We start from the raw sequence: 230,686 nt of genomic DNA on the forward strand, positions 1-230,686 counted from the left end.
TTAATGGTACAGCTTGACGTTGCATGTTCGCTCCCATAAGCGCACGGTTGGAGTCATCATTCTCCAAGAAAGGAATACACGCTGTCGCAGCGGAAACAACCTGTTTAGGAGATACATCCATATAGTCGATTCTTTCGCTGATAACAACGGTGTTCTCCCCGCGGAAACGGGCAACAACATTTTGATCCAGGAATGTCCCATCTTCCCCTAAGCGAGCATTCGCTTGGGCAACAACATAGTTGTCCTCTTCATCTGCTGTCAAGTAATCAATTTGGTTTGTTACTCTACCTGATTCAGGGTCGACCCTGCGGTAAGGAGTTTCAATGAATCCAAACTTATTTACTTTTGCAAAAGAAGAAAGGGAGTTGATTAATCCGATGTTCGGTCCCTCTGGAGTTTCGATCGGACACATACGCCCATAGTGGGAGTAGTGAACGTCACGCACTTCAAAGCCGGCACGCTCACGCGTTAAACCACCAGGTCCAAGCGCGGATAATCTACGTTTATGCGTTAATTCAGCCAGTGGATTGGTTTGATCCATGAACTGAGAAAGCTGTGAGCTACCAAAGAACTCTTTAATGGATGCGATAACAGGACGGATGTTGATCAGCTGTTGAGGCGTAATCGTGTTTGTGTCCTGGATGGACATTCTTTCACGAACTACACGTTCCATTCTGGATAAACCGATGCGGAACTGATTTTGAAGAAGCTCTCCAACAGAACGCAAACGACGGTTACCAAGGTGATCGATATCATCTGTATCTCCAACTGCATGTAAAAGGTTAAAGAAGTAACTGATAGAAGCAATGATATCCGCAGGTGCGATATGTTTCACTTTTTCTTCGATGAAGCCATTGCCCAATACCAGAATTTCCTTTTCACCTTCTGCATCGTTTGGTGCATATATCTTAATAGATTGCATAGCCACTTCTTCTTCCACAACTCCGCCATTCGGATGGAAAGAAGTCAGTCCGATGCCATCTTCAAGGTTAGGCAAAATACGGTCTAAAGTTCTGCGATCCAACAACGTACCTTTTTCCACGATAATTTCCCCTGTTTCAGGGTCCACTAGCGTTTCAGCAATACGCTGGTTGAATAGTCTGTTCTTAATATGAAGCTTTTTATTAATCTTGTATCTTCCAACACTTGCTAAATCATAGCGTTTAGGGTCGAAGAATCTAGATTCCAATAAGCTTTTTGCGTTTTCAACCGTTGGTGGTTCACCAGGGCGTAGACGCTCGTATATTTCTAGTAATGCCTTTTCGCTACTTTCTGTGTTATCCTTATCTAAAGTATTGCGAAGGTACTCGTTTTCGCCCAGAAGATCAATGATTTCCTGGTCGGATCCGAATCCAAGAGCACGCAAAAGAACCGTTACTGGTAGTTTACGAGTACGATCAATACGAACATATACAACATCTTTTGCATCTGTTTCATACTCTAACCATGCACCACGGTTTGGAATAACAGTAGCCGAAAAGCCTTTTTTACCATTTTTATCTACTTTTCCGCTGTAATACACACTTGGAGAACGTACCAATTGTGATACAATAACACGTTCTGCTCCATTAATAACGAATGTTCCTGTATCCGTCATTAACGGAAAATCACCCATAAATACATCCTGGTCTTTAACTTCACCAGTTTCTTTGTTAATGAGACGAACCTTCACACGTAAAGGAGCTGAGTATGTAACATCTCTTTCCTTTGATTCTTCAACGGAATATTTAGGTTCCCCTAAGCTATAGTCGATGAATTCTAACGATAGATTTCCAGTGAAGTCCTCAATAGGAGAAATATCATGAAACATTTCTCTCAAACCCTCATCAAGGAACCATTGATAAGAAGAGGTTTGAATTTCTATTAGATTTGGTAATTCTAATACTTCACTAATGCGAGCATAACTTCTGCGTTGGCGGTGTCGTCCATATTGAACTAGTTGACCTGTCAACTCATTCACCCCTCGTATCAAGCGTTATTAAAGCCAAACAAAAAAATTTTTCAACACAGCAGAAAACTACCATGTTAAAAAAGAAAAATGGTTTCAATACAGAAAACCACATTTTTTTACATTCGCTCTATTGATTTTACTATCTTTTCCAAGCATACTAATTTTATACATGCAATTGACATAAAATTATTATAGCTCAAAAAAATACATATTGGCATTAAACAATGCTACCACAACTAAAATACTGCGTCAACCTTTTTTTGATTTAATAATATAGTAGCCTTTTTTCTTCATAACCACTTCTACTTCTTCAAATAATGACTCCAGCTTTTCCATTGCCGATGGTGCACCCTGCTTTTTTTGGATGACGATCCACAGCTCGCCGCCCGTAGCCAAATGCTCGAATGCTTTCTCCAAAATTTCATGGACCACTTTTTTCCCTGCGCGAATTGGCGGGTTGGAAAGGATTGCTGCATAATCTGTAGAAGTTACCTTTTCATAAATATCGCTAGAAAAGATATTAACATTTTCGATACCGTTTCTTCCGGCATTTTCGCTTGCCAGTTCAACGGCTCTCTCATTTATATCTATCATATCTACTTGTCGGTCAGGAAAAGTCTTGGCAATCGAAAGGCCGATCGGGCCATAACCGCATCCGACATCCAGGATGTTTCCTGGAATTTCAGGTTCCGCAAAAGCTTCAATCAGAACTCTCGACCCGAAGTCCACTTCTTTTTTTGAAAAGACACCAGCATCCGTAGTAAAGGAAAGCTTATGGCCTTTCAGCTCGAAATCCCAATGTTGTCTGTTACTTTCCACGGACGGTTTATTAGTAAAATAATGATCTGCAGCCATAATCATTCTCCTTGCTCCAAGTAGCTTTGATGATATTTAGTACATTTGAAAAAAACAGTAAGCAAACTATCTATCTTTTGAAGATTCGATAGTTTAAAAAAAGCTCGCTAACGGGTAGCGAGCTTTCTAAGAGCCTGTAATTACTTAACTTCTACAGAAGCTCCAACTTCTTCAAGTTTAGCTTTGATTTCTTCAGCTTCTTCTTTAGCAATACCTTCTTTAAGAGCTTTAGGAGCGTTGTCAACTAATTCTTTCGCTTCTTTCAAACCAAGACCAGTAAGTTCGCGAACTACTTTGATAACCTTGATTTTTTGTCCACCAGCGCTAGCTAGTACTACGTCGAATTCAGTTTGCTCAGCAGCAGCTTCAGCAGCTACACCAGCAGCAGCTACAGGAGCAGCAGCAGTTACACCAAATTCTTCTTCGATTGCTTTTACTAGGTCGTTTAATTCTAAAACAGTCATATTCTTAACCGCTTCAATGATTTGTTCGTGTGTCATTGTTATTTTCCTCCTTAATAATATATGGGTTTTTTGTTTCTTTACTTAACTTGCTAGATGAAAATTAAGCGCCTTGCTCTTCTTTTTGCTCTGCAACTGCTTTTGTAACAAGAGCCAGGTTGCGGATTGGAGCTTGAAGAACGCTAAGCAACATAGAAAGTAGACCTTCGCGGGATGGAAGTTCAGCAAGAGCTTTCACTTCTTCCACTGTAGCTACGTTTCCTTCGATTACACCAGCTTTGATTTCCAATGCTTCATGCTTTTTAGCGAAGTCATTCAAAATTTTAGCAGGAGCTACTACATCTTCAGTAGAGAATGCGATAGCGTTTGGTCCTGTAAGTGCATCGTTAAGTCCATTGATCTCCGCTGCTTCTGCCGCACGGCGAGTTAAAGAGTTTTTGTAAACCTTGAACTCAACACCTGCTTCACGAAGTTGTTTACGAAGTTCTGTTACTTCTGCCACGTTAAGTCCACGGTAGTCAACTACGATTGTAGAAACAGATCCTTTGAACTTATCAGCGATTTCTCCAACAATTTCCTTCTTCATTTCAACTGCTTTGCTCATCGTTACACCTCCTATATAGTTGGTTACTACTTATACCGACCGGTGTACATAAAGAATGCCTCCACGTAATATGGAGGCAGAAATTTTAGTTTAAAAGCATAAAGCCTTTTATCGTAAAATCTACACCTCGGTAGGAAATTAAGCTCTGATGAGCACCTACTGTCTACGGTACAAACAATATCATTTTATAAACACAACGATTATTATAACCGCGTAGTTAACTTATGTCAATATGTTAGTTTTTTACAGCTACAACAGTAGAAGTATCAACTTTAACGCCAGGGCCCATTGTAGAAGTAACGGCTACGTTCTTCATGAATGTACCTTTAGCAGCAGCTGGTTTAGCTTTTTGTAAAGTTTCAAAGATTGTACCGAAGTTCTCAACAAGTTTGTTATCTTCGAAAGAGATTTTACCGATTGGAACATGGATGTTACCGGATTTGTCAAGGCGGTATTCAACTTTACCAGCTTTGATTTCGTTAACAGCTTTCGTTACATCAAATGTTACAGTACCAGTTTTAGGGTTTGGCATTAAACCTTTAGGTCCTAAAACGCGACCAAGTTTACCAACTTCACCCATCATGTCAGGAGTAGCTACGATAACATCAAAGTCGAACCAGCCTTGGCTGATCTTTTGAATCATATCTGCATCTCCAACGTAGTCAGCTCCAGCAGCTTCCGCTTCTTTCGCTTTCTCGCCTTTAGCAAATACTAATACTTTTTGAGTTTTACCAGTTCCGTGAGGAAGAACTACTGCTCCACGGATTTGTTGGTCGTTTTTACGAGGGTCAACTCCAAGACGGAATGCAACTTCCACAGTAGCGTCGAACTTCGCAGTGTTTGTTTTCTTAACTAATTCGATAGCTTCGTTAACAGAGTAAGCCGTTTGACGGTCTACAAGTTTCGCAGCTTCGATGTACTTTTTACCTCTTTTAGCCATTTTAAATGTCCTCCTTATGTGGTTTTAGCGGAATAACCTCCCACGAATAAAGGTTGCGAATTGGCAATAGACCGAATCCGCAACCCCGAACAGCAGTTAAATCAATAGCGATGGATTAGTCTTCGATGACGATACCCATGCTACGAGCAGTACCTTCAACCATGCGCATTGCAGCTTCTACACTGGCAGCGTTAAGGTCTGGCATTTTCGTTTCCGCAATCTCGCGTACTTTGTCACGCTTAACTGTTGCAACTTTATTACGGTTTGGTTCACCAGAACCAGACTGGATACCAGCTGCTACTTTAAGTAAAACTGCAGCAGGTGGAGTTTTCGTAATAAATGTAAATGAACGGTCTTCAAAAACCGTAATTTCAACAGGGATAATAAGACCAGCTTGGTCCGCTGTACGAGCGTTGAACTCCTTACAGAAACCCATGATGTTAACACCTGCTTGACCTAGTGCTGGTCCAACTGGTGGTGCTGGGTTAGCTTTCGCTGCTGGAATTTGTAGCTTTACCATTTTGATTACTTTTTTAGCCACGAGACACACCTCCTTAAGTCCGTGATGTGGTATCTGGGATTGCTCCCTCCCACTCAACTCATTCTTTATATATTAGATAAAGAATATTTTTTTATTAATAGTCTCTTTTTGAGAGACATACTGACCTTTGAAATAATATCACTTTTACGAAATTATTTCAAGTTTTTTTACATTATAATTTTTCGATCTGTGTAAAGTCAAGCTCCACAGGGGTTTCACGGCCGAACATATTTACAAGAACTTTCACTTTATGCTTATCTTTATCCATCTCAGTGATGTGTCCAGTGAAGTTTGCGAAAGGACCTTCTTTTACGCGTACCGTTTCTTTCATTTCGAAATCTACCTCGATCTGTTTCTCCGCCATGCCCATTCTCTTCAGGATGAATTGGATCTCGTCATCCAAAAGAGGGGTAGGTTTTGAGCCAGAACCGCTCGATCCTACGAATCCAGTTACACCAGGAGTATTACGAACCACATACCAGGAGTCATCTGTCATGACGATTTCCACAAGTACATAGCCTGGGAATACTTTCTTCTTGGTTACTTTCTTCTTGCCGTTCTTGATATCGGTTTCTTCCTCTTCCGGAACAACTACACGGAAAATCTTGTCCTGCATTCCCATAGACTCTACTCTTTTTTCTAAGTTCGCTTTTACTTTATTCTCGTAACCGGAATAAGTATGAACGACGTACCAGCTTTTTTCCATGTATAAGGACTAACTGTCCGTCCCTCCCCATTAATCTTTATTTTTTGTTGCTTGATTCATATTTGCAATGCTGCCAACCAACCCCGAATACAAGGTGTCGACTCTAAACACCCTGATGATCTCCGTTCCAGGCGACAGCGATCGCGGGACGGTCCGGGAGCCTCCTCGGCGCTTTGCGCCTGCGGGGTCTCCCGTAACCACTTCGTCCCGCAGGAGTCTCGCGCCTTGCACTCCGATCATCAGGGGAAGCGGGTTAGATTGACATGGCCAACTAATCACAAAAGATAGGTTGATCTACTACCTATTTTTCTCCAAATGAAAAAACCCGTTGGACGGGTTTTTTTGTAAACAGTATTAATCACATTATACCATGATATAACATGACTTATTCAAGTGCAAAAAGAATAAGTGCGAAATTTATCGTATTACTAGACGAATAAGCTCGGAAATCCCAAGATCTACAACATAGAAGAACACTGCTGCAAAAACAACGGTAGTTACTACTGTGATTGTATAGCGAGTTAATTCCTTACGTTTAGGCCAAGAGACCTTTTTCATTTCACGGTTCACACCACGAAAGAAATTAGTTAAACGTTGCATCCATGTAACCTCCAACCCCATAAATACTATTATCTATTTTGTCTCCCGATGAACGGTATGAGCATTACAAACCTTACAAAACTTCTTTATTTCCAAACGCTCGCCATTTTGCGCCTTCCCTTTTACAGTAGAGTAGTTCCTAGAACCACATTGCGCACAGGCAAGCACCAATTTACTCTGCATTGAGTACACCACCACATACATAGATGTCCATAAAAATGTAACATACCTGTAACATGGATGTCAACGGTACCAAAAATGGAGTTGGACACTTATTAAAGCGTAATCTCCCTTAATTCTAGGTATCTCTCTAGCTTTCTTTTGACCCGCTGCAAAGCATTATCGATTGACTTCACATGCCGGTTTAAATCTTCTGAAATTTCCTGATAGGATCTTCCATCCAGATAGAGAACTAGCACCTTTCGTTCGAGATCACTCAAAAGCTCTGCCATTTTGACTTCGATATCATCAAATTCCTCTTGGTTAATGATCAGTTCTTCAGGGTCCATCACTTTAGCACCTGAAATCACATCCATTAACGTCCGATCTGATTCCTCATCATAAATAGGCTTGTCCAGTGAAACATATGAATTAAGTGGAATATGCTTTTGTCTTGTTGCTGTCTTGATGGCTGTAATGATTTGCCTTGTAATGCACAGTTCGGCAAACGCCTTGAAGGAGGTAAGTTTGTCCTCTCTGAAGTCGCGTATTGCCTTGTAGAGGCCTATCATTCCTTCCTGCACAATATCTTCTCGATCTGCACCAATGAGAAAGTAGGATCTAGCTTTCGCTCTTACAAAGTTTTTATACTTGTTGATTAAATAGTCCAGCGCTTCACTATCACCTAAATGTACGTGTTCGACTACCTGCTCATCTTCCATTAATTCCAATACCCTGCTAGTTTTTCTTGGGTCGCTCACTATCACACCTATCCCTCCGACCGAAACAGTAGATAGAAATATTATACAGTAGGCTTAATTTGACCGTCAACCACTCATCGCTGCCCTCTGCGCCATTTTTCGAAAATTGCTGAAAGTTCAGTGTTTAGTTCAATGCGTTTTGAGGGCTTTTCGTTGGTAAAATTTGTTACTTTCTTTTTTATCCGATTCTCTATGGCATTGGTTTCATTCAGCAGTTCACGTGCCGATTTTCTCAGCGCGCCTTGCCCGAATATCGCCCACTGCTCGGTAAAATCGGACGTGGCTACATGGATCTGTGTGCGAATATCACTGAGACTGATTGCCAGTTTCTCGATCCGTTCGTCTGCGGTTTCATTTTCCCGGGTATAAATGACTTCCACACGATGGTTTTTATATTTCGTTTCAATGCCTTGTGAAAGGTGGGCATCAAACACCACCATCACCCGATAGCCGGTATATGCCTGGTATTCCGCCATTTTTGAAACAAGGATATCACGTGCCAGAGCAAGATCCTGATCCTTCAGTTTTCTCAGCTCCGGCCACGCGCCAATGATGTTGTAACCATCTACAAGCAAGATATCCATTGCTTTTTATACTCCTGCCGGCTGTCGTTTGCGGTAAACCTCATACATAAGCAGACTTGCGGCCACGGACGCGTTCAGGGAAGTGACCTTTCCTACCATCGGCAAGGACACGAGAAAGTCGCATTTATCTTTGAGCAGCCTTGCCATTCCTTTTCCTTCGCTTCCGATAATGAGGCCTGTAGGCAAGGTTCCGTCCATATTTCGGTAATCGACGGTTCCTTTTGCATCGGTTCCAAAAATCCATAATCCCTTTTCCTTCAGCTCGTCCACTGTGCGGGCCAAGTTAGTGACCCTTACCACTGGGATGTGCTCAATGGCACCTGTGGAAGCCTTCGCAACCGTAGCGGTCAATCCAACCGCACGACGCTTCGGAATAATGATCCCATGTGCTCCCACCGCATCCGCAGTTCTCATGATCGACCCCAGATTATGAGGGTCCTCTATTTCATCCAAGATTAGAAAGAATGGTGTTTCATTTCTTTTCTCCGCCAAGTGAAAAAGGTCGTCCAGTTCCGCATAATCATATGCTGCAACAGATGCCACCACACCTTGGTGATTCCCCTCAGCCATTTGATCGATTTTCTTTTTTGGTACAAACTGCACCAGTACATTCGCTTCTTTTGCAAGATCTATAATCTGCTGCATGGAACCCTTTTGTGACCCTTCGGCTATCCAGAGCTTATTGATTTCCCGTTTCGATTTTAACGCTTCGAGCACAGGGTTTCTCCCGATGATAAATTCTTTTGACATCCTCACTCACCTCTTTCTTCATCTACGATTTTAATGCAATCTTCGATGACTTGTTCCATTCTGTCTGTTGATCCCGATAAATATAAAAATCCGATTAATGCCTCAAAGGCAGTGGAGTAGCGATAGGTTTGAACGTCCGTATTTCTCGGTACCGAACCGGATTTCGCATTGCGCCCCCGTCTGATCACCGCTTCCTCTTCCACGGTGAAAAACTCCGCTTCCGCCAACTTGTGCAGCAAGCGTGCCTGCGACTTGGCAGACACATAGCTGGTTGCAGTGCGATGGAGTTGATTAGGGCGTACCTTCCCTAGCTTCAAGAGGTGATGACGAATGTATGTCTCATAGACGGCATCACCCATATAAGCAAGTGCCAGGCTGTTTAATGTCTTTGCATCTACAGTGTTGGAACTCATGTATGTGTTACCCTCTTTTCCATCTCGTACCTTGTGCCGTATCCTCTAAGATGATATTTTTCAGCTTCAATTCATCCCGTATTTGATCTGAAGTCGCAAAATCGCGGTTCTTTCTCGCATCTATCCGCTTTTGGATCAATGCATCGATTTCTTCGTCCAGCAATTCCGCTTCTTCAATCAACGCTACACCAAGCACACCGAACAACTCTTCAAACTGTGTGAGGAATGCCTGAAGCACGCTAACGGAAGTATTCTTTTCGCTCGCATAAAGATTTGCCTGTTTAGCCATGTCAAACAGGACGGAAATGGCATTGGCTGTATTGAAATCGTCGTCCATCACTTTAATGAACTCCTTCTTCAATGCATCCACCTTTTCGAGCCATTGATTGTCTTCCGTTTCTTCCGTCAGGTTGGCACTGCTGTCCATACGGTGCTTTATGTTGGAATAGGCGGTTCTAATTCTCTCCAGCCCGTTTTGCGTGCTTTCCAGCAGTTCATCGTTGTAATTGATCGGATGACGGTAATGAACCGAAAGCATGAAGAACCGGATCAGCTGTGGATCGTGCTTCTTAATGATGTCATGAACAAGAATGAAGTTGCCAAGGGACTTCGACATTTTCTCATTATCGATATTAATATACCCATTATGCAACCAGTATTTCGCAAACGTCTTGCCTGTCAACGCCTCGGTTTGGGCAATCTCGTTTTCATGATGGGGGAAGGAAAGGTCCTGTCCGCCTGCATGAATGTCAATCGTATCACCAAGATACTTGCGTGCCATGGCAGAGCATTCGATATGCCAGCCAGGACGTCCTTTCCCCCAAGGGCTTTCCCAGAAGATTTCCCCTTCCTTCGCGGCTTTCCAAAGAACGAAGTCCAGTGCATCCTGCTTCTTTTCCCCTACTTCGATACGGGTACCGAGCTGCAGGTCCTCGATCGGCTGATGGGAAAGCTTCCCGTACTCCTTGAATTCCCTGGTTCTGTAATACACATCCCCGCCGGACTCATAGGCAAAGCCCTTTTCAATCAGTGTTTCGATGAATTCTATAATAGTATCTATATTCTCCGTGACACGCGGGTGGACGGTTGCCTGCTTGCATCCCAATGCGGAAACATCCTCAAAGTAGGCTTCAATAAAGCGCTCCGCAATAGTCGGAACATCCTCGCCAAGTTCATTCGCTGCCCTGATCATCTTGTCATCCACATCGGTGAAATTGGATACGTAATTCACTTCATATCCGCGATACTCGAGGTATCTTCTCACGGTATCAAATACAATCGGCGGCCTTGCATTACCTATATGAATATAATTATAAACAGTAGGTCCGCACACATACATTTTCACCTTTCCCTCTTCAAGCGGGACAAATTTCTCCTTCTGGCGGGTTAAGGTATTATAAAGATGAATAGTCATCTGCGTTCTTCCTCTCTTTTAAAAGTTGCAGCTCTTTCTGCAATTCTGTAATCTGCTTTTCCAATGCAATAAAACGGTCTCCTGTCGGATCGGGCATGTTCTGGTGATTGAAATCTTTCTTTACCCTTACCCCGTCCTGTATGACAATCTTGCCTGGAATCCCCACTACTGTGGAATTGTTGGGGACGTCCTTTAATACAACCGATCCGGCTCCTATCTTGGAATTCTCTCCAACTGTGATGGAACCTAGTACCTTCGCTCCTGCTGCAATCAGGGCATTATCCATGATCGTAGGATGTCTCTTTCCTTTTTCTTTTCCCGTTCCTCCCAAAGTGACACCTTGAAAAACGGTTACGTTATTACCAATCTCACAGGTTTCCCCGATTACGACACCCATCCCGTGGTCAATAAAAAAGCGCCGTCCTATCTTGGCTCCCGGATGAATCTCAATTCCTGTGAAAAAGCGGCTTATCTGGGAGATCACTCTCGCGATAAAAAACAGTTTTTTCCGGAAAAAAGCATGTGCCAGACGGTGAGCCCAGATGGCATGCAGACCTGAATAAGTTAAAATGACTTCAAAGTAATTCCTAGCAGCAGGGTCCTGTTCGAAAATGACATCTATATCTTCTTTCAATGTTCGTAGCATCCCACATTCCTCCTTTCTTTATATAAAAAAAGTCTCTGTGTCAAAAGACACAGAGACGCTGATGGCGCGGTTCCACTCTGTTTAGAGATACACAACTGTGAATCTCCACTCTGCCTCATAACGGGAGGTGCCCGCTATTACTTAGTAAGCATTGAAGCTGTTCAGTAATAGACTCCGAGGTGCATTTCAAAGAATTCATCACATGAATCGTTTTCAGCCGGGGACGATTCTCTCTGGAACGGATGGAGTTTCTTCTACTCTCCTCATCTACATTCAGAATCAGACTGATTTTCAGCCTGATATATAGCCTATATTATTTAAGATAGTTCTATCATATTATGTTTTCTGGAAAATGTTAATTAATTAGCTTCTCCAAACGGGCAATAACTGTTTCCTTGCCCAATAGATGGATGGTTTGAGGCAAATCCCGGCCATGGGTCTGTCCTGTTGTTGCTACACGGATTGGCATGAACAGCTTTTTCCCTTTATGGCCTGTCGCTTTTTGTACCGCTTTGATGGAAGCCTGGATGGATTCAGCAGAGAATTCCTCCAATGCCGACAGCTCCTCACGGAATGCTGCCACCACTTCCGGTACCTGCTCTTCATCAAGAACAGCCTGTGCTTCTGCGTCATACTCAATATGAGTTTTAAAGAACATTTCCGTCAATTCCACAATTTCCGCTCCAAAGCTCATCTGCTCCTGATACAGGGAAATCAGCTCTTTTGCCCATTGCTTCTCATCTTCTGTCATCGTTTCACTGAAACGTCCTGCTTTCACTAGGTGAGGAAGGGAAATTCCCACTACAGTGTCCAGATCAAGTTTCTTCAGGTACTGATTGTTCATCCATGCTAATTTCTGTGTATCAAACACAGCAGGAGACTTGGACAGTCGGGCTGCATCAAAGATATTGATGAATTCTTCCTTCGAGAAAATCTCGTCCTCCCCAACCGGAGACCAGCCAAGCAAGGCGATATAGTTGAACAGTGTTTCAGGTAGATATCCCAGCTCTTCATACTGCTCAATGAATTGGATGATGGACTCATCACGCTTGCTCAGTTTTTTACGGCTTTCATTCACAATCAATGTCATATGTCCGAATGTCGGAACATCCCAGCCAAGAGCGTTGAAAATCATGATCTGTTTTGGTGTATTGGAAATATGGTCATCTCCACGAAGAACATGGGATATTTTCATCAGGTGATCATCCACAGCCACCGCAAAATTGTAAGTTGGCGTACCGTCTTTTTTCACGATAACGAAGTCGCCGATCCCATCTGATTCAAAGGATACTTCGCCTTTTACCATATCGTTGAATTTAACCACTTCGCCTTCGGGTACACGGAAACGGATGCTCGGCGCTCTTCCTTCGTTTTCAAAAGCCGTCTGCTCTTCTGCTGTCAGGTTGCGATGCTGGCCGGAGTAACGCGGCATTTCCCCGCGTGCAATCTGGCCTTCTCTTTCCGCTTCCAGCTCTTCTTCCGTACAGTAGCATTTATAGGCAAGCCCTTTTTCAAGAAGCTCTGTATAGTATTTTTCATAAAGGTCATTTCGCTCCGATTGGCGGTAAGGGCCATATTCCCCACCAACATCGACACTCTCGTCCCATTCCATGCCAAGCCATTTCAAATATTTCAGCTGGCTTTCTTCTCCGCCTTCGATATTGCGCTTTTTATCCGTATCTTCAATGCGGATAATAAATTGCCCATTCTGGCTGCGGGCGAAAAGATAATTAAATAATGCGGTACGTGCATTTCCTATATGTAAGTGCCCAGTTGGACTTGGGGCATAGCGTACGCGAACTGTCATAGTGAGGTTACCTCCATTTTTCCGTCAGCCGACGAGCTTTTGACGGGGGTATTTTCAAAATCCAAGCATTATTCTACCATAAAAGCAAAGGGAAAGCCTCTATTTCTTTATTAATAAAACAGCTGCCTGGGCTGCGATGCCTTCTTCTCTTCCTGTGAATCCGAGTTTTTCGGTGGTGGTGGCTTTTACATTGACCTGTGTGATATCCGCTTCCAATAACTCTGCTATTCTTGCACGCATCGTTTCGATATGCGGGGCCATTTTCGGTTTTTGTGCAATGATCGTACAGTCCACATTGCCAAGTGTATAGCCTTTTTCTTTTACTATCTCCCATACCTGCTGCATTAAAACAGCTGAATCTGCATTTTTAAAAGCGGGGTCCGTATCAGGGAAATGCTTGCCGATATCCCCTTCTCCCACAGCACCGAGGCATGCATCTGAAATGGTATGCAAGAGCACATCCGCATCAGAGTGACCGAGCAGCCCCTTTTCATAAGGGATCGTGATTCCACCCAATATCAACGGTCTTCCCTCTGCAAATTGATGTACATCAAATCCTTGTCCTATTCGAAACATTTGGTTTCTCCTTTATTCCAGGCTATAACACCTTTTGTTTTTTTAATATAGCATTTGCGACTATCAGATCTTCTGGAGTGGTCAATTTGATATTTTCATAATCACCCTCGACCATATGAACAGGCACACCGATTCGCTCCACCAGGCTTGATTCATCTGTCCCCAGATATTGTTCTGCTTTTGCCTGCTGATGAGCCTTTTGCAGAATAGGATATCGGAAGGCTTGTGGAGTCTGGATCATCCATAATGCGGCTCGCTCGACCGTCTCCATAATCAGCAAATCCGAATTGACCTTCTTTATCGTATCCTTGACCGGCACCCCGACAATGGCCGCTCCATCAAGCTTCGCCTTTTCTACCAATCGGTGAATCACCTCTTGTCTGATAAAAGGCCTTGCCCCATCATGAACAAGTACAATCTCCGCATTTTCCATACGAAGCAATCCATTGTAGACGCTATCTTGGCGTTCCTTGCCCCCAAGCACCATTTCACTTACCTTGGCAATTTGGTAGGTGGCCAATAGTTCTTTGAAAATCGGGACCTCTTTTTCATTGATGACGAGTTTAATCTCTTCACACATAGGGTCATTCTCAAACACTGTCAACGTATGGATAATAACAGGCTTCCCCTCAAGCTCGATAAACTGCTTGTTTCTGCCTGCCTTCATTCTTTTCCCCTGGCCGGCAGCCAGTACCATCACTTGATATTTCATCCTAAACTCTCCCATATAATATCTATGCTAAAATAACATCTACCCTCTTAGCAATGCTTGAGAGGGTAGATGTTATTTCTTATTAAAGTGCCGCTCTTTCAAGCTGTTTGGGCTTGGCAAAAATCATCCGTCCGGCAGACGTCTGAAGCACACTTGTGACAAGGACTTCAATATGCTTGCCGATATAATCACGGCCTTCTTCGACCACGATCATTGTACCGTCATCCAGATAGGCAACTCCTTGATTATGCTCTTTCCCATCCTTGATCACCTGAACCGTTAGCTCTTCACCTGGAAGAACAACAGGCTTTACGGCATTTGCGAGGTCATTGATATTCAGTACCTCAACGTTCTGAAGTTCACAAACCTTGTTTAAATTGAAATCATTGGTCACGACGACACCGGATGTCAGCTTTGCCAGTTTTACAAGCTTGCTGTCCACTTCCTGTATATCTTCGAAGTTACCTTCATAAATCTCCACTTTTATTGCCAATTCTTTTTGGATTCTATTCAGTATATCCAATCCACGTCTGCCACGATTTCTTTTAAGTACGTCAGATGAATCAGCGATATGCTGCAGCTCCTCCAGAACAAATCGAGGGATCACGATGGTGCCCTCAAGAAACCCAGTTTGACAGATATCTGCTACTCTTCCATCGATAATAACACTTGTATCCAAGATTTTCAGCTTTTTGGACGAAAGATCCAGCTCTTCTTCATCACCAGCTTTTTTCTTTCCGAATTTGCTGGAGATCGAAAACAGATTAACAAGCTCGTCTCGTTTTTTGAAACCAACTTGAAAGCCGAGATATCCCAGCAAAATAGTGATGAAAATCGGGAATATCACGCTGACAAAAGGGATCCGCTCCAATGGAATAACGGCCAGATAGGCGACAATTAAGCCAAAGATAAGACCAAGACTTCCAAACAGCACGTCTGTCACCGGCGCTTTTACTAGCGACTCCTCTATCCACTTAATAATGCCGACCACATAATCCACTAACCAAAAAGTAAGGATAAAAAATATGATTGCTCCTAGTATCGCAACAGTATAAGGCTTTGTTAAAAAAGGAATATCTCCTATGTTTAAAAGGGAAAAAAGCTCCGGGATAAAGAATATCCCCAATGTCCCACCAAGGATGACAAAAAATAATTGAACCATGCGCCTTAACATTGCCTCACCTCCCTTTATTCATTATAAACAGTTTCTCCTAAATAAAACGTCCAAACGAGCTTAATTTTACATTTGTTAGAAATTTGACACGTAATTGCAAACAACCTGTCACCGTTGTCCGTCCTAAATTTGGCGATCGATCAGCAGCTGGTCCTGGATCCGTTTAAGGCCTTCTTTAATTTTCCTGGCCCGCACTTCCCCTATTCCATCCACTTCGTCCAACTCTTCTACGGTTGCAAGCAGGATTTGTTTCATATTTTTGAATCTGCATACCAAGTTTTCTATGACAAGTGGCGGAAGTCTAGGAATCTTATGCAGAATTCGGTAGCCTCTTGAAAGCACGAAGTCATCCGGATTGATGAATCCTGAATATCCTAGCATCTTCAGAATGACGTTATCATCCAGCAGATCGGTATTGGCAAGCTCCTGCAGTTTTTTCAGAATAACAAATGCATCCCTGTCTTTGTCCACACAATAGTCTTTAATCAGCAGAATCGCTTCTTCCTCTATATGTGCCAGAAGTTCGGTCATCTGCAAACGAATCAATCTTCCCTCTGTACCTAGCTCATTAATATAACTGATAATCTCATTTTTGATGCGGAGAACCATTTCAATCCGGTGAATCACCTGCAGCAGCTCGGATAAAGAGACCTGCTCTTCGAACTCGAGTGCCCCAAGATTTGTGATTCCTTGGTCAAGGACAGACTTGTATTTTTCCAAGGTTTGAATGGCTTGGTTCGCCTTTGTAAAAATAACGCCTATGTCACGTAAAGCGTATCGGAAGTCACCTTTATACAAGGTAATGACATTCCTTCTTTGCGATATCGCGACAACAAGGCACCCTGTTTGCTTGGCCACCCGCTCCGCCGTCCTATGACGCATTCCGGTCTCTGTGGAGATGATGGTGGGGTTTGGTGTCAGCTGGGCATTGGCATACAAAATTTTTGTACCTTTTTCATTTAATATAATGGCTCCATCCATTTTTGCCAACTCATATACATAGGCAGGACTGAATGGACAGTTGATGGAGAAACCTCCATCCACCATGTCTTTCACCTTGTCATTAAAGCCGACTACCACCAACCCACCTGTCTGAGAGCGGAGAATATTGTTGATCCCCTCTCTGATTGGAGTACCCGGTGCGATAAATTGTAACGTATCCGCCATTGTTTTTTCGTTCAGACGTAGTTCCTCCATCCCTATCCTCCTAAAACATATTGCAGCGCTTGGTCAATGGTGGCAACGCCGATAACATTGACCTCTTTCGGAACGGTCCACCCACCAAGATTCTTGGAAGGGATAATGACACGCTTAAACCCAAGTTTTGCAGCCTCCTGCACCCGTTGTTCGATTCGGGAGACCCGCCTGATTTCCCCGGTCAGTCCCACTTCCCCAATCACCACATCAGTAGGTTCTGACGCTTGGTTGCGGAAGCTTGATGCAATACTTACAGCAACAGCCAAATCGATAGCCGGTTCGTCCAGTTTCACTCCACCAGCAACCTTCAAATATGCATCCTGGTTTTGCAGAAGTAGGCCTACCCTTTTTTCCAATACGGCCATGATCAGCGACACGCGATTATGATCGATACCAGTGGCCATCCTTCTCGGATTTCCGTAACCTGTCGGAGAGATCAGGGCTTGTATTTCCACCAGCACGGGCCGTGTTCCCTCCATGGAGGCTACAACCGTTGATCCGGCAGCCCCCTTGGAGCGCTCTTCGAGAAAGATCTCAGAAGGGTTTTTCACTTCCTCCAACCCTTCCTCCTTCATTTCAAAAATGCCAATCTCATTTGTCGAACCAAATCTATTTTTAACAGATCGCAAAATACGATATGTATGATGACGCTCTCCCTCAAAATATAACACAGTATCTACCATATGCTCCAACAAACGTGGGCCGGCAATGGAGCCTTCCTTCGTTACATGCCCTACAATGAATACCGCGATATTCTTGGTTTTGGCGATCCTCATCAGCTCTGCCGTACACTCTCTTACCTGTGACACACTACCCGGTGCAGAGGTGACAGCGGGATGATAGACCGTCTGAATGGAATCAATGACAAGGAGCGTCGGCTGAACATCATCTATCGCTTTTCCGATCAACTCAAAATCGGTCTCCGATAATACAAACAATTCATCCGCCTGCACGCCCAAGCGATCCGCTCGAAGCTTCGTCTGCTGTACGGATTCTTCTCCGGAAATATAGAGCACTCGATGCTTTTTCACAGCAAGCTGACAGCACACCTGCAGCAAGAGTGTCGACTTCCCAATACCGGGATCTCCCCCGATCAGTACGAGTGAACCTTGCACCAAGCCACCGCCAAGTACCCGGTTGCATTCCGCCATATCAGTTTGGATCCGTGCTTCCTTTATAGTCTCCACTTTTGTAATGGATTCCGCTTTTCTCACAAGTGTCGGGGAGGATGTTGTAAACCCGCCTCTTCTTGGAGTTTTGGATTCTTCCATTTCCTCGGTCATTTTATTCCATGTACCACAACCAGGACACTTCCCCATCCATTTGGCAGATTCATATCCACATTCCTGACAAATAAATTTCGTCTTACGTTTTGCCATGAAAAAATCCTCTCTCTGTTAAAATACCATTGTTTTCCTCTTTTTATGATACCTTATTTACTATCGTACAAGCCAATTTTAAGCCGAAGAATTCTTATATACAAGAAAGGAGGCAAAGCTCTGAAAATAAGAGCCTACCTCCACTATAATTTTGGTCCCAAAAACCATGAACATCTTCTTTATTTTACTATTTCCACGTCACGGACAACAAACTCTCCATCTACCACATCCATGACAATTTTCTTGCCCTTTTCAATATTTCCTTTCAACAACTCTTCAGATAGTTTATCTTCCACATGCTTCTGGATAGCTCGGCGCAAAGGTCTTGCACCGTATTCCGGATCGTACCCTTCCTCCGAGATCTTCTCTTTTGTTGCATCGGTCAATTCCAGTTCGATATCCTGTTCCTTCAGACGCTTCGTCAATTGATCGGACAGAAGTGTCACAATTTCCTTGAGGTGCGTTTTCTCTAAGGAGTGGAATACAATCATCTCATCGACACGGTTCAGGAACTCCGGACGGAAAGCCTTTTTCAGCTCCTCCATCACTTTTCCTTTCATGTCCTTATAGTTCTGATTATCATCCTGTACATTGAAACCAACATACTTGTTGCGTTTTAATGCGTCCGCTCCAACGTTGGATGTCATAATGACAAGCGTGTTGCGGAAATCGACCGTACGTCCCTTTGAATCTGTCAAACGGCCATCTTCCAGCACTTGCAGGAGAATGTTGAACACATCCGGATGCGCTTTTTCTATCTCATCCAGCAAAATGACTGAATATGGTTTGCGGCGAACCTTCTCTGTCAATTGTCCACCTTCATCGTATCCTACATATCCAGGAGGAGACCCTACCAGACGGGAAGTGGAGTGCTTCTCCATGTACTCGGACATATCAATGCGGATCATCGCATCCTCATCGCCGAAAATGGACTCGGCCAAAGCTCTCGCAAGTTCCGTTTTACCTACCCCCGTAGGTCCAAGGAAGATGAAGGAGCCGATAGGACGTTTAGGGTCTTTCAAGCCGGCACGTGCTCGACGCACCGCCTTGGATACTGCTTTCACCGCTTCGTCCTGACCGATGACACGGGAGTGAAGCAGCTGTTCCATGTTCAACAATTTATCTGTTTCGGTCTGGGCAAGCTTGGATACCGGAATTCCAGTCCAGCTGGACACTACCATGGCAATGTCTTCGACTGTCACCTCGGAATTCTCCTGACCCTGCTTTTCCTTCCACGTTTTCTTTGTATCCTCAAGCTGCTCGCGCAAGCGCTGCTCTGTATCACGCAAGGACGCCGCCTTTTCAAATTCCTGGCTTTGTACAGCTGCATCTTTTTCGTTGCGGACGGATTCCAGCTTCACTTCCAGTTCTTTTAGATTAGGAGGTGTAGTGAATGAACGCAGTCTTACTTTGGAGCCAGCCTCATCGATAAGGTCAATCGCCTTATCCGGCAGGAAGCGGTCCGAAATATAACGATCGGAAAGCTTAACCGCCTGTTCAATCGCTTCATCCGTGATAGATACACGGTGATGCGCCTCATAGCGGTCACGCAGTCCTGTCAGAATCTGAATGGACTCAGCCGCTGTTGGCTCATCCACCTGAATCGGCTGGAAGCGTCGCTCAAGCGCGGCATCCTTTTCGATATATTTACGATACTCATCCAGGGTTGTGGCACCGATACATTGAAGCTCCCCACGAGCAAGGGATGGTTTCAAAATGTTGGATGCATCAATGGCACCCTCCGCACCGCCTGCTCCAATCAACGTATGAAGCTCATCAATGAATAGAATGATGTTGCCTGCCTGGCGGATTTCATCCATCACCTTTTTCAGGCGATCCTCGAACTCCCCACGATATTTCGTTCCTGCTACCACTGTACCCATATCAAGCGTCATGACACGCTTATCACGAAGAATCTCCGGCACCTCGTTGTTGACAATCTGCTGCGCCAATCCTTCCGCGATAGCCGTCTTCCCTACCCCAGGCTCTCCAATCAGAACCGGGTTATTTTTTGTTCTTCTGCTAAGTACTTCAATCACACGCTGAATTTCTTTTGCTCTTCCGATTACCGGATCCAGGCTACCTTCTCTTGCAACAGCTGTAAGGTCACGCGCAAGACTATCAAGTGTAGGTGTGTTCACATTCTGGGAAGCTCCACCCTGATGGCCTCCTGAAGATTCATTGCTGCCCAGTAGCTGAAGCACCTGCTGGCGAGCCTTGTTCAGGCTGACACCAAGATTATTCAGTACACGTGCCGCCACTCCCTCGCCTTCACGGATCAAGCCGAGGAGGATATGCTCTGTGCCTACATAGGAATGTCCCAACTTACGGGCTTCATCCATGGAAAGCTCAATCACTTTCTTCGCACGAGGTGTGTAGTGCGGAATGGATTGTCCGCTATCTTGTCCACGTCCAATCAAATTCTCCACTTCTTTTTGAATCTTCTCCGGACCAAGGCCAAGAGCAATCAGCGCTTTAGCGGCAATACCCTCTCCCTCTCTTACCAGTCCTAACAGGATATGCTCTGTCCCAATATTATTATGGCTTAAACGAAGTGCCTCTTCCTGTGCTAATGCAAGTACTTTCTGTGCTCTCTCTGTAAATCTACCGAACATCATATATAATCGCCTCCCGAGTAATTTATAATTTTAAACGAAGTCTTTCTCTAATTAAGCTCGCTCTACGAATATCTCGTTCATCTGGTCTTAATGGACCGCCAGCATACTGCTGCAAAAAGCCTGGCTGCGTTAAAATCATCAATTCATTCAAAATGGATCTCGATATATTCTCGATATACCCCAAGTCAATGCCAAGTCGTACATCGGATAAGCATTTTGCCGCTTCCTTCGTTTCCATCACCCGGCTATGGGCCAATATACCATAGGAACGAAAAACTCTGTCTTCTAATTGTATGTTGGAAGTTTTAACTAATGCTTCCCTTGCCGACCTCTCCTGTGCAATTAGTTGCTGCACCACACTAAGCAGGTCATTCACAATATCCTCTTCAGATTTTCCTAGAGTCAGTTGATTCGAAATTTGAAAAATGTTTCCTAACGCTTCGCTGCCTTCCCCGTAAATCCCTCTCACTACCAGCCCCAACTGGTTGATTGCCGGGACAATACGGTTCATTTGCTGAGTCATAACAAGTGCCGGCAAGTGCATCATCACCGAAGCCCTCATCCCTGTCCCCACATTGGTCGGGCAGCTGGTTAAGTAACCTCGTTTTTCATCAAAAGCATAATCTATCTTTTCCTCCAGCCAATCATCGAGCCCATTGGCCATCTGTAAAGCTTCTTTCAGCTGCAGTCCTGGAAAAAGACACTGAATACGAATATGATCCTCTTCATTTATCATAATGCTCACTTCTTCATTCGGTGATAGCAAACATGCACCATACGTCGAATGTTCTGCAAGCTGCGGACTGATCAGATGCTTCTCCACCAGGACTCTTTTCTGCAGCGCGTTGAGCTCCTCCATAACAAGAAACTCCAATTCACCAAGTTCCTGAAAGGTCCGCTCGGAAAAATGTGTTCTCAACGTTTCGACGATTTCCTTTGCCTCCTCATTGCTAGAAACGGTAGGAAATCGCATCTCCTCCAGATTCCTGGCCAGCCTCACTCTGCTGCTAAGCACAATATCAGAAGCGGGGCCCTCCTGCTTCATCCAGGAACTGACTTCATTATTCAAAAAGTGTTCAAGAGACATTTATTGCTCCTCCTCTCTTTTATCACTTAATTTCTTTTCCAACCCTCTAATCTTATCTCTTATATTCGCTGCGCTTTCGAACTCTTCCTGTAAGATAAGTTCTTTTAATTCTTCTTTTAGCGCATCTATCTCTTTTCTGACATGCATGCTTCCACCAATCCGCTTGGGGATCTTACCCGCATGCACCGTATTGCCGCTATGAAACCTTTTCAAAATCGGCTGCATCTTATCCTCAAATGTCCGATAGCATTCCGAACAGCCAAACCGTCCAATTTTGGTGAACTGCGGAAATGTCATCTTGCACCGTTCACATTGGAGGACCTTGGTCTCCTTGAACTCCTCCGGCTTTTTGTTCGAAATCAGCTGCTCTGAATTTAACAATCCAGCAATCAGATTATTTAAAGAAAACCCCGATCCCCCGGAGAACATGGACATGTTTCCCTTTTCCTGTGCGCACTGCTCACAGATATGCACTTCCGACTTCTCCCCGTTAATCACTTTCGTAACATGCAACGTCGCAGGACGCTCCTTACATTCCTGACACACCATCGTGTTTTCCCCCTTAACGGTACTTAAGAGTAGTAAGCATCGCTTTTAGCATTCTTGCCCGCAGCTCATCTCTCTCCGGCAACCCTAAATAGATAACAGAACGATCCATCACACTAACCATTATCTTCGCCTCGCGTGCAGAAATTACCTTCTCCTCCACTAATCGAAAAATAACATCCTCTGCACTCGATTGCGAAACACGCACATCTATCAAATTAATAATCTGGTCAATAAGCTGCAAGTGATCATGGGTCTTTATCTTTATGATCCTGATATAACCACCGCCACCGCGCTTACTCTCCACCAGATATCCTCGTTCAATTGTAAATCTCGTATTTATCACATAATTGATCTGAGAAGGTACACATTCAAACTTATCAGCAATCTCACTCCGTTTTATCTCCGCAGAATTCTCCCTGCTTCGCTCTAAAACCTGCTTTAAATATTGTTCAATGACATCAGATATGTTCCTCATGCTATCCCCCCATCTGACCTTGACTATCTTTGACTATAATTAAAATATATAAGACCACCAAAAAATTTTCAATAAATATCTCTCACAACAACAGAATTCCACTTTTGGCCAGGATGTAAACATCAATTGGTCAAATTTGTTCAGAGAAGTTGAAATGGTGATTTGGGAGGCGGTTGTATGTATGGTGAAAATATCGGTTTGCTGGGGGCGGGTCTTGGTTTAGGTATGTGCCGGGCATAGGAGGCTTACATGAAAACGCCGTCCTTCCCACACCAGTGCCTGGCCCCTCCATCCACTATCAACCTCTTTCTCCGCCAAACAAATAAAGAGGGGCCTGGCACTGATAAGTACCGCTCCTCACAACAAAATATACAAAGAACATAAACCAAACACCACACCAGTGCCTCATTAGTACTAATTTTTCTCCTAACTTTCCTGGCAATTAACTTGATTGATTCCCTCGGTAACTGATTTTGGAGTGTATGAGGGTACCATTCGGCTTGGTTGATTCCTTCAGTATTTAGATTTTGAGCGTGTAAGGGTATCATTCTGTCTATTTGATACCCTCACTGCTTGATTTTGAGTGGAGACAGGGAATCATTCCGCCTGTTTGATTCCCTCACTACCTGATTTTGAGCGATGTAAGGGTATCATTCTGCCTTTCCTAGGCCAGCGCCTAGCACTACTAAGTACCATCCCCCCACCTACACCAGTGCCTGGCCCCTCCACCAACCACCCAACCTCTTTTTCCCCCAAACAAAAAAAGAGGGGCCTGGCACTACTATGTACCGCTCCCCACAACAAAATATTCAAAGAACCAGAACCAAACACCACTCCCTCCACCACACCAGTGCCAGGCCCCTCCATCCACCACCCAATCTCTTTCTCCCCCAAACAAAAAAAGAGGGGCCTGGCACTAATAAGTACCATCCCCCCACCACACTCATCCAAAGAACAATAAACAAAACAACTCCCCCACCCACATCAGTGCCTGGCCCCTCCACCCACCACCCAACCTCTTTCTCCACCAAACAAAAAAAGAGGGCCCTGGCACTAATAAGTACCATCCCCCACAACACCCCATCTAAAAAACCAAACCCCAAACAACACAAAAAAAGACCAGCACCCAAAGCGCTGATCTCTCCTCTAAATTTGCCTGGCAACGTCCTACTCTCACAGGGGGACAGCCCCCAACTACCATCGGCGCTGAAGAGCTTAACTTCCGTGTTCGGTATGGGAACGGGTGTGGCCTCTTCGCCATCATTACCAGACATATTCAATTGAAGGATGTTCCTTCAAAACTAGATAACGTATTTTCTTACCAAGATTCACAAGTGCCGTTCATTGTTTTTTGGGTTAAGTCCTCGATCGATTAGTATTCGTCAGCTCCACATGTCGCCATGCTTCCACCTCGAACCTATCTACCTGATCATCTTTCAGGGATCTTACTTGCTAGAAGCAAAAGGAAATCTCATCTTGAGGGGGGCTTCATGCTTAGATGCTTTCAGCACTTATCCCGTCCGCACGTAGCTACCCAGCTATGCCTTTGGCAAGACAACTGGTACACCAGCGGTGCGTCCATCCCGGTCCTCTCGTACTAAGGACAGCTCCTCTCAAATTTCCTGCGCCCACGACGGATAGGGACCGAACTGTCTCACGACGTTCTGAACCCAGCTCGCGTACCGCTTTAATGGGCGAACAGCCCAACCCTTGGGACCGACTACAGCCCCAGGATGCGATGAGCCGACATCGAGGTGCCAAACCTCCCCGTCGATGTGGACTCTTGGGGGAGATAAGCCTGTTATCCCCGGGGTAGCTTTTATCCGTTGAGCGATGGCCCTTCCATGCGGAACCACCGGATCACTAAGCCCGACTTTCGTCCCTGCTCGACTTGTAGGTCTCGCAGTCAAGCTCCCTTGTGCCTTTACACTCTGCGAATGATTTCCAACCATTCTGAGGGAACCTTTGGGCGCCTCCGTTACTCTTTAGGAGGCGACCGCCCCAGTCAAACTGCCCACCTGACACTGTCTCCCAGCCCGATAAGGGCTGCGGGTTAGAATTTCAATACAGCCAGGGTAGTATCCCACCGACGCCTCCACCGAAGCTAGCGCTCCGGCTTCTCAGGCTCCTACCTATCCTGTACAAGCTGTACCAAAATTCAATATCAGGCTACAGTAAAGCTCCACGGGGTCTTTCCGTCCTGTCGCGGGTAACCTGCATCTTCACAGGTACTATAATTTCACCGAGTCTCTGGTTGAGACAGTGCCCAGATCGTTACGCCTTTCGTGCGGGTCGGAACTTACCCGACAAGGAATTTCGCTACCTTAGGACCGTTATAGTTACGGCCGCCGTTTACTGGGGCTTCGGTTCAAAGCTTCGCTTGCGCTAACCTCTCCCCTTAACCTTCCAGCACCGGGCAGGCGTCAGCCCCTATACTTCGCCTTACGGCTTCGCAGAGACCTGTGTTTTTGCTAAACAGTCGCCTGGGCCTATTCACTGCGGCTCTCTCGGGCTTTAACACCCTAACAGAGCACCCCTTCTCCCGAAGTTACGGGGTCATTTTGCCGAGTTCCTTAACCAGAGTTCTCTCGCTCACCTTAGGATTCTCTCCTCGCCTACCTGTGTCGGTTTGCGGTACGGGCACCATACTCCTCGCTAGAGGCTTTTCTTGGCAGTGTGAAATCAGGAACTTCGGTACTATATTTCCCTCGCTGTCACAGCTCAGCCTTAATGAGAAGCGGATTTGCCTACTTCTCAGCCTTGCTGCTTAGACGCACATATCCAACAGTGCGCTTACCCTATCCTTCTGCGTCCCCCCATTGCTCAAACGGAGTGGAGGTGGTACAGGAATATCAACCTGTTATCCATCGCCTACGCCTTTCGGCCTCGGCTTAGGTCCCGACTAACCCTGAGCGGACGAGCCTTCCTCAGGAAACCTTAGGCATTCGGTGGAAGGGATTCTCACCCTTCTTTCGCTACTCATACCGGCATTCTCACTTCTAAGCGCTCCACCAGTCCTTCCGGTCTAGCTTCAACGCCCTTAGAACGCTCTCCTACCACTGTTCGCAAGAACAGTCCGCAGCTTCGGTGATACGTTTAGCCCCGGTACATTTTCGGCGCAGAGTCACTCGACCAGTGAGCTATTACGCACTCTTTAAATGGTGGCTGCTTCTAAGCCAACATCCTGGTTGTCTAAGCAACTCCACATCCTTTTCCACTTAACGTATACTTTGGGACCTTAGCTGGCGGTCTGGGCTGTTTCCCTCTTGACTACGGATCTTATCACTCGCAGTCTGACTCCCATAGATAAGTCTTTGGCATTCGGAGTTTGACTGAATTCGGTAATCCGATGAGGACCCCTAGTCCAATCAGTGCTCTACCTCCAAGACTCTAACATATGAGGCTAGCCCTAAAGCTATTTCGGAGAGAACCAGCTATCTCCAGGTTCGATTGGCATTTCACCCCTACCCACACCTCATCCGCTCACTTTTCAACGTGAGTCGGTTCGGGCCTCCATTCAGTGTTACCTGAACTTCACCCTGGACATGGGTAGATCACCTGGTTTCGGGTCTACGACCACGTACTCATTCGCCCTATTCAGACTCGCTTTCGCTACGGCTCCGTCTCATCGACTTAACCTTGCACGGGATCGTAACTCGCCGGTTCATTCTACAAAAGGCACGCTATCACCCATTAACGGGCTCTAACTACTTGTAGGCACACGGTTTCAGGATCTATTTCACTCCCCTTCCGGGGTGCTTTTCACCTTTCCCTCACGGTACTGGTTCACTATCGGTCACTAGGGAGTATTTAGCCTTGGGAGATGGTCCTCCCTGCTTCCGACGGGATTTCTCGTGTCCCGCCGTACTCAGGATCCACTCAGGAGGGAACGAAGTTTCAACTACAGGGTTTTTACCTTCTATGACGGACCTTTCCAGATCGCTTCATTTACCCCGTTCCTTTGTAACTCCATGTTGAGTGTCCTACAACCCCAAGAGGCAAGCCTCTTGGTTTGGGCTAATTCCGTTTCGCTCGCCGCTACTCAGGAAATCGCGTTTGCTTTCTCTTCCTCCGGGTACTAAGATGTTTCAGTTCCCCGGGTCTGCCTTCAGTACCCTATGTATTCAGGTAAAGATACTGCTCCATTACGAGCAGTGGGTTTCCCCATTCGGAAATCTCCGGATCAAAGCTTACTTACAGCTCCCCGAAGCATATCGGTGTTAGTCCCGTCCTTCATCGGCTCCTAGTGCCAAGGCATCCACCGTGCGCCCTTAATAACTTAACCGTTGACAAACTAATTGTCATGTTTTTTCGATATCAGCGATGATATCTTAAAAGAAAATTACTAAGATGAACGATACTTGTGAATGTATCTTGATATTACTTAACGTTATCTAGTTTTCAAGGAACATATTAGAGAGAATGCTCTCTCAAAACTAAACAAAACAAACAGCGTCATATTCCTTAGAAAGGAGGTGATCCAGCCGCACCTTCCGATACGGCTACCTTGTTACGACTTCACCCCAATCATCTGTCCCACCTTAGGCGGCTGGCTCCAAAAGGTTACCCCACCGACTTCGGGTGTTACAAACTCTCGTGGTGTGACGGGCGGTGTGTACAAGGCCCGGGAACGTATTCACCGCGGCATGCTGATCCGCGATTACTAGCGATTCCGGCTTCATGCAGGCGAGTTGCAGCCTGCAATCCGAACTGAGAACGGTTTTATGGGATTGGCTCGACCTCGCGGTTTTGCTGCCCTTTGTACCGTCCATTGTAGCACGTGTGTAGCCCAGGTCATAAGGGGCATGATGATTTGACGTCATCCCCACCTTCCTCCGGTTTGTCACCGGCAGTCACCTTAGAGTGCCCAACCTAATGCTGGCAACTAAGATCAAGGGTTGCGCTCGTTGCGGGACTTAACCCAACATCTCACGACACGAGCTGACGACAACCATGCACCACCTGTCACTCTGTCCCCCGAAGGGGAAAGCCCTATCTCTAGGGTTGTCAGAGGATGTCAAGACCTGGTAAGGTTCTTCGCGTTGCTTCGAATTAAACCACATGCTCCACCGCTTGTGCGGGCCCCCGTCAATTCCTTTGAGTTTCAGTCTTGCGACCGTACTCCCCAGGCGGAGTGCTTAATGCGTTAGCTGCAGCACTAAAGGGCGGAAACCCTCTAACACTTAGCACTCATCGTTTACGGCGTGGACTACCAGGGTATCTAATCCTGTTTGCTCCCCACGCTTTCGCGCCTCAGTGTCAGTTACAGACCAGAAAGTCGCCTTCGCCACTGGTGTTCCTCCAAATCTCTACGCATTTCACCGCTACACTTGGAATTCCACTTTCCTCTTCTGCACTCAAGTTCCCCAGTTTCCAATGACCCTCCACGGTTGAGCCGTGGGCTTTCACATCAGACTTAAGAAACCACCTGCGCGCGCTTTACGCCCAATAATTCCGGATAACGCTTGCCACCTACGTATTACCGCGGCTGCTGGCACGTAGTTAGCCGTGGCTTTCTGGTTAGGTACCGTCAAGGTGCGAGCAGTTACTCTCGCACTTGTTCTTCCCTAACAACAGAGCTTTACGACCCGAAGGCCTTCATCACTCACGCGGCGTTGCTCCATCAGACTTTCGTCCATTGTGGAAGATTCCCTACTGCTGCCTCCCGTAGGAGTCTGGGCCGTGTCTCAGTCCCAGTGTGGCCGATCACCCTCTCAGGTCGGCTACGCATCGTCGCCTTGGTGAGCCGTTACCTCACCAACTAGCTAATGCGCCGCGGGCCCATCCTTAAGTGATAGCCGAAACCATCTTTCAATAAGGAACCAGGAGGTTCCTTATATTATCCGGTATTAGCTCCGGTTTCCCGAAGTTATCCCAGTCTCAAGGGCAGGTTGCCCACGTGTTACTCACCCGTCCGCCGCTGACTTACAAAAGCAAGCTTTTGTAAGTCCGCTCGACTTGCATGTATTAGGCACGCCGCCAGCGTTCATCCTGAGCCAGGATCAAACTCTCCAATAAAGAGTTTGAGCTTATGCTCAAATGTTGACTAGCTTATGTTTCTTTTTCGTTCTTTGTTAATCCCTATAAGATTAACGTGGACGCTGTTGTTTTGTTTAGTTTTCAAAGATCATTTTCAAAATACTGTTGGTGGAGCCTAGCGGGATCGAACCGCTGACCTCCTGCGTGCAAAGCAGGCGCTCTCCCAGCTGAGCTAAGGCCCCAAATATAAAGTTCTACTGGTCGGGAAGACAGGATTCGAACCTGCGACCCCTTGGTCCCAAACCAAGTGCTCTACCAAGCTGAGCTACTCCCCGTAAATGGCGCGCCCGAGAGGACTCGAACCCCTAACCTTTTGATCCGTAGTCAAACGCTCTATCCAATTGAGCTACGGGCGCTAATATATGAAAGTTTTATTTCAATATTGAAAAAACTGTGGTGCCGAGGACCGGAATCGAACCGGTACGGTAGTCACCTACCGCAGGATTTTAAGTCCTGTGCGTCTGCCAGTTCCGCCACCCCGGCAAGTCGTTGGAGCGGAAGACGGGATTCGAACCCGCGACCCCCACCTTGGCAAGGTGGTGTTCTACCACTGAACTACTTCCGCGTTATAAAATTACAATGCGGGTGAAGGGACTCGAACCCCCACGTCAAAGACACTAGATCCTAAGTCTAGCGCGTCTGCCAATTCCGCCACACCCGCATGATAAATGGTGTGCCATGAAGGACTCGAACCTTCGACCCTCTGATTAAAAGTCAGATGCTCTACCGACTGAGCTAATGGCACTAAATGATATATATTTGAGAAAAGTGGTGCCGGCGATAGGAGTCGAACCCACGACCTACTGATTACAAGTCAGTTGCTCTACCAACTGAGCTACACCGGCAAGAAAATATATTCTTTTCACTACGTGAAAAAATCATGGTGGAGGATGACGGGATCGAACCGCCGACCCTCTGCTTGTAAGGCAGATGCTCTCCCAGCTGAGCTAATCCTCCGAATATATATAGCCTGGCAACGTCCTACTCTCACAGGGGGACAGCCCCCAACTACCATTGGCGCTGAAGAGCTTAACTTCCGTGTTCGGTATGGGAACGGGTGTGACCTCTTCGCTATCGCCACCAGACTATTAATATTATATAAACTTTTGAAAGAAAATCAAGCATTATTTGCTATATTCCTTCAAAACTAGATAACGTTTTTCTTACCAAGATTCACAAGTGCCGTTCATTGTTTTTTGGGTTAAGTCCTCGATCGATTAGTATTCGTCAGCTCCACATGTCGCCATGCTTCCACCTCGAACCTATCTACCTGATCATCTTTCAGGGATCTTACTTACCGAAGTAAAAGGAAATCTCATCTTGAGGGGGGCTTCATGCTTAGATGCTTTCAGCACTTATCCCGTCCGCACGTAGCTACCCAGCTATGCCTTTGGCAAGACAACTGGTACACCAGCGGTGCGTCCATCCCGGTCCTCTCGTACTAAGGACAGCTCCTCTCAAATTTCCTGCGCCCACGACGGATAGGGACCGAACTGTCTCACGACGTTCTGAACCCAGCTCGCGTACCGCTTTAATGGGCGAACAGCCCAACCCTTGGGACCGACTACAGCCCCAGGATGCGATGAGCCGACATCGAGGTGCCAAACCTCCCCGTCGATGTGGACTCTTGGGGGAGATAAGCCTGTTATCCCCGGGGTAGCTTTTATCCGTTGAGCGATGGCCCTTCCATGCGGAACCACCGGATCACTAAGCCCGACTTTCGTCCCTGCTCGACTTGTAGGTCTCGCAGTCAAGCTCCCTTGTGCCTTTACACTCTGCGAATGATTTCCAACCATTCTGAGGGAACCTTTGGGCGCCTCCGTTACTCTTTAGGAGGCGACCGCCCCAGTCAAACTGCCCACCTGACACTGTCTCCCAGCCCGATAAGGGCTGCGGGTTAGAATTTCAATACAGCCAGGGTAGTATCCCACCGACGCCTCCACCGAAGCTAGCGCTCCGGCTTCTCAGGCTCCTACCTATCCTGTACAAGCTGTACCAAAATTCAATATCAGGCTACAGTAAAGCTCCACGGGGTCTTTCCGTCCTGTCGCGGGTAACCTGCATCTTCACAGGTACTATAATTTCACCGAGTCTCTGGTTGAGACAGTGCCCAGATCGTTACGCCTTTCGTGCGGGTCGGAACTTACCCGACAAGGAATTTCGCTACCTTAGGACCGTTATAGTTACGGCCGCCGTTTACTGGGGCTTCGGTTCAAAGCTTCGCTTGCGCTAACCTCTCCCCTTAACCTTCCAGCACCGGGCAGGCGTCAGCCCCTATACTTCGCCTTACGGCTTCGCAGAGACCTGTGTTTTTGCTAAACAGTCGCCTGGGCCTATTCACTGCGGCTCTCTCGGGCTTTAACACCCTAACAGAGCACCCCTTCTCCCGAAGTTACGGGGTCATTTTGCCGAGTTCCTTAACCAGAGTTCTCTCGCTCACCTTAGGATTCTCTCCTCGCCTACCTGTGTCGGTTTGCGGTACGGGCACCATACTCCTCGCTAGAGGCTTTTCTTGGCAGTGTGAAATCAGGAACTTCGGTACTATATTTCCCTCGCTGTCACAGCTCAGCCTTAATGAGAAGCGGATTTGCCTACTTCTCAGCCTTGCTGCTTAGACGCACATATCCAACAGTGCGCTTACCCTATCCTTCTGCGTCCCCCCATTGCTCAAACGGAGTGGAGGTGGTACAGGAATATCAACCTGTTATCCATCGCCTACGCCTTTCGGCCTCGGCTTAGGTCCCGACTAACCCTGAGCGGACGAGCCTTCCTCAGGAAACCTTAGGCATTCGGTGGAAGGGATTCTCACCCTTCTTTCGCTACTCATACCGGCATTCTCACTTCTAAGCGCTCCACCAGTCCTTCCGGTCTAGCTTCAACGCCCTTAGAACGCTCTCCTACCACTGTTCGCAAGAACAGTCCGCAGCTTCGGTGATACGTTTAGCCCCGGTACATTTTCGGCGCAGAGTCACTCGACCAGTGAGCTATTACGCACTCTTTAAATGGTGGCTGCTTCTAAGCCAACATCCTGGTTGTCTAAGCAACTCCACATCCTTTTCCACTTAACGTATACTTTGGGACCTTAGCTGGCGGTCTGGGCTGTTTCCCTCTTGACTACGGATCTTATCACTCGCAGTCTGACTCCCATAGATAAGTCTTTGGCATTCGGAGTTTGACTGAATTCGGTAATCCGATGAGGACCCCTAGTCCAATCAGTGCTCTACCTCCAAGACTCTAACATATGAGGCTAGCCCTAAAGCTATTTCGGAGAGAACCAGCTATCTCCAGGTTCGATTGGCATTTCACCCCTACCCACACCTCATCCGCTCACTTTTCAACGTGAGTCGGTTCGGGCCTCCATTCAGTGTTACCTGAACTTCACCCTGGACATGGGTAGATCACCTGGTTTCGGGTCTACGACCACGTACTCATTCGCCCTATTCAGACTCGCTTTCGCTACGGCTCCGTCTCATCGACTTAACCTTGCACGGGATCGTAACTCGCCGGTTCATTCTACAAAAGGCACGCTATCACCCATTAACGGGCTCTAACTACTTGTAGGCACACGGTTTCAGGATCTATTTCACTCCCCTTCCGGGGTGCTTTTCACCTTTCCCTCACGGTACTGGTTCACTATCGGTCACTAGGGAGTATTTAGCCTTGGGAGATGGTCCTCCCTGCTTCCGACGGGATTTCTCGTGTCCCGCCGTACTCAGGATCCACTCAGGAGGGAACGAAGTTTCAACTACAGGGTTTTTACCTTCTATGACGGACCTTTCCAGATCGCTTCATTTACCCCGTTCCTTTGTAACTCCATGTTGAGTGTCCTACAACCCCAAGAGGCAAGCCTCTTGGTTTGGGCTAATTCCGTTTCGCTCGCCGCTACTCAGGAAATCGCGTTTGCTTTCTCTTCCTCCGGGTACTAAGATGTTTCAGTTCCCCGGGTCTGCCTTCAGTACCCTATGTATTCAGGTAAAGATACTGCTCCATTACGAGCAGTGGGTTTCCCCATTCGGAAATCTCCGGATCAAAGCTTACTTACAGCTCCCCGAAGCATATCGGTGTTAGTCCCGTCCTTCATCGGCTCCTAGTGCCAAGGCATCCACCGTGCGCCCTTAATAACTTAACCGTTGACAAACTAATTGTCATGTTTTTTCGATATCAGCGATGATATCTTAAAAGAAAATTACTAAGATGAACGATACTTGTGAATGTATCTTGATATTACTTAACGTTATCTAGTTTTCAAGGAACATATTAGAGAGAATGCTCTCTCAAAACTAAACAAAACAAACAGCGTCATATTCCTTAGAAAGGAGGTGATCCAGCCGCACCTTCCGATACGGCTACCTTGTTACGACTTCACCCCAATCATCTGTCCCACCTTAGGCGGCTGGCTCCAAAAGGTTACCCCACCGACTTCGGGTGTTACAAACTCTCGTGGTGTGACGGGCGGTGTGTACAAGGCCCGGAACGTATTCACCGCGGCATGCTGATCCGCGATTACTAGCGATTCCGGCTTCATGCAGGCGAGTTGCAGCCTGCAATCCGAACTGAGAACGGTTTTATGGGATTGGCTCGACCTCGCGGTTTTGCTGCCCTTTGTACCGTCCATTGTAGCACGTGTGTAGCCCAGGTCATAAGGGGCATGATGATTTGACGTCATCCCCACCTTCCTCCGGTTTGTCACCGGCAGTCACCTTAGAGTGCCCAACCTAATGCTGGCAACTAAGATCAAGGGTTGCGCTCGTTGCGGGACTTAACCCAACATCTCACGACACGAGCTGACGACAACCATGCACCACCTGTCACTCTGTCCCCCGAAGGGGAAAGCCCTATCTCTAGGGTTGTCAGAGGATGTCAAGACCTGGTAAGGTTCTTCGCGTTGCTTCGAATTAAACCACATGCTCCACCGCTTGTGCGGGCCCCCGTCAATTCCTTTGAGTTTCAGTCTTGCGACCGTACTCCCCAGGCGGAGTGCTTAATGCGTTAGCTGCAGCACTAAAGGGCGGAAACCCTCTAACACTTAGCACTCATCGTTTACGGCGTGGACTACCAGGGTATCTAATCCTGTTTGCTCCCCACGCTTTCGCGCCTCAGTGTCAGTTACAGACCAGAAAGTCGCCTTCGCCACTGGTGTTCCTCCAAATCTCTACGCATTTCACCGCTACACTTGGAATTCCACTTTCCTCTTCTGCACTCAAGTTCCCCAGTTTCCAATGACCCTCCACGGTTGAGCCGTGGGCTTTCACATCAGACTTAAGAAACCACCTGCGCGCGCTTTACGCCCAATAATTCCGGATAACGCTTGCCACCTACGTATTACCGCGGCTGCTGGCACGTAGTTAGCCGTGGCTTTCTGGTTAGGTACCGTCAAGGTGCGAGCAGTTACTCTCGCACTTGTTCTTCCCTAACAACAGAGCTTTACGACCCGAAGGCCTTCATCACTCACGCGGCGTTGCTCCATCAGACTTTCGTCCATTGTGGAAGATTCCCTACTGCTGCCTCCCGTAGGAGTCTGGGCCGTGTCTCAGTCCCAGTGTGGCCGATCACCCTCTCAGGTCGGCTACGCATCGTCGCCTTGGTGAGCCGTTACCTCACCAACTAGCTAATGCGCCGCGGGCCCATCCTTAAGTGATAGCCGAAACCATCTTTCAATAAGGAACCAGGAGGTTCCTTATATTATCCGGTATTAGCTCCGGTTTCCCGAAGTTATCCCAGTCTCAAGGGCAGGTTGCCCACGTGTTACTCACCCGTCCGCCGCTGACTTACAAAAGCAAGCTTTTGTAAGTCCGCTCGACTTGCATGTATTAGGCACGCCGCCAGCGTTCATCCTGAGCCAGGATCAAACTCTCCAATAAAGAGTTTGAGCTTATGCTCAAATGTTGACTAGCTTATGTTTCTTTTTCGTTCTTTGTTAATCCCTATAAGATTAACGTGGACGCTGTTGTTTTGTTTAGTTTTCAAAGATCATTTTCTAACGCCGTCTCTCTCAAGGCGACTTTATTATCTTACCAAATTCATTAATCTGTGTCAACAACTTTTTTCATTTCTTTTTTGAAGAAACGCTGTCGTTCGTGACAACGTTTATAAATATACCACCGTACAACCCTAAAGGCAATAGCTTTTTGTAATATATTTTACGAAACCTTAATGTTGTAATAATCGCATTATTCTAAGCAGGAATCCAATAGAAATGACAGTGCAAGGCACACTCCAATAATATGATTCTGAGAATGCAAAAAAGGGACTCTTCTCACTGATGAAGAAGAGTCCCTTTACTATTAACGATGTCTCATTTGCGGGAATAATAATACATCCCTAATTGAAGGAGAATTGGTTAAGAGCATCACGATGCGATCTATACCGATTCCGAGTCCACCTGTAGGAGGCATTCCGTATTCTAAAGCTTCAATGAAGTCATGATCCATTTCATGCGCCTCGTCGTTTCCTTGCTCTTTTTCTTTGAGCTGCGCTTCGAATCTCTCTTTTTGATCGATAGGATCATTCAGTTCCGTGAAGGCATTAGCATGCTCACGACCTACAATGAACAATTCAAAGCGATCAGTGAATCGTGGGTCTTCGGCATTTTTCTTTGCAAGTGGGGAGATTTCCACCGGGTGGCCATAGATGAATGTTGGCTGTATCAGTGTTTCTTCCACTTTCTGCTCGAAGAACTCATTCAGGATGTGTCCGAATTGCATATGTTCTGTTACTTGGATGCCGTGTTCTTTTGCAAGGGCATGCGCCTCTTCATCCGTCATTTCCTGCCAGAAGTCTACACCTGTCGCTTCTTTAACTGCGTCAGCCATGTGCAGTCGTTTCCACTGTGGTGTCAAGTCCACCTCGGTATCGGCATACATTACTTTTGTGCTGCCAAGTACTTCTTTGGCAATATGGGCAATCAGATTTTCTGTAAGATTCATAATATCGTTGTAATCCGCATACGCTTCGTACAGTTCAATCATGGTGAATTCCGGGTTATGTCGAGTGGACACACCTTCATTACGGAACACACGTCCGATTTCATAGACCTTCTCCAGTCCCCCGACAATCAGGCGTTTCAAGTGAAGCTCAATGGCAATACGCATATAAAGAGTCATATCCAATGTATTGTGGTGCGTGATGAATGGTCTTGCTGAAGCTCCACCTGCGATAGAGTGCATCATCGGTGTTTCCACTTCAAGGTAACCGTGGTCATCAAGGTAGCGACGCATCGCTTGAATGATTTTGCTTCTTGCGATAAAAGTCTCTTTACTTTCCGGATTGGTAATCAAGTCCAGGTAGCGCTGACGGTAGCGTTGCTCCACGTCTTTTAAGCCATGATATTTTTCAGGAAGTGGACGTAATGCTTTTGTCAGAAGTTCAAACGAAGTAGCTTTAATGGAAAGCTCGCCAACTTTAGTTTTAAAAATCATACCTGTTACTCCAACGATATCTCCGATGTCAGCTGAGTTGAAAATTTCATAGGCATCATCTCCGACCGCGTCTTTACGGATATATAGCTGGATTTGGCCAGTCAGATCTTGAATGTGAGCAAAGCCCGCTTTCCCTTTGCCGCGCTTTGTCATAATGCGGCCAGCAATCGTAACAGAGATTTCTTTTGTATCCAGTTCCTCCTTTTCGATATCTCCGTATTCAGCGATTAGCTGTTTTGAATCGTTTGTACGTTCAAATCTTGTTCCAAATGGATCCAAGCCTTTATCTCGGTGCTTTTGCAGTTTTTCCCGTCTCACCAATAATTGGTCATTCAAGTTTAATTCTTCTTGACTCATCACACTCAACTCCAACCTTCATATTATTCTTTCCTTCTATGTACATGTCATTACATTTCTTTTCTAACACGTTCCATCTATTACTATATCTTATATTTTTACCAACTATAAATAAAGCTAAAACTGCCAGCATCGGACTGGCAGTTTAGAAGGGTAATCTAGGGGTATTATAGGATAGCCTTGTGGGCATGTCAAATTACCTGGATATTCATTTCCTGCTGTTCTTTTTCTTCTACCAAGCTGTCTATCAGACTGACAAGATCTGATCTTGTGTTGCATTCATTGATGGAGTTACGCACTTTCGCGTTTCCACGGATGCCCTTCAGATACCACGCGGCATGCTTGCGCATTTCACGAACGGCAACATTTTCGCCTTTCAGGTCGATCAGACGGTCCAGATGAAGCTTGCACACGTCCATTTTTTCACGAACAGATGGCTCTCCTACCAGCCTGCCGGTTTCAAGGTATTGCACGGTACGGTAGATCATCCATGGGTTGCCAAGCGCGGCACGCCCGATCATCACGCCGTCCACTCCTGTTTCCTCGAGCATCCTTTTCGCATCTTGAGGGTTTCTACATCGCCATTGCCGATTACCGGGATTTTTACGTTTTCTTTTACCTGCTTGATGATGTCCCAATCTGCATGACCTTCATACATCTGGACGCGGGTACGGCCATGTACCGCTACCGCCTGTCCGCCGGCACGCTCCACTGCTTGGGCATTCTCGATGGCATAGATATGTTCCTCGTCCCAGCCAGTACGCATTTTGACTGTAACCGGTTTGTCCACTGCATCTACTACCGCGGAAACCATTTCATAGATTTTGTTCGGATCGAGAAGCCATCTTGCCCCTGCATCACATTTTACGATTTTAGGGACCGGGCATCCCATATTAATATCGATAATGTCAGCGGTCGTATTTTTGTCTACGAATTTCGCCGCTTCTACTAATGTATCTTTTTCTCCTCCAAAAATCTGAAGGCTTAGCGGTTTCTCTCTTTCATCAATGTAGAGCATGCCCATTGTTTTGGCGTTTTTGTAAAGAATGGCTTTGTCGCTGACCATCTCTGCACAAACAAGACCCGCTCCGAATTCTTTGACAGTCAAACGGAACGCTGCGTTGCATACTCCAGCCATCGGTGCCAGTACCACTTGATTTTTCAATGTAATATCACCGATTTTCAACATTAGCTTTTAACCTCCTCTCTTGTTCTTAGTTCTGGTGGTGTTAATTCTTCTAACGGAACCTTCAATTCTGCCGCAATGGCATGAAGGAATTCTTCTTTTGGCATCCGGTTGCCGCGCTCTACTTCTCCCAGTACGGAAACAGATATGTTTAAATTTTTGGCAAAGGCTTCTTGGGTATATCCCTTCAGCTTTCGAAATGCACGGATACGTCTTCCCCATTTTTCGGCTTCCATACGTGTACCCCTTCTCTTTCTTGTAATTCAAGAAGTGCTTGTTTATCTATATTATTGGGAATAGCTGCACTATCCGCAATCTCTATCAGAGGAACCAACACAAAGGCTCTTTCCCACATTCGCGGATGGGGAATAATAAGCTCTTCATTTTCAATATTTTCTTGGTTATACAATAAAATGTCAAGGTCTAAAGTTCTGGGCCCCCATCGAATCTCTCTTTCTCTGCCAAAAAAATGCTCTGTTTCTTGTAGAACCTTTAATAATTCAAGGGGGGCATACGAGGTATTTACTTTAATTACCATGTTCAGAAATTTATCCTGCTCAGTATAGCCGACAGGATCAGTTTCATAAATGGAGGAAGTTTTCTCTACTTCTACTTCCTTATCTTCGTCCAATTTCCTGATCGCGCGGCACAGCATGTCCGCTCGGTCCCCTTGGTTGGACCCCAGTGCAATATAGGAGGTATTGTTCATCTTCGGCTCCTTGTAATTTCCACGGCAACCGATTCATAGTGTCCCGGTATGGGAGGATCCGGCTTGATCGCTTTGACTGTGCAGCGTTCAATAAGAGGAAAGTTGCCCAGCACATCTGCCGCAATTCGTTCCGCAACCGTCTCCACCAATTTGTGGGTTTCCTTTTCCACTACCTGCTGACACGTGCTGTAAAGGTCAGCGTAATTAACCGATTGTGTAAGGTCATCCGATTGTCCGGCATTGGACAGGTCGAGCTCCACAGTTAAATCAATGACAAATCGTTGCCCGAGCTTCGTCTCCTCCGGAAAAACTCCATGGTATCCGTAAAACTTCATCTGATTCACATAGATTTTATCGATGAGTGCTCCCTCCCCTTTGCAGCATGGCATCCATCATTTTGGCCATTCTGGCGATTTCTTTTACATCATGCACCCTAACTATCTGACAGCCCTTCTGTATCCCAAGGCACACTGTCGCCCCTGTACCTGCCATTCTTTCCTGTGGGGGTACATCCAACACATGCCCGATGAAGGATTTTCTCGAGGTTCCAAGCAGAACCGGATACCCTAGACCCGTGAAGTGCTCCAGAGCGTTCATCACATCGAGATTATCCCCTTGTGTTTTTGCAAAACCGATACCCGGATCAAGCACGATATTCTCTTCCTTCACACCGGCCTGCTTGGCAATAGTAATACTCTCATAGAGATCGCTGATCATATCCGGAATAAGCTGAGCATAGTTCCGTTCCTTACGGTTGTGCATCAGTATGATCGGGACCCCGTAAACGGCCGCCACCTTCGCCATATCGGGATCCGCTTTTGCCCCCCATACATCGTTAATGATAGTCGCGCCGGCCTCAATGGCCTGCTTCGCCACTTCGGCTTTATACGTGTCGATGGAGATTGGCACCTTTATTTCTTTTGCCAAGGCGGAAATGATGGGAATGACCCGCTCCAGTTCCTCCTCCACTTCCACATACATGCTGCCGGGCCGAGTGGATTCCCCGCCGATGTCAATAATATTCGCTCCGTGCTTAATCAGCTCCTTGGCGCGTTCCACCGCGACATCTATATGATTGTATTTTCCGCCATCCGAAAAGGAGTCCGGAGTGGCGTTGAGGATTCCCATAATGAGTGTTTTCTCTCCAAGTGGAAGCTCATAGGGGCCGCACGTTAGTTTACTCTGATATAAGTTTGTCTTTGCCATTTTGAATTTCAACCCTCTTTGCCTGTTGATAGGACTGCAGCTGCCTGTTGGTGCTTTCTTTGTAGAGTTCTTTTAGACGGTCGAATAGCGGGTGCCGTATGACTGGAAATTCAACCTCATCCACCCGGGCGATCCGGACCATTTCCTGTGTAGAATTGGTCACAAACACTTCCTCACTGCCCAGAAGATCGTCTTTCGTAAAAGTGCCCTCTTCCACTTTGACTCCAAGCAGCGATGCCAAGTGGATCACATATTGCCTTGTCACCCCATTCAGGATTCCCGTGGAAATACTTGGAGTGTATAGGGTATTGTTCTTCACCCAAAAAACATTGGATACGATCCCCTCGGAGACGTACCCCTCTCTAGTAAGGAAGATCCCCTCTGCATCAGCATGCTTGGCGATCTCCCGTTTTCCTAAGAGATTATTAAGGTAGTGGTGCGATTTAAGACGAACAGATCCCTCCGGGGTATTGCGGGGAATCTGCAAAAATACAGCTCTTCTTCCTTCATCCTGAACCGGGGCTACAGGTCTCGTGAATAGAAGGGTGGAGGGCTTTGTATAGGTTTCATTGGGCAGTCCCCAATTACTGATGCCCGCAGTGACGTTCAAACGAAGGACACCGTCGGTCAGACCGTTTCTTTCTAGGGCCATCCCGATTAATTGCTGGAGGGACTTATCATCCTCTTCCCATTCAATATAGACGGACGATAGACCTTCTCTTAATCTGTTCAAATGATCCTGGAAAAGAAATGGTGATCCTTGATAGGTCCGAAATGTTTCAAAAAGCCCTACACCATATAAAAATCCATGGTCCATGACAGGAATGCTCGTATTTTCGAGCGGCTGCCACGAACCATCCTTGTAGACAATCATGCTACACCTTCTTTGCGGAATAGGTATCGATAAAGTTGCGCAACAATTCCTTGCCGACAGAAGTCATGATGGATTCCGGATGGAACTGCACCCCTTCGATTGGCAGCTCTTTGTGGCGGATTGCCATTATTTCATCCTGGTCCGTCCATGCCGTGATTTCAAAGCAATCGGGCAATGTTTCTTTTTTTACAATCAAGGAATGGTATCTTGTTGCCGTAAAAGGATTGGCAAGGGTACGGAAGATGGTTTTCTCATCATGGTGCATTTCCGAGGTTTTCCCGTGCATCAGCCTTTCCGCCCGAACGACATCACCGCCAAATACCTGGGCAATGGACTGATGTCCAAGGCAGACGCCAAAGATCGGTTTTTTCCCCGCAAAATGCCGGATTACCTCCAAGGATATACCCGCTTCGTTGGGTGAACATGGGCCGGGCGATATCATCAGAAACTCCGGGTCCATTTCCTCTATTTCTTCTATCGTAATTTCATCGTTTCTTTTTACAACAAGTTCTTCACCAAGCTCCCCCAAGTACTGTACAAGGTTGTACGTGAAGGAATCGTAATTATCAATCATTAAAATCATACTCTCACCTCAGCTCGTAATTTTTGCTCTTCTTCGCTCAACTCTTTTGCCTTCCAAAGCGCTGCCGCTTTTTTCAGGGACTCTTTGTATTCTCTTTTTGGAACAGAGTCAACTACCACTCCCGCTCCCGCTTGCACATAGGCCATTCCATCTTTTGCAATCATCGTACGGATAGAAATGTTCAGTTCCATGTCTCCATCAAAACCGATCCAGCCTATAGAACCAGTATAAACAGAACGCCTTACCGGCTCAAGTTCTTCAATGATCTCCATCGTCCGAACCTTAGGTGCACCCGTAATGGTTCCACCCGGAAACGTAGCTTCAATGATATCATCCACATCTTTATCCTGCGCAAGTACTCCTTGCACATTGGAAACGATATGCATCACATGCGAATATTTCTCTATCGCCATAAATTCATTCACTTCCACTGTACCGTACTGACACACTCTTCCAAGGTCATTGCGCTCCAGATCCACCAGCATCACGTGCTCCGCGCGCTCCTTTTCATTTTCGATCAGTTCCTTGGCAAGCAGCAGATCTTCCGCATCCGTCTTTCCGCGAGAACGAGTCCCGGCTATCGGTCTTGTACTTACTACCTCGCCTTTTTTCTTCACTAAAAGCTCAGGAGATCCACTTACAAGCTGGAACTCGGGAAAATGCAAATAGCCCATATATGGAGAAGGATTTATTTTTCTTAAAGCAGTATAGATCTCCATTGGATGAGTGAAAAGCGGTTCCGCTTGCCTTACGGAAAGGTTCACCTGGAATACATCTCCTTGTGCAATATACTCCTGCACCTTCTCCACCGCTACCATGAAAGATTCTTCCGTAAAGGAAACCTCCCTTTTCAAGGAATTGCTGACAGACTCAAAAGGATATGTGACAGATACAGCCTGTTTGCTCCACGCGTTTTGGTACCTATCGAGCATTTCCTCAGCAGAGGCTTCTTCTCCCTCCTTTACATGGACAACCATGTAGAGCGACTTCTCCTCTTTATCATAAACGAACACATCGTCAAACAGCAGGAAATACAAGTCCGGTATGGCAAGATCGTCTTCGGAAATAGAAGGAAGGTCTTCAATGAACCGCACACAATCATAGGTCAAATAACCGATGGCACCACCCGTGAAATCAGGAAAGCCTTCCAGCCTTCTAGTGGTTCTGTCTGACACAAACTCTTTCAGCCTCTTCAAAGGATGACCGTTCACTATATGTTTGTTCCCATCCTTATCCGTGATTTCAAGCGTTGTATCTTTACCTTTCAGGGAAGCTACCGGGTCCAGGCCCATGATACAATACCTTCCTCCACGACCACTTTCCAAAAGAATATGATAGGGTTTATTTTTAGCCAACACTTTATATCGGGTAAACCATTCATTCTCTCCCAAGGCTATCTTACGTCCAACAGGTACTTTTTGCATTCTTGCTGTCACGCTCCTAACTTGCATATTACCTATATTCTACATGAAACTTGTCGATTATTGCACTTCTATAGTCCAATAAAAGAGAAAGTATGTTGCTCATGACCGTAAAAAATCGGCTTTTGGATTTTTTACAGAGGTAAACGTCACATTATTAAAAAAGTGAATTATTTTATACAATGAAAAAAGAACGGTTTTAGGTAAATTTACGTGCCTATGTTTTATTCGTCAAACCAACAATTTCGGCGAACACCATAAAAAAAGGAAAACAGTACGGACCCTGTTTTCCTTTAACATTTCCTATTCTTCAAATTGATATAACGCCGTACTCAAATAGCGTTCCCCATTACTCGGGATAACCGCCAGCACTTTTTTGCCCTTCCCTAGCTCCTTGGCCACTTTCAATGCTGCAAAAATGGCAGCTCCAGAGGATATTCCTCCTAAAATGCCTTCTGCTTTTGCAGCAAGACGGGCATATTCGAAGGCTTCCTCATTTTTGACCGTTATGACTTGATCATAGATTTCCGTATCAAGGATGGAAGGAACAAATCCTGCTCCGATCCCCTGAATTTTATGCGGCCCTGGTTTCCCGCCGGATAGCACCGGGGAATCGGTTGGCTCCACCGCTACAATCTTGATGCCAGGATAAGCTTCCTTCAGCACTTCCCCTGCACCGGTAATTGTTCCGCCTGTTCCAATACCGGAAACGAAAGCATCCAGATGATCACCCATCTGCTCCACAATTTCTTTCCCTGTGGTTTTGCGATGAATTTCCGGGTTTGCTTTATTATTAAACTGTTGTGGCATGAAAAGATCTTTTTCCTTGGAGATGGCCTCCGCTTTTCGGATGGCACCGCCCATACCTTCTGCACCTGGTGTCAGTACCAGTTCTGCTCCATAAGCACGCAGAAGGTTGCGTCGCTCCAAGCTCATAGTATCAGGCATAACCAAAATTGCCTTAAGCCCTTTAGCCGCTGCCACCATCGCTAAACCGATCCCTGTGTTTCCACTCGTAGGTTCAATAATGGTATCGCCCTCTTTCAGCGTTCCCTCTTCTATTGCCGCATCAATCATCGCTAAAGCAATCCGGTCCTTCACGCTGCTTCCCGGGTTCATGAATTCTAGCTTCAGGTAGACATCCGCCATATCCTCTTCAACGATTCTATTCAGTTTTACTATAGGTGTTTGACCGATTAACTCTTCAATGGAATTTGCAACTCGTACCACTTGAACTCCCCCATTCAATTAAAGCTTAGTGTTTTTGTCGGAATTACTTCCATTTAACACCATTTAGTCTGAATTGTCAATTTATTTGCATCGACGAAATATGCATCCCTATTGGGCGGAAGGTTGATTCCATTCCACTCCTACCTCTTCCCAAAAAATAGATGGGTCCGCCGTTCCTTCCATATGCTCCAAAGCAAGCTGACGTCTGATCTGGTCTTTCACTTCCTTAAAGGAATATGTAACCCCTTCGACCTTTTCATGCAAATACAAGACCACATATTGTCCATCTACAGAAATGGCATCACTCCAAGAAGCATCTTTCATTCCTTGTGCCTCTTCAAGATAGGCGCTTGGGTACATTTCTGTTTTTGCAGTCAGGAAACCTAGGTCGCCTCCCTGATTTGCTGTAAGCTCATCCGTTGAAACTTCCATCGCAAGGGAGGAGAAACTTGAACCGCCTTTAAGGTCTTTAATCACGGCCTCCGCTTCTTTTTTTGTCTCCACTACAATGTGCGAAAGGTGAAATGCTTCGTCCAAGGCGAATGTCTCTTTGTTTTGTTCATAGTAGGATTCCATTTCTTCTTCCGGAATGGTTACATCCTTTACAAGCAATTCCTCTAAAAGCAGGCTCGATTTGATCTGCTGCTTCACTACTTCTTCTGATGAATTCTGAAGCATCGGGGAACGGGTGTACATGGTCTTGATCATGTTCCATTCCCTCTCCACTGCTTCATCCGACACGGTTACCTTATATTTTTTCGCCATCTGCTTGACAACCTCTTGGTTTACCAACGTCCGTGAAACTTCATCTCCATACATCTTTTCAAGCTCCTGGAGCAATGCTTTTCTGGTGATTGGCGTATCACCGACAGTGGCAACTACATTATCATTGCCATTAACGAATGCCGCCGCTTCTGATGCCTCTTTCAGCGAAAAGGATTGCTTGGCTAAGAATGCCAGGGTCAAACAGTTGATAATGACGAGTCCAAAAATTATATTCCATAACCATTTTCTCTTTAAATGCCCCTTTTGCTGCATCTATGTCACCTAACCTTTAACTTGCTCTCTCATACTTTCTAGCTCTTCCTTGGAGAATTTATAGGATGAATTGCAGAAATGGCACATAGCCTCAGCTTGTCCCTCTTCTTCTATGATTTCCGTGATTTCCTTCTCCCCTAATGAGATGATTGCACGTTCAAACCGTTCCTTGGAACATTGACATTTAAATTCCACCGGTAACGTCTCCAGGAACTTCAGATTTTCCGCTCCGAGAATCTCCATCAGAAGTTCTTCCGGCGTAAGTCCTTTTTCTATCAACTTCGAAACTGGAGTCATATTGTTTATCTTTTCTTCAATCACCGTGATGGTTTCTTCTGATGTACCTGGCATCAATTGAATGATGAAACCGCCTGACGCAAGAATCGAGTTATCCGGATTTACCAGCACCCCTACTCCCACTGCAGATGGAACTTGCTCAGAGGAGACCAGATAATAGGTGAAGTCCTCACCAAGTTCTCCCGAAATCAATTCTGTCTGGCCGGAAAAATGCTCTCTTAGACCTAGGTCTTTAACGATAGAAAGATTTCCGTTTGTCCCCACCGCACGCGCAACATCCAACTTACCCTGTTGATTCAAATCAAAATGCGTTTGTGGATTGGTCACATACCCTCTTACCTGTCCTTTTGCGTTGCTGTCCACTAGGATGACCCCAATTGGACCACCACCATCAATCTTTACGGTAAGCTTGTTTTCCCCTTTAAGCATTGCTCCTAGCATAACAGAAGCGGACATCGCTCTTCCTAGTGCAGCAGAAGCGGTTGGCCAGGTTTGATGGCGTTTTTGAGCCTCTGATACGGTGTCTGTTGTTCTTACTGAATACGCACGGACTTGCCCTTCAAAGGCGAGTGCTTTAACAAGATAGTCTGACATTGATGTTGCTCCTTTCTAATTTCAATCTTCTTTTGTGTTCTTTGTATAGATCAAATGCAATCCTTTAAGCGTTAAAAACGGGTCGACAATATCGATGACATCCGATTCATTTCCGATAAGGGAAGCAAGTCCACCAGTTGCGATAACTTTAGGAAGAATAGGAGACTGACGTTTCATCCGCTCCACAATTCCCTCCACTTGGCCTACATACCCAAAAAGGATACCTGCCTGCATGGCACTTACTGTATTTTTCCCTATTACACCTTCAGGTCGCGCTATCTCAATCCTTGGCAGCTTTGAAGCTCTGGAATAAAGGGCTTCCGTTGAAATGCTGATACCCGGTGCGATGGCCCCGCCCATATATTGCTTGTCCTCATTGATATAGCAATAGGTGGTAGCTGTTCCAAAATCCACAATGACCAACGGGCTGCCGTAAAGGTGGATACCCGCTACCGCATTTACGATACGGTCTGCCCCGACCTCTCTCGGATTTTCATATTTTATGTTCAAGCCTGTTTTTATCCCAGGACCGACTACTAACGGTTTTAAATGAAAGTATTTCTGGCACATTCTTTCAAGAGAGAACATGATTGGCGGTACTACAGACGAAATGATAATTCCTTCAAAATCTTTGAAGGAAAGGCCGACATGCTCAAGGAGGGATTTGATGATCATCCCAAATTCATCCTCGGTCTTGTTCCGACTCGTTTCCACTCTCCAATGATGCTTTAACTCTTCTCCTTCGTATACACCAATAACAGTATTTGTATTCCCAACATCCAAGACAAATATCATTATAATCCCCACTTTACTAACTATTTACATGGCTACATCATACCACACAACGCCTTATTCAATCCCAGAAAAAATACTTATTCCGTGGGAAATACACAAATCGACAAAACTCTCTATAAAAATGCTCTGTTTAACACCGCTGTTGATTTCCGCACTAGGCGCAGCGACCCAAGGGACAAGGAAAACTTCGGCAGCGATACATCGCACGAAGAAAATGCTCGCATTTTCGAGGAGACTTCGCCTATTGCTCCAATCAACAGCTAGTATACACAATAACTGCATTTTTGTTTTAACATAGCCACAAAAAAAGATGCCTGAGCCCAGGCATCTTTTTGTTATTCTTTCTTATCGTCCGTTGTATCTAATTTGTCCGCGTCTTTTTTAGTGTTGATGTTCACTTTTACATCATCTTGGCCATTTGCTGGTGTTAAAGGAAGTTCTGGTAGTTTCCCTTTTTCCACAAGGCTCTTGATTTGATCTGCATCAAGTGTTTCAACCTCTAGTAGAGTCTGAGCAACCAGCTCAAGCTTATCGCGGTTTTCAGTCAGGATTTGTTTTGCACGTTCATACGATTCTTTGATGAAACGCTGAATTTCTGTATCGATCTGGTGTGCAATGGCATCGCTGTAGTTCTGCTCGTTTTGGATATCGCGCCCAAGGAACACTTGGCCGCCTGAATTCTGGCCGAACTGTAACGGTCCAAGCTTTTCGCTCATCCCGTACTCTGTTACCATTTTTCGGGCAATGGCAGTTGCGCGTTGGAAATCGTTATGCGCCCCTGTACTCGCTTCTCCAAATACCAATTCTTCTGCTACACGACCACCTAACAATCCGACAATCTTGTCTAACAGCTCCGGCTTTGTCATGAAATAGCGATCTTCTTTTGGAAGCATCACTGCATAACCGCCAGCTTGCCCGCGAGGAACGATGGTGACTTTGTGTACCATATCCGCTTCATCAAGAACGACACCAATAATGGTATGGCCGGCTTCGTGATAAGCGACAATATTTCGCTCCTTCTTGGAAATGACTCTGCTCTTTTTCGCTGGACCAGCGATGACACGATCAATTGCTTCATCAATATCAAGCATATCGATTTTCTTTTTGTCATGTCTTGCTGCCACTAACGCAGCTTCATTTAACAGGTTTTCCAAGTCGGCACCCGAAAAACCAGGTGTGCGCATCGCGATTGTTTTCATATTAATGTTGTCATCTAAAGGTTTGTTGCGGGCATGTACTTGAAGTACTGCTTCACGACCCTTTAGATCTGGGCGGTCCACCGTAATCTGACGGTCAAAACGTCCAGGACGCAGTAGTGCTGGATCAAGAATATCCGGTCGGTTTGTTGCAGCGACAATGATGATACCCTCATTGGCACCGAAACCGTCCATCTCAACCAGCAATTGGTTAAGGGTTTGCTCACGCTCATCGTGACCTCCACCCAGACCTGCTCCACGTTGACGACCTACTGCATCAATTTCATCGATAAAGATGATACAAGGTGCATTTTTCTTTGCGTTTTCGAAAAGGTCACGCACACGTGATGCACCGACCCCGACGAACATTTCCACAAAGTCAGATCCACTGATGGAGAAGAATGGTACGCCAGCTTCACCGGCTACCGCTCTTGCAAGCAATGTTTTACCAGTACCCGGAGGACCTACCAACAGGACCCCTTTAGGAATGCGGGCACCAAGCTCAGAGAATTTTCGAGGATCCTTAAGGAACTCTACAACCTCTACAAGCTCTTGCTTTTCTTCGTCAGCACCGGCAACATCTTTGAATTTGACCTTTTTCTTTTCCTCGCTATATAGCTTCGCCTTACTTTTACCAAAGTTCATCACTCGGCTTCCGCCGCCTTGTGCTTGATTGAGCAAGAAGAAGAATAGGATGAAAATGATGACAAAAGGAATGATGGAAGTAAAGAAGGTTACCCACCCGCTTGTTTCTTCCGCTTTTTCCACGTTCATGACAATGTTATTTGTTTCAGCAATGGTTTCCACACGTTCTAAAGCACTTGGACTATTCGGGACAGCCGTGACAAAAGTCTTGCCCTCTTCTGCACCTTTAATTTTCCCGCGCACCTCGTAGACGGAACGAGTAGGCTGTATGGAAAACTCTTCTACTTTATTCTCTTCAAGATTTTGGATGAATGTATTATAGGTGATCGGGTCTTCTTTCGAATTAGGGCTGTTAAAGAAGCTCACTACCCCAATGACCACTAGAAATATCAGCAAATAAAATATGGTGTTTCGAAATATTCTGTTCATCCCTTACCTCCTCCCACGATAGACAAACTAAACCAATAGTATCATAGAAAATTAATCCAATTCAAGAAATCAGGTTTTTTGTGTTTATTCTTGGCTGTTTTCGCATACATTGTTGCTTTTGACGTATCCAACTTAAACACGTAATATTATTCACTTTCGTGCTCTTTTCCCTTATAGTAGATTATTTCCTCTTTAAATAATATGGGGGATATGTGCTGTAAAAAATCCAAAAGCCGATTTTTTCACGAACATAAGCAACTAACTTTACGAAAAGAGTTTTATTCTTCGTTATTTGTATAGATTTCAGGCTTTAACACTCCGATATAAGGGAGGTTGCGGTATCTTTCCGCATAATCAAGTCCGTAGCCCACAACGAATTCATCCGGTACGATAAACCCGACATAGTCAGCTGTAATATCAGCTTTTCTTCCGCTTGGCTTATCCAACAGCGTGACAATCTTGATTGTTTTTGCTTTACGGTAACGGAAAAGCTCCACTAGATAGCTAAGAGTCAGACCACTATCAATGATATCCTCAATGATCAGGATATCTCTGCCTTCAACAGATGTGTCCAAATCCTTCAAGATCTTAACTTCTCCTGAGGAAACAGTGGAATTCCCATAGCTTGAAACATCCATGAAATCCATTTCCAAATATGTATCCATGCGTTTAATCAGGTCGCCCATGAATGGCATAGCGCCTTTAAGGACACCTATAGCCAGTGGAAAACGATCACTGTAGTCCTCTGTCAATTGTGCACCTAATTCTCTTACCTTTGCTTGAAGCTCTTCTTCGCTAAAGAGTACTTTTTCAATATCTTTGTTCATTTCGTTGTTGCCTCCCAAACTGTTAGCTCTTCTTAATGGTTAAAACTAAAACTGGACCCATCGTTTCCTCTGTTGCTTCAAAAGACGAACGTTTCAGCATGGGCACCCATAAAACAGTTTCATTTGCATCCACTATCACCGGCCATGAATCCCGTCTTGCGATCGGAATTTTCGCTTCGATAAAGATGCTTTTCAGTTTTTTGGAGCCCTGCGTCCCCTTCAACTTCATTCGATCCCCATTAAGCCTCGATCTGACATGAAGCGGAAATGCTACTTTCGATAAATCTAGGATAGCTTGGTTCTTTTCTACATGAACAGCATGTTTGTAGTGTGTCCAAACCTCGCTAATGATTACATCATTTGTAGGCAATGTTATCTTCCCAGGCACTTCAATCATGGCACGAAAGGGAATGGCCCTTTCATTTTCAAATGACAACGTGCAATCATTGTAGGACCGAGTAACCTGCAAATCATTAGGGAAATGTAACATTCCAGAAGGGTGTTCACTTTCCAATAAGGATAACAAATTATCAATATGTATAGAGGAAAGAGATGGAGGAATTTCATTATTATAGAGATAGTTTAATATTAGTTGAAACCCTCTTCTTTGTAAAGGTTTTGCCATTAAAAGCAAAGGTTTTCTCCTTAGGACCACTCTGCTTTCATTTTTGGTTTTAATTACTTTATTCCATTCTTTTTCGGTTAATTCCTCCAAGAAGAAATTGTCCTCTTGTAAATGCTCACTGAAGCTCTGAAACTTCTCATTCAGTGCAGGAAATTCTTCTTTAAGCACAGGCAGCACATGATTCCTTATCCGATTTCTGCGATAGGAGTCCTTATCATTGCTTGGATCGTGACGGTATGAGAGCCCGTTTTGCTGAACATAATCCAATACTTCCTCCTTTGTCACGGAAAGAAGCGGGCGAATAATCCAACCATTTCCGAAAGGGCGCTTCGGCAGAATCCCGGCATATCCATTAATGGAGGAGCCTCGTCCCATTCTCATAAGCATTGTTTCAACCTGATCATCGCTATGATGGCCCAGTGCCAGAAGATCCGCATGATGCTTTACCATCACTTCCTGATAGAAAGAGTAGCGACACTTTCTTGCGGCTTCCTGCGCGCTCCATTTGTTCTCCTTTTGAAAAGCCAACACATTGATTCTTGCCCCTTCAAAAAGAATATTTCTTTTCTCACATTCCGCTTTTACGAAAAGCATGTCTTCTTCCGATTGCTTCCCCCTGAACATATGGTCCACATGGGCTACAACCAACTCCAACCGCTTTTCCTCACGGATACTGACTAAATAATGCAGCAGACTGATGGAGTCTGCACCTCCACTGACTCCGATCACCACTTTGGAATCTTCAGGAAGTAAATGATGCTTTTGAATAAAGGCAGAAACATTGTTCCACATATATCATACCCATTCCTTTGAACTTACACGTATAATTTTCTCCTTTATCCTACCACTTGAGGCAACCCCCTGCAAAACAGTTGCTCGTTCCTTCAACTTGTAAAAACATCCATATCCCTTTATACCCATTCTCTCTTGCACTAAACGCTATCGTACTAGAGCAGTGTTCCATAAATATAGAAAAAATACGCAGCCAGTACAATGGTAATCAGGACACTTGTTTCAATAAAGCCCTTGGACTTGCTTTTCTTAGGTACCACCTGGCTTTGCGTCGCTTGCTGCCGTGCCCGGTTTTTCTGCGTGCGATTCGTATAGGATGCTGAAGTTTGCTGTGGGGATGCTTTAGCTTTGCCCTGTGGCGCAGCTTGAACTTTCGCGCTAGGCTTGGAATCACTCATTGCCTGCAGAAATTCCCTTTTCATTGCGGCCGCAGAAGTATACTGTCCCGACAAAGCACGGACAAGCACCTTTTCATATTTGCGCAACCAAAGATTTCCATGTATATAGGATGACAGCTGCTTGATTCCACCCTCCCCGTTTTTTTGGAATTGCTTCGGATAGCATGTATGAATCATGATCATCGCTACGGCAAAAAGGTCGTAGGTCGGCTCTGCTTTTCTTGAACCCAATCCCCAGTAGCCTCTATCGAAGAACTCCGTAAACTCCTTGATCGCTCTTCCTTGTATCGTGGTCCCACCTACATCAATCAGCCGTACTTTGGGAGGGTTCGCGGTTACAATCAGATTGTCAGGCTTCAGATCGCCGAATACCCAGCCTTCCTCGTGCAGAGTCTGGAGATCGGTCAGCAGCTGCAGAACAAGTATCCCTGCCCATTCCATCCCCTTATTCTGAATAAAAGTGAGGAATGCTTCTCCTTCCAGGTATTCCATGACATAGAAGGAGAATACCTTTTGGCCATTGCCCATTATCCAATCATCCACATCCAACAAAGAAGGCCCGAGGGAAAATCCCCGGACCTTCGAAAAATGACGTAGGACGTTAACCTCAGAAGTGATGGATGAACTATTTTCACTAATTTTCAGTGCCGCTAATCCACTTGAGCTTCTGGTTAAGTACACATATCCTGTCGCACCATATCCCAGCGTCTTAAGAATCGTGTAACTTTTTTGGTGCCATTTTCCGAAGATGGTCGTTCCTTGAGGCAGGTTACCTACCTGATTCTTCATAGTATTGTTCATCATCGGAAATCAAGCTCCTTAAGCTACGTGTTTTCTTGAAATAAGGAATGGCTTCTTTAAGTGCAGGTCCTGTAGGCGTAATTCCCCCTGTCGCCAATTTCGGGAAAATGCTTGATAGGGATTCTAGCTTCGGCGTCCAATCCAGAATATTTTCCACCTCCTGGCGTTTTCCAGGAAACACAAAGGCCGAAAACTGGTTGTCTCCCATTCTGGCATTTAGGCTAAGGGAAAGATCGAGCAGGGCTTCCTTTACCGTGGGAAGCTTGGATTTCATGCTGGCGCTCGTATCCACCAGTATCAATACTTGCAACGATACCGTTTCCCCTAATTCATCCACCACTTCCATGACCTCGCCGCGCTTTTCAGGAGGCAGGTCCTCCATGGAAGAATTGGAGCCCAGAATTTGCTGAAGCTCTTTGTTGATTACCCCCTGCAAGGTTTGGGTCATCGCCTTTCTTGTTACCATCTGGACGGTCTGGGACAAGTTTTTCGCATAAACGATCTGACTTACCCCGCCACCAGACATCGCAATCCCCTCAATTTCCTGCATGCCCCTCTCATCTATCGTATCTTCATCCATTACCCCAATGACATTTACCGTAATATCCTGTTCCTTCGCAAGTGCTGCCATCGCAATCGGGTCTTCCCCTGAATTCGAGCACCCATCTGTGATTAATAGAATTTGCTTCAACGTTCCTTTATACACGTTTCGTCCCCTCCTAATGCGTATAATTTACATTAGCCATCATGGACGAAATCACATGGATTTATACCTTGAATTTCACAACGCCTCCTTCATCGTTTGATTTTTTGATAGATAATGATACGCAGGAATCGCTGCCCATTTTGGAATGTTCCTCTCTATTTTTGCCACCACAACGGTCATGTCATCCTGTATCTGCCCTGAGCGGGTTCTGATAACCTCCTCCATAATGATATCTGCCACTTCCTGCGGATCATCCGTTTGGATCTCCGACACCTTCCGTTTCATCCATAGATCATAGTTCTCTACATGCTTAGGACCCTCAAAGATTCCGTCACTCATCATAATGAGCAAGTCTCCAGCCTTCAACTGTTCGCTGACGACATCCACATCGAACTCCTGAATAATTCCCATCGGTAGGTTACTGGCTTCTATTTTTAATACACGGTCCCCCCTTTTTACAAAGCTTGGCGTCGATCCGACCTTCAGAAACTTTGCGGAAGCATCCTGAAGATCAATCATTGCTAGATCAAGTGTCGTAAATATTTCATCTGTCGTTCGCAACGATAGGACGGAATTCACCGATTTTATCGCGACCTTTTCTTTGATGCCTGATTGCAGAATTTCCTGTAAAAGTTTTAAGGTTTCTTTGCTCTCATAATGTGCACGCTCCCCATTTCCCATGCCATCACTAATGGCGATGGCGAATTTCCCATGGCCCAACTCTATAGTGGAAAAACTATCTCCCGATATAAGCCCTCCCCCTTTTGCCGCATGTGCCACTCCTGTATCTACCGTAAATGCTTTCGCAGAGCCAAATGATACATAGCAGTATCCATTGTTATCTGCATTACACTCTTCTTTTTTCACCATAATGTTTTCATTCAATATATCTGAAAGCATCGGAGCAATGAGCTTTTCACACTCGCCTCTTCCCTGGCAATAAGGAACGGTCATTTCTATATCGACATTCCCCTGCTCGACACTGTAGATTTCCACTTGTTCAATTTGGATACCGAACGCTTGCAGCGCATCTAGTATTTGGTCTTCCTGAAGATAATGATTCTCCCGCTCTCGTTGGATTTCTTTCGCAAAATCCTCCATCACCTGGGATACCCCTAATAATTGATCGGCTACCAACCTCCTACTCTCCATTAATTGTTTTTTCAGCTTTTCACTCGCGTGGAACTGGGTTAACTCGTGCTTGATGACAGTCTTCACTTTTTCTGATTTTACACAATGGCGATCCCACTCCTTTTGTAGTTTGACGTTTAAACTAATGGTTCCCTCCTCGGTGTCCTCCATCAATTTCGTCATATATTCATAGGTTTTATGAAAATTCTGTGTCCAGCACTGGTCCTTCTTGAAGCAGTTTTGACATGTCTTTTCTGTCACATTGCTCAAAAATAGATCCATTTCCTGCTCAGAATCCGGCTGTTCAAACTGAAATTTGGAAAAGCTGCTCGACAGCGCCTGGAATACATGGGAGAACTGCTCAACCCTGTTGGCGGTCACATCCCGTATTTTCCTTAGATATTGCTGCTGTTCGGCATTGTATTCTGCGGTTCCGGGGATAAATTTCGCCAGATTGGAAATGGCTTTTTGCGGAGTAAGTAAAAAGAGTACCACTGCCGTCATCGATTCAAGGATTGTCGGCATCAGCATATTTGTTCCCTCGCCATAAATACCAATCAAAAGTGTTCCAAGGAGCAGTCCCACGGATACACCGAGTTTATTCCCTTCCCTCAGCAGGCCACCTAAAAGCCCCGCAAAAGCAAGCAGGCTCATTTGGTATAAATTCGAGACGGTAGCAAGGCTCAGAATCAAACCTGTGACCACCCCGACAGTCGATCCGATCGTAGCACCGGCGACAAACGCGAAGATCAGTACGAGGTATCTTGATAATATATGTTCAATGGCCATGTCATACATGGTCCAGCCGATTGTTCCTGTCAGTACGGAGGCCAATAGGATAATGAGGCAAATAATTTCTTCGGTCTTGAATGCCTGCCGCTTTTTTCTCATCATGATCAGCGGGATGCTTTGAAAGAAGATAAGCGTCAGGATGAAGCCTAGCCCCGCTTCCACCCCAATCATCATCCAGTCATAGGCCACAATTCCGGTTGTAAAATACAGCATGGCCGACTTGGAAAGGAATGCCGACAGGAAGACCAGAAACGGCAAAGCTTTCAGCGCTTCGAACTTCAATGCCAGCGTCCACCTGAACAGGAGCACGAATAGAATCATCCCTCCGAACACATAGGCAGCCGTCATAAGGGATACCGTACTGGATCCGATCAGCAGTGCTATCAGGGTCAAGCCTGCACGTTTCTTTTTCATAAAATAAACTGCTGCAAAGAATGGCAGCGCGAACGGCGTCACTTCTCCAAGGATCAGGGCCCGTCCCAAAAGAAAGCCGATAAAGACCAACAAGAATCCTTGATGAAAAAGAACGGATGTAATCCTGCTCCTGGCATTTTGAATATTTCTTATCAGTCCCTTTTTTAGCTTTCCTAGATGAACATTAGAAACTGGCTCCCCCATATTCCCTTCTATTCTCTCCATCATATCCACTCCCGTTTCGGTTCATTGAGGTCATTATACAAAGGAAAAAGGAAAAGTTTTGTCAAACGAGCAGTGGCGTTCATGAAAAACGTTCGACGTAATTCAGGGAAATGGGGGAAAAGCTGTCAGGAAATCATCGCATTTGCTATTCCTGTCCATCAGTTTTTGTAAATTCACTACGCAATACCATGGATAATGTTCTAATTATTCTTACATTTTTAAAATGTATTGACATATATTTAATATCTTAGTAATATATTTTTTGTGCCTAATACGCACGCATATGACAACTTATTATCTTGGCGGTGTAGCTCAGCTGGCTAGAGCGTACGGTTCATACCCGTGAGGTCGTGGGTTCGACTCCCTCCGCCGCTACCAATTTAATAAGGCCCATTGGTCAAGCGGTTAAGACACCGCCCTTTCACGGCGGTAACACGGGTTCGAATCCCGTATGGGTCATACAATTTAGCTGTTTCCGATTAGTTTCTACTAATTGGAGGCAGCTTTTTTGTTTTTTAATTTAGGTGTTTTCGTATTTATTTTTGCTAATCTGATAAATGTACACATCAAATGCAGCCCGTTGATTTCCACTCCGGACACTTGCTTTCCGCGGGGACGGATGGGAGCCTCCTCGGCTTCGCCTGTGGGGTCTCCCATGCCCTCTACTTTCCCGCAGGAGTCAAGTGTCCTCCGCTACAATCAACTCATGGTTTAAACCATATTTGCTTTATGAATGAGCCTTAAAACAAATTAAATTCGATACTGAAACTAATATAAAGATATAATGCAATTTCCTTGCCTTTAGGAAGATATTAAGACAAATTTGTTACTATGAGTCACCCCTGATGGTTGGAGTGCAAGGCGTGAGACTCCTGCGGGAGAGCAGCGTGTCAAGGGAGACCCCGCAGGCGCAAAAGCGAAGCCACTGAAAAACGAGTTTATTATTTGAATTTTATTTAAAAAACTAAACAAAAAGAGCTTAATTGGCAATTGCCACCCAATTAAGCTCACATTTCACCCTATCTTACTATTTATTTTTCATCGATTAGCTTAACTATTCGTTTTAAATTTACTGCGAATATCGTAGTGGCACCTTGAATTTGCATCCCAAATAGACTTGCGGCTTTTGATTTTTCATACCCATGTCTATTCTTTAACTCACTATTCTTTGCTTCAACTTTATATCTTGAGCGGGCAAGTTCTTTGAATTCATCTGTCTGTTGAAACGCTTCTTGTTCTAAGTGTTCATTTGATTTTATAGGGATGGAGTAGGTCTTCGACTTAGCTCCTTCTTTATAGCACCCTCGACGAATCGGGCAAGCTTTACAAACCTCAACGTTCCAGAAATATTTTAGTTGATCGTTACGGTTTGTTCCCCTTTTCTTTATCAGTCCACTCGTTTTCGATAAGTGCCCAGCAGGACAAGTAAATCGGTTTGCGTCTTTATTAAATACAAAACCATCTTCTTTTTCCCGGGTGCCGTTTGTGATGACCGGATGCAGCTTCGCTACAAGTTTTATGTTTTTTTTATGAGTATAAATCAAATTATCTTTCCCGGAGTAAGCGGTATCTCCACCTACTGCATCTACTTTCATCCCTGCCTGGTTAGTTTTCTCCACTAGTTCTTTTAGGTATTTACCATCGGCTTTTTCTCCTGATGTGATTACGGCAGCAGTGATAATTCTTTCGTCAGAAATAGCTAGGTGGGTTTTATATCCAAGAAAAGAGTGGTCTTTCGATTTATGTCCAACCCGTGCGTCGGAATCTGTAGAGAAATGAGTTTGGTGATTACAATCTTCAAATGCCTCTTTTAAATGGTTTAGCTTTTCATTGACTGCAGGGATCTGTGAATATTGTGGATTATTTTCTAAGACATCTACTAAATTTTCCGTGTAGTCTAATTCTGCTTGTAAATCTTTACTTACTGGTTTTTCAGGGAATATTTTTTTTGCTTTTTCATCAATTTGGTAGACAGCTTTGCGCAATAGTTTTGATTTTTCCTGAAGATATTGCTTAGCTGTTTTAGATCTATAACGAGAATTTGTATGTGTAGAATCGATAAAGATTATGTTTTGTTTAATAAGATTATGTTCGATTGCGATATCTACAGTTTTTCCAATTAACATATCTAGAATTTCCATATCCTTAAGACGAAGTCTTCGGAATTTGGTGAGTGAGCTAGGGTTGATTACGGATTCTTCTGGAGCCATATCTAAAAAGAATTTAAATGACATATCATATTTTGAGCGCTCCACCACGTCTACATCTGATAGGTCGAAAATTACCTTTAACAATAAGTATTTAAACATTCTGATTGGTGGTATGGCATTACGTCCGTTATCGAGGGAATACTTATTTTTCAGTTCTTCGTGTATGAAGGAAAAGTCCACAATTCCGTTGATTCTTCTTAGTAGGTTATCTTTCGGTACTACTAAGTCATAAATCTTGGCATAGGGACTCAAAGCGAATTTTTCTTGGTTCGTTAACATAAGCACACCACCTAAAGTTAGTACTTTTATTATAAAATAAAATAACTAGACAAGCCTTAAAAAATTTAGGTTTGTCTAGCTATAGGAGCACTTTTTCAGTGGCTTCCGCAAAAGCGCCGAGGAGGCTCCCGAGGCCGCCCGCGGAAAGCGAACACCTGGAACGGAAACCATCAGGGTGTTAATGTAGACATCTTATATTTAGCCCAGCCCTATTCTTAAAGCAATAATCTTTACTAAAAGAGCTTTTATTTTTATAATCCGCAATAAATACAAAAAGCACACCCCATTTTCCGGGACGTGCTTCATAACGTTATACGTACGTTTATATATGTGTGATGTTCAGCAGCAAGTTATCCCCTTTTCGCTCCACGACCTCCACGTTTTGATTCCGTGCTGCGTTTCAGGGATGTCAAACGATCTTCGCTATCCTTTAAGAATCTTGCCATTTTTTGCTCGAAGTTTTCCTTTGGACGGAATTCTTCTCTTTTTCTCTGTGGGCGTCCTCCTTGGTTAGGACGGTTTTGGTTATTTGGGCGTTGCGTTGGTTGTGCAGAACGTGGCTGAGGCTCACGGTAAGTATCGCTTGCCTTCTTGATGGATAGGCCGATTTTTCCGTCCTTCTCCACATTGATGACCTTCACTTGCACCTCGTCGCCAACTTTCAGATGGTCGTTGATATCCTTCACATAGTTGTCTGCAACCTCACTGATGTGGACTAGACCTGTTGTTCCTCCTGGCAACTCGACAAACGCGCCAAAATTAGTTATTCCTGTTACCTTACCCTGTAACTTGCTGCCTACTTCGATTGACATAAAAAAAATGCTCCTCCTTAAAATCATAAAAAATAAATCACTTTACCTACCATTATACCTAGAGCAATTGAGGTGTCAATACAACGACTATTCAGATGAGGAATCCTCTGGTAAATTAAAGATGATTTCCCCATCCTCTGACATGAAATAATCTCTACGTGCGATCTTCGCAATATATTCATCATCGTTCAGCTTCACAATCTCTTCTTCCAAACGCTGCTGTTCTTTTTGTAACTGTACAAGCTCCTGTTCCACAGCTTCTTTTCTATCTTGTTTTTCCTGCAAAATAGCCCTTTGCTCCAGAAGTGTTTTACCCATAAGAATTCCAAAAATTACTACAACCAAAAAGAATAATGACAAACGGCGATAAAGTCCACGGCGTTTTTTTTGCTGTTTTATATGCTGCTCTTGTTTGGCGTCTGAATAGTCTGAATGGATTTTTGCTATTTTTTCGTTTCTTGCCGCGCTCATCTTATCATTCCTCTCCTAGCGCTTTTTCCAGAAATTCCTTACTCTATTCATTATACTATGTTTCCTATTCTTTACTAGTGAGAAAAATCCTGCAAATTTCTTGAAAAGACTTTGTAAATATTTTTTCCAGGCTTTCGGAAGCAGTTTCCATCCTAGCATACCGAGCCATTTGAATGGTAGAGTACAAAGTTTGATTATTTTCCAGACCAAAAGAAGCAAAAAGCGCCCCAGCGAATAAACCGCTTTAAAGAGCCCCACTAAAATGAATATGATAGCTTGTACCAATAATTGAATGGGTTTTACAATCAGCATCTTCACCAATTTCTCCATAAAGCGGTATACGCTGATGGATAGTCGGATCAATGACTCTAGTAAACTTAAATACAAATAGCGAAACAGGCTTTGATACGCTGCATATCCGCAGACAAGGGCGATGAGGATATAGAAGCGGAGCTCCCCTTCGTTTACAAGGAGCAAAACATAGAATGTAACAAGACCCTGCAAGAGCCAAAAGAGAAGGTCGTGCAGGAACACGATCCATCTCGCTCTTTTGTCTCTTTTCATGAACCTTCCATACGTATCAATGGCCGCTCCAAGATACGTGCCTACTCCGATCATGGCAAGCATGGTGTAAAGTTGAGTGGTCAGGCTCATTTGAACAACTTACTAAAGAATCCTTTAGCTTTCTCTCCTTGTTGGTCGTCGAGGTAAATGATCTCCATGATCTTGCCTTTGATGGAGACTACCCCTTTTTCCACATCCAGGTTCTTCATCTGAAGGTTTTGGCCCCTTACGGAGAGAAAGCCCATAACGGTTTCAAGTAGAAACTCTTCATTATCGAAGCTTTCCACTTGTTTAACCCCTGTAATATCAAGCAATCTTCTGCTTCTCATCACGATGTCCTGTTCCTGGACAGTCTGCTTATTCGTATGACCTGATTCATAGTATTGGTTCATTTTCATCCCTCACCTATCCATTACTTGAAGATAGTACATGTATATGAAAGGGATTCTTTTTTAGAACAAGCCTACCAGTTCTATTCCTCGCTTTGTGCGACTCTCTCTTCTTTGATAATCGTATACATCATTGTCGCTTCTTCCTTTTTCGCTGTTTCCTGTACGTGGTCGATAGATGCTGTCACGATTTTCTGTCCGAAATGGATCGTCAGTTCGTCACCTGCTTTTACATTGCTGCTCGCTTTCGCCTGAATTCCATTGATGGAAATACGTCCCTGTTCAGCCACTTCCTTTGCCAGCGTACGTCGCTTGATGATCCGTGACACTTTCAAAAATTTATCTAAACGCATATTTGTTTCCCCCTATTTTAAAGGTTGGATTCATAATCCCAACCTCTTCGCTTCATTCCAGATTTCATCCAGCTGTTCCAACGATAGGACTTCGAATTCCAGCCCTAACTCTTTTACCTTTTTTTCGATAAACGTAAACCTGCGATAGAATTTCCGGTTGGTGGCGGAAACCGCTTCTTCCGGATCTATCTTATAGAATCTTGCTATATTCACCAGGGCGAACAGGATATCGCCGAATTCCGCTTCGATCTTCTCCGCGCTGCCATCCTTAGCGATTTCTTCCTTCAGCTCCTGGATTTCTTCTGATACCTTCTCCCACATCGGGGCGACATCATCCCAATCAAACCCTACCTTCCCAGCTTTTTTCTGGTATTGATAGGCCTTGGTCAAATTCGGGAGTCCTTTAGCCACAGCATCAAGAATGGATTGCTCCGCTCTTTCTCCTTTTTCAGCCTTTTTAATCTGCTCCCAATTGTTCACCACTTCATCTGCGTCCTCGACAGATATATCCCCGAACACATGGGGATGCCTGCGGATCATCTTTTCATTTACGCCCTCTATGACATCCTCTATGCTGAAGTAGCCCTCGTCTTCCCCGATTTGCGCATGCAGCATCACCTGGAGCAACACATCCCCAAGCTCTTCCATGATCCCATCAACATCCCCTTCATCAATGGCGTCTATCAATTCATACGCTTCTTCTATCAGATATTTTTTCAGGGATTCGTGCGTCTGCTTCTGATCCCACGGACAGCCATTCGGTCCTCTTAGAATCGCGATGGTTTGGCGGAAGTGGGTAAATTGCTTGTACAAGAGCTCGTCCTCTTTTACAGGCGGCACATATACACTGGTGAGATTGTTGATTTCTGCTACACGATCTAATTCGTATAAAGGAACTTGTGTTATTTTTTCCTGAGAGGATCCCGCTGCCGTCACAATGGTAACAGGGTAATCATCAGGCAGGATATCCATCAAGGTCAGTTTCACCTCTGAAGCAATGAACGCATCATAAACCTGACAAAAAATCATATGTTGTGTTGGAACAATCGTCTCTTTAACAAGTGCGGTCGCATCATGGAACTGAAAGCCTTCAATCGGATCCAAGCCCACTGATGTAAACATCGGATCAAGAAAACTTTGTCCACCTTTTATATCGAGTTCTAGCTCATTTTTATTAGCCTTATCCAGCAAAAGTTGAACGGTTCTTTCTGCTACGAGCGGGTGTCCCGGAACCGCATAGACTATTTCCTTTTCTTTGCTTGCTTCCACCAGTATCCTTGTAATCTCTTCATACACGCTATCAAAGGAATCATGCTTTTCATAGATGCTATCAAAAGAAGTGTAAGATAGGTTTTCTTTTTCGAGCTCCTGTATGACTGGATGTTCTTTCGTTCGCAGGTACAGGTGATCACAGGAAAGCAGCTTCTTATAAACTCCCATCGGCAGCTGTTCAAGGTCACCAGCCCCCAAACCTAGTACGGTTATCTTTGCCATTTTTTCACCAACTCTATTTAATTAGTTTAGAGAGCTTGCTTCCCAAAGGCAGGAAGGAAAGCTCCGTTTTTGTAAAATAATTGTTTTTTATTAAAACCAACAGGAACACGATACCGCCAAGCATTACTCCAACCAAGCTCTGTGCAGAAGCCAATAGCCGGCTCGATCCCACTAATGCATGACTTCCCTCCAAGAGAACGGCAAGTGTGGCTGACATAAGTCCGATACTCACGAGAAGCGGGTATATGTATGCTTTCTCCAATATGGTTATGCCTGTCTTTCTTTTAATTTCAAACAGTAGACCGATAGCTACCACACCACTTGCCAGCAGCGTACTGAATGCTGCACCAAATGTCTGGGATTCTGGAATGAATGCGAAATTCAGCACTATTTTCACGAAAACTCCGGCAAGAACATAAAAGGCAGGCAGATAGGCATTTCCAAGACCTTGCAGGATTGCTGATGCCGTAAGCGCGATACTGCAGAATAAAATGGATAATCCTAATACCAATAATACACCAGAACCATTTCCATTAGAAAACAGCATGGTGTTGACCGGCTTGATTAGCCATGCCAAGCCGACTGAAGCTGCAGCGCCGATGGCAAAGCTTACGCGGATCGATATCATGATCTTGTCTTTCATCTCCCTGAAGGAGCCTTGTGCCTTTGCCCGTGTTATGTAAGGAACCAGCGATAAAGAGAAGGCCGTTGCCACCACCGTACCGAGTTGAATCAAGGGCTGCCCCCGGTCATATATACCCTTGAGAAGCTTAGCCTCATCAGGAGAAATGCCGCTTTCAACCAGATACGCATAGACGGAAAAAGAATCCACCAATTGAAAGAGGACGAGCAATAGACTACTGATACAGATTGTAAAGCCCTGCAGCATAAGTGCCCTGACTATGCTCCTGGTGGAGAAATACACTCCCGGATTCTTCTGTCGCTTAGCTTTTGCTTGATATCGCTGATAAAAAAGAAACAGGACGGCAACAGCCGCAAGGCCACCTCCGACAGAACCAACCATGGCACCTGCGCCTACGTCGTATAATGAATTGCCGTGCGCTACAAAATAGTATGCCAGCACAAGAATCGTACAAACCCGTATCAGCTGTTCACCTACCTGGGAAGCTGCGGTCGGTGTCATCTCGCCACTGCCTTGGAATATCCCTCTTCCGACCGAAAGAAAAGGCATGAGAAGGAAGGAGAAAGCGACAATTCGGATCAGTTGCGAAAGCTTTGGATCTCCCATCATTCCGGCAATTGCATCGGCTCCAAAATAAAGTCCCGAAAACAGAAGCCCCCCAAAGAGAAGGAGAAAAGTAAAGGAGATGGTCCCGATCTTCCTGGCAGCTTCCGTTTTGTTCACTTCCGGATGTTCTGCAATCAGCTTCGAAATGACCACCGGAAACCCATATGTAGATAGAATAATGGCCACACCGTAGAACGGATAGACCTGTTGATAGATATAAAAACCGACATCTCCCACAATATTTTGAAAAGGGACCCTGTATGCGGCACTCAGTACTTTTACCAGTATTCCCGCAACTGTTAAAATCATGGCACCTTTCCAGATTGCTTCAAGATGGTGGTCTGACTGATGTTTCATGAAAATACCTGCTTTCAACCTAATGTCACAATTGTATTATTGTACCATAAGAAAAGCATAAGCGCCTTGGTCACACCCGACAAGCATAAGACGGTGTTCTACGATGGTTGCTCTTTAACCTTCGCAGAAAAATGACTTATGACCTCGGTTTGGTCACTCGTTTTCTCTATTTGGCGGTCTCATTCCGTGGCTTTAAGACCACCAATTCCTCTTTTTCCCTTTATTGCGGTCTCATTTGCTGCTTTGAAGACCGTAAAAAACAAAAAGAAGCAGCAGAGCGCCTCTGCTGCTTCCTATTACGATATTATTGCTCCATCTGCCTTGCCAAGAAGCCTGCAGCCGTTTCCACAGCTTTTTGTTCCACTTCTCCAAGTGACTTGTCTTTGGACATGATTACTACTGCACCAATTGGATCACCGTTCGCTACGATCGGTCCGATGGTATAGGACGCGAGGGATTCTACATGACCATCTACAATTGCAAGCTGCTGCTCATCTGTTTTCAATACGGAATTGCGATCTTCCATGGATTTCTCCACTACATCGCTGACACTCTTATTGAGATACTCCTTCTTGGAGCCGCCAGCGACTGCAATAAACGTATCACGGTCACAGATTAAAACAGGATGTCCTAAACTATCATACAGAGCTTCCGCATATTCTCTTGCGAAATCGCCAAGCTCTGAGATAGGAGAGTACTTCTTCAGAATTACTTCTCCATCCCGATCGACAAAAATCTCCAACGGGTCACCTTCACGAATACGTAACGTTCTTCTGATTTCTTTTGGAATTACAACTCGACCTAGGTCATCAATACGACGTACAATACCAGTTGCTTTCATTTCTTAGGTTGCCTCCTTCATCCGATGATAAAAAGAGATGAGTTAAATTGGTGGAATTGATCAAGTTGTCCTGCTTTTGAAGAATTCACCATTTGTTGAAATTAGTATCCTTCACACCGTGAGTTATATACATGTTGGAAAAGTTTTTTTTAGTTTGTAAAATCCCCCAGTATTTATATAGACAAGATTTCACATACTTAAACCTTTTACGATGCATTGACACTTTCTTTTTTTACATTCTCTAGTCCTTTTATCATAGATATGGCAACCTGAATCCACTCATCTGGTTCCGTACGCTTTGTTTGAATCACGACCTTCAACCGCTTGCCTTCCATCCCGAGGTTGACCATTCGCCCAAATTCATTTCCAAGCAAGAAGAGCTTCTGTCCGTCAATTTTATTGCTCGCTTCTTCTGAAATCAACAGCACCAATTCCTGCTTCGTCTGCTTGATGGAATCCACCTTTTCCTTCAGGCCATATACTTTCATTTCTGACACGCGGAAAAGATAGTCCACTTCTTTCGGATACTCTCCGAACCGATCCTTCATTTCTTCCTGCAGTTCTTTTAGGTCCTCCGGTGTCTCGATGCCACGGAAGCGCTTATACATATCGATCTTTTGCTTGCTGTCCCCTATATAGGATTCAGGGATATAGGCATCCAGTTCGACATCGATTTCCATATTGCGCTGTTTCTTCTTCTCCGGATTTCCTTTTCGCTCCTCAATTGCATCCTTCAGCATCTGTGAATACATGTCAAAGCCGACCGAATCGATAAATCCGTGCTGTTGAGCCCCCAAGAGGTTTCCAGCACCACGAATCGTTAGATCCCGCATGGCAATCTTAAAGCCTGAGCCAAGCTCTGTGAACTCCTTGATGGATTGCAGACGCTTTTCTGCAACCTCTGTCAATACTTTGTCTTTTCTATAAGTGAAATAGGCATAGGCCACCCTGTTGGAGCGCCCTACCCGTCCTCTCAGCTGGTAAAGCTGCGATAAACCCATTCTATCCGCGTCAAAAACAATGAGCGTGTTGACATTCGGGATGTCCACTCCCGTTTCAATAATCGTCGTACTTACCAGGACCTCCGCTTCTCCTTCCATGAATTGAAGCATCACAGATTCCAGCTCGTTTTCCGTCATCTTCCCATGGGCATACACTATCCTTGCATCTGGTACAAGCATCGAGATCTCATCCGCTTTCCGTTCGATGTCCTCGACGCGATTGTATAGAAAGTACACCTGCCCCCCGCGGGCTAACTCGCGTTCAATTGCTTCTTTTACTAGATTCCCATTATACTCCATGACGTAGGTCTGTACAGGGAAACGGTTCTCCGGCGGTGTCTCGATGACGGAAAGATCCCGTACGCCCAACATGGACATATGTAGGGTCCGCGGAATAGGTGTGGCCGTTAGGGTCAATACATCTATATTGGCTTTCAGCTGCTTGATTTTCTCCTTATGCGTCACACCGAATCGCTGCTCTTCATCGATGATCAGCAAACCTAGATCCTTATATTTCACATCTTTGGATAACAATCGATGCGTTCCTATTACAATGTCGACCGTACCGTTTGCAAGTCCCTTCATTGTTTCCGTCTGCTGCTTTCTCGAACGGAAGCGGCTCAACAGCCCGATATTGATCGGGAAGTCCTGGAAACGCTCCCTGACCGTTTCATAATGCTGCTGCGCAAGAATGGTCGTTGGTACAAGAATGGCAACCTGCTTCTCATCCGCGATCGCCTTGAATGCAGCACGGATTGCCACCTCTGTTTTACCGTACCCCACATCCCCGCACAAAAGACGGTCCATTGGGCGTGTACGTTCCATATCCAGCTTGATTTCATGAATGGAGCGCAGCTGATCCTCCGTTTCCTGATAAGGGAAGGTAGCTTCAAATTCCCTCTGCATTTCCCCGTCAGGTGAGAAGGAAAACCCTTCACTTGCCTCCCGTTCTGCATAAAGCTTGATCAGGTCGTCGGCAATATCCTGGACAGAGGATTCCACCTTGGATTTCACTTTCTTCCAATCGGTTCCTCCAAGCTTGTAGACTTTCGGTTCCTTGCCTTCAGATCCTACATATTTCTGCACCTGATCTATCTGTTCAACCGGAACATAAAGCTTGTCGGATCCTTGGTACTTGATGTGAATATAGTCTTTGTGCAGACCGTTGATATCAAGCGTTTCTATCCCTAGATACTTTCCGATCCCGTGGTTGATATGAACAACATAATCCCCGACATTCAATTCGGAGTAGTTTTTTATCCGTTCTGCATTGGAGAGCTTCTGCCTGTTCTTCGGTTTTTTTGCCTTCTTTTTAAACAGCTCTTCTTCTGTCAGAACGGCGAGTTTTTGCATAGGTAGCTCAAAGCCTGACTGGAGGTCCCCTTCAATGATCTGAACCTCTCCATGTGCGAAGGTGGAGCCGCTTGAGAGTTTTCTGACATCCACATCATAATCGGCCAAGACGGATTCCAGCTTATCCATGCGCTCCTGATCGGTAGCCATGACGACAATCGCATAATTCGCCTTTCTCCAGCGATCTATCTCTGATTTCAACAAATGCATTTGACCATGGAAATGCTGCATCGACTTGGATGAAAGATTGATCAGATTTTCCGGATGGGTATGTGGGACATGTCTTAAAAATAAGGATAAATAAATAAAGGGCAGCTTTTTGCTATGAACCAATTGGGCAAAGGAATGTGAGAATTTCAGGTCGTGCACTGCCTTTCCCTCCGCCAAGAGCTCAACCAGCCATTCCGCTTCTTCTTTATCCAGGCTCTCTGCCGTTTCCTGGATGCGGCTGATTTCATCCAGCACAACAACCCCGTTATCGGGAACATAATCTAGTAAACTAGCTGGCTTTTCATAGAAGAAACTCAGGTACTTATAGAGTTCTGAAAACACCTGGCCATTATCCAGCTGCTCTAGTTCATATGTGATATTTTCCATTAACAGCTGCTTTACCTTGTCGTTTTTCACCTTGGCAACCGAGTTGGAAAGCTCTTTCCCAAGCCGCTCCCGGCCTCTTTCCAGCTCTTCCCCTGTAAGAAGAATTTCTGTAGCAGGGCCGATTGCAATACTTTTTTTGTGCGCTTGCGAACGTTGATCTTCAACAGAGAAGGAGCGGATGGATTCCACCTCATCATCAAACAGTTCGATTCGGACTGCCAGTTCTTCTGTCAGTGGATAGATATCGATAATACCGCCACGGATGCTGAAATCCCCCGGCGTCGCTACCATCCCCACTCTTTGATAGCCGAAACGCACCAAGCGGTCTGCTAAATTATCCAGCGGTATGGTCTTATTCACTTCTATATGAAGTAAGGATTGCTGCCATTTAGTCTTGGAAGGAAGCATCCTTTTTAATCCCGCAATCGGGGTAATGATAATTCCGTTGCTCTTTGTAGCCCAGTGATTCAAAGCTTCGATTCTCTGCGCTTTCAGTTCCGGACTTGCAATTCCAATTTCCGCAGCAAGAACGTCATTGACCGGATACAAATACAGTTCGTTCTCCGGCAGAAAGGAGCTCAAATCGTCGTAGACCTTTTGGGCATGGTATAGATTATGTGTCACCAATAGGACCGGCGCTTTTCTTTCTTCGTATAAGGAAGCAATGAACAGGGATCTGGCAGAATTGGATATACCCGATACAAGCTGTTCCTTCAGCCCTTCGTTCAACCCGACCAATATCGATTCAAAATCATCGTTTTCTGTAAAATAAGGAATAAAACCTTTCATGGCACTACCCCCTCCTCTCCTGGTAAAAGTACTCTGGTCTGAACACATATACGCAAAAAGGCTTTGGCATTAAACCAAAGCGTTTTTATTATTGTATGAAGCTCTCTGTTTCATGCCAGGCTGGATTTCGCTCCAGGGCTTCCTGACAATCTTCACATATGGTTTTAACATGTATATCACCGTTTTGTTGGTATGCTATCATTTCTTGCCGTTCTGAATCCGTTAATTGGTGGAAACCCAATTGTTCTGTATAGACTCTTTCTTTCTCAATCGTACCGACTCTATGTCCGCAATGTCTACAATTATAATGAATAGCCACTGTTTTCCTCCTAGCCCATCCTTTTTAGGAATAGTATAAACAGAGGCTATCATTGTTATACAATGCTCGTTTCATTAAGAGTAAAATGCTTTCCTGAAAATAGAGTGTACCCTTTAAACACCCTGTTGATTTCCGTTCCAGGCATTCGCTTATCCGGAGGGCGGCCTCGGGAGCCTCCTCGGCGCTTTGCGCCTGCGGGGTCTCCCTTGACACGCTACTCCCGCAGGACAAGGAAGGCTTCGGCAGCGATACATCGCACGCAGAAAATGCCGCTTGCATTTTCAAGGAGTCTCATGCCCTGCACTACAATCAACAGGGGAGATCCTAAGTCAATAACGAGTATTACTAAAGCCAAAAGCAATTTTTTCCTACTGGTTAAATGTATTCATTACTTGCAGAAAGTCTTTGGATAGAGCTTCTTCGCATGCTTCGGCGGCTTTTTTGACGGTGGAGTCAATGTCCGGACGCTCTTCCTCGGAGAACCTGCCTAATACGTAATCCGAGATGGATTGACCGTTTGTCGGGCGGTCAATTCCCATACGGATGCGGTTAAAGTTTTGTGTCTGGAGATGCTGAATCAAGGACTTGATTCCATTATGCCCGCCAGCACTTCCTTTTTGACGCAATCTCAGTTTTCCGACAGGAAGATCCAGATCATCATAAATCACAACCAAATCCTCGATATCGAGTTTATAAAAATCCAATAAAGGACGAACGGTTTCACCTGATAGGTTCATATATGTAAGGGGCTTAACCAGCAACACCTTTTCCCCATTCACTACACCTTGACCAAATATTCCCTTGAATTTGGATTGGCTCAAAGGTATGTTCCAACGATCCGCTAATTCATCGATCACCATAAAGCCGATATTATGTCTTGTTTCTTCATATTGGCGGCCTGGATTTCCAAGGCCTACAAGAACTTTCATTTTTTCTCCTCCTGATGCAACTGCCTCTTCCTCTTTTGCAAAGAGCGACCGAAAGAATTTTTTCATCCAAGGCCTCCATATTAGTAAGGTATCTCTATTTTAACACAAGAAGGGGGCAACTATTACATTTCTGCATTCGTAAGCTTTCAACATATTCTGCAAAAAAAGCATTAAGGACAGCAAACCAGAGAAAAGACGCAACCCCGTGGGGTTACGCCTCATCGTCTGAATCGTTATTATTTTCTCTGCCTTCGACACGTTCAGGTTCACCTGGTTCCTGCTCTTCCCCACTGTCGATTTCCTCTTCTTGACGTGGAGGAAGGATGGACGCGATCACTTCATCGTCCTCATGGTTGAACTTATATTTGCCGGAAGTATCCAAGTCGCCAAAAGTAATGGTTTCATTTACCTGCAGGTTTGTAACATCCACTTCGATGCTATCTGGCACATCGCCAGGCAGAACCTTTACGGAAGCCTCGTGAAGTACCTGTTGCAGCACTCCTCCATCCTTCACTCCTGCAGCGTCACCTGTAACATGTACCGTAACATCTACATCGATTTCGGATTTGAAGTTTACCACATGGAAGTCCAAGTGGACGAATTCCATACTTTTTAACGGGTCTATTTGATAATCATACAGCATCACTTTTCTCTTATCAGAACCGATTTCCAAATCGATGATGCCGTTTCTTCCGGTTTCTCTGATTGTTTTAATGAAATCCTTGCTGTCGACACTTATTGACTTGTTTTCCGTGTCGTTCCCATATACAACCGCTGGAATTTGTCCTTCCTCACGGGTTTTTCTTCTTGAAGATTTTTTGAATTCCGTACGCTCATTTGCATGTAATACTGAAGTCATCTAATCACCTTCCTGGGAAAATATATTACTTGTCTCTCTAACAATTTCCCCTATTTCCAGAAGGTTAAACCTAAAATCTCCAATTAATCAAATAACGTGCTGACCGATTTCTCTTCATGGACACGTACAATTGCTTCTGCAATCAATTCTGCCACTGATAGTTGTGTGAGTTTGTCGATTTTCTTTTCCTCAGCCAAAGCGATGGTGTTTGTCACAACCAACTCTTTGATCTGGGAGTTTTCGATGCGTTCAATAGCCGGGCCGGAGAGTACTGGATGCGTACAGCATGCATACACTTCTTTCGCTCCATTTTCGATGAGGGCATTCGCTGCAAGTGTAATGGTACCTGCAGTATCAATCATGTCATCAATTAAAATAGCCGTTCTTCCTTCGATATGACCAACAATGTTCATTACTTCCGCAACATTCGGGCGCGGTCTGCGCTTATCGATGATTGCAATTGGAGCTTTCAGGCGATCTGCCAGCTTTCTCGCTCTTGTTACCCCACCATGGTCAGGCGATACGATTACAAGGTCCTCTAAATTCTTGCTTTGGAAGTACTCTGCCAAAATAGGTACACCCATTAAATGGTCAATGAGGATATCAAAGAAACCTTGAATCTGTGGTGCATGTAAATCAAGTGTAATGACACGATCTGCTCCAGCAGTTTCGAGGAGATTCGCTACAAGCTTTGCCGTAATCGGTTCACGAGCACGTGCTTTTCTGTCTTGTCTACCATAGCCGTAATAAGGCATCACGATGTTAATTGTTTTTGCTGAAGCGCGTTTCAACGCATCAATCATGATTAACGTTTCCATGATGTGTTCATTTACAGGCGCACTTGTGGATTGGATTACGTACACATCACAACCGCGGATGCTTTCTTCGATATTGATTTGTACCTCTCCATCACTGAAGCGTGAAACGGAACACTTTCCGATAGGAACACCAACCTTGGTTGCGATTTCTTCCGCCAAGGCTGTATTTGAATTCAGAGTGAATATTTTTAAGTTAGAGTCGGCATATTTATTAGACATGATTACATGAACCCTCCGTTAGGATTTTTTATTATGAATCTTTTCCGCATAATTCTCTTTATTTACTTGACGTGCACGGGCAATGGATAATGCTTCTCCCGGTACATCTTCTGTAATGGTCGACCCCGCTGCCACATAGGCATTGGTTCCGATCGTTACAGGTGCAACCAGATTGGAGTTGCATCCAACAAACACTCCATCCTCAATTTTCGTTAAGTATTTATTTTTCCCATCATAGTTAACGGTAATCGAACCACAGCCAAGATTTACATCTTTTCCCACTTCTGCATCACCGATATAGCTTAGATGTGAAGCCTTGCTTCCATCTCCAAAAGAGGCTTTTTTCACTTCCACAAAGTTACCTAACTTCACTTCGTTACCGATTTTAGAAGAAGGTCGCACGTGTGCGAACGGCCCGATATTCACATCATTGCCAATCTCACTATCATGAGTGACTGATTGGCGGATGGACGTACGGTCGCCGATTTGGCAGTCCTTGATTTCTGAATTCGGTCCAACTACACAGTCCTCACCAATGACAGTAGCGCCATGAATGACTGTGCCAGGATAGATCACCGTATCTCTCCCGATTACAGCATCTGCAGAGATATATGTGTTAGAAGGGTCGATAATGCTGACACCGTTGATCATGTGCTTTTTGTTGATTCGCTTTTTCATGGTAGCTTCCGCTTGAGAAAGAGCGACACGATCATTTACCCCTAATGTTTCATCAAAGTCCAATGTTTGATAGGCGGAAACGATATCCCCTTTTTCTTTCAGGATTTCAATTACATCCGGCAGGTAGTATTCCCCTTGCACATTGTCGTTGGAAACATTGCTAAGTGCTGTAAATAACGCTTCGTTATCAAAGCAGTATGTGCCTGTATTGATTTCTGTGACTTTACGCTCTTCTTCACTTGCATCCTTGTGCTCCACGATTTTCCCTACATGGCCTTCACTGTTGCGAATGATACGACCATAACCAGTTGGATCTTCCGCATAAGCAGTCAGGATGGTTGCCTTTGCTCCAGTGTTTTGGTGCAAGTCCAGCAATTCCTGCATGGTTTCAGGAGTTATAAGAGGAGTATCACCACAAATAACCAAGGTTACGCCCTTTTTATCTTTTAAAATAGGTGCAGCTTGCATGACTGCGTGAGCCGTACCTAGTTGTTCTTCCTGTAGTACATATTCACTTCTGCTGCCTAGATGGCTCTTGACCGTTTCTGCTCCATGCCCCACCACAGTAACGATGCTTTCAAAATTCAATGCAGATACATGATCCACTACATGTTGGACCATGGGCTTGCCACATACAGGATGTAACACTTTATATAATTTGGATTTCATCCGAGTACCTTGCCCAGCTGCTAAAATTACGGCATAACGATTTATCATAACAAGCCTCCATTTTTACCTAGGCTCTTCTCGTAAAGTTTGTTGCTTACAACCGTAAAAAATCGGCTTTTGGATTTTTTACAGAGATAAACCACGCAATATTCAAAGTGTAAATGATCTAATACTCCGAAAAGAGCACGATGGTAGTCAATTTACGTGCATACATTGCATTCGTCAATAGCAACAATCTTTACGAAAACTTTACCTAATTATCCATTACGAATATATCTTAAAATGAGGGCCATTTCAAGGAAGTACGCGAAAGTACAATATTTTGACAAAAAGAGGACAGATTTTAAGTGGGTATGTTGGGGACAATAGATGCACCTTGAATATTTTTTTGCAAAAAAAAAAGAAAAGCAGGGCATTGTGGATCGCCTGCTTTGCTCTATTGATTAAGAAGCGCCTGCTTCTTCGTATTCTACTTCCAGTTCGCCTAAACGATGATACTCGGCTAAGACCGCTTCCTGGATCTTCCCGCGAGTGCCTGAGTTGATAGGGTGCGCGATATCGCGGAACTCTCCATCAGGCGTACGTTTACTAGGCATCGCAACAAATAAGCCATTATTCCCATCGATTACACGAATATCATGAACAACAAATTCATGGTCAAGTGTAATAGACGCGATAGCTCTCATGCGACCATCGGTATTAACGCGGCGTAATCTTACGTCAGTTACTTCCATTCTGTTCACCACCTTTTCCCCAATAAAAAAACTTAGTATTATAAATTCTCTAAATTTTTAATAATTCCTTCTTATTTCAAAAATATTTTTTGAAAATTTTGGGCAAAATGGTGAAAAAAGAATAGATACTATTTTACTAACGCGATTACTTCTATTTCTACAAGAACATCTTTCGGCAGACGAGCTACCTCTACACAGGATCTTGCAGGCTTATGCGTGTGGAAATACTCTCCATACACTTCGTTGATCTCTTGAAATTCATCCATGTTTTGGATGAAAACAGTTGCCTTTACGACAGTTTCCAGGGATGCACCCGCTTCAGCCAATACAGCTTTCAGGTTTTGGAATACTTGATGTGTCTGTTCTTTCACATCTCCATTAACCAACTCCCCATCCGCTTTCAATGGAATTTGTCCGGAGCTATAAAATAAATTATTTACAACAATACCTTGAGAGTATGGTCCTATTGCTTTTGGAGCATTGTCCGTATGCACAACTTTCATATTCACACACCTCTATTATTTTAAATTAGTGTTCGTTTTGACGTGCTGCAGGTAATTGCCTTTCTGCACTTCAATCTGACGATCCTTTTCGTTTACCTTTTCCAGCTTCACCAAGGACACGTAATCCTCGATCAGACGTTCTTCAATATGCTCCGATTCTACCAGGATTCCGATCCCCGCCACATTGGCCTGGAATTCTGCCAGCAGGTTGACCATTCCGCTCACGGTGCCGCCAGCCTTCATGAAATCATCGATGATCAGGACATTTGAACCTGTTTCCAGGCTTCGTTTCGCCAGAACCATTGTTTGGATCCTTTTGGACGAACCGGATACATAGTTGATGCTGACCGTCGACCCTTCCGTGACCCTGCTGTCTCTTCTTACGATAACTACCGGTACATCCAGATAGCTTGCAACCGCATGTGCAAGAGGAATTCCTTTGGTAGCCATCGTCATGACGATATCCACCTTTTTATGACTAAAGGCTGTGGCAAACATTTTCCCGACTTTGTTTAGCACTTTTGGATTACCTAGTATATCTGTCATATACAGATACCCACCAGGCAGCAGCCTTTCTGGTTTGGCGATGATGGTGCTCAGCTCCTCCAAATAAGCCTCCGCCTCTTCATTGCTTACAAACGGGATATATTTCACACCACCTGCAGCCCCAGGTACCGTAATGAGGGTTCCGATCCCTTGCTGCTCAAAAGTCTGTTTGATAATTCCCAGATCTTCACTGATAGATGATTTAGCGGAACCATATCTGTCAGCAAAAAAGGAAAGTGGTACAAGGCCTTGGGGATGCTGCAGCATATAATGCGTCATATCTACAAGACGACCACTCCGACGTAATTTCATGACTTTTCCTCCTAAAATCCGAATGTTTTAATGTAAATATAACATTATTATACGGATTTAATCAAGGGTGTTTCGTTCTCCCAGCACCCTTACGGCAAATACCTGGTCACAAAATCCCCTAAGGCCATTATACATGCGGTGCATTCTGGAATCGTATTGCACAATCCCGAATACGGTAGGGCCGCTGCCGCTCATCAGCACAGCATCAGCACCGAATTTTTTCATCTGGTCTTTGATATGTGCCACTTCAGGGTAAAGCTTCAGGGTAACAGATTCCAGTACGTTGCCGACCAGTCCTGTCATCCGATCATAGTCATTATCCTGAATCGCCTGTATCATGCCATCCACATCGGGATGAGACACCTTCGTCAAATCCAGATTGTTGTACACTTCTGCAGTGGATACACCGATTGTCGGTTTTGCAAGGACAATCCAGCTATGAGGAGGGGCAGGCAAATGCTCCACTATTTCTCCTCTTCCAGTAGCAAGGGCTGTTCCTCCATACACACAGAAGGAGACATCCGACCCTATTTCAGCGCCGATCACCGCCAGCTCATCCAGGGTAAGCCCTAATTTCCACAGCTTATTCAACCCTCTAAGTGTTGCCGCTGCATCACTGCTTCCACCTGCCAATCCCGCAGCGACAGGAATCATTTTGGTGATCGCAATCGAAACTCCCTTGTCCACCTTGAATCTCTGCTTTAAAAGAGAGGCAGCCTGGTAAGCCAGATTCCGATTATCATCCGGTACATAACGGTTATGAGAAATAATATGGATCTGACCATCGTTTCTTTCTGTCAGCTCAATGCGATCAGCTAAATCGATGGTGGTCATGATCATCTTTACTTCATGAAAGCCGTCTGGACGCTTATGTAGCACATCTAGCGATAAGTTAATTTTCGCTGGTGCTTTTTCTAACAGTCTCACATTCTTCACCTACTTTTATCGTCTCCAATTATTTCTGTATTGTACCACATTTTGATGTAGAAATATCTCATATTATGTCAAATATTATCCCACTAAAAAAGTGCACCTTACTATATTCAGCATTTTCCTTTTATCGTGAAAAAACCGAAGTGTCATGCACTCCGGTTTTGGTCATTTGTCACTTAGGTTGATTTTGGCCTAACTGTCTTTCCGCCAGCTCAATGGCCCGTTTGACCATGTTCCCAGCATCTTTGGCACGAATGGCGCCCCAACCTTCCTGTTGCACCACATCATAGAAGCCAAGCTCTTTTGCAAGCTCCTCTTTCAGCTGATAAGACATCATTCCACGTCTTCTTCTGCCCAAAATGAACAGCCTCCTTTATGATCTTAATGGTGACAGTACTAGTATAGGTACCAATCCGTCCTTTTATAAGCGGATATATATGTATGAGGATTTTTGGGCAAAATAAAAAGCAGCAAACTGTTTGTCTACTGCCCACTAATTGCCATATTTCCTTCTTCGAAGAATGTAAGTTGTACCGTTTCTGTGAGGACATCTGCATAGCTGTAGGATACGCGTTCAAAAGCATTTTCGTCTTGATCTAGTTCTATTACAAATACAGATGGATAAGTCTCTGCCAAAACCCCAATGCGCTCAATCGTCTTTCTCCGACCACCGTTTGCACGAAGAGTTAACTTTTTTCCTAAATTAGAATCTAACGTCCTTTTGATATCAACCAACGTTTTTCCCATTTTACTCCACCTCACTATACTATACATAGTATAACACATCACAAAGAAAAATTCAAATAAAACTTAAAATTATAACAACCCTAAAAGCAACCTGTCAATAACTTTTCTTCAACAATTATCTCCATATGTCTACATTTATGATGTGCTACTAGTTATTGGAATATGTATAAGATCCGGAAAAAGTTTTCTATAAAATAAATGGGCATGAAAAAACCCTTAACATCACCTTGTTAAGAGTCTTCTTCCTCGTCATCTGAAGGGGGGCGAAATGGCATTCCGGTTCTTAGTACACCACGTGTCTCAATTCCGCCTAGTCCTTTTTCCCCTGTGAGGGTGTTTTTCAGTACATCCCAGACATTTACTCGGTCCATGAACGGGGTGAAGCATATTCTGGCGACAATGTATACAGGATCCAAGGCGTGGATGTTCACCCTTGAAGGTGAGCTTGCAAAATTGGCTCCCGCGCGGATCAGTGACTCAAAATGCGACTGGCAGGCCCCTGCAAATATGACAAGCTGATCAAGGTTGGGCTGTATTTTTCGGGCTTTTTGAACCGTTTGTACAAAATGCCGTGAATGCCTATATGCCGAGATGTCCGACACTTTCCCTTTGCTCTTGGAATAGGCGTCATGACCGGTGATGACCAGGATATCCGGGCGATACTCTTCCATCAGTCCCAATATCTTCTGAGGCATTTCTTTTTCATTTATATGAAAGCCGTGTACAGGAACACCTATCCGCTCATAAAGCTCCATGCATTTTTTTAAATACAGAGGGTCTCCATCGATATGAAGCACCCTTCCAGGCATTTGAAAGTAGCTTTGGTCCGTACTATACCCTCCGGTTGCCTGGTATTCGTTTTTTTCCCGGATCAATTGATAATCCTGTTGGAACAGCTGCAGCGAGCGGTTCGCCTTCGATTCGGCACGCTGTTTTCGCATCATCTGTTCCTTTCCATCCATTATCTCCAGATCACTGTACGGGGAATCTGCCATGAGCCGAACATCTTCCCCATATAATAAAACCACTAACTGGTCATATTCCGTTTTATGAATATCCATGACACGAAAGAGAAGGTCATAGTTATATGATTTGCGAGCTACAATATCTCCAACCTTAATTTTCATATTTTCCCCTCCAACTGGGAGGCTACACCTATCCCAACTGACTATCTAACCTAGAATATGCAATACCGAGTTTCTATGTGAGAGGGAATATACCTTTGGAGCACATACGCAAAAAACAAACAGCTTCCCCATCCACACCAGTGCCTGGCTCCTCCACCCACCCCCTTCCTCTCTCTCCCCCAAACAAAAAAAGAGGGGCCTGGCACTACTAAGTACCGTCCCTCACAACAAAAATTCCAAATAGCAAAACCAAAACACAAAAAACGGCCCTAAAGGCCGTTTTAGTTTGGTGAGGATGGATAGATTTCTAATAGTGCGTCACTTAGTTTACCGAATTCCTCGATTGAGAGTGTTTCGCCTCTTCTTTTTGGATCGATGGATGCTTGGTCAAGGGCAGTTTCTATTTGTGCTTTTTTTGCTTTTCCCTCAGGGAGGTGGCTTGTCAGGTTGTTCAGGATGGTTTTCCGGCGTTGTCCGAAACTAGCTCTTACTACTTCAAAGAAAAAGTTCTCGTCCTTCACGTTCACTGCAGGCTCTTCTCTGACAGTGAGACGGATAACCGCTGAATCTACATTAGGTTGTGGGACAAAGACTGTCTTAGGCACAATCATGACCGTCTCCGCCTTCGTATAGTATTGTACTGCGATAGAAAGGGAGCCGTATTCCTTGGTGCTCGGTTTTGCGGCCATTCGATCTGCCACTTCCTTTTGCAGCATGACAGTAATGCTGTTTAATGGCAGTCCTTCCGTTAAGAGCTTCATAATGATTGGAGTGGTTACATAGTAAGGCAGGTTCGCTACCACTTTCACTTCTTCAAAGCCCTTGATTTCATCGCGAATCAAGTTTTCCACGTCCGCCTTTAATATATCCTGGTGAATCACTTTAACATTGTCATACGGGGATAAGGTGTCTTCCAAGATCGGCAGAAGCCGCTGGTCTATTTCAAAGGCGATGACCTTCCCTGCTCTTTTAGCAACCTGTTCGGTAAGGGCACCTATCCCCGGTCCGATTTCAATCGCGGCGGTGTTCTCTGAAACTCCTGAAAAATCCACAATCTTATTTAGGATATTCGTGTCGATCAGAAAGTTTTGGCCTAAACTTTTTTTGAATGAAAATCCGTATTTATCGAGTATTTCTTTTGTACGTTTCGGTGTGGCAATATCCTTTTGCATTTATTGCTCCTCCTGCTCTAATTGAACTAATGCCTCTTCCAATCGCTCTTGGTTGATATGAAACATCTGTAAGCGTCTCTGTAGCTGCTTTCCATTTGTGTATCCTATATTCAGGAACTCCCCTAACCGCTCCCTTTTTTTCTTGGCAGAAGGACCCGCTATCAAGCCGAAGGAGAGTAATGTGTCAAAGGATATCAATTCCATGTTCTGCTCGTATTCTTGATGCAGTCCGGACAGGGCTTCCCTGATGGAAGCAACTGTTGCGTGCTCGACCCCTATCCCTTTGCCGTTTTTTCCACGCGCAAGGCTCTTTGGCAAAAATGCATGCTTACAGCCAGGAACAGACTGTCTGATGGTATGCCTGATCTTTTCCCCGGGTAATCCGGATCGGTGAACACAATCACCCCTCGCGTCTCCTGGGCATGTTTGATGCGATTCAATATTTCTTCGTTGATGGCAGAGCCGCCCGTTTCAATCGTATCGGCATCCACCGCTCTTTTTATGGCAACTGTGTCGTCTTTTCCCTCGACCACAATTATTTCTTTTATTTTCATTTTTTCCTCCAAAATGGTGAAACCTTCTTTAGTTTGAATCGTCTAACTATATGAACGATAACAATAGTATGTATTCTACTTTATTTTATCTATCTTGACTAATTAATATTAGTAGGGGGTAAGGATAAATAGGAACCGAAATAAACTGATTCCGCTTTTTTATTTATTCTAACAGAATAACAGAAAAAAGCAGAGGCTATACACCCCTGCTCCATTTTTAAACAAAGCTATTCCTGCAAAGAAATCCGACAAGGTTAGTCGAGGATTTTAATTTTAACCCTTTTCCTTCCCCAGCGATACGCAGATTCTTTGTCAGCGAAAAACACATCAATCTTATTTCCTTTGATGGCACCGCCAGTATCTCCGGCAATGGCATAGCCATATCCTTCTACATAGACCTTTGTACCCAGAGGAATCACGCTAGGGTCCACAGCGATTACCTTTACACCCGGATTGGCGCGCAAATCGATTCCTGTGCTTGTAACTCCACTGCAACCATTACAGTACGCAGTATAGGCTGTGGAGGATACATAGAATTCCTTCGAGCCCGCGTCAGAACTACGGGAAACGACTTGCGTAGGCGCTGGAGGAGCTTTTGTTCCTACTGCAACGATTTTATCCATCGTCTCTTTTAACGTCTCTTCTTTGATCAATTCACGAGACACTTCTTTACCATTCTCTAAAACCACTTCATAATGCTTTGCAACGGTACCGTGTTGTCCTTCTTGAACAACTTTCTCTTTCCCTTTATCGAGGTTGCCATCATTTTTTGTGACAACGCCGTGATCAATAGTCTCTTCCACTACATCGGTGACTTTTTCAACTCTAGTAACGTTAACTACAGAATTATTTGCTACCAATTCTTCTAAGCTTGGCTCCACTCGGTCAAGATCATTCAATGTGATTTCTTGCTGTTCTAAAAAGTCAGCGACCGTAGTCGAAGTAGACCATACCTGTTGCTCTTCTCCGCCGACATTCAGGGATACCTGAAATGCCTTCTCTATTTCTATGACTAACTCATCTTTGATGGAGTCATCCAGACTCACATTCAATTTATCATGTTCTGCTAGCTTAATATCTTTTTGAGTAAGTAATTCTTTTACTGTTTTGGCTGTCGTCCACACCTGTTGCCTATCATCATCAATGACTAGCTCCACTTCTTTGGCGGGATTCCATACTATTTGCATCGAATCGGTTACTTTTGTATTTTCTGAAGGATGCAGATGATCCTCCGCGCGAACTGTGATATTCAGCTCTTTCAGTATATCCGCTACGGTTTTAGCGTGAGTGCGTAAAGACACTTCTTCTCCGTCAACATTCACTTTTACAGCAGCCTTTGTGCCATGGAAGACACCAAAGCCAAGTATGGCTGAGAAGACTATGAAACTAGTAATAAAAATAGCTAGTCTGGTCTTGCTCAACGAACCAGAAAACAGTTTTTTCATGCTCTGTAACATGTAAAAAAACGCCTCCTTCTCCTCGGATGGAATTATATAGACATGTATGTATCTTGTCAACCCTTGCCACTTGCTTGACCGTAATGTCTATTATGCAGAATATTTCAACAAAAGGGAAGTGAAATATATCGACACGATTATCCTATGAAGAGAAGAAGTATGGTAGAACTTTTTTATTTTTTGAGGCTTTTGGACAAGTATCCCCTAATTATGTCAGGCTTTCTTGTCAGTTTATGCCGAATAGTTTTTTTGCGTTTGCTGTTGTTTTTTCTCCTATCTCTTCCACTGTCATACCTCTTAAGTAAGCTATCTCTTCCGCCACCAAACGGACATAGCTCGGTTCATTCCGCTTTCCGCGGTATGGATGAGGCGTCAGGTAAGGACAGTCCGTTTCTATTAACAGCATGTCCAATGGAATCTCCTTCACCACTTCTTTCGGTTTTTTAGCATTCTTGAATGTGACCGGCCCTCCAAAGGATATGTAGAAGTTCATCTCCATGCATTCCTGTGCCACTTCCAGACTGCCGGTAAAGCAGTGCATGATCCCACCAACCTCTTTTGCATCCTCTTCTTTAAGGATTTCCACTACGTCCGCAGTTGCGTCTCGGTTATGGATCACGATTGGCAGCTTCACTCTCTTGGCCAATCTAATCTGTTTACGGAACACTTCTTTTTGAATGTCCTTTGGGGACTTGTCCCAATGATAGTCCAGCCCCATCTCCCCAATGGCCACCACTTTTTCATGGGAGGCAAGCTCCTCGATCCAGTTAAGATCCTCTTCTGTCATATCTATTGCATCTACCGGATGCCAGCCGACAGCAGCATAGATAAAGTCATACTGTTCTACCAGCTCCATCGCTTTTTTGATTGTTTTTCGATCAAAGCCAACGACCACCATATTCATCACTTTCTCATTCCGGGCCCGTTCGATTACCTCTTGAAGGTCTTCTTCAAACTGATCTGCATTCAAGTGAACATGTGTATCAAATAACATTTTTAACACTCCTGTTTTTTACTTTATTGAAATATTATTAACCAATATTATTCTCAATAAGAAAATAAGAGATGCAACCCGTTGTTACACGTGAAACATCTCTTACTCTTAAATTTTATTATTTCCTGATAGGAATTAGTTATTTCACTTTCGCACCAAGAGGCAACGATTCGTCCACCGAAGCCAAGGACAGAATTCCGTCTTTTTCCCCAGCAAGAATCATTCCTTCCGAAAGCTCCCCGCGAAGTTTCACAGGCTTCAAATTCGTCACACAAATTACGCGTTTCCCCACCAGTTCTTCAGGTGTATAGAATTTCGCGATTCCTGAAACGACCTGCCTCTTTTCATATCCTAAATCAAGCTGCAGCTTCAGCAGTTTATCCGCTTTCTTCACAGGTTCACAATGGGTTACCTGTGCTACACGCAAGTCTATTTTCATGAAATCCTCAAACGTGATTTCCTCTGAAACGGGTACTTCTTCCGGTTTATTATCTTCCAGCTTGTTCTCTTCCGGCTTTTCCCCTGCTGTAAGCGCAGGCTGCATCATTGTTTTGATGTATTCCACTTCTTCCTTTACTTCAAGACGAGGGAAGATCGGATCTGCTTTTTTCGTTTGAGTTCCTTCCGGTATGATACCAAAGCTTTGTAGGCTTCCCCAGCTTACTAAGGACTCATCGATTCCTAGCTGTTCAAAGATTTTACCAGGGGTTTTTGTCAGGAACGGTTTAAGAAGGATCCCGATATAGCGCAGAGATTCTGCCAGATGTCCCATTACGGAAGCAAGCTGCTCTTTCGTCTCCTCAGACTTTGCCAATACCCAAGGCGCTGTTTCATCAATATACTTATTCGTTCTGCTCACAAGCTGCCAAATCGTTGATAATGCCACGGAAAACTCCATGTTCTCCATTGCTTCTTCGTAATGTACAACCGTTTCCTGTGCGAGTGTGCTCAACGACTGATCGAACTCAGTGACATTTCCTTTATATACAGGAATTCCCCCATTGAAGTACTTATCAATCATCGCTATTGTACGGTTCAACAGGTTTCCTAAATCATTTGCAAGATCAAAGTTTACCCGCTCCACAAAGCCTTCCGGAGTAAAGACACCATCAGAACCGAATGGAACTTCCCTTAAAAGGTAATAACGCAGTGCATCCAGGCCATAACGATCGATTAATGTAACAGGATCGACTACATTTCCTTTTGATTTGGACATCTTGCCATCTTTCATTAAAAGCCAGCCATGGGCGAAAACTTTTTTTGGAAGCGGCAAGTCAAGAGCCATCAGCATGATCGGCCAATAAATAGTGTGGAAACGGACGATTTCCTTCCCTACGAGATGAACATCCGCCGGCCAGTATTTCAGGTACTTCTCATCGTTTTCCGTTCCATAGCCAAGTGCCGTAATATAGTTCGATAACGCGTCGATCCATACATAAATGACATGCTTCGGGTCTCCAGGCACTTTCACTCCCCAATCGAAGGAAGTACGGGATACCGCCAAATCCTCTAGTCCCGGTTTGATAAAGTTATTGACCATCTCATTTTTGCGGGATTCCGGTTGTATAAACCCTGGATTCTCTTCATAATATTGAAGAAGTCGATCCACATATTTGCCCATTCTGAAGAAATAGGACTGTTCTCTCACCAATTCTACAGGGTGACCGCTATCCGGACTTTTCCCGCCGACAACCTTTCCGTTCTCCATGACAGGGTCGACCAGCTGGTGTTCACGATAATAGGTTTCATCGGGAACCGAATACCAGCCTTCATATTCATCCAGGTATATATCTCCCTGATCCAAAAGCTGTTTGAAAATCTTCTCTACGACATCCTTGTGGCGAGTTTCCGTTGTACGGATAAAATCGTCATAGGAGATATCAAGCTTTTCCCAAAGGTCTTTGATGCCGGATACAATATCATCCACATAGGCTTGGCACGTAACCCCTTTTTCTTCCGCTTTTCTTTGGATTTTTTGTCCATGCTCATCCGTACCTGTCAGATACATGACATCATAGCCCTTTAGACGCTTGTACCTGGCCATTGCATCGCCGGCAACGGTTGTATAGGCATGGCCAATATGTAAATTACCACTTGGATAATAGATAGGCGTTGTAATATAGAATGTTTTTTTATTTTCTACCATCAAAATTACCTCCCTTTAATCGAAACATATAAAAGCAGAAAGCTCTCGCCCATGGGACGAGAGCATTGAGCGTCTTCTACTTATACATTTATGTACATCTTAACCTAATTTTTATTACTATTATACATGGTTTAAGCCAGTATTGTTAAGGATTGAGCAAAAATTTTTAGTGCCATGCACTTCCCCTGATTTCCTCCTCTGACCAAGGTTGAATTTTGTCGAAATTTTGTCGAAGGAAAAAGTTGAATTTTGTCGAACGATGTATATAATATTATTATCATTAAAATAAATCACAAGTGATAATCTGTAAACAAACTGTAATCTTTATTCCCTAAAACCCTTTGTATAGCGCTTTAAACCCGCTTTTCAAATACATTTTTTTATAGAAATACAATTTTTTTCAATTAAATCTGTTGACGGATTTTGTAAATATTGTTATGATGAAATTACATTAGATTTGTCGAATAATGACGAAAATGATAGATAATAAGATTCTTATAATATTACAATTTTTCTATTTGAGAGGGGTATTTTTCTTATGAAATCTACTGGTATTGTACGTAAAGTTGACGAGCTAGGCCGCGTGGTTATTCCTATCGAGCTTCGCAGAACATTAGGAATTGCTGAGAAAGATGCTTTAGAAATCTATGTGGATGACGAAAAAATCATCTTAAAGAAATACAAGCCAAACATGACTTGCCAAGTTACTGGCGAAGTTTCTGATAACAACCTTACACTTGCAGATGGCAAAATCATCTTAAGCCGTGAAGGTGCAGAAAAAATCATCGAAGAGATCCAAAACAGCTTAACTGCAAAATAATAAAAGAGGTCGCGACTGCGACCTCTTTTTTATTTTTACCCTATTGTCCCATTAACAAATAAATCAGTTAAACACCCCTTATGGTTTCCGCTCCAGGGGTTCGCTTTCCGCGGGCGGTCTCGGGAGCCTCCTCGGCGCTATTGCGCCTGTGGGGTCTTCCTTGACACGCTCCTCCCGCAGGAGTCTCACCCCTTGCTCTCCAACCATAAGGGGGAGAGTAATACCAATTATGTGCTTCAATAGAAAAAAACCAACTTCTTAAGTTTCAGATCGTAAATAAAGGAGAAATCAAGCGCAACTTCCATCTTACGCACTAAATGATTGTTTGGCACAAGCTGGTCATCTCTAGTTGATCTCGTTGGATAGGATTGTTTTTCGAAAGCATTCTTATCACCTCATATGTTATCTATTTTCATTTTAAAATACACGTGGTTATCGTTCCACAAAAAGTTTAGAAAACTCAGTTGATTGGAGTAGAAGGCACGGAGACTCCTGCGGGAGGAAGGGGAAGCCACTGAAAAAGTGCTCCTATAGCTAGACAAACCTAAATTTTTTAAGGCTTGTCTAGTTATTTTATTTTATAATAAAAGTACTAACTTTAGGTGGTGTGCTTATGTTAACGAACCAAGAAGAATTCGCTTTGAGTCCCTATGCCAAGATTTATGACTTAGTAGTACCGAAAGATAACCTACTAAGAAGAATCAACGGAATTGTGGACTTTTCCTTCATACACGAAGAACTGAAAAATAAGTATTCCCTCGATAACGGACGTAATGCCATACCACCAATCAGAATGTTTAAATACTTATTGTTAAAGGTAATTTTCGACCTATCAGATGTAGACGTGGTGGAGCGCTCAAAATATGATATGTCATTTAAATTCTTTTTAGATATGGCTCCAGAAGAATCCGTAATCAACCCTAGCTCACTCACCAAATTCCGAAGACTTCGTCTTAAGGATATGGAAATTCTAGATATGTTAATTGGAAAAACTGTAGATATCGCAATCGAACATAATCTTATTAAACAAAACATAATCTTTATCGATTCTACACATACAAATTCTCGTTATAGATCTAAAACAGCTAAGCAATATCTTCAGGAAAAATCAAAACTATTGCGCAAAGCTGTCTACCAAATTGATGAAAAAGCAAAAAAAATATTCCCTGAAAAACCAGTAAGTAAAGATTTACAAGCAGAATTAGACTACACGGAAAATTTAGTAGATGTCTTAGAAAATAATCCACAATATTCACAGATCCCTGCAGTCAATGAAAAGCTAAACCATTTAAAAGAGGCATTTGAAGATTGTAATCACCAAACTCATTTCTCTACAGATTCCGACGCACGGGTTGGACATAAATCGGAAGACCACTCTTTTCTTGGATATAAAACCCACCTAGCTATTTCTGACGAAAGAATTATCACTGCTGCCGTAATCACATCAGGAGAAAAAGCCGATGGTAAATACCTAAAAGAACTAGTGGAGAAAACTAACCAGGCAGGGATGAAAGTAGATGCAGTAGGTGGAGATACCGCTTACTCCGGTAAAGATAATTTGATTTATACTCATAAAAAAAACATAAAACTTGTAGCGAAGCTGCATCCGGTCATCACAAACGGCACCCGGGAAAAAGAAGATGGTTTTGTATTTAATAAAGACGCAAACCGATTTACTTGTCCTGCTGGGCACTTATCGAAAACGAGTGGACTGATAAAGAAAAGGGGAACAAACCGTAACGATCAACTAAAATATTTCTGGAACGTTGAGGTTTGTAAAGCTTGCCCGATTCGTCGAGGGTGCTATAAAGAAGGAGCTAAGTCGAAGACCTACTCCATCCCTATAAAATCAAATGAACACTTAGTACAAGAAGCGTTTCAACAGACAGATGAATTCAAAGAACTTGCCCGCTCAAGATATAAAGTTGAAGCAAAGAATAGTGAGTTAAAGAATAGACATGGGTATGAAAAATCAAAAGCCGCAGGTCTATTTGGGATGCAAATTCAAGGTGCCACTACGATATTCGCAGTAAATTTAAAACGAATAGTTAAGCTAATCGATGAAAAATAAATAGTAAGATAGGGTGAAATGTGAGCTTAATTGGGTGGCAATTGCCAATTAAGCTCTTTTTGTTTAGTTTTTTAAATAAAATTCAAATAATAAACTCGTTTTTCAGTGGCTTCGAGGAAGGGACAAGGGAGACCCCGCAGACGCGCAAGCGTCGAGGAGGCTCCCGGACCGCCCGCGGAAAGCGCAGTGCCTGGAACGGAAATCAACGGGCTTTATTATACAGCTACAAAAAAAACTGTAGACAACCTCGAATTACCACGAGTTTGTCTACAGTCTGCAACTTCTTAAGTTTCTTGTTTATTTATTCCACATGAAACGCCTGATATACTTCACGTTTGGGCAGATCTCTTTCTTTTGCGACCTGTTTGATTGCGTCCTTGGAAGAGTGGTTGCCTTCCTTCATATAATGCTCTACGTGTTCCTGCAGGGATAAGGTTTGCCACCATGTCTCCACCTCATCCAGTATTTCTTCATTATTGCCTTCAAGAATCAGGCAACATTCTCCTTTTACAGCCTGATCGCCAAGCAAAGCAAGTACTTCGGAAATCCTTCCGCGAGTAAACTCTTCAAACTTCTTGGTCAATTCCCTGCTTACAACAATCCTCCTGTCCCCAAGGACCTCAAGCATCGCAGTAAGCGTATCCTTCAAACGGTGAGGAGATTCGTAAAGGATAATGGTATCCTGCATTCGCAGAAGTTTGTCCAACTCCTTTTTCTTCTCCTTTTTATGCCGATCCAGGAAGCCGTAAAAGTAGAAGGGCTGGGCTACCAGTCCTGATGCAATCAGCGCGGTTAAAGCAGCATTTGCCCCTGGCATCGGTACGACATACAAGCGTTCTTCCAAAGCCTCCACCACTATTTCATAGCCCGGGTCGGAGATGGAGGGCATACCTGCATCACTGACAAGCGCCACATCCTTTCCTTCCTTCAATAGCTCGATGATTTTCTTGCCGCTCTGCTGCTTGTTATGTTCGTGGTAACTGATCAGCGGGGTGCTTATCTCAAAATAATTGCACAGCTTCTTCGTCTGTCTTGTATCTTCTGCTGCAATAAAATCAACTTCCTTCAACATCCGTAGGGAGCGAAAGGTGATATCCTCCAAGTTGCCGATCGGGGTCGGCACAAGATAAAGCCGCCCTTCCTTATATTTATCTGAAAAACTGTTTTGCTGCCATATGTCCATCTTTCCACCCCTCATTTACGTACTTTTCTTTTGCTAGCTCTTCGATGGGGCCATCCATTATTCGTTTTCGCCATAGAGCATATTCCGGACCTCCGGAGAGTACTCCCCTTTTTCATCATATACAATCAGTGGTGGCAGTATTTTCATATCAGGATTGCCATCCTTTATTCCCTCTATAAGCAGTGTATTTGCAGGCTTATCCACCCTTGAATGCACAAACTGGATTCGCTTTGGCTCCAGACGGTATTTTCTCATCAACGTCACAATATCCAAAAACCTTCCCGGCCGGTGGACAAAAGCAGCCTTGCCACCTTGTTTGACCATTTGACTGCTCACTCTAACCACATCCTCAAGCGTACAATGGATTTCATGGCGGGCAATTGCATAGTGGATATTGGCATTTATCTTCTCTTCTTTTTCCGGTACGAGAAAATATGGAGGGTTGCACGTTACTACATCAAACTTCCCATGCCCAAGCATTGCCGGGATTTCCTTGATGTCCTGATGTAGCACCTTTAATCGATCATCCAGGTTGTTATAAGCAAAGCTTCTTTGCGCCATGTTTGCTAGCCGCTCTTGGATTTCCACACCTGTAATGGTCCCCTTGGTTCTTGTGCTTAATAATAACGGTATAATCCCGTTTCCTGTGCAAAGGTCAAGGATTGCCCCTTTCTGAATAGGCACATAGGCAAAACGCGCTAAAAGTACCGCATCCAAAGAAAAAGAAAAAACCGATGGGCTCTGTATAATTCGTAAATTCTCTGCCAATAAGTAATCTAAACGCTCATCTTCTACAAGCTGTACCATTTCTCCATAACCCTTTCTTTCCTATCTTATACTTTATTATAACCTAGACTTCTTTTTAAATAGAAAAAAGTCGCCACGCATTGAAGGAGGCGACTTTACTTCTTATTAAGAAAGGACAGGCAAAACAAGCAATCGCCTTCTTTTCGGGGACTTCCAAAGTGGAGATTGCAGATATGGAACCCCTCTTGATACAAACGTGCAAGGTTATCATATCCTTCTCCCACATCGTTCTGCTTGTTCTGCTCTTTTTGCTCGTTCGGTTTCTTTTTTGTCTTCTTCTGCGTAACGGATTCATTTGACATTTGTTCCAGACGGTTCCGCAAATGGCCGTTTTCAACGAGGACACTGTTGTTTTCTTCGATAATAAGGGCAAGGTGTTCTTTCAATTCTCCGAGCTGTTTATATAAATGTCCGATTTGTTCTTCCATATTGCTTACAGAATCAAAAATCTCTTTCTTGTCCAAATTCTCCACCTCTTAATCTGTGGCTTGTGATGAAACGGCTCCCTCTTGTAGTAGTTCATCCAGCGTGTATTCTACCACTCGTTCTTTTCCTGCCAACTCCACTTGCAACACGCGTTCCAGGATGTTTAACCCTACCACACGACCAGAACCGCTTGGAGTTTGGATTACTTCGTCCAAATCAGGCAATTGCTCTTTTGCAGACTCATATTCGTCATTTTCATATTTCAGACAGCACATGAGACGTCCGCAAAGCCCTGAGATCTTGGATGGGTTTAAAGACAAGTTTTGATCCTTTGCCATTTTGATGGACACCGGTTCAAAATCCCCCAGGAAGGTCGAACAGCATAGCATTCTTCCACATGGTCCAATTCCGCCAAGAAGCTTGGCCTCATCCCGTACGCCGATTTGACGCAGTTCGATGCGTGTTCGGAAAATGGAAGCCAAATCCTTTACCAGCTCCCGGAAGTCCACTCGGCCATCTGCTGTAAAATAGAAGATGATCTTATTTCGGTCGAACGTGTATTCCACATCGACCAGTTTCATATCCAGTCCATGATCGGTCACCTTCGTGAAGCATACATCGAACGCTTCCTGTGCCGCTTTTTTGTTTTCGTCCACTATGAGACGATCCTTTTGGTCCGCAATCCGCAGCACCTTCTTCAATGGAAGAACGACATCATTTTCATCCACTTGTTTCTTCCCGATAACCGCTTTACCGAATTCCACACCCCGTACCGTTTCGACAATGACATATTCATTATCTGTTATATCAAGCCCATTTGGGTCAAAATAGTATATTTTCCCTGCTTTTTTGAATCGTACTCCTACAACTTCATACAAACTAATATCCCTCCTGCAAGTTTAAAACTAATCTTTCCATGAGAAGGTGCGGATTTACATTCGATGCTAGCCGAGACTTACTTTGTAAAATATAGGATAAATGCTCCGTGACACGTTGCTGGGTTGTCTGAAGTGCAAACTTTTCAATCTGCTCCTTCTCGTCCGTAAATACGAACTCGTCCCCTTTGTCTACTTGAGCATATAACATATCTTTATAAATAAATAGCATTAAATCTAAACCTATCTCCAATTGCTTTCTTTCTTGAAAATGAGGCATCCACTTTTCTTGAATGAACAGCAACGCTTGCTGCTGTCTCGTGAATAGCGCTTCATACAATTTTATCACTAAATTTCTAGCAAGCGCAAACCAATCATCTCGACATAATTCTACCGCTTCCTCTAAACTGTTGGTCAAATGGGAAGCCGTCCTCGCCAAAGGTACGGAAAAGCCTTCTTCCACAAGCTTATCGACCAGTCTAGTAGAGGTTAATGCCCGAAAAGACAGAGGCTGGCAGCGCGAAATGATGGTGTTCAGCATTTGATGGACATTTTCGGTTAATAAAAAAGCAAAAGTTTCCTGATTTGGCTCCTCTAAAAACTTCAATAGACTATTCGCTGCATTGGTGGTCATCTTATCTGCATGCTCAATAATGTATATCTTTCTTTTAGACTCCAAACCTGTTTTCGTAAACTCTTCCTGCAGGAACTGGATCTGCTGTTTTTTGATCGAATTCCCATCCGGCTCGAGCACATGCACATCCGGATGATTTCGTGAATCTATCCGCTTACAATTTGAACAGCTCTGACAGGGGTCTACCCCATTACGATTCCTGCATAATAAGCTTTTTGCAAAAAGATAGCTTACCTCTTTTTTACCGGTACCTTTCATGCCGTCCAGCAGATACGCATGTGCAATACGGTTTCTTTGCAGGCTATTCGTTACGATTCTTGCAACGGTAGGTTGGTAGTCCAAGTCTGACCAACTTTTTATCACATTTATCACTCACTTACCTACATATATAAATTAATGAGCAGGCCTTTGATTTCTCCGATACTGCTCAAAATATTTATTCTTGTTTTTTCTTGATCCATTACATCTTCGGTAAGGGAAATCAACGATTCATCCACCCGTTTCACAATCTGCAGATGCCTGGACTGCCCTTCATTGGTCCAGTGGTGGGATTGATGAAGCTCCATCCCGAACTCCACCGCTTCTTCCATAAACCGCTTTACGAGCGTTTTATATTTTGCCAGATCTTGAAATGTCCTGGAGTTTCCCAGTCTATTTCCAACAATTTCTATATCTCTCATCAGGATATTCAGCTGTTCCGAATGCAGCTTGGACGAATGTTTTTGCATGATCTCCCCGAAGCCTGAACGGGAAGCGGCATCGCCTTTAATGTCCATCCTGCTTTTATCTAAATTCGTTCGAAGCTCAGACGAAATTTTCAATTGAAAACGTCCCTTTCTTATAGAATAACCTTCTTATAAAAAAGCAGCTCCGATAAGCCGCTCCAAAAACTAAAACTGATGGAATTGCTCTACCGGTAAAACAAAGACCGTAGCCCCTCCGACTTCCACCTCAACAGGATAAGGAACATACGAATCTGCATTCCCACCCATTGGGGAAACAGGAGCAACCAACTGTTGACGATGCTGACAATTCTCTTTGATGATATCCATTGCCTTTTGCACGCGAACATCCTCCGTACCAATCATAAACGTGGTATTCCCTGACTTAAGAAATCCGCCAGTACTTGCTAGCTTGGTTGCGCGAAAATTATTTTCCACAAGCGCATTCATCAGCTTATTGCTATCTTTATCCTGAACAACAGCCATAATCATTTTCATCTTGTTGTACCTCCTTTATTTTACCATTAATAAGATATATCTTCATTACTTCATTATTGGTAAATCTTAATATCCTTGTTTCTTCAAGTATCCAGTAAGCTCACCTTTTACCGACGCATACACCGTATCAAAGTCCTTTGACGCATCAATCATGAGGAAACGCTCCCGATACTTTTCTATCACTTTACTATAGCCCTCTTTTACTCGATAGTGAAAATCCAATTCTTCCTGATCCAAACGGTTTATTTCTCGTTTATTATTCGCCGCAATTCTCTTAAGTCCTTCTTCCGGCTCAATATCGAAATAAATCGTCAGGGAGGGCATCTTCTTTTCTGTCGCAAACTCGTTGATGCTTAAGACTTCCTCGAGCCCTATTCCACGTGCATGTCCCTGGTATGCCAATGAGCTGTCAATAAAGCGGTCGCATAACACAATTTTATTTTCCTTCATGCTAGGCAGCACTCTCTCGACCAGATGCTGACGTCTTGCAGCTGCATATAATAGTGCTTCAGTTCTCGGGTCCATCTCCGTATTATCGCAGTCCAGAATAACACTTCTAATCTGTTCGGCAATCTTGATGCCCCCTGGCTCGCGTGTTAAAAGAATGGGAAATCCCTCTTCTCCCAACTCCCTCGCCAACTTCTGGATAATCGACGTCTTTCCTGCTCCTTCAGGTCCTTCAAACGTAATAAATAGTCCACTCACTAGCCTGTTACTCCTTTACTTCCTTATATATAGAAATATAATTACTTTTTATTCTATCATTTCCCTGAAATCTTGCCCCAAGCCTCATAAGCTGGCCAAGATACTTCACAACTTCCGCCGTAACCCTTTCTCCTTTTAACAGTACAGGAATACCGGGCGGGTAGGGAATAATGGATTCTGCTGCAACCTTACCTACAGCTTCCTCCAATTTGCACTCCATACTAGAAAGCTTCTGCTGCTTATCAAGATGGATCGCAAGCTGACTTATTCTCATCGGGAAAGGTGGAACACTCCCGTAATTGATATCTTTCCTGCTACTCTCATTCCCGACGTTCTTTTGCAAAGCTCGTTCTATTCTCTCTATCATATCATGTTTTGCGTCCATAACCGCTAACGGCAAAACAATTAATACATTCCAAGCATCAGCAAGCTCCGAAAACACGCCTTCTTTTTCCAGTACCTTCTGCAATTCAAAGCCGCTCCAACCCCACGTCGACCTAATCACTACCTTCAAAGGGTCCACTGCTATACTTTTACTCTCAGGAACTACCACGCTTAAGCCATCCAGCTTGCCCAATTCCCTGCGTATCTTTGCAGTTTCCTCTACAATGGCAGCTACATCATCCTTACTTAAGGCAACAAGGTAATATCTCGCCAAATCCAACGATGCCATGATAGGATAGGAAGGGCTGCTCGATTGTAGCATCCGTAGATAATAGGCTATCCTTTCTTCACGCACCAAGTTCCCCTTAATATGTAAAAAAGATCCCATTGTCATCGCCGGCAATGTTTTGTGCGCAGAATGCACCACTGCATCTGCCCCCAGTTCCAATGCAGAAACAGGGAAGGCTCCCCCAAGCACAAAATGAGCACCATGCGCCTCATCGACCAGTACAGGAATCCCTTCCACATGCACCCTCTCAATGATAGCTTTCAGTTCTATCGAGAGTCCATAATAGTTCGGATTGGTCAAAATAACCGCCTGCACATCTTGGATGGTCTTCAACGCCTCATCCAGTTCATCCAATGCGATGCTTGTCGAAACTTCCATCCCGTAATCATATCCGCATGATAAAAACACAGGCTCCGCTCCCGCAAGCTCCAAGCCGTTCAAAATGGATTTATGGCAATTACGCTGTACCAGCACCCTGCCTCCCCTCGAACATGCTGCAAGAATCATAGCATGATTCCCTACAGTCGAACCATTCACAAGGAAAAAGGAAGCATCCGAGCCATATAAGTCGGCAACCAAATCCTGACCTTCCTTTATCATTTCCTCCGGATCATGCAAATCATCCAACCCGGAAATTTCCGTTGCATCTATTTTTAAAATATCACAAAAGTAAGCTTGGCCCTTCTCAGGCAGGACTCTCCCATACTTATGCCCAGGCACATGACCCGAAACAGGGTTTGTCTCCCAATGCTCCTTCAATCTTGAAAATACCGGTGTTTTCTGTTGATCCATCTTCATAACCTTCACTCTTTTTCCTTCATTATTAATACCCATTATAGCCGATAGCCAGGCCAACTCCTACCCCTGCCATCTAAACCTGCAACAAAAATAAAAGCCCTTTTAACAGGACTTTTCTACTCAGGAATAAATTTTAGGAATCGTAATCTTTTTAAGCTTTTTCAGATAAAACCTATACTTCGGGTCTTCTGTATCCGTCTGAAGCATATCCTTCTCGCAGTCCGTACAAATAAACTCCGTATAAAGATGGATCCCTCTTTCTTTCTTCTCCTCACAAACAATACATGTTTCCCCAACCGATGAATGAATGGACTCCATATCTCTTTCTCCACCTCCATCCACTAGTCTATCCAAAAGCGCTGACTCTATACAAAATTATTAAAATCACAGCCTACCAAACTCTTACATCTAGTGTATGTAACGCCTACTAGTCTGTGTTTGTCTTGAAATAAAAAGAATGGGCTGTTTTTTAAAATGAAAATTGTATCGTTACTCCATCCACTCATCCTCCACCACACCAGTGCCTCATTAGCACTAATTTTTCTCCTAACTTTCCTGGCAATTAACTTGATTCATTCCCTCGGAAACTGATTTTGGAGTGTATGTGGGTACCATTCGGCTTGGTTGATTCCTTCAGTATCTAGATTTTGAGTGTGTATGGGTATCATTCTGTCTATTTGATACCCTCACTACCTATTTTTGAGGAGAGTCAGGGTTTCATTCTGCCTTTTTGACTCCCTCACTGCTTGATTTGGAGTGGAGACAGGGTTTCATTCCGCCTTTTTGATTCCCTCACTACCTGATTTTGAGCGATGTAAGGGTATCATTCTGCCTTTCCTAGGCCAGCGCCTAGCACTACTAAGTACCATCCCCCCACCACACTCATCCAAAGAACAATAAACAAAACAACTCCCCCACCCACATCAGTGCCTGGCCCCTCCACCCACCACCCAACCTCTTTCTCCCCCAAACAAAAAAAGAGGGGCCTGGCACTAATAAGTACCATCCCCCACAACACCCCATCCAAAGAACCAAACCTAAACCAACACAAACAAAAAAAGATCAGCACCAAAGCACTGACCTTTCCCCTAATTTGCCTGGCAACGTCCTACTCTCACAGGGGGACAGCCCCCAACTACCATCGGCGCTGAAGAGCTTAACTTCCGTGTTCGGTATGGGAACGGGTGTGGCCTCTTCGCCATCATTACCAGACATATTCAATTGAAGGATGTTCCTTCAAAACTAGATAACGTATTTTCTTACCAAGATTCACAAGTGCCGTTCATTGTTTTTTGGGTTAAGTCCTCGATCGATTAGTATTCGTCAGCTCCACATGTCGCCATGCTTCCACCTCGAACCTATCTACCTGATCATCTTTCAGGGATCTTACTTACCGAAGTAAAAGGAAATCTCATCTTGAGGGGGGCTTCATGCTTAGATGCTTTCAGCACTTATCCCGTCCGCACGTAGCTACCCAGCTATGCCTTTGGCAAGACAACTGGTACACCAGCGGTGCGTCCATCCCGGTCCTCTCGTACTAAGGACAGCTCCTCTCAAATTTCCTGCGCCCACGACGGATAGGGACCGAACTGTCTCACGACGTTCTGAACCCAGCTCGCGTACCGCTTTAATGGGCGAACAGCCCAACCCTTGGGACCGACTACAGCCCCAGGATGCGATGAGCCGACATCGAGGTGCCAAACCTCCCCGTCGATGTGGACTCTTGGGGGAGATAAGCCTGTTATCCCCGGGGTAGCTTTTATCCGTTGAGCGATGGCCCTTCCATGCGGAACCACCGGATCACTAAGCCCGACTTTCGTCCCTGCTCGACTTGTAGGTCTCGCAGTCAAGCTCCCTTGTGCCTTTACACTCTGCGAATGATTTCCAACCATTCTGAGGGAACCTTTGGGCGCCTCCGTTACTCTTTAGGAGGCGACCGCCCCAGTCAAACTGCCCACCTGACACTGTCTCCCAGCCCGATAAGGGCTGCGGGTTAGAATTTCAATACAGCCAGGGTAGTATCCCACCGACGCCTCCACCGAAGCTAGCGCTCCGGCTTCTCAGGCTCCTACCTATCCTGTACAAGCTGTACCAAAATTCAATATCAGGCTACAGTAAAGCTCCACGGGGTCTTTCCGTCCTGTCGCGGGTAACCTGCATCTTCACAGGTACTATAATTTCACCGAGTCTCTGGTTGAGACAGTGCCCAGATCGTTACGCCTTTCGTGCGGGTCGGAACTTACCCGACAAGGAATTTCGCTACCTTAGGACCGTTATAGTTACGGCCGCCGTTTACTGGGGCTTCGGTTCAAAGCTTCGCTTGCGCTAACCTCTCCCCTTAACCTTCCAGCACCGGGCAGGCGTCAGCCCCTATACTTCGCCTTACGGCTTCGCAGAGACCTGTGTTTTTGCTAAACAGTCGCCTGGGCCTATTCACTGCGGCTCTCTCGGGCTTTAACACCCTAACAGAGCACCCCTTCTCCCGAAGTTACGGGGTCATTTTGCCGAGTTCCTTAACCAGAGTTCTCTCGCTCACCTTAGGATTCTCTCCTCGCCTACCTGTGTCGGTTTGCGGTACGGGCACCATACTCCTCGCTAGAGGCTTTTCTTGGCAGTGTGAAATCAGGAACTTCGGTACTATATTTCCCTCGCTGTCACAGCTCAGCCTTAATGAGAAGCGGATTTGCCTACTTCTCAGCCTTGCTGCTTAGACGCACATATCCAACAGTGCGCTTACCCTATCCTTCTGCGTCCCCCATTGCTCAAACGGAGTGGAGGTGGTACAGGAATATCAACCTGTTATCCATCGCCTACGCCTTTCGGCCTCGGCTTAGGTCCCGACTAACCCTGAGCGGACGAGCCTTCCTCAGGAAACCTTAGGCATTCGGTGGAAGGGATTCTCACCCTTCTTTCGCTACTCATACCGGCATTCTCACTTCTAAGCGCTCCACCAGTCCTTCCGGTCTAGCTTCAACGCCCTTAGAACGCTCTCCTACCACTGTTCGTAAGAACAGTCCGCAGCTTCGGTGATACGTTTAGCCCCGGTACATTTTCGGCGCAGAGTCACTCGACCAGTGAGCTATTACGCACTCTTTAAATGGTGGCTGCTTCTAAGCCAACATCCTGGTTGTCTAAGCAACTCCACATCCTTTTCCACTTAACGTATACTTTGGGACCTTAGCTGGCGGTCTGGGCTGTTTCCCTCTTGACTACGGATCTTATCACTCGCAGTCTGACTCCCATAGATAAGTCTTTGGCATTCGGAGTTTGACTGAATTCGGTAATCCGATGAGGACCCCTAGTCCAATCAGTGCTCTACCTCCAAGACTCTAACATATGAGGCTAGCCCTAAAGCTATTTCGGAGAGAACCAGCTATCTCCAGGTTCGATTGGCATTTCACCCCTACCCACACCTCATCCGCTCACTTTTCAACGTGAGTCGGTTCGGGCCTCCATTCAGTGTTACCTGAACTTCACCCTGGACATGGGTAGATCACCTGGTTTCGGGTCTACGACCACGTACTCATTCGCCCTATTCAGACTCGCTTTCGCTACGGCTCCGTCTCATCGACTTAACCTTGCACGGGATCGTAACTCGCCGGTTCATTCTACAAAAGGCACGCTATCACCCATTAACGGGCTCTAACTACTTGTAGGCACACGGTTTCAGGATCTATTTCACTCCCCTTCCGGGGTGCTTTTCACCTTTCCCTCACGGTACTGGTTCACTATCGGTCACTAGGGAGTATTTAGCCTTGGGAGATGGTCCTCCCTGCTTCCGACGGGATTTCTCGTGTCCCGCCGTACTCAGGATCCACTCAGGAGGGAACGAAGTTTCAACTACAGGGTTTTTACCTTCTATGACGGACCTTTCCAGATCGCTTCATTTACCCCGTTCCTTTGTAACTCCATGTTGAGTGTCCTACAACCCCAAGAGGCAAGCCTCTTGGTTTGGGCTAATTCCGTTTCGCTCGCCGCTACTCAGGAAATCGCGTTTGCTTTCTCTTCCTCCGGGTACTAAGATGTTTCAGTTCCCCGGGTCTGCCTTCAGTACCCTATGTATTCAGGTAAAGATACTGCTCCATTACGAGCAGTGGGTTTCCCCATTCGGAAATCTCCGGATCAAAGCTTACTTACAGCTCCCCGAAGCATATCGGTGTTAGTCCCGTCCTTCATCGGCTCCTAGTGCCAAGGCATCCACCGTGCGCCCTTAATAACTTAACCGTTGACAAACTAATTGTCATGTTTTTTCGATATCAGCGATGATATCTTAAAAGAAAATTACTAAGATGAACGATACTTGTGAATGTATCTTGATATTACTTACGTTATCTAGTTTTCAAGGAACATGTTTGACAAATGTAATATTTGTCTGTTGGTGGAGCCTAGCGGGATCGAACCGCTGACCTCCTGCGTGCAAAGCAGGCGCTCTCCCAGCTGAGCTAAGGCCCCTAAAAGTTCTATAATTAAAAAATGGTGGGCCTAAGTGGACTCGAACCACCGACCTCACGCTTATCAGGCGTGCGCTCTAACCAGCTGAGCTATAGGCCCCTAATTTATATATGAGAGAGTTCTCTCAAAACTAAACAAAACAAACAGCGTCATATTCCTTAGAAAGGAGGTGATCCAGCCGCACCTTCCGATACGGCTACCTTGTTACGACTTCACCCCAATCATCTGTCCCACCTTAGGCGGCTGGCTCCAAAAGGTTACCCCACCGACTTCGGGTGTTACAAACTCTCGTGGTGTGACGGGCGGTGTGTACAAGGCCCGGGAACGTATTCACCGCGGCATGCTGATCCGCGATTACTAGCGATTCCGGCTTCATGCAGGCGAGTTGCAGCCTGCAATCCGAACTGAGAACGGTTTTATGGGATTGGCTCGACCTCGCGGTTTTGCTGCCCTTTGTACCGTCCATTGTAGCACGTGTGTAGCCCAGGTCATAAGGGGCATGATGATTTGACGTCATCCCCACCTTCCTCCGGTTTGTCACCGGCAGTCACCTTAGAGTGCCCAACCTAATGCTGGCAACTAAGATCAAGGGTTGCGCTCGTTGCGGGACTTAACCCAACATCTCACGACACGAGCTGACGACAACCATGCACCACCTGTCACTCTGTCCCCCGAAGGGGAAAGCCCTATCTCTAGGGTTGTCAGAGGATGTCAAGACCTGGTAAGGTTCTTCGCGTTGCTTCGAATTAAACCACATGCTCCACCGCTTGTGCGGGCCCCCGTCAATTCCTTTGAGTTTCAGTCTTGCGACCGTACTCCCCAGGCGGAGTGCTTAATGCGTTAGCTGCAGCACTAAAGGGCGGAAACCCTCTAACACTTAGCACTCATCGTTTACGGCGTGGACTACCAGGGTATCTAATCCTGTTTGCTCCCCACGCTTTCGCGCCTCAGTGTCAGTTACAGACCAGAAAGTCGCCTTCGCCACTGGTGTTCCTCCAAATCTCTACGCATTTCACCGCTACACTTGGAATTCCACTTTCCTCTTCTGCACTCAAGTTCCCCAGTTTCCAATGACCCTCCACGGTTGAGCCGTGGGCTTTCACATCAGACTTAAGAAACCACCTGCGCGCGCTTTACGCCCAATAATTCCGGATAACGCTTGCCACCTACGTATTACCGCGGCTGCTGGCACGTAGTTAGCCGTGGCTTTCTGGTTAGGTACCGTCAAGGTGCGAGCAGTTACTCTCGCACTTGTTCTTCCCTAACAACAGAGCTTTACGACCCGAAGGCCTTCATCACTCACGCGGCGTTGCTCCATCAGACTTTCGTCCATTGTGGAAGATTCCCTACTGCTGCCTCCCGTAGGAGTCTGGGCCGTGTCTCAGTCCCAGTGTGGCCGATCACCCTCTCAGGTCGGCTACGCATCGTCGCCTTGGTGAGCCGTTACCTCACCAACTAGCTAATGCGCCGCGGGCCCATCCTTAAGTGATAGCCGAAACCATCTTTCAATAAGGAACCAGGAGGTTCCTTATATTATCCGGTATTAGCTCCGGTTTCCCGAAGTTATCCCAGTCTCAAGGGCAGGTTGCCCACGTGTTACTCACCCGTCCGCCGCTGACTTACAAAAGCAAGCTTTTGTAAGTCCGCTCGACTTGCATGTATTAGGCACGCCGCCAGCGTTCATCCTGAGCCAGGATCAAACTCTCCAATAAAGAGTTTGAGCTTATGCTCAAATGTTGACTAGCTTATGTTTCTTTTTCGTTCTTTGTTAATCTCTATAAGATTAACGTGGACGCTGTTGTTTTGTTTAGTTTTCAAAGAACTTTTTATAAGTCGTTCTCTCGAAGCGACTTTATTATCTTATCACATCCATAAAAGCGAGTCAACAACTTTTTTAGAAGAAGTTTTTCCGAAACGCGATTCGTTTGTGACAACGAAATCTAATATACCATTTTAATAACTCCCTAGTCAATAAAAAAATACAAAAAAAGTTCCTCTTTTTTCAGAGGAACCTTAGCATAATTAAATAATATACATTTGGATGATCACCAAAGCTGCTACACCAGGGATTCCAAGCACCCCTGAAATGGCAGAGGTGGCCAAGTTGATCGGGACATGTATCCCCATTGAATTTCCGAATGCGTTCAAGAAAAACAAAAACAACGCACCTATCATTATTTTAATGGCTGTTTGTCCTACAAATCTCAATGGTTTCAGGGGAGTCCCTACTATGAGTACCAATAAAATGAGCGCTCCTATAATTCCAATCACTATCAAAGGCTGCAAACCTGCTCCCTCCTCAGCTTGTACTATATTGTAATTGTATGTTGCCTTATTGATTTCAGAACAAACTGTTGAATTTAATAATAGATGTTCCTACGCTCACTGAGAGAAGAATAGAGATGACACCTTCTTCTATTTATATAGAAGAATTCATTTTCTTCTTTTTTAATCTTTACAACGTAATAAAAATACCACAGCCTGGTCGGCTGCGGTATTTAACGATTTTTTTCTGCTATTTATTTTACTGTCATTCTGCTACGAACTTCTTTTAATAGGAAGAGATATTTGGCTTCTGCCATTTTGAGCTGGCAGATTACCTCTTCGGATGGCTCTACACTTTTCTCAACAAGGCTTTTTTGTTTTGTCCAACGATCTTTGCACGACTCGGTTGTTTCCATGAGCTTGGCATCGAACTGTTTTTTCAAACGGTCTTTTTTACGAAAAAACATAGCTAGTGTTAGCCCCTTTACATGGATTTATCAAAGTTAAATTATATTTCTCTTCGTCCTTCTAACGCCTTGGATAGTGTCACTTCATCAGCGTACTCCAGGTCTCCGCCGACCGGAAGACCGTGTGCGATACGCGTCATTTTGATTCCTGTCGGTTTTAGAAGCCTTGATATATACATGGCGGTTGCTTCTCCCTCAATATTGGGATTGGTAGCGAGAATCAGTTCCTGAACCACATCATCCTGTAATCGTTTGATTAGTTCAGGGATTTTGATATCCTCCGGTCCAATTCCATCCATGGGCGAGATGGCACCATGCAATACATGGTAGAGTCCGTTATAGTCCTTCATCTTCTCCATGGCGATTACATCCTTGGTTTCCTGGACTACGCAAATAACAGTCTGGTCACGTCGGTTATCCTCACAGATATAGCATGGATCCTTATCGGTGATATGTCCGCAAACAGAGCAGTACGATAAGTTCCTTTTCGCATTGACCAATGCTTTCGCAAAGTCCAATACGGTGTCTTCTTTCATATTCAATACGAAAAAAGCCAGACGTGCGGCCGTTTTCGGGCCGATACCCGGCAATTTCATAAAGCTGTCGATCAGCTTTGATATAGGCTCAGGATAGTGCATAAAGGTCCTCCTAGAAAAGTCCTGGCATGTTTAACCCTTTGGTGAATTGACCCATTGTATCATTAGTCAACTCCTCCATTTTCTTCAAGGCATCATTTGTAGCAGCCAATACTAGATCTTGCAACATTTCGATATCTTCCGGGTCTACTACTTCCTCTTTAATATTCACAGAAATGATTTCTTTCTGGCCGTTCACAACAACCGTCACCATACCGCCGCCAGCAGTACCTTCAATTGTCTTTTCCGCTAGTTCCTCTTGCGCTTTCGCCATATCCTTTTGCATCTTTTGCATTTGTTTCATCATTTTTTGCATGTTACCCATTCCGCCACCACGCATCATAAGTCATTCCTCCTATTATTGGTTAGTAGTTTATTCTTTTATTTCAATCAGCTCGGGACCTACCAATTTCTTGGCCTCTTCAATAAATGGGTCCTCTTCCTGCTGGTCTCCACCTGTCTCATCTTTCTGGCCGCGGATGAAGTCCTCCCGAATCTGCTGCCACTCCGTTTCCGGTACAGCCAGCATATCGAAGGATTTTCCGGTAAGCTCCATCAAGATTTGCTCCAGGTTCTGCTTTACCTGGTCATCAGATGCCATCTTGCAATGTATCTCATACTTGAATTTTAACACAAAAGCCTGGTTGGAAGCAGCCACCGGCTCACTATCTGTCAATAAAGCCGCATGGGACACCCTGTTCTGCTTCCGAAGCGTCTCCAATAGCTGAGCCCAGCTGCCTTTTATGCTTTCCAGATCGCCTCTTGTCGCAGTTTTCAGCACTTCCTGGATTCGCCCGACTGCCGGTTTGAACCCATTACGTGATCCCCCACCAGATCTTGCAGGTGTTTTGGCTGCTGCCGCCGCTTGGTTGGCTTCGACCTGTTTACCCGAAGATAATTCTTTCACTTTGTTTTCGAGCAAAGTGATTTTCTTCATGAGGATATTCACCTGATCTTGGTCTGCACTTTCCTTCGAGGAACCCTCAAGCTGACAGAGTTTCACAATTGCCACCTCAAGATAGATCCTTGGATGATTGGTCCACTTCATCTCCTGCTGACTCTTATTGAGTATATCGATCGTTTCATAGATGGTCTCAGAAGGGATTTCCTCCGCAAACGTCCTGAATCCCTCATCCACCTGCACTCTATCCAGGATCTGTTCGAGCCTTGGGGCAGTTTTGTAGAGAAGCATGTCCCGATAATAGAAAATCAAATCCTCCAAAAATCTCGAAGGATCCTTGCCTGATCGGAAAACGGAATTCAGGGAATCCAAAGCATCCGCTACATTCTTTTGGTGTAGGGCTTTTACCAGATCGGTCAGAAACGTCTGAGAAACAGATCCTGTTATGGAAAGGGCATCCTGGACAGTTAGGACTCCGTCGCTGAAGGAGATGGCCTGATCCATCAAACTTAACGCATCACGCATTCCCCCCTCAGCCGCTCTTGCTATTACAGCAAGGGCATGGGGCTCACTTTTGATCGCCTGGGCATTCAGCACGGTTTGCAACCTGCCGACAATGGATTCCGCCGTAATTCTTCTGAAATCAAATCGCTGACAGCGCGATATGATGGTCAGCGGAATTTTATGCGGCTCGGTTGTAGCCAGAATGAAAATCACGTGTTTCGGAGGCTCTTCCAGCGTTTTTAATAACGCGTTGAAGGCTCCGATGGAAAGCATATGTACTTCATCTATGATATATACTTTATACTTGACCGCGCTCGGTGCATATTTCACCTTGTCCCTGATATCACGGATTTCATCGACCCCGTTATTGGAGGCCGCATCGATTTCCATTACATCGGAAATGGATCCATCTGTGATTCCCCTGCAGGAGGGGCATTCGTTACAAGGCTCTGCAACAGGAGCGTGTTCGCAGTTCACTGCCTTTGCTAATATCTTTGCCGCACTTGTTTTTCCGGTTCCTCTTGGGCCTGAAAAAAGATAGGCATGGGAGAACTTCTGTTGAAGCAGGGCGTTTTGTAAGGTTTTGGTTATATGTTCCTGTCCCACGACATCCTGAAAAAGCTGTGGTCGAAAAACACGATATAAAGCTTGATATGCCACCAATATGCCCTCCTTCTTTCTTATCCTTTCCATTATACCGTAGAAATGGAGTCAATTTCAAAAGCAAACATGAAAAGGCTTGATTTATTTTCGCATAAAGAATAAAAAGACAGCAAAAAACCCACCCTGCAATAGAGTGAGTTTGAATGACTATTTATAACTGCCGTGCACCTTCTGTCGATTAGCCACCATAAGCGTTACTTAAGCAGTTAGCTCGACCCAGGCAACCCTGCGGCACATGAGAGAGTCCGCTTAATGCTGCTTCCTTCCGGACCTGACATGGTTCACGGGTTCCCATTGCGCAGGACCCAGGTGTCAACACCACTTACTTAAGGCAGACCCTACAGCCTGCTAACCTCGAGAAGGGATTCAGCCTCGCTAGAGCGGATTGCGAGTTCAGGGCACCGCTACCTCCCCGCTTAGCACGACAAAATTAAAACCAATAGGTTAGTGCGTCATTATGTCCGACGCATAATTTAGTATAAGGGGAAAAAGGAAAAATTGCAACCATAATCACCTGTAAAATTTTAGGACTCGGTTTTCAACTGCTGCTTTTTCTCCTTCTTTTGCTGACGAAGCCTTCTGAAGAAATCGGAAAGAAGAGTTCCACACTCTTCCTCCAGTACCCCACTTACTATTTCGGTTTGGTGATTAAATCGTGGTTCGTCCAACAGGTTCATCAATGTACCGGCGCAACCTGCTTTCGGATCAATGGCACCGTACACGACCTTTTGCACTCGTGATAAAACGATGGCGCCCGCACACATCGGACATGGCTCGAGTGTGACATAAAGGGTGGTATCCTCCAACCTCCATGTACCAAGCTTCTTGCATGCTTCATCGATAGCCAGTATTTCGGCATGGGTAATGGATCGCTGAGTCGTCTCCCTCAAGTTATGGCCCCTAGCAAGGACTTCTCCGTCCTTGACTATGACCGCTCCGATCGGCACTTCCGCCAATCCTTCCGCTTTTTTCGCTTCTTCTATTGCCAGTTTCATGAACCATTCATCGGTTTTTTCTTGCATAACCCGTATTCCTTTCTTTTTGCATGCTCGTATATATTCTTGACCCCAATTCCATACACTAATCTGCATGAGGTGATAATACTTGGAGCACACAGCATTACTTATTATTGATATTATCAATGATTTTCAGTTTAAGCACGGAAAAACACTGGCGAAGAAGACCGCAGCCATTGCACCAAATATATTAAAACTTAAAAAACTCATGAAGACGAACGGTCTTCCAATCATCTATGTAAACGATCATTATCAGCTATGGCAGGCAGACTATAACAAGATTATGGAGAAATGCAATAATCCACTTAGTAAAAGCATCATTGAAAATCTCTGCCCTGAAGGAGATGACTATTTTCTGATTAAACCGAAGCACTCTGCATTTTTTGGTACTGCCCTACATACTCTTCTGTCCCAACTTGGGGTAAATTCTCTCATCCTGACTGGCATTGCCGGGAATATATGCGTCCTTTTCACTGCAAATGATGCATATATGCGAGAGATAAAGCTTCATGTACCAACCGATGCCATTGCTTCTACGGCAGACGAGGATAATGAATACGCGATTACGATGATGAGGAATGTCCTGAAGGCCTCCATCTATACGACAGATGTATTGTTGAAGCAATAAAGAACCTTGCATGTTTCCCTCACTATTCTCATACATTGATAAAGGATGATGAATAGGAGGGACGAACCATGCAAATTCATGTCGTTCAGCAAGGACAAACAATCTACGGGATTTCGCAGACTTATGCAACGACCCCTGAAGATATAATAGAAGCAAACGAATTGCCCAATCCCGATAATCTTGTAATAGGGCAGGCGCTTGTAATTCCAATCGTGGGAAGGTTCTATTATGTGCAGCAAGGCGATACTCTTACTTCAATAGCAAGGAAATTCAATACAACACCACAGCGCCTGGCACAAGTAAACCAATTGAATGCCAATCAACCACTGCGCACAGGAATCAGACTATATATTCCACCACAGCCAAAACGGGAAGCGGAAATCAATGCATATATTGAGCCTAGCGGAAATACGGTTTCCCCTCAACTGGAACAGAGTGCAAGAAACGCGGCTCCCTATCTGACCTACCTCGCACCATTCAGTTTTCGCGTGCAGCGTGACGGCTCTCTGAAGGAACCGCCACTGAACAACTTTCCGCAAATAGCCCAGGCGAATAACGTCACACTCATGATGGTCCTCACCAATCTCGAGGAGGATGGCTTCAGTGATGAGCTCGGCAAAATCATTTTGACGAATATGTCTGTCCAGAACAAGTTTCTCGACAATGTTGTGGCAACAGCTAAAAAATATAACTTTAAGGATATCCATTTTGATTTCGAATTCCTGCGACCGGCTGATAAGGAAGCCTATAACACGTTTTTACGAAAAGCACGCGACCGTTTCAAAAAGGAAGGATGGCTCATTTCCACCGCTTTGGCACCAAAAACAAAGGCAGACCAAAAAGGGAAATGGTATGAAGCCCACGACTACAAAGCACACGGTGAGATTGTAGACTTTGTCATCATTATGACTTATGAATGGGGCTATAGCGGCGGACCACCTATGGCTGTCTCGCCGATCGGGCCTGTAAGAGAGGTGCTTGAATACGCATTGACCGAAATGCCAGGAAATAAAATCATGATGGGACAGAATCTATACGGATATGACTGGACGCTTCCGTTCAAGCCTGGCGGGGAGTTTGCCAAAGCGATCAGTCCTCAGGCGGCCATCCAGCTTGCCAGTGATAATAATGCGGCCATTCAATACGATGAGGAGGCACAGGCCCCCCATTTCAATTATTGGGATAAACAAGGGAAGGAACATAAAGTTTGGTTTGAGGATGCCCGGTCGATCCAGGCAAAGTTTGACTTGTTAAAAGAATTGAACTTGAGAGGCATCAGCTATTGGAAGCTCGGACTCTCCTTCCCGCAAAATTGGCTCCTGATAACCGATAACTTCAATGTAGTAAAAAACCCTACAGCTCGGTGGTATCATCAATCATATAGATAATTAGTTCGGAGGCTGAAATGGTATTCAGTCTCTTTTTTTTCATAATTTCCTAATCCATATCTACATCATCTATGATAGAATGTTAAATGTCTGTCAAAATATTGATGAGTGTTCGGTTTAATTAAGGGGGTTCATTGGATGCAAGCAACACCATTTATTACAGTTGAAGGGCCGATTGGTGTTGGAAAAACCTCACTTGCAAAGAAGATTGCAGAGGAGTTCCAGTATCAGTTATTAAAAGAAATAGTAGATGAAAATCCTTTTCTCGGAAAATTCTATGAAGATATAGATGAGTGGAGTTTCCAGACTGAAATGTTTTTTCTGTGCAATAGATATAAGCAGCTAGAAGATATCGATCGGCTTCATTTACAGGACGGGGCACCGGTTGTATCGGATTACCACATCATGAAGAATCTTATTTTTGCAAAGCGTACATTAAGGGACAAACAGTATGACAAATACCTGCAAATCTACGACATCCTGACATCGGATATGCCTAAACCAAATGTCATCATCTATTTGCATGCAAGTTTGGATACCTTATTAAGAAGGATTGAAATGCGTGGCAGAGATATCGAAAAGAAAATCGACCCGCTTTATCTACAACAGCTTAGTATGGATTATGATGAAGAAATGGATCGACTAGAACAGCAATACCCATCCCTGCCGATCTTGCGTTTCAACGGGGATGAAATAGATTTTATTCAGCGGGAAGAGGATATGCAAAAAATCTTCGACCAATTGCGCGATACCTTGAAAAAAGGAGTTATCATTTAATGAATCTACGTGAAAAATACGGCATCCCATCCAATGCGGTCATTACGATTGCCGGAACAGTCGGTGTCGGAAAATCAACCATGACAAACGCCTTAGCAAACGCACTAGGCTTTCGTACTTCTTTCGAAAAAGTCGATACAAATCCATATCTGGACAAGTTCTATGCGGATTTCGAACGCTGGAGCTTTCATTTGCAGATCTACTTCCTGGCGGAGCGCTTTAAGGATCAGAAGAAGATTTTCGAATATGGCGGAGGGTTCGTTCAGGATCGTTCCATTTATGAAGATACAGGGATTTTCGCAAATATGCATTATGAAAAAGGGACGATGACGAAGGTGGATTATGAAACCTATACAAGCCTTTTTGAGGCAATGGTCATGACACCATATTTCCCTCATCCGGACCTCTTGATCTATTTGGAAGGAAGCTTGGATGATATTCTTGGCAGAATCCAGGAACGCGGTCGTCCAATGGAACAGCAAACACCAATCTCGTACTGGGAAGAAATGCACGAACGCTATGAAAAGTGGATCAACAGCTTTCACGCATGTCCTGTACTTCGATTAAATATCAACGACTATGATGTCTTGAGAAATTCCAATTCCGTTGAACCAATCATCGAAAAGATTTCCCATCATATGAAGCAGTCACTTCTGCTAAAAAAATAAGCCGCCTATATAGGCGGCTTATTTTATTGTCTCAGACGGCGTCGCTTCCATCTTTGACAATAAAAAAATCGTTACTTTCTCCAATGTAACGAACAATCTCCATTTTATGCGCTTTAGGTAAAATCACCTTTTATAAATAAATCGATGGAGGAGGAAGGGGGATTCGAACCCCCGCGGGTTTTGACACCCCTGTCGGTTTTCAAGACCGATCCCTTCAGCCGGACTTGGGTATTCCTCCGTATCAACAAAAAGTAATATATCATATTTCAAAATAACTTGTCAACGCAATAAAAAAAAAGGATGGAGATTTTTTTCTCCACCCTATTTTTGTTCACTATTTAGTCAAAATTTGCTTGCCACCCATATAAGGACGCAATACTTCAGGAATCACGACAGATCCATCCGCCTGCTGGTAGTTCTCGATAATGGCAGCAACCGTACGGCCAATCGCCAGGCCAGAACCATTCAGTGTATGCACATGTTCCGGTTTCCCCTTAGGATCACGACGGAAACGAATGCCTGCACGACGTGCCTGGAAGCTCTCAAAGTTACTGCAAGAAGAAATTTCACGGTATGTCTCAGCACTCGGAATCCATACTTCGATGTCGTACTTCTTCGCAGCTGTAAAACCTAAGTCCGCTGTACACATGCTCAGCACACGGTATGGCAATCCAAGAAGCTGCAATACTTTCTCAGCATTTCCTGTTAATTTTTCAAGCTCTTCATAAGAATCTTCCGGCTTCACAAACTTCACAAGCTCCACTTTATTGAATTGATGCTGGCGAATAAGACCACGAGTATCACGGCCTGCAGAACCCGCTTCTGAACGGAAGCATGCACTGAATGCTGCATAATTGATTGGCAGCTGATCGGCACTCAGAATTTCATCACGATGCATGTTGGTAATCGGAACCTCAGCAGTTGGTACAAGGAAGTAGTCTTCTTTTTCAATCAGGAAAGCATCTTCCTCGAACTTTGGAAGCTGTCCGGTCCCTGTCATACTTGCACGGTTTACGAGGTATGGAGGCAGCACTTCTGTGTATCCATGCTCATCAACATGTAAATCAAGCATGAAGTTGAATAGAGCTCTTTCCAATCGCGCACCAAGTCCGCGATAGAATACAAAACGGCTTCCTGTTACTTTGCCGGCACGTTCGAAGTCCAGGATTCCCAGTTCATCTGCAATATCCCAGTGTGCTTTTACCTCGTGATCAAATACAGGAACCTCTCCCCATTTACGAACTTCCACGTTGTCATCCTCTGTTTCTCCAACGGGCACGCTCTCATGAGGGATATTGGGAATGGACATCAGTAAAAGATCCAATGTCTCTTCTACCCCTCTTAGCTCATCATCCAATTCTTTAACTTTGTCTCCAACTTCTCGCATTTCCTTGATCAGATGATCGGCATCCTGCTTTTCACGCTTCATTACAGCGATATGTTGGGATACTTCATTACGCTTGCTTTTCAGTTGTTCCGTCTGACCCAACAAATCTCTTCTTTTCGCATCAAGCTCTTCAAAACGGTCAAGATCGGTTAAATCTTCCCCGCGGTGTGTAAGCTTACCTTTAATTTCTTCAAAATTGGCACGCAATAGTTTTAAATCCAACATTATTCCTGTTCCTCCTTTTTTAAAACACAAAAAACCCCCGTCCCCATATAGGGACGAGAGTTTGATATCCCGTGTTGCCACCCTTGTTGAAAAAGGCATGTAAAACCTTTTCCCACTTCATTCGATAACGGTAATAATCTTACCGAAGTGACTTACTATACCTGAAAACGGTAATTCGGTTCACTGCTCAAGGATGGATTCTCAAGTGTTCTACATCGGTTTTCACCAGCCACCGACTCTCTGAAGTAATAACAGCCTGATACTATTTCCTCTCAACGCTTTGGCTATATTTTCTTGTTAACGAATAATTTACTACAAGTTTCTCTTACTTGCAATAGTTTTATACACTATTTTATTTAGACTCTTTCACCATATTAACAAAATATTGCGTGATACGGTGATCGTCCGTCAATTCCGGATGGAACGAACAACCGAGGAATTGTCCTTGTCTTGCTGCTACAATGCGGCCATTATGCTTGCAAAGGACTTCTACATCCTCTCCAACCTCCACGATGTGTGGAGCACGGATAAAGACGCCTACAAAGTCATTGGCCACGCCAGCGATCGTAAGTTCCGCCTCAAAACTGTCGACTTGACGGCCAAATGAATTACGCTCCACTTTGGCATCCATCAAACCAAGATGCGGCTCCTCATACCCGACAATTTCCTTCGCAATGAGAATAAGTCCTGCACATGTACCAAAAACAGGCTTTCCACTTGCACCGAATTCGCGCAATGGCTCCATGAAGGAATATTTATCAATTAAACGACGCATGGTCGTGCTTTCCCCACCGGGAATAATCAGACCATCAATCTCAGCTAGCTGTTCCACTTTCTTTACTACAATTGCCTCTGCTCCAGATGCTTCGATCGATTTCACATGCTCCCGAACTGCACCTTGAAGTCCCAGGACTCCAACCTTAACCATGATTCAAAACTCCTTTACTTACCAGCCACGCTCTTGCATGCGATTTTCAGGTAATAGTGTAGAAATCTCGATGCCTTTCATTGCTGTACCCAAACCTTTTGATAGGCTGGCAATCAACTCATAATCCTGGTAGTGAGTAGTCGCTTCTACAATGGCACGAGCAAATTTAGCCGGGTTCTCGGATTTGAAGATACCAGATCCAACAAATACCCCGTCAGAACCTAATTGCATCATTAATGCTGCATCTGCAGGTGTCGCAATACCACCAGCAGCGAAGTTAACTACCGGTAGACGGCCAAGACGCTTAATTTCAAGAAGCAATTCAAAAGGTGCTCCTAATAATTTTGCTTCTGTCATCAATTCATCTTCATTCATTCCTACCACTTTGCGAACTTGTGCGTTCACTTTACGGATGTGACGAACAGCTTCCACGATGTTACCTGTACCAGGCTCACCTTTTGTACGAAGCATGGAAGCACCTTCACCGATACGGCGGGCAGCTTCACCAAGATCACGGCAACCACAAACGAAAGGCACTTTATATTGGCGCTTGTCCAAGTGATACTCTTCATCGGCAGGAGTCAACACTTCACTTTCATCGATGTAGTCTACTCCCATCGCTTCTAAAATACGAGCTTCTACAATATGACCGATACGAGCTTTAGCCATTACCGGAATAGTAACTGCCTTCATTACCTCTTCCACGATTGTAGGATCTGCCATTCGTGCCACTCCACCAGCTGCACGGATATCAGCAGGAACGCGCTCTAATGCCATAACCGCTACTGCTCCAGCTTCCTCAGCGATCTTAGCTTGCTCCGCATTGACAACATCCATGATGACGCCGCCTTTTTGCATTTCTGCCATTCCACGTTTTACACGATCAGTACCTGTTAAAGTCATCGAGAATTCCCCCTGTATGTAGATTAAAATAGTTTTAAATAAAATGGACCTTGTCCATATGATTTTCTTACACGTCCTTTATTTTACCTCAATTCCGATAAAAATCCTAATAAATTTCTTTCACGCAATGAAAATCGTCCCGGCCCCGGTATGCCCGGCACATTTCCCCGATATAAAAAATAAGTGCAGAAAGACATGATAGTCTCTTTGCACTTATTTGTCTGACACTTTATTAAAACAGTCCCTTGATGGAACTAGCAATGGTGGACCAAAGATCTCCGAAGAATCCTCCAATACCACGCATCGTCAGGACGAACCAGTTGGCTTTTTCCACCGCTTCTGTTGTGACAACATCAGCCTGTGCACCACTTTTGTTTTCCTCAAATAGGTAGCCTGTCTCATCTTCCCCAGTATATTCGACTGTGAGATATCCAACCTTTGCCCCTTTTTCGATAGGAGCAGTGATTTCTTTCTTTTTGTTTACTACCTTTTCATCAAACACATATAACGGCTCAAATTTCTCTTCTTCGCCACGTTTCACCAATACTTTAAGCGATTCACTTGTTGCAACTTCCACATTTTTTTCTTTCCCTTTTACTACTTTCAAGTTGGAATTTTCATCAATTTGATAGTTCGCAGGGTAGATTTCTTTTACCGAGAAGTTTGCATAACCATAATCGAATAATTTTCTTGTTTCGTCAAAGCGGGCCTCTACATCAGGTTGGCCGTCTTCATTTTTTGCGTTCATTACCACGGAAATAAAACGCATGCCGTCCTTCTCTACCGTACCCGTGAAAGAGTACCCGGCAAAGTCCGTGTAACCGGTCTTGATACCGTCCACACCTTCATACCCCTTAACCAATGAAGGGATCATCCAGTTCCAGTTGGACATTTCAATTCTGTCATCCGTATCTTCTCTGAACACTTGTTTCGCAATGCTTGAAGTCTCCAGAAGTTCCGGGAAATCCTTCAGCAAGTGAAAGGCAAGCTTAGCTGTTGCACGTGCTGACATCACATTCTCTTCGTCAGCTGCAGTGTTTGCCGGATGCATCCCGTATAGGTCTCCATTGTTCAGTCCAGTGGTATTCACAAACTTATAGTCTTTCAATCCTAATTCTTCTGCTTTTTCATTCATTTTAACAACAAATGCTTCTTCGGAGCCAGCAACCATTTCAGCCAGTGCAATCGTGGCTCCGTTTGCTGAGTAGATGGCCATCGCCTCATACAGTTCCCTTGCATTGTAAGTTCCATCTCTGCGCAATGGAACGTTCGATAAACTTGTATCTTGAGAAATCGTATGAACATATTCAGTTACATTGTACTGATCTTCCCAAGATAATTTCCCTTCATGTACAGCCTCAAGAATTAGGTATTCTGTCATCATTTTCGTCATACTTGCAATTCCGAGTACTGTATCGATGTTCTTTTGGTAAATGATTTTCCCTGTGCTTTGTTCAAGTAGTAGAGCAGCTTCCGCATTTATATTTAAATGGTCATTTTCCTCTGCTTGTACATCTTGTATCGAAAAAATCGTCGTCAATAAAGTAATGGCTAATAAACTAGCAATAAAACGTTGAAGATTTTTTTTCACAATAAATTACCCTCCAGAAACTTTTTCACATAGTCGTTATTTTATCACACTATTTCCAAAAAAAATAGACAGAGAAAGACTTGTTCTTTCTCTGTCACAACTATGACTATGCGACTATTGTTTGTTATCAAATGGAATAGTTGGGGGATTCTTTTGTGATTTGGACATCATGTGGATGGCTCTCACGCAGCCCTGCACCCGTCATCTTCACAAACTGGGAATTTTCTCTTAAGGATTGTAGGTCCTTTGTTCCACAATACCCCATACCTGAACGAAGTCCGCCAACCATCTGGTAGATTGTGTCAGCAACCGGGCCTTTATATGGAATGCGTCCTTCAATGCCTTCCGGAACAAATTTCTTGTTGTCCTCTTGGAAGTATCGATCCTTGCTTCCTTTTTCCATTGCACCAACAGAACCCATGCCGCGATACACTTTAAATCTTCTGCCTTGGAATATTTCCGTTTCTCCAGGACTTTCTGTTGTACCTCCAAGCATACTTCCGAGCATTACTGCATGACCGCCGGCAGCCAAAGCTTTTACGATATCTCCGGAATACTTGATACCGCCATCCGCTATAATGGATGCACCATGCTTGCGAGCCTCTGATGCACAGTCATATACCGCTGTAATCTGAGGAACCCCTACACCTGCTACCACACGGGTTGTACAGATGGAACCAGGTCCAATCCCTACTTTGATCACATCTGCTCCAGCTTCAATCAGATCCTTTGTTGCTTCTGCCGTTGCCACATTTCCTGCAATGATGTTCAGCTTTGGATACTTGCTTCTGATTTTCTTCACCGTATCCAATACCCCTTGCGAGTGACCGTGAGCAGTATCCACAACGATTGCATCCACACTCGCCTGAACTAATTTTTCAACTCGAAGCATCGTATCACCTGTCACCCCGACAGCTGCCCCTACCAGCAGTCTGCCTTGGTCATCCTTGGAGGAATGAGGGAATTCAATTACCTTTTCAATATCCTTTATCGTGATTAGACCTTTTAAGATTCCTTTCTCATCTACTAGGGGAAGCTTTTCAATCTTATATTTCTGTAAGATGCTTTCCGCTTCTGCTAAAGTCGTACCTACGGAAGCAGTTACTAGGTTTTCTTTTGTCATGACGTCGGAAATCGGAATGGAGAAATCTTGGATGAAACGCAGATCACGGTTAGTAAGAATACCCACAAGCTTTTGCTCTTCCTTGTTATTCACAATCGGCACACCGGAGATTCTGTACTTGCCCATTAAATGCTCTGCATCAAACACTTGATGATCGGGAGTTAAAAAGAAAGGATCGGTAATTACGCCTCTCTCAGAACGTTTTACTTTATCCACTTGCTCTGCTTGCTGTTCAATTGACATGTTTTTATGGATTATCCCTAAGCCACCCTGTCTCGCCATTGCTATAGCCATCTCAGCTTCTGTCACAGTATCCATACCCGCACTGATAATCGGTATATTCAACTGCAAGGTCTCTGTCAGCTTCACCTTTAAACTAACATCTCTAGGCAATACCTCAGACTTGGCTGGTACGAGTAATACATCATCAAAAGTTAATCCTTCTTTTGCAAATTTGCTTTCCCACATGACAAAATTTTCCCCCTTCTTTTCCTCGAATATATTTATAGTAGATTATCAACTGGACAAAATACTGTCAAGGATACTATTATAAGTTGGATTTTTCAAAAAATTTAATTTATATCCAAATCAATCGAGGAAGTGGAAGAAAAACATGGCTCACTCTAACTTAAATCTTTTTCACCCATTCCTATCTGTAGAAACCGCCCAGAAATTACTAAAAAAAGGCTATCACAAAAATCAGGTGGAAAACTATGAGCAAAAGAGCTATCAAAACGCTTACAGTTTTATTTACTTTATTGAGCATGGGTTAACCTACCTTCAGCAAACCAAAAACTCACCTCTCTCCATAAAACCCGTCCTTTTATTTTATGGAATGATTCAGCTGCTAAAAGCTTGCCTGCTCACTGTAGATCCCTCCTATCCGGAATCAACGGCAGTATTGGCACATGGAGTCTCTACAAGAAAAAGAAAAAAACAAAGCTATGAATTCATCCAGGACGAAGTAAAAATACAAAAGAACGGCCTATTTTCGCACATCAGCGACAAAATGTTTCATGTGAAACAAATGGAAGGGACAAAATACTCCATGCAAGAACTTCTCTACTCTATTCCTGAGTTGGAAGAAGCCATTAAAATCACAAAAAATAAAATACCTTTCTTGCCGATTGGTCTGGCAACTGCTTCCACCGTTTCCATTCCTTTAACTATCCTTGATGACTACAAATTGACGCAGGATCGGTTTATTCAGTATTTCCAAACGCACACATCCTTCAAGCATCTTGCAAACGAACAACCCAAGCAGATGATGACTTTCAGCGGCACTCAGGAAAATCAGTCCTTAAGCTATTCACCACTGCTCTATCATCATCAAAACTCGATGCTCTATATAACACGGAAAAAAGAGCATTTCACTTTCTTTCCAGAGGTGCTTGTACATTACCTCTTGCTCTATAACCTAAGTATGATTTGTCGTTACGAAACGGAATGGTGGGGAGAACTCCTCCACACCTTCAACAGCAGCGACCTCTCACTCATCATTCAATTCCTAGATATCACCGCAGGAAAAACAGCACACTACCTACACACATTCCTAATGCGTGTATTTGATATCGAAGAATAAGTAAAACACTGCCGGGCACAGGAGGCATCCCTTACTTCCTCTGCCCCCTCACCAGTGCCCCGCCCACCAATCCCTCACCACACCATTGCCTGGCTCCACCACCAACCACCCCACCTCTTTCTCCCCTAAACAAAAAAGAGGGGCCTGGCACTAATAAGTACCGTCCCCTAACTACGCAAATCCAAAGATGCAAACCAAAAAATAAACACAAAAAGACCAGTACCTCTTTCTTACCGTCATCCCTTCTGTTTACCCTTTATCACGGTACGAACCGCTATTGTACCTACCGTCACTCGCACTTTTCACCGCTATCACGGTACGAAACACTCCCTCCCCTACCATCACCCTCCCTCCACATACATCAGTGCCAGGCCCCTCCCTCCACCACCCAACCTCTTTCTCCCCAAAACAAAAAAAGAGGGGCCTGGCACTAATAAGTACCATCCCCTCACAACACTCATCCAAAGAACAACATAAAACAAACACAAAAAAGACCAGCACCTCATCAGCACTGACCTTTTCCCTAATTTGCCTGGCAACGTCCTACTCTCACAGGGGGACAGCCCCCAACTACCATCGGCGCTGAAGAGCTTAACTTCCGTGTTCGGTATGGGAACGGGTGTGGCCTCTTCGCCATCATTACCAGACATATTCAATTGAAGGATGTTCCTTCAAAACTAGATAACGTATTTTCTTACCAAGATTCACAAGTGTCGTTCATTGTTTTTTGGGTTAAGTCCTCGATCGATTAGTATTCGTCAGCTCCACATGTCGCCATGCTTCCACCTCGAACCTATCTACCTGATCATCTTTCAGGGATCTTACTTGCTAGAAGCAAAAGGAAATCTCATCTTGAGGGGGGCTTCATGCTTAGATGCTTTCAGCACTTATCCCGTCCGCACGTAGCTACCCAGCTATGCCTTTGGCAAGACAACTGGTACACCAGCGGTGCGTCCATCCCGGTCCTCTCGTACTAAGGACAGCTCCTCTCAAATTTCCTGCGCCCACGACGGATAGGGACCGAACTGTCTCACGACGTTCTGAACCCAGCTCGCGTACCGCTTTAATGGGCGAACAGCCCAACCCTTGGGACCGACTACAGCCCCAGGATGCGATGAGCCGACATCGAGGTGCCAAACCTCCCCGTCGATGTGGACTCTTGGGGGAGATAAGCCTGTTATCCCCGGGGTAGCTTTTATCCGTTGAGCGATGGCCCTTCCATGCGGAACCACCGGATCACTAAGCCCGACTTTCGTCCCTGCTCGACTTGTAGGTCTCGCAGTCAAGCTCCCTTGTGCCTTTACACTCTGCGAATGATTTCCAACCATTCTGAGGGAACCTTTGGGCGCCTCCGTTACTCTTTAGGAGGCGACCGCCCCAGTCAAACTGCCCACCTGACACTGTCTCCCAGCCCGATAAGGGCTGCGGGTTAGAATTTCAATACAGCCAGGGTAGTATCCCACCGACGCCTCCACCGAAGCTAGCGCTCCGGCTTCTCAGGCTCCTACCTATCCTGTACAAGCTGTACCAAAATTCAATATCAGGCTACAGTAAAGCTCCACGGGGTCTTTCCGTCCTGTCGCGGGTAACCTGCATCTTCACAGGTACTATAATTTCACCGAGTCTCTGGTTGAGACAGTGCCCAGATCGTTACGCCTTTCGTGCGGGTCGGAACTTACCCGACAAGGAATTTCGCTACCTTAGGACCGTTATAGTTACGGCCGCCGTTTACTGGGGCTTCGGTTCAAAGCTTCGCTTGCGCTAACCTCTCCCCTTAACCTTCCAGCACCGGGCAGGCGTCAGCCCCTATACTTCGCCTTACGGCTTCGCAGAGACCTGTGTTTTTGCTAAACAGTCGCCTGGGCCTATTCACTGCGGCTCTCTCGGGCTTTAACACCCTAACAGAGCACCCCTTCTCCCGAAGTTACGGGGTCATTTTGCCGAGTTCCTTAACCAGAGTTCTCTCGCTCACCTTAGGATTCTCTCCTCGCCTACCTGTGTCGGTTTGCGGTACGGGCACCATACTCCTCGCTAGAGGCTTTTCTTGGCAGTGTGAAATCAGGAACTTCGGTACTATATTTCCCTCGCTGTCACAGCTCAGCCTTAATGAGAAGCGGATTTGCCTACTTCTCAGCCTTGCTGCTTAGACGCACATATCCAACAGTGCGCTTACCCTATCCTTCTGCGTCCCCCCATTGCTCAAACGGAGTGGAGGTGGTACAGGAATATCAACCTGTTATCCATCGCCTACGCCTTTCGGCCTCGGCTTAGGTCCCGACTAACCCTGAGCGGACGAGCCTTCCTCAGGAAACCTTAGGCATTCGGTGGAAGGGATTCTCACCCTTCTTTCGCTACTCATACCGGCATTCTCACTTCTAAGCGCTCCACCAGTCCTTCCGGTCTAGCTTCAACGCCCTTAGAACGCTCTCCTACCACTGTTCGTAAGAACAGTCCGCAGCTTCGGTGATACGTTTAGCCCCGGTACATTTTCGGCGCAGAGTCACTCGACCAGTGAGCTATTACGCACTCTTTAAATGGTGGCTGCTTCTAAGCCAACATCCTGGTTGTCTAAGCAACTCCACATCCTTTTCCACTTAACGTATACTTTGGGACCTTAGCTGGCGGTCTGGGCTGTTTCCCTCTTGACTACGGATCTTATCACTCGCAGTCTGACTCCCATAGATAAGTCTTTGGCATTCGGAGTTTGACTGAATTCGGTAATCCGATGAGGACCCCTAGTCCAATCAGTGCTCTACCTCCAAGACTCTAACATATGAGGCTAGCCCTAAAGCTATTTCGGAGAGAACCAGCTATCTCCAGGTTCGATTGGCATTTCACCCCTACCCACACCTCATCCGCTCACTTTTCAACGTGAGTCGGTTCGGGCCTCCATTCAGTGTTACCTGAACTTCACCCTGGACATGGGTAGATCACCTGGTTTCGGGTCTACGACCACGTACTCATTCGCCCTATTCAGACTCGCTTTCGCTACGGCTCCGTCTCATCGACTTAACCTTGCACGGGATCGTAACTCGCCGGTTCATTCTACAAAAGGCACGCTATCACCCATTAACGGGCTCTAACTACTTGTAGGCACACGGTTTCAGGATCTATTTCACTCCCCTTCCGGGGTGCTTTTCACCTTTCCCTCACGGTACTGGTTCACTATCGGTCACTAGGGAGTATTTAGCCTTGGGAGATGGTCCTCCCTGCTTCCGACGGGATTTCTCGTGTCCCGCCGTACTCAGGATCCACTCAGGAGGGAACGAAGTTTCAACTACAGGGTTTTTACCTTCTATGACGGACCTTTCCAGATCGCTTCATTTACCCCGTTCCTTTGTAACTCCATGTTGAGTGTCCTACAACCCCAAGAGGCAAGCCTCTTGGTTTGGGCTAATTCCGTTTCGCTCGCCGCTACTCAGGAAATCGCGTTTGCTTTCTCTTCCTCCGGGTACTAAGATGTTTCAGTTCCCCGGGTCTGCCTTCAGTACCCTATGTATTCAGGTAAAGATACTGCTCCATTACGAGCAGTGGGTTTCCCCATTCGGAAATCTCCGGATCAAAGCTTACTTACAGCTCCCCGAAGCATATCGGTGTTAGTCCCGTCCTTCATCGGCTCCTAGTGCCAAGGCATCCACCGTGCGCCCTTAATAACTTAACCGTTGACAAACTAATTGTCATGTTTTTTCGATATCAGCGATGATATTTTAAAAGAAAATTACTAAGATGAACGATACTTGTGAATGTATCTTGATATTACTTAACGTTATCTAGTTTTCAAGGAACATGTTTGACAAATGGAATATTTGTCTGTTGGTGGAGCCTAGCGGGATCGAACCGCTGACCTCCTGCGTGCAAAGCAGGCGCTCTCCCAGCTGAGCTAAGGCCCCTAAAAGTTCTATAATTAAAAAATGGTGGGCCTAAGTGGACTCGAACCACCGACCTCACGCTTATCAGGCGTGCGCTCTAACCAGCTGAGCTATAGGCCCCTAATTTATATATGAGAGAGTTCTCTCAAAACTAAACAAAACAAACAGCGTCATATTCCTTAGAAAGGAGGTGATCCAGCCGCACCTTCCGATACGGCTACCTTGTTACGACTTCACCCCAATCATCTGTCCCACCTTAGGCGGCTGGCTCCAAAAGGTTACCCCACCGACTTCGGGTGTTACAAACTCTCGTGGTGTGACGGGCGGTGTGTACAAGGCCCGGGAACGTATTCACCGCGGCATGCTGATCCGCGATTACTAGCGATTCCGGCTTCATGCAGGCGAGTTGCAGCCTGCAATCCGAACTGAGAACGGTTTTATGGGATTGGCTCGACCTCGCGGTTTTGCTGCCCTTTGTACCGTCCATTGTAGCACGTGTGTAGCCCAGGTCATAAGGGGCATGATGATTTGACGTCATCCCCACCTTCCTCCGGTTTGTCACCGGCAGTCACCTTAGAGTGCCCAACCTAATGCTGGCAACTAAGATCAAGGGTTGCGCTCGTTGCGGGACTTAACCCAACATCTCACGACACGAGCTGACGACAACCATGCACCACCTGTCACTCTGTCCCCCGAAGGGGAAAGCCCTATCTCTAGGGTTGTCAGAGGATGTCAAGACCTGGTAAGGTTCTTCGCGTTGCTTCGAATTAAACCACATGCTCCACCGCTTGTGCGGGCCCCCGTCAATTCCTTTGAGTTTCAGTCTTGCGACCGTACTCCCCAGGCGGAGTGCTTAATGCGTTAGCTGCAGCACTAAAGGGCGGAAACCCTCTAACACTTAGCACTCATCGTTTACGGCGTGGACTACCAGGGTATCTAATCCTGTTTGCTCCCCACGCTTTCGCGCCTCAGTGTCAGTTACAGACCAGAAAGTCGCCTTCGCCACTGGTGTTCCTCCAAATCTCTACGCATTTCACCGCTACACTTGGAATTCCACTTTCCTCTTCTGCACTCAAGTTCCCCAGTTTCCAATGACCCTCCACGGTTGAGCCGTGGGCTTTCACATCAGACTTAAGAAACCACCTGCGCGCGCTTTACGCCCAATAATTCCGGATAACGCTTGCCACCTACGTATTACCGCGGCTGCTGGCACGTAGTTAGCCGTGGCTTTCTGGTTAGGTACCGTCAAGGTGCGAGCAGTTACTCTCGCACTTGTTCTTCCCTAACAACAGAGCTTTACGACCCGAAGGCCTTCATCACTCACGCGGCGTTGCTCCATCAGACTTTCGTCCATTGTGGAAGATTCCCTACTGCTGCCTCCCGTAGGAGTCTGGGCCGTGTCTCAGTCCCAGTGTGGCCGATCACCCTCTCAGGTCGGCTACGCATCGTCGCCTTGGTGAGCCGTTACCTCACCAACTAGCTAATGCGCCGCGGGCCCATCCTTAAGTGATAGCCGAAACCATCTTTCAATAAGGAACCAGGAGGTTCCTTATATTATCCGGTATTAGCTCCGGTTTCCCGAAGTTATCCCAGTCTCAAGGGCAGGTTGCCCACGTGTTACTCACCCGTCCGCCGCTAACTTACAAAAGCAAGCTTTTGTAAGTTCGCTCGACTTGCATGTATTAGGCACGCCGCCAGCGTTCATCCTGAGCCAGGATCAAACTCTCCAATAAAGAGTTTGAGCTTATGCTCAAATGTTGACTAGCTTATGTTTCTTTTTCGTTCTTTGTAATCCGTATAAGATTAACGTGGACGCTGTTGTTTTGTTTAGTTTTCAAAGAGCTCTTTCGGTAGAAGCTTTGTTAAAAGCGACCCCTTTAATATAACACAAATCATTATTTTAAGTCAACGTTTTTTTGAAATTCTTTTTTCGAAGAATGTTATTCACAATTGCTTGTGTTGCTGACTTGATTGATTATAGCACGGGGTTTGTCCCGATGCAATTACTTTTTTAATATATGATTAAATTATTTTCAAAGATAAAAGAATGGTCACGCTGCTGGGCGCCCGCGTGACCATATCAATTTTTAATAGCGTTTAAAAGAGCCTTCCCTATTTGATAATCTCTTCTACAAAAAGATCCAGTTCCTGATTCAAAGAAATAAATTGTTCACTGTCTTCTATTCTTACCATCGGCCTTGTTGGGGTTGCTGGATCGATGAATACCACATCCACAATTTTTCGGTTTGAAAGTCTCAATTTTGCGCCTACGCTGATTCTGCATACACTGTTTGTCAGCGCTTGAACGACAGCCAGATCATACTTTCCGAAAGTTTCGTGCTTCAGTTGCTCGATCACTTTGAACGGTGATTGCTTGCTTCGATACTTTCTTGGAGAGGTCATAGCGTGAAAAACATCGGCAACTGCCAGTATTTTCGTATAATCGTGTATTTTATCCTCAGATAGACCAAAAGGATAGCCACTTTTATCATAACGTTCATGATGCTGCAGCACAGCGAGCTTGATCTCATCTTGAATGACAGGCTGCTTGCTCACCATCTGATAACTGAATATCGGGTGTTCTTTTATCTGGTCAAACTCTTCTTTCTTTAATACGGCTACATTTTTTAAGATTTTCTGGTCTATTCTGGACATTCCACAATCCATTAGAAATCCTGCAATGCCTACCTGAATGACATCCTTCTTTTTGAAGCCCATGGATTTTGCAATGGAAGCTGCGATGATGGCCACCGCAACCGAGTGGTGAAAGACGTATTCTTCCTCATTGGTGTAATGGTAGACCGAGAACACCTCTTGTGGAAAGACCAAGGATTTTTCAATCATCGGAATAATGGCCTTTCGAACCTCTGCGTAATCGATAGGTGCACCTGATTGCCAGGTTTGATACAGACGCTTATAGCTTTGTGTTGCCTTGAAGTACATCTGCAGGAAGGAATCCTCTTTCGGCTTTTCCTCTCGAACAGGTAAAAGCTGAGGGTTGAATGGCTGTCCATTTGAAAGGAATGCTTCGATCTCGACTTCATCTATTAAAAAAAGCTCCAAGATTTCGATATGTTGACTTGTAAGAACTGTTCGTTTTGTCATAATTGGTTTAGTCGTCAGAGATTTTACTTCCTTTGCTAATATACACCCTTCCACCAATTGTTCAGTTTTCACTAACATACACGCTTTCCTCTCCTTAACTCTCTATACACAAAGAGGAACACATGGCGTGTTCCTCTTTGGATTAGTCTATTTGCACTTCTTATTCTTCGACCTCTGCATCAGAAATTCCTTCTTCCAGATTGGAATCTTCGAATTCCAGATCGTCCGGACCTTCTTCTTCTTTATCAACTCTTGCTACAGTCGTAACAAATTCGTTCTCAGCTAAACGGATCAATTTGACACCTTGCGTATTACGGCCCATCTGAGAAATTCCATCTACAGACATGCGTATGAGTACGCCGCTTGCTGTGATAAGCATAAGGTCCTCATCGGTTGTAACTGTTTTTACAGCTACTAGTTCGCCATTGCGATCGGTTATGTTGCACGTTTTAATCCCTTTACCTCCACGGCTTTGGATACGGTACTCCTCAGCAGAAGTTCGTTTTCCATAACCATTTTTGGTAACCACCAATACATCGAGGTTTTCCTCAAGAAGTTCCATTCCAACCACTTCATCGTCATCGGAAATGGTGATTCCTTTAACACCGGTTGCCGTTCTACCCATGGAACGAACATCGGTTTCATGGAAACGAATGAGCATTCCTTTTTTCGTACCAATGATCATTTCCTTCGTACCATCCGTCATTTTTACGCTTATCAATTCATCGTTATCACGCAGGCCAAGGGCAATCAGGCCACCTTTGCGGATATTTGCGAATTGAGATAACGGGGAACGCTTGGAAATCCCGTGCTTCGTAGTAAAGAAGAGATACCAATCATCAACAAACTCTTCTACAGGAATAATGGCATTGATCCATTCCCCTTTTTCAACTTCAAGTAGGTTAATGATCGGGATGCCTTTTGCTGTACGGCTGTATTCCGGAATTTCATAACCTTTGGCACGGTATACTTTTCCTTTATTGGTAAAGAATAAAAGCGTATCATGCGTGGACGTCGTTAACAGATGTTCCACAAAGTCGTTTTCGTTTGTTCCCATCCCCTGCACTCCACGGCCACCTCTTCGCTGACTGCGGTAAGTGGAAAGTGGGAGGCGCTTGATATAACCATTATGAGTCAAGGTAATGACCACATTCTGGCGTGGAATCAAATCCTCATCCTCGATTGCTTCAAGACCGCCGACCATTATTTCCGTACGACGATTATCGTTGAAACGTTCTTTTACCTCTGTCAACTCTTCGCGGATAATTTCAAGTACTTTCTCTTCATCTGCAAGGATTGCCTTCAGTTCCGCAATAAGCTGCATAAGACCTTTGTACTCTTCTTCAATCTTTTCACGCTCTAAGCCTGTTAGACGCTGTAGACGCATGTCCAAAATAGCCTGAGCCTGTTTTTCAGATAAGGAGAATTCCGTCATTAAGCCTTCACGTGCAATATCAGCTGTCTGGGAACTTCTGATTAATGTAATGACTGCATCCAAGTGGTCGAGTGCAATACGCAACCCTTCGAGAATATGAGCACGCGCTTCCGCTTTACGAAGTTCAAATGCTGTTCTGCGCTTGATGACTACTTTTTGATGCTCCAGATAGTGGTACAAGCACTGCTTCAAGTTCAATACTTTCGGTTCTCCATTAACAAGAGCCAGCATGTTGATACCGAAGCTAGTTTGAAGAGAAGTCTGTTTGTATAGGTTATTCAAAAGGACGTTCGCATTTGCATCCTTCTTCACTTCCATGACGATACGCATACCATTACGGTCTGATTCATCACGAAGATCGGAAATGCCTTCAATCTTTTTGTCACGAACCAGATCCGCAATTTTTTCAATCAATCTGGCTTTGTTTACTTGATAAGGCAATTCATGAACAAGGATTACTTCTCTTCCATTCGGCTTTGTTTCAATTTCAACTTTTGCACGAATCGTGATGGAGCCACGTCCTGTTTCGTATGCACGGCGTATGCCGCTTCTGCCAAGTATTTGTCCAGCGGTCGGGAAATCAGGACCAGGGATGATTTCCATCAACTCCGGAATTGTAATTTCAGGATCTCTACTTACAGCCAGAACTCCGTCAATGATTTCACCAAGTTGATGTGGCGGGATATTAGTTGCCATCCCGACAGCGATACCCGATGCACCGTTCACCAAAAGGTTCGGGAATCTTGCAGGGAGTACAATCGGCTCTCTTTCCGATCCGTCATAGTTATCTTGATAGTCAATCGTATCCTTATTGATGTCACGCAGAATCTCCATGGCGATCTTGGACATCCTCGCCTCCGTATAACGCATGGCCGCTGCAGCGTCGCCATCGACCGAACCGAAGTTTCCATGGCCATCGATCAGCATGTAACGGAAGTTGAAATCCTGCGCCATACGTACCATGGTGTCATACACAGCAGAGTCACCATGAGGATGGTACTTCCCGATAACTTCCCCTACGATACGGGCAGATTTTTTATAGGCTTTATCGGCAGTCATTCCTAAATCGTTCATTGCATATAGAATGCGTCGATGTACTGGCTTCAAGCCGTCACGAACATCAGGAAGGGCACGGGAAACGATAACACTCATCGCGTAATCCAGAAAGGACGTTTTCATTTCCTGACTGATATTAATTTCTTTAACTTGAGACATATAAATGAACCTCCTTGCGAAATTCAGTTTCACACCGAATTCGCCCTATGTAACCGGCAGGATAGGTACCCTATCCTGCAAAAATCTTGTATTCACGAATGGATAAATCAGGACGGTCCTTAAATATCCAGGTTTTTCACATAACGGGCATTATCCTGGATAAAGTTTCTTCTTGGCTCGACTTTATCACCCATCAGGATTTCGAATGTTTCATCCGCTTCAATGGCATCCTGCAGGCTGACCTGCAGCAAAGTTCTTGTGACTGGATCCATCGTGGTTTCCCATAACTGCTCCGGATTCATCTCTCCAAGACCCTTGTAACGCTGGATTCCTGGTTTCGGGTTTTCGGACATGGTAGCCAGAACCTCTTCAAGCTGTCTGTCATTATAGGCATATTCAATCTTTTTGCCCTGCTGCACCTTATACAGTGGCGGCTGCGCGATATATATATATCCATGCTCAATGATTTGGCGCATGTAACGGTAGAAAAATGTCAATAAGAGGGTACGGATATGCGCACCATCGACATCCGCATCTGTCATAATGACAATCTTATGGTATCTTGCCTTTGATATATCAAAATCCTCGCCTATTCCGGTTCCAAGGGCAGTGATAATGGCACGGATCTCATTGTTGGATAGAATTTTGTCCAGTCTCGCTTTTTCTACGTTGATTATTTTTCCACGTAAAGGTAGGATAGCCTGGAAGTGACGGTCACGACCCTGTTTTGCAGAACCACCTGCAGAGTCCCCCTCTACCACATATAATTCGCTGATAGACGGATCTTTTGAGGAGCAATCCGCTAGTTTTCCAGGTAAGCTGGAGATTTCCAGGGCGCTTTTTCTTCTAGTAAGTTCTCTGGCTTTTTTTGCAGCCATTCTAGCACGGGAAGCCATCAACCCTTTATCCACGATTTTTCTCGCAGCAGAAGGGTTTTCCAATAAGAAGCCTTCGAATTTCTCGGTGAAAACAGAGTCCGTAACGGTACGTGCTTCACTGTTACCGAGCTTGGTTTTCGTTTGGCCTTCAAATTGTGGATCTGGATGTTTAATGGATACGATGGCAGTCAGCCCTTCACGAACATCCTCACCGGTTAGGTTGCTGTCTGCATCTTTAAAGATATTATGTTTACGCGCATAGTCGTTGATTACTCGTGTAAGAGCGGTTTTAAACCCTGATTCATGCGTTCCGCCCTCATAGGTATTGATGTTGTTGGCAAATGAATAAAGGTTGCTTGTGTAGCTTTCGTTATACTGAAGGGCCACCTCGATGGAGATTCCATCCTTTTCCCCTTCCACAAACACCACTTCTTCATGGATAACTTCTTTTGTACGGTTTAAATGCTCTACATAAGATGCGATTCCGCCCTCATAGTAGTATTCATTCTTTTTGCCTTCCTCGACTCTCTTATCCTCAATCGTGATACGGATTCCTCTATTAAGGAATGCAAGCTCACGAAGACGGTGTGCAAGTGTATCGTAATCATATTCAAGCGTTTCTGTGAAAATCTCCGAATCCGGAACAAAGTGAATAATCGTACCGGTAACCTCGGTTTCCCCAATGATTTTCAGATCTTCCTGAGGAACACCTTTTTTAAACTGCTGATAATGGATGCTGCCATCACGGTGAACGTAGATTTCCAGATCAGAAGAAAGTGCGTTTACTACAGATGCACCTACACCATGCAATCCTCCTGAAACTTTGTAGCCTCCGCCTCCGAATTTCCCGCCGGCATGAAGAACCGTCATGATGACCTCAACTGCAGGTCGCCCCATCTTTTCATGTATTCCAACAGGGATCCCTCGCCCGTTGTCCTTTACAGTGATGCTGTTGTCCTTTTCCACAATGACATTGATTTCGGAACAGTATCCAGCCAGGGCTTCATCAATACTGTTGTCGACAATTTCCCATACGAGGTGGTGTAATCCTTTTGCGCTTGTAGAACCGATATACATACCAGGTCTTTTCCGAACAGCTTCCAATCCTTCAAGTACCTGTATCTGACTCTCATCATACGTATTTTCTTGCATTTCTTTTTGGTCCATCGCCATATCTATCACCTTCACTTTTTATTTCAATCCGAGCATTGCGCATCTGAGAGTATGACCCCTTAGGCTAGCACGCTATATTTTAAGAAATAACTCTTCCAAGGAAGTGTCCATTCTTTTCTTTAAGGTTGTAGAGGCTAGAGGAGATAGATAAATTCTCTCATCTGTGATAACTACTGATTTTACATCGTGTTTACTTATATTCTTGATGGATTGGGCGGCCACTGCCGGCAATGAGCTCTGCCAATCCGTTTTCAACAGACGCCTGTCCAAGATCGCAATAATATTGGATGCGCGTACCATAACCTCTTCCCCAATATGCAAGTACACTTCCTTCACCTCAGTTCAATTTCTTTAAAGAACCAGAGACTACCTCATAGGTTGCTGCTTGTTTCAGTGTTTTATGGTCTATTCCATCCACACTTGTCGTTGTGACGAAGGTCTGCACTTTTCCCTGGATCGTGTTCAACAAGTGGGATTGTCTATAATCATCTAATTCTGATAACACATCATCCAACAATAGAATAGGATATTCCCCCACTACGGAATAGATGAGGTCTATTTCTGCCAACTTTAAAGAAAGGGCTGTTGTCCGTTGTTGTCCTTGCGACCCGAAAGTCTGCACTTCTTTTCCGTTCACATGAAAGATCAGGTCATCCCGATGTGGTCCAAACAACGTGACGCCTCTTTCAATTTCTCTATCTTTTATTTTATCAAATTTTTCGTTATATGCTTCTATCATTTTCGACAAATTTAAGCTTTCTGATACATGATCAATAGAGGGTTTGTAAATAATAGTCAATTCCTCCAACCCTCTGCTGATGCTGCTATGTATTGGCTGTGCCCATTTTTGCAGTAACTGAATAAACTCCAGACGCTTGATCGTCACTTTCGCTGCAAGCTCCACCATCTGTTCCGTCAAAACAAAAAGCATGGTCTCATCTTTTTGCTTTCTGGTTTGCAGCTGCTTCAAATAATGGTTTCTCTGCTGCAAAACCTTTTGATAGCGTGCCAGATCATGCATATAGATAGGGGAGACCTGGCCGAGCTCCATATCGATGAACCGGCGTCTTACCTGTGGACTCCCTTTTACAAGGGTCAGATCCTCAGGCGCAAACATGACAATATTCATATTCCCGATATATTGACTCAGTTTCGATTGTTCCAGATGATTGCTCTTTGCCTTTTTCCCTTTTTTGGAAATGACAAGCTGTAATGGTAACGGTCCATTTCTTTTATGTATCCTGCCTTCTATTTTAGCATACTCTTCATCCCAACTGATAAGATCTTTATCGTTGGAGGTACGATGCGACTTTGCCATGGCCAGTACATAGATGGATTCCATTACGTTTGTCTTTCCTTGGGCATTCTCTCCCAGAATTACATTCACACCATTCTCGAACACAGCTTCCAAGCTTTGATAATTGCGATAGTGTCTTAAGGACAACTCTTCAATATACAATATTTTTCACCATCTTAGGACGAAATAATGACAAAGCTTCCGAAGCCGTCGATTTCCACTATATCCTGATCTCTTAATTTTCTTCCTCTTCTATCGTCAGGTTCACCGTTCACTTTTACCTCATACTCCTGGAGGAACCATTTGGCCATTCCACCTGACTGAATGACATCGGCTAGCTTCAAGAACTGACCGAGCGTAATTATCTCTGTAGAAATTTCTATTTCCTTCATCATTTCGCGCTCACTTTCGTTTAGTCTTTCTCTTATTGTACTAAAACTTGGGACTATAGAAAAGAAAGCTACCGCGCTTTGACGCAAGTAGCTTTCTAAAATCAATGGATTAATAAGTTCTGACTGGCAGGATCAATTGTAGCATGGAATCGTCATGCATCGTTCTGATCAGGAATGGTCGCATAGCACCTGTGAAATTGATTTGTATTTCATTTCCTTCCAGAGCTTTTAACGCATCCATCATATATTTTGCACTAAAGGAGATTTTTAATTCTTCTCCCTCAACGGAGTTACCTTGTACCTGTTCCACTACCTTCCCAACTTCAGGAGAATTGGAGGAGATCTCCAAAGCGCTCTGTTCCAAAGTGGCGAGTTTTACGACATTGTTTCTTCCCTCTCTCGCAAGCAAGGATGCACGATCGATGGCTTGAAGGAACTCTTTTGTAGAAACTGTGATATCCGTTTTGCTTTCTGCCGGTATCAAACGGGATGTATCTGGGTAGTTCCCATCAAGTAAACGAGAGAAAAATAGAATGTTTTTAGCTTTGAATAGGACTTGGTTATCTGTAATGACGATATCGAGTTGTTCATTTGTATCATCAAGGATCTTATTTAATTCATTCAAGCTTTTACCTGGAATCACTACATTACAAGCCAGATTGTTTTCTGCATCTATTTTTGCCTTACGCAATGCCAATCGATGACTGTCTGTTGCAATACAGGTCAACTCATGGTTTTCAAGCTTCCAGTTTACACCTGTCAAGATAGGGCGTGTTTCTGAGGTGGACACCGCAAAAACCGTTTGTCGAATAATATTTTTCAACAGATCCGTAGGTAGTTTAAATACACTGTCTTCTTCGATTTGAGGAAGATGAGGATATTCTGCTGCATCTTGGCCATTTAGATTGAATTCGGATTTACCGGATCTAATCGTTGTGACAAATTGGTTCTGAACTTCAAGCTCAACTGTATCCATCGGCAATTTCTTGATGATTTCACTAAAGAAACGTGCTTGCAGGACTACACTTCCAGAAGCTTTCACTTCCACATTTTCCGTTCCATCCTCTTCACTTGGGATGAATGACTCGATGGAAATATCCGAATCGCTTCCTGTCAGGGTTACTCCCTCTTCTGTTGCGACAATCTTAATACCAGTAAGAATGGGAATCGTTGTACGTGATGAAACAGCTTTTAGCACGTCTTGTACACTTTGAACCAACTTGTCTCGTTGGATAATAAATTTCATCGTTATCCTCCTCTAATTGCAGGTCTTTTTATATATATTTATTAATAAAAAAATAGTAGAAGTAATAGTAGGGCCTGTGAATTTGTGGATAAGTGGCATTTCTTGATGAAACAACAGTTATTCACATGTGGACAAACTGTTGTTAACTAGGTGTGAGTTATACACACAATCCACGTTCCATTCTTTTAGTTCTTTAATTGCTCTGCAATGGATTGAATCTGTTTTTGCAGTAATGTATCTGTTTGAACAAGATTCGAGATCTTTTCATGAGCATGAATAACGGTCGTATGATCACGGCCGCCAAACTCCTCCCCAATTTTAGGAAGAGAGAAATCAGTAAGCTCACGCGAGAGATACATGGCAATCTGCCTTGGAAAAGCAACAGATTTCGTACGCTTTTTCGCTTTGAAATCCTCAAGCTTCACATTATATTCCTCTCCGACAGTCCGCTGAATATCATGAATGGTTACCACCCTTGGTTTGGAGCTAGGAATGATATCCTTCAAAGCTTCCGCAGCAAGATCGGCATTAATATCCTTATTAATCAAAGAAGAATAGGCGACAACGCGAATAAGAGCTCCCTCAAGTTCACGGATATTGGAATCAATTTGATTCGCAATATAAAGCATGACTTCATTCGGAATGTCCAGTCCTTCCGCTTTCGCTTTTTTACGAAGAATGGCAATACGCGTTTCCAGATCTGGCGGAGTGATATCAGTGATCAATCCCCATTCAAAACGGGAACGCAGCCTGTCCTCCAGTGTTGGAATCTCCTTTGGAGGCCTGTCACTCGAGATGACAATCTGTTTGCTTTCCTCATGTAGCGTATTAAAAGTATGGAAGAATTCCTCTTGCGTCTGTTCTTTTCCAGCAAGGAACTGAATATCATCGATTAATAGCACATCGACACTGCGATATTTATTGCGGAAATCAACGGCTTTATTGTCCCGGATTGAATTGATGAACTCGTTTGTGAATTTCTCGGAGGACAAGTATACCACCTTTGCTCCAGGGTTATGCTCGATAACATAATGACCGATGGCGTGCATTAAGTGGGTTTTACCAAGTCCAACTCCCCCATAGATAAACAAGGGATTATAGGCTTTGGCAGGCGCTTCCGCCACTGCTAATGAAGCGGCATGGGCAAATCTATTCCCCGAACCGATAACAAAAGTGTCAAACGTATATTTCGGGTTAAGCATATTCTGTGGAATTTCAATCGGATCCTCGTCCTTTTTCATCTTGGCCGGAGGAGTTTTGATTTCAAGATCCTCGTCCGACTGATTTTGGGGAATGATAAATTTGATTGTCAGTTCTTCCCCGGTTATATCTGTGATGGTTTCTCCGATCAGGTTGGAATATCTGGACTCCAGCCAGTCACGGGCAAACTCGTTTGGTGCTGTAATAACGAGGTTGTCCCCTTTGAGAGAATGAGCCTTTGTAGACTTCAGCCATGTTTCAAAGCTTGGCTTGCTGATTTTCTTCTCAATTTCCTTGAGAGCCTTCTCCCACAAATCCGATATATTTTTCAACTTGTATCCCCCTTTCCCTTTATCTCTATATAATTTTCACCATAGATGTTTCCTGTATTCCGCTGAATGAATCCATCATTTCAGCGCTCATGCAAGGTTGAGTAAGCTAGACTGCAGTTCTGTAACGTACTTGCCAGATTTCATCCCAAATAAATAAGGTGCTTATCTGTACAAGTTTTGTTTAACAAACCTTCTTGAGAAAAACACCTGTTGTATGTTTATTCATTCGTATACTGTGCATAACATATAATATAGTAGAAAAGTAGTTTTCGACAAAAAAACCGTTCTGTGGACAAATATTTACACACAACCTTGAATAACTGTCCACATCTTATCCACAATCTGTTGATAACTATTTTTATGTTAATAATTATTAAGAGTGAAAACACAATAATAATATCAAATAAAACCTTTTGTTGCAACGTCTTTTTCTGATTATCCACAATCGACACATCTTGTGGAGAAAAGTTTTCCACAACACAAGATACTGTGTAAACCTTGTCGATAACTGTTGTGGATGACGAAAAAACTCGAAAAAAGTTATTCACAGGTTGGAAAAATGTTGTATGCAGAGGGAGAATTTTGATGGAATCTGTTTTCGGGGGAATTTTTTAAGACCATTAAACACCGCTGTTGATTTCCGCACTAGGCTGCGCTTTCCGCGGGGCGGTGCTTGAGCCTCCTCGGCTTTAGAAGTGCACCCCTTTTGTTGGACATACATCTAACAATAGGAGGTGTACTTCAGTTGAGTAAATTTACCCGAGAAGTAAAACATCAAGCCGTACAACGTTATATGAATAATTTAGTAAGTTATCGAGAGTTGGCTAAGGAGGTTGGAGTAGATCACTCCGTTCTCCGTTACTGGGTGATGTTGTTCAAACATCATGGTGACCAAGCATTCTCCTTTCCCTATACAAAATATTCTCCAGCCTTTAAACTGAGGGTAATTCAATTTATAAAGGAATCGAATTATTCCGTTCGAGAGGCATCGGCGATTTTCCATATCCCAGACCCTTGTATGGTTCGTAGGTGGAAAATTAAATGGGAGACATGTGGAGATGCCGCCTTTAATCCAAAAGAAAAGAGGCCATCTACTATGACTTCCAAAAACAATAAAACTAATGAAGAAAAAGCTACCAATCCATCTGTGGACGAGTTGAAAAAAGAATTAGAATACCTTCGTATGGAGAATGCGTATCTAAAAAAGCTGAGAGCCTTAGTTCAGGAAGAAAAGTCACCAAAGAAATCAAAGCGAAAGTAATATATGAACTAAGGCATGCATTTCCTGTTAATCAATTGGTGAAGGTAGCTAAGATGTCTAGAAGTACCTACTACTTCCTTGTTCAAACATGGGAACAAGCCGACCCTGATCGCAAGTGGAAAAGACGGATTCAATTCATTTACCGTAAACATAAAGGCCGTTTTGGATATCGTCGTATCACAGATGTTCTACAGGAAAAAGGCCACAAAATTAATAAAAAGAAAGTGTATCGTATTATGAGAGACCTAGGACTTCAATGCATCGTTCGGATAAAGAAGTATAAGTCCTATACAGGCGAAGTGGGAAAAGCTGCGCCAAATATCTTAAACCGCAATTTTAAGGCCGATAGACCGAATCAAAAATGGGTTACCGACGTCACAGAGTTTAAGTTGTTCGGGCAAAAATTATATCTTTCCCCAATACTGGACTTGTTTAACGGCGAAATTATTACGTATACACTTCAATCGAGACCGACGTTTGATCTAGTAGAAACGATGTTAACCCAAGGCTTAGAACGCATAAGTGAAGGTGATGATCTCTTACTTCATTCTGACCAGGGTTGGCATTACAGAATGCCTAAATACCAAAGGACTTTAAAGGAAAATAACATTACTCAGAGTATGTCTAGAAAAGGAAACTGTTATGACAACGCAGTAATGGAGAACTTCTTCGGAATCATGAAATCCGAATTATTGTACTTACAAGAATTTGATAGCATCGACCATTTTAAGGAGGAGCTCGAAGAGTACATCTATTACTACAACCACCTGAGAATTAAATCAAGATTAAAACGTAAAAGTCCAGTAGCTTATCGAGCTAGTTTTGAGCAAGCAGCTTAGAAAACAAGTGTCCAGTTTTAAGGGGTCAGTACACAAAGCGACGAGGAGGCTCCCGAGGCCGCCCGCGGAAAGCGAACGCCTGCAGCGGAAATCACCAGGGGTGTATAATGAGGATATAAAATTATCGTGGTAGATTCTTTTAAAATGAAATTAAGCACCTGGATATTTATTGGTTACTTTTTACTATTTAAAAGAAAAGGTTGCTTTAAATCGCGAAGGAATTTATACTAACTATTGGGAAGTTGACATTCCGATGGTATTTTCTCTATAATTGATAAGACTGTCTGTTAAAATTTATATTATAGGAAAGCAAGACTTTCCACGAGAGAGTGAAAAACGGCTATTGTGGTATGATGATCATACATGTGAAGCATGTTTTTCGATAATCTAAAAGGTAATCCTCAGGGAGGTGTCATAGTAATGAAAAGAACGTTTCAACCAAATAAGCGTAAACGTAGTAAGGTACACGGTTTCCGTGAGCGTATGAGTTCTGCTAACGGACGTAAAGTGCTTGCGCGCCGTCGTCGTAAGGGAAGAAAAGTATTATCCGCATAAGGCCACTGACTGTCAGTGGTCTTTTTTACTATTTTAAGAAGAAAATTGTTATGATTTCGCTTTTATTTAGAAAGAATGTGGAAGAAGACGTAAAATAATCAAATTAGAAATTGCTGCGACAGGGGGACCACATGTGAAGAAGGAACAAAGAATCAAAAAGAACAAAGAGTTTCAACATGTGTTCCAGGGTGGAAAGTCCATGGCAAATCGACAATTTGTAATTTACACACTTGAAAAAAAAGAGCAGCCCGAATTTCGGATCGGCCTGTCAGTGAGTAAGAAGATTGGAAACGCGGTTACGAGAAATCGAATTAAGCGATTGGTTCGCCAGGCATTTCTGGAGATGAAAGACCAGCTCCCTGGATATGTAGACATTGTTGTAATTGCCCGAAAGCCTACTGCGGAAATGAGCTATGAGGAAGTGCAGAAGAGTCTGCAGCATATCATCCGAAAGCTTCCGATGCTTTCTAATAAGAAACGGTAGGACAGCAATTTGTCAGGAAACATGTAAAAATTTTGTCAGTGTCCGGTCCTTTATTCAATTATTCGAATAAAAGTGGTAGGATGTAATAGGAATTATTTTTTTTGCGCAAAAAGGAGGAAAAAGAGGTTGAAAAAACGAATATGGCTACTAATGGGCCTTGTTGGACTTGTAGTCTTACTAACAGGCTGTACGGAAATCAACCAGCCAATCACAAAAGAAAGTGAAGGCTTTTGGAATGAGTATGTAGTGTACCCGCTATCTTGGTTGATTACATATTTTGCAACATTACTTGGAAATGATTATGGTCTATCCATTATTATTGTAACATTGTTAATTCGATTTGCTATTTTACCATTGATGATCAAACAAACGAAAAACACGAAGGCGATGCAAGCACTGCAGCCTGAAATGAAGGCACTTCGTGAAAAATATAGCTCCAAAGATCAAAAGACCCAGCAGAAGCTGCAGCAGGAAACGATGGGACTTTTTCAAAAGCATGGGGTAAATCCACTTGCTGGATGTTTCCCTTTGTTAGTTCAAATGCCGATCCTGATTGGTTTCTTCCATGCAATTACACGTACCCGTGAAATTGCGGAGCACAACTTCCTATGGTTTGACCTTGGTGAAGCAGATCCGTTTTTTATTTTGCCAGTCGTAGCAGGTATCACAACATTCATCCAACAAAAAATCATGATGGCTGGGATGGAGAACAATCCACAGATGACAATGATGCTTTATATCATGCCAGTGATGATTGTGGTGTTCGCATTTAATTTCCCAGCTGCACTATCCTTATACTGGGTAGTCGGTAACTTATTTATGATTGTACAAACTTACTTTATTAAGGGACCAGAGCTGAGAAAAGCACAGGCTACTGGAACTGCAGGAGGAACGAAAAAGTGAGAGAAATAACTGCAACTGGTCCATCTGTCGAGGAAGCTGTCCTATCTGCTTTAACTCAACTAAACACAACTAGAGACCGTGCAGACATAACAATCGTTGAAGAAGGCAAAAAAGGATTATTCGGACTGTTTGGTACCAAACCAAGTATTGTAACAGTTAAGTTGAAACATGATCCGATTGAAGAATCAACGAATTTCTTGAAAAAAGTTCTGACAGAAATGAACATTGTCGCAGAATTGGAGACCAAGGTCGAAGGCAGAAACATTTTTATCTCCATCAGTGGGGAAAAAACTGCTCTGATCATTGGGAAAAGGGGACAAACTCTCAATTCTCTTCAATATTTGACACAAATTGTTGCAAATCGTTACTCGAACCAGTACCTCTCTGTTGAGATAGATGCAGAAGGATATCGTGAAAAGCGCCGCGAAACGCTTGAACAGCTGGCCGAGAGATTGGCGCAAAAAGCGATGAAAACAAAACAGGAAGTTCATCTGGAACCAATGCCATCCTTTGAACGTAAAGTGATGCACTCGATTATTTCGCGTTATCCGGAAGTGGAGACCTACTCTGTAGGAAAAGAGCCGAACAGATCGCTTGTCATCACACCGAATAAGAAAAAAGTAACAAGATAATAGCTAGCCGTCTTCCAATATGGAAGACGGCTATTTTTTTTCAGTGGCTTTGTTAAAAAAATGTTGTCTTATGAATACTAGCTGTTGATTGGAGCAATAGGCGAAGACTCCTGCGGGAAGGCAACGTTCAGTGGAGACCCCGCAGGCAAAGCCGAAGAGGCTCACGCTAGTCCCGCGGAAAGCGCAGCCTAGTGCGGAAATCAACAGCGGTGTTTAACAGGATTGTTTGTAACAAATGGAAAGAATATGGCTAGCAGAAATAATGAAGCGTCAATTGTTTCAATTTCTGTTGTTAGGAAATGATGATAGAATAAGGTCGAGTTTTGTTTGTTGTTATTCACATGTGGATAAGTTAATATAAATGATATAATAACGAGCGCTCGGGAAATTTTTGTGGATAACTGTCGAAGAGGAATACTTTAAAAGTGACATGAATTATGCTAACCTTAATTAGTTATTCAAGAAGATTGTATTTGGGTAGGTCAAACATTGGTTTGATCGAACAAGTTAATAATAGAAACTAGTATAAAAGAAATGAGGTGAATGATATGTATGAGCTAGATACAATTGCAGCAATATCCACTCCAATGGGGGAGGGTGCCATCGCGATCGTCCGTTTGAGTGGGGAGGAAGCATTCCGAATCATCGATGAAATCTTTGTCAGCCCCTCTGGGAAGAAGATGCAGGACGTACCGTCTCATACCATTCACTACGGACATATCGTGGATCCAAAGACAGAACAGACGATAGAAGAAGTGATGGTCTCTGTAATGAGAGGGCCGAAAACTTTTACAAGAGAAGATGTAATCGAAATCAACTGTCATGGCGGATTGGTTTCAGTGAACAAGCTCCTTCAGCTTGTAATGGGCAGAGGAGCAAGATTGGCGGAGCCAGGTGAATTTACGAAACGTGCATTTTTAAATGGAAGAATCGATCTTTCACAAGCGGAAGCGGTAATGGACCTGATCCGGGCAAAGACTGATCGTGCGATGAATGTGGCCTTGGGACAAATGGAAGGTCGATTATCCAAGCTTATTCAGAAGCTGCGCCAGGAAATTTTGGAAACATTGGCTCACGTGGAAGTGAACATCGATTATCCGGAATATGACGACGTGGAAGAAATGACGCATCAGCTATTACTTGAGAAATCCAATTATGTGAAAGCTGAATTGGAAAAACTGTTACAAACCGGACAGCAGGGTAAAATATTAAGAGAAGGCCTATCGACGGTTATTGTAGGAAGACCGAATGTAGGGAAATCTTCCTTATTGAATAGTCTCGTTCATGAAAACAAGGCGATCGTGACCGATATACCGGGTACCACGAGGGATGTTATCGAAGAATACGTGAATGTGCGCGGGGTCCCATTGCGCCTGGTTGATACGGCGGGAATCAGGGAGACGGAGGACATTGTCGAGCGGATTGGTGTCGAGCGTTCCCGTGAAGTATTGAAAAAGGCCGATTTGATCCTTCTTGTACTGAACTACAATGAACTTCTGTCACAAGAGGATGAGCAGCTGTTTGAAGCGGTGAAGGGCATGGACGTGATTGTCATCGTGAATAAAACAGATCTTGATGAAAAGATAGATCTAGAAAAAGTACAAGCCTTGGCGAAGAATCATCCTGTCATCACGACCTCTTTAAAAGAGGATGAAGGTGTGGATGAGCTGGAGGAAGCTATTTCCTCGATGTTTTTCCAGGGAAATCTTGAAGCAGGGGATATGACTTATGTGTCAAATTCCAGACATATCGGTTTACTGACACAGGCACAGCAGGCATTGGAGGACGCGATCTCAGGGGTACAGAGCGGGGTACCCATTGATATCGTTCAAATAGATTTGACGCGAACATGGGAGCTGCTCGGTGAAATTATCGGCGATGCAGTCCATGAGAGCTTGATTGATCAGTTATTTTCACAATTTTGTTTAGGTAAATAGAAGAGGAGGGAACAAACATGGAATATCATGCAGGTTCCTATGATGTCATAGTAATTGGAGCGGGGCACGCAGGGGTCGAAGCGGGCCTTGCCTCGGCAAGATTAGGAGCGAAAACGCTCATGATCACCATCAATCTTGATATGGTGGCATTTATGCCATGTAATCCTTCTGTTGGGGGACCAGCAAAAGGAATTGTCGTGCGCGAAATTGATGCACTAGGCGGAGAAATGGGTAAAAATATCGATAAAACCCATATTCAGATGCGGATGCTGAATACAGGGAAGGGCCCTGCGGTACGAGCCTTGCGTGCCCAGGCTGATAAGTTCCTGTACCAGCATGAAATGAAGAAGACGATCGAAAATGAACCGAACATTACCTTATTGCAAGGAATGGTCGAAAGATTGATCGTAGAGGATGGCGTGTGCAAAGGTGTCCTTACCCAGACCGGTGCCATTTATGAATCAAAGACGGTTGTTATCACAACTGGAACTTTCTTGCGCGGAAAAATAATAATGGGTGACCTGCAATATCAGAGCGGACCGAACAACCAGCAGCCTTCCATTAAGCTTTCCGAACACTTGGAAGAGCTTGGATTTGAACTGGCTCGTTTTAAAACTGGTACGCCACCTCGTGTAAACAGTTCTACGATTGATTACAGTAAAACGGAGATTCAGCCTGGTGATGATGTCCCGCGCGCGTTTTCATATGAAACGACCGAATATATCACCGATCAGCTTCCTTGCTGGCTGACTTATACAAGTCCGGAAACACATGCATTAATAGATGAAAATCTGCACCGTTCCCCGATGTATTCAGGCATGATCAAAGGGACGGGGCCGAGATATTGTCCATCAATTGAAGATAAAATTGTACGATTTAACGACAAGCCTAGACATCAGATTTTCTTGGAGCCGGAAGGAAGAAACACGCAGGAAGTTTATGTGCAGGGTCTTTCCACGAGCTTGCCGGAGGAAGTGCAGCGAAGAATTCTTTCCACCATACCGGGACTTGAGAATGTGCAGATGATGAGAGCAGGATATGCGATCGAATATGACGCAATCGTACCGACTCAGCTATGGCCGACACTTGAAACAAAAAAGGTGCAGAACCTTTATACGGCTGGCCAGATCAATGGTACTTCAGGCTATGAAGAAGCGGCAGGCCAAGGAATAATGGCAGGCATAAACGCAGGACTGCGTTCCCTAGGAAGAGAAGATCTCATCCTGGGCCGTTCCGATGCTTATATCGGTGTCCTTATCGACGATCTTGTAACGAAGGGGACAAATGAACCATATCGACTGTTGACTTCCCGTGCAGAATATCGATTACTCCTGCGCCATGATAATGCAGATCTTCGATTAACGGAAATAGGTCATGAGATTGGCTTGATTTCGCCAGATCGCTATGAGAAATTCCAGTTGAAGAAACAGCAGATCGATGCGGAAAAAGAACGTTTACAGTCCATCTTCATCAAGCCGACTGAATTGGTACAGGAAACGATAAAAAATGCAGGCGGCACTGAGCTGAAGGATGGCATCAGGGCAGCAGATTTATTGAAACGTCCGGAAATGAACTACGAACATGTGCACCTTTTGGTTCCTCCTGAAACGGAATTGGGGCCTGATGTAGCAGAACAAGTTGAAATACAAGTGAAGTACGAAGGATATATTCAAAAGTCCTTACAGCAAGTAGATCGTTTGAAAAAAATGGAAAATAAGAAGATCCCTGAAAACATCGATTATGATGCCATTCATGGCCTGGCAAATGAAGCACGTCAAAAACTGAAGGAAGTTCGCCCTCTTTCCGTTGCTCAAGCTTCCCGAATTTCAGGTGTCAATCCAGCCGATGTTTCCATTTTACTCGTATACCTCGAACAAGGACGTATAGCTAAAGTATCTAACGAGTAGGCTTTTTCTCTCATTGAAAATAGCCAATGAGCAAGTAAAGGCTCTTTTCGTAAGGCTGATTTTGCCGTACTTCTGCCTCCCCAGTTGGTTGGAGCGTAAGGGGTGAGACTCCTGCGGGAGCAGCGTGTCAAGGGAGACCCCACAGGAGCAAAGCGCCGAGGAGGCTCCCGAGGCCGCCCGCGGAAAGCGAACCCTTGAAGCGGAAGCCAACTGGGTGTTTAACAGATACACCCTATTTTTCCGGATAGTCTTTCAATAAATGCAACATTCTATCAGAACTCTGCAAGTGAAAGGCTCAGAAAGGATACAAGCAAATGAACAAAGAGCAATTTATTAATATGTTGGAGGAGAAAGGGATCTCCCTTACTCCTTTCCAGCTTTCTCAATTTGATACATATTACAGAATGCTGGTAGAGTGGAACGAGAAAATGAACCTCACTGCCATTACAGAAGAGGAAGAGGTATACCTTAAGCATTTTTACGATTCGATTACCGCATCCTTCTATGTAGACCTGTCAAAAGGTCAAAATCTTTGCGATGTTGGGGCAGGAGCCGGTTTCCCAAGTATTCCACTTAAAATATGCTTTCCTGACCTCAAGGTTACGATTGTCGATTCCTTGAATAAACGCATTACCTTTCTTCAGCAGCTGGCAAAAGCTTTGGAACTGAAAGAAGTGAATTTTGTGCATGATCGTGCAGAGACTTTTGGTCAAAATGCAGATTACAGGGAAAAGTTTGATCTTGTGACAGCTAGAGCGGTTGCGAGACTGTCTGTCCTTAGTGAGCTATGCCTTCCGCTTGTCAAAGAGGGTGGCCGGTTTATACCAATGAAAGCCGCTGCAGCTAAAGAAGAAGTGGAAAAAGGGAAAAAGGCCATGCAAATTCTAGGTGGGAAACTAGAGGAGATCTACTCTTTTCACCTTCCTTTAGAAGAAAGCGAAAGAAATATTCTCATCATTAACAAAGTAAAACCTACACCGAAGAAGTACCCGCGTAAGCCAGGTACACCTAATAAATTACCGCTTGAATAATAATATAGATGATGGACCTGGTTTAATGTTTCATGTGAAACATTTTAACGTACCGAGAAGGAATTACTGTTCTAAACAGCGAATTTATTGTAAGGGATTCTATCCATAAGGTGGTGGAACTATGAAATCTCCGTTCTCTCGATTTTTTGGTATTGGCGAAAAAGAAGAACAGGAAATAGTAGAAAAGACGAATCATGAAGAAATTAAACAATTACCGGTACTGGATATTGTTCCAAACCGATATCAGCCCCGTACGGTTTTTGTCGATGAAAGAATAGAAGAATTATCCCTGACAATCCGCACTCATGGCATTATACAGCCGATCGTGGTTCGTCAGTTTGAAGAAAACAAATATGAAATCATTGCAGGTGAACGTCGCTGGCGTGCGGTTCAAAAGCTTGGATGGGATACAATTCCTGCCATCGTAAAGGATTTTAATGACGCAGAAACAGCCTCAGTAGCTCTTATTGAAAACCTGCAGCGTGAAGAATTATCCGCTATCGAGGAAGCTATTGCGTACTCGAAGCTCTTGGAACTGCATAATCTGACGCAGGAAGCCTTGGCACAAAGACTTGGAAAAGGGCAATCCACGGTTGCAAACAAGCTCCGTTTATTAAAGCTGCCTGCCGAGATCCAAGATGCCCTTCTTCAGAAGAAAATCACGGAGCGTCATGCTCGTGCGCTCATTCCATTGAAGCTACAAGAAAAGCAAGTTGCGCTTCTGGAAGAGATTCTGGAAAAACAGCTGAACGTGAAACAGACAGAGGAACGCGTCGTCCGAATGCTCGAACAATCCGTTTCTAGGCCCAAGCCAAAGCGCAAAGCATTCTCAAAAGACATGCGGATTGCCATGAATACCATCCGTCAATCCCTGACAATGGTCAACGACAGCGGAATCAAACTCGACTCCCAAGAAGAAGAAACAGAAGAATACTACCAATTCACCATCCGTATACCAAAGAAGAAATAATAGAATAAAAAGGGCTTGGCTTCTCTAAACACCAATAATAAGTATCTATTAAATCCTGTACATACAAGATTAATAGATATCAAGAGCTGCCATGTCCTTATTTTTTTGCTCTGTTAATCCAAAGTGTTGATTTTATGTCTACAGCTGTTGATTGGAGCAATAGGCGAAGACTCCAGCGCCCCTTGGGTCGCTGCGCCTAGTGCGGAAATCAGCAGCGGTGTTTAAAAATGCCAATTTAATACTTCGTACAAAAACTCAAATGACTACCTTTCACCACACAATCCCCCAAAAACCAATCAACCAACAACTCTTTCTATTTATTATCAAAAACAAGTTAACTTTCTGTAAATTCATGATAAAATAAGTGAGAAACGAATAAAAAGTATGTTCTTTTCTGAAGGCAGGTGACAGCATGGGCAGAATTATTGCTATTGCTAACCAAAAAGGTGGAGTTGGCAAGACGACTACCTCGGTTAATCTAGGTGCGTGTTTGGCCTATATTGGTAAAAAAGTGCTGCTTGTAGATGTGGATCCACAAGGGAACGCAACCAGTGGAGTAGGCGTTGCTAAAGCAGAAGTTGATCAATGTATATATGATATTTTAGTAGAAGATGTAGAAGCAAGACGAGCTATTCTCTCTACTAAAGTAGAAAATCTTTCCATCATTCCTGCTACCATTCAATTGGCAGGTGCTGAAATAGAGCTGGTACCGACTATTTCAAGGGAAGTTAGATTAAAAAGAGCGTTAGATGATGTCAAACACTTATATGATTACATAATCATAGATTGTCCCCCATCTCTTGGACTGTTGACGATTAATGCCTTAACGGCTTCCGACGCTGTTGTCATACCTGTTCAATGCGAATATTATGCATTGGAAGGCTTAAGTCAGTTATTAAATACGGTACGACTCGTACAAAAGCATTTGAATACAGAATTAATGATAGATGGTGTCCTATTAACCATGCTCGATGCAAGGACTAATTTGGGAATCCAAGTGATAGAAGAAGTGAAGAAGTATTTTCAGGATAAGGTGTATCGTACCATCATTCCGCGTAATGTCCGTTTAAGTGAAGCGCCAAGTCATGGAGAACCTATCATCATTTATGATCCTAAATCTCGTGGAGCGGAAGTTTACTTAGAATTAGCAAAGGAAGTGGTGACTCATGGGTAAAGGATTAGGTAAAGGCATTAACGCTTTATTCCCTTCCATTGAAGCTTCCAAGGAAGAAGCGGTACAAGAAATTAATATCAAGGATGTTCGTCCTAACCCGTATCAACCTCGAAAAGTTTTTGAAAAAGACGCAATACAGGAGCTGAAGGAATCTATTCTTCAACATGGAATTCTACAGCCGATTATTGTTCGCAAAAGCATCAAGGGCTATGAAATCGTTGTCGGGGAACGCCGTTACCGTGCAGCAAAAGAAGCAAAATTAACTAAGGTTCCAGTGGTTGTCCGAGAATTGACGGAGCAGCAAATGATGGAACTGGCATTATTGGAGAATCTACAACGTGAGGATCTTACTCCTATTGAAGAAGCTGCTGCCTATCAATCTCTTATGTCAAAGCTGGATTTGACCCAGGAGCAATTGGCTAGCCGTCTTGGGAAAAGTAGACCGCATATTGCCAATCATGTGCGCTTGCTATCTTTGCCGGGCTACGTGCAAGAGCTCATGAACGAAGGCAAACTTTCTATGGGACACGGCAGGGCACTCCTTGGATTAAAACGAAAAGAAATGTTGAAAGCTGTCATTGAAAAAGTGGTCAAAGATCATTTGAATGTGCGCCAGCTTGAACAGCTTATCCACCAGGTGAACGAAAATGTTTCACGTGAAACAAAAAAGAATCCGGAGGAAAAGGATATTTTCTTAAAGGATCAGGAATCCTACCTCCGAGAAAGATTTGGCACGTCGGTGTTCATTAAAAAGTCAAAGAACAAAGGAAAGATTGAAATAGAATTCTTTTCCGATAATGACTTAAACAGATTGTTGGAACTGTTAGCTCAATCTGAATAAAGAAAAGCAAACCATCCAGTATGATAGATGGTTTGCTTTTTTAGATAGGTTCTTTTCGTAAAATTATAAAATAGTTAAAAAGATAAATAGGAATGGGGATTTAAATTGGTTTTATTAGGGACCATAGTCAATGGTATATGTATCATCCTTGGTACTTTATTAGGAAAGCTTTTTACACGAATACCGGATAAAACAAAAGAAACCGTCATGAAGGTGATCGGGCTTGCTGTTTTCTTACTTGGAGCTCAAATGGGATTCAAGAGCAATGAGTTTCTGATTGTAATCATCAGTTTGGTTATAGGAGCAGTGATTGGTGAATGGATAGACCTGGATCGAATCTTGAATAACATAGGGATCTGGATTGAAAAAAAAGTAGGTACGGGACAGCACGGTTCGGTTTCAAGAGGGTTTGTTACTGCCACTTTAATATTCGTCATTGGTGCTATGGCTGTTGTAGGCTCACTTGACAGTGGTCTAAGAGGTGACCATCAGGTGCTTTATACAAAATCGATCATCGATGGATTTACAAGTATTGTCTTGACCACGACACTTGGAATAGGAGTTTTGTTTTCCGCAATACCTGTCATGCTGTACCAGGGAACGATTGCCTTATTTGCAACACAGATTGATCAATTTGTACCAGCGGACCTACTGGAACTTCTTATTTTTGAAATAACGGCAACAGGAGGCGTCATGATCATGGCGATTGGAATGAACATCATTGGTGTAACCTCCATACGCGTTGCAAATCTCTTACCAGGCCTACTCGTGGCAGCTGGGTTAGTATTATTACAATATTTATATCTATAGAACATAAAAAGGCTGATGATTGCTTTCAGTCTTTTTTATTTACATTAAATGGTAATTAATCTTGTGTATGAAGCATGGGTGGGATGTCATTATCCTTGGAAGCCGTAGCCAAAAAGTTTTTTCGCTCCAAAGCCATGTCCAAATCTTTAATGGCAGAGGCAACTACATTGGCCATTCTCATTACAAGACTAAGCCTTGTATTCTGCAGAACGAAGAACTCCATGAATCCACTGACATTCACAATACCGGTTATATGGATATCCCCTACAGGCGGAAGATCTTTCTTGACCCCGGCACCAGGCATTACCGGACCATCTCCTACTGTCAGTTGGCCAACACTTTTCAACCTACCCAAACATGCATCAATGGCGATAATGAAGGGATTGAAGTGGGTGGATTGTATCATTGCAAGCTTTTCGACAAGATTAACCGCATGAATAGGTTCATCCAATGTGCCATATACATGTACATGATGGAGGGTCTGGTCTTGCAGTTTGGAGCCAATCAGCGGACCGAGAGAATCTCCTGTAGAACGGTCAGTGCCGATGCACACAAATACGATGGGGCGAAAAATGGAACTCGAAGGTAGGTTGGACTGTAAAGTAAGCGCAATTTCCTTGGATGCATTTACTTCATCATGAGCAATACGAATATTGCCTCCTTTCTTCTCAAAAAAGTTAGATTTAAGATTCATAGGTTCCACTCCTTCTTAATAGTAGTAACAGTATACGACTATTTATTGGAAACTATACGTCCACTTTACGGTTAATTGGTGGCAGGAGGTAAAATGTATGTGGAGTAGCGGATTTCGTTGGATGTTTTTAATTTTAGGCACGGTTATCGGTGCCGGTTATGCCTCCGGGCGTGAAATATGGCAATTTTTCGGGGCGGAAAGCGGACTGGCCATCCTCTTATTCACCATTTTCTTCATGATTGCATGTCATGTGGTGCTCAGCCTTAGCCGAAAGCTGCAATCGTCCCATTTCTCCCCCGTATTGGAGAAGCTGGTAGGTACCAAAATCTCTAAAATTTATAACGTGGTGATGGTGATTTATCTATTTGCGACAACCGCAGTCATGCTGGCTGGCGGTGGGGCAGCCTTGCAGGTATTCTCCATTCCTTACTGGGCGGGCATTTTCATTATTTGCTTTCTATTAGTCATCCTCTTTGTCTTTGGAGTAAATGGAATGATTACTGTTAACAGCATCATCATTCCATCCATCATTCTTATCCTTGCCTTTGTGCTGTTTCGTACAGCGGAGATCAGTCCGGATACCCTTCGTTCTTATGTCTTTCAACACCATTCAAACTGGCCCGCTGCTTTTACATTTACCGCATTGAACATTTTGCCTCTTGTTGCGGTCCTGTCTGCAATAGGAAAAGAAGTGAAAACCAAGGGAGAGATTCTGATAGCAAGTATCGGAAGCGGAGTAATATTAGGAGTCATTTCGCTTTTCTACAACGAGACGCTTCTGATTGTTCAAAGTAAAATAGAGTTTTTCGAAATTCCCCTTTTTGCGATAATTCAAAGCTATCCTTACTATATGATTTTCGTCATGACGCTTCTTCTCTGGGTTGCCATCTATACGACTGCCGCTTCTGGGCTTTTGGGGCTGGTCACAAGGTTCAGTGGAAGCCTTTCTATCCCGCTATGGGTTATCTGTTTGCTATTGCTTCTTTGCATGCTGCCTTTTACCGCTTTTGGATTCTCTGTTCTCGTAGCAATACTTTACCCGCTATTTGGCCTTGTCAATCTTTATCTTCTTGTCTGTATTTTGTTATATCCCATCACCAACCGAAAAAACTGGCTGGAGGAAATGAAATAGTTTAGTGAAATAGGGGATTGCTGGCTATGATAAGCTTAAGTAAAATGAAGGAATAGCAAGCAAATTACAAGGTAGAGGTTGAAGCGTAAATGGAATGGATCATTCGATTAAATAAAAAGCTGGAAGAAACACTGACTAATGAAGATCTTTGGATAAGCATGGGCACAGGATTATTAAAAATCATAGCCATCATTATTGTAGCTGGCTTGGTTATCCGAATAGGAAAAGCCATCATAAAGAACTTTGTGAGAATAAGAGCCAAGGGACCTTTGCAAGTATCAGTGAGACGTGAAAATACACTGGTGAAATTATTGGAGAATGTCATTTCCTATGTCACCTATTTTGTAGCCTTCATCATGATCCTCGAAGTGGTGCATATCGATGTGCGGGCACTTCTGGCTGGGGCAGGAATAGTAGGGCTTGCTGTCGGGTTTGGTGCACAGAATCTGGTCCGTGATATCATTACCGGTTTCTTTATCATTTTTGAAGACCAATTTTCAGTCGGTGATTATGTTCGGGTTGGAACTTTCGAGGGACATGTAGAGGAAATCGGGCTGCGCACCACGAAAATTAAAAGTTGGACCGGTGAATTGAATATTCTGCCAAACGGAAGTATCATTGAAGTGACGAATTTCTCCATCCACAATAGTATCGCCATTGTGGACGTCAGCATTGCGTATGAGGGAGAAATAGAAAAGGCGGAGCAAGTCATTGAGGAATTGCTTGGAGAATTGCCGTTAAAATATGAAGAAATTGTACAACCACCTCAGCTCTTGGGAATCCAAACTTTCGGAAACTCGGAAGTCGTCCTGCGAATAACGTGTGAGACGCTACCCATGAAGCATTGGTACATTTCCCGTAAAATCAGAAAAGAAGTAAAACTGCGCCTGGATGAACAAGGTATTGAGATTCCGTTTCCGAGGCTGGTCCTTTACAATAGGGAGCCACAGATGGAAAAAGGAAAGCAGTGATTTATATAGAGATATGAATAGATTGGGAGTGTAGAAATTGAGCGATAAGGTATTCGGAATGAACGATGTAGTGGAAATGAAAAAAGCACACCCTTGTGGAGTGAATCGCTGGAAGGTGGTCCGGATGGGAATGGACATCCGCATCAAGTGCGAAGGATGCCAGCACACCGTGATGATGCCGAGGAAGGAATTCACAAGGAAGATCAAGAAGATCCTGGTGCGGAGCGAGGAAGAATAATCAGTAGGAGAACAGCTGTGCATTGGCAGCTGTTTTTTATTTACGCTGTTTTTCGCATATATTGTTGCATTTGACGTATATAACATACACACGCGACCTCCTTTACTTTCGTGCTCTTTTCCGATTTGGAAGCATTTTTCTAATTTGAATTTTTTGTTCTTATCGCTGTAAAAAATCCAAAAGCCGATTTTTTACGGACAAAAGCAACAAATTTTACGAAAAGAGCCTTATTTTATAGTTGGGTAATGTTGGTTTGCCTTGTCTTTTTTGGTGGTTGTATCTATAATTGTGGGAGATTGAAATATGTGTTAACGGAAAGTTAGGAGTGGATAAAATGGCTTTAACAGCAGGTATCGTTGGTCTTCCAAATGTAGGGAAATCAACGCTTTTTAATGCAATTACTCAAGCGGGGGCAGAGTCTGCCAACTACCCGTTCTGTACGATAGATCCAAACGTTGGGATTGTAGATGTTCCTGATGAACGCCTTCAGAAACTGACGGAGCTTGTGAACCCGAAGAAGACGGTTCCTACACATTTTGAGTTTACGGATATTGCTGGGATTGTGAAAGGTGCAAGCAAAGGGGAAGGTCTTGGAAACAAGTTCCTATCCCATATTCGTCAAGTGGATGCAATTTGCCACGTTGTGCGCTGTTTTGCTGACGACAATATTACACACGTAGCTGGTGGAGTCGATCCGATTGCAGATATCGAAACAATCAACCTGGAGCTTATTTTGGCTGATCTGGAGTCAGTGGATAAGCGTCTAGAGCGTGTCGGGAAGCTTGCAAAGCAAAAAGATAAAGAAGCGGTTTATGAGCATGAAGTGCTTGTAAAAGTGAAAGAAGCACTGGAGAATGAGCTTCCTGCACGTACTGTTGAAGTGACAGATGAGCAAGTGAAGTATCTGAAAGGCATGCATCTATTGACAAGTAAGCCTGTTCTTTATGTTGCGAATGTCGGGGAAGATGATGTTGCCGACACATCAGACAATGAATTTGTGAAACAGGTTCGTGAATTTGCGGAGAAAGACAACGCAGTAGTGATCACAGTCTGTGCAAAAATCGAGTCTGAAATCGTGGAGCTTGATGCAGACGAAAAAGCAATGTTCCTGGAAGAGCTGGGAATTCAAGAGTCCGGTTTGGATCAACTGATCCGTGCCGCTTACAACCTTCTTGGACTGGCTACCTACTTTACAGCTGGGGTTCAGGAAGTGCGCGCGTGGACTTTCCGTACTGGAATGAAAGCACCACAATGTGCGGGTGTCATCCATACGGACTTTGAACGAGGATTTATCCGTGCCGAAACGGTCTCCTACGAGGATCTACTGGCAGCTGGTACGATGACTGCGGCGAAGGAAGCAGGGAAAGTACGTCTGGAAGGTAAAGAGTATCTCGTGAAAGATGGAGATGTCATTCATTTCCGTTTCAACGTCTAAGGAAAGTTTGCAAAAAGACATGCGTTCTGCTATAATCTAAATTTGTGAGTAATGATTATTTATAATTGATTGCTCCTTGCCCATCTAAGGGCCGTTTAGACCAAAAGGAGGTGACTGTGATGAACAAGTACGAAATCATGTATATCATCCGTCCAAACATTGAGGAAGACGCTAAAAAAGCGCTTGTAGAACGTTTCAACACGATCTTGACTGACAACGGTGCAGAACTTACTGAAGCAAAAGAGTGGGGCAAACGCCGTTTAGCTTACGAAATCAATGATTTCCGTGACGGTTACTATATGTTAGTAAACGTGGCTACTGAGCCAGCTGCAGTTCAAGAGTTTGATCGTCTAGCTAAAATCAGCGAAGATATCATCCGTCATATTGTTGTTAAAAAAGAAGTTAAATAATAGTTGTCCTCTTTATGGACGTCGTCTCAAGGAGGAGTGGTTCTGATGTTAAATCGCGTAGTATTGGTTGGTCGCTTAACGAAAGACCCTGAATTGCGCTATACCCCAAGTGGAGTGGCGGTTGCTACTTTTACTTTGGCAGTAAATCGTACGTTCCAGAATCAGCAGGGCGAACGCGAAGCTGATTTTATAAACTGTGTAGTTTGGAGAAAACAAGCGGAAAACGCGGCGAACTTCCTGAAAAAAGGAAGTTTGGCAGGTGTTGACGGCAGAATCCAGACGCGCAATTATGAAGGCCAAGATGGAAAACGTGTATACGTAACGGAAGTAGTGGCAGAAGGTGTTCAATTCTTGGAGCCTAAAGGATCTGGTGGTTCTGGCGGTTCTGGAGGATATAACAACAATCGTCCTAATCCAAATCAAGATCAAGGCTATGGTTCATCTCCGTTTGGGTACGATCAGAACCAACAACAACGTAGCAATAACAACAACCAAGGTTATACTCGTGTTGATGACGACCCATTCAAGAATGATGGTCAACCTATCGATATTTCTGACGACGATCTTCCGTTCTAATTCTAGAAGGAATCGTTTTGATAAAAAAATTCTGGCGTAAAGCCAAAAATCCAATAGCAAAGGAGTGAATAACATGGCAGGAGGACGCAGAGGTGGACGCAACAAACGTCGTAAGGTTTGTTTCTTCACAGCAAACGGTATCACTCATATCGATTACAAAGATATCGATGTACTGAAAAAGTTCGTTTCCGAGCGCGGTAAAATTTTACCACGTCGTGTAACTGGAACTAGTGCAAAATACCAACGTAAATTAACGATCGCTATCAAACGCGCTCGTCAAATGGCATTACTACCATACGTATCTGGTGAGTAATCACGCACATATACAATAAAAGAGGAAGGCAGTGAGAGAATATCTTGCTGCCTTCCTTTTTGCTAGTTTGGGTACGAATAAAAGTCCTTGAAATTGATTGTAATAGTATCTAAAGGATAAACTATACATAAGTTTAACTAAAGTATTCATGGAGGTTTGTAAGCTTTGAAAACCAAAAATATTACAGAGGGAGCCGTATTGCTCGGAATCTTTGTACTGCTCCTCCTGATGACATTATTCATACCTGGAATCGGAGTCATTACCCTGTTTGCACTGGTTGTCCCTTTTGTCATCTATACGGTCCGGAACGACTGGAAATCGGGAATATGGTTTGCGGTGCTTGCCAATATACTGAGCCTACTGATGGGTTCTCCCGCAGCACTGGTTCTGAGCATTCCCATGAGCTCGGTCGGTGTGGTGATGGGCTATCTTTTCGCCAAAAATAGCAACCGCTATGCCATTTTAGGTGCGTCAACAGGAATGTATCTATTGAATTTGGTGCTAGGGTATGTGGTTGCCATTGTCCTTTTTGAAATAAATATTGCCGAACTGATAGATGAAATGCTGAATGACTCTTTGAAAAATGCAGAAGCAATGGCTACCGCGCTTGGTCAGAATTCTGTGGAAGCAATGGAACTCATGCAGCAGATGGTGGAGCAATTCAACTACCTTTTGCCGTCCGGTATGGTCACCATCGCATTTGTATTTGCCTTTATTTCGCAATTGATCACAGGGTTCGTCCTCAAGCGTCTGAAGGAACCGGTACAGCCTTTTCCTCCATTCCGTGATTTTATGCTGCCAAAAAGCCTGTTGTGGTATTACTTAATTGTCATTCTGCTTTCCCTGATGGAAATGGAGAAGGGCTCCGCACTTTTTCTGGCAACCATGAATTTATCCTATATCCTTATGCTGCTCATGACGGTGCAGGGAATGTCCTTTGTCTTTCACTTCTGCCATAAAAGAAAGATTGCCAAGGCAATACCAATCATTATGCTAATTTTATCCTTTCTAATCCCTCCGTTGCTCTATATAATAAGAATGGTAGGCATCATAGATTTAGGATTTGATTTACGAAAGAGAATAAAAAAATGAGACTTTACCCAAAGACATAAATATAAATAATGTATTGACTTTAAACACCCTGTTGATTTCCGTTCCAGGAGTTCGCTTTCCGCGGGCGGCCTCAGGGGCCTCCTCGGCGCTTTGCGCCTGCGGGGTCTCCCTTGACACGCTACTCCCGCAGGAGTCTCACCCCTTGAACTCCAATCAACAGGGGCGGCAGAATATCCATAATGTCCGCACTATATTTTTATTTTTCATGGATATATTTACATTATTCTCTGTTAAACGAAATTGTTGGTTTTTTATGAATGCTAGCTGTTGATTGGAGCAATAGGCGAAGACTCCTGCGGGAGGTAGCGGTAGGCTAGAGACCCCACAGGGCAAAGCCCGAGAAGGCTCAAGCAGCGCCCCTTGGGTCGCTGCGCCTAGTGCGGAAATCAACAGCGGTTCTTAACACAGACACAAAATAAACAGTAAATTGTTAATTAGGAGCTGAAAAATAAATGCCTAATTATTTTGAAAAACTGAATTTCCGTTATCCCTTTTATACACTGCTGCTCATTTCTGTGATTCAGTTTGGGGTAATTATGTTTTTCCAATGGCAAATAGGGCTAGTTAGTTTTCTGCTCCTTGGTATCGTCATTTACTTCTATATGAAAGTAGAACAAACAGCCAAAAAGGAAATGGAAACTTATATCTCGACCTTATCCTACCGGTTAAAAAAGGTGGGCGAAGAGGCATTGATGGAAATGCCGATCGGGATTATGCTCTACAACGATGACTATCAGATAGAATGGACCAACCCCTTTCTGGCCTCTTGTTTTCATGAGGAAACCTTAGTCGGCAGATCGCTTTATGATGTGGGGGAGAATCTGATTCCCTTACTGAAGCAGGACGCCGAAACCGAAGTGATCCCTCTTCATGATAGAAAATATAAAGTGGTAATCAAAAAGGCGGAGCGCCTTATTTACTTCTTTGATGTTACCGAACAGACACAAATTGAAAAGCAATATGAAGAAGAGCGCACAGTACTAGGTATTATCTTTCTTGATAATTATGATGAAGTGACCCAAGGCATGGACGATCAGACAAAGAGTGCCATAAACAGCCAAGTCACCTCCATCATCAATAAATGGGCCACCGAAAATGGCGTATTCCTTAAGAGAACTTCGATGGAGCGCTTTATCGTGGTATTGAATGAACACATATTAGTACAACTCGAAAAGAACAAATTTACCATACTGGATGAAGTCCGGGAACAAACGGCTAAACAAAGCATGCCGTTAACGCTCAGCGTCGGTATCGGAACAGGCGTCCCTTCCCTTCCGGAGCTTGGCCATCTGGCACAATCGAGTCTCGACCTTGCGCTTGGTCGGGGCGGAGATCAGGTTGCCATCAAGCAGACAAATGGAAAAGTACGTTTCTACGGCGGAAAAACCAATCCAATGGAAAAACGTACAAGAGTAAGAGCCCGAGTTATTTCCCATGCCCTTAAAGAACTGATACATGAAAGTGACAAGGTCATCATCATGGGTCATCGCTATCCGGATATGGATGCAATTGGAGCGGCTATCGGAATTGCCAAGGTGGCAGAATTGAATCAAAAGGATTCGTTCATCGTGTTAAATCAAAATGAGATGGATGCTGGCATCCAGCGTCTGCTTAGCGAATTGAAAAGTCATGACGAGCTGTGGGAGAAAATTGTCTCACCTGAGGAAGCCTATGATATGGCAACCAATGATACCTTGCTTGTGGTCGTAGATACCCATAAACCGTCGCTTGTGATTGAGGAAAGGCTTCTGAATAAGATTGAGGATGTCGTCGTCATCGACCACCATCGCCGCGGGGAGGACTTTATCGAAGATCCGTTGCTCGTTTACATGGAGCCATATGCGTCCTCAACAGCAGAGCTTGTAACGGAGCTTTTACAATACCAGCCAAAACGCATCAAAATCACCATGCTTGAAGCGACTGCCCTACTTGCTGGTATAATAGTAGATACAAAAAGCTTCACAGTCCGTACTGGTTCACGTACATTTGATGCCGCATCGTATCTGCGTTCCCAGGGTGCAGATACGATATTGGTGCAAAAGCTGCTAAAAGAGAATTTGGAACGCTTCGTTAAACGTGCAAAGCTAATTGAAAGCGCCTATCTCTATGAAGATGGAATCGTCATCGCAAAAGGTAATCCGGAAGATTCCTTCGACCAGGTCATGATCGCGCAAGCGGCTGACACCTTGCTTGCCATGAGTGATATCAATACCTCATTTGTGATTGCCCATCGGACTGGCGATATGGTAAGTATCAGCGCCCGTTCCCTTGGCGACATCAATGTGCAGGTAGTCATGGAGATGCTAGAAGGGGGCGGCCACTTGACGAACGCAGCGACGCAGCTAACCATGACGATAGATGAAGCGGAAGAGAAATTAAAAGAAGCAATTCGCGAATACCTAGAAGGAGGTACCAAGGAATGAGAGTTATATTCTTGAAAGATGTAAAAGGAAAAGGGAAAAAAGGCGAAGTCAAAAATGTGGCAGATGGCTATGCCCATAATTTTCTACTAAAACAAGGCTTGGCGATGGAAGCATCACATGGTAACCTTAAATCATTAGAGGCACAAAAAAATAAAGAAGTAAAAGAAGCAGAGCAAGAGCTTGAGAATGCAAAAGAACTCAAGGAAACGCTTGAAAAACTGACTCTGGAGTTCCAAACGAAGGCTGGAGAGGGCGGACGCCTATTCGGTTCCATCACCACCAAGCAAATTTCCGAAGAACTGCAGAAAAAGCACAAAATCAAAATCGACAAACGTAAAATGGAGTTGAACGATGCGATTCGTGCTTTAGGTTATACGAATGTACCGGTTAAGCTGCATTCCGATGTGATTGCAACGCTTAAAGTGCATGTAACGGAACAAAAATAATAGATTTTCAATAAAGCCAACAACCAGAAGATGCTCGGCAGCAGCCGAGTTTTCTTTTTTGCAACGGATTATATATAAAAAGCATTCATGCTTACGAGGGAGGAGGAACAAGGATGAGCGATCTTTTTGCTGACCGAATACCACCACAAAACATAGAAGCGGAACAGGCCGTCCTAGGTGCCATTTTCCTGGAACCATCGGCCCTTACCATGGCGGCAGAGCTGGTTTTACCAGATGATTTCTACCGTGCTGCCCACCAGAAAATCTTCAATTGCATTCTAAATCTATCTGACCGCGGAGAACCGATAGATCTTGTAACTGTCACTTCCGAGCTTGCCAACCTGAAGCTGCTAGAAGAAGTAGGGGGAGTTTCCTACTTGAGTGACTTGGCAAACTCGGTTCCAACCGCTGCCAATATTGAGTACTATGCAAAAATTGTAGAGGAAAAGTCCATTCTGCGAAGACTGATCCGTACGGCTACTAGCATCGCACAGGAAGGCTACTCCAGAGAAGACGAAGTGGCAGGCCTGCTGAACGAAGCGGAAAAGCAGATACTTGAAGTATCCCAGCGTAAAAATTCCGGGGTTTTCCAGAACATAAAAGACGTACTTGTGAAAACCTATGACAATATCGAAACGCTCCACAATCGTAAAGGGGAAATTACCGGTATTGAAACAGGATTCACCGAGCTTGACCGTATGACAGCGGGTTTCCAGCGAAATGACCTGATCATTATCGCTGCACGTCCTTCTGTTGGTAAAACAGCATTCGCTCTGAACATCGCTCAGAATGTTGCCGTAAAAGCTCGTGAAAATGTGGCCATCTTCAGTCTGGAGATGGGTGCAGAGCAGCTTGTCATGAGGATGCTCTGTGCGGAGGGAAACATCAATGCTCAGAACTTAAGGACAGGCCAATTGACGGCTGAGGACTGGAGCAAGTTGACCATGGCGATGGGAAGCCTCTCCAATGCGGGAATCTACATTGATGATACACCAGGTATCCGAGTGAGCGAAATACGCTCCAAATGCCGCCGACTGAAGCAAGAGAGCGGCCTTGGCATGATTCTGATCGATTACCTGCAACTGATCCAGGGAAGCGGCAGAAACGGCGGAGAGAACCGTCAGCAGGAAGTATCCGAAATATCCCGTTCCTTAAAAGCATTAGCGAGGGAATTACAGGTTCCAGTAATCGCCCTGTCCCAGCTTTCCCGTGGTGTAGAGCAGCGTCAAGATAAGCGCCCGATGATGTCCGATATCCGTGAATCCGGAAGTATCGAGCAGGATGCCGACATCGTTGGCTTCCTATACCGTGACGATTACTATGACAAAGAGAGTGAAAACAAGAACATCATTGAGATCATCCTGGCCAAGCAGCGTAACGGTCCAGTTGGAACGGTCTCGCTGGCGTTTGTAAAAGAATATAACAAATTCGTTAATCTGGAGCGCAGATTTGATGATGAATCTGTACCTTCGGGGGCATAATAAAAGGCATCTACACTGGTAGATGCCTTTTTAATATGTAAATTGTCCTAGGAATATAAGCTTAAGGGGAAAGATGAAGGACTCGACAAATTGTAAGATACATCAAAAATGTTATAGAACAAATAATATTGCAAAAAAACTGTAATATTTACGAACAAATAACATTGGTATTTTAAAAAACGTTCGTGTTTTGGTTGACTTTCTCAAGTTCACCTGATAAACTTACTTTGGTTGAAAATAGTAAAAAAAAGTCTACATATTTAGTGGAGGTGTACGAACTATGGCATCAGTAGTCGTAGTAGGAACACAATGGGGCGATGAAGGAAAAGGCAAAATCACGGATTTCCTTTCAGAAAACGCAGAAATGATCGCGCGTTACCAAGGTGGAAACAACGCAGGACATACAATTAAATTCAATGGTGAAACGTATAAATTACATCTAATCCCTTCTGGAATTTTCTATAGCGATAAGATTTGTGTTATCGGTAACGGGATGGTTGTCGATCCTAAAGCTTTAATCACAGAACTAAAATATCTTCATGATCGCGGAGTAAGCACAGATAACCTTCGCATCAGTAACCGTGCACATGTCATCTTGCCTTATCATCTTAAACTGGATGAAGTGGAGGAAGAGCGTAAGGGTGCAAATAAGATTGGTACAACGAAAAAAGGCATCGGGCCAGCGTATATGGATAAGGCAGCACGTGTTGGAATCCGTATTGCAGATCTTCTTGACCGTGAGCTTTTCGAAGCGAAATTGGCACACAATCTTGCTGAGAAAAACCGCTTACTAGAAAAGATGTACGAAGCGGAAGGCTTTAAGCTGGAGGACATCTTGGACGAGTATTACGAATATGGCCAGCAATTCGCGAAATATGTAACAGATACGTCCGTTGTGTTGAATGACGCATTAGACGATGGCCGCAGAGTGCTATTCGAAGGTGCACAAGGCGTTATGCTGGATATCGACCAAGGTACGTATCCGTTTGTTACATCCTCTAACCCTGTTGCTGGAGGAGTGACAATCGGTTCCGGTGTCGGCCCATCTAAAATCAATCACGTAGTTGGGGTAGCGAAAGCTTATACGACTCGTGTTGGTGATGGTCCATTCCCGACAGAACTAGACAATGAAATTGGTCATCAAATCCGTGAAGTTGGAAGAGAGTACGGTACAACTACTGGAAGACCCCGTCGTGTCGGTTGGTTTGACAGTGTAGTGGTACGTCACGCTCGCCGTGTTAGTGGGCTGACAGATCTATCTCTTAACTCTATTGACGTGTTAACAGGTATTGAGTCCCTGAAAATCTGTGTTGCATATAAGTACAAAGGCGAAGTGATGGAAGCTTTCCCGGCCAGCTTGAAAATCCTTGCTGAATGTGAACCGGTATACGAAGAAATGCCAGGTTGGACAGAGGATATTACAGGCGTAAGAAGCCTTGATGAGCTTCCGGAAAATGCGCGTCACTACATCGAGCGTGTTTCCCAGCTTACAGGCATTCCTCTATCCATTTTCTCTGTAGGACCAGACCGCTCTCAGACGAATGTTGTAAGAAGCGTGTACGCGAATAAATAATATATTTAAAATAGGGATGGTTGCTTTCTTAATAAGCAGCCATCTTTTATTATTGGTTCTATCAGAGAATAGTATTGGCTATATGACTACAGCTGTTGATTGGAGTAATAGGCGAAGACTCCTGCGGGAGGTAGCGGTAGGCTGGAGACCCCACAGGCGAAGCGGAGGCTCCAGCACCGCACCGCGGAAAGCGCAGCCTAGTGCGGAAATCAACAGCGGTGTTTAACCGGAACACTTTGTTTAAATCTTTTTTAAAAAAGACTATTGCTTTAATGTATGCTATTATGCTATTATTAAAAACGTCGTCAAAACAGTAGATTGTTAGACACTTAAGTGCCATTAGCTCAGTCGGTAGAGCATCTGACTTTTAATCAGAGGGTCGAAGGTTCGAGTCCTTCATGGCACACCATTGCAAGGCCCATTGGTCAAGCGGTTAAGACACCGCCCTTTCACGGCGGTAACACGGGTTCGAATCCCGTATGGGTCACCATTTTATTTTTAAGCTTCTAAGGTCCCGTGGTGTAGCGGTTAACATGCCTGCCTGTCACGCAGGAGATCGCCGGTTCGATCCCGGTCGGGACCGCCATTTTTATTTACATATCTAAATTAGGCTCGGTAGCTCAGTCGGTAGAGCAATGGACTGAAAATCCATGTGTCGGCGGTTCGATTCCGTCCCGAGCCATCCCAAAAAGCACGCCGCTTTTCAAAACTCGAAAAGCGGCGTGCTTTTTAATATTTCATAATTATTGTAAATAAACCCTTCATTATACAAAACTACCAAAATAGCCTCATCGATTATACCAATTATGTAAGAAAAATTACCCATTTAGATAACTATTTAAGGAAAAACCACTAAAAATCGCCTAAATATGACAACAATAATACAATTATGTTACATCTTTTGTTCTACTATTCTATTCTTTTATAGTTATATGGTATGGTAAAGAAGTCGAAAAATTTACGTAGGTATCGAAATACCTAGTAATCTTTCAACAAATAAACATGTTCTTTTTGTAGAGGAATGGAATCAGGGGGATTTAACCATGATCAGCCAAATAAAGTCTATATATAGTACATACACAAAAAAACTAAATATGAAACATAAAATACAAAACAATCGTTTTTCCGTACTGACAAAGAAGGCATTGCTTACTACTGTTGCCGTAGGGACGTTATCAATTGGCGCAGTAGCTGCTCAAGCAAGTGAAAATTCCCTTTTAGGGACAATCTACCATGTCTATGTAAATGGAGAACGCGTTGGAGCAGTGGATGATAAAGGCCTCTTGGACAAAACAGTCGAAGCAAAGATTCAAGAGATGCAGAAGAATTTCAAAGATCTTGATCTTACTGTTGGAAACCAGCTTTCCGTTTTACCGGAAAAGGTATTCAGACCTTCCACTCAGAACAAGGATACTTTAGATAAAGTTACAGCTGAGTTGGAAGTACAGGCAAATGCTTCTGCCATAACGGTTGACGGAAAAGAAATCGTGTTGCTGGGCAGTAAAGAAGATGCTGAAAATGTAGTAAAGCAACTGACTTTAGACTTTGTCTCCGAGGAGAAATTGAAAGAGTTTGAGCAACGAAAGAAAGTCGATGTGGAGCTTCCAGAAATCAAAGTGGATGAGTCTCGTATATTAGACGTTCAAATGAAAGAAAAAGTTTCATTTTCTGAGAAAAATGTTAATCCTTCTGAAGTATTAACGGTGGAGGAAGCGGTGAACCTTCTGAAGAAGGGTGTCAAGGAAGAGGAAAAGTACGAGGTGGCCCAAGGGGACGTCCTAGGGGATATCGCTGAAAAGCATGATCTTACTTCTGAAGAGCTATTGGCTTTAAATCCTGACATCAAGGAAGACTCTTTACTGAAAATCGGTTCTACGTTAAACGTTACGGCATTAAAGCCGTTTGTACATGTGGTAGTAAAAGAGGAATCCTCCCGTAATGAAGAAATCCTTTACGAGCAAGAAGTAGTGGAAGATGCGGATCTTCCAAAAGGGGAGACTAGAGTTAAACAGCAAGGTGTAAATGGAGAGAAAAACATTCAAACCATCGTCACAAGAGAAAATGGTGTTGAAGTCAATAAAGAGGTTACACACGAAGAAGTGTTGAAAGAACCTGTTAAGCATATTGTACTAAAAGGAACAAAGGTAATCCCGTCACGTGGCAGCGGTTCACTTGCATGGCCGGCAGTAGGCGGTTATGTATCAAGTAAAATGGGACATCGTTGGGGTAAGATGCATAAAGGTATCGATATCGCACGTCCAAGCGATCGTACAATCAAAGCGGCTGATAATGGTGTTGTAGAGTCAGCAGGCTGGGATGGCGGTTATGGCAATAAGATCGTAATCAATCACCAGAATGGAATGAAGACTACGTACGCTCATTTGGCATCCATTAATGTATCAGTTGGACAAACAGTAGCTCGAGGAGCAAAAATCGGGGTAATGGGAACAACTGGTCAATCGACCGGAATTCACCTGCACTTTGAAGTGTACCAAAACGGTCAACTAAAAGACCCAATGCAATTCTTAAACTAAGATAAACATCCAAACCTCTAGCAGACGATAAAAAGCTAGAGGTTTTTCTTTCTTTTTGACTGTGTGTTTATGACTATTCTAATTTTATTTGAATCTAGCTGTTGATTGGAGCAATAGACGAAGACTCCTGCGGGAGGAAGCGGTAGGCTGGAGACCCCGCAAGGCGAAGCCTGAGGAGGCTCCAGCATCGCCCCGCGGAAAGCGAAGTCTAGTGCGGAAATCAACAGCGGTTTGCAATGAGATTCCTGCTTTTCTGTTATTAGATGCTTTACCGAGCTTTACATGGTAAAGTATTTAGTATAATGCACATAGAAAACTTAAATGATACTAATAGATAGATGTGATAAGGAGCGAATACGCGATGGAAAAGAAAATATTAGTTGTAGACGACGAGAAACCAATTGCAGATATATTGAAATTCAACCTTCAAAAAGAGGGTTATGATGTTTATTGCGCATATGACGGCGAAGAAGCAGTCAACAAAGTGGAAGAAGTTCGCCCTGACCTGATTCTATTGGACATCATGCTGCCTCAAAGAGATGGAATGGAAGTTTGCCGTGAAGTCAGGAAGAAATATGAAATGCCAATTATCATGCTTACTGCCAAGGATTCGGAAATAGACAAAGTTTTGGGCCTTGAACTTGGTGCGGATGATTATGTCACGAAGCCTTTCAGCACACGCGAATTAATCGCACGTGTAAAGGCGAATTTGCGCAGGCATCAACAGAAAGGTAATGAAGTGGATGAACCGACCGAGATTGCCATCGGCTCGCTTGTGATTCACCCGGATGCCTATATGGTGACAAAGCGCGGCGATATGATCGAGCTGACGCATCGCGAGTTCGAATTGCTTCATTATCTGGCTAAGCATATAGGACAGGTCATGACCCGTGAGCATCTGCTGCAAACTGTCTGGGGCTATGACTATTATGGAGATGTCCGTACAGTCGATGTAACAGTGCGACGCCTCCGCGAAAAGATAGAGGACAATCCAAGCCATCCTACATGGATTGTAACTAGAAGAGGAGTTGGCTATTACCTGCGACAATCCGAGCAGGAATAATACTCATGAAAAAAGTTGGTTTCTTTCGCTCCATTCACTTAAAATTTGTGTTGATATATGTCCTGTTGATCTTGATTGCCATGCAGATCATCGGGGTTTATTTTGTAAGTAAGCTTGAAAAGCAATTAATTAGCAATTTTTCAGACTCTCTAGACGAACGGATATCGTTATTGACTTACAGTATAGAGCAGGAAATCAAGAAGCAACGGGATGATACGACGTTAACCATCGAAGAGGATATCCGGAATGTCCTGCAGGATGTTACCATGGAGGACATTTTGGAGGTACGGGTCATCAATAACAAAAGCAGGGTTTTAGGAACGTCAGATCCATACAATCAAACTAGAATGGTAGGGAAAAGGACAACCGACCTGCTTATTAAACGTGCACTTGCAGTGGGACAATATTCCGAGGACGATGCCATTGATCGTAATACAGGAGACCGTGTACGCATTATTGCAGCTCCCATAAAGACGAACAGTCAGGAAATCATAGGTGCTATCTATATGAAGGCATCCATGGAAAATGTTTATGCTCAAATGCGTCAAATTAATAGTATATTTACGGCTGGGACAACGCTTGCTCTGGCCGTAACGGCTGTATTGGGAGTGCTGTTGGCGCAGACCATTACGAGACCGATGTCGGATATGAGAAAACAGGCGTTGGAGATGGCGAGAGGGAACTTTTCGCGAAAGGTAAACATATATGGAAACGATGAAATAGGGCAACTGGCACTTTCCTTTAATAACCTGACACGGAAACTCCAGGAAGCTCAAGCAACAACAGAGGGAGAAAGACGTAAGCTGAGCTCGGTCCTTTCTCATATGACAGATGGGGTTATTGCGACAGACCGGAAAGGCAGGGTTATCTTGATCAATGAGCCGGCACTCGGGATGTTAAACGTTTCACGTGAAACAGTTCTGCAAAAACCGATAGTGGAAGTCCTTGATATCATAGAAACGCATACCTTTGATAGTTTAGTATCGGAACAGGAAACGCTTATCCTGGACTTCAGTACAGATAAGAAACCGTTGATTCTTCGCGCCAGCAACTCCATCATACAGAAGGAAACAGGATTCATTAACGGTTTGATAACGGTTTTACATGATATTACTGAACAGGAGAAGATAGATCAAGAGAGACGGGAATTCGTTGCAAATGTTTCCCATGAACTTCGAACTCCTTTGACCACGATGCGCAGTTATTTGGAGGCATTGGCGGAAGGTGCGTGGAAGGATGACGAGATTGCGCCGAAATTCCTGGATGTGACCCAGACGGAAACCGAGCGTATGATCCGTCTGGTAAATGACTTGCTTCAGCTTTCCAAAATGGATACTAGGGATTATCGTTTTAATAAAGTATCCGTCGATTTTGTGGAATTCTTCAATAGGATCATCGACCGTTTCGAGCTATCGAAATCCCAAGAGGTGACGTTTGTCCGTGACTTGCCTGGAGAAGCAGTGTGGGTGAGTCTGGATGAGGATAAAATTACCCAAGTGTTGGACAATATCATCTCAAATGCCATGAAATATTCTCCTGAAGGTGGTACTATCACTTTTGCAGTCCATATAGAGGAAACAGCCAAGCAGATATTAGTAAGCATCAGCGACCAGGGGGTAGGAATACCTAAAGCTGATCTGTCCAAGGTATTTGATCGTTTTTATCGCGTGGATAAAGCGCGGACGCGCATGCTTGGGGGGACTGGCTTAGGGCTTGCCATTGCAAAAGAAATGATTAATGCACATAATGGGGACATTTGGGCATCAAGTCAGGAAGGGAAGGGAACAAAGATTTTCTTTACACTTCCTATCACGCAAGAAGAACAAAAGGATGATTGGTCATGAAATACGAAAATCTGAAGTCACTTATATTAACCATCCTTGTCTTGACCAGCCTGGTTCTATCCTGGAATCTGTGGACTTTTCAACCGTCATTGGACTATACAAGCAATGAAAAGCTGCTTCGAAATGTGGAAATCAGTAAAACGGAAGAGCCGGAAAACATTATTCGCCCTTCCAAAATCCTATATCATTTCGATGGGGTGCACTATGGAACGATTGAGAATCAGGAAATTCTCCGTTTTACCAAAGAAATGAAGAAGTGGAGTCTATTTGATATAGATCCCACTTCCACCTTGATCGAGGAAGAGGAATTTATTCCTTTTATGCATGACTATGGGAAGATTGAAGTGATATTCCCTGATGATATTCCATTGGAAACCTTGAGATACCTTATTGGATTTACCGACGAAGAAGTACCGAATGGAACAGTGGACCGTCTATTGATAGACATTAATAATCAAGGGGAGAAAAGTACGCCTGTCCTTCACCTGGTCAACTATGAAGATCGAAGGATGTATAAAGCGAAGGTCAACAATATCTCCCTCTCTACACTTAAAGAAAAATTCTATACCCCCTCCGTTATATATAACGAGTATGTAAGTATTGCTGTAGAGGAGGACCGGTATATTTTCGTACCTAAGGCACCAGCAGAAATGCCAAGAATGAACTTCCTCACAGATTCGATCAATCCGGATGAGTTCAGGGATGCATTATTCAATGATCCAAGTGTCGTGACAAAGGATCAGATGAATGTTGGGGAAGTGTATACGGATAGTGAAAGATTCATGAGCGTGGACCGTACGTATACACAGCTTCAGTATGTAAATACCGTATTGCCTAATGAGGCCAATTCCCCTGATTTTAATGTGATTGAACGAGGAATAGACTTTGTGAACGAGCATAGCGGCTGGACGGATAAATTCCAATTCTCACGCTGGAATGTATCGGACGCAGATTATGAAAGAGTCGTTTTTCAATTACATGTCGGAAATTACCCTGTGATGAACCGTGATGGGTTGACCGAGATAAATCAGGTATGGAGAAACAATGAAGTGTATAGCTATTCACGCCCCATCTATCAACTGGGGCCACCGATAAATGATCCGCAGACTACAATTCTTCCACCTGCAAGCCAAGTGGAGCGTGAATTGAATGCCCTGAAGAACCTGGATATGTCAACGGTTCAGGATATCAGGGTCGGCTACGAGCTAAAACGTGAAATGGATTATCAAGGAGTATTCATATTGGAGCCAGTATGGATGTACCTTGATAACAACAGCTGGTCAAAGGTCATTTTCAAGGAAAAAGATGAACTGGGAGGGGGAATGTAAATGGATTGGCGGAAAACAAAGACCATTTTCATTATTACATTTCTCATCCTGAATATCTTTTTGGCTTCGCAAATATTTGAAAAGAGAAATGAAAATCAATGGGATCTCATTACAGAAGCTACAATTGAAGAGCAGTTCGAAGCAGATGAAATCACCTATGAGAATCTTCCAAAGGAACAGGTGTCCGAAAGCTACATCAGTGGAAAGAGCTATAAGTTTTCTGTTGAGGACAAGGAAGCGTTAGAGAAAAAAGGGCAAACGGTCGAGATTGTCAACGAAACAGTTCTCGTTGGTGCTTTCAAAGAGCCTATACCAACGCCTGAAACCGAATTGGAAACCAAGCTTCCTTCACTGCTGAAAGACCAATTATTGTTCAACGATAAATATGACTATAAGTTCTATCGTAAAGGGGAAAAGGAGCTTATCTTCTTTCAATCCTATAAAAAAGGGTTGATCTATAGCAACAATGAAAGTGGCATGCTTAGTTTATATCTGGATGAGGAAAACAATATCGTCTCCTATAAACAGACCTTGATTTCCGATTTGGAGGAAATGGACGAAGCACAGGAACTGATAACGGCCTTCAATGCATTGGAAAACCTGTATAATATGAATGAACTGAAGCCGGGAAGTCATGTGACGGATGTCAAACTTGGCTACTATACGTTAGTGCAGATTACATCTTCGCACGTACTGACACCCACCTGGCATATTGTCGTCAATGGGGAACAGGATTTCTTCGTCAATGCATTGGAAGGCCAGATCATCCGAAAAGAAAATAGAACATTGGAGTGAAGTGACATGAGCCTGCATTTTAGCGTGCTTGCCAGTGGTAGCACTGGAAATGCAATTTATGTCGCAACAGAGGAGCATTCTTTATTAATTGATGCTGGTTTGAGCGGCAAAAAGATGCAAGAGTTATTTACCAGAATAGATAAAAAGATAGAGGACCTTTCCGGTATCCTCGTTACACATGAGCATAGCGATCATATCAAGGGGATCGGGGTGCTTGCGAGAAAGTACAAGCTCCCGGTCTATGCGAATGAAAAGACATGGAAAGCGATGGATGGCCTGGTTGGCGCCATTCCGACCGATTTGAAATTCAATTTTGAGACGGAGCGGGTCAAAACCTTTGGTGATTTGGATGTAGAGTCATTTGGCGTTTCTCACGATGCAGCGGAGCCGATGTTCTACGCTTTTCATCAGGGAGACAAGAAGCTTGTCGTCATTACTGATACAGGCTATGTCAGCGACCGGATGAAAGGGATCATCTCGAACGCAAACGCGTATGTATTTGAAAGCAATCACGATGTGCAGATGCTTCAGATGGGACATTATCCATGGAGTATCAAACGCCGTATACTCAGTGATGTCGGGCATGTATCCAACGAGGATGCAGCGCTTGCCATGGCTGATGTGATGGGCGATCAAACTAAGCGTATTTATTTGGCGCATTTAAGTCAAGATAATAACATGAAAGAACTAGCGAGAATGTCTGTAGAGCAAACACTTGCCACACGGGGGATCATCACCGGTGAGCAGGTCGAGCTATATGATACAGATCCAAAATCTCCAACTGCGCTGGCTTTCGTGTGAAATCTTAGGCTTTTAGCGCCTTTCTTTTTGTCTTTTCCGAAATGAAAATGCAAAGGAACAGCTCCAGGCTAAAGCCTTTCAACACAAAAAGTTGCGGTTCGGAGAGATGCATTTTCCAGGAAGGAAGGATATGAAGTGGGATACTACGACCAGCATGATCATTCAAAAAAGAAAAAAACAGGAAGAGGATACTTGATACCGGGCCTTATTGGACTATTACTCGGGGCATTTCTTTTCATGGTTGCCATTCCGTCTTTATCAAAAAATGCAACTCCTGACCTGAGTGAGCATGAGCCAAGAAATGAAGGAGAAGTTGGCCGATTACCAGAACCTGGAGAGGCGGGATCAGCTGAAATCCGAAATGTCTCCGTCAATGTTGAATCAGGCATTACGAAGGCCGTCGATGCAGTAGCTGAAGCGGTAGTTGGCGTCATTAATTTGCAGCAGTCCTCGTTCTGGGAAAACGGCGAGGTCGAAACGGACCAAGAAGGTGAAGCGGGTACTGGATCTGGTGTCATTTACAAAAAGGAAAATGGCAAAGCCTATGTTGTCACAAATTTTCATGTCATTGAAGGAGCAGGAGAAGTAGAGTTGAGCCTGATTGATGGAACGAGGGTACCGGCAGAAGTGCTCGGTGAGGATCCTTGGATGGATTTGGCGGTTCTGGAAATGAAGGATGAATTGGTGACAAAGGTTGCTGATTTCGGAAACTCTGATAGTGTGCGTACAGGAGAGCCTGTCATTGCAATCGGGAATCCACTCGGACTTCAATTCTCCGGATCTGTGACTCAAGGAATCATTTCCGGAACGGACAGAAGTATTCCGGTTGACATTAACCGAGACGGAACCTTTGATTGGCATGCGGATGTGATGCAGACCGATGCCGCCATTAATCCGGGTAACAGTGGCGGGGCTTTGATCAATATCCAAGGCAAGCTAATCGGGATCAACTCCATGAAAATAGCCCAGCAGGAAGTAGAGGGTATCGGACTAGCCATCCCGATCAACTCGGTGATTCCAGTCATCAATGACCTGGAGCAGTATGGAGAGGTTAGAAGGCCATACTTTGGGGTAAGCATAGGTTCCTTATCAGACGTATCCAGCTACCACTGGCAGGAAACATTAAAGCTTCCGGATAAGGTCAAAGCAGGCGTATACGTTACGGGAGTTTCCCCTGGATCTCCAGCAGCGGAGGCAGGACTAAAGGAATATGACGTCATCGTCGAAATGGATGGCGAGCCTGTCAGAGACGTCATAGAGCTTCGGAAACACTTATATAACGAAAAAGAAATCGGAGACACGATGGAAGTGACGTTCTATAGAGGCAAGGATGTAAAGAATGTTTCTGTGAAGCTGTCCGAAGAATCGTCTTAAAAAAGGGGGGAGATTTCTCCCTTTTTGTGTGCTTTCGTTTATAAACATGTGGATAAGTGGTATTCTTGTAAGGGGAACAAGGTGTAGAAAGGAATGAACACAATGAAATGCTGTCTGGAACATATAGAACTGGCAATGGAAATGTACATAGATGAACACGAAGAGGCACCAATACTGGAGATGGTGCCCGAAGATGAAAAGTTATCAACAACCTGTGAATTCTGCTCCGAACATGCAGTATATATGGTGGGGAACTAATATTCGCATACTAAATGTGGATAGAAATTGTTGATATGTGGATAACTTCTGTGGATAAACTGTTTGCAAGGCGGGGATGACTGTGAATATCTCAATAATCACAATTGGGAAGCTAAAAGAAAAATATTTGAAACAAGGAATAGATGAGTACCTGAAGCGACTCGGCGCATATGCAAAGGTGGAGGTTGTGGAGCTATCCGACGAAAAAGCACCGGAACAGCTGAGTGATGCTGAAATGCTCATCGTCAAGCAGAAGGAAGGCGAACGGATCCTTTCGAAAATTTCGGATGAAACCCATGTCATTGCGCTCGCCATAGAAGGAAAGCAGCGTTCTTCCGAGCAACTGGCAAGTGAAATAGATAAACTCGCTACATATGGGAAGAGTAAGATCGCTTTTGTTATTGGCGGCTCCCTAGGTTTGAGCGATGAAGTGATGAAAAGGGCGAACGATACCCTGTCCTTTTCGAAGATGACATTTCCTCACCAGTTGATGAGGTTGATTTTACTGGAGCAGGTGTATCGGGCGTTTCGGATTAATCGGGGTGAACCGTACCATAAATAGAGGCAAAAAAAGTTGAAGATAAGGTGGTATTTTGTCTTTTGAATCAGTACTTGAGGAACTTTCCTCTGAATAATCCGATTCAATATATAGTATGTGGAGAAGTGTAAATGTCTTAGACAGATTGACTTCAGTAAAATCAAAATCAAGTTCAATTTTATCAATGGTCCGAGAACGGCCATCGGCATGTTTAATTGTGGTCTTATTTAGCAAAAGCTGAAAAAGCTGTTTTTTCTTTTCTCGTGGAGACTGTTGAAAGGCTTGGACATACTTTTCTAATAAATGTCTAACCACGTCTGGTGGAATTATTTTCGAATCTGATGAACTTAGTTGAACACTAAGTTCATTTTTCTTTCGTTCTAAGTCATTCCTTGAACTAGTTAACTTCTGTAACCGTTCCTGTAACATGGAAACAGGCAGGAGATTTTGTTCAAATGCTTCCAAATATTTTTCTTGAATGGCACTGGTTTCTTTAAGCTCTATTTCAATATTCTTCAACTGCTCTTTTAATTTCACATTCGACTGAACTGTGTCTTTATTTATATTTTCTATGGTTTGATGAATGTTGTCTGAATCGTTTAGGAAAGCTGTTATACGGTTAATGACAGCGTCTTCTGCATCGTAGGCTCTAATCGAATTTGCTTTACAAGCTGATGATCCTTTGTTGTGGAACACTCCACAGACATAATAGCGGTGTTTTCGTTTCTCTCCATCTTTTTTTGTAGAAGTTGTGATAGATGGAACCATTCCATGACCGCAAGTAGGACATCGAAGGATACCACTTAAAATGAAAGGTTCGTTTGACTGACGCTGCTTAAAGGACTTACTCTGTCTTCGTGCTTGAACAATATTCCAAAGCTCGTTGGAGATAATTACTTCGTGTTTTCCTTCAACTAGGATGGGGTTAACATTTTTACCACGCCTTCTCTTTTTATCCCAGTTCACAACTTGTAACCAACGGATTTTACCATTATAGATAGGATTATCTAATATTGTAGCAATACCATTAATTGAAAAGTGTTTACCGCGTTTTGTCCTATAACGAGCTTTATTTAAGTGATTGGCTATAGCCTTAAGACCGCTGCCTTCTGCATATAAAATAAAGATCAGTTGAACAATTTCTGCTTCTTTGGGATTAACAATAAGCTCTTTTTCCACAGAATCATATCCGAAGACCACTCCCCCATTCCAACTACCTTCTCTAGCCCTCTGTGTCATTCCGAGCTTCACATTTTCTGATAAAGTATTTCTTTCCATTTCAGCAATGGATGCCATCAGTTGAACGACAAGTTTTCCAATCGGACTCGATGTATCAAAATTCTCCGAGTAAGAAATGAACTTTACATCATACTCTTCAAATTTATCTAGCAGGACAAGGGTATCCAACATATTACGCGAAAGGCGTGATATTTTCCATACAAGTACGGCTTGAAATTTATTCATATCAACATCCGCTATAAGTCGTTGCATTGCAGGTCGGCCCTTTATATCTTTACCACTAATGCCTTCATCAACGTATTCCTCAGCAATTTTCCATTCATAAAGGGATGTATATTGACGTAAAGTTTGTAACTGGGCAGAAATACTATATCCTTCGCTTGCTTGTTCTTCAGTGCTAACTCGAACATAAATTGCCACACTTTTTATTTCATTCATTTTACTCCTCCTTTAACTTTTATAACAGTATTGGTAATAAAGGAGGTGAAAAATACCCAATATTGATTTATCAATGAGTGTTTCGATAGTATGTTTAATATATAGAAAGTATGAATTCAAGAATATTAATTAATTGAATCCGAATTATTTTTTGTGCAATTGAGCCAACTCATCTAGGATTGTACTTCAAATAACAGATTATTTAGTGGAAAAAAGTTACAAACTTGCTGGGATATAAAATTTTAAGAATGAAAATAGGACAATAGCCATCATAATTCATAATTTACGGTTTTAGGCCATAACGGCTCATTTTTCTCCTAATCCCTCTATTTTATATAGAATTTCTTTTTTGACAAAATATTTAACTCTACAATTTTAATCAATATATAGTGGTGTCGAAAAATATATTATACTATATATTGTATTTATTGTATTTCTACTGATATAATTATACATACATGAGGAATAGGTAGTTAAATGTTCTTTTTTGTAAAAGGTATTATTTGTGGATAAATGTCGTATTATTAATTAAGGGTTGGCTTTGAATAAAAACGAACATTATTAATGTTTTTTGTTATAACGTTCGTGTTTTATCTTGACTTTTATTCCTGAATTGTTTATGGTTAAAATAGGTAAAAGCAAAGAAAGTGAAAAAGGCATGCAAAAAGACGAGGCTTTTTCCATGCTAAAGAATGTATTATGTAATTCGACTAAATTCATAATACAAAACATTATAATTGAAAGCAAGATTATGAGCATATATTTAACAAAACGTTCGGTGTAATGTTCGCATGATAGCTATTCAATTAATAAAATTCTTTAGATTATTGAAATTGCTTCTCCTGTAAGAAGGGGGAAAATAGGGTACAGGCTTGTATGTTTTATTCACTCTTAATATAGATAAATACAAGATTAGGAGTGATCGATTTGGAAAACAAAAAAAATCGCGGTGGACAAGGTATTGACCCTCAACCGCAAAAAGGAAATGACGATAAAGGTCATAACGGAAATGGTAATGGCAACAACGGTGGTAACAAAGGTGGACATGGCAGACCCAGAACGCCTGGAACTTCTCATCCTTCGGTAGCACTATGGATAAAGAAGTAATTGACAAACTCAATGCCGTTTTCGGACCGGTAAAATGGTTTGAACAAAAAATCTTTGGAGGATTCAAAAATGAGGGATGGTTCGTACTTGAAACCGTCCCCCTCCCTCCGGAGGATGAATTGGAGCCGGTAATTTCTGATATTATAAACGGGTGCATGGTTGATATTGCGGATGGGAAAGTAAGACACTATTCGGGTTGCGGAAACCCAGAACATAAAATAAATGACCATCGGATAAAATCTGTTTTACCTCATCTGAAGGAGCAAAGCTTTAAGTTAGCTGTGTGTACGGGGACGGATAAAATGCTTGAAGGGCAACCTATTGTTATTTCTCTAAACCCGCGGATTACTTACACAATTTATCCGGATCATCCCCACCTTAACCAGGGCGGCTATATACAGGAAATAAATAAATACCTTCCTGACTCATTTTGTTACGGCTATACTGTGGAACCAGATAGATATGGACCGACTAATTATGACCGTTATATTAACACCTTTGATGAAATAACCTTATGGTTATTGCGTCATCAAATATGGGAGGCAGTGCGTAATAAATTCGGAAAAGGTGTTTGGATTGGTCCTCACGCTGGCCAACTCCCATCTTGGTCATTTGTAAATAAATTAAACCCATTGGGAAAGTGTAGATGCGGCCGCAAAAAGATATATAAGGATTGCCATCTTCCACTTGATTTAAAGCCTGAGATTACACATTATGCAAAGCGTTACAATATACCAGAGAAGGCTGTTTTATCCAATAAAATAAGCGGTCTGACATCCATGTGGAGTAAAAGGGTGTTTATTCCAGAAAGCCATATGATCAGCCAAATAAATTTAACTTTAAAGTAATACAAGGACCTGTTCGAAGCCGAGAGTTTTGGACAGGTCCTTTTTTAATGATGGGCACAGTAAAATATAAAGGCCTCTTCTTTGTTTAATGATCTTGCTTAACAACATGACCTGAAAAATAGTAAAAATACAATTAAGGAATTACTTTTAGATTCAAAGTTTAATCTGAAAAATTCTATTAACTGGGTCTTTCCTTAAAAATTAAGCTGAATAAATGCTGCTTCTTCTAATTGAGCTGAAAAGTCAGGTAACTATATTGCTAATGGATAGGTGTTAGAATTTAATCGAGTTGGAGAAGAAATATAGTAAAAGATTAGTTCAAATGTAGGACAAGGAGGAAAAAACCAATTGTTTAGCGAATAAAGAGAAATATAGAGTCAGGAGATTTTCAATACACCAGAACCTATCATGAACTTTAAAAGAGTAACAGGAGTAGATATTTAGTGACAAATGTTTTTATAGACACACAAGTGTTTGTACAAAAGAATTTTAATTATGATAATGACTTATTCATGAAGCTAAAAAGTGCTTCTCAAGATGGACTCATCACAATTTATTTAACGGACATAGTAAAAAAAGAAATAGAATCTAAAATTTATGAACAAGTATATGAAAAGGTAAAAAACATCCATACAAAATTTGTAAAGGATGCAAAAATTTTAAAAAATCTTAGTGATTACAGCAATTCTTTTGATATAGGCGAAAGATTAGAAGAAATCTTTAATGAATTAATAAATCAGACTAACCAATTTTTAAAGGATGCAAGTGTTGAAGTTATTTCTGTTAATGATGTTTCACCTGCGTTTATTTTTGATATGTATTTTAAGGGTATCCCTCCTTTTAGCAAGAAAAAGAGAGAGGAATTTCCCGATGCTTTTTCATTAGTAGCTCTTGAAAACTGGTTTAAGCAACAAGGTGGAAAAATTTGTATTGTAAGTGATGATGAGGATCTCAAGAATTATTGTGAAGAGAGTGAACCTTTAATTTATGAGCCTTCACTTGAATCTTTTTTTGATAATTTAATTAAGAACAACAATTATAAGCATCAATTCATCATATCAGTATATGATGCTAACTTGGATATTATTGAATCTTCCGTAAAGGACCACTTTGAGGAACATTGGTTTACATTGTTAAATGAGGAAGGAGAAATCGAAAAAGTTGAGGTTCAATCGATTGAACTAGATGAAGATCCTTACATAATTGATGTTGACGATGAAGAAGCAACGGCGACAATCGCATTCAATGCAATTGTTTCATTCCTTGCCGATGTATCTTATGTAGACTATTCAAGCTCGTATTATGATAAAGAAGAGGGGAAATATTTTTATTTGGAAACTGTAAATGGAGAGATTGATGATGCCGTTACTGTATCAGTACTAATGAAAATCAATTACAATTATCATGAAAAAGAAGAGTCAGAAGTGTGTAGTGTCTCTTTAAATGAAGGCGAATCAATAGAGATTGCATTCCCTTATGAGTATTAAAATTGGTTTCCTTTTAGAAAGAATCAAAATTATTTTGTACTTCTAATTGCAATACTAATCTATCTGTTATATTGTAAAGTTAATATAATTTAGTAACTAAAAGCGAAGCACGCTAGGTTACATAGTCTATCAATCTATTTAGGTCGATAGCTATGTTCCCTTGCGTGCTTTTTTTGTTTGTTACAGAAGGAGGACAGTTACTGACTGTAAACAAATTGTGTTAGTCAAAGTGGATGCATTACAAAAAAATTGGAGGAAGAAGTAAATGAAAAACAATAAAATTACTACCGTTTATGCTAGAACTGGCTCAAAGAAGCAAAATTTCCAATTACAGTTAGAGGCTGCTGGCCCTTATTTAAAAGGTATTGAACCAGCAGATTTGCTCTACTTTATTGACGAAGGAGTACCTGGATCGTCTCAGCCTTTAGAACTGATAAAATTAATTAATCTAATTAGAAAAGATCTAGTAGATACTTTGGTCGTCTATGATCGCAGTCGTCTAACTAGTAGTGTCGATAACTATCTGCAGCTAGTAAATTTAATCAATAGACATCAAGTTAAGGTGATTTTTACATCGACAGGGGAAGAAAATCATAGACTTGAAGATCTATATTCAGAAGGTTTTATAGCCTTGATGCTGAAATTAGAAGGAATTATGTTGTCAAACCGAATAAAAGAGAGTAAAAAGAGAAAGCAGAAGGGGTGAAAATTTAAAATAATAGGAACATCTTTCTTCAAAATTCCTTACCATTAGCTGTAATCAGAATAATTCGTAGTAATGATAGTACTAATTAAAAATACAAAGATAAATCGGAAGGACCGGATTATCTTGTGTATCTTAATTTCCTTTGGAGATTAAGTTCTACACGAGATATCCGGTCTTTTTTTTGTTCTCGAAACAGTAGCCTATCTTTCTATGAATATCACAAGGAGGGAGAATAGTGAATAAGGCTTTTGAGAAATATGATTTCCCACAATCAAGCCCAAAGAAGGTTATTATTCCGAGAGTCATCAATAAAGATGCACAGTTACAGGTGGCTTTTCAATTAAAGCTGGACTTAACTGAACCGGACTCGAAAGGCAATCTAAAAGAAAAGGAAGTATAAACCTTACACCTCCTGTCAAGTATGAATATATCAAATACTTGGAGGAGATGAACACATGTCAAGATCAAGGATAACGAAAATTTCTTACTCACAAGATCTTTCAGCAGAATCTGCTGTGTGGGTTCAAAAACTAGTTACAAAACTGTTAATCAATGAATTAGACATTGATTGCTCTGTTAAGGTAAAGCTTCTTCACTCAGCTGATCAAAGATTTAGATACAAAGGAGGTAAATAATTTTTGCAGAGAAAACTCGTTGTCGTATACTTGCGAGTTAGTTCAAGCTCGCAGAACTTACGCGAACAAAAGGATGCAGCAAAAAAGTATTTAAAGATGAGAAACATAAATGAGGAAGATGTACTCTTTCTCGAAGATTTTAGTGTTTCCGCAACAAAAAACGATGCAAATAATCGCCCTGCTTATAAGAAATTGCAACAAATAATAAGAGAACGCAGAGTTGCTTTACTTATTGTTTATGCTCGTGACAGAGTTCAACGGAACTTTTATGAAGCCTCTGAATTCAATGAGCTTGTTAATGTTTATGATGTGGAAGTTGTATATACTGCTTCAGATGAAGCTCCTTTCAACAAAAATTCCAGTATCGAGAATTTCTACGGGATTTTTAGTCAACAGGAAGGTAAGAACATCGGAAGACGTACCCATGATGCTATTAAAAGATATCCTGGGGAAGTCATTGGCTTCAAACGCATTAAAGAAACACAAGAGAATGGTCGTACAAAAGTGCGATTCTTGTTGGATAATGATCGAAGTATTGTTATTAAATCGCTATTTGAAGAGTTTAGTCAGATTGAAACAAAAGAAGAGTTTGTTAATGTCTTAGCTAAGTACGGAAAAAAGTTAAATGGACATGCAACCGTAATGAAAATTTTACAAAGGCCATTCTACTCTGCGTATTGTCTCACTGATTACGGCTATGATGAACTCAACCATGTAGAAGCACTCATTCCTCTGAGGCTGTTTGAAAAAATCCAGGCTATCCTTAATCAATTTATTGAGGAATACCATGAAACAGTTTCACGAGCAAAAGACAAGGTGTTACTCAACCCCATTTGTGGAGTTTGCAATAAAAAAATGGTATTCAAAAAGATCCTGGACAAACCTTCTTACTTTGTATGTAGTTCCCGTCATAAGAAAGTGGTTGTCGAAGTAGATGAGTTCAATAAGATTATTGAAGAAACAATCATGAAAGAAACAGAGTTATTTGTTTTAAAAGAGTATGAATCTATTTTCAAGATGCACCTTCGTGGAATAACAGATAATCTGGTTCATCGTAAACAACATAAACAACATCTACTAAACAAATCAATGTTGTCTTTAGCTAGTGATTTTTACTCCAAGCATGCGAAGTTTAGTTTGGAAATTCAAAGGACACATGCTGAAATTGATGAGATAGATCATGAAATCACGTTGTTACAATCATTAAGAAATGAAATAAAAACGATTTCTCAAATTGTACAACCTGCTCTTGGAAGTTTAACAAAAACCGAAAAAGAAACTTTGATAGAGCTCCTTATTAAGGGCGTTAAGGTTCATCAGGATTATTTTGAAGTAGATCTTTACTCTTTAGTCAAAGGAAAAGGAGTTAGATAAAAGTGGTGATAAAACTCAGACCTGCTGTAGGGTACTTGAGAATTTCTGACAATAAGCAAAAAGATAATCATTCTGTAGAAATTCAAAAGAGAATGATTACTGAGAAGGCGAAACAAGAAGGCTATGAAATCATTTTATGGAGATTCGATGAAGCTGTAAGTGGATTTCGTAAGAGAGCATCTAAACGAAAGAATATGCAATTACTTCTCGAAGATGCAAAAGAGGTTGAAGCAATATTTTTCTATGACGAGTCTCGTTTAACACGAAAAATTTATGACTTTCAGCGTGAAATTTATCTTCCTATTAAGGAACAATTTCCAAAGATAAAATTCTATAGCTCTGAATCATCTGGTGGTGAATGGGATCCAAACGATCCTCTAGTCCAAGCAAAGTTGGTTTTTGCTGCTGAAGAATCCCATATAAAATCTAAGCGAGCAAAAGATGCACAACTCAGCATTATCGCAAATAAAGATTCTGACAAACCAAGTCGCCCTGGTACAAGAACACCGGCTGGATATGATTTAATCGAAGGTCTATTAATACCAAACGCTGATTCCCCAATTGTAACTAAGATATTTGACATGGCATCTTGGGGCTATTCGAATGGGAAAATTGCAGATGTATTAAATGCTGAGAATGTTAAAACAAAGCATATAAGCCAATGGCATAGCAGTACTATCGATTACATCCTAAAGAATATTGTGTATGCAGGTCATCTTAGTTGGTCTGTAAAGCAGATCCAATCACCCTTGAATAAAAGAAATAACGGAGATTTAGAGCCATTCAAAGATGTACATGATCCTATCATATCACCTGTCATGTTTTCTGTTGTTACCCAAGTTAAAAGCTATAAGGAAAGATACGGCAAACTAGAGACACCATTTTTACTTAGGAACCTCTTATATTGCAGCCAATGTAACACAGCGTTCAAGACAAAAGACAATTCACCTAAAGGCAAAAGCGGGAAATATCGAGTGTATCGATGTGAAAATTGCATAATGAATATTAGCGCAGATGACATTCATGAAGAAGTTAAATCTGATCTTTCAAAGAAATGGACATCCAATCTGCACCAAATGATAGACGAAAGTAAGTCTGCCCTAACAGATTGGATGAAAACATTAAAAGCTTGGAAAAAATCAGTAGAACAAACGGAAGAGCGAATTCTCTTTAATGAACGAATGCTAGGCCAACAAGAAGAGCAAGAATACATTGCTACTATCTTCAAGAGCTCTAAAGAATTAATAAAGGAAGAAAAGCTAAAAATTAATCAGGCAATCGAAAAGATTGATTTACTAAACAATGACATGGCATTGCTCGAGGTATATTCTCATTTCAAAAAAGCAGATATTTCCTCATTATCAAATAATGAATTAAGGGTATTGTGCTTAACTTTCATTGATAAAATCCAGTTATCTATTAGTAGAGATAAGGATTTCACACTCTCTATAAATTATAGGCTAAACCCTTTCGTTGAGATCGAAACTAGCACTGGACAGATAACCGAAGAGTTATTAAAGCAACTGCCTGAAAAACCGAAGGACCTGAAATTGAAAAAATAAACTAAAACATCCTATCTCCAAAATCCCTTGATATCAATGGATTTTGGAGAGGGTCTATCGGTGAAGTAACCAGAAAAGGATACTTTTATGGTTGTAAAATCGAAGCCGTTATTTACTTTATGGTCAAAAAACCGACATTATAAACGGTATTGAATAATCTTTTGAAAAATTTTTTCGCTTATGTTCGCCATTAGTACAATACCCAATTATCATATGGAGTAAGGAGGTGTTCAAATGTATATTTCTTTATCAAAATCACCAGTTGGGTATATGAGGGTAGCAACTAAGAAACAACTTGTAATGGGAAAATTAAAAATTCAAAATGATAAAATTAATCAAACTATGAGCAGTAATCCTTATGCTATGTTTAAACAAATTCTGGGAATCAAGTATAATTATCAAGATCTCCCAAAGGTTCATGGTCTAATTATGGAAGAGTATCTAAAAAAATTTCTAGGTAGGCTTGGAAATAATAATATATGAACAATAATCCAACTCACCACAACCTGCAGTTGATGATCCTTTAATCTGAGAGTTTCGGATTCCACAGATAAAACAGTAGATTATTGAAAGGATGAACTCACAATGAATAACGAAGTAGAGAGTATCTTATATATTCGCTCAGCTAATAACGCTAAGGAATCCATAGAATTACAAAAGTTAATGGGGGAAAAGTATGCTAATCACAATTCCATGTCATTAAGCATTATTGCAGATACTCAAGCATCAGGAATCACCCCGGTACGAAAACAAGCTGGCTTACAAAAGCTTATACATTTAATAGAAATTGGGATGATTAAAACGGTTCTAGTTAGCTGCTTGAGCAGAATTAGTCGAGATGTAAAAGAGATACTTTATTTCCAATCCCTCCTAAGAAAACACAATGCAAAACTTATAGTATTATCTGATAGCAATAATAGGGATTTTTTAAGAGGGCTGTCATAAATATAGAGACACTCTGAAACCAAATGGATTTTAAAATTAAATAGTTACAAAACCTCATTATGTGGAAGCACCGCTAACGATGTATTTGAAGAACTTCTATTTCTTTTCTTCAGATATCGTTAGTGGTGCTTTTTTGTATAAATGTCCCCTGGTTCACCCATTAACTTTTGCTAAAGATTTCTGGAGAATAACTATTTTGAAAGGTGTTGTACATGAAGAAAAACAGGCCCGTTGATTACCACCAGCATTATGAATCAGTTTTAACAACCGAAAGGGATCTGGTAAAAGTCAAGGCTTCAGACTTTTTACACAACTTCTCGGATTTAATAATTAAGTATTCGAGCCAAATTGAGGAGCAGCTTAGAAACAAAACAAAAAGTGAGGTATCAAATCAATGAGAAGAAAAAGAGCGATAGGTTATAAAAGAAGGAGTCCAAGGTCAGAAAAGGATTTTGGAAACACATCCTTGGAAAAGCAAGAAGATGAGATAGTTAAGTATTGCAATCAAAACAACATTGAACTAGTTGATATTTACGTTGATGATTTGAAGTCAGGTAGTTCATTTAAGGGTAGAGAAGGTTTTATAGAAATGTATAATCAAGTTTTAAAAGTGGATGAGGAAATTGATTATATAATTGTCTTTAAGCAAGACAGACTTTCTCGTGATCCGTTAGATACTTTGTATTTAATGAAACAGCTTAATGCAGTTGACAAACATATCATATCAATAGCCGATAGCATAAATACAGAAGATCCTACAGCTAAAATTCTTGTACATGTTCTATCATTGGTTGCGGAATTGGAAAGAGAGTTTATATCGTTTCGGACGAACTCGGGGATGGAAAAAAGAGCTGAAAATGGGGAGTTTCTTGGCGGGAAGGTTTATGGATATGAAGTGATAAACAAGAAATTATCGATTCTTCCTAAGGAAGCGAGAGTCGTTAAATATATATTTAATAAGTGCGCCATAGAAAAGTGGGGATATAAAAAGATTGCTGCCAACCTCAATATCCAAGGTATTAAAACAAAAAACGGTAACCAATGGACAGTTAATGCCGTTAAAACTGTACTACAAAATCAGCAGTATATAGGTTATACCAAATGGCGGGGGAAATATACAAAGGGGCAACATACTCCAATCATTGAAATGTCTTTGTGGGATGAAACAAGGAAGGTAATGCAAGCAAGAAGTTATACACCTCAAAAGATACATCCAGGATCCTATCCACTTAGCGGAATTCTCAAATGTCCACAATGCGGGGGCCCCATGGTTCAAGGGAACAGTAGTCAGGAGTACAAGTATTACCAATGCAATAAAAATAAAAACAGTGGAAGTAGTGCCTGTTCTTCTAATCTCATTAAAAAGGAGTATGCTGAAGAGTTTGTATTTAAAGATTTCTTGCATCAGCTTAAAAGAAAAGTTTCTCCTTCAACTGTTTACTCAGTAACGCAGTCAATATTAGACTATGAACTAAATCCTTTGGAGAAAGAAGCTAGTAAACTAAAGAAACAGATAGGAAAGTTAGAAAGAGAGATGTTGAATATAATGGAACACTCTAGTGACACATCTCTTAATTTAGATGTAGGTATGATTAAGTCTCACTTAGCAACAAAACAGGATGAAATAAACAAGATAAAATCAGCACTCTCAGAAATTACTTTGCAAGTAGAATTAAAACAAAACGAAGCCATAATGGATATTATAGAATTTTCTATTAAGAACTTTGAAGATTTTTACCTTACACTCTCTGATGATGAGAAGAAGATGTTTTTTCACTCCGTGATAAAAGAAATTCACGTTATTAAAGGGGAGAAAACAAGGGATCGTCGTATAAAGGACGTTAAGTACCATTTCGATTTTAAAGACATAAATTACTTAATAGGGAATATTGAGCAATAATGGAAACAGCTACTGGGATGAGGGGTTTGTTTGTTTTTGGTGGAAGGTGCATCCTTCCACCATCAACTTGATTTATTGAAGCCACAGATGACTTCGTCGGCAAATGATTAAAGATTTGATACACCTTTTCCCACACCAGAACTTCCTTCCGTACATCGTTCATTATTGTATTATACGAGAATGGAATAAATATCCGCTATATTTGCGAAGAAAGGCTTATTTTTCAATAAGTTCAGGGTGAATTTTTGGTTTAAACTAAATTTTCTTAAAAGGTAACTAGTTATCACTAATAAACTGTCCCCCTAATTTTTACATATGATAAAATTAATATAGTTAATAGTTCCAGTAGTTGAGAAGGGAAGAAATTATAATGACAGAAAATCAACGTAATACACAAACATCAATTAATGTACAAAAACAGGCCAATTTAATTTGGAACGTCGCAGATATATTAAGAGGGTTATACAAGCCACATGAATATGGAAAAGTAATTTTGCCCATGACCGTAATTAAGCGTCTTCACGACACGTTATTACCCACACGGGAAAAAGTATTGGAGGCTTCAGAACAATATAAGGAGATGAACGATTCATTTCGCTATCGGTTCTTATCACAAGCATCGGGTTATGCATTTTACAACACTAGTGTATATTCATTTGATACGCTGCTTGCAGACCCAGCAAATATCGAAACAAATTTCCGAGCTTATTTAAATAGTTTTTCAGATAATATGCTAGATATTTTAGCGAACTTTAAGTTTGATGTTGAAATTTCTACATTAGCTGAAAATGATGCCCTATTTCATGTTATTCAAGAATTTAATAAAAAAGAATCATATCTAGGTCCAGATAAAGTAACGAGTACAGATATGGGATATATTTTCGAAGAATTAGTTCGTAAGTTTTCAGAGAGTTATAACGAAGAAGCAGGGGAACATTTTACAAGTCGAGATATTATTTATTTAATGACAGATTTATTATTAATTGAAGATAGAGATGCGTTAACAGGAGAAGATGTTGTAAAAACGGTTTACGACCAAACTATGGGAACGTCACAAATGTTATCGGCAATGCAAGAACGCATCAATGATTTTAATGAAAATGCAGAAGTAAGAACATATGGACAGGAATTAAATTCTGAAACATATGCTATTGCCAAAGCAGATACGATGATACGTGGCGGAAACCCAGATAATATGGCATTAGGAAGTACATTATCGAATGATAAGTTCGAGGGGTATGAATTTGATTACTGTATATCCAATCCACCGTTTGGAACTGACTGGAAAAGGGATCAGAAGTCAGTTAAAGATGAGCATGCATTAGGTGAGAATGGCCGTTTTGGTATTGGGCTTCCGAAAATAAGTGATGGCCAATTACTCTTTCAATTAAATGGTATTTCAAAGTTAAAAGAGACAGGAAGAATGGCAATTATCCATAATGGTTCAGCACTCTTTTCAGGTAGTGCTGGTGGGGGAGAGAGTAGTATTCGCCAATATGTCATTGAAAATGATTGGTTAGAAGCAATTATCCAATTACCAAATAACTTATTTTATAACACAGGTATCTCGACGTATATATGGGTCATTACGAAAAATAAATCAGCTGAACGCAGAGGAAAAGTGCAACTAATTAATGCTTCAAAAATGTATGAAAAGCGAAGAAAAAACATTGGAGAAAAAGGTGTTGATATTTCAGAGGAATGCAGAAATATGATTGTGCAAGCATATGGTGAATTTGAAAATAAAGAGTATAGACTTGGTGAAAAAATAGTGGAATCTAAGATTTTTGATAATGAAGATTTCGGATATGTACGTGTTACGGTTGAAAGTCCGCAGCATGATGAGGATGGAAATATCATTTTGAAGAAAAATAAACCTGTAGCAGATACAATGTTACGGGATACAGAAGAAATACCATTAAATGAAGATGTCGATACTTTCTTTAAACGTGAAGTATTACCGTTTAATTCAGATGCATGGATAGATCGAAAAAAAGATAAAGTTGGTTATGAAATACCGTTTACACGTTTGTTCTATAAATATACTCCACAGGAACCTTCTGAAGTAATTGCAGAAAGAATAAAAAAGTTAGAAGAATCAATTGTTGCAAACTTCCAATCGCTATCAGGTAAGGATGTGACTAATGTTGAATAGAGAAATGCAAGATTCAGGTGTTGAGTGGATTGGACGAATTCCAAAGGGTTGGGATTTGAGGAGAATGAAATATATTCTGTCGGAACGTAAAATGAAGAATGATCCAATTATTACTCAAGATATCCTTTCATTATCGGTTGAAAGAGGTGTATTTCCATATTCTGAAAAAACAGGTGGTGGAAATAAAGCAAAAGAAGATTTAACCGCCTATAAAGTAGCTTTACCTGATGATATCGTCATTAACAGTATGAATATATTAGCAGGTGCTGTAGGGCTGTCTAAATATAAAGGAGCAGTCAGTCCAGTATATTACACTCTTTATGATGATAGTGGTCAAGTTGATATAAATTATTATTATTATTTATTTCAGACAGAATCCTTTCAACGGAGCTTATTAGGACTTGGTAATGGAATAATGATGAAAGAATCTTCGACTGGTAAATTGAACACCATTAGGATGCGAATTCCAATGGAGAGGCTATTTGCAGTAAGGCTACCTTTACCCCCAAAAAATATACAAACTAAAATAGTTAATTTCATTAGGCCCAAGGTGGAATCCGTAGAAAAGACAATTTTCGAAACAAAGCAATCCATTGAAGAACTAAAAATATATAAACATTCGATTATTACAGAAGCAGTTACAAAAGGTATAGAACCAAAAATTGAAATGAAAAATAGTGGAATTAAATGGATAGAGATGATTCCAAATCATTGGAATGTAATTAGAATTAAATATGTATTAAAAGAAAAAAATGAGAAAAGTATTCTTGGTAAAGAAGAGCCATTGTCTATGTCGCAAAAGTTTGGAATTATTCCCAGCAAGGATATGGATGTAATTCCTAACCCTCCTGCAAATTATACTGGAAATAGGATAGTAGAAGTAAATGATTTAGTTTTTAATAAATTGAAAGCGCACTTAGGAGTTTTTGATGTTTCAAAGTATGAGGGTATTGTTAGCCCAGATTATGCTGTCTATCAAATAAAAGGTGATAACAATGTTGAATATTTAAGGTTTTTATTCAAAACGCCATTGATGATTGCCGAATTTATAAAAAACTCAAGTGGGGTGGGAGCAGGTCTTACAAGACTTTATACAAGTGAATTTTTTAATATAAAGATTCCAATTCCTGGCATTAGTGAACAAAATAATATAGTTTCATATTTAAATAATAAAATTGTAAAAATTAATAAGTTAATTAAAGATAAAGAAGAAGTTATCGAAGAATTAGAGAAATATAAAAGATCTCTCATCTATGAATATGTTACCGGAAAAAAAGAAGTTTGAGGGGGTCTAGGATGTGGTTGAAAACAAAGAAGTGCGTTTTGAGAAAGATATTGAAACTAGCTTAACAAATGAAGGCGGCTGGGAGTCGGTCGCTTTCAAAGATACAAACTATGATCCACAACTAGGGTTAGATCCCTCTGTTCTCCTGTGTTTTATTCGTGAAACACAACCAAAATCATGGAAGAGATACGAAAAAATTTATCGTACCGATGCAGAAACAAAATTTCTAAAACGGCTTAATGAAGAAGTAAATGCACATGGTCTTTTACATGTCCTTCGAAAAGGAATTAAAGATCGTGGAGTCCCTTTTAAAGTTGTTTATTTTCGACCTGTTTCTTCTTTAAGCTATGAAAATATTAAGCAGTTTGAAGCCAATCGTTTTCAGTGTATACGACAGTTTGCTTATAGTAACAAAAGTCGAAACACAATCGATATGGTATTAGCTGTAAACGGTATTCCTCTTGTCGCTTTAGAATTAAAAAATCAGTATACCGGACAAAATGTTGAACATGCAAAAGTACAATTTGAAAATGATCGTGATCCGAGTGAAATTGTATTTCAATTTAATAAACGATTTTTAGTGTATTTTGCTGTTGACCATTTTGAGGTATATATGACCACCAAACTAGAAAAAAACAAAACATACTTCCTACCATTTAATCAAGGATCAAATGGAGCAGGGGAAGTTGGTGGAAAAGGGAATCCACATAATACAGATGGATTCCCTACAGCCTATTTATGGGAGCAAGTTTTACATCGACATCAGCTTATGGATATTTTGGAACGATTTATGAATTTTGAAGTGAAAAAGGATATATTAATTTTTCCACGCTATCATCAATTAGATGTAGTAAATAAGTTAGTACAAGATGTGGGAGAACATGGATCAGGGAAAAACTATCTCATTCAACATTCTGCAGGTTCAGGAAAATCAAATAGCATAGCATGGCTCGCTTATCATTTAGCATCCTTACACGATAGAGAGAACAACCCTATTTATTCATCTATTATAATCGTGACAGACCGGACAGTGTTAGATCGACAGCTACAGGACACGCTTACAAGTTTTGAACATACGACAGGACAAGTAGAAACAATTGGTGACAATAAATCGTCTCAAGATTTAAAGAATGCAATTAACGATAAAAAGAAAATCATTATTACGACACTACAAAAGTTCCCTGTCATTTATCAAGAAATCGATGCGGTAGAAAGAAGAAGGTTTGCGGTAATAGTCGATGAAGCACATTCTTCGCAAACTGGAAGAAGCGCTCAAAAGTTAAAAGAAGCACTTGCAGATAAAGAAGCATCACTCAAAGAGTATCAAGAAATTGAAGAAGATATTGAAAACCAAACATTAGATGACCAAGATCAACTTGTTAAAACTTTACTATCACAAGGGCAACATGGTAATTTAAGCTTCTTTGCCTTTACAGCCACTCCAAAAGAAAAAACAATTGAAATGTTCGGTACAAAAGAAAATGAGGGTAGCTTTAGACCATTTCACATTTATAGCATGAGACAAGCTATTGAAGAAGGCTTTATTTTAGATGTGTTAAAAAACTATATGACCTATAAAACTTCTTACCGCATTGCAAAAGAAATTGAAGAAAATCCTGAGCTGCCAAAAACAGAAGCTGTGCGAGCAATTGCACGTTACCAATCGTTTCATCCTTGGGTATTAAGGCAAAAAACCGAAGTTATGATTGAGCAGTTTAGAGCAGTAACTAAAATGGCTATTGGTGGAAGTGCGAAAGCAATGATCGTTACTCCTTCACGTCTTCATGCTGTTAGGTATATGAAGGAATTTAAAGCTTACATTAAAGAGAAAGGCTATACGGATCTTGATGTTCTCGTTGCTTTTTCAGGTTCTGTTACTGATGACGATAAAGAATACACAGAGCCTAGTATGAACGTAACAAAAGATGGTGAGCGGGTTAAAGAGAATCAATTAAAAGAAACATTTCATGGGGATGATTTTAATCTATTGATAGTAGCAGAGAAATATCAAACCGGTTTTGATGAGCCGCTACTTCATACGATGTTTGTCGATAAAAAATTACGAGGAGTGAAGGCAGTACAGACACTTTCCCGATTAAATAGAACTATGCAAGGAAAGAAAGATACATTTATCTTAGATTTTGTTAATACTGAGGAAGAAATATTAGACGCTTTCCAGCCTTTTTACGAAGCAACAACGCTAAAAGAGGAAGTAAATCTAAATTTAATTTACGATACGCAAAGTAAATTACGTAAATTTACTCTTTATAATGATGATGACATAGCCGAAGTAATGAAACTGGTGAAACAAGCTCAAAAGAAACAAGATGAACGTTTATTAGGTCGCTTGTCCAGTTTATTCAAACCTGTCATTCAGCGTTACGAAGACTTGCCAGAAGATACACAATATGAATTTAGAGTAACATTACGTAACTTCGGTAAATGGTATAACTATGTCGCGCAGCTAGATCGTACATTTGATATGGAATTATTAGAAGAAAACATTTATACGAGCTATCTATTGAAATTTATCCCAAAAGAAACACGTGAGAAAGTGGATATTACAGATAAAGTGAAGCTAGAATATTATAAGCTGCAAAAGGATTTTGAAGGCGAAATCATGCTTGTTGCTGAAAATGAAAAGGGTGGGGAATTAAAACATCCCGAAGAATTTAATGCAAACGTAAAACCAGTAGATGAGCGTGATTCGTTAGAACAGATTGTTCATCGAATTAACGAACGATTCCCAGATGATTTTTCACCACAAGATCGAGTCATTGTGGAAACATTACACAAAGCATTTACTCAAGAAATAGATGCAAAAATAGTAAACATGGCTAAAAATAATAGCCAAGAAATGTTTGAAAATAGCCTGTTTAAAGATATATTCCTTGATCGAGTAATGGATGAGTATACTAAGAATTCAGAAGCCTACCAAAAATTAATTGGAGCTGACGATTCGTACTTTAAAACAGTCTATGCATATATTGCTGCGGATGTTTATAAGACATTGCGGTCGGAAGTGTAGGAGAGAAGTATATCAAGAACAGAATCAAAAGATAAATATAGAATAATGCAGTGAATGTCAGTCAATTCTAGAGAAGTTAGTAAATAAACTTTCGAATGGCTGACTTTTTTCTAAAGAAAAAACTTATCGATGAAATTAAGAAAGAGATCCCTATTAAAGAGTTTGGATATTGGATAATGAAGTAGAATTAACCAATCTTAGAGGTGATAAAATGTCAACGCCGGGAATTGGAGATCCATACTGGTACGAATGGTACGTGGGCTTGCAAAGAGTTATAGAAATGATTAATCCGGATAGCAATGTTTCATATGTGATTCTTCAATCAGATATTCATAATACAATTGATGATGTAGTTGTCGGAATTGGCAATATTGAAGAAGTGTGTTTTCAGGTTAAACATGAAGTTGGAGATGCTGGAAAGGGAAACCTTACATTTTCAAAATTAATAGAAACAACTACTAGGGGAAATGGAAGTACCAAAATTAGTTTAATAAAATCATTAGCTAGTGGCTGGAAAGAAGCTATGGAAAATGGGGGTAAGACTATTACACCCGTTTTATATACCAATAGAAATTTAGGAATGAATAGAACAAAACGAACCTTTGACGGTGAGAAGTATACTGCTTTACCTTTAAAGGAATTTATCCAAGTAATGAAGTCATATATAGAACAATCAAAATCAATAGATGAAATCGACAAATTAATTGATGATAGAGATTTAGGAATGCAATGGAATGAATTTAAATCATCAATAGGTGAGAATTTTTTAGAATTAGGTTTTTTAAAATCAGTTGTAATAAGAAGTAATGAAGGTTCATTAGAGGAATTAGAAGATTCTATGCTGAGATCGCTACAAGATACATTTAATTGTAATTTAATGGTTGCGAGGGGCTTATTTGATAAGCTTTGTTCTAATCTAAGAATCTGGACAACTACTAGAAGAGGAGACAAAGTACAAGTAACCCTAGAGGATGTTTATGATGCTCTATCACTAAGCTTTGACATAGAGCATGGAGAGCATGAGTTACCTTTTCCAACGCCATTCTTTAAAAGCCGTGAAGAATTTGCTGAAAATGTAATTAAAAATATAAAGGATGAGGATCGGAAAATAGTTTGGATATCCGGTGATCCGGGAAGCGGTAAAACTAGCCTTATAAGTTATTTGCAATTAAATCATAATCTTTTTAATGCTAGATATCATACTTTTAAACCTATTTCTCCCGAGCAAAGATTTTACGATATTGATTCAGGTTTATGTAAGCCAGAATCTTTGTGGAATGATTTGTTAATTCAATTAAGAAAATACTTTAAAGGAGAATTAAAAAAATATAATGTTCCAATTACTAACGCATTATGTTCAGTTGAACAAATGCGAATAGAGGTTATTCGTTTAGCTGAAATTTTATATAAAAAAACAGCTGAAAAAGTAATCATTTGTATTGATGGTATTGATCATGCAGCGAGAGCAAATAATGAGATAACTTTTTTACATAGTTTATTCAGCCCGAATGAAATTCCAGAAGGTGTTGTATTTGTAATTGTGGGTCAACCAGCTCAATTATATGATCAATATCCCCTTTGGATAAAAACAAGTACAGAAAAAGTTGAACATTTACAGGTGCCACCTCTGTTAAAAGAAGATATTAAAGAATTAATCGAACAAAAAGGTACAAAGCTCGATATAGATATTAATACCTTAGCTGAATTTATTTATAATAAAACCCTTGGGAATAATTTATCAGTAGCATTTGCGATCGAAGAAGCTAGAAATTGTATTACACTTGATGACTTTAAAAGAATATTAGATGAAAAATATGTGAGTAGTGATATTACAAATTATTATAGTCATATATGGAGGTATGTAACAAATTATTTGAATAATAAGAATTTAGGGTTTCCTTTTCCAGATAAAGTAGTATCAAGCGCAATAATTTTATTGAATGGAAGAGTCAATTCCGAGATATTAAGTAAAGCACTAAAAGTGAATTTACAAAAAGATGATTGGGATGAATTATTAGAGTTACTATTTCCTTTGGTACAGAAAATGAGTAATGATGAATATGCATTATTTCATAATGATTTTAGAGTTTTTTTAATGGCTAATAATAGCAACGGCGCTAAGTATAGGAGTATTGCATTTCAATTAGCTGAATATTTTATGAGAGATAATTATAGTTTATCAAGTTTAAATAACTTAATACCCTTATTAATCAGTTCAGGTAGGAAGGATTTAATATCAGAAGTTTTTAATGTAGATTATGTAATTCACTCAATGGCTAATGGATTGTCAAAGAGGGATTTGCAAGAATATGGATCCTTGGCTTACCAATCTGCTATTGATTCTAGGGATTGGGAAAAATATCATAATGTCTATCTTGCAATAAATACAATGTACCAGCATGTTCGTTATTATGAGTATTATGAAAAGGAATATAAATTAAAAGATAAATCTTATGTGAAGACCATTAGCCCTTATGAATTAAAAGCAGAAGATTTAAGATTAGAAGTTCTAGAAAACTATCTACTCATGTTGAAATTTTGTATAGATTTATTATCTTATGAAGATCCTGTATCTTATTCTAGAGCAAGCTCAACTTTTAATCTATGGATGAAGGATTTCACACCGTCATCATTTATAGGAACAATTCTTTCTGAGGAAAAAAGTGTGTTATGGGATCAAAACTTGCTAGATGAAATAATAACTAATTGGGCATATTTAGCTGTTGAATTTAACAAGGATTTTACTAAAATAGATAAATCTAAACAAACAGACGATGAAATACGAGTTTCTTTACTATTCAATGACACTTACTTTGAAAAGTTAATTATAATGAACGAAACTGATAAAGCGGTTGAAATTATTTATAATGGTGGCGTTTCTTACAGCTGTATAGAAAAGAATCTAATGAATATATTATTTAATAATCAGATTGATAACTATAACGAGGTTTTAGTAAGAATAGCTGAAGAAAGAGAAACTTCAAATGATGTCTTATTAGCTCATGTTTGCTTAATGATTAATAATCAGAATCCACCATTAATAGATTTAAAAGGGTTAGAGAAGATTAAATATATTACGAATGATACTAGTTTTAGAGCTATACTCCTATCAATTATAATAGGCTACCAAGAGTTTAATAAAGATATTTTAGTGGGTCTTGGTGTAATTAATAATTTAACACAGGATGTTGAAAAAAGAGCTGAAGATAAAGACTTCCGATATTTAAGAAATCTAACTCGTCATGGCTTTTTAATAGGTAGAATAATAAGAGAGCTTAATAATAAAAACACAATCACTAATACAAGAAATTTATTAGTAAAAAGTTATATGGACTTTTTTGAGTATGAGACCAGAGGAGTAAGAACCTTTAACTTTAATGAAGGATTTAAGATACTGTTGTATATATCTTTAAACCAAAGTAATCTTTTAACAACAATCGAAGTTGATTACCTTTACAACATATTAAGGACACATTTATTCAATAGAAAACAATTAGGAATGCATTATAAGGCTATTATCTTGGATTTTTTAATTAAGAATGAAAAAAATGATACAGTACGAGAATACCTATTAGAATTGTACGGAGAAAATGGGGAAAATCTTTTCATAGAAAGTAATTATGAAGAAACGCATGAGTGCTTTAAAAAGTATGGAGAAGTCGTAGTTCCTGAACTCATAAATGAAATTGATAAGAAGCTACAATGGGATGTTGTTAGCTATGTAGATCATAAGGAATATGCCTTATGGCCACTACTAACGTATTTTAAAAAGATTATTAAACAGTATCCTCATGAATGGCAAACTAGAGGTATAGAACTATATCAGTTGTCTAGCATAGCAGATATAAAAGGGAGTAATAGAGCCTCGTATGATATAAAAAAAGAAATTGCTTCAGCGGCAGTAAAATGCGGAATTAATAACATATGGAAGTTAAGGCAACAAGATGAAGAGTTTCGTTTTTCGCTAGATATAATGCATGATCAGCTGTTTGAAATGGTGGAAAACTCAAAAGATATTGAGGAATTAATTTCGATTTGGATTTTAAGTTGTGGAATATTATCTTGGTACAACAATGAAGACAGGATAGGATTAAGGAATATTTATTTTAAATGTGTAAACAAGGGGAAAAAGATAGAAGCTGGTGGAATAGAGAGTTTATTAGCACAATTAGCACCAGAACACGTGAAAATTGCACTACATCAAGAAAATAAGCATGATTATGAAGTGGGAAAACAAGATGAATTTAGTCAAAAGAGAAAATTAGAGAAAGAGAATTTAGAATCAAGCCTAAATGAAATGAAAACAGATGAGATTATTCACTTTTTGGAATATGAACAGGATCCATTCATGAAGTGGGATTCTATTAATATTGCTTGGAATATAATCGAAAAGCGCGATGAAATCTCTAAAAAAATAGCTACAAAATTTATAGAATTTACTCTAATTAGGCTAGAAAATTATACTTGGGAACAGTCCGGATGCACAAATATTGTTGAAAAACTTTTAGAAGTATTTGAAGAGGATATTTTGTGGGCTTTGGCTGACTATAATAAAAAAAATTTAGATGATAAAGACCATTACTATACTTGTAGTTCTAATATGGAATTTTTATTACAATATGCGGTTAATTTATTATCTAATGATTTTTTGAAATTAATGTTTGATGAGGAATTGAAGTCTCATTATAAATGGCTCACTGGATGTGGTCATTTGAATTTTAGTTCGAAATTAATAAACCCTTCAATTAGTAGTTTGCTGATTCCCAAAAATGTTGCGGAATTAACTTGTAATATTTTTATAGAACAAATTTTAACTAGGAATATTCATAGAATTGAAATTTGCTTACAAGGTTTACAATTACTAGTTGAAAGATATCCAGATTTATTTAACTTCATAATGGATTCTTGGGAGCTATATACTGATGAACAGAAAGAATATCTTTTATTAATGTCGGAAAGGTGGTCTCAAGAAAATATTGAGGGGCTTAATGTTATATATCCATGTATAGAGAGAGAGTATATTGAGACAAATAACTTATCTAAAAAGATACAATTATTTTCAATTATAAAAAATGTAAAAGACATAGAATTTGAATACTCTGCAAAAGAGATTGAATACGAGCTTCCTACTAATCCGCCAATGGTATTTAGTGATTCTAATGTAAGTTTTTCAGCAAAGAGATTTTTAAGTGTGATGGAAAATATTACTTGTAAATCTAATGATGATATTAAATACTTTTTGCAGATTGAGAAGACATCAAAACGCCAAAACTCTTCTATAAGTAAAGGAAGTAGACCGGGAGACTCTATGCTTTATCCAAAATCCGATAGTGAATTGGACATGGAGATACTATATGCGGAAGAAAAGAAAGGAAGATGGGGAAATGTCCCTTTAACTGTAAAAGCCCAAGCCTTATTAAGTGCAGATGATTCTTGGGTAATTTCAAAAATACCTCAAGTTACTTATGATACAGAATGGTATATAGAGAATGAACTTAAAAGATTTATAGACGAAAGTACCATATCGAAAGGCAAGCCTTATTTAAATGGGATTTTAGAAAGAAATGTGCCTGAAGATATGTATGTTATAGGTGGGGTAATTTGGTATCCCGTTGGTAGTAGAGATGGAATTGTTTTTACCGAAACAGCAAAATTAATAAATAATAATGTATTAGTTAAGGATATATCAATAACAAAATCTTTAAATACAGGTGGACTAGTCTCATCTAGTATTTCAGAGGGTAAAGAATTGTTTATTATTGAAGAAGAGTTCTTGGAGAGTACAGGAGTCTGTTTGACGAATGAACTGGTTGGAACTAGTGTTTTTATATATGGAAATACTATGATGTATCCTTCACCTATTTTAAGAAATTTGTTTGATATTAAGCCTTCAAGAGATAATTCATTAATCTGGGTAAATACAGATAATGAAATGGTCTTACAATTTGAACGTTTTACTTTTCCGAATAGAGAGGCTACGCACCAAAATTACTTTAGGCAACCATTAATGTGTAGATGGCTAGGTGATAAAGAAAAAGTAGATGATTTATGTCGTAAATATGGATTAACTTATTATAAGACAAACAAAGTAGAAAGTATGCCGAATTTATAAAAGATATAAACTAGACGTATCCTAGAAAAATTGAAGACACTGGAATTAATACTCCAGTGTCTATTTTTTGCCTCTTAAATCATCACGGTGAACCGTATCATAAGTAAATGAGCGCAAATATAAGTAAAGGCTACTGGCATTTCGCCAATAGCCCAATACTGCATAACGTTTTTGGAAACCATGGAAAAACCAAGGGTTCAAGAGTCTATATGCTCGGTATCAAACAAGACGTTTGACTTAAATATAAATGAAACCGCCGTATACGGAACCGTATGTACGGTGGTGTAAGAGGCCAGGAATAGTCTCCCCCTACTCAATTAAAACTCTTCCATTCCTGGTAGGATGGAGGATCAATATTTTTTACTTGATCTAAAAACGCAGATAATAAGCCCAGTCTTTTAAGGTGTTGCATGAGGAACTCCGGATGGTCAACCTTTTTTTTGAAATGGCTTACAAGGTCTATTACTTTAAGTTCTCCTTGGCGGGTAACAATGATGTGATTTAATCTGCTGTCCAATCGGGTAAATTGTAACCGTTTCATTTCCTTTAATATAAAAAGAATTTGATTGGTGATTTCCTCGGTTAAAATCCGCTTTTCTTTTAGATAATCAAATAAAGAGGGACCCTCAAGATATTCCATAATAATATAGTTTTCACCAATCTCATATAATCTCGGGACAATAGGCGAACCCTGAGCAGCTTTTAGTACTTTTCCTTCTTTTACGGTATTTCCTTCCTTTGCATATATCTTTACACATTGCTCCGGAGAAATTTTAAAAACGGCACCTTGCTTCCCATGGCCAACCAATGGATAGGAGGTTGGATTATGAGCAACTTCTACTTTCTTCCCCTTCTTGTATTTAACGATGATAGATTTAATATCCTCCAATTTTTTCAACTCCCAAAATAGGTTTCAATTGTTTCTTTGCTTAAATATTCCATGATGTCATCAATTGACTGGCGGCGTTGTTTTCTTTTAACTTTTGTAATCCCATGTTTCTCCTGATAAATATTATTGTGCAAATCCTCTGTATCCCGATTTCGATACAGATTGTATTCCTCATTAGAACGGTCGTTTGTATGATAAATATAGATAAATGGGTGCATCGCTACCTTAAGTTTTCCTTTATAGCTTAAGAAAAAATCATAATGCTCTCCCACTTTTAATCTTTCATCCCATGTATGCTTTTGTAATTTATCCGTTCTTGCTAAAAAAAAGTTTGCAACAATATCATATAACTCCACATCACCCTCTTTTCCATATGGATCAGCATTTAAGGTGAGAAGTTCATTCTTTATTGTAAATACAGCTTGTGAATTTCTTACTCCTTTTGTCTCGATGCACCGTCCGCCAACAACATCTATATCTGAGTTTTCAAGAACATCCATTAACTTTTCAATACTGGTTTCATTAATGAAACAAAAATCATCATCCAGTAATAAAAAATATGGAGTTTTCACTTGTTGCAGAAGGAAGTTTCTTCCTTTTGAAAGTCCGCTATCAAAAGGAAGGATATGATACTCTACATCAGAACGGGGAATAGGCGATTTACTATCATCTGCAACAATAATATGAAGAGTTGGATAGAATTTTTTAATGCTTTTTATTAGCATATCCAAGCAATGCGGACGTTCAAAGGTTTTAATAATCGCGGTAACTTTCTCACTAACATTGACTGCCATATTTTCAGCTCCTTTTATAATAATATTTCTTAATATTTTATGTGGAAAGGAGCCTCTTGGAAGGGATAAAAGTTTAAATTTCATAAAATTATGCTCAAGGCTGAAAAAATTAGGTATTTGGAACACACTGCAAATACTTTTAATGAATAGAGTATAGAGATATTCAGATAAAGATTTAAAGAATGAGGTGGAAAAAAATGAGTAAGATACATGTTGTAACAGCTGTGAATGATGATTTTGCTAAACATTTGGCAATAATGCTTTTTTTCCTTGCTAGAAAATAAGACTTCATCGAATCCTATCATAATTTATATTATTGATAGTCAAATATCCAAGAAAAATAAAAAGCTGTTAACGAATACCGTTAATCATTTCGGTGCTGAAGTCAGTTATTTAACGATTGATCCAACCCTGTATGATAATTTTATCCTCACCCATCATCTAACTCAGGAAACATATCATCGCATTTCTATACCAGACCTATTGGGGGAAGACATCGAGAAAGTAATTTATTTAGACAGCGATATGATCATTAAAGAAGACGTCACTAAATTATGGGAAAATAATATCGATGATTATTTTATTGCAGCGGTAATGGATGCATGGTTAGGTTTAAAAAAGCTAAGACATACTGAACTTTCGATTCCGGATGAATGCGAGTACTTCAATGCTGGTGTATTAGTGATTAACCTGAAAAAGTGGAGAGAGCACAGCATAACAAAACAAATCATCGATTTCATGAATAAAAATCAAAGCATCATTCGCTACCCAAGTCAAGATTCGATGAATGCAGTTCTTTATGATAAATGGCTTCAACTAGAACCAAAATGGAATTATCAATCAAAACATCTTTATAACACAGACCTTCGGTTAGAACCGTCTATTATTCATTACACAGGCACAGATAGTAAGCCTTGGTGGAGTGAAAAACACCCTCTTCGTGCTGAATACGATATTTATTCGAAGAAATGGAAGAAAAATATAAAGACAAAAAAGAAGAATTAATAGCTCCTGCAGCACTTGAAAACATAAACCTTATAAAACTTCCATTCAATCATCACGAAACTAAAGGAGGATCGTTTATGTCAAAGGTACCACTTTATATCGTCACTGGTGCAGGCGGGGCTGGGAAAACCTATGTGATCCATTCACTGCGAAAAATAATGCCAGAGTATGATATTTTGGATTATGATGGTATTTTTCAGTTTTTAAAAGATGACGCAGGTAAAGTAGACAAACACCAAATTCAAAATATTTGGCTTCGAGTTGCACAAGATATCGCTGAAAGCGGCCGAATAACCATATTATGCGGATTAATCAAGCCAGAAGATATTGCAGCATGTAAGTATGTTAATTATTTTTCACGTGTCGACTACCTTATTCTACATTGTGATGACATAACTCGTGAGAAGAGATTATATGAAAGAAAAAAAATGACAAGTAATAAGGTTAAGTACATCAAGAAATTAGCTAAATGGTTTATTGAAATATCAGCTCAGTATGACCCGCCCATACCCATTATCGATACTTCTGAAATTGGTGTGACGGAAGTAGCTGAACAAATAAGAGATTGGATATATGAACAGAATAGAAGGAATGTCTAGGAAAAATGTAAAGTATTTTAGTGAAAAATTTTCCCCTCCAAAATTGGAGGGGAAAATTTTTGATTCTTTTTATAAAGGGGTATTCTTCAAATTTTGAATCTGAAAGTTGGTTTTAAAATTATCGTGGTATTTTTTGTTTAATATGAGAAGTTAGTCCAAACATTCTTAGCAACAAAAAAATGAAGGGAGTGATGACATGAACGTAATTGTCACTGGGGGCTGTGGTTTTATAGGCTCCCATTTAGTAGATCTGTTAATAACAGAAGGTTATGATAAGTACGTTATCGATAACATGACAGCAGGAAATGCACAATTTCTTAATAAGAAAGCAAAATACTTTTATCTCAACATCTTAGACTTCCGGAAATTAAAATCTATTTTTGAAGAAGTGAAACCCAAAGCTGTATTCCATATGGCTGCACAAATAGACGTACAAGCATCCATACAAAATCCCGTATTTGATGCCCAAGTCAATATTTTAGGTTCAATTAATCTAATTGAGTTATGCAAAGCTTATAAAAGCAAACTGATCTATTCCTCGTCTGCCGCAGTTTATGGAAAACCTCTTTACTTGCCAATAAGTGAACACCATCCTATACAGCCAATATCCAATTATGGTATTTCGAAGTATGTCCCGGAACAATATATTCGTAGCTATGCCCAACTCTATGATGTAAATTATACAATTCTAAGATACTCAAATGTGTATGGTCCCAGACAGGTACCAAAGAGAGAAGGAGGTGTTATTTCCATCATTATTGAAAAAATGAAAACGGATGAATCTCCTATTATTTTTGGAGATGGTAAACAAACAAGAGATTTTATCTTTGTAGAAGATGTCGTTTCTGCAAATCTATCCGCACTTCAAGCTAAAAGAAATGGAACTTATAACATTAGTACAGGCACACAAATTTCGATCAATGAACTAACAATTAAATTAAATAGTATCTTAAATAAAGACTTTGTCCCCGTATATAAACATGCACGACCAGGCGATATTTACCATAGCTGCCTTGATCATCGTTTAGCAAAAACTGAGCTGGGCTGGCAGCCGATATATTCAATTTTAGAAGGAATGAAAAAAACATGCTTGCAGATATGATAATGACTTAAAGAACCAAACTACCTTTTTTTATGATTGAAGATAGCATAAATAAGAATGTATAAGTGGTTCAGGTCTAAACATTTAATAATGTGACTCCCGATATCAAGATTGGTTATCAGCATAACCAACTGAAATTGCATTATATTTCCATAATACATCACTGACCTGTTGGGTCTGGTCTTCTTGGCATTGAATTACTATCGTAACCTCATGAGTTTTACTCTTCTGGCTGGTATGCTTTTTCAGTTTTTTTACTAAAAAGAACGCACTCACTCCTAAACAAAATCCGATAAATGCAGCAATAAGACCCCATATGATAGGACACAAAGTCAGCTCAAACCCAATGCTTGCTCCGATAACTGATGCCCCAGTTCCGGAAGCAATCCCTATCTCAAAAGCATGTGGACTATGATTGTAATCATGTTCCTTTTGGTTATTGTTCATGAAAACAACAAGGATATGCTCACTTAAAATTGATAGGTTCTCTAATTCAGCTAATGCTTGCTCTAATTCAATTGATTGTTTAAATACACCGAATATTAACATTATCGCACCTGTTTAGGGGAAAATTCGTAGTTTAGATTTTTGATAGCGCATGGAAAGATGTTGGCGCTGTTCTAACTGAAAAAGTTGATTATGCTCAACGGTAGTACGGTATGAATAATATATGGAGCCGCCCATGACAGATGGCATAAACAAAAGCCAGTGTGGATGAATGATAGAAATAGATTGATTAAGATCACCATGTATTAAATTTAGGAATGATTCGTGCATTCTTGATAACATTAGGTAAATCCACCACCAAAACATCGCATAAAAAGCAAGCGCAAATCGATGGTTGTACAATTGTCCTTATCCTGGGAAGAAAAAAGAGTAAACGACTCCTAGAATAGGGCTTTTCTTCTCAAGATATTGTATTTCAGAGGAAGAAATTTTTAGGCAGGGAATAAGTTTATTCTCCAAACTGGCAAGATGATAAAGTTTATTTTGGTATAAGGCTGATCGAAAACAATCTCCCATTGCGATTAAATATATGGCAAGGTATCCGAATGTCCAATTTGGTTCAAGTATTCCTTTTGCAAGTTCAAACTCTCCGCAAAAGGAATATATCATTGCTTCGTTAATATGGGCTAAAGTATTTATTATGACTTCAGTTATTGTTAACAAAGTGGCTCTTAAATATTGATTAAGTAAGTAATGCCCAAAACCAGGAAAAACAGCAGACCACCAAACAACCATGTATGGATTATGTTGCTTTAAATATGTAATGCCAAACGTGCTAATAGTTGATATGGGTCTCCGAACAGGATTATTCATTTTTTTAGTTCCTTCTTAATAATTTTCCAACACAGTATTCAGTAGTTTAACCATTAATACTCAGGTTATGTAGCATATTCAATTTATGGATAGCCTTACTGGTTAAAACCTCATTTTGATATATAAGGGAGAACCGTAAGTATATGTTCTTTTAGTTTCTCTTACCCTTCACATCCCCACTAAAAAGATAGAAATAGAAGCAATAGTTGCGAGGAGAACAGGACTTCTCTTTTTTCTCAGCAAAATATAGTTTATAATAGTCAGATAATAGTAGATATTTCTAATCTATAAATTAATGTGATAGATACGATATAATAGTATTAGATGGAATAGTTTTGTTTCTAGGTGGCGCCTTGCTTTTTGTGAAACAATGGCTGGCGTGCATGCTCTTTTTATAAATATAGGGGATGTGGATGTAATAATGAGCAACGTACAGAATAAAACAGACGTGATCTTGATCGGCGCCGGAGTGATGAGCGCGACTTTGGGTGCAATACTGAAAGAACTGGCACCACAATGGAAAATCAAAGTGTTCGAGAAGCTTGCAAGCGCAGGGGAAGAAAGCTCAAACGAATGGAATAATGCGGGCACGGGACATGCTGCATTGTGCGAGCTTAACTATACTTCAGTTAAGGCGGATGGCTCCATCGATATCAGTAAAGCTGTTAAGGTGAATGAACAGTTTCAGCTTTCCAGACAGTACTGGTCCTATCTTGTGAAAAATAGAGTAATCCGTAATCCTCGGGACTTCATCATGCCGATCCCTCATATCAGTTTTGTAGAAGGGGAACAAAATGTAACATTTTTGAAAAACCGGATGCAAGCGCTGTCAAGTAATCCTCTGTTTCATGGGATGGAATATTCCGATGACTTGGAGAAATTGAAGGAATGGATGCCGCTTATGATGGAAGGTCGTACAGCGAGTGAACCGATAGCCGCAACCAAAATCGACTCTGGAACGGATGTCAACTTCGGTGCATTGACACGCATGCTGTTTGATCACTTAAAAAGCAGAGATGTCGAGATGAACTACGAGCACAGTGTGAAGGACATTAAGCGGACTGCAGACGGCTCGTGGGAAGTGAAAGTACATGATATGAAGAGCGGTAAAACCGAGTCTCATATAGCAAAATTTGTATTTATCGGTGGTGGGGGCGGAAGTCTTCATTTGCTGCAAAAAACCGGTATTCCAGAGTCCAAGCAAATTGGAGGATTCCCGGTAAGCGGCCTATTTTTGGTCTGCAACAATCCGGAAGTTGTGGAGAAGCATCATGCAAAGGTATACGGGAAGGCCAAGGTCGGGGCTCCTCCAATGTCTGTGCCGCATCTTGATACCAGGTATATCGACAACAAAAAAACATTACTGTTTGGACCATTTGCCGGCTTTTCACCAAAGTTCCTGAAAACAGGCTCCAACTTGGATTTGATCGGTTCCGTAAAACCGAATAATGTCATGACAATGCTCGCTGCAGGCTTTAAAGAGATGGCATTGACAAAATACCTGATCCAGCAAGTGCTGTTGTCGAATGAAAAGCGTATGGATGAGTTGCGCGAATTTATTCCAAACGCAAAGAGTGAGGATTGGAGTATCGTGGTGGCGGGCCAGCGTGTCCAAGTAATCAAAGACACAGAGGCAGGAAAAGGAACACTCCAATTTGGTACGGAAGTGGTCAGTGCTGCGGATGGATCAGTCGCTGCACTACTCGGAGCTTCACCAGGTGCTTCCACTGCCGTTCACGTCATGCTGGAGGTATTGGAAAAATGCTTCCCGCAGCATATGTTTGAATGGGAAGCGAAAATAAAAGAAATGATCCCTTCCTTTGGTGTGTCACTAGTGGAAAACCCGGAGCTTTTCCATGAGCTCCACCGTTCAACCGCTGAGACGCTTGGTCTAGGGCATGGTACGAAAGAAGCGGTTCGTAGTTAATTTAATAAGTAAAACAATAAAAGAACCTTTGATCTCTCTGTAGATCAGAGGTTCTTTTATGTTGAAATGGGAATGGGGCTTAGTTTACATAACAACAGGGGTCTGGCCCCTACTAGTTTATTAAGTCCGATTGGGTTAAGATTGTAGCAGAACGGTTATTTGGAGGAAATGAATGATTAAGATAATAGCAGATTCAACTTGTGATTTATCAAATGAAGTGCTTGAGATGCACGATATTAGCCTGGCTTCATTGACGATTAATATTGAGGGGAAAGTATATAGAGATAGAGTGGATATAGAACCTGATGAATATTACGGAATGTTGGAAGCGCTATCGGAGCACCCGACAACGGGGATGCCAAGTCCCACGGAGTATTTGAGTATCATTAAAGAGGCGATAGAAGCTGGTTATAGGGAAATACTATGTATCTGCATGTCTAGCGGGACCAGTGGTGCCTATCAATCCGGAGTGTTGGCCAAGGATTATTTCTATGAAGAGTATCCTGGTTCCTCTATCAAAATCCATGTAGTCGACTCGAAATGTATGAGTCATGGAAGCGGCTGGCTGATCATGAAAAGTGCCTTAATGAGAGAAAGAGGTGCTTCATTTGGAGAAATCGTGGAATTTATAGAGAAGTATAAAGTGAATGTAAAACATTTCCTTTCCGTTGATGACTTAAATCATTTAATAAAAAGCGGCAGAATCACAAATGCAACGGCTTTTTTGGGTAAGATTCTGAACCTTAAGCCAATTATGAGTATGAAGCAGGGAAAAGGGGCAATCGTAGGAAAGGAAAGAGGCCAGAAAAGAGTATTGAAGCACTATGTTCAGGAATTTGTGAACAGGTACGATAAAGACATAACGGAATTTGTCATCATCGGCTATACATCTGATATCAGTATTGCAGAGGAATTAAAGGTAAAGATGGAACAGGATACAGATTTTTCAGGCGACATTTACATCATGCAAATGGGAGTTTCCGTGGGCACACATGTTGGCTTGGGTGCCATTTCTATGTTTTTTGTAGAAAAGAGATAGATAGAATCAAAGGGAGGTCATGTTTCAATGAAGGTGATTACTCAGCCGGACATGTTGAAAACGGATGACTATTTGCCATCCTGTGGTGGAAAAGGGAATGACGTGTGGCGCATGATGACTGCTTCCATGACTGGGGAAACACAAATAGCTCAAGAGCTTTTAAAGCAAAATCCAACTCTCGTAAACTGCAGTTGGGCGTACTTTACACCGCTTCATTTTGCAGTGAGGGAGGGACATGAAGACATGGTGGAAGTTCTCCTCGGTTATGGAGCGGATGCAACTGCCATCTCAGGTATCAGCTGGCAGGATTCTCCGCTGCAGAAGGCGAAGGATCGCGGGTATGACTCCTTGGTGGAAATACTTGAACGTCACCTCGAGCAGAAACTTCAAAGCAATTCTTTCGGTGAAAGGATGGCTGTCCTAATGAAGGAACGAAATGAAAGTGCTCTGATTGGATGGCTAGAGGAGACCCCTTATGCCATCCATTCAAGTGACGGACGAGGAAATACAGCTATGCATTGGGCCGTTCTGACGAGGCAGCTCCGCATAATCGATTTTCTTATTGAAAAAGGTGCTGATCTCGATGCGACAAGAGCGGATGGCAGCAAGCCGGTCCACCTGGCATTGGAAGGGGACTATTTTTACCGTTCCGAAGAATCCACGAAAAATAAGTGGTTTCTTGTCGGCTATCTCATTTCAAAAGGCGCTACATACGACATTTTCATCGCTTCTGCCGTTGGGGATGAAGAATATGTACGGGAGCTGCTGTCCAATGATTCAATAAAGGTAAATGCCTTGGACTCATCTGGAAGATCGTCATTATATTATGCCGCGAAAAATGGAAATGAAAGCATCGTGCAGGCACTGCTCAAAAAAGGCGCAGATCCGAATCAGCCTGAAAAGGATGCACCAGGAGGAGCGGCCCTGCATGCAGCAGTCAGCGAAAAGCACCAGTCCATAGTGAAGATGCTTTTGGATCACGGAGCAGACCCGAACGCAGAGGTAGAGGCTTCAGGGAATGCTCTGTATTTTGCTACGAGAAATGGCCATCAAGAATTGGTGGATTTACTTTATGCTGCGGGAGGATCGTTATCTTTGTCCGCTGCTTGCACTTTGGGAAGAATGGATCTGGTCGGCGAGATATTAGCAGTGAGTCCATCCGAAGTAAATGCAGGGGATTTCGGTCCATTAACACAGGCTATCAGTGAGGGGCATGCAGATATTGTCCGTTTACTATTAAAAGTTGGAGTGGAATTGAATGATTCATGGTATACCAGCAATTATATGACATATGCGATACGTTTTTCCGACGAGGAAATAGTGAAAATGCTACTGGACAAAGGGGCTGATCCGAATCTATCAAATTGGCTAGGGGTCAGCTATTTGCATATCGCTGCCATGCTTGGAAAAGTGGGCATGGCCAAAATGCTGCTGGAGTATGGAGCAGATCTCGAGAAGACTGATGACGAATACGGTACCACACCACTTGGATGGGCAGCGAAATATGGCCAGGAGGATATGGTTCTCTTTCTTTTGAAGAATGGGGCCAAGCCTTCATCGAAAAGAGTTCAGGACTGGGCAAAGCCGATTGCATGGGCGGAGCGTAAAGGCTATGCTGCAATCTTGGAGAAGCTGAGATAAATATTAAATATGATAGAAGCAATCAGGAAAACCCCTGATTGCTTATTTTTTTACATATAATATAGATTCCCCGGCAACGATAAAAGGTAAATCTATACAATTTGGAGATGCCTATGCAAAGTTTAACGAAAATTCTCATACCTAGACAGCTTTTTACGCTCCTTATTTTATCCACGGGGCTGCTTAATCACGTCATTCTCATCCCGAATCTGCTTACGGCCTCAGGCAGGGATAGCTGGTTAAGTGTCCTTTTGTGTTATCCGGTAGCCTTATTCTTTTTATGGCTTATCCACTACATTGTCAAAAATTGTCCGGATGAGGGCTTTTTCAGCATGATCCAGAACCGGTTTGGCAAGGTTTTCTCCACCATTTTAGCCCTACCTGTGATTCTATTTTTATTTTGCAGCGCTTATATTACTTTCAAAGATCTTGTAATATGGCTGAATGCCTATTTTCTCGCGGATGCATCTGTATTAATGATCAATATCATGCTTATTATTGTCTGCTGTACTATCACATGGGCCGGAATAAAATCCATGGCCATATCGAGTGGCTTCCTTCTCCCGCTTGTCATGCTTTTTGGCATATTCATAGCCATTACAAACACCAACCTGAAGGATCCGCAACTTCTGTTTCCTTTACTTGCAGAGGGCTATGAGCCTGTCATAAAAGGTGGAATTTATACGCTATCAGGTCTGCTAGAAATATATCTTGTCATACTCCTGCAGCCCTTCTCTCAGGCACCGATCAAGTTCGGTCAACTGCTTCTGCTACTAACCATATTGATAGGCTTGATTCTCGGTCCTCTAACCGCCTCCATTATGGAATTCGGACCAACGGAAGCAGTCACCTTCCGCTATCCGGCCTATGAACAGTGGCGTGTCCTGAAAATTGGGGAATACATATCCCATCTTGATTTCTTTGCGTTATATCAGTGGCTGAGTGGGGCTGTCATCCGTATAGGTTTGTTCATGTATTTGCTTGGAACCTTTTTTACTAAGAAAAAAAATCATTACAGGCTGAATGCTAAGCTTGTCATTATCATGTATCTGCTGTTATTTACCGCAATGATGGTCGATGTGGAAACCTACTACTTTACTCAAGTAATTTATCACTTTTTTTTACCAGCATGCATGGCATTCTTATTAATTCAGATACTAATATCAGCGTTACTCATATTAGTAATCAAAAAAAGGGATGGAAAACATGGCAATGACACCAGGATCAACTCCACAGTGTGAGGAAAGTGTGGCAGAGAAAGCAGCGGGGCTTAGGGGGAAATTCTCGAAAAGTCAGGATATGGTCTGCAAGGAGCACGAAACGGTTACAGGCAGCTTTGGACTCATCTATCTGGAAACCTTAATTGATAGCAGTTTTATGAATCAATCTATCTTACCGAAACTTGGAGAAGTCCATGAAGGAACGATAGAGAAGAATATTAAGTCACTTTTTCAGGCAGAGGATGTTACCTGCAAGTCGATAGACGAGTTATCCCAGCTGCTTTTTGAAGGCAAAGTATTGTTTCTTATAGAAGAGAGGCTTTTTAGCATTCAAGCAGGAGATTTCCCGAAGCGCCAACCGGAGGAATCGGCACTGGAAACATCCATCAGAGGTCCCAAGGATGGGTTTGTAGAGGATATCAGAACGAATATCTCCTTGATCAGAAGAAGGCTTAATACGACTTCCCTTTGCCTTGAGAAGTTTACAATCGGAAAAAGAAGCAATACAAAAGTGGCCCTCATGTACCTGGATGATGTGATCGATCAAAGAGTCCTTGATGAAATACGTAAAAGACTGAATCAGGTAGATTTAGATCTTTTGATCAGTATTTATGAATTGGAATCCACTGTCCGGGATACGCCTTATTCTGTCTTTCCGACGATGGATTTTACCGGAAGGCCGGACTTTATCGTACAGGCTATGAATCAGGGCAGATTTGCCCTTCTTGTCGATGGCAATCCGACTGTCTCTTTTGCGCCGAGTAATTTGCTGTTACAGACCAAATCTCCTGAAGACTCGTATCTCAACTATGCCTATGTGTCAGTGGAGAGGATCATGAGAGTAATAGGGATTATCGTATCGGGCTTTTTGCCGAGCATCTGGATTGCGTTCTCCGCCTTTAATATTGAGCAGATTCCTTATCTCCTTGTGGCAACCATCTCTGTCTCCAGGTTTGGGCTGCCCTTATCCGCACCGATAGAAATGTTTATCATCCTTTTCCTTTTCGAGCTATTCAATGAAGCAGGAGTGCGGCTGCCGCGGGCAATTGGCCAAACGGTTGCCGTGCTCGGAGGCTTGATAGTGGGGGATGCTGCAATCAGGGCAGGCCTGACCTCACCAACTATGCTGGTCGTTGCGGCTATTACCTATATTTCCTCCTTCACCTTGGTGAATCAATCATTGAGTTCTGCCATCACCATCATAAGATTCGGCGCTATCATCCTTAGTACCTTCCTAGGATTGTTCGGCGTAATATTAGGCTTTATTTTAACAGTATTCTATTTTTCTACCCTAACGTCCTTTGGCGCACCATATTTCGGTTCTTTGGCTCCTATCAATTTGAAAGAGGCCATCAAAGCATTCCTTAGGGCGCCGACGCAATTCTATAAATCACGAACGACCTCCACAAGTCCAAATGATCCCACAAGGGGGGACCAATCATGATGGGCAAGGTGAAATTACTTATTCTTAGCTGCATCATATTTCTTACAGGATGTTCCGGGATAAAGAATATCCAGGATCTTACCTATATTGTGGCAATTGGGATAGATTATGATGAGGAAGAAAAAGAATATGTCGTCTATCTCCAAGGGTTGAATTTTGTCAATGTCGCCAAGCAGGAGGGGGCGAAAACGGTGGAGCACATACCAATTTTTATCGCGACAGCAAGAGGTGAAACCCTGAATATGGCAGTCAGCAAGCTCTACGGGAAATCCGAACCACCACTTTATTTCGGGCATATAAATACGTTGTTGTTAACCAACCGTCTCATTCAGAGCAAGTCCAACGAAATACTGGAGGAAGTGGGAAGAAACCGTTCCCTGCGGCCGACCATGAAAATATTTACAACAGAAGAGAAAATCGAGGATGTCTTTAATGTACCAGCTCTTTTCAACTATCCTGCCATTTACACGGTTCTATTTAAGGCAAAGATAGGGCAAATGGCAGAGAATGAATTAAAAGCTATTACCATGATGAATTTCCTGCGGGATTATTATGAACCGATGGGCACTGCAAAAATTCCTTCTGTAAAAATTGATGAAAGCAGTTGGAAGGCCGATCAGAACTATCCGGTATTGTATCTGAATGGTTTCTCCGCCTTTCAGCACCAGGAGTATAGAAGAGAAATACCTTCAGATCATGCCGTCACTATTAATTGGCTGACGGAAAAGGGGATATCTTTGGATCGGAGGGTGGAAAAGGAAGGAGAGTTGGTTGCAGCCGTCAAGCTTGGGGAGCCGAAAATGAAAATCAAGTATGATGAAACGGCGAAAAGGCCGAAATTTTCCATTGAGATTTCCGTCAGTGCCGATCTTTTGGAAAAACTGCAGAAAGATTTAACATTGAAAGCTTTAAAAAAGCAGATAGAAGAAGATATAAAAGCTAAAGTCGAAGCAATCTACTCGGAAGGGGTGGAAAATAAGCTGGATATACTGGATGCAGGGGAAAAATGGTTCCGAGAACATCCTAAGGATTTTCAAAAACTAAAAGAAGATAGCGCTTTTTATCTTAATCAAGATTCCCTGACAGAGGTGAAAGTCAGCGTGCAAATATTGCATTTCAATAGCTATAAATTCAAGCGTAGTTTAGATGGGGAATTTTGACACTGTGACAAAAAGGGGCCTGACCCTCAACGCTTTAAAGCGTTGAGGGTCAGGTCCCTTTATTAATCAAGCTTCTGCTTCTTTTCCTAGGTTTCCTTTATCCCTTTTCCAGAATATCTGCAGTGCCAACATGATGGCGAATGCAGCGAAGCCGATGATGTCGGTGTTGGATTCCGGATAAATCAGGAGTAGTCCTGTCAGGACGGTTAGAATTCTTTCAATCCAGTGCAGCTTACGGTACCAGAAGCCGATGAGGCCGGCACCGATGGAGATCATTCCGACAATGGAGGTGACAAGTATCCACGATACTTCCAAAATGGTCGTGTCGATCATCAACAGCTGTGGCTGGAAGACGAACATATATGGAATGATAAAAGCTGCAATGGCAAGCTTTGATGCATTGATTCCAGTTTTGATTGGATCTCCCTTGGAAATCCCTGTTGCAGCAAAAGCGGCCAAGGCAACAGGCGGGGTGATATCTGCAACGATTCCGAAGTAGAATACAAACATATGGGCAGCAAGAATCGGAATTGCCACTTCAAGCTGATCATTCAAGGCAATGATTGCAGGTAAAGCGATGGTTGATGTAATAATGTAGTTGGCTGTTGTCGGTGATCCCATACCAAGAATGATGGAAGCGATCATCGTGAAGAACAAAGTGAGCAATAGCTGAATGTTTGGCGTGGATGCAAGCGATCCTGCCAAATCAACCAGCGTGTTCCCCATCTTCAAGCCAAGTCCAGTCTTCGTTACAACACCTACGATGATACCGGCACAGGCTGTTGCAGCAGCAACCCCGAGTGCAGTTCGTGCCCCTGTAGTAAGGGCAAGCAAGAACTTTTCAAATGTGATTCTCGTATCTTTGCGAAATAAGCTTACAACGATGGTACTTAATATACCGATCAATGCCGTTCTTTCGATACTGAATCCTTGGAAAAGCAAAACAACGATAACAATAATCGGGATTAATAAATGGATTTTCTTTAACACGACACTCTTTTTCGGAATTTCTTCTTTTGGCAATCCCAATAAACCATTTTTCTTTGCTTCCAGATGCGTCATGATCCAGATACCGGAGAAGTAAAGAACGGCAGGAATGGTTGCTGCCTTTGCGATATCCCAATAAGCGACACCTGCAAACTCAATCATCAAGAAGGCAGCTGCACCCATGATAGGGGGCATGATCTGACCTCCTGTAGAAGCGGCTGCTTCTACAGCCCCGGCAAAGTTTCGGTGATATCCGAGCCTTTTCATCAGCGGGATGGTATAAGAGCCTGTTGTAACGGTATTGGCAACAGAGCTTCCCGAAATGGTACCTTGCAAGGCGCTGGAGAAAATGGCAACCTTTGCAGGTCCACCTGTTCGTTTTCCTGCAATGGCAATGGCAAGGTCATTGAAATAATTTCCGACTCCCGTTTGTACAAGAAATGCCCCAAATAATAGAAACAGGAAGATATAAGTGGAGGATACCTGTAGTGGTGTCCCTAAAATTCCTTCTGTTGTAAAGAACATGGATTGAATCAGTTGTTCAATGCTGAGTCCTCTATGGATAAGAATTCCCGGCATGTATGGACCAAACAATGCGTACACCATGAACACACCGGCTATGATGGTGATTGGAAGTCCGACGGCCCTTCTTGTCGCTTCAAGTACAAGAAGAATGGCAAGTCCGCCAATGACGGTCTGTTGAGTGTTGATTCCGCCGATCTGTTGAACCAATGTATCATAGAATACAGGCCAGTAACCGCACACAACAATGGTCAATCCAATCAGAATATAATCATACCAATCGACCTTCGTTTTCTTTAGTCCTTTTCTAGCAGGAAACAGGAGGAAGATGATAGTCAACGCAAAGCCCAGATGGACGGTACGTTGAATATAGGCCGTGAACTGACCGAATATCCCTGTATATAGCTGGAACAGAGAGAAGGCCAGCAACATGAAAAAGAGTACTTTAGCGGTATAACCCGTAAGGTCGCGGGTATTGGCCTCTGCATCATACTTTTTTAAGAGCTTTTCCTGTTCTTCTGCTGTCATCTCTAATTTGTCCTTTGTATCACTCATGAATTTTCATTCCTTTCAAATACTGCCATAGGGTCAGCTTTTCTACTTTTACTTTATACCAGTCCCCTGGGGTGAAGTATTCATTGAACCAAATCATTTTTTCTCCATCAATACCCCAGGCAAGACGGTTTTTTGAGACTGTTTTTCCATTCCTAATATTCAGGTAAGGGAAGACATTGCTCATATTCTTGATGTGGTATTTTCCATCTTCATACACAAATTCCTCGCCTTCCCCTGCATTGGAAGGCATCCCGATCCCAAATTCTTCATACACAATCTCTGTTTGAACAATCTGCAGGTCGTTCATCACCCGGTATTTCTCCACGACATCTGTCAGATGGATGGAGTGGGTGAAGATAAGCTGGAAGGTTTCCTCTTCCTCAATGGGAAGGAAAGCATGGATTTCCTCTGTGTTTTCAACGTGAAATACCAGCGCTGTGCGGAGAGGGAATAAAAATAGAAACAATAAGAGAACTGCTGTAAACGAGGAAATAATAAGTCCTATTGATTTTTTTGAGAGAAGTTTCATGGTAAAAACCACCTAATTTCTGTTAACAAAAAAGAAGGACCGACAGCAAAGTGAAATTGACAGTCGGCCGTTCCTTCATTTGTTTGTGGATCAGTCTAGTAATCCTTTTTCCTTGAAGTACTTTTTAGCACCAGGGTGGAAGTCGATTCCGATTCCGTCTGTTGCTGTCTCAAGTGTGATGAGTTTCCCTTTCGCGTGTGCAAGGCTTCCTGAATTTTCATAGATCGCCTTTGTAATATCATACACAAGATCCTCTGAAAGGCTATCAGTAACAGCTAGCATCGCAAGTACCGCAACTGTTGTTACGTCACTTTCCAGACCGTAAGTGCCTGCAGGGATCGTATCTGCTGCATAGTAAGGGTATTTTTCAATCAAAGCATCGATTTTGTCCTGTGCAACTGGCACAATCACGACATCAGCAGAAGCTGATAATCCTTCAACCGCTCCTGTTGGTGTACCAGAAGTGATGAAAGCCGCGTCGATGTTGCCATCCTGGATTCCTCCAGTGGATTCACCGAAGTCAAGGTTTTGTGCATCAATGTCGTCCATTGTCATACCGTGGATTTCAAGGATTTGTTCAGCATTCATGTAAGTACCTGAACCAGGAGCACCTACAGATACTTTCTTACCTTTAAGATCTTCCACACTTTTAATGCCGGATTTTGGAGTTGTAACGATTTGTACTGTTTCTGGATATAAAGAACCGATAGCCATTACATTTTTCACAGCTTTTCCTTCAAAAGCACCTTTACCTTCAATTGCATTCGCAATTACATCCGTTTGTACAAATGCAAGTTCCGCATCCCCTTTTGCAAGAGCAGCTGCGTTATCAGCAGATGCATTGGATGAAAGTGCGTCAGTTTGAATTCCTGTCTCATCTGTAATGATTTTAGCCATTTCGCCGCCAAGTGGATAATATGTACCAGATGTTCCACCAGTCAGCATGCTCATTAGTTTTGGATCACTTTTCTCGCCAGTGGATTCCCCATCGTTTCCGTTTCCACAAGCCGCCAAAAATAACGATAATACTAGAAACATAGCCATTACCAATAAACTACTTTTCTTCTTCATCAAACTCCCCCTAATTTAAAGTTACACCATTCATTTTACAATTATTACAGCCTGTTTTCAAACTATATGTCATATAACAGGAATGTTTCTGTAAAACCACTGCCAATTCTGTATATGAATAGAAAAAGTTTCACGTGAAACAACGAAGAAGGGGCCTGACCCTAAAGCAGCTTAAAGCGCTGAGGGTCAGGCCCCGTTATAGTCAACTTCCATGATACCAGCGATAAAATTCGCTGGCCTCTTCTTTGGATAGACCGTAAAGTTCACTGGTGTGCATCGGTTTTGCCCGGTTGATGAAGGAGAGGGAGGCTACGCTGAATTTCCGCTGGATCCAGGAGTGATGGACGGTGATCTGCTGGATCTGGGAGCGCTTGGTTACGAACGTTTCGTTTGTGAAGCCGCCTCGGCGAACCTGTACCGTGTTACCGTTTCTGATATAACTTGTGAAATAGTAGTCCAGTATTCTTGAAATGAACGATAGAAGGAAGACAACGGCTGCAATCCAGATCCATTCCCGTTTAAAGATGAACAGACCGCCAGCTACCAGTATCGTGAAGTAATAAGGTAATATCAGCTTCAGCCATAGCACCTTTATCGGAAACCGCTGCATGTTTTCCTCAATTGGATAGCCGGGAAGCAGAGTGTGCAAGAGCTCGTAGGCTTCGTGTTTCGGCATGAAAGGGTAGAGGGAGCTGGTGTCCTTCTCTTCGCCTTCAGCAGATCCGACACTGATCAGTTTGATGGAGGCAAGTCCAAGAAAACGCTTCAAGATCGATTGCTCCACGACCACTGCCTGCACTTTATGCTTCTGGATGGAGAAGCTTGAGGAGCTGCCCACCCCTTTTTCGATATAAATTCGTTCCTCATCATCGCTAATTTCATAGTTTCCATATTTGATTACCGTTTTAATGAAGCCGATGGCAACAGAAAGCAGCATGGCGATGACAAACAGTACGATAAGCATCCACCAATGGCCGATCAGGTATTCCACTGCGTTTTCGGCAGAATCCTCAATGTCAAAGATGTCTGCAAGATTGAAATAGATAGCCGAGAGCAACGGGAAGATAGCTAAAAAGCTCAGCGAAGTAAAAGATGCCTTAAAGAGATCTTTTCTTGTGGATCGAAAATGAACGGTCCGGCCCTTCTTTTCAAAATTCTCCCCGCCATCTGCCACCTTTGAAGATTCCTTCTCTTCTAGCAGGGACAAGATTCGGTCCTTCTCCAAATTTGTGATGACAGGGAACGTAATGGCTGCCTCATCCCCGCTGGTTCCCGTCTCAAGGGTAAGGGAGGTAAGGTTAAACCAGCGATGCACAAAAGTGGTTTTGGAATGGTGATTTTGAATGCGCTCCAGTGCAACAGTTCGTTGTTTTTTTACTAGTATTCCTTCCTTCACAACAATGGAGGATTCCTGCAATTCATAGCGATGCAGGAGCCATTTCAGAAGTACGGAAAAGATTGTTAGAATGGCAGCCGCAATGAAAAGATAGCGGCCCCAGACAATCCAGCTAGAGGTCGAATTCGCCTTAAGGATAAAGAGAAAGAAAATGGCGAAGACGGAATTTTTCAGTGCTGTTAACAGTTCCAATGCAATCCAGGCAGGATGATATCGTTTAACATCATGTGCGGCATTCATTCATTTACCCCTCCATCCACATCTGCCGTATCCTTGATTTTCGCATAGGTTGCAATCTGGGATTTTAGCTCCAGGGCCACCTCGTTTGGAATCGCAGGAAGGGTGTGGTTGGAAGTGGTGGTGCCGATTACGATATCGTATAATCCAAATTTCCTTAGGATGGGTCCTTGCTCGGTTCGGACGTATTCCACTTTCTCCATCGGGATCAGCGTATGATTTTCATTCCATTTCCCATTTTTGAGTTGCACAAACTCCTCATCAATTTTGTAGCGCCAATAGCGCTGCGTAAGAATGGGTTCGATGAGGATGGAATAGAAGGCAGAGAAGATCAAAAATCCACCAATAAAATAGAGCGTAATCTCCACCCAGCGGTACCAGTCGAATCTATCGGCACAAAATATAAGAATAGCTGTAATAAGCAAAGCAACGGCATGTCCGATTGTATTGCTGATCCGCCATACCGTGATGGCGTTCGTCGAAATTTTTTCTGTTGGTTCTTCAATATGTATGTACATTTTTTTTCCACCTTTCCATACTTCATTACGTATATCGGTAGAAATTGGTTTCAATTAAAAAGAAAAACTCCAGTTTGACCTGGAGCTTTAAGCCTTATCACAAGGCATCTCTTATTACTTTTTTATAATACATCACTGACAATAGTCCGAAAATGGAATAGAGTCCTGTGTAGATGACCATGACGATGATCATCGGGGTCCAGACTTCTTCTCCGAACAGGAACCATCCTGATTGGACGGCAAAATAGCTGTGAAGCAGGCCTATAAGCAGTGGTATGCCGAAATTGAACAGCTGTTTGGCCATTATCCCCCGAAGCAGATCACTTTGTGTGAATCCGAGCTTGCGAAGGATGGTGTAGTTCGGCTTTTCCTCTTCACTCTCATCCATCTGTTTAAAATATAGGATACAGCCTGATGTGATGAGGAAGGTAAGCCCCAGGAATCCTACGATGAACATCGCAAGGCCCATCATCTTCTTGGTGTCATTGCTCATATCGAGTCGTGAGTCGTGATCGTATTGTCCAGCCAATCCGGCTTCAGCAAAAAGGGTGTTCGCCTTCTCAAGTTTTTCTTTGTCCTTGATGTCAATCCCGATATAGAAGGAGGATTCCGGTTGAATCTCTGGATTCTTATCTTCTTTCAGTTGTTGGAATACCGTCTCATCGACAATTGCTACAGGAAGTCCGCCGTCTGTAAAGTACCAGGAGATGGGATATTCCCGTTCAAGCCCTACATATTTTTGTGGGATCGTCTTAGTTTTTCCCTTTAATTCAATGTTTCCTGAATCCTTTAAGGTCATGAATCTTTGCATCAGGTCATTATAACCGGTAAAAAGTGTTTCATTTGGCTTCAAGTCCCTTATTCCGACAGAAGTATCACTGACCGTAGGAAGACTGAAGGCCATCATATCAATATTAAGTTCCTCCAAATTGGTTTCCATGATGCTTTCAACGTCTATCAGAACCTGTACAACTTCAATTACTTCCTCCTGATAGGATATGTCATTCTCATCCAATAGGGATTTATACGTATCTGCCACCTCGGCATCTGTAAAAGAAAAATCGGCAGGCACGCGATTTGCTGCTGTCTTTTCCGCGGAATAGTAAGAAATATAGCTCAGGGACAAGAGTCCAATGGATAGCGCAGAAACGGTTGTGATGATGGTGAGCAAAAAGGAATTCGACTTCATCCGGAACATGATGGAGGAGAGGGAAAGGACCTCATTTATATTCAGGTAGCCGTTCTTTTGCTTACGGATCAAATGAAAGATGAATCGGACAGAGCCCTTGTAGAAGAGGTAGGTCCCTACAATGACAGAGCCAAGGATATAGAACATGGCAAAGAATAGTGCATTCGTTGTGACAAAATCACCATCAAAAAGTTTGGTGCTGATAAAATAGCCGGAAGCAATCAAGCCAATGCCTATTACGCCAATGATCACTTCGAGAACTGAAATCTTCTTGATCTGTTCCTCTGTTGAAGATAGGACGCGAAATAGGGAGAGGATAGTCTGCTTTTTAATAAAAAGAAAGTTCATCAGCATCAGGCACACATACAAAATACTGAAGACAACTACGGTCTGTGAAAGAGCCTGAGTCGAGAATTGAAGGGTAGCGATGGCATCGACTCCCGTAGACTTGAACAGAATCATGATAATCAGTTTGGAAAACGAAAAGCCGACCAATATTCCGATTACCAAGCTCCCAAAATACAAAATGAAATTTTCTGCGCTCAAAATCCGGAAAATCCGTCCTTTCGTCATGCCGATCAATTGAAGAAGTCCGATTTCCTTGCTGCGGCGCTTTATGAATATATTGTTTGCGTATAAAAGAAAGACTGAAACGATAACCACAAGTAAGATGGAAGCCGTCCTGATACCAGCTGCGCCTTTGATGGTTCCCTCAGCAGGATCCATCGACGGATCGTACTGCAGGGTAACAAAGGCAAAATACAACCCCACACTGAAAATCAATGCAAATACATACAAATAGTAGTTCCGAAGGTTTTTCTTCAAGTTCCGGAAAATCAGCTGATTAACGCTCATACTGCACCCCGCTCAAGACTCCCTGCGTTTTCAGGATATCCTGGAAGAAGTTCTGTCTTGTTTCGTCACCTTTGTTCAATTGTGTGTAGATGGCACCGTCCTTAATGAAGATGACACGGCTGCAGTAGCTTGCCGCTACCGGATCGTGGGTAACCATGACGATGGTCGCTTTTCTTTTCTGGTTCAGATCACTCAGTTTATTCAGGAGATCGGAGGCGGATTTGGAGTCAAGCGCCCCGGTAGGTTCATCTGCGAAGATGATGCTTGGCTCATGGATGAATGCCCGTGCTGCAGAGGTGCGCTGCTTTTGCCCTCCGGATATTTGATTGGGATATTTGTCTTTGATATCAAAGATCCCCAGTTCATCCGCCACTTTTTTAAAGGTCTCATCCGCTGCTCTCCTTGATATTTTCGAGATGGATAATGGCAGGAGGATATTCTCTTTCACAGTTAGTGTATCAAGGAGGTTATACTCCTGAAAGATGAAACCGAGATGATATTTACGGAATTCGGCAAGCTGCTTTTCTTTCATGGAGGTAATCTCTTTACCGTCAATCAGAATCGTTCCCTGACTCACTTTATCTATGGAAGAAAGCACGTTAAGAAGGGTCGTTTTCCCTGAACCAGACGCTCCCATGATGCTGACGAATTCCCCTTTCTCGATATCAAGCTCGATCCCTCTCAGCACTTCCTGCTTGTTGAATTTGTTTCCATAGCTTTTACGGATATTTTCTGCTTTTAATATGGTCATATCTGACACGCTCCTTTTCTGCTTTCATTATAAAAAAGGAGCGCCACTCCCATCGTTTGATTCGGCTTACAAAATGGAAGAAGCAAGTGACAATTTTGTCACTTGCTCATCACACGGACAAATTCATTCTTCTTCGGAAAGGTGAGGGTAAAGGTCGTACCTGTTCCAAGGGTTGATGTGACATCGATATGTATATGCAGCGTGTCTGCCGCTTTCCTTGCGAGATACAATCCCATACCGGTTGATGCATGGTCCTGATGGTCGGTGGTGGAGGTGAAGCCTTTATCAAAAATCCGGGGCAGATCTCGGAGCGCGATCCCGCGTCCATGATCTTTTACCCTCAGAACGGTCTGCCCCTCCGATAAAAAGCTGCTGATTTCAATTTCCGACTCCCTGCTGTATTTCACACTGTTGGTCAATAGCTGTCTCAGGATAAAGGAAAGCCATTTAGCATCGGTGAGCACTTCTTTGACCCCAAGCTGCAAATCGAATCCGATTCCTTTTTGGATGCACCATGATTGGAGAGTTTTTATCTCGGTATAGATAAGCTCCTCAAGATCTGTCTCTTCCATATAAAGATCTTTTTCGATAAAAGGAATGCGCTTCTGGTGGAGCTGCTGATCAAGGAGGAGGTGGATGCGAAGCCACTCATAGGTGAGGGACGCACGCTTTTTTTCATCCTCCATCCGGTCTACCATCAGCTTCATGGCGGTCAAGGGTGTCTTCACCTCATGGATCCATGCCAAAAGGTCATCCTTTTCCTTCTCAAGCAATTGCATATGTTGATGTGAATCCTGCTTCAGGTGTTCCGATTGACTTCTAAGACTCTCTGCAACCAGTTCTTCAAAAGGACTATCAGGCTTTGGCAAGGTAGAGAGGTCGAGATCCTTTTCACGTTCCTTCAGATGTCTATAGAATTCGGTTTCCTTTTTATATCGAAAGAATAAAAACACAAGGAAAAAACCGAATGACAAAAATAGAATATAAAGAACAGAGACCAACGGGATGGATGTGTCGATAAAGGCGACAAAGCTGATGAAAAGATGAAGAAAGGCAACTAGCATGATCCAGCTTAGACGCTCTCGGAGGAAGGAGACGATCATGGCGTATTGCCTTCCATAGCCATATAACCCTGTCCAACCTTTGTTTCAATGTTTCGCCCCAACCCCAGCTCCTCCAGCCGTTTTCGTAGGCGGTTGACATTGACGGTCAAAGTGTTGTCACTGACAAAACGCTTATCATCCCACAGCTTGTTCATCAGCTCATCCCGGCTGACAATTTTATTTTTCTGCTCGATCAGCAGCTTCAAAATGAAGATTTCGTTTTTGGTCAGTTCAATGGAACCCATCTCATTGGTGACGGTATTTTTTTCATAGTCGACAGCGGCCCCGCACCACGTCTTCAGATTGGTCAGTTCGGTGCTATAGTTATAGACTCTGCGCAGAATCGCCTGTATCTTGGCAATCAGCACGTCAAAATGGAAGGGCTTCTGGATATAGTCATCGGCACCGAACTGCATCGACATCACGACATCGGTGGGATGGTCACGGGAAGACAGAAAGATGATGGGAACATTGGAATGGCTCCGGATCATCCGGCACCAATGGAAGCCATCGTATTTAGGGAGCTGAATATCGATGATGACAAGATCAGGCTTTATTTCAACAAACTCCCCGAACACGTTGCTGAAATCCGTGACCCCGTGCACCTTATAGGACCATTGTGAGAGGCGCTCTTTGATTTCACCGAAAAGGCTTGTATCGTCCTCAATTAAAAATAGCTTAAACAATTTTCGCACCACACTTTTCCAATATGCTTTCCTTCATTGTAGCCGAAGATGCAGCAGAATTTCTATTTATTGGTTTCTTTTATTAACTCTGCATAGAACTTGATGCTATTCAAATAATTGTCGATGCTGACATGTTCATTGGTTCCATGCATGCGGTTCAGATCTTCCGCCGTAATCTGTACAGGCAGGAAGCGGTAGGTGTTGTTTGACACCATGTCGTAATGCTTGGCATCCGACCCTGCAACCATCAGATAGGGGGCGATGATGGCATTCCCATAGACATTCCGTGCTGCCTGCTGAATGGTGGAGAATTCCCAACCGTCCACAGAGGATACCTTGGTGGCCTCGCTGCCGCTGATGGACACCTTTACTTGCTTGTCATCAATTGTTTTCTCAATAAAGCTTTTCACTTCATCAAGCGAGTCGCCGGGCATCAGGCGAAGATTGATGACGGCAGATGCTTTTTCCGGCAGAACATTGGACTGCTCGCCTGCATGGAAAATTGTCGGGGCGATGGTGGTCCTGATCAAGGCTGCAGATGCAGGCTCCTGCAGAAGAATAAGTTCAATGACGGGCTTGAATATCGCCTTATTGGCAAACACATATTTCAAGCCTGGATTCATTTCAGGTGCTACAAATTCAAAAAGGTCCTCTCCCGGTCCTCTAAGCTCTGCATGGAATTGGGTATCCTCGAGCTTGGCAATGGCCTTGGCAATCCTTCCGATATTTGTTTGATTCTTTGGCTGGGAGGAGTGGCCGCCGCTGCCTTCAATGGTCAATTCCACTGTGGCCGAGCCTTTTTCCGAAATGCCTACAACCCCGACTGGCTGAGAAACACCTGGGACCATGCTTTCCACAATTGCACCGCCTTCGTCCATGACAAAATCGAATAGGATGCCACGTTCTTTTAACGTCTCTGCAATCGCCTTGGCTCCTTCTTCCCCGCCAATTTCCTCATCAAATCCAAACATGAAGTACATATCGCGTTTTGGCTTATAGCCTTCATTAATGAGGTATTCCACAGCCTCCATGATCCCGATGACGCCAATTTTATCATCTAGTGTTCCACGGCCCCAGATGGCATCATCTGTTACAGTTCCGCTGAAGGGCTCTTGTTCCCAATTTTCTTCTGTTCCATCAAGAACCGGAACGACATCGTAGTGGCTCGTTAAGCCAATCGGGTTCAAGGAGGAGTCGGAACCCTCCCATTTATAGAGAAGTGCATAATTATTAATCCGCTCTAATGCCAACTCATCATGGCTGGACGGATAGCTGGCTTGCAGAAATTCAATGAATCTATCAAACTCGCTAAAATCAAATTTTGTACGATCCTCATAGGAAATGGTTTGATAGGTGACTGCATCAGATAAATGTTGCAGGGCCTTTTCTTTGTCTATTAGCACAGCTGTCGGTTTGGCAGTTGGCTGTTTGGATTCCAGGGTCAGTGTCTGGAAGCCTGTTACTGCTCCAAACAACAAAAGCAGCCCACCGACCGTTCCCATTACCAGTTTTCTTTTTTTCATCTTTCATGCCCCCTTTTATACTATTTATAGTTCCATACATAGCGATAGATTCCCTCTCTCTATGAGAGTTATTGACAGAATTGCATAAATAACCAGAAAAATGTAAAAATTAATTGAAGCATAACTATTATTCTGCTAAACTAATTTAGAACTATTTTATCTTGCAAAGGGGAGGAATTTGATGAAATTCAAAAAAGTTGGTTCTGTAATTGTAAGCGTTCTATTGTCGAGCACCATACTGGTAGCCTGTGGGGGGAACGAAAGCTCTGGCAAGAATGAGGATGGCTTGAAGACAAACATTGTCACCATTGCAACGGGTGGTTCATCAGGCCCTTATAATATAATTGGGACAGCCCTTGCAAATGAATATTCCGATGAATTTGGTATCAACTCGAAATCACAGGCAACGGGTGCTTCTGTGGAAAACATCAACTTGATCAAAGAAGGAAAAATCGAAATGGCATTTGTCATGAGTGATGTACTGACAGAAGCGGTGAATGGTACAGGGAACTTCTCTGAAAAAGTGGAGAATGTGCAGCAGGTAGCCACTTTGTATCCTAACTATGTACAGATCGTCACAACGGAGGATTCCGGAATCGAAACAATTGAAGATCTGGTTGGAAAGCGTGTAGCTGTAGGAGACCAGAACTCAGGGGTGGAAGTGAACGCACGTAATCTCCTAGCGGGTCATGGTATTACATACGATGATATTCAAGTGGATTACCTCGGCTACGCAGAAGCGGCAGACGGATTGAAGTCTGGTGCAATCGATGCGGCATTTTTAACGAGTGGACTTCCAAATGCAAGCGTTCTGGAGCTTTCCAAAACGCTTGATATCAAAATGGTGTCTGTAGATCCGGCCAATATCGAAAAAATTGCAAAAGATCAGCCATATTTCGTTGCAATGGAAATTCCTGCTGATACTTATGGAAATGCTGAAGCTGTTCCGACTGCTGCCATCATGAACGCACTTGTTGTAAGCAGCGAGTTGAGTGAAGACGATGTGTACAAGCTGACAAAATCTTTCTTTGATAATCTGGAGACGCTTGGAAATGCTCATCAGGCAGCTACTGAAGTATCTTTAGAGAAGGCACAGGAAGGCATGGTGGCGCCTGTCCACCCAGGATCAAAGAAATATTACGATGAACAGTAAACGTTTCGTGATGGGGAGCACTGTATTACTTATAGTGCTCCTTGTTCTCCTTTTGGTAAAGGTACCTGTTTTGCAGGTTTCCTTTAAAGAGGATAGCTTTTTCCTGACGGAAGAAACATTTGAGCTTGGCTGGATTCATTCCGTCGAAAAAGAACCGTGGTTTGAAACCTATGAGAGAAGAGATGACAGTCTTTTTCTCCTCAGTACACGCTTTAAAACCTTCGGTGCAGGGACTCCATCGACTGGAGAAATCATTCCTTCCAAAGACGGCTTTGTCCATATGAAAATCAATCAGAAAATGGAAAACCTCCAATTGAGTGTATCCGAAAATGTGCAGACAACGCTCTATCTGGAAGGTCGTACCATCCCCTTGTATACATTCATAGAAGACTATGAAACTGTTGAAATCAAAGCTGAAAAAATACCACTATTGCAGTATCTAAGAGGTGAAAAGAAGTGACAGATTCAAAAAAACAGCACGACAGCATAGAAAAGGATGAAATTTCAGAAGACAAAAGAGCGGAAATACTGGAAAAATATGATGCCGAGTCAAAGGTGCGTCATTTTGCCAGTAAAAAAACCGTCCTTGTTGTTTCTGCCATTGCCATTCTCTATTCTCTTTTCCATTTATACGTTACCTTCAATCCAATACCTGCCCTTCAGCAGCGATCCATCCACGTTGCGGTTGGAATGGCGTTGATTTTCCTACTTTATCCTACAACCAAAAATCAGGACCGCAGCAAAATAGCCTGGTATGACTGGATATTATTTGTTCTTGCATTAGGTTCTGCAGGATATCTCATCATGGAGTACCAAGAGATTGTAACATCCCGTGGTGGTATTCCAAATACAATGGATATTGTGTTCGCAATCTTGACGGTTATCCTTGTACTAGAAGGGGCTCGCCGCGTAACCGGTATTATTCTGCCGATATTGGCGCTAGTGTTCCTTGCATATCCGTTCTTCAGCCATATGAGCTGGATGCCGATCAAGATGATGACACGCCCTTATGACTTGGGGGACATTTTTGGTCAGTTGTATCTGAAGACGGAAGGATTATACTCCACCGCCATCGGAGCTTCCGTCAACTTCATCTTTCTTTTCATTTTATTTGGAGCGTTTTTGGCACGATCAGGGATGGGTCAATTCTTCAATGACCTCGCCTTGGCACTTGCAGGTCATAAACAGGGTGGCCCTGCAAAAGTGGCAGTCATCTCCAGTGGCTTTATGGGAAGCATCAATGGAGCGGCAGTTGCGAACGTGGTTGGGACAGGAGCCTTTACCATTCCGTTGATGAAAAGAATTGGGTATTCCAAGAACTTCGCTGGAGCGGTCGAAGCGAGTGCCTCGGTAGGTGGACAGATCCTTCCGCCAATCATGGGGGCCAGCGCCTTCATCATGGCCGAAACCACCGGCGTCTCATACGGAACCATAGCCTTGGCCGCTTTGATACCGGCTGTGCTCTACTTTTTGGCTGTAATCATGCAGGTGCACTTCAGAGCCGGCCGAGAAAACCTGAAGGGCATTCCGAAAGCAGATCTGCCACGAGTAGGGGAGATCATGAAGGAACGCGGACATCTGCTTTTGCCTATCCTGTTCCTTGTTGTGCTGCTCTATCAAGGTGTTCCAATTGGCCATGCAGCATTTTATACCATCGTTTCCACGGTAGTAGTGGCGGCATTCAGAAAAACAACGCGCATGTCCTTCATGGATATTCTGCATGCATTAAATGATGGTGCGAGACAATCACTATCCGTCATGGTAGCCTGTGCGGTAGTCGGCATCATCATTGGGGTCGTCAGCTTGACAAGCTTTGGGAATGTCATGACATCCTCCATCGCAAGTCTAGGCGCAGGGTCCTTGTTCCTGACGCTGTTCTTTACGATGATTGCATCCATGATCCTGGGAATGGGACTTCCTTCCATCCCTGCCTATATCATCACGGCAACGATGGCAGCACCTGCCCTTGCAGAATTCGGGATTCCGATTCTGATTGCCCATATGTTCGTGTTCTACTTCGGAATTTTTGCCAATATCACGCCGCCGGTAGCTCTTGCCGCCTTTGCTGGAGCGGGTATATCAGGTGGAGATCCGATGCGCACCGGTTTTACAGCATTGAAATTATCGGCTGCCGGATTCCTGATACCGTATCTGTTCGTCTATAATCCAGCGATGCTGATGATTGATGCAACGGATGCTGCGGTCAATGCCAAGGAATTCCCGATGGCATCCGCACTGGATATCACGATGATCACCATTACAGCAGTTGTAGGAATCATTGCATTGAGCGCCTCCATTGAAGGATACTTCCGAACCAGCCTGAACGCACTGTTACGTATCGTGCTAGGGGCAGGGGCACTGATGATGATTATTCCGGAAACCTTTACGGATATTGCTGGAGTCATCATCGTCACATCCATTTTCATCCTTAATTTTATTCAAGAAAAGAAAGAACGGCCGAATAATATCAATATTGGTGTATAAGCAATAGCTCAAAAAGGCATGCCGAATGAGAGTGGCATGCCTTTTTATGATTAATAGAGGAGAGTAGCAAGCTATGAATATTCCAGAATGGTTTCAGAAGAAAATCGTGGATGTTTTTGGGGAAGCTGGAAAGGTTTGGCTGACCAATGTGGCGTCGACTATACAGTCCTGTGAAAAAGAATGGAAGTTGCAGATAGAAGGTCCTGTATCAAACCTATCCTACAATTATGTACTGCATGCCAAGGAGGAACATGGTACACCTGTGATGCTGAAGCTTGGCGTGCCTTCATTTGATTTTACGAATGAGATTCGCACACTTAATGTCTATGGAGGAAAGGGCTGTGCCAGGTTGTTGAAAGCGAAAGAGGAACGTGGTGCCATGCTGCTCGAGAAGCTTGTGCCAGGGACGATGCTGTCTGAGGAAAAGGAGGAAAAGCTGGCCGTTCTTCAGTTTATCGGGGTGTGGAAGGCGATCCGCAGACCGGTTCCTGCTAAATGCCAAAGTCCAACCATCCTTGACTGGGCATCAGGCCTTGGCCGCTATAACAACTTGCATGAAAAAGGTGATGGCCCCATTGAAAAGAGTTACATAGAGATTGCGCAAAAGTATTTTGCAGAATTGACCGAAACCACAGAAGGGATGGAACTGCTGCATGGCGACCTTCACCATGAAAACATCTTATATGACGATAAAAAAGGCTGGCTTGCCATCGACCCGAAAGGAGTGGTAGGGGATCCTTATTTTGACCTTATTTCCTTCATGACCAATCATCTACTCAACAAGGAGAATCCGAAAGAGCTTCTTGAACTGCGTGTAAAGTGGATAGCGGAAGGTCTTTCGCTTGATCGCGAACGTCTATTGAAAGCCGCTATTTCCATGTCGATTCTTTCTGCTTGCTGGGGGTTAGAGGACCAGGCAGAATGGGAAGAGTCGTATACATGTGCAAAGTGGTTTATGGAATTCATGACAGAATAATAGTTTGCAATAGAGGGGGATGACATTTCAAGAGTGTTATCCTCCTATTATTTTTAGTTTACAAAAAAGTGTTGACTTGAGAATGATAATCATTACAATAGTAAATGAGACTGATTATCAATTTTACATACATAAGGGGTGCTTTTGGTGAAAAAAGTGAATATCATCATGAGTTTAATGCTTGCATTAGTATTGGCTCTGACCGGTTGCGTAAGCAGCACAAATAATAATGGCAATACTTCTTCCGAAAACAATAATGGTTCGGGTGAAGAAGCGAACAAGGAACAAGAATCCGGGGAAGTAAATGTATATACAAGCCGCCACTATGAAGCGGATCAAGAATTGTACAAAATGTTTGAAGAAGAAACAGGCATTAAGGTGAACGTTGTAGAAGGTAAAGGCGAAGAATTGATGGAGCGTCTAAGCATCGAAGGCGAAGCGACAGAAGCGGATGTCTACATCACAGCGGATGCAGGTAATCTGTATCAAGCCAAGGACCGTGAATTATTCCAAGCCGTGGAAAGTGAGGTTCTGGAAAAGAATATCCCGGAAAAACTGCGTGATAAAGATAACCAATGGTTTGGTCTTACAAAGCGTGCACGTATTATTGTGTATGCAAAGGACCGAGTGAAGCCTGAAGAGCTTTCCACCTATGAAGCTTTAACAGAATCTGAGTGGCAAGACCGTGTAGTAGTAAGAGGATCTGATAATATGTACAACATTTCTTTGGTTGCATCCTTCATTGATGTAATGGGTGAGGAAAAAGCAAAGGAATGGGCGCAAGGAATTGTGAAAAATATGGCACGTGATCCGCAAGGCGGAGACCGCGATCAGGCTAAAGCTGTGGTTGCTGGTGAAGCAGATGTAGCAATCATGAACACATACTATCTTGGTGTAATGTTGAACTCGGAAGATCCTGAAGAAGTGAAGGTTGCAGAAAACGTAGGAGTGTTCTTCCCGAACCAGGATACGACTGGTACACATGTTAACATCAGTGGAGCGGCTGTGACAAAGCATGCGAAAAACAAAGATAATGCAGTAAAATTCATCGAGTTCCTATCTGATAAAAAAGCGCAAGGTAAATTTGCGGAAGCAAACTATGAATACCCTGCAAATCCTGAAGTGGAGCCTGCAGAGCTACTAAAGTCTTGGGGCGAATTCAAAGAGCAGGATGTAAACCTGACTGTTTATGGTGAAAACCAACAGGCTGCTATCAAGATTTTCAATGAAGTAGGCTGGAAATAATACAATAATGTGAAGAACCGGTTCCTTTTTGAGTGAATCGGTTCTTTTCTTTCGTTTGTTCGTTCCATTTGAGAATGATTTTCGTTATAATTTACATTGGATGAATAAAGTATTTACAACAGCGTTGTCGTCTAAAGGAAGTGTCACAGTGAGTAAGTTCCATTGGTCAAGGGTGAAACATAAAGGCTGGGCCATTCTAAGTCTGCTTTTTATCGCTATCATTCTCATTCCCAACATTTTAATAGCAGTCGAATTTTTTACAGAGCCTAATGAAAACTGGCTACATATAAAAGAATATTTATTAAGGGACTATCTTGAAAACTCCGTTCTGATTATTTTGTTTACCGCTTTGGCTACCATGCTGATCGGTACGAGCCTGGCATGGCTGATAACAATCTATCAGTTTCCCTTGCGGAACTTCCTGAAATGGAGCCTGATACTGCCCCTGGCGATACCGCCATATATCGCCGCGTACACCTATCACGGCATCATCAATTACACAGGAGTGATTCAGTCCACCTTGCGAAACGATTTCGATATGCAGGTGAACCAAGCCTATTTTAATATGATGAGCATTCCTGGTGCTATCTTTGTCTTTACTGTTACGCTATTCCCTTATGTGTATTCCATAACAAGAAGCTATTTTCAGAGCCTTTCCGCTTCAGTTATCGAAAACGCCAGGCTTTTGGGAAGCAACAGCTTTCAGACATTCTTCCGCGTGGCACTCCCCATTTCGCGCGGTGCGATCGTCGGGAGTGTGACGCTTGTCATTCTCGAAGTGCTCAATGATTATGGTGTAACAAGCTATTTCGGGATTCAGACTGTCAGCACAGCTATCTTCCGTACCTGGTATGGCATGATGGATCTTGATTCCGCCCTGAAGCTTGCCGGGACATTGATGATCATGGTGATGGTGATCCTTTCCATGGAGCGCCTGTTAAGAGGGCGGAAGAAATTCTTTGATCCTTCTTCAAAGGTGCGGCCGATTGAGCCTAAGCACTTGACGGGAGTAAAGGGCTGGCTGGTTTTTGCCTATTGCTTCGGCATTTTTGCCATCGCTTTCATCATTCCGTTGCTTCAGCTTTTAGCATGGGCGACCATGACATTTGAAACAGTCTTCAAGCCTGAATTCCTGGAGCTTGCAAAGAACTCCATTTTTGTTGCAGGTATTGCAGCGACGATCATCCTTGTCATTGCACTGATCATTTCCAATTACACGAGGCTGCAGCAAGGGGTGGTCCCGAAAATCTTCTCCAGGGTTACGACACTTGGGTATTCGATACCAGGAGCGGCCATCGCCATAGCAGTCATCACCATCTTTATGATGCTCGACCAGCAGATTGTCTCCTTTTTGGCCATGTTCAAGCTGAAGCCTGAATTTGTGCTTCGGACCACGCTTTCGATGCTGGTCTTTGCCTACGTAATCCGCTTTTTGGCAATCGGCTTCAATGCGATTGAGTCCGGCTTTGAAAAGACAGGGAATCGTTTTACTGAAGCTTCCCGTACTTTGGGGGCATCGACGCTCAGAACCTTTTTTACAGTAGATCTTCCATTATTGAAAGGTGCGATTGTCAGCGGGTTCATTCTCGTTTTCATCGATATCATGAAAGAACTGCCGCTTACTTTGTTCCTGCAGCCGTTCAACTTTTCGACATTGGCAACACAGGCATTCAAATATGCGAATGATGAGAGGGTGCAGGAAGCGTCCATCGCGTCTTTGCTTATCATCTTTATCAGCGCATTAAGCATCTTTGTCTTTTATCGAATACTGGATAAGGAGGGGAAATAATGTTTGTTCAGATTCAAGATTTAAAGTTCCGATATAAAAATGCACAAAATCATACATTGCGGGATATTCAGGTGGATATCGAAAAAGGGGAAATCATTTCGATACTTGGGAGAAGCGGAAGCGGAAAAAGTACGCTGCTCCGCCTGATTGCAGGTCTTGAAACTCCCCAGGGAGGGGTTATGAGAATCGACGGGGAATGCATGTTTGATGATAATACCCTTCGATCGCCTGAAAAGAGGGGAATTGGTGTCGTGTTCCAGGATTATGCCCTTTTTCCACATATGACGGTTGCACAGAACATCAAATTCGGCTTGCGTAAAATGAACCGGAAACAGAAGCAGGAGCGCCTCGGGGAAATGCTCGCCCTGATCAACCTATCCGATTATGGCCATCGCTATCCGTATGAGCTAAGTGGAGGTCAGCAGCAGCGGGTTGCTTTGGCGCGTGCCCTCGCACCTTCACCATCTTTGTTGCTTTTAGATGAACCGTTCAGCAACCTGGACGTACACTTGCAGGAGAAAATCCGTGAAGAACTGAAAGACATCCTAAAGAAAACAGGCATCACCTCCATCCTGGTCACGCATGACTTTGAAGATGCAAAAGCTATTGCCGATCGCGTACTATTTATAGAAGAAGGCCAACTTGTGAAAAAGCCATGTGAATTGGTGATGAGTTGACATAATAAGGGGGGTCAGGCCCCTTTTTTTTATTTCTTCAACAACAAATACATAAAGTACGGTGCACCAATCAACGCGACCATAATCCCTGCAGGAATGCCGCTTGGGTCGACTAGGTTGCGGCCGAGTGTGTCTGCAAAGAGGAGCAGCCAGCCCCCAATCAGGATTGCTACAGGCAGGAAGAGCTGGTTTCTCGGGCCGACGAGTGCTTTGGCGATGTGCGGTGCCATCAGGCCGACAAAGGCGATTCCTCCTGTTACAGAAACGGCGGAGGCTGCAAGTGCCACAGCGGTAAAGAGCATGACCAGCCTCTCTCTTTCCACTGACAGGCCGACTCCCACCGATACCGGTTCACTCAATGCCAATAGGTTTAGTCTATTCGCCTTATATAGGGTAAACGGTATAAGTACAATCAGCCATGGAAGGAGAGCCAGTATGAACGGCCAGTCCGTCCCCCAGATGTTTCCTGCCAGCCATTTTGCTATAAAGTCCACTTTTTCCCTGTCTGCACTCGAAATAAGGACGACCATAATCCCTGAGAGGGCCATGGAGAATCCGACACCTGTCAACACAAGTCGGACCGGCTGCAGTCCTGTCTGCTTGCTGTAGGCAAAAAGATAAATCAGGCAGGCTGTAAGCAATGCCCCTATAAAAGCTACAAGTGGGAGAATGTAAACAAAAGATCCCGCTTCAATTGGTACATATAGGAAAAATATAGTAATGGCCACTCCGGCGCCAGTATTAATCCCGATAATGCCAGGGTCGGCCAGATCGTTCCTGGTGATACCTTGCAGGATGCTCCCCGCTAACGCCAGCGCCATTCCAGCCAAAAATGTAATGATGATCCTTGGCAGCCGAATGGAAAACAGGACAAATTCCTCCTTGAAGGTACCGTTTCCAAGCAATGTTGGCAGTAGTCGATCATGGGAAACAGAGGAGTAGCCGATCCCGATTCCTACGACGACCGTGAGAAGAACAAGCAAAGCAAGCAATCCGAGGATCAAGCGCTGTCTTCTGATCAAAGATGGATGTATCATGAGAATTCCTTGCCCCCTTTACGTACGATGATGAGGAAGAAAGGCAATCCGAGCAATGCCACAATGGCTGCTACAGGTGTTTCGAATGGAGCATTCAATGTCCGGCCAACCGTGTCTGCAAGCAGCATGAATGTAGCACCGACCACTGCGGACATCGGCAGAATGAAACGGTAATCCGTCCCCACAATCGCACGGACAATATGGGGGATCATCAATCCAATAAAGGCCATGTTCCCGACAAGTGCCACAGAGGCTCCTGCCAGCAATACAATCACGATGAATAGCACCGATTTTACAAGCACCGTCTTTTGTCCCAGTCCGACTGCGACCTCTTCACTCAAGCTGAGGATCGTCAGCTGTCTGGAGAGATAGATGGAGATCAGAATCCCGACGGTAATGAAAGGAATGATGATCTGCAGCTGTGACCAATTCGTTCCGATGATTCCGCCTGCCGTCCACATCGATACATCCTTGGATATTTTAAAATAGAGCCCGACTCCCTCTGCAATCGCAAACAGGAAGGCGGAAACAGCAGCACCGGCCAGCACGATGCGGAAAGGGGAAAAGCCGCCACGCTTCATGGCACCGATTCCAAAAACCATCGTCGCCCCAACTGCCGCTCCAATAAAGCAGGCAATCATGATACCGAAGTAATTGGTGGAAGGTGAAAATGCGAGCGTTACCGCGAGCGCTGCGTTGGCTCCAGCAGTAAGCCCGAGTAGCCCGGGGTCAGCTAGCGGGTTTCTCGTCATCCCTTGCATGATGGCACCTGAGACCGATAATGCCGCCCCAACAAAAATAGCCGCCACTTCCCGGGGAAGGCGGATTTCACGAATCATCGTGGATTTTTCATCCAAATCAGTTGCAGTAAGGGCTGACCAGACATCCTTCATTGAGGTATCAGCAGCTCCAAAGAGCATTGCAACCAGAAATGTTCCGGCAAATACCAAAATTCCAGCAATAAGTTTTATTAGGAATGGAATGCTTCTTTGTTTTTCACTCATCATCATGTTCATCTTTTCTTTTATAGATTAAGAGGGATTCCCATCAAACCAGAATCCCTCTTGCCATCATACATATTATCTGCCTAAAAATTTATCCTGGAAGAATTCCAGTTGGAACTCTAGAGAGATAGGATC

General features: G+C 42.9%; 187 protein-coding genes, 20 tRNA genes, 12 rRNA genes, 1 other RNA gene, 3 pseudogenes and 3 other annotated features (2 of these 226 cut by a window edge). Of the genes and pseudogenes, 77 read left to right on the plus strand and 146 right to left on the minus strand.

Features of this window, described 5'->3' with window-relative positions:
• The 59 genes and pseudogenes from rpoB to spoIIE form a co-directional block, all read right to left on the minus strand.
• Window positions 1-1,951, minus strand: partial view of a DNA-directed RNA polymerase subunit beta gene (rpoB, locus tag ABN702_RS19670; RefSeq protein WP_417898360.1) — the 5' portion only. 1,607 nt of this gene lie to the left of the window's left edge; only the first 1,951 of its 3,558 coding nucleotides appear in the window; its start codon is at window positions 1,949-1,951; its stop codon lies off the left edge, out of view.
• 249 nt (window positions 1,952-2,200) lie between these two features.
• Entirely contained in the window at window positions 2,201-2,806 is a 606-nt protein-coding gene (locus ABN702_RS19675; RefSeq protein ID WP_417898361.1) for a class I SAM-dependent methyltransferase, read from the minus strand.
• Between the two features lie 140 nt (window positions 2,807-2,946).
• Window positions 2,947-3,306 (minus strand): 50S ribosomal protein L7/L12, encoded by a 360-nt coding sequence (rplL, locus tag ABN702_RS19680; RefSeq protein ID WP_417898362.1) that lies wholly within the window; start codon window positions 3,304-3,306, stop codon window positions 2,947-2,949.
• A 64-nt stretch (window positions 3,307-3,370) separates the two neighbouring features.
• Window positions 3,371-3,871, minus strand: a complete 501-nt coding sequence (gene rplJ / locus ABN702_RS19685) for a 50S ribosomal protein L10 (RefSeq protein ID WP_417898363.1) — start codon at window positions 3,869-3,871, stop codon at window positions 3,371-3,373.
• A gap of 42 nt (window positions 3,872-3,913) precedes the next feature.
• Window positions 3,914-4,058 (minus strand) — a sequence feature (ribosomal protein L10 leader region).
• 48 nt (window positions 4,059-4,106) lie between these two features.
• Window positions 4,107-4,811 carry a 50S ribosomal protein L1 gene (rplA, locus tag ABN702_RS19690; RefSeq protein WP_386645292.1) on the minus strand — a complete coding sequence of 235 codons (705 nt, stop codon included), beginning with the start codon at window positions 4,809-4,811 and terminating at the stop codon, window positions 4,107-4,109.
• Between the two features lie 115 nt (window positions 4,812-4,926).
• Window positions 4,927-5,352 (minus strand): 50S ribosomal protein L11, encoded by a 426-nt coding sequence (rplK, locus tag ABN702_RS19695; protein ID WP_141395235.1) that lies wholly within the window; start codon window positions 5,350-5,352, stop codon window positions 4,927-4,929.
• A 172-nt stretch (window positions 5,353-5,524) separates the two neighbouring features.
• On the minus strand, window positions 5,525-6,058 hold the full coding sequence (gene nusG, locus ABN702_RS19700) for a transcription termination/antitermination protein NusG (RefSeq protein WP_386645298.1): 534 nt from the start codon (window positions 6,056-6,058) through the stop codon (window positions 5,525-5,527).
• 417 nt (window positions 6,059-6,475) lie between these two features.
• On the minus strand, window positions 6,476-6,658 hold the full coding sequence (gene secE / locus ABN702_RS19705) for a preprotein translocase subunit SecE (protein ID WP_204420047.1): 183 nt from the start codon (window positions 6,656-6,658) through the stop codon (window positions 6,476-6,478).
• Window positions 6,659-6,691: 33 nt separating this feature from the next.
• Entirely contained in the window at window positions 6,692-6,841 is a 150-nt protein-coding gene (gene rpmG, locus ABN702_RS19710; protein WP_417898364.1) for a 50S ribosomal protein L33, read from the minus strand.
• Window positions 6,842-6,933: 92 nt separating this feature from the next.
• Window positions 6,934-7,590: an RNA polymerase sporulation sigma factor SigH gene (gene sigH, locus ABN702_RS19715; RefSeq protein WP_417900979.1), complete on the minus strand. Its 657-nt coding sequence runs from the start codon at window positions 7,588-7,590 to the stop codon at window positions 6,934-6,936.
• Between the two features lie 62 nt (window positions 7,591-7,652).
• Window positions 7,653-8,162 carry an NYN domain-containing protein gene (locus ABN702_RS19720; RefSeq protein WP_204420051.1) on the minus strand — a complete coding sequence of 170 codons (510 nt, stop codon included), beginning with the start codon at window positions 8,160-8,162 and terminating at the stop codon, window positions 7,653-7,655.
• Between the two features lie 6 nt (window positions 8,163-8,168).
• Entirely contained in the window at window positions 8,169-8,912 is a 744-nt protein-coding gene (gene rlmB, locus ABN702_RS19725; RefSeq protein ID WP_417898365.1) for a 23S rRNA (guanosine(2251)-2'-O)-methyltransferase RlmB, read from the minus strand.
• 2 nt (window positions 8,913-8,914) lie between these two features.
• Window positions 8,915-9,325 carry a Mini-ribonuclease 3 gene (locus tag ABN702_RS19730; protein ID WP_417898366.1) on the minus strand — a complete coding sequence of 137 codons (411 nt, stop codon included), beginning with the start codon at window positions 9,323-9,325 and terminating at the stop codon, window positions 8,915-8,917.
• A gap of 7 nt (window positions 9,326-9,332) precedes the next feature.
• The gene (cysS, locus tag ABN702_RS19735) at window positions 9,333-10,739 is read right to left on the minus strand and encodes a cysteine--tRNA ligase (RefSeq protein ID WP_417898367.1); all 1,407 of its coding nucleotides are present in this window, start codon (window positions 10,737-10,739) and stop codon (window positions 9,333-9,335) included.
• On the minus strand, window positions 10,720-11,385 hold the full coding sequence (cysE, locus tag ABN702_RS19740; RefSeq protein WP_417898368.1) for a serine O-acetyltransferase: 666 nt from the start codon (window positions 11,383-11,385) through the stop codon (window positions 10,720-10,722). Before cysE ends, cysS begins: the two co-directional genes overlap by 20 nt.
• 48 nt (window positions 11,386-11,433) lie before the next feature.
• Window positions 11,434-11,664 (minus strand) — a binding site (T-box leader).
• Window positions 11,665-11,740: 76 nt separating this feature from the next.
• A complete protein-coding gene (gene gltX, locus ABN702_RS19745) occupies window positions 11,741-13,192 on the minus strand; it encodes a glutamate--tRNA ligase (RefSeq protein WP_417898369.1) in 1,452 nt (483 codons plus the stop codon).
• A 99-nt stretch (window positions 13,193-13,291) separates the two neighbouring features.
• Window positions 13,292-13,768: a 2-C-methyl-D-erythritol 2,4-cyclodiphosphate synthase gene (ispF, locus tag ABN702_RS19750; RefSeq protein ID WP_417898370.1), complete on the minus strand. Its 477-nt coding sequence runs from the start codon at window positions 13,766-13,768 to the stop codon at window positions 13,292-13,294.
• Window positions 13,769-13,790: 22 nt separating this feature from the next.
• The gene (gene ispD / locus ABN702_RS19755; RefSeq protein WP_417898371.1) at window positions 13,791-14,480 is read right to left on the minus strand and encodes a 2-C-methyl-D-erythritol 4-phosphate cytidylyltransferase; all 690 of its coding nucleotides are present in this window, start codon (window positions 14,478-14,480) and stop codon (window positions 13,791-13,793) included.
• Between the two features lie 82 nt (window positions 14,481-14,562).
• Window positions 14,563-15,654, minus strand: coding sequence for a PIN/TRAM domain-containing protein (locus ABN702_RS19760; protein ID WP_417898372.1), 1,092 nt, complete (start codon window positions 15,652-15,654; stop codon window positions 14,563-14,565).
• Between the two features lie 123 nt (window positions 15,655-15,777).
• Window positions 15,778-16,851, minus strand: coding sequence for a DNA integrity scanning diadenylate cyclase DisA (disA, locus tag ABN702_RS19765; protein WP_386645328.1), 1,074 nt, complete (start codon window positions 16,849-16,851; stop codon window positions 15,778-15,780).
• 2 nt (window positions 16,852-16,853) lie between these two features.
• Window positions 16,854-18,230 carry a DNA repair protein RadA gene (gene radA, locus ABN702_RS19770; protein WP_204420071.1) on the minus strand — a complete coding sequence of 459 codons (1,377 nt, stop codon included), beginning with the start codon at window positions 18,228-18,230 and terminating at the stop codon, window positions 16,854-16,856.
• Window positions 18,231-18,409: 179 nt separating this feature from the next.
• Entirely contained in the window at window positions 18,410-20,848 is a 2,439-nt protein-coding gene (gene clpC / locus ABN702_RS19775) for an ATP-dependent protease ATP-binding subunit ClpC (RefSeq protein WP_417898373.1), read from the minus strand.
• Window positions 20,849-20,870: 22 nt separating this feature from the next.
• Entirely contained in the window at window positions 20,871-21,935 is a 1,065-nt protein-coding gene (locus ABN702_RS19780; protein ID WP_417898374.1) for a protein arginine kinase, read from the minus strand.
• A complete protein-coding gene (locus ABN702_RS19785) occupies window positions 21,936-22,484 on the minus strand; it encodes a UvrB/UvrC motif-containing protein (protein WP_417898375.1) in 549 nt (182 codons plus the stop codon).
• Between the two features lie 13 nt (window positions 22,485-22,497).
• On the minus strand, window positions 22,498-22,959 hold the full coding sequence (locus ABN702_RS19790) for a CtsR family transcriptional regulator (RefSeq protein ID WP_417898376.1): 462 nt from the start codon (window positions 22,957-22,959) through the stop codon (window positions 22,498-22,500).
• Window positions 22,960-24,113: 1,154 nt separating this feature from the next.
• Window positions 24,114-24,230 (minus strand): 5S ribosomal RNA (gene rrf, locus ABN702_RS19795).
• 81 nt (window positions 24,231-24,311) lie between these two features.
• Window positions 24,312-27,244 (minus strand): 23S ribosomal RNA (locus ABN702_RS19800).
• Window positions 27,245-27,427: 183 nt separating this feature from the next.
• Window positions 27,428-28,977: ribosomal RNA gene (locus tag ABN702_RS19805) — 16S ribosomal RNA — on the minus strand.
• A 127-nt stretch (window positions 28,978-29,104) separates the two neighbouring features.
• A tRNA-Ala gene (locus ABN702_RS19810) sits at window positions 29,105-29,180 on the minus strand.
• 16 nt (window positions 29,181-29,196) lie between these two features.
• Window positions 29,197-29,273 (minus strand) — tRNA-Pro (locus ABN702_RS19815).
• A 4-nt stretch (window positions 29,274-29,277) separates the two neighbouring features.
• A tRNA-Arg gene (locus tag ABN702_RS19820) sits at window positions 29,278-29,354 on the minus strand.
• A gap of 38 nt (window positions 29,355-29,392) precedes the next feature.
• Window positions 29,393-29,481, minus strand: a tRNA-Leu gene (locus ABN702_RS19825).
• A gap of 7 nt (window positions 29,482-29,488) precedes the next feature.
• Window positions 29,489-29,563 (minus strand) — tRNA-Gly (locus ABN702_RS19830).
• Between the two features lie 15 nt (window positions 29,564-29,578).
• Window positions 29,579-29,659, minus strand: a tRNA-Leu gene (locus tag ABN702_RS19835).
• Window positions 29,660-29,667: 8 nt separating this feature from the next.
• A tRNA-Lys gene (locus tag ABN702_RS19840) sits at window positions 29,668-29,743 on the minus strand.
• Between the two features lie 24 nt (window positions 29,744-29,767).
• Window positions 29,768-29,843, minus strand: a tRNA-Thr gene (locus tag ABN702_RS19845).
• A gap of 36 nt (window positions 29,844-29,879) precedes the next feature.
• A tRNA-Val gene (locus ABN702_RS19850) sits at window positions 29,880-29,955 on the minus strand.
• Window positions 29,956-29,966: 11 nt separating this feature from the next.
• Window positions 29,967-30,083, minus strand: a 5S ribosomal RNA gene (gene rrf / locus ABN702_RS19855).
• A gap of 112 nt (window positions 30,084-30,195) precedes the next feature.
• Window positions 30,196-33,127, minus strand: a 23S ribosomal RNA gene (locus tag ABN702_RS19860).
• Between the two features lie 183 nt (window positions 33,128-33,310).
• A 16S ribosomal RNA gene (locus tag ABN702_RS19865) occupies window positions 33,311-34,859 on the minus strand.
• The 16S, 23S and 5S rRNA genes sit together here with 9 tRNA genes alongside, the layout of an rRNA operon.
• A gap of 423 nt (window positions 34,860-35,282) precedes the next feature.
• Window positions 35,283-36,773 carry a lysine--tRNA ligase gene (gene lysS, locus ABN702_RS19870; RefSeq protein WP_417898377.1) on the minus strand — a complete coding sequence of 497 codons (1,491 nt, stop codon included), beginning with the start codon at window positions 36,771-36,773 and terminating at the stop codon, window positions 35,283-35,285.
• Window positions 36,774-37,078: 305 nt separating this feature from the next.
• Window positions 37,079-37,962 (minus strand): annotated as a pseudogene (gene dusB, locus ABN702_RS19875) (tRNA dihydrouridine synthase DusB); the annotation flags it as partial.
• Window positions 37,962-38,195: a helix-turn-helix domain-containing protein gene (locus tag ABN702_RS19880; protein ID WP_386645675.1), complete on the minus strand. Its 234-nt coding sequence runs from the start codon at window positions 38,193-38,195 to the stop codon at window positions 37,962-37,964. The gene ABN702_RS19880 and the pseudogene dusB, both read right to left, overlap by 1 nt.
• The gene (folK, locus tag ABN702_RS19885; RefSeq protein WP_417898378.1) at window positions 38,147-38,668 is read right to left on the minus strand and encodes a 2-amino-4-hydroxy-6-hydroxymethyldihydropteridine diphosphokinase; all 522 of its coding nucleotides are present in this window, start codon (window positions 38,666-38,668) and stop codon (window positions 38,147-38,149) included. The genes ABN702_RS19880 and folK overlap by 49 nt, the downstream gene beginning before the upstream one ends.
• Window positions 38,665-39,027, minus strand: a complete 363-nt coding sequence (gene folB / locus ABN702_RS19890) for a dihydroneopterin aldolase (protein ID WP_417900980.1) — start codon at window positions 39,025-39,027, stop codon at window positions 38,665-38,667. Before folB ends, folK begins: the two co-directional genes overlap by 4 nt.
• The gene (gene folP / locus ABN702_RS19895) at window positions 39,020-39,874 is read right to left on the minus strand and encodes a dihydropteroate synthase (protein ID WP_417898379.1); all 855 of its coding nucleotides are present in this window, start codon (window positions 39,872-39,874) and stop codon (window positions 39,020-39,022) included. The genes folB and folP overlap by 8 nt, the downstream gene beginning before the upstream one ends.
• Window positions 39,846-40,748: an aminodeoxychorismate lyase gene (gene pabC, locus ABN702_RS19900; RefSeq protein WP_417898380.1), complete on the minus strand. Its 903-nt coding sequence runs from the start codon at window positions 40,746-40,748 to the stop codon at window positions 39,846-39,848. The genes folP and pabC overlap by 29 nt, the downstream gene beginning before the upstream one ends.
• Window positions 40,745-41,331, minus strand: a pseudogene (gene pabA, locus ABN702_RS19905) (aminodeoxychorismate/anthranilate synthase component II). The gene pabC and the pseudogene pabA overlap by 4 nt, the downstream one beginning before the upstream one ends.
• A complete protein-coding gene (locus tag ABN702_RS19910) occupies window positions 41,328-42,755 on the minus strand; it encodes an anthranilate synthase component I family protein (protein ID WP_417898381.1) in 1,428 nt (475 codons plus the stop codon). Before ABN702_RS19910 ends, pabA begins: the two are co-directional and overlap by 4 nt.
• 300 nt (window positions 42,756-43,055) lie before the next feature.
• Window positions 43,056-43,982 (minus strand): cysteine synthase A, encoded by a 927-nt coding sequence (gene cysK, locus ABN702_RS19915; RefSeq protein ID WP_417898382.1) that lies wholly within the window; start codon window positions 43,980-43,982, stop codon window positions 43,056-43,058.
• A gap of 108 nt (window positions 43,983-44,090) precedes the next feature.
• Entirely contained in the window at window positions 44,091-45,020 is a 930-nt protein-coding gene (locus tag ABN702_RS19920) for a peptidyl-prolyl cis-trans isomerase (protein ID WP_417898383.1), read from the minus strand.
• A 9-nt stretch (window positions 45,021-45,029) separates the two neighbouring features.
• Window positions 45,030-45,911 carry an Hsp33 family molecular chaperone HslO gene (hslO, locus tag ABN702_RS19925; protein WP_417898384.1) on the minus strand — a complete coding sequence of 294 codons (882 nt, stop codon included), beginning with the start codon at window positions 45,909-45,911 and terminating at the stop codon, window positions 45,030-45,032.
• 21 nt (window positions 45,912-45,932) lie between these two features.
• Window positions 45,933-46,706 carry a type III pantothenate kinase gene (locus ABN702_RS19930; RefSeq protein ID WP_417898385.1) on the minus strand — a complete coding sequence of 258 codons (774 nt, stop codon included), beginning with the start codon at window positions 46,704-46,706 and terminating at the stop codon, window positions 45,933-45,935.
• A 335-nt stretch (window positions 46,707-47,041) separates the two neighbouring features.
• Window positions 47,042-48,976: an ATP-dependent zinc metalloprotease FtsH gene (gene ftsH, locus ABN702_RS19935; protein ID WP_417898386.1), complete on the minus strand. Its 1,935-nt coding sequence runs from the start codon at window positions 48,974-48,976 to the stop codon at window positions 47,042-47,044.
• Window positions 48,977-49,254: 278 nt separating this feature from the next.
• The gene (gene hpt, locus ABN702_RS19940) at window positions 49,255-49,803 is read right to left on the minus strand and encodes a hypoxanthine phosphoribosyltransferase (RefSeq protein WP_386645643.1); all 549 of its coding nucleotides are present in this window, start codon (window positions 49,801-49,803) and stop codon (window positions 49,255-49,257) included.
• A 22-nt stretch (window positions 49,804-49,825) separates the two neighbouring features.
• Window positions 49,826-51,220 (minus strand): tRNA lysidine(34) synthetase TilS, encoded by a 1,395-nt coding sequence (gene tilS / locus ABN702_RS19945; protein ID WP_417898387.1) that lies wholly within the window; start codon window positions 51,218-51,220, stop codon window positions 49,826-49,828.
• Between the two features lie 155 nt (window positions 51,221-51,375).
• Window positions 51,376-52,422 carry a protein kinase domain-containing protein gene (locus ABN702_RS19950; protein ID WP_417898388.1) on the minus strand — a complete coding sequence of 349 codons (1,047 nt, stop codon included), beginning with the start codon at window positions 52,420-52,422 and terminating at the stop codon, window positions 51,376-51,378.
• Window positions 52,388-53,125, minus strand: coding sequence for a VWA domain-containing protein (locus tag ABN702_RS19955; RefSeq protein ID WP_386645634.1), 738 nt, complete (start codon window positions 53,123-53,125; stop codon window positions 52,388-52,390). The genes ABN702_RS19950 and ABN702_RS19955 overlap by 35 nt, the downstream gene beginning before the upstream one ends.
• 75 nt (window positions 53,126-53,200) lie before the next feature.
• Window positions 53,201-55,687 carry a stage II sporulation protein E gene (gene spoIIE / locus ABN702_RS19960; RefSeq protein ID WP_417900981.1) on the minus strand — a complete coding sequence of 829 codons (2,487 nt, stop codon included), beginning with the start codon at window positions 55,685-55,687 and terminating at the stop codon, window positions 53,201-53,203.
• A gap of 301 nt (window positions 55,688-55,988) precedes the next feature.
• On the opposite strand from spoIIE, the gene ABN702_RS19965 reads away from it, so the two are divergent.
• Together ABN702_RS19965 and ABN702_RS19970 are read left to right on the plus strand one after the other, a co-directional pair.
• Window positions 55,989-56,065, plus strand: a tRNA-Met gene (locus tag ABN702_RS19965).
• 9 nt (window positions 56,066-56,074) lie between these two features.
• Window positions 56,075-56,146: transfer RNA gene (locus tag ABN702_RS19970), tRNA-Glu, on the plus strand.
• Window positions 56,147-56,718: 572 nt separating this feature from the next.
• On the opposite strand, the gene ABN702_RS19975 is transcribed toward ABN702_RS19970, so the two are convergent.
• The 27 genes and pseudogenes from ABN702_RS19975 to metG all read right to left on the minus strand — a co-directional run bounded on the left by ABN702_RS19975 (window position 56,719) and on the right by metG (window position 84,162).
• A complete protein-coding gene (locus tag ABN702_RS19975; RefSeq protein ID WP_417898389.1) occupies window positions 56,719-58,176 on the minus strand; it encodes an IS1182 family transposase in 1,458 nt (485 codons plus the stop codon).
• Between the two features lie 350 nt (window positions 58,177-58,526).
• The gene (locus tag ABN702_RS19980; protein WP_224841400.1) at window positions 58,527-58,988 is read right to left on the minus strand and encodes a S1 domain-containing RNA-binding protein; all 462 of its coding nucleotides are present in this window, start codon (window positions 58,986-58,988) and stop codon (window positions 58,527-58,529) included.
• An 87-nt stretch (window positions 58,989-59,075) separates the two neighbouring features.
• Window positions 59,076-59,459 (minus strand): FtsB family cell division protein, encoded by a 384-nt coding sequence (locus tag ABN702_RS19985; protein ID WP_417898390.1) that lies wholly within the window; start codon window positions 59,457-59,459, stop codon window positions 59,076-59,078.
• 15 nt (window positions 59,460-59,474) lie between these two features.
• The gene (gene yabQ, locus ABN702_RS19990; protein WP_417898391.1) at window positions 59,475-60,113 is read right to left on the minus strand and encodes a spore cortex biosynthesis protein YabQ; all 639 of its coding nucleotides are present in this window, start codon (window positions 60,111-60,113) and stop codon (window positions 59,475-59,477) included.
• Complete coding sequence (yabP, locus tag ABN702_RS19995; protein WP_417898392.1) at window positions 60,110-60,415, minus strand: sporulation protein YabP; 306 nt, start codon at window positions 60,413-60,415, stop codon at window positions 60,110-60,112. Before yabP ends, yabQ begins: the two co-directional genes overlap by 4 nt.
• Before the next feature lie 80 nt (window positions 60,416-60,495).
• Entirely contained in the window at window positions 60,496-60,765 is a 270-nt protein-coding gene (locus ABN702_RS20000) for an RNA-binding S4 domain-containing protein (protein WP_417898393.1), read from the minus strand.
• Between the two features lie 30 nt (window positions 60,766-60,795).
• Entirely contained in the window at window positions 60,796-62,259 is a 1,464-nt protein-coding gene (gene mazG, locus ABN702_RS20005) for a nucleoside triphosphate pyrophosphohydrolase (RefSeq protein ID WP_417898394.1), read from the minus strand.
• Between the two features lie 13 nt (window positions 62,260-62,272).
• Complete coding sequence (locus tag ABN702_RS20010; RefSeq protein ID WP_417898395.1) at window positions 62,273-63,865, minus strand: putative polysaccharide biosynthesis protein; 1,593 nt, start codon at window positions 63,863-63,865, stop codon at window positions 62,273-62,275.
• A 304-nt stretch (window positions 63,866-64,169) separates the two neighbouring features.
• Window positions 64,170-64,706: a stage V sporulation protein T gene (gene spoVT, locus ABN702_RS20015; protein ID WP_386645615.1), complete on the minus strand. Its 537-nt coding sequence runs from the start codon at window positions 64,704-64,706 to the stop codon at window positions 64,170-64,172.
• Between the two features lie 206 nt (window positions 64,707-64,912).
• On the minus strand, window positions 64,913-68,446 hold the full coding sequence (gene mfd, locus ABN702_RS20020; RefSeq protein WP_417898396.1) for a transcription-repair coupling factor: 3,534 nt from the start codon (window positions 68,444-68,446) through the stop codon (window positions 64,913-64,915).
• 88 nt (window positions 68,447-68,534) lie between these two features.
• On the minus strand, window positions 68,535-68,765 hold the full coding sequence (locus ABN702_RS20025; protein ID WP_386645609.1) for an anti-sigma-F factor Fin: 231 nt from the start codon (window positions 68,763-68,765) through the stop codon (window positions 68,535-68,537).
• Window positions 68,766-69,133: 368 nt separating this feature from the next.
• Complete coding sequence (gene pth, locus ABN702_RS20030; RefSeq protein WP_417900982.1) at window positions 69,134-69,694, minus strand: aminoacyl-tRNA hydrolase; 561 nt, start codon at window positions 69,692-69,694, stop codon at window positions 69,134-69,136.
• 211 nt (window positions 69,695-69,905) lie between these two features.
• A complete protein-coding gene (locus ABN702_RS20035; RefSeq protein WP_417898397.1) occupies window positions 69,906-70,553 on the minus strand; it encodes a 50S ribosomal protein L25/general stress protein Ctc in 648 nt (215 codons plus the stop codon).
• Window positions 70,554-70,636: 83 nt separating this feature from the next.
• Window positions 70,637-71,590, minus strand: coding sequence for a ribose-phosphate diphosphokinase (locus ABN702_RS20040; protein WP_417898398.1), 954 nt, complete (start codon window positions 71,588-71,590; stop codon window positions 70,637-70,639).
• Window positions 71,591-71,608: 18 nt separating this feature from the next.
• Entirely contained in the window at window positions 71,609-72,985 is a 1,377-nt protein-coding gene (gene glmU, locus ABN702_RS20045; RefSeq protein WP_417898399.1) for a bifunctional UDP-N-acetylglucosamine diphosphorylase/glucosamine-1-phosphate N-acetyltransferase GlmU, read from the minus strand.
• Window positions 72,986-73,380: 395 nt separating this feature from the next.
• The gene (spoVG, locus tag ABN702_RS20050; protein WP_010191385.1) at window positions 73,381-73,671 is read right to left on the minus strand and encodes a septation regulator SpoVG; all 291 of its coding nucleotides are present in this window, start codon (window positions 73,669-73,671) and stop codon (window positions 73,381-73,383) included.
• A gap of 128 nt (window positions 73,672-73,799) precedes the next feature.
• On the minus strand, window positions 73,800-74,174 hold the full coding sequence (gene ridA / locus ABN702_RS20055; protein ID WP_417898400.1) for a 2-iminobutanoate/2-iminopropanoate deaminase: 375 nt from the start codon (window positions 74,172-74,174) through the stop codon (window positions 73,800-73,802).
• A 15-nt stretch (window positions 74,175-74,189) separates the two neighbouring features.
• Entirely contained in the window at window positions 74,190-75,032 is an 843-nt protein-coding gene (gene purR, locus ABN702_RS20060) for a pur operon repressor (RefSeq protein WP_417898401.1), read from the minus strand.
• Window positions 75,033-75,089: 57 nt separating this feature from the next.
• Entirely contained in the window at window positions 75,090-75,959 is an 870-nt protein-coding gene (gene ispE / locus ABN702_RS20065; protein ID WP_417900983.1) for a 4-(cytidine 5'-diphospho)-2-C-methyl-D-erythritol kinase, read from the minus strand.
• A 178-nt stretch (window positions 75,960-76,137) separates the two neighbouring features.
• Window positions 76,138-76,302: a small, acid-soluble spore protein, alpha/beta type gene (locus ABN702_RS20070; RefSeq protein WP_386645688.1), complete on the minus strand. Its 165-nt coding sequence runs from the start codon at window positions 76,300-76,302 to the stop codon at window positions 76,138-76,140.
• Window positions 76,303-76,448: 146 nt separating this feature from the next.
• Window positions 76,449-76,712 (minus strand): biofilm formation stimulator Veg, encoded by a 264-nt coding sequence (gene veg / locus ABN702_RS20075; protein WP_078378395.1) that lies wholly within the window; start codon window positions 76,710-76,712, stop codon window positions 76,449-76,451.
• Window positions 76,713-76,942: 230 nt separating this feature from the next.
• On the minus strand, window positions 76,943-77,839 hold the full coding sequence (gene yabG / locus ABN702_RS20080; RefSeq protein ID WP_417898402.1) for a sporulation peptidase YabG: 897 nt from the start codon (window positions 77,837-77,839) through the stop codon (window positions 76,943-76,945).
• A 281-nt stretch (window positions 77,840-78,120) separates the two neighbouring features.
• A complete protein-coding gene (rsmA, locus tag ABN702_RS20085; RefSeq protein ID WP_417898403.1) occupies window positions 78,121-79,011 on the minus strand; it encodes a 16S rRNA (adenine(1518)-N(6)/adenine(1519)-N(6))-dimethyltransferase RsmA in 891 nt (296 codons plus the stop codon).
• Window positions 79,012-79,565, minus strand: a pseudogene (gene rnmV, locus ABN702_RS20090) (ribonuclease M5).
• Window positions 79,566-79,819: 254 nt separating this feature from the next.
• On the minus strand, window positions 79,820-81,022 hold the full coding sequence (locus ABN702_RS20095; protein WP_417898404.1) for a ubiquitin-like domain-containing protein: 1,203 nt from the start codon (window positions 81,020-81,022) through the stop codon (window positions 79,820-79,822).
• Window positions 81,023-81,248: 226 nt separating this feature from the next.
• Window positions 81,249-82,016, minus strand: a complete 768-nt coding sequence (locus tag ABN702_RS20100; protein ID WP_417898405.1) for a TatD family hydrolase — start codon at window positions 82,014-82,016, stop codon at window positions 81,249-81,251.
• Between the two features lie 139 nt (window positions 82,017-82,155).
• A complete protein-coding gene (metG, locus tag ABN702_RS20105) occupies window positions 82,156-84,162 on the minus strand; it encodes a methionine--tRNA ligase (protein ID WP_417898406.1) in 2,007 nt (668 codons plus the stop codon).
• 538 nt (window positions 84,163-84,700) lie between these two features.
• On the opposite strand from metG, the gene ABN702_RS20110 reads away from it, so the two are divergent.
• Window positions 84,701-84,982, plus strand: coding sequence for an AbrB/MazE/SpoVT family DNA-binding domain-containing protein (locus ABN702_RS20110; RefSeq protein WP_204419855.1), 282 nt, complete (start codon window positions 84,701-84,703; stop codon window positions 84,980-84,982).
• Window positions 84,983-85,595: 613 nt separating this feature from the next.
• The gene (locus tag ABN702_RS20115; protein ID WP_417897474.1) at window positions 85,596-87,053 is read left to right on the plus strand and encodes an IS1182 family transposase; all 1,458 of its coding nucleotides are present in this window, start codon (window positions 85,596-85,598) and stop codon (window positions 87,051-87,053) included.
• Window positions 87,054-87,354: 301 nt separating this feature from the next.
• Here ABN702_RS20115 and rsmI read toward each other — a convergent pair whose 3' ends face one another.
• The 22 genes from rsmI to tadA form a co-directional block, all read right to left on the minus strand.
• Entirely contained in the window at window positions 87,355-88,230 is an 876-nt protein-coding gene (gene rsmI, locus ABN702_RS20120; RefSeq protein ID WP_417900984.1) for a 16S rRNA (cytidine(1402)-2'-O)-methyltransferase, read from the minus strand.
• A gap of 63 nt (window positions 88,231-88,293) precedes the next feature.
• Window positions 88,294-89,043, minus strand: a complete 750-nt coding sequence (locus ABN702_RS20125; protein ID WP_417898407.1) for a tRNA1(Val) (adenine(37)-N6)-methyltransferase — start codon at window positions 89,041-89,043, stop codon at window positions 88,294-88,296.
• A gap of 95 nt (window positions 89,044-89,138) precedes the next feature.
• Complete coding sequence (yabA, locus tag ABN702_RS20130) at window positions 89,139-89,507, minus strand: DNA replication initiation control protein YabA (RefSeq protein WP_417898408.1); 369 nt, start codon at window positions 89,505-89,507, stop codon at window positions 89,139-89,141.
• A gap of 12 nt (window positions 89,508-89,519) precedes the next feature.
• Window positions 89,520-90,347: a PSP1 domain-containing protein gene (locus ABN702_RS20135; protein WP_417898409.1), complete on the minus strand. Its 828-nt coding sequence runs from the start codon at window positions 90,345-90,347 to the stop codon at window positions 89,520-89,522.
• 1 nt (window position 90,348) lies between these two features.
• Entirely contained in the window at window positions 90,349-91,341 is a 993-nt protein-coding gene (gene holB, locus ABN702_RS20140) for a DNA polymerase III subunit delta' (RefSeq protein ID WP_417898410.1), read from the minus strand.
• Window positions 91,342-91,358: 17 nt separating this feature from the next.
• Complete coding sequence (locus ABN702_RS20145; protein WP_417898411.1) at window positions 91,359-91,799, minus strand: YaaR family protein; 441 nt, start codon at window positions 91,797-91,799, stop codon at window positions 91,359-91,361.
• Window positions 91,800-91,868: 69 nt separating this feature from the next.
• On the minus strand, window positions 91,869-92,198 hold the full coding sequence (locus ABN702_RS20150) for a cyclic-di-AMP receptor (protein WP_204419842.1): 330 nt from the start codon (window positions 92,196-92,198) through the stop codon (window positions 91,869-91,871).
• 66 nt (window positions 92,199-92,264) lie between these two features.
• Window positions 92,265-92,903, minus strand: a complete 639-nt coding sequence (gene tmk, locus ABN702_RS20155; protein WP_417898412.1) for a dTMP kinase — start codon at window positions 92,901-92,903, stop codon at window positions 92,265-92,267.
• A gap of 7 nt (window positions 92,904-92,910) precedes the next feature.
• Entirely contained in the window at window positions 92,911-94,374 is a 1,464-nt protein-coding gene (locus ABN702_RS20160; protein WP_417898413.1) for an aminotransferase class I/II-fold pyridoxal phosphate-dependent enzyme, read from the minus strand.
• 120 nt (window positions 94,375-94,494) lie between these two features.
• Window positions 94,495-94,692, minus strand: coding sequence for a sigma factor G inhibitor Gin (locus tag ABN702_RS20165; protein WP_417900985.1), 198 nt, complete (start codon window positions 94,690-94,692; stop codon window positions 94,495-94,497).
• Window positions 94,693-95,469: 777 nt separating this feature from the next.
• A 5S ribosomal RNA gene (gene rrf / locus ABN702_RS20170) occupies window positions 95,470-95,586 on the minus strand.
• Window positions 95,587-95,667: 81 nt separating this feature from the next.
• Window positions 95,668-98,598: ribosomal RNA gene (locus ABN702_RS20175) — 23S ribosomal RNA — on the minus strand.
• A 152-nt stretch (window positions 98,599-98,750) separates the two neighbouring features.
• Window positions 98,751-98,826: transfer RNA gene (locus tag ABN702_RS20180), tRNA-Ala, on the minus strand.
• 22 nt (window positions 98,827-98,848) lie between these two features.
• Window positions 98,849-98,925, minus strand: a tRNA-Ile gene (locus ABN702_RS20185).
• A gap of 63 nt (window positions 98,926-98,988) precedes the next feature.
• Window positions 98,989-100,538 (minus strand): 16S ribosomal RNA (locus ABN702_RS20190).
• Window positions 100,539-100,848: 310 nt separating this feature from the next.
• Window positions 100,849-101,112: a pro-sigmaK processing inhibitor BofA family protein gene (locus ABN702_RS20195; protein ID WP_386646336.1), complete on the minus strand. Its 264-nt coding sequence runs from the start codon at window positions 101,110-101,112 to the stop codon at window positions 100,849-100,851.
• Between the two features lie 233 nt (window positions 101,113-101,345).
• Window positions 101,346-101,558, minus strand: a complete 213-nt coding sequence (locus ABN702_RS20200) for a YaaL family protein (RefSeq protein ID WP_417898414.1) — start codon at window positions 101,556-101,558, stop codon at window positions 101,346-101,348.
• A gap of 41 nt (window positions 101,559-101,599) precedes the next feature.
• A complete protein-coding gene (gene recR, locus ABN702_RS20205) occupies window positions 101,600-102,196 on the minus strand; it encodes a recombination mediator RecR (protein ID WP_204420210.1) in 597 nt (198 codons plus the stop codon).
• 10 nt (window positions 102,197-102,206) lie between these two features.
• Entirely contained in the window at window positions 102,207-102,533 is a 327-nt protein-coding gene (locus ABN702_RS20210; protein WP_386646339.1) for a YbaB/EbfC family nucleoid-associated protein, read from the minus strand.
• Window positions 102,534-102,566: 33 nt separating this feature from the next.
• A complete protein-coding gene (gene dnaX / locus ABN702_RS20215; protein ID WP_417898415.1) occupies window positions 102,567-104,258 on the minus strand; it encodes a DNA polymerase III subunit gamma/tau in 1,692 nt (563 codons plus the stop codon).
• A 163-nt stretch (window positions 104,259-104,421) separates the two neighbouring features.
• Window positions 104,422-104,686, minus strand: an RNA gene (gene ffs / locus ABN702_RS20220) — signal recognition particle sRNA large type.
• A 99-nt stretch (window positions 104,687-104,785) separates the two neighbouring features.
• Complete coding sequence (tadA, locus tag ABN702_RS20225; RefSeq protein ID WP_417898416.1) at window positions 104,786-105,283, minus strand: tRNA adenosine(34) deaminase TadA; 498 nt, start codon at window positions 105,281-105,283, stop codon at window positions 104,786-104,788.
• An 82-nt stretch (window positions 105,284-105,365) separates the two neighbouring features.
• Between tadA and ABN702_RS20230 the strand changes: the two genes are divergently transcribed.
• From ABN702_RS20230 to ABN702_RS20245, 4 genes are all read left to right on the plus strand, one after another.
• A complete protein-coding gene (locus ABN702_RS20230; protein ID WP_417898417.1) occupies window positions 105,366-105,905 on the plus strand; it encodes an isochorismatase family cysteine hydrolase in 540 nt (179 codons plus the stop codon).
• A gap of 68 nt (window positions 105,906-105,973) precedes the next feature.
• Window positions 105,974-107,293, plus strand: coding sequence for a glycosyl hydrolase family 18 protein (locus tag ABN702_RS20235; protein WP_417898418.1), 1,320 nt, complete (start codon window positions 105,974-105,976; stop codon window positions 107,291-107,293).
• 138 nt (window positions 107,294-107,431) lie between these two features.
• Complete coding sequence (locus tag ABN702_RS20240; protein WP_417898419.1) at window positions 107,432-108,070, plus strand: deoxynucleoside kinase; 639 nt, start codon at window positions 107,432-107,434, stop codon at window positions 108,068-108,070.
• The gene (locus ABN702_RS20245; RefSeq protein WP_204420221.1) at window positions 108,070-108,738 is read left to right on the plus strand and encodes a deoxynucleoside kinase; all 669 of its coding nucleotides are present in this window, start codon (window positions 108,070-108,072) and stop codon (window positions 108,736-108,738) included. The genes ABN702_RS20240 and ABN702_RS20245 overlap by 1 nt, the downstream gene beginning before the upstream one ends.
• A gap of 145 nt (window positions 108,739-108,883) precedes the next feature.
• Here ABN702_RS20245 and ABN702_RS20250 read toward each other — a convergent pair.
• The 6 genes from ABN702_RS20250 to guaB all read right to left on the minus strand — a co-directional run bounded on the left by ABN702_RS20250 (window position 108,884) and on the right by guaB (window position 115,363).
• Window positions 108,884-108,976, minus strand: a tRNA-Ser gene (locus ABN702_RS20250).
• 96 nt (window positions 108,977-109,072) lie between these two features.
• Window positions 109,073-110,350, minus strand: coding sequence for a serine--tRNA ligase (gene serS, locus ABN702_RS20255; RefSeq protein ID WP_417898420.1), 1,278 nt, complete (start codon window positions 110,348-110,350; stop codon window positions 109,073-109,075).
• A gap of 46 nt (window positions 110,351-110,396) precedes the next feature.
• Window positions 110,397-110,635, minus strand: a binding site (T-box leader).
• Window positions 110,636-110,702: 67 nt separating this feature from the next.
• Window positions 110,703-111,278 (minus strand): pyridoxal 5'-phosphate synthase glutaminase subunit PdxT, encoded by a 576-nt coding sequence (pdxT, locus tag ABN702_RS20260; protein ID WP_386646307.1) that lies wholly within the window; start codon window positions 111,276-111,278, stop codon window positions 110,703-110,705.
• An 18-nt stretch (window positions 111,279-111,296) separates the two neighbouring features.
• Window positions 111,297-112,181 carry a pyridoxal 5'-phosphate synthase lyase subunit PdxS gene (gene pdxS, locus ABN702_RS20265; RefSeq protein WP_417898421.1) on the minus strand — a complete coding sequence of 295 codons (885 nt, stop codon included), beginning with the start codon at window positions 112,179-112,181 and terminating at the stop codon, window positions 111,297-111,299.
• Window positions 112,182-112,413: 232 nt separating this feature from the next.
• Window positions 112,414-113,772, minus strand: a complete 1,359-nt coding sequence (locus ABN702_RS20270) for a D-alanyl-D-alanine carboxypeptidase family protein (RefSeq protein ID WP_417898422.1) — start codon at window positions 113,770-113,772, stop codon at window positions 112,414-112,416.
• A gap of 127 nt (window positions 113,773-113,899) precedes the next feature.
• Window positions 113,900-115,363 carry an IMP dehydrogenase gene (gene guaB / locus ABN702_RS20275; RefSeq protein ID WP_417898423.1) on the minus strand — a complete coding sequence of 488 codons (1,464 nt, stop codon included), beginning with the start codon at window positions 115,361-115,363 and terminating at the stop codon, window positions 113,900-113,902.
• Between the two features lie 145 nt (window positions 115,364-115,508).
• Here guaB and ABN702_RS20280 point away from each other — a divergent pair, with 145 nt between their 5' ends.
• Window positions 115,509-116,477, plus strand: coding sequence for a YaaC family protein (locus ABN702_RS20280; RefSeq protein WP_417898424.1), 969 nt, complete (start codon window positions 115,509-115,511; stop codon window positions 116,475-116,477).
• A gap of 530 nt (window positions 116,478-117,007) precedes the next feature.
• On the opposite strand, the gene rrf (ABN702_RS20285) is transcribed toward ABN702_RS20280, so the two are convergent.
• From rrf (ABN702_RS20285) to dnaA, 13 genes are all read right to left on the minus strand, one after another.
• A 5S ribosomal RNA gene (rrf, locus tag ABN702_RS20285) occupies window positions 117,008-117,124 on the minus strand.
• Between the two features lie 81 nt (window positions 117,125-117,205).
• Window positions 117,206-120,138: ribosomal RNA gene (locus ABN702_RS20290) — 23S ribosomal RNA — on the minus strand.
• 153 nt (window positions 120,139-120,291) lie between these two features.
• Window positions 120,292-120,367, minus strand: a tRNA-Ala gene (locus ABN702_RS20295).
• A gap of 22 nt (window positions 120,368-120,389) precedes the next feature.
• Window positions 120,390-120,466, minus strand: a tRNA-Ile gene (locus ABN702_RS20300).
• 63 nt (window positions 120,467-120,529) lie between these two features.
• A 16S ribosomal RNA gene (locus ABN702_RS20305) occupies window positions 120,530-122,079 on the minus strand.
• Between the two features lie 379 nt (window positions 122,080-122,458).
• The gene (locus tag ABN702_RS20310; RefSeq protein WP_417898425.1) at window positions 122,459-123,529 is read right to left on the minus strand and encodes an HD-GYP domain-containing protein; all 1,071 of its coding nucleotides are present in this window, start codon (window positions 123,527-123,529) and stop codon (window positions 122,459-122,461) included.
• A gap of 82 nt (window positions 123,530-123,611) precedes the next feature.
• Window positions 123,612-126,101, minus strand: coding sequence for a DNA gyrase subunit A (gyrA, locus tag ABN702_RS20315; protein WP_417898426.1), 2,490 nt, complete (start codon window positions 126,099-126,101; stop codon window positions 123,612-123,614).
• Window positions 126,102-126,220: 119 nt separating this feature from the next.
• Entirely contained in the window at window positions 126,221-128,146 is a 1,926-nt protein-coding gene (gyrB, locus tag ABN702_RS20320; RefSeq protein ID WP_417900986.1) for a DNA topoisomerase (ATP-hydrolyzing) subunit B, read from the minus strand.
• Between the two features lie 78 nt (window positions 128,147-128,224).
• The gene (gene remB, locus ABN702_RS20325) at window positions 128,225-128,479 is read right to left on the minus strand and encodes an extracellular matrix regulator RemB (protein ID WP_417898427.1); all 255 of its coding nucleotides are present in this window, start codon (window positions 128,477-128,479) and stop codon (window positions 128,225-128,227) included.
• 10 nt (window positions 128,480-128,489) lie between these two features.
• Window positions 128,490-129,611: a DNA replication/repair protein RecF gene (gene recF / locus ABN702_RS20330; protein ID WP_417898428.1), complete on the minus strand. Its 1,122-nt coding sequence runs from the start codon at window positions 129,609-129,611 to the stop codon at window positions 128,490-128,492.
• Window positions 129,612-129,625: 14 nt separating this feature from the next.
• A complete protein-coding gene (gene yaaA / locus ABN702_RS20335) occupies window positions 129,626-129,844 on the minus strand; it encodes a S4 domain-containing protein YaaA (RefSeq protein WP_417898429.1) in 219 nt (72 codons plus the stop codon).
• 106 nt (window positions 129,845-129,950) lie between these two features.
• Complete coding sequence (gene dnaN, locus ABN702_RS20340) at window positions 129,951-131,087, minus strand: DNA polymerase III subunit beta (protein ID WP_417898430.1); 1,137 nt, start codon at window positions 131,085-131,087, stop codon at window positions 129,951-129,953.
• A gap of 185 nt (window positions 131,088-131,272) precedes the next feature.
• Window positions 131,273-132,619, minus strand: a complete 1,347-nt coding sequence (gene dnaA, locus ABN702_RS20345; protein ID WP_386644823.1) for a chromosomal replication initiator protein DnaA — start codon at window positions 132,617-132,619, stop codon at window positions 131,273-131,275.
• A 745-nt stretch (window positions 132,620-133,364) separates the two neighbouring features.
• Between dnaA and ABN702_RS20350 the strand changes: the two genes are divergently transcribed.
• The 12 genes from ABN702_RS20350 to ABN702_RS20405 all read left to right on the plus strand — a co-directional run bounded on the left by ABN702_RS20350 (window position 133,365) and on the right by ABN702_RS20405 (window position 145,963).
• Window positions 133,365-134,719, plus strand: a protein-coding gene (locus ABN702_RS20350; RefSeq protein ID WP_417898431.1) for an IS3 family transposase whose coding sequence is annotated in 2 segments (ribosomal slippage) — window positions 133,365-133,833 and window positions 133,833-134,719 — 1,356 coding nt in all. Because the reading frame shifts where the segments join, the coding sequence is not laid out codon by codon here.
• Between the two features lie 420 nt (window positions 134,720-135,139).
• Window positions 135,140-135,274, plus strand: coding sequence for a 50S ribosomal protein L34 (gene rpmH, locus ABN702_RS20355; protein ID WP_078378436.1), 135 nt, complete (start codon window positions 135,140-135,142; stop codon window positions 135,272-135,274).
• 133 nt (window positions 135,275-135,407) lie between these two features.
• Window positions 135,408-135,758, plus strand: a complete 351-nt coding sequence (gene rnpA / locus ABN702_RS20360) for a ribonuclease P protein component (RefSeq protein ID WP_417898432.1) — start codon at window positions 135,408-135,410, stop codon at window positions 135,756-135,758.
• 126 nt (window positions 135,759-135,884) lie between these two features.
• Window positions 135,885-136,661 carry a YidC family membrane integrase SpoIIIJ gene (gene spoIIIJ / locus ABN702_RS20365; protein ID WP_417898433.1) on the plus strand — a complete coding sequence of 259 codons (777 nt, stop codon included), beginning with the start codon at window positions 135,885-135,887 and terminating at the stop codon, window positions 136,659-136,661.
• Window positions 136,658-137,293 carry an RNA-binding cell elongation regulator Jag/EloR gene (jag, locus tag ABN702_RS20370; protein WP_386644812.1) on the plus strand — a complete coding sequence of 212 codons (636 nt, stop codon included), beginning with the start codon at window positions 136,658-136,660 and terminating at the stop codon, window positions 137,291-137,293. Before spoIIIJ ends, jag begins: the two co-directional genes overlap by 4 nt.
• Window positions 137,294-137,841: 548 nt before the next feature.
• A complete protein-coding gene (gene mnmE / locus ABN702_RS20375) occupies window positions 137,842-139,230 on the plus strand; it encodes a tRNA uridine-5-carboxymethylaminomethyl(34) synthesis GTPase MnmE (protein ID WP_417898434.1) in 1,389 nt (462 codons plus the stop codon).
• A 17-nt stretch (window positions 139,231-139,247) separates the two neighbouring features.
• The gene (mnmG, locus tag ABN702_RS20380; protein WP_417898435.1) at window positions 139,248-141,137 is read left to right on the plus strand and encodes a tRNA uridine-5-carboxymethylaminomethyl(34) synthesis enzyme MnmG; all 1,890 of its coding nucleotides are present in this window, start codon (window positions 139,248-139,250) and stop codon (window positions 141,135-141,137) included.
• 314 nt (window positions 141,138-141,451) lie between these two features.
• On the plus strand, window positions 141,452-142,168 hold the full coding sequence (gene rsmG, locus ABN702_RS20385; protein ID WP_417898436.1) for a 16S rRNA (guanine(527)-N(7))-methyltransferase RsmG: 717 nt from the start codon (window positions 141,452-141,454) through the stop codon (window positions 142,166-142,168).
• Between the two features lie 121 nt (window positions 142,169-142,289).
• Window positions 142,290-143,138 (plus strand): nucleoid occlusion protein, encoded by an 849-nt coding sequence (gene noc / locus ABN702_RS20390; protein ID WP_386644800.1) that lies wholly within the window; start codon window positions 142,290-142,292, stop codon window positions 143,136-143,138.
• 412 nt (window positions 143,139-143,550) lie between these two features.
• A complete protein-coding gene (locus ABN702_RS20395) occupies window positions 143,551-144,312 on the plus strand; it encodes a ParA family protein (RefSeq protein WP_204413346.1) in 762 nt (253 codons plus the stop codon).
• Window positions 144,305-145,153 carry a ParB/RepB/Spo0J family partition protein gene (locus tag ABN702_RS20400; RefSeq protein ID WP_417898437.1) on the plus strand — a complete coding sequence of 283 codons (849 nt, stop codon included), beginning with the start codon at window positions 144,305-144,307 and terminating at the stop codon, window positions 145,151-145,153. The genes ABN702_RS20395 and ABN702_RS20400 overlap by 8 nt, the downstream gene beginning before the upstream one ends.
• Window positions 145,154-145,258: 105 nt before the next feature.
• Window positions 145,259-145,963, plus strand: coding sequence for a DUF554 domain-containing protein (locus ABN702_RS20405; protein ID WP_417898438.1), 705 nt, complete (start codon window positions 145,259-145,261; stop codon window positions 145,961-145,963).
• A gap of 55 nt (window positions 145,964-146,018) precedes the next feature.
• Here ABN702_RS20405 and yyaC read toward each other — a convergent pair whose 3' ends face one another.
• Complete coding sequence (gene yyaC / locus ABN702_RS20410; RefSeq protein ID WP_417898439.1) at window positions 146,019-146,657, minus strand: spore protease YyaC; 639 nt, start codon at window positions 146,655-146,657, stop codon at window positions 146,019-146,021.
• Window positions 146,658-146,754: 97 nt separating this feature from the next.
• On the opposite strand from yyaC, the gene ABN702_RS20415 reads away from it, so the two are divergent.
• The 25 genes from ABN702_RS20415 (at window position 146,755) to rlmH (ending at window position 169,327) form a co-directional block, all read left to right on the plus strand.
• Window positions 146,755-147,789, plus strand: a complete 1,035-nt coding sequence (locus ABN702_RS20415) for a GerAB/ArcD/ProY family transporter (RefSeq protein WP_417898440.1) — start codon at window positions 146,755-146,757, stop codon at window positions 147,787-147,789.
• A gap of 89 nt (window positions 147,790-147,878) precedes the next feature.
• The gene (locus ABN702_RS20420) at window positions 147,879-148,760 is read left to right on the plus strand and encodes a mechanosensitive ion channel family protein (RefSeq protein WP_417898441.1); all 882 of its coding nucleotides are present in this window, start codon (window positions 147,879-147,881) and stop codon (window positions 148,758-148,760) included.
• A 37-nt stretch (window positions 148,761-148,797) separates the two neighbouring features.
• Window positions 148,798-148,998 carry a DUF951 domain-containing protein gene (locus ABN702_RS20425; RefSeq protein WP_417898442.1) on the plus strand — a complete coding sequence of 67 codons (201 nt, stop codon included), beginning with the start codon at window positions 148,798-148,800 and terminating at the stop codon, window positions 148,996-148,998.
• A 334-nt stretch (window positions 148,999-149,332) separates the two neighbouring features.
• On the plus strand, window positions 149,333-150,433 hold the full coding sequence (gene ychF / locus ABN702_RS20430) for a redox-regulated ATPase YchF (protein ID WP_417898443.1): 1,101 nt from the start codon (window positions 149,333-149,335) through the stop codon (window positions 150,431-150,433).
• A 119-nt stretch (window positions 150,434-150,552) separates the two neighbouring features.
• A complete protein-coding gene (gene rpsF / locus ABN702_RS20435; protein WP_386644776.1) occupies window positions 150,553-150,843 on the plus strand; it encodes a 30S ribosomal protein S6 in 291 nt (96 codons plus the stop codon).
• A gap of 45 nt (window positions 150,844-150,888) precedes the next feature.
• Window positions 150,889-151,419, plus strand: a complete 531-nt coding sequence (gene ssb, locus ABN702_RS20440) for a single-stranded DNA-binding protein (RefSeq protein ID WP_386644773.1) — start codon at window positions 150,889-150,891, stop codon at window positions 151,417-151,419.
• Window positions 151,420-151,492: 73 nt separating this feature from the next.
• Window positions 151,493-151,732 (plus strand): 30S ribosomal protein S18, encoded by a 240-nt coding sequence (rpsR, locus tag ABN702_RS20445; RefSeq protein WP_204413332.1) that lies wholly within the window; start codon window positions 151,493-151,495, stop codon window positions 151,730-151,732.
• A gap of 165 nt (window positions 151,733-151,897) precedes the next feature.
• On the plus strand, window positions 151,898-152,824 hold the full coding sequence (locus tag ABN702_RS20450) for a YybS family protein (RefSeq protein WP_417898444.1): 927 nt from the start codon (window positions 151,898-151,900) through the stop codon (window positions 152,822-152,824).
• A 473-nt stretch (window positions 152,825-153,297) separates the two neighbouring features.
• Window positions 153,298-155,268 carry a DHH family phosphoesterase gene (locus ABN702_RS20455; RefSeq protein WP_417898445.1) on the plus strand — a complete coding sequence of 657 codons (1,971 nt, stop codon included), beginning with the start codon at window positions 153,298-153,300 and terminating at the stop codon, window positions 155,266-155,268.
• Window positions 155,265-155,714, plus strand: a complete 450-nt coding sequence (gene rplI / locus ABN702_RS20460) for a 50S ribosomal protein L9 (RefSeq protein WP_417898446.1) — start codon at window positions 155,265-155,267, stop codon at window positions 155,712-155,714. Before ABN702_RS20455 ends, rplI begins: the two co-directional genes overlap by 4 nt.
• Window positions 155,715-155,827: 113 nt before the next feature.
• Window positions 155,828-157,195 (plus strand): replicative DNA helicase, encoded by a 1,368-nt coding sequence (gene dnaB, locus ABN702_RS20465; protein ID WP_417898447.1) that lies wholly within the window; start codon window positions 155,828-155,830, stop codon window positions 157,193-157,195.
• Between the two features lie 280 nt (window positions 157,196-157,475).
• Entirely contained in the window at window positions 157,476-158,768 is a 1,293-nt protein-coding gene (locus ABN702_RS20470; protein WP_417898448.1) for an adenylosuccinate synthase, read from the plus strand.
• A gap of 333 nt (window positions 158,769-159,101) precedes the next feature.
• Window positions 159,102-159,177, plus strand: a tRNA-Lys gene (locus ABN702_RS20475).
• A 6-nt stretch (window positions 159,178-159,183) separates the two neighbouring features.
• Window positions 159,184-159,258 (plus strand) — tRNA-Glu (locus tag ABN702_RS20480).
• Between the two features lie 20 nt (window positions 159,259-159,278).
• Window positions 159,279-159,354, plus strand: a tRNA-Asp gene (locus ABN702_RS20485).
• Window positions 159,355-159,377: 23 nt separating this feature from the next.
• Window positions 159,378-159,450: transfer RNA gene (locus ABN702_RS20490), tRNA-Phe, on the plus strand.
• A 361-nt stretch (window positions 159,451-159,811) separates the two neighbouring features.
• Complete coding sequence (locus ABN702_RS20495) at window positions 159,812-161,302, plus strand: peptidoglycan DD-metalloendopeptidase family protein (protein ID WP_417898449.1); 1,491 nt, start codon at window positions 159,812-159,814, stop codon at window positions 161,300-161,302.
• A 361-nt stretch (window positions 161,303-161,663) separates the two neighbouring features.
• On the plus strand, window positions 161,664-162,365 hold the full coding sequence (gene yycF / locus ABN702_RS20500; protein ID WP_386644752.1) for a response regulator YycF: 702 nt from the start codon (window positions 161,664-161,666) through the stop codon (window positions 162,363-162,365).
• 5 nt (window positions 162,366-162,370) lie between these two features.
• Complete coding sequence (gene walK, locus ABN702_RS20505; protein WP_417898450.1) at window positions 162,371-164,209, plus strand: cell wall metabolism sensor histidine kinase WalK; 1,839 nt, start codon at window positions 162,371-162,373, stop codon at window positions 164,207-164,209.
• Complete coding sequence (locus ABN702_RS20510; protein ID WP_417898451.1) at window positions 164,206-165,537, plus strand: YycH family regulatory protein; 1,332 nt, start codon at window positions 164,206-164,208, stop codon at window positions 165,535-165,537. The genes walK and ABN702_RS20510 overlap by 4 nt, the downstream gene beginning before the upstream one ends.
• The gene (locus ABN702_RS20515; RefSeq protein WP_417898452.1) at window positions 165,538-166,332 is read left to right on the plus strand and encodes a two-component system regulatory protein YycI; all 795 of its coding nucleotides are present in this window, start codon (window positions 165,538-165,540) and stop codon (window positions 166,330-166,332) included.
• A gap of 6 nt (window positions 166,333-166,338) precedes the next feature.
• On the plus strand, window positions 166,339-167,133 hold the full coding sequence (locus tag ABN702_RS20520) for an MBL fold metallo-hydrolase (RefSeq protein ID WP_417898453.1): 795 nt from the start codon (window positions 166,339-166,341) through the stop codon (window positions 167,131-167,133).
• 135 nt (window positions 167,134-167,268) lie between these two features.
• Window positions 167,269-168,507, plus strand: coding sequence for a S1C family serine protease (locus ABN702_RS20525; protein WP_417898454.1), 1,239 nt, complete (start codon window positions 167,269-167,271; stop codon window positions 168,505-168,507).
• A gap of 93 nt (window positions 168,508-168,600) precedes the next feature.
• Window positions 168,601-168,765 (plus strand): CxxH/CxxC protein, encoded by a 165-nt coding sequence (locus tag ABN702_RS20530; RefSeq protein WP_417898455.1) that lies wholly within the window; start codon window positions 168,601-168,603, stop codon window positions 168,763-168,765.
• Window positions 168,766-168,847: 82 nt separating this feature from the next.
• The gene (gene rlmH, locus ABN702_RS20535; protein ID WP_417898456.1) at window positions 168,848-169,327 is read left to right on the plus strand and encodes a 23S rRNA (pseudouridine(1915)-N(3))-methyltransferase RlmH; all 480 of its coding nucleotides are present in this window, start codon (window positions 168,848-168,850) and stop codon (window positions 169,325-169,327) included.
• Here rlmH and ABN702_RS20540 read toward each other — a convergent pair.
• The gene (locus tag ABN702_RS20540; RefSeq protein WP_417898457.1) at window positions 169,268-170,980 is read right to left on the minus strand and encodes a recombinase family protein; all 1,713 of its coding nucleotides are present in this window, start codon (window positions 170,978-170,980) and stop codon (window positions 169,268-169,270) included. The two genes, rlmH and ABN702_RS20540, sit on opposite strands and share 60 nt — an antisense overlap.
• A gap of 927 nt (window positions 170,981-171,907) precedes the next feature.
• On the opposite strand from ABN702_RS20540, the gene ABN702_RS20545 reads away from it, so the two are divergent.
• The 15 genes from ABN702_RS20545 (at window position 171,908) to ABN702_RS20615 (ending at window position 194,124) form a co-directional block, all read left to right on the plus strand.
• Window positions 171,908-172,087: a hypothetical protein gene (locus ABN702_RS20545; protein WP_417898458.1), complete on the plus strand. Its 180-nt coding sequence runs from the start codon at window positions 171,908-171,910 to the stop codon at window positions 172,085-172,087.
• On the plus strand, window positions 172,072-172,935 hold the full coding sequence (locus tag ABN702_RS20550) for a hypothetical protein (RefSeq protein ID WP_417898459.1): 864 nt from the start codon (window positions 172,072-172,074) through the stop codon (window positions 172,933-172,935). The genes ABN702_RS20545 and ABN702_RS20550 overlap by 16 nt, the downstream gene beginning before the upstream one ends.
• 443 nt (window positions 172,936-173,378) lie before the next feature.
• Window positions 173,379-174,422 (plus strand): PIN domain-containing protein, encoded by a 1,044-nt coding sequence (locus tag ABN702_RS20555; protein WP_417898460.1) that lies wholly within the window; start codon window positions 173,379-173,381, stop codon window positions 174,420-174,422.
• Window positions 174,423-174,687: 265 nt separating this feature from the next.
• Window positions 174,688-175,128: a recombinase family protein gene (locus ABN702_RS20560; RefSeq protein WP_417898461.1), complete on the plus strand. Its 441-nt coding sequence runs from the start codon at window positions 174,688-174,690 to the stop codon at window positions 175,126-175,128.
• 235 nt (window positions 175,129-175,363) lie between these two features.
• Entirely contained in the window at window positions 175,364-175,528 is a 165-nt protein-coding gene (locus tag ABN702_RS20565; protein WP_417898462.1) for a hypothetical protein, read from the plus strand.
• A gap of 238 nt (window positions 175,529-175,766) precedes the next feature.
• Entirely contained in the window at window positions 175,767-177,137 is a 1,371-nt protein-coding gene (locus ABN702_RS20570) for a recombinase family protein (RefSeq protein WP_417898463.1), read from the plus strand.
• Window positions 177,138-177,139: 2 nt separating this feature from the next.
• A complete protein-coding gene (locus ABN702_RS20575; RefSeq protein WP_417898464.1) occupies window positions 177,140-178,699 on the plus strand; it encodes a recombinase family protein in 1,560 nt (519 codons plus the stop codon).
• Between the two features lie 234 nt (window positions 178,700-178,933).
• A complete protein-coding gene (locus ABN702_RS20580) occupies window positions 178,934-179,182 on the plus strand; it encodes a hypothetical protein (protein ID WP_417898465.1) in 249 nt (82 codons plus the stop codon).
• Window positions 179,183-179,284: 102 nt separating this feature from the next.
• A complete protein-coding gene (locus ABN702_RS20585; RefSeq protein ID WP_417898466.1) occupies window positions 179,285-179,644 on the plus strand; it encodes a recombinase family protein in 360 nt (119 codons plus the stop codon).
• A 212-nt stretch (window positions 179,645-179,856) separates the two neighbouring features.
• Window positions 179,857-180,042, plus strand: coding sequence for a hypothetical protein (locus ABN702_RS20590; protein WP_417898467.1), 186 nt, complete (start codon window positions 179,857-179,859; stop codon window positions 180,040-180,042).
• Window positions 180,039-181,544 carry a recombinase family protein gene (locus tag ABN702_RS20595; RefSeq protein WP_417898468.1) on the plus strand — a complete coding sequence of 502 codons (1,506 nt, stop codon included), beginning with the start codon at window positions 180,039-180,041 and terminating at the stop codon, window positions 181,542-181,544. The genes ABN702_RS20590 and ABN702_RS20595 overlap by 4 nt, the downstream gene beginning before the upstream one ends.
• Window positions 181,545-181,914: 370 nt before the next feature.
• On the plus strand, window positions 181,915-183,699 hold the full coding sequence (locus tag ABN702_RS20600; RefSeq protein ID WP_417898469.1) for a type I restriction-modification system subunit M: 1,785 nt from the start codon (window positions 181,915-181,917) through the stop codon (window positions 183,697-183,699).
• Window positions 183,689-184,984 (plus strand): restriction endonuclease subunit S, encoded by a 1,296-nt coding sequence (locus tag ABN702_RS20605; protein ID WP_417898470.1) that lies wholly within the window; start codon window positions 183,689-183,691, stop codon window positions 184,982-184,984. The genes ABN702_RS20600 and ABN702_RS20605 overlap by 11 nt, the downstream gene beginning before the upstream one ends.
• A 13-nt stretch (window positions 184,985-184,997) precedes the next feature.
• Window positions 184,998-188,012, plus strand: a complete 3,015-nt coding sequence (locus ABN702_RS20610; RefSeq protein WP_417898471.1) for a type I restriction endonuclease subunit R — start codon at window positions 184,998-185,000, stop codon at window positions 188,010-188,012.
• Between the two features lie 169 nt (window positions 188,013-188,181).
• Window positions 188,182-194,124, plus strand: a complete 5,943-nt coding sequence (locus ABN702_RS20615) for an ATP-binding protein (RefSeq protein WP_417898472.1) — start codon at window positions 188,182-188,184, stop codon at window positions 194,122-194,124.
• A gap of 313 nt (window positions 194,125-194,437) precedes the next feature.
• On the opposite strand, the gene ABN702_RS20620 is transcribed toward ABN702_RS20615, so the two are convergent.
• Entirely contained in the window at window positions 194,438-195,022 is a 585-nt protein-coding gene (locus tag ABN702_RS20620; protein WP_417898473.1) for a hypothetical protein, read from the minus strand.
• The gene (locus ABN702_RS20625) at window positions 195,019-195,807 is read right to left on the minus strand and encodes a glycosyltransferase family 2 protein (RefSeq protein WP_417898474.1); all 789 of its coding nucleotides are present in this window, start codon (window positions 195,805-195,807) and stop codon (window positions 195,019-195,021) included. Before ABN702_RS20625 ends, ABN702_RS20620 begins: the two co-directional genes overlap by 4 nt.
• A 270-nt stretch (window positions 195,808-196,077) precedes the next feature.
• Between ABN702_RS20625 and ABN702_RS20630 the strand changes: the two genes are divergently transcribed.
• The 3 genes from ABN702_RS20630 to ABN702_RS20640 all read left to right on the plus strand — a co-directional run bounded on the left by ABN702_RS20630 (window position 196,078) and on the right by ABN702_RS20640 (window position 198,513).
• Complete coding sequence (locus tag ABN702_RS20630; protein ID WP_417898475.1) at window positions 196,078-196,812, plus strand: glycosyltransferase family 8 protein; 735 nt, start codon at window positions 196,078-196,080, stop codon at window positions 196,810-196,812.
• A 77-nt stretch (window positions 196,813-196,889) separates the two neighbouring features.
• Window positions 196,890-197,411 (plus strand): nucleoside kinase, encoded by a 522-nt coding sequence (locus tag ABN702_RS20635; RefSeq protein ID WP_417898476.1) that lies wholly within the window; start codon window positions 196,890-196,892, stop codon window positions 197,409-197,411.
• Between the two features lie 196 nt (window positions 197,412-197,607).
• Complete coding sequence (locus ABN702_RS20640; protein WP_417898477.1) at window positions 197,608-198,513, plus strand: GDP-mannose 4,6-dehydratase; 906 nt, start codon at window positions 197,608-197,610, stop codon at window positions 198,511-198,513.
• 105 nt (window positions 198,514-198,618) lie between these two features.
• Here ABN702_RS20640 and ABN702_RS20645 read toward each other — a convergent pair whose 3' ends face one another.
• Together ABN702_RS20645 and ABN702_RS20650 are read right to left on the minus strand one after the other, a co-directional pair.
• Window positions 198,619-199,062 carry a hypothetical protein gene (locus ABN702_RS20645; RefSeq protein WP_417898478.1) on the minus strand — a complete coding sequence of 148 codons (444 nt, stop codon included), beginning with the start codon at window positions 199,060-199,062 and terminating at the stop codon, window positions 198,619-198,621.
• 306 nt (window positions 199,063-199,368) lie between these two features.
• Window positions 199,369-199,833 (minus strand): hypothetical protein, encoded by a 465-nt coding sequence (locus ABN702_RS20650; RefSeq protein ID WP_417898479.1) that lies wholly within the window; start codon window positions 199,831-199,833, stop codon window positions 199,369-199,371.
• A gap of 370 nt (window positions 199,834-200,203) precedes the next feature.
• Between ABN702_RS20650 and ABN702_RS20655 the strand changes: the two genes are divergently transcribed.
• From ABN702_RS20655 to ABN702_RS20680, 6 genes are all read left to right on the plus strand, one after another.
• The gene (locus ABN702_RS20655) at window positions 200,204-201,760 is read left to right on the plus strand and encodes a malate:quinone oxidoreductase (protein ID WP_417898480.1); all 1,557 of its coding nucleotides are present in this window, start codon (window positions 200,204-200,206) and stop codon (window positions 201,758-201,760) included.
• Window positions 201,761-201,932: 172 nt separating this feature from the next.
• A complete protein-coding gene (locus ABN702_RS20660; protein ID WP_417898481.1) occupies window positions 201,933-202,799 on the plus strand; it encodes a DegV family protein in 867 nt (288 codons plus the stop codon).
• Between the two features lie 27 nt (window positions 202,800-202,826).
• Window positions 202,827-204,440, plus strand: a complete 1,614-nt coding sequence (locus ABN702_RS20665; protein WP_417898482.1) for an ankyrin repeat domain-containing protein — start codon at window positions 202,827-202,829, stop codon at window positions 204,438-204,440.
• Window positions 204,441-204,553: 113 nt separating this feature from the next.
• Complete coding sequence (locus ABN702_RS20670; RefSeq protein WP_417898483.1) at window positions 204,554-205,681, plus strand: GerAB/ArcD/ProY family transporter; 1,128 nt, start codon at window positions 204,554-204,556, stop codon at window positions 205,679-205,681.
• A complete protein-coding gene (locus ABN702_RS20675) occupies window positions 205,647-207,104 on the plus strand; it encodes a spore germination protein (protein WP_417898484.1) in 1,458 nt (485 codons plus the stop codon). Before ABN702_RS20670 ends, ABN702_RS20675 begins: the two co-directional genes overlap by 35 nt.
• A complete protein-coding gene (locus ABN702_RS20680; RefSeq protein WP_417898485.1) occupies window positions 207,101-208,264 on the plus strand; it encodes a Ger(x)C family spore germination protein in 1,164 nt (387 codons plus the stop codon). Before ABN702_RS20675 ends, ABN702_RS20680 begins: the two co-directional genes overlap by 4 nt.
• Window positions 208,265-208,330: 66 nt before the next feature.
• Here ABN702_RS20680 and ABN702_RS20685 read toward each other — a convergent pair whose 3' ends face one another.
• The 10 genes from ABN702_RS20685 to ABN702_RS20730 form a co-directional block, all read right to left on the minus strand.
• Window positions 208,331-210,328, minus strand: a complete 1,998-nt coding sequence (locus tag ABN702_RS20685; RefSeq protein WP_417898486.1) for a TRAP transporter permease — start codon at window positions 210,326-210,328, stop codon at window positions 208,331-208,333.
• Window positions 210,321-210,857 carry a DUF1850 domain-containing protein gene (locus tag ABN702_RS20690; protein WP_417898487.1) on the minus strand — a complete coding sequence of 179 codons (537 nt, stop codon included), beginning with the start codon at window positions 210,855-210,857 and terminating at the stop codon, window positions 210,321-210,323. Before ABN702_RS20690 ends, ABN702_RS20685 begins: the two co-directional genes overlap by 8 nt.
• A 90-nt stretch (window positions 210,858-210,947) precedes the next feature.
• The gene (locus ABN702_RS20695) at window positions 210,948-211,928 is read right to left on the minus strand and encodes a TAXI family TRAP transporter solute-binding subunit (protein WP_417898488.1); all 981 of its coding nucleotides are present in this window, start codon (window positions 211,926-211,928) and stop codon (window positions 210,948-210,950) included.
• Between the two features lie 202 nt (window positions 211,929-212,130).
• Window positions 212,131-213,564: a PH domain-containing protein gene (locus tag ABN702_RS20700; RefSeq protein ID WP_417898489.1), complete on the minus strand. Its 1,434-nt coding sequence runs from the start codon at window positions 213,562-213,564 to the stop codon at window positions 212,131-212,133.
• Window positions 213,561-214,079, minus strand: a complete 519-nt coding sequence (locus ABN702_RS20705) for a PH domain-containing protein (RefSeq protein WP_417898490.1) — start codon at window positions 214,077-214,079, stop codon at window positions 213,561-213,563. Before ABN702_RS20705 ends, ABN702_RS20700 begins: the two co-directional genes overlap by 4 nt.
• A 97-nt stretch (window positions 214,080-214,176) precedes the next feature.
• Entirely contained in the window at window positions 214,177-216,123 is a 1,947-nt protein-coding gene (locus ABN702_RS20710; protein WP_417898491.1) for an ABC transporter permease, read from the minus strand.
• Window positions 216,113-216,874: an ABC transporter ATP-binding protein gene (locus ABN702_RS20715; RefSeq protein WP_417898492.1), complete on the minus strand. Its 762-nt coding sequence runs from the start codon at window positions 216,872-216,874 to the stop codon at window positions 216,113-216,115. Before ABN702_RS20715 ends, ABN702_RS20710 begins: the two co-directional genes overlap by 11 nt.
• Window positions 216,875-216,972: 98 nt before the next feature.
• On the minus strand, window positions 216,973-217,977 hold the full coding sequence (locus ABN702_RS20720; protein WP_417898493.1) for a sensor histidine kinase: 1,005 nt from the start codon (window positions 217,975-217,977) through the stop codon (window positions 216,973-216,975).
• Window positions 217,974-218,663 (minus strand): response regulator, encoded by a 690-nt coding sequence (locus tag ABN702_RS20725; protein ID WP_417898494.1) that lies wholly within the window; start codon window positions 218,661-218,663, stop codon window positions 217,974-217,976. The genes ABN702_RS20720 and ABN702_RS20725 overlap by 4 nt, the downstream gene beginning before the upstream one ends.
• 62 nt (window positions 218,664-218,725) lie before the next feature.
• Window positions 218,726-220,186 (minus strand): M20 family peptidase, encoded by a 1,461-nt coding sequence (locus tag ABN702_RS20730; RefSeq protein ID WP_417898495.1) that lies wholly within the window; start codon window positions 220,184-220,186, stop codon window positions 218,726-218,728.
• A gap of 181 nt (window positions 220,187-220,367) precedes the next feature.
• Between ABN702_RS20730 and ABN702_RS20735 the strand changes: the two genes are divergently transcribed.
• The 7 genes from ABN702_RS20735 to ABN702_RS20765 all read left to right on the plus strand — a co-directional run bounded on the left by ABN702_RS20735 (window position 220,368) and on the right by ABN702_RS20765 (window position 228,510).
• Entirely contained in the window at window positions 220,368-221,339 is a 972-nt protein-coding gene (locus ABN702_RS20735) for a TAXI family TRAP transporter solute-binding subunit (protein WP_417898496.1), read from the plus strand.
• A complete protein-coding gene (locus tag ABN702_RS20740; RefSeq protein ID WP_417898497.1) occupies window positions 221,329-221,799 on the plus strand; it encodes a DUF1850 domain-containing protein in 471 nt (156 codons plus the stop codon). The genes ABN702_RS20735 and ABN702_RS20740 overlap by 11 nt, the downstream gene beginning before the upstream one ends.
• The gene (locus ABN702_RS20745; RefSeq protein WP_417898498.1) at window positions 221,796-223,823 is read left to right on the plus strand and encodes a TRAP transporter permease; all 2,028 of its coding nucleotides are present in this window, start codon (window positions 221,796-221,798) and stop codon (window positions 223,821-223,823) included. The genes ABN702_RS20740 and ABN702_RS20745 overlap by 4 nt, the downstream gene beginning before the upstream one ends.
• Before the next feature lie 73 nt (window positions 223,824-223,896).
• Complete coding sequence (locus tag ABN702_RS20750; protein ID WP_417898499.1) at window positions 223,897-224,799, plus strand: aminoglycoside phosphotransferase family protein; 903 nt, start codon at window positions 223,897-223,899, stop codon at window positions 224,797-224,799.
• Window positions 224,800-224,946: 147 nt separating this feature from the next.
• Window positions 224,947-226,044, plus strand: coding sequence for a Fe(3+) ABC transporter substrate-binding protein (locus tag ABN702_RS20755; RefSeq protein ID WP_417898500.1), 1,098 nt, complete (start codon window positions 224,947-224,949; stop codon window positions 226,042-226,044).
• Window positions 226,045-226,192: 148 nt separating this feature from the next.
• A complete protein-coding gene (locus ABN702_RS20760) occupies window positions 226,193-227,833 on the plus strand; it encodes an ABC transporter permease (protein ID WP_417898501.1) in 1,641 nt (546 codons plus the stop codon).
• The gene (locus tag ABN702_RS20765) at window positions 227,833-228,510 is read left to right on the plus strand and encodes an ABC transporter ATP-binding protein (RefSeq protein ID WP_417898502.1); all 678 of its coding nucleotides are present in this window, start codon (window positions 227,833-227,835) and stop codon (window positions 228,508-228,510) included. The genes ABN702_RS20760 and ABN702_RS20765 overlap by 1 nt, the downstream gene beginning before the upstream one ends.
• Before the next feature lie 29 nt (window positions 228,511-228,539).
• Here the strand turns inward: ABN702_RS20765 and ABN702_RS20770 are convergent, their stop codons facing one another.
• From ABN702_RS20770 to ABN702_RS20780, 3 genes are all read right to left on the minus strand, one after another.
• The gene (locus ABN702_RS20770) at window positions 228,540-229,547 is read right to left on the minus strand and encodes a FecCD family ABC transporter permease (protein WP_417898503.1); all 1,008 of its coding nucleotides are present in this window, start codon (window positions 229,545-229,547) and stop codon (window positions 228,540-228,542) included.
• Window positions 229,544-230,554, minus strand: a complete 1,011-nt coding sequence (locus tag ABN702_RS20775; RefSeq protein WP_417900987.1) for a FecCD family ABC transporter permease — start codon at window positions 230,552-230,554, stop codon at window positions 229,544-229,546. The genes ABN702_RS20770 and ABN702_RS20775 overlap by 4 nt, the downstream gene beginning before the upstream one ends.
• Before the next feature lie 72 nt (window positions 230,555-230,626).
• Window positions 230,627-230,686, minus strand: partial view of an iron-hydroxamate ABC transporter substrate-binding protein gene (locus ABN702_RS20780; RefSeq protein WP_417898504.1) — the 3' portion only. 870 nt of this gene lie beyond the right edge of the window; only the last 60 of its 930 coding nucleotides appear in the window; the start codon falls outside the window, past its right edge; it ends in the stop codon at window positions 230,627-230,629.

This window comes from Bacillus haimaensis (assembly GCF_048270625.1).
In the GTDB taxonomy this organism is placed as follows: domain Bacteria; phylum Bacillota; class Bacilli; order Bacillales; family Bacillaceae_I; genus Sutcliffiella_A; species Sutcliffiella_A haimaensis.

What these genes read in the sequence shown, in the direction of transcription:
- yabG (WP_417898402.1), bottom strand. Translation starts at nt 77,839, where the DNA reads ATGAAAATTAAGGTTGGAGATATTGTAGCTCGCAAATCATATAACTAT.
- rpsR (WP_204413332.1), top strand. Translation starts at nt 151,493, where the DNA reads ATGGCAGGAGGACGCAGAGGTGGACGCAACAAACGTCGTAAGGTTTGT.
- ABN702_RS20400 (WP_417898437.1), top strand. Translation starts at nt 144,305, where the DNA reads ATGGGTAAAGGATTAGGTAAAGGCATTAACGCTTTATTCCCTTCCATT.
- ABN702_RS20600 (WP_417898469.1), top strand. Translation starts at nt 181,915, where the DNA reads ATGACAGAAAATCAACGTAATACACAAACATCAATTAATGTACAAAAA.
- ABN702_RS19675 (WP_417898361.1), bottom strand. Translation starts at nt 2,806, where the DNA reads ATGGCTGCAGATCATTATTTTACTAATAAACCGTCCGTGGAAAGTAAC.
- ABN702_RS20235 (WP_417898418.1), top strand. Translation starts at nt 105,974, where the DNA reads ATGCAAATTCATGTCGTTCAGCAAGGACAAACAATCTACGGGATTTCG.
- ABN702_RS20775 (WP_417900987.1), bottom strand. Translation starts at nt 230,554, where the DNA reads ATGATGAGTGAAAAACAAAGAAGCATTCCATTCCTAATAAAACTTATT.
- ABN702_RS20110 (WP_204419855.1), top strand. Translation starts at nt 84,701, where the DNA reads ATGAAATCTACTGGTATTGTACGTAAAGTTGACGAGCTAGGCCGCGTG.
- ABN702_RS20125 (WP_417898407.1), bottom strand. Translation starts at nt 89,043, where the DNA reads ATGGTACAGCTTGTAGAAGATGAGCGTTTAGATTACTTATTGGCAGAG.
- ABN702_RS20100 (WP_417898405.1), bottom strand. Translation starts at nt 82,016, where the DNA reads ATGTTATTTGATACACATGTTCACTTGAATGCAGATCAGTTTGAAGAA.
- tilS (WP_417898387.1), bottom strand. Translation starts at nt 51,220, where the DNA reads ATGTGGAACAATGTTTCTGCCTTTATTCAAAAGCATCATTTACTTCCT.
- ABN702_RS20720 (WP_417898493.1), bottom strand. Translation starts at nt 217,977, where the DNA reads ATGATCGTCTCCTTCCTCCGAGAGCGTCTAAGCTGGATCATGCTAGTT.
- ABN702_RS20000 (WP_417898393.1), bottom strand. Translation starts at nt 60,765, where the DNA reads ATGCGTTTAGATAAATTTTTGAAAGTGTCACGGATCATCAAGCGACGT.
- ABN702_RS20160 (WP_417898413.1), bottom strand. Translation starts at nt 94,374, where the DNA reads ATGAAGATGGATCAACAGAAAACACCGGTATTTTCAAGATTGAAGGAG.
- gyrA (WP_417898426.1), bottom strand. Translation starts at nt 126,101, where the DNA reads ATGTCTCAAGTTAAAGAAATTAATATCAGTCAGGAAATGAAAACGTCC.
- ABN702_RS20765 (WP_417898502.1), top strand. Translation starts at nt 227,833, where the DNA reads ATGTTTGTTCAGATTCAAGATTTAAAGTTCCGATATAAAAATGCACAA.
- rplJ (WP_417898363.1), bottom strand. Translation starts at nt 3,871, where the DNA reads ATGAGCAAAGCAGTTGAAATGAAGAAGGAAATTGTTGGAGAAATCGCT.
- ABN702_RS19780 (WP_417898374.1), bottom strand. Translation starts at nt 21,935, where the DNA reads ATGTCTCTTGAACACTTTTTGAATAATGAAGTCAGTTCCTGGATGAAG.
- ABN702_RS20455 (WP_417898445.1), top strand. Translation starts at nt 153,298, where the DNA reads ATGCCTAATTATTTTGAAAAACTGAATTTCCGTTATCCCTTTTATACA.
- ABN702_RS20625 (WP_417898474.1), bottom strand. Translation starts at nt 195,807, where the DNA reads ATGGCAGTCAATGTTAGTGAGAAAGTTACCGCGATTATTAAAACCTTT.
- ABN702_RS20310 (WP_417898425.1), bottom strand. Translation starts at nt 123,529, where the DNA reads ATGTTAGTGAAAACTGAACAATTGGTGGAAGGGTGTATATTAGCAAAG.
- mazG (WP_417898394.1), bottom strand. Translation starts at nt 62,259, where the DNA reads ATGGCAAAGATAACCGTACTAGGTTTGGGGGCTGGTGACCTTGAACAG.
- rsmA (WP_417898403.1), bottom strand. Translation starts at nt 79,011, where the DNA reads ATGCAAAAGGATATTGCCACACCGAAACGTACAAAAGAAATACTCGAT.
- pth (WP_417900982.1), bottom strand. Translation starts at nt 69,694, where the DNA reads ATGAAAGTTCTTGTAGGCCTTGGAAATCCAGGCCGCCAATATGAAGAA.
- lysS (WP_417898377.1), bottom strand. Translation starts at nt 36,773, where the DNA reads ATGAGTCAAGAAGAATTAAACTTGAATGACCAATTATTGGTGAGACGG.
- dnaN (WP_417898430.1), bottom strand. Translation starts at nt 131,087, where the DNA reads ATGAAATTTATTATCCAACGAGACAAGTTGGTTCAAAGTGTACAAGAC.
- ABN702_RS20095 (WP_417898404.1), bottom strand. Translation starts at nt 81,022, where the DNA reads ATGTTACAGAGCATGAAAAAACTGTTTTCTGGTTCGTTGAGCAAGACC.
- rlmB (WP_417898365.1), bottom strand. Translation starts at nt 8,912, where the DNA reads ATGTCAAAAGAATTTATCATCGGGAGAAACCCTGTGCTCGAAGCGTTA.
- ABN702_RS20650 (WP_417898479.1), bottom strand. Translation starts at nt 199,833, where the DNA reads ATGAATAATCCTGTTCGGAGACCCATATCAACTATTAGCACGTTTGGC.
- rsmG (WP_417898436.1), top strand. Translation starts at nt 141,452, where the DNA reads ATGAACAAAGAGCAATTTATTAATATGTTGGAGGAGAAAGGGATCTCC.
- ispF (WP_417898370.1), bottom strand. Translation starts at nt 13,768, where the DNA reads ATGTTTCGAATAGGACAAGGATTTGATGTACATCAATTTGCAGAGGGA.
- clpC (WP_417898373.1), bottom strand. Translation starts at nt 20,848, where the DNA reads ATGATGTTCGGTAGATTTACAGAGAGAGCACAGAAAGTACTTGCATTA.
- ABN702_RS20770 (WP_417898503.1), bottom strand. Translation starts at nt 229,547, where the DNA reads ATGATACATCCATCTTTGATCAGAAGACAGCGCTTGATCCTCGGATTG.
- tadA (WP_417898416.1), bottom strand. Translation starts at nt 105,283, where the DNA reads ATGCAAGAAAAAACCGATGAATGGTTCATGAAACTGGCAATAGAAGAA.
- ABN702_RS19880 (WP_386645675.1), bottom strand. Translation starts at nt 38,195, where the DNA reads ATGGAAGCCGAAAAATGGGGAAGACGTATCCGTGCATTTCGAAAGCTG.
- ABN702_RS20660 (WP_417898481.1), top strand. Translation starts at nt 201,933, where the DNA reads ATGATTAAGATAATAGCAGATTCAACTTGTGATTTATCAAATGAAGTG.
- noc (WP_386644800.1), top strand. Translation starts at nt 142,290, where the DNA reads ATGAAATCTCCGTTCTCTCGATTTTTTGGTATTGGCGAAAAAGAAGAA.
- hslO (WP_417898384.1), bottom strand. Translation starts at nt 45,911, where the DNA reads ATGTCAGACTATCTTGTTAAAGCACTCGCCTTTGAAGGGCAAGTCCGT.
- secE (WP_204420047.1), bottom strand. Translation starts at nt 6,658, where the DNA reads ATGCAACGTTTAACTAATTTCTTTCGTGGTGTGAACCGTGAAATGAAA.
- ABN702_RS20395 (WP_204413346.1), top strand. Translation starts at nt 143,551, where the DNA reads ATGGGCAGAATTATTGCTATTGCTAACCAAAAAGGTGGAGTTGGCAAG.
- ABN702_RS20510 (WP_417898451.1), top strand. Translation starts at nt 164,206, where the DNA reads ATGAAATACGAAAATCTGAAGTCACTTATATTAACCATCCTTGTCTTG.
- ABN702_RS20685 (WP_417898486.1), bottom strand. Translation starts at nt 210,328, where the DNA reads ATGAGTGATACAAAGGACAAATTAGAGATGACAGCAGAAGAACAGGAA.
- ABN702_RS19975 (WP_417898389.1), bottom strand. Translation starts at nt 58,176, where the DNA reads ATGTTAACGAACCAAGAAAAATTCGCTTTGAGTCCCTATGCCAAGATT.
- ABN702_RS19920 (WP_417898383.1), bottom strand. Translation starts at nt 45,020, where the DNA reads ATGCAGCAAAAGGGGCATTTAAAGAGAAAATGGTTATGGAATATAATT.
- hpt (WP_386645643.1), bottom strand. Translation starts at nt 49,803, where the DNA reads ATGAACAAAGATATTGAAAAAGTACTCTTTAGCGAAGAAGAGCTTCAA.
- ABN702_RS20710 (WP_417898491.1), bottom strand. Translation starts at nt 216,123, where the DNA reads ATGAGCGTTAATCAGCTGATTTTCCGGAACTTGAAGAAAAACCTTCGG.
- ABN702_RS19950 (WP_417898388.1), bottom strand. Translation starts at nt 52,422, where the DNA reads ATGATGAACAATACTATGAAGAATCAGGTAGGTAACCTGCCTCAAGGA.
- ABN702_RS20540 (WP_417898457.1), bottom strand. Translation starts at nt 170,980, where the DNA reads ATGAATGAAATAAAAAGTGTGGCAATTTATGTTCGAGTTAGCACTGAA.
- ABN702_RS20520 (WP_417898453.1), top strand. Translation starts at nt 166,339, where the DNA reads ATGAGCCTGCATTTTAGCGTGCTTGCCAGTGGTAGCACTGGAAATGCA.
- pdxS (WP_417898421.1), bottom strand. Translation starts at nt 112,181, where the DNA reads ATGACTTTAACAGGTACTGATCGTGTAAAACGTGGAATGGCAGAAATG.
- mfd (WP_417898396.1), bottom strand. Translation starts at nt 68,446, where the DNA reads ATGAAAGGTTTTATTCCTTATTTTACAGAAAACGATGATTTTGAATCG.
- ABN702_RS19930 (WP_417898385.1), bottom strand. Translation starts at nt 46,706, where the DNA reads ATGATATTTGTCTTGGATGTTGGGAATACAAATACTGTTATTGGTGTA.
- ABN702_RS20695 (WP_417898488.1), bottom strand. Translation starts at nt 211,928, where the DNA reads ATGAAGAAGAAAAGTAGTTTATTGGTAATGGCTATGTTTCTAGTATTA.
- cysE (WP_417898368.1), bottom strand. Translation starts at nt 11,385, where the DNA reads ATGCTACGAACATTGAAAGAAGATATAGATGTCATTTTCGAACAGGAC.
- rplI (WP_417898446.1), top strand. Translation starts at nt 155,265, where the DNA reads ATGAGAGTTATATTCTTGAAAGATGTAAAAGGAAAAGGGAAAAAAGGC.
- rpmH (WP_078378436.1), top strand. Translation starts at nt 135,140, where the DNA reads ATGAAAAGAACGTTTCAACCAAATAAGCGTAAACGTAGTAAGGTACAC.
- mnmG (WP_417898435.1), top strand. Translation starts at nt 139,248, where the DNA reads ATGGAATATCATGCAGGTTCCTATGATGTCATAGTAATTGGAGCGGGG.
- veg (WP_078378395.1), bottom strand. Translation starts at nt 76,712, where the DNA reads ATGGGAAAAACGTTGGTTGATATCAAAAGGACGTTAGATTCTAATTTA.
- ABN702_RS20245 (WP_204420221.1), top strand. Translation starts at nt 108,070, where the DNA reads ATGAATCTACGTGAAAAATACGGCATCCCATCCAATGCGGTCATTACG.
- guaB (WP_417898423.1), bottom strand. Translation starts at nt 115,363, where the DNA reads ATGTGGGAAAGCAAATTTGCAAAAGAAGGATTAACTTTTGATGATGTA.
- ABN702_RS20115 (WP_417897474.1), top strand. Translation starts at nt 85,596, where the DNA reads ATGTTAACGAACCAAGAAGAATTCGCTTTGAGTCCCTATGCCAAGATT.
- ssb (WP_386644773.1), top strand. Translation starts at nt 150,889, where the DNA reads ATGTTAAATCGCGTAGTATTGGTTGGTCGCTTAACGAAAGACCCTGAA.
- rplL (WP_417898362.1), bottom strand. Translation starts at nt 3,306, where the DNA reads ATGACACACGAACAAATCATTGAAGCGGTTAAGAATATGACTGTTTTA.
- ABN702_RS20595 (WP_417898468.1), top strand. Translation starts at nt 180,039, where the DNA reads ATGAGAAGAAAAAGAGCGATAGGTTATAAAAGAAGGAGTCCAAGGTCA.
- ABN702_RS20495 (WP_417898449.1), top strand. Translation starts at nt 159,812, where the DNA reads ATGATCAGCCAAATAAAGTCTATATATAGTACATACACAAAAAAACTA.
- yabP (WP_417898392.1), bottom strand. Translation starts at nt 60,415, where the DNA reads ATGAACCAATACTATGAATCAGGTCATACGAATAAGCAGACTGTCCAG.
- yabQ (WP_417898391.1), bottom strand. Translation starts at nt 60,113, where the DNA reads ATGAGCCTGACCACTCAACTTTACACCATGCTTGCCATGATCGGAGTA.
- ABN702_RS20705 (WP_417898490.1), bottom strand. Translation starts at nt 214,079, where the DNA reads ATGTACATACATATTGAAGAACCAACAGAAAAAATTTCGACGAACGCC.
- gltX (WP_417898369.1), bottom strand. Translation starts at nt 13,192, where the DNA reads ATGACAGTTCGCGTACGCTATGCCCCAAGTCCAACTGGGCACTTACAT.
- ABN702_RS20165 (WP_417900985.1), bottom strand. Translation starts at nt 94,692, where the DNA reads ATGGAGTCCATTCATTCATCGGTTGGGGAAACATGTATTGTTTGTGAG.
- ABN702_RS19720 (WP_204420051.1), bottom strand. Translation starts at nt 8,162, where the DNA reads ATGGATATCTTGCTTGTAGATGGTTACAACATCATTGGCGCGTGGCCG.
- ABN702_RS20590 (WP_417898467.1), top strand. Translation starts at nt 179,857, where the DNA reads ATGAAGAAAAACAGGCCCGTTGATTACCACCAGCATTATGAATCAGTT.
- ABN702_RS20605 (WP_417898470.1), top strand. Translation starts at nt 183,689, where the DNA reads ATGTTGAATAGAGAAATGCAAGATTCAGGTGTTGAGTGGATTGGACGA.
- spoVT (WP_386645615.1), bottom strand. Translation starts at nt 64,706, where the DNA reads ATGAAAGCAACTGGTATTGTACGTCGTATTGATGACCTAGGTCGAGTT.
- ABN702_RS19790 (WP_417898376.1), bottom strand. Translation starts at nt 22,959, where the DNA reads ATGAGGAACATATCTGATGTCATTGAACAATATTTAAAGCAGGTTTTA.
- rpmG (WP_417898364.1), bottom strand. Translation starts at nt 6,841, where the DNA reads ATGCAGAGTAAATTGGTGCTTGCCTGTGCGCAATGTGGTTCTAGGAAC.
- ABN702_RS20560 (WP_417898461.1), top strand. Translation starts at nt 174,688, where the DNA reads ATGAAAAACAATAAAATTACTACCGTTTATGCTAGAACTGGCTCAAAG.
- radA (WP_204420071.1), bottom strand. Translation starts at nt 18,230, where the DNA reads ATGGCAAAACGTAAGACGAAATTTATTTGTCAGGAATGTGGATATGAA.
- mnmE (WP_417898434.1), top strand. Translation starts at nt 137,842, where the DNA reads ATGTATGAGCTAGATACAATTGCAGCAATATCCACTCCAATGGGGGAG.
- purR (WP_417898401.1), bottom strand. Translation starts at nt 75,032, where the DNA reads ATGAAATTACGTCGGAGTGGTCGTCTTGTAGATATGACGCATTATATG.
- ftsH (WP_417898386.1), bottom strand. Translation starts at nt 48,976, where the DNA reads ATGAACAGAATATTTCGAAACACCATATTTTATTTGCTGATATTTCTA.
- ABN702_RS20640 (WP_417898477.1), top strand. Translation starts at nt 197,608, where the DNA reads ATGAACGTAATTGTCACTGGGGGCTGTGGTTTTATAGGCTCCCATTTA.
- ABN702_RS20635 (WP_417898476.1), top strand. Translation starts at nt 196,890, where the DNA reads ATGTCAAAGGTACCACTTTATATCGTCACTGGTGCAGGCGGGGCTGGG.
- yycF (WP_386644752.1), top strand. Translation starts at nt 161,664, where the DNA reads ATGGAAAAGAAAATATTAGTTGTAGACGACGAGAAACCAATTGCAGAT.
- ABN702_RS19785 (WP_417898375.1), bottom strand. Translation starts at nt 22,484, where the DNA reads ATGGTGTGTCAGGAATGTAAGGAGCGTCCTGCGACGTTGCATGTTACG.
- folP (WP_417898379.1), bottom strand. Translation starts at nt 39,874, where the DNA reads ATGGCAAAGACAAACTTATATCAGAGTAAACTAACGTGCGGCCCCTAT.
- ABN702_RS20240 (WP_417898419.1), top strand. Translation starts at nt 107,432, where the DNA reads ATGCAAGCAACACCATTTATTACAGTTGAAGGGCCGATTGGTGTTGGA.
- ABN702_RS20470 (WP_417898448.1), top strand. Translation starts at nt 157,476, where the DNA reads ATGGCATCAGTAGTCGTAGTAGGAACACAATGGGGCGATGAAGGAAAA.
- ABN702_RS20010 (WP_417898395.1), bottom strand. Translation starts at nt 63,865, where the DNA reads ATGAAACATCAGTCAGACCACCATCTTGAAGCAATCTGGAAAGGTGCC.
- ABN702_RS20585 (WP_417898466.1), top strand. Translation starts at nt 179,285, where the DNA reads ATGAATAACGAAGTAGAGAGTATCTTATATATTCGCTCAGCTAATAAC.
- spoVG (WP_010191385.1), bottom strand. Translation starts at nt 73,671, where the DNA reads ATGGAAGTAACTGACGTAAGATTACGCCGCGTTAATACCGATGGTCGC.
- yaaA (WP_417898429.1), bottom strand. Translation starts at nt 129,844, where the DNA reads ATGATGAAGGAAATAGAAATTTCTACAGAGATAATTACGCTCGGTCAG.
- dnaB (WP_417898447.1), top strand. Translation starts at nt 155,828, where the DNA reads ATGAGCGATCTTTTTGCTGACCGAATACCACCACAAAACATAGAAGCG.
- ABN702_RS20680 (WP_417898485.1), top strand. Translation starts at nt 207,101, where the DNA reads ATGATGGGCAAGGTGAAATTACTTATTCTTAGCTGCATCATATTTCTT.
- ridA (WP_417898400.1), bottom strand. Translation starts at nt 74,174, where the DNA reads ATGAAAGTTGTGCATACGGACAATGCTCCAAAAGCAATAGGACCATAC.
- ABN702_RS20675 (WP_417898484.1), top strand. Translation starts at nt 205,647, where the DNA reads ATGGCAATGACACCAGGATCAACTCCACAGTGTGAGGAAAGTGTGGCA.
- ABN702_RS19985 (WP_417898390.1), bottom strand. Translation starts at nt 59,459, where the DNA reads ATGAGCGCGGCAAGAAACGAAAAAATAGCAAAAATCCATTCAGACTAT.
- ABN702_RS20645 (WP_417898478.1), bottom strand. Translation starts at nt 199,062, where the DNA reads ATGTTAATATTCGGTGTATTTAAACAATCAATTGAATTAGAGCAAGCA.
- recR (WP_204420210.1), bottom strand. Translation starts at nt 102,196, where the DNA reads ATGCACTATCCTGAGCCTATATCAAAGCTGATCGACAGCTTTATGAAA.
- ABN702_RS19760 (WP_417898372.1), bottom strand. Translation starts at nt 15,654, where the DNA reads ATGTTAAGGCGCATGGTTCAATTATTTTTTGTCATCCTTGGTGGGACA.
- ABN702_RS20740 (WP_417898497.1), top strand. Translation starts at nt 221,329, where the DNA reads ATGAACAGTAAACGTTTCGTGATGGGGAGCACTGTATTACTTATAGTG.
- ychF (WP_417898443.1), top strand. Translation starts at nt 149,333, where the DNA reads ATGGCTTTAACAGCAGGTATCGTTGGTCTTCCAAATGTAGGGAAATCA.
- ABN702_RS20420 (WP_417898441.1), top strand. Translation starts at nt 147,879, where the DNA reads ATGGAATGGATCATTCGATTAAATAAAAAGCTGGAAGAAACACTGACT.
- ABN702_RS20750 (WP_417898499.1), top strand. Translation starts at nt 223,897, where the DNA reads ATGAATATTCCAGAATGGTTTCAGAAGAAAATCGTGGATGTTTTTGGG.
- rpsF (WP_386644776.1), top strand. Translation starts at nt 150,553, where the DNA reads ATGAACAAGTACGAAATCATGTATATCATCCGTCCAAACATTGAGGAA.
- ABN702_RS20730 (WP_417898495.1), bottom strand. Translation starts at nt 220,186, where the DNA reads ATGAAAAAAAGAAAACTGGTAATGGGAACGGTCGGTGGGCTGCTTTTG.
- ABN702_RS20530 (WP_417898455.1), top strand. Translation starts at nt 168,601, where the DNA reads ATGAACACAATGAAATGCTGTCTGGAACATATAGAACTGGCAATGGAA.
- yyaC (WP_417898439.1), bottom strand. Translation starts at nt 146,657, where the DNA reads ATGAATCTTAAATCTAACTTTTTTGAGAAGAAAGGAGGCAATATTCGT.
- ABN702_RS20580 (WP_417898465.1), top strand. Translation starts at nt 178,934, where the DNA reads ATGTATATTTCTTTATCAAAATCACCAGTTGGGTATATGAGGGTAGCA.
- ispD (WP_417898371.1), bottom strand. Translation starts at nt 14,480, where the DNA reads ATGAAATATCAAGTGATGGTACTGGCTGCCGGCCAGGGGAAAAGAATG.
- gyrB (WP_417900986.1), bottom strand. Translation starts at nt 128,146, where the DNA reads ATGGACCAAAAAGAAATGCAAGAAAATACGTATGATGAGAGTCAGATA.
- ABN702_RS20035 (WP_417898397.1), bottom strand. Translation starts at nt 70,553, where the DNA reads ATGACTTCAGTATTACATGCAAATGAGCGTACGGAATTCAAAAAATCT.
- spoIIE (WP_417900981.1), bottom strand. Translation starts at nt 55,687, where the DNA reads ATGGAGAGAATAGAAGGGAATATGGGGGAGCCAGTTTCTAATGTTCAT.
- ABN702_RS20715 (WP_417898492.1), bottom strand. Translation starts at nt 216,874, where the DNA reads ATGACCATATTAAAAGCAGAAAATATCCGTAAAAGCTATGGAAACAAA.
- ABN702_RS20655 (WP_417898480.1), top strand. Translation starts at nt 200,204, where the DNA reads ATGGCTGGCGTGCATGCTCTTTTTATAAATATAGGGGATGTGGATGTA.
- folK (WP_417898378.1), bottom strand. Translation starts at nt 38,668, where the DNA reads ATGAACAATACCTCCTATATTGCACTGGGGTCCAACCAAGGGGACCGA.
- ABN702_RS20415 (WP_417898440.1), top strand. Translation starts at nt 146,755, where the DNA reads ATGTGGAGTAGCGGATTTCGTTGGATGTTTTTAATTTTAGGCACGGTT.
- disA (WP_386645328.1), bottom strand. Translation starts at nt 16,851, where the DNA reads ATGGAGGAACTACGTCTGAACGAAAAAACAATGGCGGATACGTTACAA.
- ABN702_RS20665 (WP_417898482.1), top strand. Translation starts at nt 202,827, where the DNA reads ATGAAGGTGATTACTCAGCCGGACATGTTGAAAACGGATGACTATTTG.
- pabC (WP_417898380.1), bottom strand. Translation starts at nt 40,748, where the DNA reads ATGATTGTCTACAAGGATGGTTCGTGGCAGCCGCTCGAAAATACGAGC.
- metG (WP_417898406.1), bottom strand. Translation starts at nt 84,162, where the DNA reads ATGGTAGAAAATAAAAAAACATTCTATATTACAACGCCTATCTATTAT.
- cysS (WP_417898367.1), bottom strand. Translation starts at nt 10,739, where the DNA reads ATGACTATTCATCTTTATAATACCTTAACCCGCCAGAAGGAGAAATTT.
- walK (WP_417898450.1), top strand. Translation starts at nt 162,371, where the DNA reads ATGAAAAAAGTTGGTTTCTTTCGCTCCATTCACTTAAAATTTGTGTTG.
- ABN702_RS20150 (WP_204419842.1), bottom strand. Translation starts at nt 92,198, where the DNA reads ATGAAAATGATTATGGCTGTTGTTCAGGATAAAGATAGCAATAAGCTG.
- ABN702_RS20280 (WP_417898424.1), top strand. Translation starts at nt 115,509, where the DNA reads ATGGCTCACTCTAACTTAAATCTTTTTCACCCATTCCTATCTGTAGAA.
- ABN702_RS19980 (WP_224841400.1), bottom strand. Translation starts at nt 58,988, where the DNA reads ATGTCAATCGAAGTAGGCAGCAAGTTACAGGGTAAGGTAACAGGAATA.
- ABN702_RS19730 (WP_417898366.1), bottom strand. Translation starts at nt 9,325, where the DNA reads ATGAGTTCCAACACTGTAGATGCAAAGACATTAAACAGCCTGGCACTT.
- ABN702_RS20515 (WP_417898452.1), top strand. Translation starts at nt 165,538, where the DNA reads ATGGATTGGCGGAAAACAAAGACCATTTTCATTATTACATTTCTCATC.
- ABN702_RS20070 (WP_386645688.1), bottom strand. Translation starts at nt 76,302, where the DNA reads ATGATGTCTTATCAGCTGAAAGAGGAGCTTGCAAAAGAGCTTGGCTTC.
- rplA (WP_386645292.1), bottom strand. Translation starts at nt 4,811, where the DNA reads ATGGCTAAAAGAGGTAAAAAGTACATCGAAGCTGCGAAACTTGTAGAC.
- serS (WP_417898420.1), bottom strand. Translation starts at nt 110,350, where the DNA reads ATGTTGGATTTAAAACTATTGCGTGCCAATTTTGAAGAAATTAAAGGT.
- nusG (WP_386645298.1), bottom strand. Translation starts at nt 6,058, where the DNA reads ATGGAAAAAAGCTGGTACGTCGTTCATACTTATTCCGGTTACGAGAAT.
- ABN702_RS20735 (WP_417898496.1), top strand. Translation starts at nt 220,368, where the DNA reads ATGAAATTCAAAAAAGTTGGTTCTGTAATTGTAAGCGTTCTATTGTCG.
- ABN702_RS20040 (WP_417898398.1), bottom strand. Translation starts at nt 71,590, where the DNA reads ATGTCTAATAAATATGCCGACTCTAACTTAAAAATATTCACTCTGAAT.
- ABN702_RS20200 (WP_417898414.1), bottom strand. Translation starts at nt 101,558, where the DNA reads ATGTTTTTTCGTAAAAAAGACCGTTTGAAAAAACAGTTCGATGCCAAG.
- pdxT (WP_386646307.1), bottom strand. Translation starts at nt 111,278, where the DNA reads ATGGTTAAGGTTGGAGTCCTGGGACTTCAAGGTGCAGTTCGGGAGCAT.
- ABN702_RS19910 (WP_417898381.1), bottom strand. Translation starts at nt 42,755, where the DNA reads ATGCAAAAAGTACCTGTTGGACGTAAGATAGCCTTGGGAGAGAATGAA.
- ABN702_RS20210 (WP_386646339.1), bottom strand. Translation starts at nt 102,533, where the DNA reads ATGCGTGGTGGCGGAATGGGTAACATGCAAAAAATGATGAAACAAATG.
- glmU (WP_417898399.1), bottom strand. Translation starts at nt 72,985, where the DNA reads ATGATAAATCGTTATGCCGTAATTTTAGCAGCTGGGCAAGGTACTCGG.
- ABN702_RS20700 (WP_417898489.1), bottom strand. Translation starts at nt 213,564, where the DNA reads ATGAATGCCGCACATGATGTTAAACGATATCATCCTGCCTGGATTGCA.
- ABN702_RS20550 (WP_417898459.1), top strand. Translation starts at nt 172,072, where the DNA reads ATGGATAAAGAAGTAATTGACAAACTCAATGCCGTTTTCGGACCGGTA.
- ABN702_RS20670 (WP_417898483.1), top strand. Translation starts at nt 204,554, where the DNA reads ATGCAAAGTTTAACGAAAATTCTCATACCTAGACAGCTTTTTACGCTC.
- ABN702_RS20690 (WP_417898487.1), bottom strand. Translation starts at nt 210,857, where the DNA reads ATGAAACTTCTCTCAAAAAAATCAATAGGACTTATTATTTCCTCGTTT.